Source organism: Guptibacillus hwajinpoensis (assembly GCF_001039475.1).
Lineage (GTDB): Bacteria > Bacillota > Bacilli > Bacillales > Guptibacillaceae > Guptibacillus > Guptibacillus hwajinpoensis.
In genome coordinates this window covers 403076-633761 of record NZ_LELK01000001.1, presented here as the reverse complement: position 1 = coordinate 633761, position 230686 = coordinate 403076, and the positions used below count along the sequence as shown (strand labels likewise).

210 protein-coding genes, 7 tRNA genes, 1 other RNA gene, 2 pseudogenes and 3 riboswitches (2 of these 223 cut by a window edge) are annotated in these 230686 nt (G+C 39.6%); of the genes and pseudogenes, 85 read left to right on the top strand and 135 right to left on the bottom strand.

Features of this window, described 5'->3' with window-relative positions; genetic code table 11:
• The 7 genes from AB986_RS03260 to AB986_RS03230 form a co-directional block, all read left to right on the top strand.
• Positions 1 to 989, top strand: partial view of a flotillin family protein gene (locus tag AB986_RS03260; RefSeq protein WP_053216019.1) — the 3' portion only. It extends 541 nt beyond the left edge of the window; the window shows 989 of its 1530 coding nt (coding positions 542-1530); its start codon lies beyond the left edge, outside the window; the stop codon is at positions 987 to 989.
• 144 nt (positions 990 to 1133) lie between these two features.
• Positions 1134 to 2513 carry an FAD-binding oxidoreductase gene (locus tag AB986_RS03255; RefSeq protein ID WP_048309453.1) on the top strand — a complete coding sequence of 460 codons (1380 nt, stop codon included), beginning with the start codon at positions 1134 to 1136 and terminating at the stop codon, positions 2511 to 2513.
• Positions 2514 to 2644: 131 nt separating this feature from the next.
• Positions 2645 to 3499, top strand: a complete 855-nt coding sequence (locus AB986_RS03250; RefSeq protein ID WP_048310823.1) for a 3-hydroxyacyl-CoA dehydrogenase family protein — start codon at positions 2645 to 2647, stop codon at positions 3497 to 3499.
• A 9-nt stretch (positions 3500 to 3508) separates the two neighbouring features.
• Entirely contained in the window at positions 3509 to 4657 is a 1149-nt protein-coding gene (locus tag AB986_RS03245) for an acyl-CoA dehydrogenase family protein (protein ID WP_048309452.1), read from the top strand.
• A gap of 13 nt (positions 4658 to 4670) precedes the next feature.
• Entirely contained in the window at positions 4671 to 5861 is a 1191-nt protein-coding gene (locus AB986_RS03240) for a thiolase family protein (RefSeq protein WP_048309451.1), read from the top strand.
• A gap of 87 nt (positions 5862 to 5948) precedes the next feature.
• Complete coding sequence (locus AB986_RS03235) at positions 5949 to 6422, top strand: GNAT family N-acetyltransferase (RefSeq protein WP_048309450.1); 474 nt, start codon at positions 5949 to 5951, stop codon at positions 6420 to 6422.
• Positions 6423 to 6569: 147 nt separating this feature from the next.
• Positions 6570 to 8051, top strand: a complete 1482-nt coding sequence (locus AB986_RS03230; RefSeq protein WP_321212216.1) for a flavin monoamine oxidase family protein — start codon at positions 6570 to 6572, stop codon at positions 8049 to 8051.
• Positions 8052 to 8056: 5 nt separating this feature from the next.
• Here AB986_RS03230 and AB986_RS03225 read toward each other — a convergent pair whose 3' ends face one another.
• Both AB986_RS03225 and AB986_RS03220 read right to left on the bottom strand, forming a co-directional pair.
• Entirely contained in the window at positions 8057 to 8650 is a 594-nt protein-coding gene (locus AB986_RS03225; protein ID WP_048309449.1) for a DUF6944 family repetitive protein, read from the bottom strand.
• An 83-nt stretch (positions 8651 to 8733) separates the two neighbouring features.
• Positions 8734 to 9186 (bottom strand): SRPBCC family protein, encoded by a 453-nt coding sequence (locus AB986_RS03220; RefSeq protein WP_048309448.1) that lies wholly within the window; start codon positions 9184 to 9186, stop codon positions 8734 to 8736.
• Between the two features lie 162 nt (positions 9187 to 9348).
• Here AB986_RS03220 and AB986_RS03215 point away from each other — a divergent pair, with 162 nt between their 5' ends.
• From AB986_RS03215 to AB986_RS03195, 6 genes and pseudogenes are all read left to right on the top strand, one after another.
• Positions 9349 to 9543 carry a hypothetical protein gene (locus AB986_RS03215; protein ID WP_048309447.1) on the top strand — a complete coding sequence of 65 codons (195 nt, stop codon included), beginning with the start codon at positions 9349 to 9351 and terminating at the stop codon, positions 9541 to 9543.
• 21 nt (positions 9544 to 9564) lie between these two features.
• Positions 9565 to 9813 (top strand): annotated as a pseudogene (locus AB986_RS22960) (OsmC family protein); the annotation flags it as partial.
• 157 nt (positions 9814 to 9970) lie between these two features.
• On the top strand, positions 9971 to 10678 hold the full coding sequence (locus tag AB986_RS03210) for a FadR/GntR family transcriptional regulator (protein WP_048309446.1): 708 nt from the start codon (positions 9971 to 9973) through the stop codon (positions 10676 to 10678).
• 125 nt (positions 10679 to 10803) lie between these two features.
• On the top strand, positions 10804 to 11529 hold the full coding sequence (locus AB986_RS03205) for a (Fe-S)-binding protein (protein ID WP_048309445.1): 726 nt from the start codon (positions 10804 to 10806) through the stop codon (positions 11527 to 11529).
• A gap of 2 nt (positions 11530 to 11531) precedes the next feature.
• The gene (locus AB986_RS03200) at positions 11532 to 12956 is read left to right on the top strand and encodes a LutB/LldF family L-lactate oxidation iron-sulfur protein (RefSeq protein ID WP_048309444.1); all 1425 of its coding nucleotides are present in this window, start codon (positions 11532 to 11534) and stop codon (positions 12954 to 12956) included.
• Positions 12949 to 13641: a LutC/YkgG family protein gene (locus AB986_RS03195; protein WP_236690299.1), complete on the top strand. Its 693-nt coding sequence runs from the start codon at positions 12949 to 12951 to the stop codon at positions 13639 to 13641. The genes AB986_RS03200 and AB986_RS03195 overlap by 8 nt, the downstream gene beginning before the upstream one ends.
• Before the next feature lie 26 nt (positions 13642 to 13667).
• Here AB986_RS03195 and AB986_RS03190 read toward each other — a convergent pair whose 3' ends face one another.
• A complete protein-coding gene (locus AB986_RS03190) occupies positions 13668 to 14552 on the bottom strand; it encodes a LysR family transcriptional regulator (RefSeq protein WP_048309442.1) in 885 nt (294 codons plus the stop codon).
• Between the two features lie 175 nt (positions 14553 to 14727).
• Between AB986_RS03190 and AB986_RS03185 the strand changes: the two genes are divergently transcribed.
• The 16 genes from AB986_RS03185 to AB986_RS03110 all read left to right on the top strand — a co-directional run bounded on the left by AB986_RS03185 (position 14728) and on the right by AB986_RS03110 (position 34854).
• Positions 14728 to 16905 (top strand): malate synthase G, encoded by a 2178-nt coding sequence (locus tag AB986_RS03185; RefSeq protein ID WP_048309441.1) that lies wholly within the window; start codon positions 14728 to 14730, stop codon positions 16903 to 16905.
• A 118-nt stretch (positions 16906 to 17023) separates the two neighbouring features.
• Complete coding sequence (locus tag AB986_RS03180) at positions 17024 to 17743, top strand: FadR/GntR family transcriptional regulator (RefSeq protein WP_048309440.1); 720 nt, start codon at positions 17024 to 17026, stop codon at positions 17741 to 17743.
• A gap of 13 nt (positions 17744 to 17756) precedes the next feature.
• A complete protein-coding gene (locus AB986_RS03175; RefSeq protein WP_053216018.1) occupies positions 17757 to 19040 on the top strand; it encodes an FAD-binding oxidoreductase in 1284 nt (427 codons plus the stop codon).
• Position 19041: 1 nt separating this feature from the next.
• Positions 19042 to 20424 carry a (Fe-S)-binding protein gene (locus AB986_RS03170; RefSeq protein ID WP_048309438.1) on the top strand — a complete coding sequence of 461 codons (1383 nt, stop codon included), beginning with the start codon at positions 19042 to 19044 and terminating at the stop codon, positions 20422 to 20424.
• Positions 20425 to 20430: 6 nt separating this feature from the next.
• The gene (locus AB986_RS03165; protein WP_048309437.1) at positions 20431 to 21894 is read left to right on the top strand and encodes an FAD-linked oxidase C-terminal domain-containing protein; all 1464 of its coding nucleotides are present in this window, start codon (positions 20431 to 20433) and stop codon (positions 21892 to 21894) included.
• Positions 21895 to 21911: 17 nt separating this feature from the next.
• Positions 21912 to 22697 (top strand): fumarylacetoacetate hydrolase family protein, encoded by a 786-nt coding sequence (locus tag AB986_RS03160; protein ID WP_048309436.1) that lies wholly within the window; start codon positions 21912 to 21914, stop codon positions 22695 to 22697.
• 155 nt (positions 22698 to 22852) lie between these two features.
• Entirely contained in the window at positions 22853 to 24640 is a 1788-nt protein-coding gene (locus AB986_RS03155; RefSeq protein WP_048309435.1) for an L-lactate permease, read from the top strand.
• A gap of 215 nt (positions 24641 to 24855) precedes the next feature.
• Entirely contained in the window at positions 24856 to 25620 is a 765-nt protein-coding gene (locus AB986_RS03150; protein WP_236690298.1) for a GntR family transcriptional regulator, read from the top strand.
• Positions 25621 to 25758: 138 nt separating this feature from the next.
• The gene (locus AB986_RS03145) at positions 25759 to 26616 is read left to right on the top strand and encodes a class II fructose-bisphosphate aldolase (RefSeq protein ID WP_048309434.1); all 858 of its coding nucleotides are present in this window, start codon (positions 25759 to 25761) and stop codon (positions 26614 to 26616) included.
• 4 nt (positions 26617 to 26620) lie between these two features.
• A complete protein-coding gene (gene pfkB / locus AB986_RS03140; RefSeq protein ID WP_048309433.1) occupies positions 26621 to 27559 on the top strand; it encodes a 1-phosphofructokinase in 939 nt (312 codons plus the stop codon).
• A 15-nt stretch (positions 27560 to 27574) separates the two neighbouring features.
• Complete coding sequence (locus AB986_RS03135) at positions 27575 to 28606, top strand: SIS domain-containing protein (protein ID WP_236690297.1); 1032 nt, start codon at positions 27575 to 27577, stop codon at positions 28604 to 28606.
• Positions 28607 to 28621: 15 nt separating this feature from the next.
• Positions 28622 to 29563 carry an ROK family protein gene (locus AB986_RS03130; RefSeq protein WP_048309432.1) on the top strand — a complete coding sequence of 314 codons (942 nt, stop codon included), beginning with the start codon at positions 28622 to 28624 and terminating at the stop codon, positions 29561 to 29563.
• Positions 29553 to 30758, top strand: coding sequence for a glycoside hydrolase family 88 protein (locus AB986_RS03125; protein ID WP_048309431.1), 1206 nt, complete (start codon positions 29553 to 29555; stop codon positions 30756 to 30758). Before AB986_RS03130 ends, AB986_RS03125 begins: the two co-directional genes overlap by 11 nt.
• A 19-nt stretch (positions 30759 to 30777) precedes the next feature.
• Positions 30778 to 31104, top strand: coding sequence for a cupin domain-containing protein (locus tag AB986_RS03120; protein WP_048309430.1), 327 nt, complete (start codon positions 30778 to 30780; stop codon positions 31102 to 31104).
• On the top strand, positions 31101 to 33182 hold the full coding sequence (locus AB986_RS03115; protein WP_048309429.1) for a heparinase II/III domain-containing protein: 2082 nt from the start codon (positions 31101 to 31103) through the stop codon (positions 33180 to 33182). The genes AB986_RS03120 and AB986_RS03115 overlap by 4 nt, the downstream gene beginning before the upstream one ends.
• A 172-nt stretch (positions 33183 to 33354) precedes the next feature.
• On the top strand, positions 33355 to 34854 hold the full coding sequence (locus tag AB986_RS03110; protein WP_236690296.1) for a DUF4091 domain-containing protein: 1500 nt from the start codon (positions 33355 to 33357) through the stop codon (positions 34852 to 34854).
• A 27-nt stretch (positions 34855 to 34881) separates the two neighbouring features.
• Here AB986_RS03110 and AB986_RS03105 read toward each other — a convergent pair whose 3' ends face one another.
• Positions 34882 to 35727 (bottom strand): AraC family transcriptional regulator, encoded by an 846-nt coding sequence (locus AB986_RS03105; RefSeq protein WP_152670908.1) that lies wholly within the window; start codon positions 35725 to 35727, stop codon positions 34882 to 34884.
• Positions 35728 to 35855: 128 nt separating this feature from the next.
• Between AB986_RS03105 and AB986_RS03100 the strand changes: the two genes are divergently transcribed.
• From AB986_RS03100 to AB986_RS03060, 9 genes are all read left to right on the top strand, one after another.
• Positions 35856 to 38090 (top strand): FAD-dependent oxidoreductase, encoded by a 2235-nt coding sequence (locus AB986_RS03100; protein WP_048309426.1) that lies wholly within the window; start codon positions 35856 to 35858, stop codon positions 38088 to 38090.
• A 190-nt stretch (positions 38091 to 38280) separates the two neighbouring features.
• A complete protein-coding gene (locus AB986_RS03095) occupies positions 38281 to 39177 on the top strand; it encodes an ABC transporter permease (protein ID WP_236690353.1) in 897 nt (298 codons plus the stop codon).
• Positions 39171 to 40031 (top strand): carbohydrate ABC transporter permease, encoded by an 861-nt coding sequence (locus tag AB986_RS03090; protein WP_048309424.1) that lies wholly within the window; start codon positions 39171 to 39173, stop codon positions 40029 to 40031. The genes AB986_RS03095 and AB986_RS03090 overlap by 7 nt, the downstream gene beginning before the upstream one ends.
• 59 nt (positions 40032 to 40090) lie before the next feature.
• On the top strand, positions 40091 to 41260 hold the full coding sequence (locus AB986_RS03085) for a Gfo/Idh/MocA family protein (RefSeq protein ID WP_048309423.1): 1170 nt from the start codon (positions 40091 to 40093) through the stop codon (positions 41258 to 41260).
• A gap of 42 nt (positions 41261 to 41302) precedes the next feature.
• Positions 41303 to 41932, top strand: a complete 630-nt coding sequence (locus tag AB986_RS03080; RefSeq protein WP_053216016.1) for a YesL family protein — start codon at positions 41303 to 41305, stop codon at positions 41930 to 41932.
• A gap of 20 nt (positions 41933 to 41952) precedes the next feature.
• Positions 41953 to 42786, top strand: a complete 834-nt coding sequence (gene kduI / locus AB986_RS03075) for a 5-dehydro-4-deoxy-D-glucuronate isomerase (protein WP_048309422.1) — start codon at positions 41953 to 41955, stop codon at positions 42784 to 42786.
• Between the two features lie 10 nt (positions 42787 to 42796).
• A complete protein-coding gene (gene kduD / locus AB986_RS03070; protein ID WP_048309421.1) occupies positions 42797 to 43558 on the top strand; it encodes a 2-dehydro-3-deoxy-D-gluconate 5-dehydrogenase KduD in 762 nt (253 codons plus the stop codon).
• 31 nt (positions 43559 to 43589) lie between these two features.
• Entirely contained in the window at positions 43590 to 44777 is a 1188-nt protein-coding gene (gene nagA / locus AB986_RS03065) for an N-acetylglucosamine-6-phosphate deacetylase (RefSeq protein ID WP_048309420.1), read from the top strand.
• Between the two features lie 43 nt (positions 44778 to 44820).
• Positions 44821 to 49527, top strand: a complete 4707-nt coding sequence (locus AB986_RS03060) for a carbohydrate binding domain-containing protein (RefSeq protein ID WP_048309419.1) — start codon at positions 44821 to 44823, stop codon at positions 49525 to 49527.
• Positions 49528 to 49592: 65 nt separating this feature from the next.
• On the opposite strand, the gene AB986_RS03055 is transcribed toward AB986_RS03060, so the two are convergent.
• From AB986_RS03055 to AB986_RS03045, 3 genes are all read right to left on the bottom strand, one after another.
• A complete protein-coding gene (locus AB986_RS03055; RefSeq protein ID WP_048309418.1) occupies positions 49593 to 50894 on the bottom strand; it encodes a nucleobase:cation symporter-2 family protein in 1302 nt (433 codons plus the stop codon).
• Entirely contained in the window at positions 50891 to 51478 is a 588-nt protein-coding gene (locus AB986_RS03050) for a xanthine phosphoribosyltransferase (RefSeq protein ID WP_048309417.1), read from the bottom strand. The genes AB986_RS03055 and AB986_RS03050 overlap by 4 nt, the downstream gene beginning before the upstream one ends.
• Positions 51479 to 51583: 105 nt before the next feature.
• A riboswitch (purine riboswitch) is annotated at positions 51584 to 51685 on the bottom strand.
• A gap of 149 nt (positions 51686 to 51834) precedes the next feature.
• On the bottom strand, positions 51835 to 52848 hold the full coding sequence (locus tag AB986_RS03045) for an LLM class flavin-dependent oxidoreductase (protein WP_048309416.1): 1014 nt from the start codon (positions 52846 to 52848) through the stop codon (positions 51835 to 51837).
• Between the two features lie 196 nt (positions 52849 to 53044).
• Between AB986_RS03045 and AB986_RS03040 the strand changes: the two genes are divergently transcribed.
• The 8 genes from AB986_RS03040 to AB986_RS03005 all read left to right on the top strand — a co-directional run bounded on the left by AB986_RS03040 (position 53045) and on the right by AB986_RS03005 (position 60705).
• Complete coding sequence (locus AB986_RS03040; RefSeq protein ID WP_048309415.1) at positions 53045 to 53302, top strand: hypothetical protein; 258 nt, start codon at positions 53045 to 53047, stop codon at positions 53300 to 53302.
• A gap of 454 nt (positions 53303 to 53756) precedes the next feature.
• Positions 53757 to 55232: an extracellular solute-binding protein gene (locus AB986_RS03035; protein WP_048309414.1), complete on the top strand. Its 1476-nt coding sequence runs from the start codon at positions 53757 to 53759 to the stop codon at positions 55230 to 55232.
• Positions 55233 to 55477: 245 nt separating this feature from the next.
• Positions 55478 to 55708: a hypothetical protein gene (locus AB986_RS03030; RefSeq protein WP_048309413.1), complete on the top strand. Its 231-nt coding sequence runs from the start codon at positions 55478 to 55480 to the stop codon at positions 55706 to 55708.
• 144 nt (positions 55709 to 55852) lie between these two features.
• Entirely contained in the window at positions 55853 to 56455 is a 603-nt protein-coding gene (locus AB986_RS03025; protein WP_048309412.1) for a CPBP family intramembrane glutamic endopeptidase, read from the top strand.
• Positions 56456 to 56630: 175 nt separating this feature from the next.
• Positions 56631 to 57698, top strand: a complete 1068-nt coding sequence (rlmN, locus tag AB986_RS03020; RefSeq protein ID WP_048309411.1) for a dual-specificity RNA methyltransferase RlmN — start codon at positions 56631 to 56633, stop codon at positions 57696 to 57698.
• 134 nt (positions 57699 to 57832) lie between these two features.
• Positions 57833 to 58213, top strand: a complete 381-nt coding sequence (locus AB986_RS03015; protein ID WP_048309410.1) for a hypothetical protein — start codon at positions 57833 to 57835, stop codon at positions 58211 to 58213.
• A gap of 184 nt (positions 58214 to 58397) precedes the next feature.
• Positions 58398 to 59381, top strand: a complete 984-nt coding sequence (locus AB986_RS03010; RefSeq protein WP_048309409.1) for a DUF3895 domain-containing protein — start codon at positions 58398 to 58400, stop codon at positions 59379 to 59381.
• Between the two features lie 86 nt (positions 59382 to 59467).
• Positions 59468 to 59578, top strand: a riboswitch (SAM riboswitch).
• A 77-nt stretch (positions 59579 to 59655) separates the two neighbouring features.
• Positions 59656 to 60705 carry a homocysteine S-methyltransferase family protein gene (locus AB986_RS03005; RefSeq protein WP_048309408.1) on the top strand — a complete coding sequence of 350 codons (1050 nt, stop codon included), beginning with the start codon at positions 59656 to 59658 and terminating at the stop codon, positions 60703 to 60705.
• A 54-nt stretch (positions 60706 to 60759) separates the two neighbouring features.
• Here AB986_RS03005 and AB986_RS03000 read toward each other — a convergent pair whose 3' ends face one another.
• Entirely contained in the window at positions 60760 to 61266 is a 507-nt protein-coding gene (locus AB986_RS03000) for a DUF3189 family protein (protein WP_048309407.1), read from the bottom strand.
• 326 nt (positions 61267 to 61592) lie between these two features.
• On the opposite strand from AB986_RS03000, the gene murB reads away from it, so the two are divergent.
• Positions 61593 to 62513, top strand: coding sequence for a UDP-N-acetylmuramate dehydrogenase (gene murB / locus AB986_RS02995; RefSeq protein WP_048309406.1), 921 nt, complete (start codon positions 61593 to 61595; stop codon positions 62511 to 62513).
• A 200-nt stretch (positions 62514 to 62713) separates the two neighbouring features.
• Here murB and AB986_RS02990 read toward each other — a convergent pair whose 3' ends face one another.
• Positions 62714 to 63007 (bottom strand): hypothetical protein, encoded by a 294-nt coding sequence (locus tag AB986_RS02990; RefSeq protein WP_048309405.1) that lies wholly within the window; start codon positions 63005 to 63007, stop codon positions 62714 to 62716.
• 212 nt (positions 63008 to 63219) lie between these two features.
• Here AB986_RS02990 and AB986_RS02985 point away from each other — a divergent pair, with 212 nt between their 5' ends.
• From AB986_RS02985 to AB986_RS02940, 10 genes are all read left to right on the top strand, one after another.
• On the top strand, positions 63220 to 63528 hold the full coding sequence (locus AB986_RS02985; RefSeq protein WP_048309404.1) for a hypothetical protein: 309 nt from the start codon (positions 63220 to 63222) through the stop codon (positions 63526 to 63528).
• Positions 63529 to 63855: 327 nt separating this feature from the next.
• Complete coding sequence (locus tag AB986_RS02980; RefSeq protein WP_048309403.1) at positions 63856 to 65208, top strand: aspartate aminotransferase family protein; 1353 nt, start codon at positions 63856 to 63858, stop codon at positions 65206 to 65208.
• The gene (locus AB986_RS02975; RefSeq protein WP_048309402.1) at positions 65205 to 66689 is read left to right on the top strand and encodes a pyridoxal phosphate-dependent decarboxylase family protein; all 1485 of its coding nucleotides are present in this window, start codon (positions 65205 to 65207) and stop codon (positions 66687 to 66689) included. Before AB986_RS02980 ends, AB986_RS02975 begins: the two co-directional genes overlap by 4 nt.
• Positions 66686 to 68449 (top strand): IucA/IucC family protein, encoded by a 1764-nt coding sequence (locus AB986_RS02970; protein WP_152670907.1) that lies wholly within the window; start codon positions 66686 to 66688, stop codon positions 68447 to 68449. The genes AB986_RS02975 and AB986_RS02970 overlap by 4 nt, the downstream gene beginning before the upstream one ends.
• The gene (locus AB986_RS02965; RefSeq protein ID WP_048309400.1) at positions 68439 to 68984 is read left to right on the top strand and encodes a GNAT family N-acetyltransferase; all 546 of its coding nucleotides are present in this window, start codon (positions 68439 to 68441) and stop codon (positions 68982 to 68984) included. The genes AB986_RS02970 and AB986_RS02965 overlap by 11 nt, the downstream gene beginning before the upstream one ends.
• Positions 68977 to 70290 (top strand): lysine N(6)-hydroxylase/L-ornithine N(5)-oxygenase family protein, encoded by a 1314-nt coding sequence (locus AB986_RS02960; RefSeq protein ID WP_048309399.1) that lies wholly within the window; start codon positions 68977 to 68979, stop codon positions 70288 to 70290. Before AB986_RS02965 ends, AB986_RS02960 begins: the two co-directional genes overlap by 8 nt.
• Positions 70291 to 70305: 15 nt before the next feature.
• Positions 70306 to 72114, top strand: a complete 1809-nt coding sequence (locus AB986_RS02955; protein WP_048309396.1) for an IucA/IucC family protein — start codon at positions 70306 to 70308, stop codon at positions 72112 to 72114.
• A gap of 45 nt (positions 72115 to 72159) precedes the next feature.
• Positions 72160 to 72804, top strand: coding sequence for a GNAT family N-acetyltransferase (locus AB986_RS02950; RefSeq protein WP_053216015.1), 645 nt, complete (start codon positions 72160 to 72162; stop codon positions 72802 to 72804).
• A complete protein-coding gene (locus AB986_RS02945; protein WP_048309394.1) occupies positions 72791 to 73738 on the top strand; it encodes an alpha/beta hydrolase in 948 nt (315 codons plus the stop codon). The genes AB986_RS02950 and AB986_RS02945 overlap by 14 nt, the downstream gene beginning before the upstream one ends.
• Before the next feature lie 155 nt (positions 73739 to 73893).
• Positions 73894 to 74529 (top strand): hypothetical protein, encoded by a 636-nt coding sequence (locus AB986_RS02940; protein ID WP_048309393.1) that lies wholly within the window; start codon positions 73894 to 73896, stop codon positions 74527 to 74529.
• Positions 74530 to 74834: 305 nt separating this feature from the next.
• Here the strand turns inward: AB986_RS02940 and AB986_RS02935 are convergent, their stop codons facing one another.
• A complete protein-coding gene (locus AB986_RS02935; protein ID WP_048309388.1) occupies positions 74835 to 75323 on the bottom strand; it encodes a hypothetical protein in 489 nt (162 codons plus the stop codon).
• A gap of 290 nt (positions 75324 to 75613) precedes the next feature.
• Here AB986_RS02935 and AB986_RS02930 point away from each other — a divergent pair, with 290 nt between their 5' ends.
• The gene (locus AB986_RS02930; protein WP_048309386.1) at positions 75614 to 76159 is read left to right on the top strand and encodes a 2'-5' RNA ligase family protein; all 546 of its coding nucleotides are present in this window, start codon (positions 75614 to 75616) and stop codon (positions 76157 to 76159) included.
• Positions 76160 to 76215: 56 nt separating this feature from the next.
• Here AB986_RS02930 and AB986_RS02925 read toward each other — a convergent pair whose 3' ends face one another.
• Entirely contained in the window at positions 76216 to 77391 is a 1176-nt protein-coding gene (locus tag AB986_RS02925; RefSeq protein WP_048310814.1) for a MalY/PatB family protein, read from the bottom strand.
• 212 nt (positions 77392 to 77603) lie between these two features.
• On the opposite strand from AB986_RS02925, the gene AB986_RS02920 reads away from it, so the two are divergent.
• Positions 77604 to 78182, top strand: coding sequence for a metal-dependent hydrolase (locus AB986_RS02920; RefSeq protein WP_048309384.1), 579 nt, complete (start codon positions 77604 to 77606; stop codon positions 78180 to 78182).
• Between the two features lie 38 nt (positions 78183 to 78220).
• Here the strand turns inward: AB986_RS02920 and AB986_RS02915 are convergent, their stop codons facing one another.
• The 5 genes from AB986_RS02915 to AB986_RS02895 all read right to left on the bottom strand — a co-directional run bounded on the left by AB986_RS02915 (position 78221) and on the right by AB986_RS02895 (position 84698).
• Complete coding sequence (locus AB986_RS02915; protein WP_048309383.1) at positions 78221 to 78886, bottom strand: TVP38/TMEM64 family protein; 666 nt, start codon at positions 78884 to 78886, stop codon at positions 78221 to 78223.
• 100 nt (positions 78887 to 78986) lie between these two features.
• Positions 78987 to 79484 (bottom strand): metal-dependent hydrolase, encoded by a 498-nt coding sequence (locus AB986_RS02910; RefSeq protein ID WP_048309381.1) that lies wholly within the window; start codon positions 79482 to 79484, stop codon positions 78987 to 78989.
• Between the two features lie 158 nt (positions 79485 to 79642).
• A complete protein-coding gene (gene parC, locus AB986_RS02905; protein WP_048309379.1) occupies positions 79643 to 82069 on the bottom strand; it encodes a DNA topoisomerase IV subunit A in 2427 nt (808 codons plus the stop codon).
• A 2-nt stretch (positions 82070 to 82071) separates the two neighbouring features.
• A complete protein-coding gene (gene parE / locus AB986_RS02900; protein ID WP_048309378.1) occupies positions 82072 to 84042 on the bottom strand; it encodes a DNA topoisomerase IV subunit B in 1971 nt (656 codons plus the stop codon).
• 269 nt (positions 84043 to 84311) lie between these two features.
• A complete protein-coding gene (locus tag AB986_RS02895) occupies positions 84312 to 84698 on the bottom strand; it encodes a hypothetical protein (protein WP_048309377.1) in 387 nt (128 codons plus the stop codon).
• A gap of 359 nt (positions 84699 to 85057) precedes the next feature.
• Here AB986_RS02895 and AB986_RS02890 point away from each other — a divergent pair, with 359 nt between their 5' ends.
• Entirely contained in the window at positions 85058 to 85645 is a 588-nt protein-coding gene (locus AB986_RS02890) for a biotin transporter BioY (protein WP_048310813.1), read from the top strand.
• 65 nt (positions 85646 to 85710) lie between these two features.
• Here the strand turns inward: AB986_RS02890 and AB986_RS02885 are convergent, their stop codons facing one another.
• From AB986_RS02885 to AB986_RS02855, 6 genes and pseudogenes are all read right to left on the bottom strand, one after another.
• The gene (locus AB986_RS02885; protein ID WP_048309376.1) at positions 85711 to 86886 is read right to left on the bottom strand and encodes an MFS transporter; all 1176 of its coding nucleotides are present in this window, start codon (positions 86884 to 86886) and stop codon (positions 85711 to 85713) included.
• A gap of 155 nt (positions 86887 to 87041) precedes the next feature.
• Positions 87042 to 88031, bottom strand: a complete 990-nt coding sequence (locus AB986_RS02880) for a sodium:calcium antiporter (RefSeq protein WP_048309375.1) — start codon at positions 88029 to 88031, stop codon at positions 87042 to 87044.
• 171 nt (positions 88032 to 88202) lie between these two features.
• A complete protein-coding gene (locus AB986_RS02875; RefSeq protein ID WP_053216014.1) occupies positions 88203 to 89321 on the bottom strand; it encodes an amidohydrolase in 1119 nt (372 codons plus the stop codon).
• Between the two features lie 17 nt (positions 89322 to 89338).
• The gene (locus tag AB986_RS02870) at positions 89339 to 91630 is read right to left on the bottom strand and encodes a helicase C-terminal domain-containing protein (RefSeq protein ID WP_048309373.1); all 2292 of its coding nucleotides are present in this window, start codon (positions 91628 to 91630) and stop codon (positions 89339 to 89341) included.
• A gap of 8 nt (positions 91631 to 91638) precedes the next feature.
• Positions 91639 to 92929, bottom strand: a pseudogene (locus tag AB986_RS02860) (cytochrome P450).
• 116 nt (positions 92930 to 93045) lie between these two features.
• On the bottom strand, positions 93046 to 94284 hold the full coding sequence (locus AB986_RS02855; protein ID WP_236690295.1) for an aminopeptidase: 1239 nt from the start codon (positions 94282 to 94284) through the stop codon (positions 93046 to 93048).
• Positions 94285 to 94398: 114 nt separating this feature from the next.
• Here AB986_RS02855 and AB986_RS02850 point away from each other — a divergent pair, with 114 nt between their 5' ends.
• A complete protein-coding gene (locus tag AB986_RS02850; protein ID WP_053216013.1) occupies positions 94399 to 95046 on the top strand; it encodes an SIMPL domain-containing protein in 648 nt (215 codons plus the stop codon).
• A gap of 31 nt (positions 95047 to 95077) precedes the next feature.
• Here AB986_RS02850 and AB986_RS02845 read toward each other — a convergent pair whose 3' ends face one another.
• On the bottom strand, positions 95078 to 95491 hold the full coding sequence (locus AB986_RS02845; RefSeq protein WP_048309368.1) for a CoA-binding protein: 414 nt from the start codon (positions 95489 to 95491) through the stop codon (positions 95078 to 95080).
• A 542-nt stretch (positions 95492 to 96033) separates the two neighbouring features.
• Between AB986_RS02845 and cspD the strand changes: the two genes are divergently transcribed.
• Entirely contained in the window at positions 96034 to 96234 is a 201-nt protein-coding gene (cspD, locus tag AB986_RS02840) for a cold-shock protein CspD (RefSeq protein WP_048309367.1), read from the top strand.
• A 211-nt stretch (positions 96235 to 96445) separates the two neighbouring features.
• Here the strand turns inward: cspD and AB986_RS22645 are convergent, their stop codons facing one another.
• The gene (locus tag AB986_RS22645; RefSeq protein ID WP_236690294.1) at positions 96446 to 97453 is read right to left on the bottom strand and encodes a GNAT family N-acetyltransferase; all 1008 of its coding nucleotides are present in this window, start codon (positions 97451 to 97453) and stop codon (positions 96446 to 96448) included.
• Positions 97454 to 97674: 221 nt separating this feature from the next.
• Between AB986_RS22645 and AB986_RS02830 the strand changes: the two genes are divergently transcribed.
• Both AB986_RS02830 and AB986_RS02825 read left to right on the top strand, forming a co-directional pair.
• Complete coding sequence (locus AB986_RS02830) at positions 97675 to 97893, top strand: hypothetical protein (RefSeq protein ID WP_048309364.1); 219 nt, start codon at positions 97675 to 97677, stop codon at positions 97891 to 97893.
• 298 nt (positions 97894 to 98191) lie between these two features.
• On the top strand, positions 98192 to 99559 hold the full coding sequence (locus AB986_RS02825) for a YjiH family protein (RefSeq protein WP_048309363.1): 1368 nt from the start codon (positions 98192 to 98194) through the stop codon (positions 99557 to 99559).
• Between the two features lie 168 nt (positions 99560 to 99727).
• On the opposite strand, the gene AB986_RS02820 is transcribed toward AB986_RS02825, so the two are convergent.
• Together AB986_RS02820 and AB986_RS02815 are read right to left on the bottom strand one after the other, a co-directional pair.
• Positions 99728 to 100666 carry an NADP-dependent oxidoreductase gene (locus tag AB986_RS02820; RefSeq protein ID WP_048309362.1) on the bottom strand — a complete coding sequence of 313 codons (939 nt, stop codon included), beginning with the start codon at positions 100664 to 100666 and terminating at the stop codon, positions 99728 to 99730.
• A gap of 71 nt (positions 100667 to 100737) precedes the next feature.
• Positions 100738 to 101631 (bottom strand): hypothetical protein, encoded by an 894-nt coding sequence (locus AB986_RS02815; protein WP_048309360.1) that lies wholly within the window; start codon positions 101629 to 101631, stop codon positions 100738 to 100740.
• A gap of 142 nt (positions 101632 to 101773) precedes the next feature.
• Here AB986_RS02815 and AB986_RS02810 point away from each other — a divergent pair, with 142 nt between their 5' ends.
• A complete protein-coding gene (locus tag AB986_RS02810; RefSeq protein ID WP_048309359.1) occupies positions 101774 to 102694 on the top strand; it encodes a ketopantoate reductase family protein in 921 nt (306 codons plus the stop codon).
• 46 nt (positions 102695 to 102740) lie between these two features.
• Here AB986_RS02810 and AB986_RS02805 read toward each other — a convergent pair whose 3' ends face one another.
• The 22 genes from AB986_RS02805 to AB986_RS02700 all read right to left on the bottom strand — a co-directional run bounded on the left by AB986_RS02805 (position 102741) and on the right by AB986_RS02700 (position 125385).
• Positions 102741 to 103739, bottom strand: a complete 999-nt coding sequence (locus AB986_RS02805; RefSeq protein ID WP_048309358.1) for a phosphotriesterase family protein — start codon at positions 103737 to 103739, stop codon at positions 102741 to 102743.
• A 1-nt stretch (position 103740) separates the two neighbouring features.
• Positions 103741 to 105411, bottom strand: a complete 1671-nt coding sequence (locus tag AB986_RS02800; RefSeq protein WP_048309357.1) for a long-chain fatty acid--CoA ligase — start codon at positions 105409 to 105411, stop codon at positions 103741 to 103743.
• 22 nt (positions 105412 to 105433) lie between these two features.
• Positions 105434 to 106669, bottom strand: coding sequence for an ABC transporter substrate-binding protein (locus AB986_RS02795; RefSeq protein WP_048309356.1), 1236 nt, complete (start codon positions 106667 to 106669; stop codon positions 105434 to 105436).
• A 30-nt stretch (positions 106670 to 106699) separates the two neighbouring features.
• Entirely contained in the window at positions 106700 to 107407 is a 708-nt protein-coding gene (locus AB986_RS02790) for an ABC transporter ATP-binding protein (RefSeq protein ID WP_048309355.1), read from the bottom strand.
• Positions 107385 to 108164 (bottom strand): ABC transporter ATP-binding protein, encoded by a 780-nt coding sequence (locus AB986_RS02785; RefSeq protein WP_048309354.1) that lies wholly within the window; start codon positions 108162 to 108164, stop codon positions 107385 to 107387. Before AB986_RS02785 ends, AB986_RS02790 begins: the two co-directional genes overlap by 23 nt.
• Positions 108164 to 109171, bottom strand: a complete 1008-nt coding sequence (locus tag AB986_RS02780) for a branched-chain amino acid ABC transporter permease (protein ID WP_048309353.1) — start codon at positions 109169 to 109171, stop codon at positions 108164 to 108166. Before AB986_RS02780 ends, AB986_RS02785 begins: the two co-directional genes overlap by 1 nt.
• Positions 109171 to 110034 (bottom strand): branched-chain amino acid ABC transporter permease, encoded by an 864-nt coding sequence (locus AB986_RS02775; RefSeq protein WP_048309352.1) that lies wholly within the window; start codon positions 110032 to 110034, stop codon positions 109171 to 109173. The genes AB986_RS02780 and AB986_RS02775 overlap by 1 nt, the downstream gene beginning before the upstream one ends.
• A gap of 121 nt (positions 110035 to 110155) precedes the next feature.
• A complete protein-coding gene (locus AB986_RS02770) occupies positions 110156 to 110947 on the bottom strand; it encodes an enoyl-CoA hydratase/isomerase family protein (RefSeq protein WP_048309351.1) in 792 nt (263 codons plus the stop codon).
• Between the two features lie 19 nt (positions 110948 to 110966).
• Positions 110967 to 111734 carry an SDR family NAD(P)-dependent oxidoreductase gene (locus tag AB986_RS02765; RefSeq protein ID WP_048309350.1) on the bottom strand — a complete coding sequence of 256 codons (768 nt, stop codon included), beginning with the start codon at positions 111732 to 111734 and terminating at the stop codon, positions 110967 to 110969.
• A gap of 15 nt (positions 111735 to 111749) precedes the next feature.
• Positions 111750 to 113489: an acyl-CoA dehydrogenase family protein gene (locus AB986_RS02760; RefSeq protein WP_048309348.1), complete on the bottom strand. Its 1740-nt coding sequence runs from the start codon at positions 113487 to 113489 to the stop codon at positions 111750 to 111752.
• Entirely contained in the window at positions 113470 to 114225 is a 756-nt protein-coding gene (locus AB986_RS02755) for a 2-phosphosulfolactate phosphatase (protein WP_048309347.1), read from the bottom strand. Before AB986_RS02755 ends, AB986_RS02760 begins: the two co-directional genes overlap by 20 nt.
• An 8-nt stretch (positions 114226 to 114233) precedes the next feature.
• Positions 114234 to 115298 (bottom strand): phosphotransferase family protein, encoded by a 1065-nt coding sequence (locus AB986_RS02750; RefSeq protein ID WP_048309345.1) that lies wholly within the window; start codon positions 115296 to 115298, stop codon positions 114234 to 114236.
• A 58-nt stretch (positions 115299 to 115356) separates the two neighbouring features.
• Positions 115357 to 115764, bottom strand: a complete 408-nt coding sequence (locus AB986_RS02745) for an acyl-CoA thioesterase (protein ID WP_048309343.1) — start codon at positions 115762 to 115764, stop codon at positions 115357 to 115359.
• A gap of 18 nt (positions 115765 to 115782) precedes the next feature.
• Positions 115783 to 116559 (bottom strand): enoyl-CoA hydratase, encoded by a 777-nt coding sequence (locus AB986_RS02740; protein ID WP_048309341.1) that lies wholly within the window; start codon positions 116557 to 116559, stop codon positions 115783 to 115785.
• Entirely contained in the window at positions 116559 to 117443 is an 885-nt protein-coding gene (locus tag AB986_RS02735) for a 3-hydroxyacyl-CoA dehydrogenase family protein (RefSeq protein ID WP_048309340.1), read from the bottom strand. The genes AB986_RS02740 and AB986_RS02735 overlap by 1 nt, the downstream gene beginning before the upstream one ends.
• Positions 117444 to 117520: 77 nt before the next feature.
• Positions 117521 to 118090: a TetR/AcrR family transcriptional regulator gene (locus tag AB986_RS02730; RefSeq protein WP_048309339.1), complete on the bottom strand. Its 570-nt coding sequence runs from the start codon at positions 118088 to 118090 to the stop codon at positions 117521 to 117523.
• A gap of 72 nt (positions 118091 to 118162) precedes the next feature.
• The gene (locus AB986_RS02725) at positions 118163 to 119779 is read right to left on the bottom strand and encodes a long-chain-fatty-acid--CoA ligase (RefSeq protein WP_048309337.1); all 1617 of its coding nucleotides are present in this window, start codon (positions 119777 to 119779) and stop codon (positions 118163 to 118165) included.
• A gap of 18 nt (positions 119780 to 119797) precedes the next feature.
• Entirely contained in the window at positions 119798 to 120550 is a 753-nt protein-coding gene (locus AB986_RS02720; protein ID WP_048309336.1) for an SDR family NAD(P)-dependent oxidoreductase, read from the bottom strand.
• A 10-nt stretch (positions 120551 to 120560) separates the two neighbouring features.
• The gene (locus AB986_RS02715) at positions 120561 to 121730 is read right to left on the bottom strand and encodes a thiolase family protein (protein ID WP_048309335.1); all 1170 of its coding nucleotides are present in this window, start codon (positions 121728 to 121730) and stop codon (positions 120561 to 120563) included.
• Between the two features lie 21 nt (positions 121731 to 121751).
• Entirely contained in the window at positions 121752 to 122525 is a 774-nt protein-coding gene (locus tag AB986_RS02710; protein WP_048309334.1) for an SDR family oxidoreductase, read from the bottom strand.
• A gap of 17 nt (positions 122526 to 122542) precedes the next feature.
• Entirely contained in the window at positions 122543 to 123751 is a 1209-nt protein-coding gene (locus AB986_RS02705; RefSeq protein ID WP_048309333.1) for an acyl-CoA dehydrogenase family protein, read from the bottom strand.
• 95 nt (positions 123752 to 123846) lie between these two features.
• Positions 123847 to 125385: an acyl-CoA carboxylase subunit beta gene (locus AB986_RS02700; protein WP_048309332.1), complete on the bottom strand. Its 1539-nt coding sequence runs from the start codon at positions 125383 to 125385 to the stop codon at positions 123847 to 123849.
• A gap of 184 nt (positions 125386 to 125569) precedes the next feature.
• Here AB986_RS02700 and AB986_RS02695 point away from each other — a divergent pair, with 184 nt between their 5' ends.
• Complete coding sequence (locus AB986_RS02695; protein ID WP_048309330.1) at positions 125570 to 126016, top strand: hypothetical protein; 447 nt, start codon at positions 125570 to 125572, stop codon at positions 126014 to 126016.
• A 36-nt stretch (positions 126017 to 126052) separates the two neighbouring features.
• Here AB986_RS02695 and AB986_RS02690 read toward each other — a convergent pair whose 3' ends face one another.
• Positions 126053 to 127576, bottom strand: a complete 1524-nt coding sequence (locus AB986_RS02690) for a carboxypeptidase M32 (RefSeq protein WP_048309329.1) — start codon at positions 127574 to 127576, stop codon at positions 126053 to 126055.
• A 165-nt stretch (positions 127577 to 127741) separates the two neighbouring features.
• Between AB986_RS02690 and yppF the strand changes: the two genes are divergently transcribed.
• The gene (yppF, locus tag AB986_RS02685; protein ID WP_048309327.1) at positions 127742 to 127948 is read left to right on the top strand and encodes a YppF family protein; all 207 of its coding nucleotides are present in this window, start codon (positions 127742 to 127744) and stop codon (positions 127946 to 127948) included.
• Positions 127949 to 128063: 115 nt separating this feature from the next.
• Here the strand turns inward: yppF and AB986_RS02680 are convergent, their stop codons facing one another.
• Entirely contained in the window at positions 128064 to 128369 is a 306-nt protein-coding gene (locus AB986_RS02680; RefSeq protein ID WP_048309326.1) for a DUF4359 domain-containing protein, read from the bottom strand.
• Between the two features lie 114 nt (positions 128370 to 128483).
• Between AB986_RS02680 and AB986_RS02675 the strand changes: the two genes are divergently transcribed.
• Complete coding sequence (locus AB986_RS02675; RefSeq protein ID WP_048309325.1) at positions 128484 to 128723, top strand: hypothetical protein; 240 nt, start codon at positions 128484 to 128486, stop codon at positions 128721 to 128723.
• A gap of 45 nt (positions 128724 to 128768) precedes the next feature.
• On the opposite strand, the gene AB986_RS02670 is transcribed toward AB986_RS02675, so the two are convergent.
• The 11 genes from AB986_RS02670 to AB986_RS02625 form a co-directional block, all read right to left on the bottom strand.
• Positions 128769 to 129911: a THUMP domain-containing class I SAM-dependent RNA methyltransferase gene (locus tag AB986_RS02670; RefSeq protein WP_048309324.1), complete on the bottom strand. Its 1143-nt coding sequence runs from the start codon at positions 129909 to 129911 to the stop codon at positions 128769 to 128771.
• Positions 129912 to 130091: 180 nt separating this feature from the next.
• An RNA gene (gene rnpB / locus AB986_RS21425) (RNase P RNA component class B) lies at positions 130092 to 130489 on the bottom strand.
• A 151-nt stretch (positions 130490 to 130640) separates the two neighbouring features.
• Positions 130641 to 130961 (bottom strand): cell division regulator GpsB, encoded by a 321-nt coding sequence (gene gpsB, locus AB986_RS02665; protein ID WP_048309322.1) that lies wholly within the window; start codon positions 130959 to 130961, stop codon positions 130641 to 130643.
• Positions 130962 to 131052: 91 nt separating this feature from the next.
• The gene (locus AB986_RS02660) at positions 131053 to 131628 is read right to left on the bottom strand and encodes an SLOG family protein (protein WP_048309320.1); all 576 of its coding nucleotides are present in this window, start codon (positions 131626 to 131628) and stop codon (positions 131053 to 131055) included.
• Positions 131629 to 131683: 55 nt separating this feature from the next.
• Positions 131684 to 132169 (bottom strand): CotD family spore coat protein, encoded by a 486-nt coding sequence (locus AB986_RS02655; RefSeq protein ID WP_053216012.1) that lies wholly within the window; start codon positions 132167 to 132169, stop codon positions 131684 to 131686.
• A 420-nt stretch (positions 132170 to 132589) separates the two neighbouring features.
• Positions 132590 to 133312, bottom strand: coding sequence for a 3'-5' exonuclease (locus AB986_RS02650; protein ID WP_053216011.1), 723 nt, complete (start codon positions 133310 to 133312; stop codon positions 132590 to 132592).
• A gap of 2 nt (positions 133313 to 133314) precedes the next feature.
• The gene (locus tag AB986_RS02645) at positions 133315 to 135219 is read right to left on the bottom strand and encodes a DUF294 nucleotidyltransferase-like domain-containing protein (RefSeq protein WP_048309319.1); all 1905 of its coding nucleotides are present in this window, start codon (positions 135217 to 135219) and stop codon (positions 133315 to 133317) included.
• 15 nt (positions 135220 to 135234) lie between these two features.
• Positions 135235 to 136476, bottom strand: coding sequence for a ribonuclease H-like domain-containing protein (locus AB986_RS02640; protein WP_048309318.1), 1242 nt, complete (start codon positions 136474 to 136476; stop codon positions 135235 to 135237).
• Complete coding sequence (locus AB986_RS02635; protein ID WP_048309316.1) at positions 136460 to 138757, bottom strand: DEAD/DEAH box helicase; 2298 nt, start codon at positions 138755 to 138757, stop codon at positions 136460 to 136462. Before AB986_RS02635 ends, AB986_RS02640 begins: the two co-directional genes overlap by 17 nt.
• A gap of 180 nt (positions 138758 to 138937) precedes the next feature.
• Complete coding sequence (locus AB986_RS02630; protein WP_048309315.1) at positions 138938 to 140998, bottom strand: thioredoxin domain-containing protein; 2061 nt, start codon at positions 140996 to 140998, stop codon at positions 138938 to 138940.
• A 123-nt stretch (positions 140999 to 141121) separates the two neighbouring features.
• The gene (locus AB986_RS02625) at positions 141122 to 141649 is read right to left on the bottom strand and encodes a DUF6241 domain-containing protein (RefSeq protein WP_048309314.1); all 528 of its coding nucleotides are present in this window, start codon (positions 141647 to 141649) and stop codon (positions 141122 to 141124) included.
• 217 nt (positions 141650 to 141866) lie between these two features.
• On the opposite strand from AB986_RS02625, the gene AB986_RS02620 reads away from it, so the two are divergent.
• Complete coding sequence (locus AB986_RS02620) at positions 141867 to 142085, top strand: hypothetical protein (protein ID WP_048309313.1); 219 nt, start codon at positions 141867 to 141869, stop codon at positions 142083 to 142085.
• 113 nt (positions 142086 to 142198) lie between these two features.
• On the opposite strand, the gene AB986_RS02615 is transcribed toward AB986_RS02620, so the two are convergent.
• Together AB986_RS02615 and AB986_RS02610 are read right to left on the bottom strand one after the other, a co-directional pair.
• A complete protein-coding gene (locus tag AB986_RS02615) occupies positions 142199 to 142687 on the bottom strand; it encodes a hypothetical protein (protein WP_048309312.1) in 489 nt (162 codons plus the stop codon).
• Positions 142688 to 142735: 48 nt separating this feature from the next.
• Positions 142736 to 143437, bottom strand: a complete 702-nt coding sequence (locus AB986_RS02610) for a MerR family transcriptional regulator (RefSeq protein WP_048309311.1) — start codon at positions 143435 to 143437, stop codon at positions 142736 to 142738.
• Positions 143438 to 143743: 306 nt separating this feature from the next.
• On the opposite strand from AB986_RS02610, the gene AB986_RS02605 reads away from it, so the two are divergent.
• Entirely contained in the window at positions 143744 to 146122 is a 2379-nt protein-coding gene (locus AB986_RS02605; RefSeq protein WP_152670906.1) for a penicillin acylase family protein, read from the top strand.
• A gap of 249 nt (positions 146123 to 146371) precedes the next feature.
• On the opposite strand, the gene AB986_RS02600 is transcribed toward AB986_RS02605, so the two are convergent.
• Positions 146372 to 147439 carry a branched-chain amino acid aminotransferase gene (locus tag AB986_RS02600; protein ID WP_048309309.1) on the bottom strand — a complete coding sequence of 356 codons (1068 nt, stop codon included), beginning with the start codon at positions 147437 to 147439 and terminating at the stop codon, positions 146372 to 146374.
• Positions 147440 to 147838: 399 nt separating this feature from the next.
• On the opposite strand from AB986_RS02600, the gene AB986_RS02590 reads away from it, so the two are divergent.
• Positions 147839 to 148456, top strand: coding sequence for an acetate uptake transporter (locus tag AB986_RS02590; RefSeq protein ID WP_407921914.1), 618 nt, complete (start codon positions 147839 to 147841; stop codon positions 148454 to 148456).
• A 70-nt stretch (positions 148457 to 148526) separates the two neighbouring features.
• On the opposite strand, the gene AB986_RS02585 is transcribed toward AB986_RS02590, so the two are convergent.
• The 10 genes from AB986_RS02585 to AB986_RS21970 form a co-directional block, all read right to left on the bottom strand.
• A complete protein-coding gene (locus AB986_RS02585; protein ID WP_048309306.1) occupies positions 148527 to 150107 on the bottom strand; it encodes a long-chain-fatty-acid--CoA ligase in 1581 nt (526 codons plus the stop codon).
• Between the two features lie 146 nt (positions 150108 to 150253).
• Entirely contained in the window at positions 150254 to 150844 is a 591-nt protein-coding gene (locus tag AB986_RS02580) for a kinase (RefSeq protein ID WP_048309305.1), read from the bottom strand.
• A 23-nt stretch (positions 150845 to 150867) separates the two neighbouring features.
• The gene (locus AB986_RS02575; RefSeq protein WP_048309304.1) at positions 150868 to 151227 is read right to left on the bottom strand and encodes a nuclear transport factor 2 family protein; all 360 of its coding nucleotides are present in this window, start codon (positions 151225 to 151227) and stop codon (positions 150868 to 150870) included.
• 234 nt (positions 151228 to 151461) lie between these two features.
• Positions 151462 to 151992, bottom strand: a complete 531-nt coding sequence (locus AB986_RS02570) for a GNAT family N-acetyltransferase (RefSeq protein ID WP_048309303.1) — start codon at positions 151990 to 151992, stop codon at positions 151462 to 151464.
• Between the two features lie 34 nt (positions 151993 to 152026).
• Entirely contained in the window at positions 152027 to 152935 is a 909-nt protein-coding gene (locus AB986_RS02565; RefSeq protein ID WP_048309302.1) for an aminoglycoside phosphotransferase family protein, read from the bottom strand.
• 30 nt (positions 152936 to 152965) lie between these two features.
• Complete coding sequence (locus tag AB986_RS02560) at positions 152966 to 153601, bottom strand: pyridoxamine 5'-phosphate oxidase family protein (protein ID WP_048309301.1); 636 nt, start codon at positions 153599 to 153601, stop codon at positions 152966 to 152968.
• Between the two features lie 54 nt (positions 153602 to 153655).
• Positions 153656 to 154201 carry a GNAT family N-acetyltransferase gene (locus AB986_RS02555; RefSeq protein WP_048309300.1) on the bottom strand — a complete coding sequence of 182 codons (546 nt, stop codon included), beginning with the start codon at positions 154199 to 154201 and terminating at the stop codon, positions 153656 to 153658.
• A 63-nt stretch (positions 154202 to 154264) separates the two neighbouring features.
• Positions 154265 to 155323 carry a PQQ-dependent sugar dehydrogenase gene (locus tag AB986_RS02550; RefSeq protein ID WP_053216010.1) on the bottom strand — a complete coding sequence of 353 codons (1059 nt, stop codon included), beginning with the start codon at positions 155321 to 155323 and terminating at the stop codon, positions 154265 to 154267.
• Between the two features lie 248 nt (positions 155324 to 155571).
• Complete coding sequence (locus AB986_RS02545; RefSeq protein WP_048309299.1) at positions 155572 to 155919, bottom strand: VOC family protein; 348 nt, start codon at positions 155917 to 155919, stop codon at positions 155572 to 155574.
• Between the two features lie 176 nt (positions 155920 to 156095).
• On the bottom strand, positions 156096 to 166373 hold the full coding sequence (locus AB986_RS21970) for a carboxypeptidase regulatory-like domain-containing protein (RefSeq protein WP_048309298.1): 10278 nt from the start codon (positions 166371 to 166373) through the stop codon (positions 156096 to 156098).
• A gap of 299 nt (positions 166374 to 166672) precedes the next feature.
• On the opposite strand from AB986_RS21970, the gene AB986_RS02535 reads away from it, so the two are divergent.
• Positions 166673 to 167434 carry a sporulation protein gene (locus tag AB986_RS02535; RefSeq protein ID WP_048309297.1) on the top strand — a complete coding sequence of 254 codons (762 nt, stop codon included), beginning with the start codon at positions 166673 to 166675 and terminating at the stop codon, positions 167432 to 167434.
• Positions 167435 to 167674: 240 nt separating this feature from the next.
• Here AB986_RS02535 and AB986_RS02530 read toward each other — a convergent pair whose 3' ends face one another.
• Positions 167675 to 168793, bottom strand: a complete 1119-nt coding sequence (locus AB986_RS02530) for an NAD(P)/FAD-dependent oxidoreductase (protein WP_048309296.1) — start codon at positions 168791 to 168793, stop codon at positions 167675 to 167677.
• Between the two features lie 148 nt (positions 168794 to 168941).
• On the opposite strand from AB986_RS02530, the gene AB986_RS02525 reads away from it, so the two are divergent.
• Entirely contained in the window at positions 168942 to 169361 is a 420-nt protein-coding gene (locus tag AB986_RS02525; protein ID WP_048309295.1) for a VOC family protein, read from the top strand.
• A gap of 394 nt (positions 169362 to 169755) precedes the next feature.
• On the opposite strand, the gene AB986_RS02520 is transcribed toward AB986_RS02525, so the two are convergent.
• The 3 genes from AB986_RS02520 to AB986_RS02510 form a co-directional block, all read right to left on the bottom strand.
• On the bottom strand, positions 169756 to 170358 hold the full coding sequence (locus AB986_RS02520) for a trimeric intracellular cation channel family protein (protein ID WP_048309294.1): 603 nt from the start codon (positions 170356 to 170358) through the stop codon (positions 169756 to 169758).
• 104 nt (positions 170359 to 170462) lie between these two features.
• Positions 170463 to 171950 carry a UDP-N-acetylmuramoyl-L-alanyl-D-glutamate--2,6-diaminopimelate ligase gene (locus tag AB986_RS02515; RefSeq protein ID WP_048309293.1) on the bottom strand — a complete coding sequence of 496 codons (1488 nt, stop codon included), beginning with the start codon at positions 171948 to 171950 and terminating at the stop codon, positions 170463 to 170465.
• A gap of 317 nt (positions 171951 to 172267) precedes the next feature.
• Positions 172268 to 173572: an acetamidase/formamidase family protein gene (locus AB986_RS02510; protein ID WP_048309292.1), complete on the bottom strand. Its 1305-nt coding sequence runs from the start codon at positions 173570 to 173572 to the stop codon at positions 172268 to 172270.
• 233 nt (positions 173573 to 173805) lie between these two features.
• Here AB986_RS02510 and AB986_RS02505 point away from each other — a divergent pair, with 233 nt between their 5' ends.
• Positions 173806 to 174876, top strand: a complete 1071-nt coding sequence (locus AB986_RS02505; protein WP_048309291.1) for a DUF3900 domain-containing protein — start codon at positions 173806 to 173808, stop codon at positions 174874 to 174876.
• Between the two features lie 52 nt (positions 174877 to 174928).
• Here AB986_RS02505 and AB986_RS02500 read toward each other — a convergent pair whose 3' ends face one another.
• From AB986_RS02500 to AB986_RS02460, 9 genes are all read right to left on the bottom strand, one after another.
• Entirely contained in the window at positions 174929 to 175882 is a 954-nt protein-coding gene (locus AB986_RS02500) for an HNH endonuclease (protein ID WP_048309290.1), read from the bottom strand.
• A gap of 138 nt (positions 175883 to 176020) precedes the next feature.
• Positions 176021 to 176866, bottom strand: coding sequence for a bifunctional 5,10-methylenetetrahydrofolate dehydrogenase/5,10-methenyltetrahydrofolate cyclohydrolase (locus tag AB986_RS02495; RefSeq protein WP_048309289.1), 846 nt, complete (start codon positions 176864 to 176866; stop codon positions 176021 to 176023).
• A gap of 41 nt (positions 176867 to 176907) precedes the next feature.
• A riboswitch (ZMP/ZTP riboswitch) is annotated at positions 176908 to 176991 on the bottom strand.
• Between the two features lie 434 nt (positions 176992 to 177425).
• Positions 177426 to 177499, bottom strand: a tRNA-Arg gene (locus tag AB986_RS02490).
• An 80-nt stretch (positions 177500 to 177579) separates the two neighbouring features.
• Positions 177580 to 177653 (bottom strand) — tRNA-Gly (locus AB986_RS02485).
• A gap of 4 nt (positions 177654 to 177657) precedes the next feature.
• Positions 177658 to 177732 (bottom strand) — tRNA-Gln (locus tag AB986_RS02480).
• A 4-nt stretch (positions 177733 to 177736) separates the two neighbouring features.
• A tRNA-Tyr gene (locus AB986_RS02475) sits at positions 177737 to 177821 on the bottom strand.
• Positions 177822 to 177838: 17 nt separating this feature from the next.
• Positions 177839 to 177915: transfer RNA gene (locus AB986_RS02470), tRNA-Met, on the bottom strand.
• Positions 177916 to 177929: 14 nt separating this feature from the next.
• A tRNA-Arg gene (locus tag AB986_RS02465) sits at positions 177930 to 178006 on the bottom strand.
• 8 nt (positions 178007 to 178014) lie between these two features.
• Positions 178015 to 178099 (bottom strand) — tRNA-Leu (locus AB986_RS02460).
• A 184-nt stretch (positions 178100 to 178283) separates the two neighbouring features.
• Between AB986_RS02460 and kynU the strand changes: the two genes are divergently transcribed.
• The 7 genes from kynU to AB986_RS02430 all read left to right on the top strand — a co-directional run bounded on the left by kynU (position 178284) and on the right by AB986_RS02430 (position 183486).
• Entirely contained in the window at positions 178284 to 179561 is a 1278-nt protein-coding gene (gene kynU, locus AB986_RS02455) for a kynureninase (RefSeq protein ID WP_048309288.1), read from the top strand.
• Between the two features lie 63 nt (positions 179562 to 179624).
• The gene (locus tag AB986_RS02450) at positions 179625 to 179810 is read left to right on the top strand and encodes a hypothetical protein (protein ID WP_048309287.1); all 186 of its coding nucleotides are present in this window, start codon (positions 179625 to 179627) and stop codon (positions 179808 to 179810) included.
• Between the two features lie 11 nt (positions 179811 to 179821).
• On the top strand, positions 179822 to 180103 hold the full coding sequence (locus AB986_RS02445; protein ID WP_048309286.1) for a spore coat protein: 282 nt from the start codon (positions 179822 to 179824) through the stop codon (positions 180101 to 180103).
• 153 nt (positions 180104 to 180256) lie between these two features.
• Complete coding sequence (locus AB986_RS02440) at positions 180257 to 181636, top strand: alanine/glycine:cation symporter family protein (RefSeq protein ID WP_048309285.1); 1380 nt, start codon at positions 180257 to 180259, stop codon at positions 181634 to 181636.
• A gap of 116 nt (positions 181637 to 181752) precedes the next feature.
• On the top strand, positions 181753 to 181914 hold the full coding sequence (locus AB986_RS22895; RefSeq protein WP_084006374.1) for a YjcZ family sporulation protein: 162 nt from the start codon (positions 181753 to 181755) through the stop codon (positions 181912 to 181914).
• 106 nt (positions 181915 to 182020) lie between these two features.
• Positions 182021 to 182554 (top strand): 5' nucleotidase, NT5C type, encoded by a 534-nt coding sequence (locus AB986_RS02435; protein ID WP_048309284.1) that lies wholly within the window; start codon positions 182021 to 182023, stop codon positions 182552 to 182554.
• A gap of 11 nt (positions 182555 to 182565) precedes the next feature.
• Positions 182566 to 183486, top strand: coding sequence for an NAD(P)/FAD-dependent oxidoreductase (locus AB986_RS02430; protein WP_161797317.1), 921 nt, complete (start codon positions 182566 to 182568; stop codon positions 183484 to 183486).
• 133 nt (positions 183487 to 183619) lie between these two features.
• On the opposite strand, the gene AB986_RS02425 is transcribed toward AB986_RS02430, so the two are convergent.
• Together AB986_RS02425 and AB986_RS22195 are read right to left on the bottom strand one after the other, a co-directional pair.
• A complete protein-coding gene (locus AB986_RS02425; RefSeq protein WP_048309283.1) occupies positions 183620 to 184828 on the bottom strand; it encodes a D-alanyl-D-alanine carboxypeptidase family protein in 1209 nt (402 codons plus the stop codon).
• Positions 184829 to 185035: 207 nt separating this feature from the next.
• Positions 185036 to 185200 carry a hypothetical protein gene (locus tag AB986_RS22195; protein ID WP_161797316.1) on the bottom strand — a complete coding sequence of 55 codons (165 nt, stop codon included), beginning with the start codon at positions 185198 to 185200 and terminating at the stop codon, positions 185036 to 185038.
• Positions 185201 to 185374: 174 nt separating this feature from the next.
• Between AB986_RS22195 and AB986_RS02420 the strand changes: the two genes are divergently transcribed.
• On the top strand, positions 185375 to 185578 hold the full coding sequence (locus AB986_RS02420) for an alpha/beta-type small acid-soluble spore protein (RefSeq protein ID WP_048309282.1): 204 nt from the start codon (positions 185375 to 185377) through the stop codon (positions 185576 to 185578).
• A gap of 51 nt (positions 185579 to 185629) precedes the next feature.
• Here AB986_RS02420 and AB986_RS02415 read toward each other — a convergent pair whose 3' ends face one another.
• The 5 genes from AB986_RS02415 to AB986_RS02395 all read right to left on the bottom strand — a co-directional run bounded on the left by AB986_RS02415 (position 185630) and on the right by AB986_RS02395 (position 188830).
• On the bottom strand, positions 185630 to 186127 hold the full coding sequence (locus AB986_RS02415; RefSeq protein ID WP_048309281.1) for a hypothetical protein: 498 nt from the start codon (positions 186125 to 186127) through the stop codon (positions 185630 to 185632).
• A gap of 51 nt (positions 186128 to 186178) precedes the next feature.
• Positions 186179 to 186433 carry a hypothetical protein gene (locus AB986_RS02410; RefSeq protein ID WP_048309280.1) on the bottom strand — a complete coding sequence of 85 codons (255 nt, stop codon included), beginning with the start codon at positions 186431 to 186433 and terminating at the stop codon, positions 186179 to 186181.
• 109 nt (positions 186434 to 186542) lie between these two features.
• Positions 186543 to 186902 (bottom strand): YppE family protein, encoded by a 360-nt coding sequence (locus tag AB986_RS02405; RefSeq protein WP_048309279.1) that lies wholly within the window; start codon positions 186900 to 186902, stop codon positions 186543 to 186545.
• Between the two features lie 128 nt (positions 186903 to 187030).
• Positions 187031 to 187528 carry a MerR family transcriptional regulator gene (locus tag AB986_RS02400; RefSeq protein WP_048309278.1) on the bottom strand — a complete coding sequence of 166 codons (498 nt, stop codon included), beginning with the start codon at positions 187526 to 187528 and terminating at the stop codon, positions 187031 to 187033.
• 336 nt (positions 187529 to 187864) lie between these two features.
• Positions 187865 to 188830, bottom strand: coding sequence for a DUF2515 family protein (locus AB986_RS02395; RefSeq protein WP_048309277.1), 966 nt, complete (start codon positions 188828 to 188830; stop codon positions 187865 to 187867).
• A gap of 99 nt (positions 188831 to 188929) precedes the next feature.
• On the opposite strand from AB986_RS02395, the gene recU reads away from it, so the two are divergent.
• Together recU and AB986_RS02385 are read left to right on the top strand one after the other, a co-directional pair.
• Positions 188930 to 189532, top strand: coding sequence for a Holliday junction resolvase RecU (gene recU / locus AB986_RS02390; RefSeq protein WP_048309276.1), 603 nt, complete (start codon positions 188930 to 188932; stop codon positions 189530 to 189532).
• Positions 189533 to 189612: 80 nt separating this feature from the next.
• Positions 189613 to 192336: a PBP1A family penicillin-binding protein gene (locus AB986_RS02385; protein WP_048309275.1), complete on the top strand. Its 2724-nt coding sequence runs from the start codon at positions 189613 to 189615 to the stop codon at positions 192334 to 192336.
• Positions 192337 to 192414: 78 nt separating this feature from the next.
• On the opposite strand, the gene AB986_RS21050 is transcribed toward AB986_RS02385, so the two are convergent.
• From AB986_RS21050 to AB986_RS02295, 19 genes are all read right to left on the bottom strand, one after another.
• Positions 192415 to 192912 (bottom strand): YpoC family protein, encoded by a 498-nt coding sequence (locus AB986_RS21050; RefSeq protein ID WP_152670904.1) that lies wholly within the window; start codon positions 192910 to 192912, stop codon positions 192415 to 192417.
• Complete coding sequence (nth, locus tag AB986_RS02375) at positions 192902 to 193564, bottom strand: endonuclease III (RefSeq protein WP_048309274.1); 663 nt, start codon at positions 193562 to 193564, stop codon at positions 192902 to 192904. Before nth ends, AB986_RS21050 begins: the two co-directional genes overlap by 11 nt.
• 61 nt (positions 193565 to 193625) lie before the next feature.
• Positions 193626 to 194345 (bottom strand): DnaD domain-containing protein, encoded by a 720-nt coding sequence (locus tag AB986_RS02370; protein ID WP_048309273.1) that lies wholly within the window; start codon positions 194343 to 194345, stop codon positions 193626 to 193628.
• 190 nt (positions 194346 to 194535) lie between these two features.
• Complete coding sequence (gene asnS / locus AB986_RS02365; RefSeq protein ID WP_048309272.1) at positions 194536 to 195828, bottom strand: asparagine--tRNA ligase; 1293 nt, start codon at positions 195826 to 195828, stop codon at positions 194536 to 194538.
• A gap of 153 nt (positions 195829 to 195981) precedes the next feature.
• Positions 195982 to 197169 (bottom strand): pyridoxal phosphate-dependent aminotransferase, encoded by a 1188-nt coding sequence (locus AB986_RS02360; protein ID WP_048309271.1) that lies wholly within the window; start codon positions 197167 to 197169, stop codon positions 195982 to 195984.
• 20 nt (positions 197170 to 197189) lie between these two features.
• Positions 197190 to 197687: a cell wall elongation regulator TseB-like domain-containing protein gene (locus AB986_RS02355; protein ID WP_048309270.1), complete on the bottom strand. Its 498-nt coding sequence runs from the start codon at positions 197685 to 197687 to the stop codon at positions 197190 to 197192.
• A gap of 13 nt (positions 197688 to 197700) precedes the next feature.
• Complete coding sequence (locus AB986_RS21335; protein ID WP_084006371.1) at positions 197701 to 197871, bottom strand: YpmA family protein; 171 nt, start codon at positions 197869 to 197871, stop codon at positions 197701 to 197703.
• A gap of 484 nt (positions 197872 to 198355) precedes the next feature.
• Entirely contained in the window at positions 198356 to 199177 is an 822-nt protein-coding gene (locus tag AB986_RS02350) for a ComEC/Rec2 family competence protein (RefSeq protein WP_048309269.1), read from the bottom strand.
• A 43-nt stretch (positions 199178 to 199220) separates the two neighbouring features.
• Positions 199221 to 202016: an ATP-dependent DNA helicase DinG gene (gene dinG, locus AB986_RS02345; RefSeq protein WP_048309268.1), complete on the bottom strand. Its 2796-nt coding sequence runs from the start codon at positions 202014 to 202016 to the stop codon at positions 199221 to 199223.
• A 140-nt stretch (positions 202017 to 202156) separates the two neighbouring features.
• The gene (panD, locus tag AB986_RS02340; protein WP_048309267.1) at positions 202157 to 202540 is read right to left on the bottom strand and encodes an aspartate 1-decarboxylase; all 384 of its coding nucleotides are present in this window, start codon (positions 202538 to 202540) and stop codon (positions 202157 to 202159) included.
• A gap of 2 nt (positions 202541 to 202542) precedes the next feature.
• Positions 202543 to 203403, bottom strand: coding sequence for a pantoate--beta-alanine ligase (gene panC, locus AB986_RS02335; RefSeq protein WP_048309266.1), 861 nt, complete (start codon positions 203401 to 203403; stop codon positions 202543 to 202545).
• Positions 203400 to 204239: a 3-methyl-2-oxobutanoate hydroxymethyltransferase gene (panB, locus tag AB986_RS02330; protein WP_048309265.1), complete on the bottom strand. Its 840-nt coding sequence runs from the start codon at positions 204237 to 204239 to the stop codon at positions 203400 to 203402. Before panB ends, panC begins: the two co-directional genes overlap by 4 nt.
• A 271-nt stretch (positions 204240 to 204510) precedes the next feature.
• A complete protein-coding gene (locus tag AB986_RS02325; protein WP_084006370.1) occupies positions 204511 to 205488 on the bottom strand; it encodes a biotin--[acetyl-CoA-carboxylase] ligase in 978 nt (325 codons plus the stop codon).
• On the bottom strand, positions 205473 to 206660 hold the full coding sequence (locus AB986_RS02320) for a CCA tRNA nucleotidyltransferase (RefSeq protein ID WP_053216007.1): 1188 nt from the start codon (positions 206658 to 206660) through the stop codon (positions 205473 to 205475). Before AB986_RS02320 ends, AB986_RS02325 begins: the two co-directional genes overlap by 16 nt.
• Positions 206657 to 207793 (bottom strand): N-acetyl-alpha-D-glucosaminyl L-malate synthase BshA, encoded by a 1137-nt coding sequence (gene bshA / locus AB986_RS02315; RefSeq protein WP_048309264.1) that lies wholly within the window; start codon positions 207791 to 207793, stop codon positions 206657 to 206659. Before bshA ends, AB986_RS02320 begins: the two co-directional genes overlap by 4 nt.
• On the bottom strand, positions 207790 to 208497 hold the full coding sequence (bshB1, locus tag AB986_RS02310; RefSeq protein ID WP_048310796.1) for a bacillithiol biosynthesis deacetylase BshB1: 708 nt from the start codon (positions 208495 to 208497) through the stop codon (positions 207790 to 207792). The genes bshA and bshB1 overlap by 4 nt, the downstream gene beginning before the upstream one ends.
• A complete protein-coding gene (gene mgsA / locus AB986_RS02305) occupies positions 208484 to 208897 on the bottom strand; it encodes a methylglyoxal synthase (protein ID WP_048309263.1) in 414 nt (137 codons plus the stop codon). Before mgsA ends, bshB1 begins: the two co-directional genes overlap by 14 nt.
• Before the next feature lie 11 nt (positions 208898 to 208908).
• Positions 208909 to 209709, bottom strand: coding sequence for a 4-hydroxy-tetrahydrodipicolinate reductase (gene dapB / locus AB986_RS02300; RefSeq protein ID WP_048309262.1), 801 nt, complete (start codon positions 209707 to 209709; stop codon positions 208909 to 208911).
• A 2-nt stretch (positions 209710 to 209711) separates the two neighbouring features.
• The gene (locus AB986_RS02295) at positions 209712 to 210050 is read right to left on the bottom strand and encodes a nucleotide pyrophosphohydrolase (RefSeq protein WP_048309261.1); all 339 of its coding nucleotides are present in this window, start codon (positions 210048 to 210050) and stop codon (positions 209712 to 209714) included.
• A gap of 181 nt (positions 210051 to 210231) precedes the next feature.
• On the opposite strand from AB986_RS02295, the gene AB986_RS02290 reads away from it, so the two are divergent.
• Positions 210232 to 211101 (top strand): YitT family protein, encoded by an 870-nt coding sequence (locus AB986_RS02290; protein WP_048309260.1) that lies wholly within the window; start codon positions 210232 to 210234, stop codon positions 211099 to 211101.
• Between the two features lie 32 nt (positions 211102 to 211133).
• Here AB986_RS02290 and AB986_RS02285 read toward each other — a convergent pair whose 3' ends face one another.
• The 22 genes from AB986_RS02285 to aroB form a co-directional block, all read right to left on the bottom strand.
• Positions 211134 to 211811, bottom strand: coding sequence for a zinc metallopeptidase (locus AB986_RS02285; RefSeq protein ID WP_048309259.1), 678 nt, complete (start codon positions 211809 to 211811; stop codon positions 211134 to 211136).
• Between the two features lie 115 nt (positions 211812 to 211926).
• The gene (locus tag AB986_RS02280) at positions 211927 to 212694 is read right to left on the bottom strand and encodes a sporulation protein YpjB (protein ID WP_048309258.1); all 768 of its coding nucleotides are present in this window, start codon (positions 212692 to 212694) and stop codon (positions 211927 to 211929) included.
• A gap of 64 nt (positions 212695 to 212758) precedes the next feature.
• Entirely contained in the window at positions 212759 to 213355 is a 597-nt protein-coding gene (gene lhaT, locus AB986_RS02275) for a lipoprotein heptaprenylglyceryl N-acetyltransferase LhaT (protein ID WP_048309257.1), read from the bottom strand.
• 86 nt (positions 213356 to 213441) lie between these two features.
• Complete coding sequence (locus AB986_RS02270) at positions 213442 to 214209, bottom strand: menaquinol-cytochrome c reductase cytochrome b/c subunit (RefSeq protein WP_048309256.1); 768 nt, start codon at positions 214207 to 214209, stop codon at positions 213442 to 213444.
• A gap of 62 nt (positions 214210 to 214271) precedes the next feature.
• Entirely contained in the window at positions 214272 to 214943 is a 672-nt protein-coding gene (qcrB, locus tag AB986_RS02265; RefSeq protein ID WP_048309255.1) for a menaquinol-cytochrome c reductase cytochrome b subunit, read from the bottom strand.
• A gap of 12 nt (positions 214944 to 214955) precedes the next feature.
• Entirely contained in the window at positions 214956 to 215453 is a 498-nt protein-coding gene (locus AB986_RS02260) for a ubiquinol-cytochrome c reductase iron-sulfur subunit (RefSeq protein ID WP_048309254.1), read from the bottom strand.
• Between the two features lie 134 nt (positions 215454 to 215587).
• Complete coding sequence (locus tag AB986_RS02255) at positions 215588 to 216058, bottom strand: YpiF family protein (protein WP_048309253.1); 471 nt, start codon at positions 216056 to 216058, stop codon at positions 215588 to 215590.
• Positions 216055 to 216879, bottom strand: a complete 825-nt coding sequence (locus AB986_RS21045; protein ID WP_053216006.1) for a GNAT family N-acetyltransferase — start codon at positions 216877 to 216879, stop codon at positions 216055 to 216057. Before AB986_RS21045 ends, AB986_RS02255 begins: the two co-directional genes overlap by 4 nt.
• A gap of 71 nt (positions 216880 to 216950) precedes the next feature.
• A complete protein-coding gene (locus tag AB986_RS02245; RefSeq protein WP_048309252.1) occupies positions 216951 to 217487 on the bottom strand; it encodes a ReoY family proteolytic degradation factor in 537 nt (178 codons plus the stop codon).
• Positions 217488 to 217558: 71 nt separating this feature from the next.
• Entirely contained in the window at positions 217559 to 218833 is a 1275-nt protein-coding gene (locus AB986_RS02240; protein WP_048309251.1) for a tetratricopeptide repeat protein, read from the bottom strand.
• The gene (locus tag AB986_RS02235; RefSeq protein ID WP_048309250.1) at positions 218803 to 219762 is read right to left on the bottom strand and encodes a hypothetical protein; all 960 of its coding nucleotides are present in this window, start codon (positions 219760 to 219762) and stop codon (positions 218803 to 218805) included. The genes AB986_RS02240 and AB986_RS02235 overlap by 31 nt, the downstream gene beginning before the upstream one ends.
• Positions 219763 to 220243: 481 nt before the next feature.
• Positions 220244 to 221530 (bottom strand): 3-phosphoshikimate 1-carboxyvinyltransferase, encoded by a 1287-nt coding sequence (gene aroA, locus AB986_RS02230; protein ID WP_236690293.1) that lies wholly within the window; start codon positions 221528 to 221530, stop codon positions 220244 to 220246.
• Positions 221531 to 221543: 13 nt separating this feature from the next.
• A complete protein-coding gene (locus tag AB986_RS02225) occupies positions 221544 to 222650 on the bottom strand; it encodes a prephenate dehydrogenase (protein WP_048309249.1) in 1107 nt (368 codons plus the stop codon).
• On the bottom strand, positions 222647 to 223750 hold the full coding sequence (hisC, locus tag AB986_RS02220; RefSeq protein ID WP_048309248.1) for a histidinol-phosphate transaminase: 1104 nt from the start codon (positions 223748 to 223750) through the stop codon (positions 222647 to 222649). The genes AB986_RS02225 and hisC overlap by 4 nt, the downstream gene beginning before the upstream one ends.
• A gap of 9 nt (positions 223751 to 223759) precedes the next feature.
• On the bottom strand, positions 223760 to 224587 hold the full coding sequence (gene trpA / locus AB986_RS02215; RefSeq protein ID WP_048309247.1) for a tryptophan synthase subunit alpha: 828 nt from the start codon (positions 224585 to 224587) through the stop codon (positions 223760 to 223762).
• Positions 224580 to 225767, bottom strand: a complete 1188-nt coding sequence (gene trpB, locus AB986_RS02210) for a tryptophan synthase subunit beta (RefSeq protein WP_048309246.1) — start codon at positions 225765 to 225767, stop codon at positions 224580 to 224582. The genes trpA and trpB overlap by 8 nt, the downstream gene beginning before the upstream one ends.
• A 2-nt stretch (positions 225768 to 225769) precedes the next feature.
• A complete protein-coding gene (locus tag AB986_RS02205; protein WP_236690292.1) occupies positions 225770 to 226420 on the bottom strand; it encodes a phosphoribosylanthranilate isomerase in 651 nt (216 codons plus the stop codon).
• Positions 226395 to 227165 (bottom strand): indole-3-glycerol phosphate synthase TrpC, encoded by a 771-nt coding sequence (trpC, locus tag AB986_RS02200; protein WP_048309244.1) that lies wholly within the window; start codon positions 227163 to 227165, stop codon positions 226395 to 226397. Before trpC ends, AB986_RS02205 begins: the two co-directional genes overlap by 26 nt.
• Positions 227158 to 228183, bottom strand: coding sequence for an anthranilate phosphoribosyltransferase (gene trpD, locus AB986_RS02195; RefSeq protein WP_048309243.1), 1026 nt, complete (start codon positions 228181 to 228183; stop codon positions 227158 to 227160). The genes trpC and trpD overlap by 8 nt, the downstream gene beginning before the upstream one ends.
• The gene (trpE, locus tag AB986_RS02190) at positions 228176 to 229687 is read right to left on the bottom strand and encodes an anthranilate synthase component I (protein ID WP_048309242.1); all 1512 of its coding nucleotides are present in this window, start codon (positions 229685 to 229687) and stop codon (positions 228176 to 228178) included. The genes trpD and trpE overlap by 8 nt, the downstream gene beginning before the upstream one ends.
• A gap of 279 nt (positions 229688 to 229966) precedes the next feature.
• On the bottom strand, positions 229967 to 230329 hold the full coding sequence (gene aroH / locus AB986_RS02185) for a chorismate mutase (protein ID WP_048309241.1): 363 nt from the start codon (positions 230327 to 230329) through the stop codon (positions 229967 to 229969).
• 2 nt (positions 230330 to 230331) lie between these two features.
• On the bottom strand, positions 230332 to 230686 hold the 3' portion of the coding sequence (gene aroB, locus AB986_RS02180) for a 3-dehydroquinate synthase (protein ID WP_048309240.1). 719 nt of this gene lie beyond the right edge of the window; only the last 355 of its 1074 coding nucleotides appear in the window; its start codon lies beyond the right edge, outside the window; the stop codon is at positions 230332 to 230334.

Here is a 230686-nt window from a genome sequence, read left to right as displayed (position 1 = left end):
ATCTAAAAAATCTTGGGTTTGAAATCACCTCTTTCGCTTTAAAAGAATTAAAAGACGACGATGAAGAGAACGGATACCTTGAAGCGCTTGGCCGCCCTCGAATCGCAGAGGCTAGAAAAGATGCTGACATCGCCGAGGCGAACGCACGACGTGAAACACGTATGCATAAGGCCAAAACGGACCAAGAAGCAGAAGAAGATGAGATTAGACGTCAAATTGATATCGCTCAATCGCAAAAAGACAAAGATGTGAAAGAAGCGGAATATAAAGCTGAGATCGAACGAGGACGAGCTCGATCAGAACAATCTTACAACCTTGAACAAGCAAGATTAAACCAGAAAGTTAAAGAAGAAGAGATGCAGGTTCAATATATCGAGCGTCAGCGCCAGGTTGAATTAGAATTAGAAGAGCAGAAACGCAGAAAAACGCAGGCTGATGCGAATGCATACGACATACGTGCAAATGCAGAAGCTGAGGCAGAGCGAGATCGCATTGACGGTCAAACTAAAGCTGAAATTCAGAAGCAGAAAGGTCTAGCGGAAGCGGAGGTGATTCGTGAACGTGGTCGTGCTGAAGCTGAAGCTAAAGAACTAATGGCTCAGGCAATGGAGAAATATGGCGATGCTGCCATTATTGAAATGCTTATCGACATGTTACCGAAATATGCGCATGAAATTGCTCAGCCACTGTCTCAAATTTCAGAGATGAAAGTCATTGATATGGGTGGCGGTAAGGGTTCCACTCAGATTACAGACAACGTAACCAAAACAATGACGGGTCTGCAAGCAAGTCTAAAAGAATCAACAGGCATGGACTTAAAAGCCATGTTAGAAAGCTTTGTGTCAAGAGGGAGTTACAACAACTTCGATTCTAATGAAGAGAGTGACTCTTCTAAAGATAAGAATGATCAAGAAGAACATCAATATGCTAGCGAAGTTGCGACTGCTTATGAAGAAGAAGAGCCGGAAGAAGAAAACAAAAAAGAATAACGTTAATAGAGTCTGGCTTATTGCCAGACTCTATTTTGTACGTCGCTTTTTTACTGAGATTGACGCATTTTGTTCAATAGTGCTAAAGTGATGAGGTAGTTATCAGAAAAGTGTAAATTCTATAGTTGAATGGAGGAAAGCTAGTTGAAACTTCTATCCCTTTTATCCACTTTCCTTAAAGATGATCAGATTAGTGTAAACGCAACTGTACTTGAGCAGCACAGCAAAGATGAATCCTATCACACACCACATGATCCTGATGTCGTCGTATTCCCTAGAACAACAGAAGAAGTAACCAAAATTATGCAAACAGCAAATGATCTTGAAGTGCCAGTTATTCCGTTTGGACTTGGATCAAGCCTCGAGGGGCATGTAATTCCATATCACGGAGGCATTTCAATAGATTTTCAATTGATGAACAAGATCCTTGAAGTTCGTCCAGAAGATTTTCTAGTGAGAGTGCAGCCTGGCGTGACGCGTTCCCAATTAAATAAAGAGTTAAAAAAACACGGCTTGTTTTTCACTGTAGATCCTGGTGCCGACGCCACGCTTGGCGGAATGGCCGCAACTAATGCTAGCGGTACAACATCTGTAAGATATGGCGTTATGCGTGATCAAGTTCGCGATATGGAGGTTGTTCTTGCTGATGGACGCATCATCCATACTGGTAGCATGACGGCAAAGTCTTCTTCCGGGTATCATCTCAACGGGCTATTTGTCGGTTCAGAAGGTACTCTCGGAACTTTCACAGAGCTTACCCTTAACGTTTATGGCATTCCTGAAGCAACGCTAGCTGGTAGAATGGTTTTTCCTTCAATCGAGAAGGCCGTTACCACGGTTACTAATATATTGCATGCGGCCATTCCAGTAGCAAGAATCGAACTTGTAGATGCCCGCTCAGTCCAGCAAGTTAACAAAACAAATGAGACGAATTACCTTGAAAAACCAACACTCTTTGTTGAATTCCACGGCAACGAAGCCGGTTTGAAGCAGGATGTCTCATTTGCAAAAAGTATCGCACAAGACAATGATTGCGAAGAATTTATATTTGAGCAAGATACGAAGAAAAGAGCGCTTCTGTGGGAAGCTCGTCATAATCTTGCGTATTCCTTCAGTCATGGATCACCAGGAAAGAAAATGATGGTAACCGATGTATGTGTTCCGATATCAGAGCTTACAGGCGCCATTGTTGATGCACGTAAAGCGATTAAAACGAATGGATTAGACGGAGCGCTGCTTGGTCACGTAGGAGATGGCAATTACCATGCCATTGTCATGATTGATCCAACTGATTCAGAAGAACTAGATCGCGCAATGAAATTGAATCAACACCTTGTGCACTATGCATTGGAACGTGGAGGCACTTGCACTGGTGAGCACGGAGTTGGAACAGGGAAAGCACAATACCAACAGAAAGAACATGGACCGGCATTAGGCGTCATGAAAAGTCTTAAGCTGACGCTAGATCCTAAAGGTATATTAAATCCTGGTAAGATTTTTGCAATAGATCGAGTTCCTAACTAACCAAGCCGTTCAAACTGAACGGTTTTTTCGGAAATGAGTTCAGATTAAAGGAAGTTATCTAGAAAAAGGAGAAGTAAACCAAATACAAAATTGTAAGCGATTACATTAATTGAGGAGTGATACTAGTGACCATACAAAACATCGCAGTAATCGGAGCCGGAACAATGGGGAGAGGAATTGCTTACTCAGCAGCGGCTGCAGGACTTTCGGTGATCGTTCAAGATGTTAGCAACACGTCTTTACACAATGCAGAGGAAGATATTAGAAAACAATTTGAACGTGCCGTTAGGAAAGAATGGGTATCGAAAGAAATGGCAGACGAACGTCGAGACACTATTCAATTCACAACAGAAATAAGCGAAGCGGCAAAAGATAGGGATTTAGTCATTGAAGCGGTTCTTGAAATCATGGAGCTCAAAACAAGCATTTTCAAACAACTAGACGATCTAACTCCACCTCATGCGATCCTTGCGACAAATACGTCTACAATGAGTCCAACTGAAATAGCGGCGCAAACAAGTAGACCTGAGAAATGCCTGGCACTTCATTTCTTTAATCCTGTTCCAAAGATGAAGCTAATTGAAGTGATTTGTGGGCTAGAAACATCTGAAGATACGATTAATAAAGCCATTGGCTTTGGAAAGTCGATAGGAAAAGAATGCGTTAAAATCAATGAATTTCCAGGATTTGCGGTTAGCCGAATGAATTGCTTAATCGGAAATGAAGCTATGAATATGGTTATGGAAGGTGTTGGTACACCTGAAGATATTGATAAAGCCATGAAACTGGGTCTGAATCATCCGATGGGACCACTGGAGCTTGCAGATTTAGTCGGACTAGATACGCGCCTTCGTAATATGCACTACCTTTATGAAACGCTTGGGGAGAAATATCGACCATGTCCAATACTAATAAAATACGTTAAGGCAGGTCGACTCGGCCGCAAAAGTGGTAAAGGTTTCTATGACTATACATATACGAATTGAGGGATAGCAATGGATTTCCAATTAGATGAAGAAATTGCATTTCTAAAAACCACGATCCGAAATTTTGTGCAAAATGAAGTTGAGAAAGTCGCTATGACAATTGAGAAAGAAGACAGGATACCAGAGCGAATTATTGAGATGTCAAAAGAGATGGGACTATTCGGTTTAAGTATTCCTGAAGAATACGGAGGTCTTGGTATTGGAATGGTTGGGAAATGTGCCCTTTATGAAGAACTAGGGAAAACGCACAATGGGTACACAACATTAATTGGAGCCCACACTGGAATTGGTTCAGTTGGTATTGTAGAGCTTGGAAATGAGGAACAAAAAAATAAATACCTTCCAGATATGGCAACTGGAAAGAAAATTGGGGCTTTTGCATTAACAGAACCTTCGGCAGGATCAAATGCGTCGAACTTGAAAACAACTGCAGTGAAAGTTGAAAATAAATACATTTTAAACGGAACAAAACATTATATAACGAACGCAATTGAAGCTGACGTCTTTACTGTGATGGCTACAACAGATCCTTCAAAAGGAGCAAAAGGAATTACTTCTTTTATTGTTGAGAAAAGCTTTCCAGGGTTCAATGTTGGAGCAGTAGAAGAGAAAATGGGATTAAAAGGTTCTCACTCGGCTGAACTGATTTTTGAGGATTGTGAAGTACCAGAAGAAAATGTCCTTGGCGAAGTTGGGCAGGGATATGTGAATGCATTGAAGATTCTAGCAAATGGGCGTGCGGGTCTTGCTGCACGCAACCTTGGATCTTCACAAAAGCTACTTGATATGAGCATGAAGCATGTAGAAGAACGAATACAGTTTGGTGTCCCAATCATTGAGCATCAAGCAGTAGCTCATATGGTAGCAGAAATGGGCGTAGAAATTGAAGCGCTGCGTTCCTTTACCTATCGTGTGGCATGGATGGTTGATCAAGGTGAAAAAGTGATTAAGGAAGCAGCTATGCTTAAATTGTACGGCTCAGAAGTGTACAACAGAGTCGCAGATAAAGCACTTCAAGTACATGGTGGGTTAGGTTATGTATCTGATTACCCAATTGAACGGTTCTACCGCGATGCGCGTATTACTCGTATTTACGAAGGAACGTCTGAAATTCAGAAAAACATCATAGCAAGTCAGCTTCGAAAGGAATACAGCTAAAGGAGGATCTTGAATGAAAGAAAACATCGTTATCGTCGAGGCAGTGAGAACCCCAGTAGGCCGCTATGGAGGCGTTTTAAAAGATTATAATTCTGGTGAACTTGCAGCGATTGCAATCAAAGAATCAGTAACAAGAGCAGGATTATCACCAGATCTTATTGATGAGGTAATTCTTGGTGAAGTCAGACAAACGACGGAATCTTCAAATGTAGCAAGAGTCTCAGCATTAAGAGCTGGTTTACCAGAAACCACTCCCGCATTTACAATTAATCGTTTATGTGCTTCTGGAATGCAAGCTGTTGTATCAGCAGTTCAACAAATACAATCTGGACAGGCAGAAATTGTGATTGCTGGTGGTACGGAAAGTTTAAGTCATGCTCCGATCTATTTACGTGACAGCAGATTTGGTGGAGACAAGACTAGATTAGTAGATTCGAACCTTGAAGCAGGTCAACAACCTATTGAACTATACGGAAGTAAGCTTGGCATGGGCATAACTGCTGAGAATGTTGCGGAACGTTTCAATGTTTCTAGAGAGGACCAAGACGTTTTTGCAGCTGAAAGTCAGAGACGTGCGGCAGTTGCGCTTGAAAAAGGCATTTTCAATGAAGAAATTGTTCAAATGAGAGTTAAGTCTCGTAAACAACCAAAACTTGTGGAAGTGGATGAACATCCAAGACCAGGTACTTCAGTAGAGAAACTCTCCAAGTTAAAACCTGTCTTTAAAGAAAAAGGAACAGTGACAGCAGGAAACTCATGCGGACGAAACGATGGAGCAGTTGCCATGCTTGTTATGACTGAAGAAAAAGCGAAAGAACTCAAACTTAAACCGCTTGCGCGTATTGTTGATTGGACTACCTCAGGTGTTTCGCCAGAAATTATGGGGATTGGTCCGGTTCCAGCGGTTCGAAAACTTCTTGAGAGAACAGGTAAGGAAATAAAAGAAATTGGATTGATTGAATTAAATGAGGCATTTGCTGCACAAGCGATAGCGGTCATGCGAGAATTAGATCTCGACACGAATAAAGTAAACGTGAACGGGGGGGCAATTGCACTCGGTCACCCGCTTGGAGCAACAGGTGCAAGAATACTGACTTCCCTCATGTATGAGATGAAACGAAGAAAGGAACGGTTTGGAATCGCTACACTTTGTATAGGTGGTGGGCAAGGTATGGCGATAATGGTAGAAAACACGGATGCTTAATACACTAGACAGCACTTTTCGCGTGCTGTCTTTTCTGATTTACTTAAACTAAACGGTGTGAAGAGCAAACTCAATAGTGGAGGTAAAATGAAGATAAGACGTTATGAAGAGAAGGACTTAAAACAAATTATTAATTTATTCTATGATACAGTCCATTTCGTGAATAGAAAAGACTATTCAGAAGAGCAAGTGAACGCATGGGCACCCCTTAACGAAAAGGCATCTAAATTCACTACATGGGGTAATTCGTTATCTCAAAACACTACTTTTGTAGCACTTGATCATACTCAAATCATTGGTTTTTGTGATTTGACATCAGCAGGAATGCTTGATCGTCTGTACATACATCATGATTTCCAGAGACGCGGGGTAGCTTCTGCACTCCTAGATGAGATCGAACTAGCTGCTTTTCGTATGCAACTGAAAAAGTTGATAACTGAAGCAAGTTTAACGGCTAAGCCATTTTTTGAGTGTAAAGGGTTTGAAACGATCACTAAACAGATTGTAAACAAGAATGGTATTACCATGTCGAACTATTTAATGGTTAAAAAGCTTAAATAATTCCATACAGAAACGAATTCGAATAGTTCCGTAGTCATAGTAATATCTATAAATTAACCATATAAGATAATATAGCCAAATTAATAGACTCTTTTCGTGGACAGTGTGCTATAGAGGGTTAATTTCTAATTAAAGAGGATGATTTCTATGATGCGAGATACTCCTAAACCAAAATACCCAGGCGATATGCTTAACATCATTAAAAATGGTCTGCCAAAACCGAAGAAACCAGCGAATGTTATCGTCATCGGTGCAGGAATGGCTGGACTTGTATCTGCATCTTTGTTGAAGCAGGCGGGTCATCAAGTTACGATGCTAGAAGGAAATGATCGTGTAGGAGGAAGGGTATTTACGTTAAGAGAACCTTTTACAGAAGATAACTACCTTGATGTTGGAGCGATGAGAATTCCAACAACCCATAAACTAACATACGAATACATTAATAAATTCAACCTTGCTGTCAATCGCTTTATCAACTCTTCTCCAAAAGACATCATCTATGCCAATGGGGTTAGAACAACAAGAGCAAAATATGAAGAAAATCCTGATATCCTTAGATTCCCTGTAGAACCTCACGAAAAAGGAAAAACAGCTACAGAGCTTTTCCTCACTGCTGTTAACCCTTTTTTAAGGTTGTATGAAGGTGCGAACGAAGAGCAAAAAAATTCCCTTCGCAAAAAATTCGATCAATATTCCATGGAAAATTTTCTGCGATTTAATCCAATTGGTCCGACTTTATCGCCTAATGCAGTTAGAATGGTAAAAGTTCTTCTCGGTATCGAGGGATTTTCCGAACTCTCGTTTATAGATATCTTAACGGATATTGTAAATACGGTTTTTAATGAAGATATGGAATTTAATGAAATCACGGGGGGCAATGATTTATTACCAAAATCATTCTTGGCTGAGCTTCAAGATGACATTCTTCTAAACGAAAAAGTACATCGCATTATTCAGCGTCCACAAGGTGTGGAGATTCAAACTAAAAACATGAAAACAGGAAAAATTCAAACGTTTACAAGTGATTATGTGATTATCACTGTTCCATTCTCAGTTTTCCAATTTATCGAGGTTTATCCTTATCGTTCCTTTTCGTTTGAAAAATGGAAGGCCATTCGAGAACTTCATTATGTTGCATCGATCAAAATTGGAATGGAATTTAAAGAACGTTTTTGGGAGAGAGAAGGTTTAAGCGGGGCAAATATGATATCAGACTTTCCTAATCGGTATACGTATACACCCAGTCGTACTGCGGGAGAAGCTAGACCTGGAGTTTTACTTGCGAGCTACAGTTGGGAAGACAATGCCATGCTTTGGAATAGCCTATCAGATGATCAGAAAATCACTCAATCTCTTGAAGACCTTGCGAAGATACATGGTCCTAAAGTTTTTGATGAATTTTTAACTGGGGTTTCTTTTAGCTGGAGTCAAAATCAATTTTCAGGTGGCTGTTTCACGCTTTTTAAACCGAACCAAATTACAGAATATGAGGAAGTGGCTAAGCAACCTGAAGGTCGAATCCATTTTGCAGGAGAGCATACGTCTTCATTTCACGGATGGATTGAAGGAGCGATTGAATCAGCTGTAAGAGCTGCGTTTGAAGTTAACGAGCGTACCTCTAGATCTTAATCAAGCTATTCTTTGCTAGTAAAACCTTTTGTGAACCCTATTGCATCGAGTGCAGCTCCAGCTGTTTGCCCGTAACTTCCGAGCGCCACAATTTGCTGCCCCAGTTTAACATCGCCTCTTTTTATATACAGAAGGCCTATCGCTTCAATTGCGACTGAAAGTGATTGAATCGTTTGTCCTAATGTAATCAGGTCTGCATAAGCTGAATTACTAAAACTTGAACTTGTTGCTTCAAATGCCGCACCAGCTGATTGAATAACATCTCCTAAAACATCGATCTCTAGACCATCATTCCCTCCTCCTGTAAGGGCTTGTGAACCTCCTACAACGTTTGCAACATTACCCGCCGCTTGAAACCACGTACCTATCGTTCCGAGCACTTCATGATCACTGCTCAATGGTAACTTTGATCTTCCTACAGCTTGAAGGGTATTACCTGTAGCTTCAATAGCATTTCCTAGTACATATAGCTCACCGCCAACGGTTTCACTATCTTCTTCGTTGTTTGCAATTAGTGTATTCCCGATGGCAGCGACTCCTGCACCGATCGTTTGAATCCAGGCACCTGTAATAATTAATGCTTCTCCATACACCTCCATGTAATCAGGCCTCCTTCATTAGGTTATTCTATTCTAGAAGAAGGCACTACGACTGTTCATTCTATAAATTAACATAACCCATTCTATTCTTTACCTTCAGCTACACGCTTTACTCTTTCCAAAAAATCTCTAACGACTTTATCGCCTGAAAATAAAACAAAAGGTTTCATGTACCATTTCAATGGCTTGTTAGAACCAGTATAGCGCAGAGTGGTTACCGAATCGGACTCTTTAGTAAGTTCATAACAGCCTTCGATCTGAAACATTTTTGCTAGATTAAATCCTATCTTCAATTTTTTATAGTCATCTTGATTGTTATAATCTAGTGTATGCACATCATATTCCATGACCCGCTTTCCTTCACGATAAGATTGGCGGTGCACGCTACCAATGACATTATCAGTTATATTGACTGGTTGATTGTCAACGACATTTGGCATAATTTTTTGCATGTTTTCAAGCGAGCCATCAAGATAGTGCCAAATTGTTTCGATTGGCGCATTGATAACAATCGACTTGTCCCATTTATTTTCCATTTCGTCCTCCTTTGATGATACCTTTTCTTGTTATCTTTACTATTCGCTATTAAAAGGGGACTTTCCCGCCATTTAGAATGATTTATTGAATGCGGTTTAAAAAAGTCAGGTGAGGGAATCGCCAAACTATGGAAATAATATGATAGAAGAGAGGAGAAAGTAATGAACAATCCGATTGAAATAGCTAATATACGAATTGAACAAGACGAAGGTAAGAATCGACGTGCATACATTGCCAACTTTGAAGAACCGGTTCAATACGGTGTACATGGTGGGGTTAAAGAGTTCTATAAAGCATCTCCCGAAGTCGAACAGCCTTCGACACTAGACCATATTGTCGCGGCAGCAGGTGGCTGACTAACCGGTACATTATCAGGTGCGCTGGAGGCGCGCCATATACCGACTTTTCCGAATAAGTTATCAGGTCAATTCGAAGGAATCATTGAAGCACCAGACGGTGTGCTCAAAATCACTCAAATCAAATGTCACTATAAACTAACAATCCCTAAAGGTAAGCGTGAAGCGGCAGAAAGAGCACTACAGGTTTTCGAAAGAGGATGTCCTGTTGCTCAGACGTTAAAGGGCTGTGTAGCCTTTGAACATGATTGGGAAATCATAGAGGAATAGAGTAGAAGCTGATGAAGATCTCATTCATCAGCTTTTCTTACGGTCTTGCTACTTTCTTTGGTTGTTCTCACATTCATCTTTACTTTGTGTATCAACAATTGTCACTAGTAATTTATTAAAGTAAACTAGTAAACAAACAAGAAGGAGCGATGCTTTAATGACATATAAGCAAATAAAAAAACGAAAAATTTATGAAGAAATAGCTGATCAGCTTCTCGATAAAATTAAAAGTGGTGAATTGTCACCTGGTAGTAAGCTTGATTCCGTCCAATCGCTTGCTGAAGGATTTGATGTAGGAAGATCCGCCGTTCGTGAAGCACTCAGTGCGCTTCGAGCAATGGGACTAGTGGAGATGCGGCAAGGTGAAGGTACCTTTATCAAACAGTATGATCCATCAACGTTAAGCCAATCGTTATCTACAGGTATATTGATGAATAGACAAGATACTATAGAACTACTTCAAGTCCGTAAAATTCTTGAAACTGGTTGTGCAGCGAGTGCAGCAGAAAAAAGGACAGAGGAAGAGCTATTTCAAATTCAACAAGCACTTATGGATATGGAAAAAGCTGTATCACACCGTGAATTAGGAGAGCAGGCGGATTTGCAGTTTCACATGTCAATTACTGCTGCATCACACAATCGATTGCTTATTGATTTAATGAATCACGTTTCTCAATTAATGGTAGATTCAATGAGAGAAACGAGAAAGTTATCTCTTTATTCTGAAGCCGCAATACTTGAAAAACTTTACATTGAACATAAAGAAATTTTCCTCGCGATTAAAACGAAAGATTCCGAAAAAGCTCAGCAAGCGATGCTTCACCATTTAAATGAAGTGGAAACATTCCTTTTAGATCACATTTAACTAAAATTGTTAGAAAAATCAATATATTTATTGAAATGCGCAATAGTTATCCTTATACTGGAAGAAGCCATTATAGTCATCAGATGACCTGATAGCATATCATTCGGAATAGAAAGGAGGCTACCATGAACGTTTCGTTGTTTGTTACATGTCTTGGTGATATTTTTTATCCGAACGTGGGCAAAAGCGTCGTTGAAGTGTTAGAAAGCTTAGGATGTGAAGTGGATTTTCCCTTTTCGCAAACGTGTTGTGGCCAGCCGGCTTTTAACAGTGGTTACCGGGAAGAAGCAAAAGAAGCAGCTAGAAACATGATTCGCGCTTTTGAAAACTCTTCATATGTTGTAGGTCCTTCAGGGTCATGCGTTGCTATGTTCTCGGAATATGAGGAACTGTTTCATAATGAACCGGAAATGCAGCATAAAGCACGCTCATTGAAAGAACGTTCTTATGAATTCACTCAATTTCTTGTAGATGTTCTAGGTGTCAACAATGTTGGGGCGTCATTAAACGCCACCGCTACTTACCATAAATCCTGTCACATGACGCGTCTGCTAGGGGTTAAAGATGCACCAGAAGCATTACTTTCTGAAGTGGAAGGACTAAATTATAGAAAACTACCAAACTGTGAGAACTGTTGCGGATTTGGAGGTACTTTTTCAGTAAAAATGGTAGCGATTTCAAAAGAAATGGTTGATGAAAAAATAAAAGACATTGAATCAACCGACGCTGACATTTTAATAGGCGCAGATAGTGGTTGTTTAATGAACATTAGTGGAAGAATGAATCGCCTCCAAAAACCAGTAAAAGTGATGCATATTGCAGAAGTTCTTACTCAGCGGGAGGAGAAATAATCATGCCTATGAGAATTGGAACTACCACATTTAACGACCGTATTGAAAAAGGCATAAACGACGAGTTTATGAGAGATTCTGTTCGATCAGCTCAAGAGCGCTTACTTGGGAAACGTCTAGATGCTGCAGAAGAACTTGGTAGTTGGGAGGATTGGCGAAATCTAGGGGAGGAGATCCGTTCACATACGCTTGAATATCTTGACTATTATCTGTATGAGTTAAGTGAAAAAGTAAAAGAGAACGGTGGGCATGTTTATTTCGCTAAAACGGCTGAAGAGGCCAATCACTATATCCAAAAGGTTGTGAAGCGTAAAAATGGAAAGAAAATCATTAAATCTAAGTCGATGGTTACTGAAGAAATAAGTATGAATGAAGCGTTAGAGTCAATAGGATGCGATGTCATTGAAAGTGACCTTGGAGAGTATATTCTTCAAGTTGATGATCACGATCCTCCGTCTCACATTGTCGTTCCGGCCCTACATAAGAACAAATCCCAAATTCGAGATGTCTTTAAGGAGAAACTCGGCTATTTAAACACAGACAAACCGGAAGAATTGACCCTATTCGCTAGAGAAAAATTACGTAAAGAATTTCTTTCAGCAGATATAGGCATAACAGGATGCAATTTTGCAGTAGCAGAGTCTGGAACCATTACCCTTGTCACAAATGAAGGAAATGCGAGGCTAGCAACAACCCTTCCTAAAACACAAATAACGGTAATGGGAATGGAACGTATCGTCCCTACATGGGAAGAACTTGACGTTATGATTAGCCTCCTTAGCCGAAGTGCTGTTGGACAAAAGTTAACAACGTACGTTACAGCATTATCGGGACCTAAATCACCATTAGAAGGTGATGGACCTGAAGAGTTTCATCTTGTGATAGTTGATAATGGAAGATCGAACATCATTGGAACGGAATTTCAAGAAGCACTTCACTGTATCCGCTGTGCAGCATGCATTAACGTATGTCCTGTTTATAGACACGTTGGTGGCCACGGTTACGGATCAATTTACCCAGGACCGATCGGTGCTGTTATAAGTCCATTACTTGGGGGGTATGAAGAGTACGGTGAATTACCATTTGCATCAACGCTTTGTGCCGCCTGTACAGATGCATGCCCTGTTAAAATACCATTGCATGAACTCTTAAACAAGCATCGAAAGAACATCATTGAAGGAAGAGGACTTTCAGCTGAAAAAATTGCCATGAGAGGGTTTCAATACGGAACAACGCTACCCATTTTATATCAAGTAGGTACGAAGCTAGCACCATTTCTTTCATTGCCATTTCAAACAAACAGTTTTCTAACGAAAGGTCCGGGACCACTAAAAGCGTGGACAACAATTCGTGACATGCCAGCTCCAAACAATGAGCGCTTTCGAGATTGGTTCAAAAAGAGACAGAAGGAGGAGTCATTTGAGTGAACAAATTTATAATCGCGAATCATTTCTAACTTCTCTTGCACAAAATTTGGGTCGGAGCACGCCAAAGACGGTAGAACGTCCAACATGGAAACATCAGCCCCAATGGCAAATTCTGAAGAATGCCTCACAAGACGAGCTGGTTACTGTATTTAAGAAGCAATGTGAGACCATTCATACTGATGTAATCGAAACAGAATCAGATCAATTAGCAGATGTGATCCATGAACGAGTCAAATCATATAATGGCAAGTCTATATCGGCATGGAAAGATGAACGGTTTCATCAGTACGATATTTTCAGTAAAACAGATGCGACCATTCATAAATGGGATCCTCGAATGAAAGACAATGTGGCGCAAACAGAGAGTGCAGATATTGGGATTACTTTCTGTGACTTGGCATTAGCAGAATCTGGTACTATTGTGTTGTTTAGCAACGAAAATCAGGGCAGGTCGGTTAGTCTTCTTCCAACGACCTATATTGCACTCGTTCCTAAGAGTTTAATTGTCCCGAGAATGTCGCAAGCAACAAGAAAAATCCACCTACTTATGAAAGAAGGTGAATTTCCAGCTACTTGTGTTAACTTCATATCAGGTCCTAGTAATAGTGCAGATATCGAAATGAATCTTGTCGTAGGGATGCATGGACCGATTCGAACGACTTATGTCGTTATTTCTAATTTGTAATAGGAAGGATAGGTAGACAAAGATTACTACTTTTCGATAATAGATTTTGCTAGTTTAATAAATTCCTTCACTGCAAAAGGTAGATATTTATTTCTTTTCCAAATCATACCTAGCTCAAGGCTTACATTAGAATGCGTGAGTGTAAGCGGCTTAATGCCCTCGTTATGAATTGCGCTTGCAATTTTGCCAGGCAGAAGAGCAACACCAAGCTTCGCTTCAACCATTTCAATCATGAAATCTTTTTGGGAGCTCTGACAAACGATAGATGGGGAAAAACCCTTTTGTGCACATTCATCTATTATTCTGTCATACAAGGTAAAATCTTCACGATATAAAATGAAAGATTCTTCTTCTAGATCAGCAAGATTAACCTCTGTACATTTAGCTAACGGGTGTGAACTGTTAACAATCAACACCAAAGGATCATTAATGACTTGGACAGATTCAAAGTTGTCATGATGTACAGGGGTATTGCAAATTAAACCTATATCGAGAGACCCATCTTCAACACCTAATTTGATTCGCTTAGAGCCTACTTCTGTGAGAATGATTTCTACCATCGGATACAGCTCTTTAAACTGACTGATTAATTTCGAGAAAAACGCTGCTCCGATTATCGGAGGTATGCCAATTTTAATTTCACCTTTCTTAAGCTCTGTTAAATCTGAAAGCTCAGAGGTCAAATTACGGAACGAACTAAGCACATGTTTCGCATTAACAAGTACAGCTTTCCCTGCATCTGTTAGTTCCAGTTGTTTGGATCTGTAGAACAAAGGGACGCCAAGCTCATCTTCTAAATGTTTAACAGCCTTACTAATAGACGGTTGCGAAACGTGAAGTATTGAAGCGGCTTTTGTAAAACTTAACTGCTTCGCAACTTCTGAGAAATATTCAAGATGACGAATCTCCAAAAAATCACTCCAAACTTTATAGGATCATAGAAAATTCTGAATTATAACGATAAAGAATACTCAATATTCCAAATATGTATTATATATATACATTTATTTATTATAAGATAAGACTAAATGAAAGGACAGTACCTACTAGAAAATGAGGTTCTGTTACTAATAAGGAGGATATACAATGGAAGGCTATTCTAAGATTGGGTATCTACAAGTGGCTGAAGAACTCTATGAATTTATTAATAAGGACGTTATCCCAGGATCAGGTATGTCTAGTGAGGAATTCTGGTTGGGCCTTGGTGACATTGTGAAAGATCTTGCCCCGAAGAATAAGCAACTTCTAGAGGTTCGTGATGATATGCAAATGAAACTTAATGAATGGCATAAATCAAATCAAGATTTTCATTTTGAAGAATATAAGACATTTTTGGAAAAACTAAATTATGTAGAGCCTGAAGTAGACGATTTCACTATCACAACGACAAATGTTGATGATGAAATAGCTGTTCAAGCTGGTCCACAGCTCGTTGTACCTGTAAACAATGGGCGTTATGCGATTAATGCAGCAAATGCAAGATGGGGGAGTCTATATGACGCTCTTTATGGTACAGACGTCATAAGTGAAGAGAACGGTGCTGACCGCAAAGGATCTTACAATCCTATTCGAGGAGATAAAGTCGTTGCCTACGCTAAAAGATTCCTTGATAAGACAGTTCCCCTTAAGGAGAGAAGTCATTCAGATGTCATGCAATACTCTATTGAACAAGGTATGCTGAAAGTACATTTTAAAGACAGTGATGAAAGCGTTTTACTAGATCAGAGTCAATTTGTTGGGTATCAAGGCAGTGAAGAAAACCCTAACGCTATTCTATTTAAAAATAATGATGTTCACGTAGAAGTTCAGATTGACCGTGACGATTCGATTGGTCAAACAGATGCTGCAGGAGTAAAAGATGTGTATATGGAATCTGCTATTACAACGATAATGGATTTCGAAGATTCCGTGACTGCTGTGGATGCTGAAGATAAAGTGCTAGTTTACCGCAATTTCCTTGGGTTAATTAAAGGTGATCTTAACGCTTCGTTCCAAAAAGGGTCAAAAACAGTAACCCGTTCGCTTAACACGGATCGTGAGTATACTTCACCAGATGGTCATAGCTTTTCGCTACGAGGAAGATCGTTAATGTTTGCTCGTAATGTCGGCCATCTAATGACAACGAATGCTGTTCTTGATCAGGATGGGAACGAAATTCCAGAAGGTATACTGGATTCCGTTATTACTGGTCTTATCGGTAAGCACGATGTTCTTGAGCATGGTAAATACCAAAACTCATCAAAAGGTTCGATATATATTGTTAAACCAAAAATGCACGGATCTGAAGAAGTGGCTTTCTCTAATAACTTGTTTAATCGAACGGAAGATTTACTGAAGCTTGATCGAAATACAATAAAAATCGGTGTAATGGATGAAGAACGACGGACAACCCTGAATCTTCGCAACTGCATCAATGAAGTTAAAGAGCGTATTGTTTTCATTAATACTGGATTCCTTGATCGAACGGGCGATGAGATTCATACTTCTATGGAAGTGGGACCAGTCATTCGAAAAAGCGAAATGAAAAACGCTACTTGGCTACAAAGCTATGAGAAATCAAATGTGCAACAGGGCTTGAAAGCTGGCTTTTCTGGAAAAGCGCAAATTGGTAAAGGTATGTGGGCGATGCCTGATTTGATGGCAGATATGCTTGCACAAAAAGGAAGCCAGCTACAAGCAGGAGCTAATACTGCATGGGTACCATCCCCAACAGCTGCAACTCTACATGCCCTTCATTATCACGAAGTTCATGTGCCTAACATACAAGAGGAACTAGCAAAAAAAGTGGTAGACTATCAAAACGATATTCTTCAAATTCCTGCTGCGAAAGATACTAGTTGGAGTAAGAAAGAAATACAAGAAGAACTTGATAACAATGCACAGGGGATTCTCGGCTATGTTGTACGATGGGTTGAGCATGGAGTAGGATGTTCCAAAGTCCCTGATATCCGAAATATCGAATTAATGGAAGATAGAGCCACACTACGAATCTCAAGTCAGCATGTAGCGAATTGGTTACATCACGGTATTTGTACGAAAGATCAAGTAATGGAAACAATGAAACGGATGGCCAAAGTTGTGGATGAACAAAATGCTGGAGATCCTGAATACCGTGCAATGGCAGCAAATTATGACGAATCAATCGCTTTCCAAGCAGCGTGTGATCTTGTGTTTGAAGGCTTCAATCAGCCAAATGGCTATACTGAACCGATCCTTCATAAACGTCGCCAAGAAGCTAAAGCGAAGGTTTATGCTAACAAGTAAAAACAGAAGCAAAAGTGGCAAGTGCCACTTTTGCATTCTTTTCGCTTTTATTATCTGAATAATGAAATATTTATTGATAGACCTGTCTGATATGTGACTTCTGAAAGGTGGTTTTATTATGGAATTTAAAAGGATCTCATCTCAAAAAATTTCTGAGAAAGTAGAGGAACAGATTGTAAGGTTAATCAAAGAGGGCAGTTATAAACAAGGTGATAAACTTCCTTCCGTTCGTGAACTGTGTGAATCTCTCGATGTAGGAAGATCAGCAGTACGAGATGCCTTAACCACTTTAAAAGGAAGAGGATTAGTTGAAATTAGGCAAGGAGAAGGCGCTTTTGTTACTGGATTTAATCCAAAACGATATTTTAAACATATGCTCATGCCGAACCAAAAAGAGATTGAGTCATTGTTTCAGGTACGCGAGATTCTAGAAGCTAGCATTGTAAAGTTAGCAGCAGTGAACCGATCGGAAAACGATTTAATGGCTATGAGAAAAGCTCTTAATCACATGAGTGTTTGTAAGTATGACGAAAGCGGTCAACATGATTGTCAGTTTCATATGGCGGTTGCGAATGCTACAGGAAACCCAATTCTTCATCAACTGCTAGAATCGATCTCTTCTAGCATGGAAAAATCAATGGCTGATTTTCATCGATTAATTGCTTCAGAGCCTGAACTGATTCACGACATTCATCATCAGCATGAATCCATTATGGAAATGATTATTTGTGAGGATGCTTCTGGCGCATATGAAGCCATGATGCTTCACCTTTCTTACGTGAAGAAACAGATGAGGAAAGGTTTTTCCATACGTTCGGAATATATTCAAACACACTAAAGGGGGGATGGTGTTGGACAATCACTTACTTGACGTAGCTTCACTAACTGATTCAGGTAGACGTTTTGGTAATGTAAGCTCAAAGATCGTTTATCCGGAATCAGAAGATGAGGTTGTTGCCCTTGTGACTGAAGCCAATGATACAGGAAAAAAGCTGTCGATTGTAAGTGGAGGAACGAAGCTCGGTTATGGTGGTACAAAATCCGACTATGATCTTACTCTTTCACTCAAAAAACTATCCGGAATTATTGAACACACTGTAGGTGACATGACGGTAACCGTAAAACCTGGAACCACAGTAACTGAGCTTCAAACCTTTCTAGGACAATACAATCAAATGGTTTCACTAGACCCATCAAGCCCTTCTACCGCTACTATCGGTGGAGTTATTGCAGCAAATGAGAGCGGTCCTAAACGTTTGAAATATGGTTCAGCAAGAGATCACGTGATTGGAATGCGCGTTGTTTATGCGAATGGAAAAATCATACGTACCGGTGGAAAAGTGGTTAAGAATGTCGCCGGTTATGATATGAATAAACTATTCATCGGTTCAATGGGCACCCTTGGTGTTGTAACTGAAATCACCTTGAAATTGCGTCCAATTCCAAAGCATAAAAGCCTTGTCATCTTAAGCGTTAGAGAAGAAGCGCTCGATAATTTGAAAGCGTTCACAAAACTGGTTCAAGATTCTTTATTAGAACCTGTTTCCTTAGAACTCGTAACGCCATCGATGGCAAAAAGACTTATTGATCGGGATGAGTACTGTTTGTTAATTGCTTTAGAAGATGTCAAAAAATCCGTTCAATTTCAAGAAGTTTGGATAGACCAACATAAACCTGAGGAAGTCGTTATGACCGCTCATCCAACCCCTGACTATTTCTGGAAAACATTTAGCGAATTAGCGCCAAACAGTCTCACTGATGTAGGTGAATATACGCATGGGGTATTAAAGATTGGCACAAAGAATTTAGATGTCTTTCCTCTTTTACAGGAATGCGTTCGAACGCATCATGAAGGTCGTATTAAAGTGGAAGCGAGCGGTGGTGCAGGACACGGTCTTAGTACCATTATCCTTTCAGGGAACGATGCATCTGTTGTAGATGCCATTCAACATTTCCAATCATTTGCAACTGCTCTAAATGGTTATGCGGTTGTAAAGCACCTTCCAAGTGAACTTAGAAAAGAACTGACCATATGGGGAGAACATGATGGATTGTTCAAACTGTATAAAGGAATTAAGTATAAACAAGATCCCAATAATACGCTCAATCAGCAGCGCTTTATAGGAGGAATATAGAATGTCGATTAAGGAAAAAGAGCTAACAACTAACTCACCTCCATGCGCTTCAAACAGTCTTAGTAATTATTTATGGGATGACCACCCAGATGAAAGTAAATGGGCAGACTGCGTTCATTGTGGTATGTGTCTTGAATCCTGTCCAACTTATTTAGAAACAGGACAGGAACAGCACTCACCACGGGGAAGGGTTCATCTCATTAAATCTGTTGCGGAAGGAAAACTTGAAGTAAATGAACAATTTATGGATCCCGTTTTCCAATGCCTCGATTGTCGAGCTTGCACCACAGCATGTCCAGCAGATGTGGATGTGGGTGGGCTAATTGAAGAAGCCCGAGGACAGGTAAGACAAGCTATGCCATTAACCGGTGTAAAAAGAGTTGTGAGTAACTTTTTTCTAAAAGGATTATTTCCTCATCCCGAAAGGCTGCAAGCAGCGGGAGGCTTATTGAAATTCTATCAGAAGAGCGGCCTTCAAAAAGCTGTTCGCTCGACAGGTGCACTCCGTGTCATGCCATCTCATCTTGCTGAGATGGAAGCCATTATGCCAGATATTAAGCAGTCAATTCATAAGAAATATAAGAATGTGGATGTCATCCCAGCAAAGGGGTCTTCTAAAGCACAGGTGGCTATGCTGAAGGGCTGTATTATGGATGTTATGTTTAGTGACATTAACGAATCAACGATTAATGTTCTAACCTATAACGGTAATGACGTCACACTGCCTAAAAATCAGACGTGTTGTGGTGCGTTACATATCCATGCTGGTGATAGAGCAACCGGTAAAAAGCTTGCAAAGCAAAATATAGAGGCATTTAAAGATGCTGATAAAGTTGTCGTGAATGCTGCAGGTTGTGGTTGTGCGTTGAAAGAGTATCCCGAACTATTTCAAAATGATCCTGAATGGCGTGAGAAAGCAGAAGTGTTTTCTGAAAAAATAGAGGATATTTCTAAATATCTTTATGATACCGGTTATATAAAGCCACAAAGCTCGATTAACAAAACAATCACATACCATGATGCATGTCATCTCGCACACGGACAAGGAGTACGTCACGAGCCAAGACAAATCCTTCATGACATTCCAGGAGTTACCTACATTGAACAACCTAATGCAGATACTTGCTGTGGGAGTGCGGGTATTTACAATATAACAAACCCCGAAATGGCATCTGCAATTCTAGAGCGCAAGATGGAAAATGTACCTGAAGATGCTGAAATGATTTCAATGGGTAATCCAGGTTGTATGCTTCAAATGGCCATGGGTGTTCAAAAATATGGCCGTGGTGGGAAAGTCGTCCACACTGTTCAACTGCTAGATTGGGCTTATCAGGAGGATATGAAGAAAGACAACGAAAAGAAGACTGCAGCGGTAAAGGAGTGAATCTAAATGCTTTTAAGAAAGAAGCAGAAACAGGATGTCGATTCTGATATCTTAGCACTCACTAAAATTGTAGGCACTAAATCCATTCTTCACTATAAGGAAGACCTACTATCCTATGATTGTGATGGATTTACGATTCATAAAGCAATGCCAAAAGCGGTCATTTTCCCGAAGAACACAGAAGAAGTATCGGCTGCAGTAAAGTATTGTTCGGATCGGAACATTCCTTTTTTGGCCCGAGGTGCTGGAACCGGTTTGTCTGGTGGCGCCATCCCATTAAATAACGAAGTGATCATTAGTCTTGTAAAGATGAAGCACCTACTAGAGGTTGATTATGAAAATAGACAAGCTACTGTTCAGCCTGGTTTTGTTAATTTAAAACTTACAAATTCTATTTCACACAAAGGATACTATTATGCACCTGACCCTTCTAGTCAGTACGTATGTACAATCGGTGGCAACGTCGCTGAAAACGCGGGGGGAGCGCATTGTCTTAAGTATGGCGTGACGACGAACCATATACTTGGACTCGAAGTAGTCTTGCCTGATGGAGAAATCATCGAAATTAGCAATAATGGCGTCTTGGATATGCCAGGATATGATTTACTCGGTATTCTAACAGGGTCTGAAGGAACGCTCGGAATCGTGACGAAGATTATCGTGCGCATTCTAAAGAACCCCGAAGCTAAGAAAACCGTTCTTGCTTACTTTGACAATGTAGAAGATGGCAGCCAGGCAGTTTCGGATATCATTTCTGCTGGTATTATACCTGCTGCACTTGAAATGATGGATCAAACCGCTATAGAAGGAGTAGAAAAGGGCGCTTTTCCAGTCGGTCACCCTGATGATATTGAAGCTCTCTTATTAATTGAAGTGGATGGAATTGCTGAAGGAATTGAAGAACAGATTGATCAGATTTTATCTGTATGCAGAAACCGCAATGTTCGCGAAGTTAAAGTAGCTCGTGATGAGGAAGAACGAGGACGCTGGTGGGCAAATCGAAAAACTGGGTTTGGCGCGATGGGAGCGATCTCACCTGACTATCTTGTTCAAGATGGTGTTATTCCACGCAGTAAGCTGCCTGAAGTATTGAATAAAATACGTTCAATAAGCGATGAGTATGAGTTAAGAATCGCTAATATTTTTCATGCAGGAGACGGTAATCTACATCCACTCATTCTGTTCGATTCAAGAATTGAGGGAGAAACCGATAAAGCATTAAAAGCTGGAACTGCATGCTTAAAAGCCTGCGCAGACGCAGGAGGCTCCATTACGGGTGAACATGGGGTTGGAATTGAGAAAAAGGAAGAAATGCGCTTTATTTTTAGCGACGAAGAAATTGAAGCACAAACAGCTATACGAGATGTCTTTAATCCTAACAACCTTTTAAACCAAGGGAAATTGTTTCCAACCCCAAGCAGATGCATGGATATTAAAAAAGTAATCAAAGAAACTGCTGTGACGAAATAGCTAAGGGAGAGAATGTTATGAAATTTGGAAGATTCACTTTTGATAATCATATATACAACGGAGTAATTGAGGAAGAGATAATCAATATAATCGAAGGTAACCCAATGTCTGACTGGTCTTATACAAATTCAAAAGTGTCCATTAATGACGTAGAGTTCCTTGCTCCAATTACACCGAAAAACGTGATTGGAATTGGCGCAAACTATGTTAAAGATAAAGAATCTTTACCAAATGAAATTCCAGAAATGCCTGTTTTCTTTTTGAAACCATCCACTTCAGTTATTGGTCCAAATGAACCAGTCGTTATTCCAGATCAACTAGAGGAAGTGAAATTTGAATCAGAACTTGCCATTGTCATTGGTAAAGAAGCTAAACATATCCAAAAGGAAAATGCGCTCGAGTATGTGTTTGGCTATACAGTAGGTAATGATGTGACAGCCCCACAATTTTTCCATAATGACGGCCATTGGACGCTAGGTAAATCATTTGATACATTCACCCCACTAGGTCCAACTATCGAAACTGAGCTTGATCCTTACAACGTTCATGTTACAGCAACCGTAAATGGTGTAGAGAAGCAGAATAGTCCAACTGAATGGATGATTGTACCGATTAAAGAGATGATTGCTTACCTTTCAACAGTCATGACGCTTCACCCAGGAGACGTTATTCTAACAGGAAGCCCAATTGGAGCACATTTTGTTGGAACTGACGATGTTATTACCTGCTCCATTAAGGAAATTGGTTCACTAACGAACACATTCTCACGAAAATCAACTCATATCAGTGTTACGCAACAGTAATTCCTGAAGCACGGGGGACTTTTCCCCCTTTATTAACTTAGAAGCGGAACGAGCTTTTTCAGAACAGATTACATACCACAAACAAGACAGCAACTGAATAGTGAAAGAATGTCACGCTTCATTACCCAAAAAATTTCATTATTGGAGGATGAGCAATGAGCACAGGGTTATTATCGATTCTTTCGTTACTGCCAATTGCTGCTGTTGGAATTTTTCTAGTAGGGTTAAGATGGCCAGCGAGTAAGGCTATGCCGGTATCTTACATCGTTGCCGTTGTTCTTGCGCTGTTTGTTTGGAAAGTTCCCGGTGCTACTGTTGCTGCCGCATCAGTAAATGGGTTAGTGGTTGCAGCAACCTTACTCTACATAATATTCGGGGCAATTCTGCTACTTAATACCCTTCAAGAAAGTGGGGGTATCAAAACAATTAGAGAAGAATTTATAGGGATCTCTCCAGACCGCCGAATACAAGTGATCATTATTGCCTGGCTGTTTGGTTCTTTCATTGAAGGATCAGCAGGTTTTGGAACACCAGCTGCTGTAGCCGTTCCACTTCTTGTTGGCCTTGGTTTTCCTGCAATGGCGGCAGTCATCGCTGGTATGGTCATTCAAAGTACACCCGTATCATTTGGTGCAGTAGGGACTCCTATTCTAGTAGGTGTACAAACAGGATTAGCTGCAGACTCAAGCATCACAAATAACTTTCTAGCACTCGTAACAATGGTTGGCGGACGTGTTGCTATTTTACACGCCATCGTTGGCACACTCATCCCTTTATTTGTCGTTGCCCTTATGACTCGATTTTTTGGTAAGAACAAATCATTCAGTGAGGGGATTAAAGTTTGGAAGTTTGCATTGTTTGCAGCTTTCGCAATGACGATTCCATACGTTATTGTTGCTAATGTCCTTGGACCAGAATTCCCTTCAATGATTGGAGGATTAGTTGGACTCTCGATTGTAGTAACCGCTGCGAAAAAAGGATTTCTTATGCCTCGTCCTGAGGAACAATGGGATTTTGACGATAAAGAAAATTGGGACCCAGCCTGGACTGGAACGATTGAGATAAAAGACATTGCACATAAAAGTGGGCATATGTCGATGATTCGCGCATGGCTTCCTTATATCCTTGTGGGATTGCTTCTCGTAGCAACAAGATTAAAAGCGCTACCATTAATAGATTGGTTTCAAGCTTGGACTGTCTCCATTCCAAATATCTTTGGTACAGAAATCTCTTCTAGTTTTCAGCCGCTTTATTTACCAGGGACCATTTTCATTCTCGTTTCACTTATCACCTTCGTTATCCATCAAATGAATGGAAAAGCTTATGTAAGAGCATGGAAACACTCAGGCAAAACAATGATTGCAGCTTCAACAGCTCTTGTTTTTACCGTTCCTATGGTTCAAGTGTTTTTGAACTCTAGCGGAGGAGCAGCTGGATTTGATAAAATGCCGATTGAACTTGCGAACGGTGTAGCAGCCTTAACCGGTGACTTTTGGCCATTATTTTCATCCTTTATAGGTGGGATCGGTGCATTTATTGCAGGAAGTAACACCGTAAGCAATATGATGTTTTCCTTGTTTCAATATGACGTAGGTTCTCAGATTGGCGTAGATGCTTCGTGGATTGTTGCCCTTCAAGCCGTAGGCGGAGCAGCCGGAAACATGATTTGCGTTCATAATGTAGTAGCTGCATCAGCAGTTGTTGGACTAGTTGGAAAGGAAGGAGAGGTTATTAGAAAGACGCTTATTCCTTTTGTTTATTATGCAACAATGGCTGGCGCACTTGGTTATTCTATCGTATGGACTTCTGAAAAAGGCTTTTTCAATCTAGGGACAATCATCGCTTCATTGATTGCGTTAGCAGCTATTTACATCATTGCATCAAATCGTTCACGCTCGTCTGTCATTGAAATGGATCGAAATCCTTATAGATCTGTTAAATAACGAATGAAAAACACCTGCCACACATGGATGGCAGGTGTTTTGCGTTAGAATGTTCTATTTTTGAATTCGTTACTTCGTTAATAGAATGAACACTAAAGAGGGGAGAGTCGAGCTTCGACTTTACCCTCTAGCTAAATTAATATGATAGAATAAAGAAAAATCCAATCAATATCTTTAAGATGATCATCTGGATGTTAATAATGGAATGAAATTACATGCAACCAAACACAAGAAAAATGGGGGATATGATGAAAAGAGAATTAGATCAACATAGCGTTATTCCACTGTATCACCAATTAAAGGAGATAATAAAGGAGAATATTGAACGCGGTGACTGGGCTCCTGGCGATAAAATCCCATCAGAAAACGAGTTAAGATATAATTATCATATTAGCCGAAATACGGCGAAAAAAGCGATCGAAGACCTCGTCCAACTTGGTGTCCTAAATCGAATTCAAGGAAAAGGAACTTTTGTGTCGCAACCAAAACTTGAGCAACCATTAATGGGTTTCTATAGCTTTAGTAAAGTGATGAAAGAAATGGGTATGGCACCAACAGATATTATTTTGCATATGATTGAATCGACTGCTACATCCCGAATTGCAAATAAATTAATGATCGATGAGGGTGATGCTCTTATAGAATTAAAGAGGTTGCGCTGTGCAAATGACGAGCCAGTTATACTTGAAACATCCTATATACCAGAGTACCTTGTACGCGGTATTGAGCAAGAGAATGTAAAGAATACTTCTTTATATGATGTTATGGAAAGTGATTTCGGAATTATTGTTACAAAAGCAAAAGAGGTGTTTGAGCCTGTTCTCATAAGAGATTATGAAAGTGAATATCTTCAAGTAAAAGAAGGTTATCCCGCTTTATTGTTGGAAAGAACAGCATATGAACGAAATGGAAAACCTGTGGAATTTTGCCATTCTATCGTTAGAGGAGATCGCTGTCGATTCTACACGGAGTTAATTTAATAAAAGAACAGGTTGACCCAACAACCTAATAACAGTACAATACTATTAAACACCTGGTTAAGTGAAATTATCCAGGTACAACTAAACTTGACCCAACAACCCGTCGACTCAACTAACTACTTATAAGGAGATGATTGAATGCCATTAGTTTCTAGTAAGCCGTTACTCGATGATGCGTACAAAAATCATTATGCGATTGGGGCCTTTGCTGTTCATAATCTAGAAATTATGAAAGCGGTTATTTCAGGTGCTGAGAAGATCGATACACCGGTTATCTTTCAAACGACTCCAGGAACAATTAAATATGTGGGAATCGAAAACATTAAAAATATGGTGAATTCAGTAGCTGAGAAAACCTCGATTCCAATTGCATTGCATTTAGACCACGGTGATAGTTTCAAAACGGTTCTACAATGTTTGCGGGCAGGTTATACGTCAGTCATGATTGACGGATCAAAATTACAATATGAAGAGAACGTAGCACTCGTCCAAAAGGTTGTGGAAGCTGCTCATTATGTTAATGTCCCCGTAGAAGCTGAACTCGGAACCATTGGGGGGGTTGAAGACGATCTTAGTGTAGACGAACAGGACGCTCAATTAACAGATCCAGACCTCGCAAAAGATTTTGTCGCACGAACGGATATCGATTCGTTTGCCCCTGCTTTTGGAACAGCACATGGCTTATATAAAAAGGAACCAAGGCTTAATTTTGAGCTTGTACGAAAAATTTCAGAATCGACAGGACGGCCAATTGTTATGCACGGCGCCTCTGGGGTACCAGAAGAAAAAGTTCGTGAATCACTTCAATATGGCGTAAGTAAAGTGAACTTCTCGACTGAATTAAAGGTTGAATTCGTGGCTAGATTACGAGATTACTTGAATGATCATCCACATACAGATGATCCGAGAAAGTATTTCGTCCCTGCTCGAGAAGCTGTTGAAGAAATTGTTAAGAAAAAAATCTTAATGCTGCAAAGTCAGCAAACTTACGCTTAAGTATATGATCACTACTGTTACGTTAAATGCAGCGATTGACCGTACGTACTATATGGATCGCTTTTCTATAAATAAAGTAAATCGAACGAAAAGAATCATAAGCGAACCTGGAGGTAAGGGTATTAATGTCTCAAAAATACTGAAAATTTTAAATATAAATACAGTATCGACAGGTTTTTTGGGGGGCTTAAATGGTCAACTCATTAAACGGTTAGCAGATGAAAAAGGAATTCATTCCGATTTTGCAATGATAGAAGGCGAATCACGTATTTGCCTTAATATCATTGATGAATACACAAACCAAACTGAAATTCTTGAGTTAGGTCCAACCATTTTAGAAAGAGAATGGATCGGATTTAAACGAAAACTATTGGAATTGGCCAATAAAAGCACTTATGTCATTCTATCCGGGAGCTTACCTAAGGGGCTTTTAACGACGGCTTATCAAGAACTTATTGAACTTGTTCAGCAGAATGGTCCAAGAGCAATTGTTGATACGAGTGGACAACCGCTTAAGGAAGCTCTGAAAGCGAAGCCCTTTATGATAAAACCAAATATTGATGAGCTAAGTGAAATCACCAATCGTCCGTTGCAAACCGATGATGAAATCATGAATGCTTTAATAGAATTAAGCCATACAGGTGTCTCCGTTGTGGCAGTCTCTAGAGGTAGCGATGGAGCGATGGCTGCTTATGACAATTGTATTTATACAATTTCTATTCCTAAGTTATCTGTTGTCAATCCTGTAGGAAGTGGCGATGCCTTTGTTGCTGGATTAGTATCTGGATTCTATGATGGAGAGTCTTTTGAGAAATCATTAATAAGAGCCTCAGCTGCCGGCACAGCCAATGCACTGCAAGAAAAAGCAGGAGACCTTTCCTTAGAAGATCTAAATTCGCTAGAAAAACAAATGAGTGTAAATCAATTTTCATTTACTAAATAAGGAGTGATGTAATTAGTGGATACGTATACGTTGAAGGAAATCATGTCTCAAGGAAACGCTTCAGAAAAAACCTATCAGATCGTCAGCAATATGAATATTCCTAAGGAAAATATCGAAGTCAATTATTTATTTACAGGGTGTGGCACATCCTACTACATTGCAATTTCAGCTGCTAGATACTTTCAAGAAATCACTGGAATTCAAGCCAACGCGGTGCCGGCTTCAGAAATTTTTCTTCATGAAAAGCAGGTATTCACCCCCCATAAACGATATAGAGTAGTAAGTATCTCTCGCTCCGGAACCACTTCTGAAATTATTACGGCTTTAAAAGCCATTAAGCATAGAGAGAATATATCCACTCTAGCCGTAACATGCAACAGTGATGCTGAAATGGCACAATTAGCTGACGATCAAATTAGTCTTGATCATATAAGTGAAAAAAGCGTTGTCATGACTCAATCCTTCACTAACATGCTTTATGCAATTCAACTATATGCTGCAAGATTTGCGGAGAATACTGAGGCATTAAAAGAACTGAAACAGGTGCCTAAATTGTTAAATGAGAATGTGAGTCATGCACATGTTATGAAGGATATAGTTCAAGGTGCAAAAGCGGAGCGGTTTATCTTCTTAGGCGCAGGTATTTATAATGGATTAGCCAAAGAAGGTACACTGAAACTCAAAGAAATGACGCAAACGGAATGCGAAAGTTATTCGAACCTTGAATTCCGTCATGGTCCGATTTCTATTGTGGATGAGGAAACCGTTGTGGTGCTGTTTTCTACAACGAAAATGAGCGAGATCGACCACACATTACTTCATGATATAAAAAATAACGGTGGAAAAACGATTGTGATTGGAGATCTTGCGACAGATTTAACGGCTGATCATGTGATTAATATAGGAAGTAATTTATCAGATGAAGCGAGAGCGACACTCTATATTCCTTACTTTCAGCTTCTAGCTTATTATCAGTCAATCAAACTTGGCTTAAACCCAGATCAACCTCGTAATCTTAATCAAGTCGTGAAAATATCTCTGCCTTAATAACAGGAGGCCAACATGAATCTTTCACTCGGTATTGATGTAGGGGGAACCAAAATTGCAGCTGCGCTCATTACAAAAGATGGGCGCGTGCTATTTCGAAAAGAAGTCCCAAGTGTAACAACGGATAAAGACAAGGTGTTTCAGCAATTAAAGAACTGTATTGATCAAGTATTAAAAGAGTCTGGTTACAAACCAGAAAACCTACTTGGTATCGGTATTGGTGTCCCTGGAAAAGTTGATATTGAAAAAGGAATAGCCATCTATCAAAACAATCTACCTTGGTCTCATTTTCCAATTGGTCCAAAATTGGAAGAACTTTATCCTACTATGTCTGTCATCCTTGATAATGATGTTCATATGGCAGCATTTGCGGAATGGTATCAAAGAGGATGTAAAAAAAATGAAACGTTTGCTTATTTAACTATTAGTACAGGGATTTCATGTTGCATTCTTCACAATGGAGCCATTTTACGTGGTGCTGGTTTTGCAGGCGAAGTAGGCTTAATGTTGACAAGTGCTTCGAAAGAAAATCCAGTGGTTACTCTTGAAAATGTAGCATCCGGTCCAGCTATTCAATCAAAGGCAGCAACAAAAAGAGCAAGACTTCAAATGAAAGAGACTGAACGAATTACCACAGCTACAGTCTTGAGAGATTACTTTCATGGGGAGAAATACGCCTGTCATGTCATGACTGAAGTTTTAAATGATATTAGTAAAGGGATTCATGGCATGATTTGCATGCTCGACCCTCACCAAATTGTTCTAGGTGGTGGGGTCATTAATCATAATCCAGTGTTAATAGACCATATTAAAGCGACACTAAAACCTCTCCTGATTACTGAACAAAGCAGTGCCGTTCATCGATTATCTGTTAGTCAATTGAAAGGAGACTCAGGACTTGTGGGAGCCGGTTTAAGACTTCACAACTCATCTAATGGAGGTGCAAATGAAGTTTAAAACAAATACACAAAGTGTACTAGATGAAGGCATTCGACTAAAAGATCGCTATCAAAAACAGTCTACGATAAACCGCGCGTACGTCGATCAAGCGATTCACCATGTTCTTCAGAAAATTGATCAAAATCTTGAAACTTTTACTGACCGTTTTCCTGATTCAAGTAGCCAAGGTGGGGTGTACCCGTCCATTGAGAACAATGAATGGACAACGAGTTTCTGGACCGGAATGTTATGGCTCGCTTATGAAGTAACTGGAGATCAGAAATACCGCAGTGTAGCTGAAGGACACCTAACTAGTTTCAAACAGCGCTTAAAGAATCGAATTGCTGTAAATCACCATGATCTCGGATTTCTCTACACGCTTTCATGTGTTAGTGCTTATAAATTAACTGGTAATGAAGAAGCCAAAAATGTAGCTATTGAAGCAGCAGACTTGCTCATGACGCGCTTTCATGAAAAAGCAGGTATCATTCAAGCATGGGGCGACTTAACAGACCCGTCACAGCGGGGAAGGATGATTATTGACTGTAATATGAATCTACCTTTACTCTATTGGGCTACAGAAGAAACTGGAGATCAGAAGTATAAGAGCGTAGCTGAAAGCCATATCCAACAGGCAGCACGATACCTTGTGAGAGAAGATGCATCTACGCACCATACTTATTATATGGATCCAGAATCAGGGAAGCCACTGTATGGTGACACACACCAGGGATATGCAGATGATTCTTGTTGGGCTCGCGGGCAAGCATGGGGAATATACGGCTTCCCTCTAAGTTATGCTTATACGAAAGACTGGAATTTAATTACGTTAACTAAAAAACTTACAAATTACTATTTAAATCGTTTACCTAAAGACTATATTTGTTATTGGGATTTAATTTTCACAGATGGCAATGAAGAAAGAGATAGCTCATCAGCTGCTATCGCGCTCTGTGGACTACTTGAATTAGTTAAACATTTACCACTTACAGATGAAGAGAGACCTTATTATGAGAACGCTATCAACAACACAACAGAATCACTAGTTGAACATTACACGACTGATGTAAACTCAAATGAAAATGGATTGTTGCGCCATGCCGTTTACTATAAAGGTGGTAACCGCGGAGTAGATGAAAGTTGTATTTGGGGCGATTATTATTATTTCGAAGCGCTTGTTCGTCTCTCGAAAGACTGGAATTTATATTGGTAATCTGGAAAGGAGTTCGATTATGGGACAAATTGGTGTTTGGGAGTCAGTAGAAGACGGTGTTAAACGAAATATCTTAACAAGTGGTGAAGATCTAATGATTATGGAAGTTCGCTTCAAAAATGGAGCGATCGGAAATAAGCATCAGCATCCTCATGAACAGATTTCCTATTGTCTTGATGGGCAATTTGAATTCACGATTGGCACAGCTCATACGATCATTGAAAAAGGAGAGTCACTTTATATCCCACCAAATACACTTCATGGTGTTAAAGCACTTTCAGATGGTAGTCTTTTAGATTCCTTTAGTCCAGTAAGAGAGGACTTATTAGAAGGAAAGCATTCATGAGTTCCCGTTTGTCAGATACGATTTACTTAAACGCTCAACATGAAGAAACACTACATGCGAAAAAAAAGCTAATCGCCGAGGCGGATGAAGCGCTACAAATACCATTTAGACCTTCAAAGACAGATATCGCAGACTGGGGGCACTATTTTCACTGCCCATATGATGGAGCTGCACTCAATTTCAGCTGGACGAATAATAAGAAATTTGATTGTCCTTCATGCAGGAGAGTCTTTGAAGACTCTCCATTTCTAGGTGGCTGGATGGGAATTGCTCACGGAAAACTAGGAGAGGCAGTTAAACATCTTTCGTTTGCCTATGCGGCTACTAAAAGAGATGATTATTTATTGAAAGCAAACAAGATCCTTTTGGATTATGCAGAGTGCTACCCTCATTACCGAACACATGGAAAGATCCCTTATAATGGGCCAGGTAAACTTTTCGCTCAAACGCTTGATGAAGCCAATTGGATGATTAATCTTTGTTATGCCTATCACATTGGTAAAGAACATTTTACCAAAGAAGAATTGGAACTTGTAAATAATCAGCTATTTCTTGATGCGGCTACCTTTTTATCTATATGGAAAGAACAACAGATTCATAATCATGCCGTCCATATAACTGTTGCCATTTGTATGATCGGTTCAATATTGGGTAATGATCACTTAATTGAACAAGGGTTTAATGGAGATTATGGATTAAAAAATCAGATTAGTAAGGGCGTACTTGAGGATGGTTTATGGTATGAAGGCTCATTCTCCTACCATTTTTATACACTTGAATCGATCGTTCAATTAGCACATATCACAGATGATACTCGTCTTTGGTCATTCCCAGAAATTAAAAAGATGTTCGATACGCCCTTATTATTTATTGATAATGAAGGGTTGCTCCCATCTTTAAATGACTCATCCTCATATATTTCCTTATCTAAATATGCACATCTCTACGAGTTCGCTTTTTCTAGTTATGGGGAAGAGCAGTATCAAATGATATTAAGAAGCTTATACAGCATGCAACCATCAAAGTTTAAACCGGTTCCGCGAGATTCTTATTCATTGTTCTTCATTAACCAATTCGTTTTAAATGATAGCAATTGTATAGTCCCATCTCGTAAGAACAATCAAAATAAGACGTTAACTTCAAGTTCTAGCTTAACAAAAATTTCCTGTGAGAATGGATGGCAGGTCTTTCAAAAGCATGCGCCATTTGGTGGTGAACACGATCATCTCGATCAACTAGGTTTATCGCTTAGCTTAAAAAACAAACCGTTTATACGAGATCCTGGCACAACACGCTATAGTGTGCCTGTACACTATGACTGGTTCAAACATACGTATTCACATAACACCATTAGTATAAATGGAAGTGATCAACCACCAGCAGATGGGAAACGAATCAAAGCTGAACAATGTGAATGGGGAAGTTGGGTAGAAAGCGTCGTAGACTGGAAAAGTGATTCCTATCTTTTTCAAAATTTAATTCAGTTACCTGAGTCAATGAGTTCCTGGGATGTTGAGAGTTACAAAGATTGTTTCATCCAACGTCTCAATGCCATTACCGATCGATTGTTTCTTGACATCGTTACGGTAAACGTACCTGAAAAAAGAGAAGTGGATCTCTTATATCACGTCAACGGCCAAATACTTGACACCCAAAACTGGGAAACATCACAAGCAAAATTAAGCAAATTAAATCAAGATTTATTCAACAATAAGAGAGAAATGATGACGAATGGTTCTGCATTTTTACAATGGAAAGCGAACGAAGAAACTGTAAATCAACATAGCTGGTGTTCATCAAAAACGATGCTCTATTTAGCAAACACTCCCGATAACCCTCCCGTTTCTAATCGAGCCACTTTTATACAAAGAAGTGAGCCACATCAATCCATCACGTATATTAACGTTTTTCAAATGGCTACGGATTTACCAAATAGAGAAGTTGAGAATATAGAAGTGATACAAAGCGAATCCGAAATAAAAATACTTGTCTCCACTCATTCCTCTATATGTGGTGAATTCCGATTAACTAAGGGAAAAAATCACCATTTATCGACCCTTTCCTATTATTCTAGCTAAATAAACGATAAAGGAGTGGTTAATCATTATTGAGACGAAATTAGTAAGCTCGCTCACCAAAGTTTTTGCTGATGAAGATTTAGCTGAACCATATGTTTCATTTGCATCTGCTTTATTAGGTGAAACATATTCCTTTCAGGTAGCGTATCGGTCAGATAAATTAGTGAAAGAAATGAAGGTCGAAATTCATTCTCAGTTAAATGTAACAGCACGAGTAGTTGGACTGGTGCCTTCTGAGTACCCATGTCACTTTGATTACGATGATCATACCCTGCGTCATACACCGGGATTATACCCTGATCCCTTATTTCCAATTATAGAAGAAGAAGGGCTTACAGCTTTTCCAAATCAGTGGCGATCGATTTGGATAACAGTGGACATAGAACAAGACGTTAGACCAGGCGACCATCAAATTGAGATCGCCCTCATTTGCACTAATGGTGATCACATTAAAGAAACTTTTCAATTGAACGTCACTGATGCAAATCTTCCAGAGCAAGGAGTGATTCACACCGAGTGGCTACACACGGATTGTATCGCTTCAATTTATCAATTAGAGATTTTCAGTGATAAATACTGGGACACAGTAGAGAAGTATGTAAAGACAGCTGCTGATCATCATATTAATATGATTTTAACTCCTTTATTCACCCCTCCGCTGGATACTGAGATTGGCGGAGAGAGACCCACCGTACAGCTTGTTGATGTAACAAAAGAAGGAGAGAAATATACATTTCATTTCGAAAAGCTTCTCCGTTGGTTTAAAATGTGTCAGAATAACGGCATTCGATATTTTGAATTCTCTCATCTTTTTAGTCAGTGGGGTGCAAAGCATCCACCTAAAATTATAGGTAATGTACATGGAAAAAAACAAAAACTATTTGGTTGGGAAACAGACGCTACGAGTCAAGACTACCGTTCATTTCTAGCACAATTCTTACCTGCGCTTATTCAATTACTTGAAGAATCCGATCTAACAGATTATTGTTATTTTCATATTTCTGATGAACCTCGAATGGAACATTTGGAGTCTTATACGAATGCAAGCCGTGTTATGAATGATTACCTCGGTGACCTACCAATAATAGACGCACTTTCAGATTATGCATTTTACGAAAAAGGCCTTATTAAAAATCCAGTATCAGCCAACGATCATATTACTCCATTTCTTGAAAACAACGTTCCTGGTTTATGGACTTATTACTGTACTTCTCAATACAAAGAAGTTTCCAATCGTTTTTTTAACATGCCATCCTCTAGGAATAGAATACTAGGAATGCAATTATATAAGTTTAATCTACAGGGCTTTCTTCATTGGGGATTTAACTTCTGGTACTCTTCTTATTCCCAAAAAAAAATTGATCCGTTTCGGAACACAGATGCGAATTACTCTTTTCCATCAGGCGATGCTTTTCTCGTTTATCCTGGAGAGGAAGGACCAATTGAGTCACTTCGTTTAGAAGTGTTAAGGGAGGCCTTTCAAGATCATTCTGCACTACAACTTCTTGAAAGCTATATTGGGCGTGAACAAACTCTCCATCTACTAGAAAACAATTTAGAACAACCATTAACATTCAGCCATTATCCAAAGGAGGCTGCTTGGCTTCTGGCTAAAAGAGACGAAATCAATGAAAGAATTAAGCTTGAAATAAATGTTCATACGCACAAATAAACCGCCTGAAAGGCGGTTTATTTGTATTTACATTTGGTGAATTTTTTTAAATTCTGATGGGCTTTTCCCTTCTTTTGTTCGAAACGCACGACTAAAGTAATACCGATTTTCATAGCCTGAATGTCTTGCGATTTCATCCATCGTCCAATCCGTGTTGGCGAGTAATTTTTTCGCTTCTTCTACTCTAAGTGAAATCAAATATTCCTTTGGAGTCATCCGAAAAGCTGCTTTAAACCTTCTAGTAAGTTGAACAGAACTAAGTCCTAATTGGATGGAAAGGTCATTCATACTAAATAAAGACATTAAGCCTTTCTCTTGAATAGCATTTTTCGCATCAATCATCAGCTTATCTTTTTGGCCGATTTGTTTCACATGCTTTTCTTCAAGCTCCCAACAAAACACGTTCCACATATCTCTCAGTATGTAATTAATACGGGACATATTCTGAGAGTGAGTATGGTTCGAATATAAAGCTAAATATTCGAAATTAGAAGAAAGTCTTTTAAAATCTCTTAACGTCCATTTTCCACTAATAATTGATTCATCTTCTTCCAATGGCTTTAATAATGACGGATCTGATAAATACTCTTTTTTTAATTCCCATTCGAAAATAAATGCAAAAAATGACAAAGGCTCAATTAACTTCCTCTTAAAAGGTGTGTTAGGTGGACAAAACACGAGATCACCGACCTGTGCTACACCATTCTTATGACCGATTGAAAATTCGAATTCACCTTTTTCGACCGCAAATAAGACCCACTTAGGGTGGACATCTTCTTCAAATACAAATCGCTGCTTTTCTTTCCAATGAGCTAAGTAAATCACCGAGGGTACATAGTTTTGTAACGTTTGAGAGTCCAGGATTAATTTCACCACCTTATGAAATAAAGTATAAACAAATGACTCTATATTACATTTTAATAGAAGTTGCCAAGCGATACAATTATATTTAGAAAACTTAAAAAATTATCGAAGGTAACATCAAGGAGGATGTTCATCGCATGAAGTATGAAACAGTCGAATCTGATATAACGGTAATTGGGGGAGGTCTTGCTGGAGTTTGTGCAGCCGTATCAGCCGCTCGATTAGGTAAAACCGTTTTCCTTATCCAAAACAGGCCAGTACTTGGCGGAAATTCAAGTAGTGAAGTAAGAGTGTGGGTAAGCGGTGCTAACGCAGTAGGAACACAAAGATATGCCAGAGAAACAGGCATCATGGGAGAAATGCTTGTTGAAAATCAATATCGGAACCCTGAAGGAAACCCATACTACTGGGACCTGATCGTTTATGAAACCGTCTATAACGAACCAAATATTACACTTCATCTTAATACAGATGTTCATGAAGTAGAAGCCACTGGAGAAAATGACAATCGTGTCATCCAATCGGTTACAGGCTGGATGATGGGATCAGAGCGGAAAATCACCTACAAGAGTGAGGTATTCCTTGACTGTACAGGAGATGGATTAGTTGGTTTTCTCGCAGGCGCCGAATTTAAGTTAGGTAGAGAAGCAAGACATGAGTACGACGAAGAGTGGGCACCAGAAGAAGCTGACAACATCACACTTGGAAGTACCATCTTATTTTATACAAAAGATATCGGAACACCAGTCAAATATGTCGCACCTGCTTTTGCAAGAGATATCACACAGACACTCATACCAGAGAAAAGAATTATTCGTACAGGTGACTCTGGCTGCTATTATTGGTGGATTGAATGGGGCGGGGAAATGGATACCGTTCATCAAAACGAAGCTATACGAGATGAATTGTGGGCAGCCATTTACGGAATCTGGGACTACATTAAAAATTCAGGAAAATTCGATGCTGACAACCTAGTTCTTGAGTGGGTAGGGTCTGTACCAGGTAAAAGAGAGTACCGACGATTTGTAGGCGATTATATGCTAAATCAAAATGATATTATTAGTCAGAGACCATTTGATGATCGGATTGCTTTTGGTGGATGGTCAATCGATCTACATCCCCCAAAGGGCATGTATACTGGAGAAAATGCATCCAAGCACCTTTTCCCTGATGGTCTATATCACATTCCATTCCGCTCTTTATACTCACGCAACGTTTCGAACATGTTTATGGCGGGCCGTAACATAAGTGCAACTCATGTAGCCTTCGGAACTACACGAGTGATGGCAACTTGTGCGGTTATGGGTGAAGCTGCCGGAGTAGGCGCCGCTCTATGTGTGGAGAAACAACTGACGCCACGTGAACTGTATGAAAATCATTTCAAAAGTGTACAGCAAACGTTACTCAAACAAGATGCTTCAATTATTGGAGCTAGAAACGAAGATGAAAGGGATCAAGCTAAACTTGCAAAGATAAGCGCATCAAGCACATATCAAAAGATCGCCATTAACACACCAGCTGAACTGTACTCTTTAAAAAATGATGTGGGTATCTTGTTTCCAGTTGATCAGAAGCTCACTTCAATTGAACTTTTAGTCGATGCTACTATAAAAACAGAAGCGATTATAGAAGTATGGGATACAGGTAGAGGTGAAAATTACATTCCTCGTACATTGCAAAATGAGAGAAAAGTAACCATTCCAAAAGGTGAGAAGCAGTGGATCACAGTTAACATTCCTTGGACACCAAACGAAGAACAAAATGCTTTTATCGTGATTAAGGAAAATGAACAGCTAGCTTTATGGAAGTCAAAACAGCCACTATCCGGGGTGTTAACTTTTGAAAAAGGAGATATTGCTATCGTCGACCCTAACTTGTCCCAACAACCCGAGCAGTTAGTCGTTCAGTGGTCAATGAAAAATCTTACACGACAGCCGTTTTGTTTTAGAGTAAATGATCCAATCGGAACTTACTTACCTGATAAGGTCATTAATGGTTATCACCGTCCTTTTGGATCTCCACATATGTGGATGTCTGAACCAAATGGTCAGGAAGAGTGGATCGAGTTAACTTGGGACAAGCCGATTCAAATGGATGAAATCCACTTAACCTTTAATGATGATGTGAACGAATACTTAATTAACCTTCACTTTTTGAAAACAGAATTCGATATTATGCCAGAGCTAGTTGCCAACTATCGGATTGAAATGAATTTAGATGGTCAGTGGCAAACGTTAGATTCAATCAAATCTAACCGAAAAAGAAAGTGCGTCCATCATTTTGAAACTTTTACCACTGATAAAATACGTGTGGTTATCGAGGAAACCAATGGATCAAAGCACGCTGAACTGATCGAAGTGAGAGTCTACTAGTATCTAAATTAATAAACTCTCACAGGTGTACAGATATGCTATTGTAATAATATCTCAAAAGAAATCGAATTTTCAGGTAAGAAAGTCTGTCACCAAAGAACAGTCTAGGAGGGAATTCATGAATGCAAAAACAGCTGTAGAGTCAGAGAGGTCACTTTATACGAAATCGGAAACAAAGAAGAAAACGCTGATGACAAACTTATGGAAGTACAAAAGCTTCTACATTATGCTTGCACCGGGATTAATTTGGTTTTTCATCTATAAGTATCTACCAATGTATGGTGTTATTATTGCGTTTAAAGATTATAACGTGATGGAAGGCATCACGGGAAGTAACTGGGCCGATCCTTGGTACAAGTATTTTCAAATTTTCTTTGATTCCCCTTATTTCTACCAGCTATTATCTAACACATTGATCATTAGTTTATACAAAATTCTTTTTGGAATGGTTCCGAGTATTGTACTCGCTATTTTTCTAAATGAATGTAAAACAATGTGGTTTAAAAGATGGATACAAACGCTAAGCTACATGCCGCACTTTCTTTCTTGGGTTATCATTTATGGAATTTGTATCGCTTTTTTGTCAGAAAGCACAGGGCTATTTAATCGTTGGTTAACAGAAGGAGGAGCATCCAGCATTCCTTTCTTAACATCAACAGACTGGTTCCGTTCGATATTAGTAGGATCTGAAGCATGGCAAAGTCTTGGATGGGGAGCCATTATTTATTTAGCAGCGATAGCCGGAATTAATCCTTCTCTCTATGAAGCTGCAAAAGTAGATGGGGCGAATCGTTTTCATATGATTTGGCACATTACACTACCAGGAATACGTAACGTTATCATCCTTTTGTTTATTTTAAAACTAGGACATATGCTTGATGCTGGTTTTGAGCAAGTTTACATCATGTATAACGTCCAAGTGTATGAAGTGGCTGATATTATTGATACGTGGGTTTTCCGAACAGGACTTGAACAGATGAACTTCAGCCTTGCTGCATCAGTAGGATTATTTAAGTCAGCAATCGGCCTTATTCTTGTCATCGGAGCGAACCAAATTGCGAAGAAATGGGGGGAAAACATATGGTGAAAAATAAAGGAGACCGCGCCTTTGATCTACTTGTAACGATCTCTCTCATTCTAGTTGGTGTATTATCCGTTTTCCCTTTGCTTTTCGTCGTTGCAGTATCTCTAACCCCGATCGAAGAAGTATTGAAAAATGGTGGATTTGTTCTGATTCCTGAAGCGATTAACTTTGATGCGTATACTCACCTTTTATCACAACCCAAAATCCCAAAATCGTTTATGGTCACCATATTTATTACAGTTGTTGGAACGATCATTAACTTGATTCTTACTACATTAATGGCGTATCCATTAAGTCGCAAAAACTTACCTGGTCGCAACATTTTCATTTTCCTCGTCGTCTTTACACTCTTATTTAACGGCGGGATCGTACCAACATACTTAATTGTAAAAGCAACTGGTTTACTTAATTCCGTGTGGGCAATGATTATTCCGAATGCGATTTGGAGCTTTAATGTTCTGATCATGAAAAGCTTCTTTGAAAACTTACCAGAAGATATTTTCGAAGCAGCTCGAATTGATGGTGCAGGCGAATTTAGAATTCTCGGGCAAATTGTACTCGCTCTTTCGAAACCCGTTATGATTACAATTGGCTTATTCTATGTCGTTGGTCACTGGAACGAATTTTTCCAGGCCGTTATGTACATTACAGATCCTGCCCTAAATCCTCTCCAGGTTGTGGTTCGAGATATTCTTGTACAAAATCAAGACCAAATCGAGAACGTGGATGCAGTTATACCGACAGCTACCATTCAAATGGCAGCCGTTATTATTGCAAGCTTACCAATCATTGTAATTTATCCATTTGTTCAGAAACATTTAACAAAAGGGATGCTACTAGGTTCGATCAAAGGATAGAAAACGATCATGTCAGAAGCAGAACATAGAATGAATGCCATACTCGTAGGGGAGAAACAATGAAACAAGTAAGAATTGGATTAATCGGTATTGGATTAAGAAGTTCTATTGCAAAATATTGGCATCAGCCGGATGGAGAATCTGTTGTTGTAGCAGCAGCAGATCTATCCATCTCTAGATTAAAAGCCTTTCAAGAAGACATAAACAAAGAAACATATATTACGACAGATTATAAGGAACTTTTGGAACGACAAGACGTGGATGCCGTTGTTATTACAACACCTGATCACTTACATGAGGAACATGCCATTGCAGCATTTAGAGCAGGAAAACACGTGTATTGCGAGAAACCATTAGCTATTTCAGTGGATGGGTGTGATCGTATTCTCGATGAGTGGGAGAAGTCAGAGAAGCATCTTATGATCGGGTTTAATATGAGGTACATGAATATGTTTCGAACGATGAAAGGAATTGTGGACTCTGGTGTAATAGGTGACATTAAAGCCGTTTGGGTTCGTCATTTTGTAGGGTTAGGTGGAGAGTATTACTACCATGACTGGCACGCTAACTCTTCAAATACGAATTCTCTTTTACTCCAAAAGGGTTCTCATGATTTAGATATTATCCACTGGATAACAGGAAGTTACACCAAAAAAGTCTCAGCATTTGGTAGCCTTGATTTCTTCGGAGGAGAAAAAGATAACAATCTTACGTGTCCCACTTGTGATCAAAAACAGGACTGCACAGAATTTAGCACTACTCCATTGAATCAATGCGCTTTTCGCAATGAAGTGGATGTAGAAGACAATAACATGGTCATTATGGAATTAGAAGGTGGCATTAAAGCTTCTTATTTACAGTGTCATTTTACCCCAGATTATCAACGCAACTATACGTTTATTGGCACAAAAGGAAGAATTGAAAACTCCGAACCGGATGGAAAAGTATATGTGAAGACGAGAAAATCTAACACCTGGCATGAATATGCTGATCAAACATACGACATAAAGACGACAGAGGGAAGTCATGGTGGAGCCGATCCAGTCATATGCCAGGATTTTGTAAATCTTGTTCTTCATAATAAACAACCGCTCACAACTCCTTATGCTGGAAGAATGAGTGTCGCAGTTGGTTGTGCGGCGTCAGAATCCATTCGGGCTGGAGGAAAAGTGGTACAGGTCACTCAGCGAGTTGGATCTGAAAAGGCACAAAGCACAGGTATTACTTAACTAAACATCACGAGAAAAAGAAGGATAAAGAGGTGTATCTGAATGGTTGAATTAAATGGCTTATGGGGCAAATTTTATCGCATTACAGAATGGATCGCTCGTCTTGTATACGTTCAATGTCTATGGCTCTTATTCTCGATTGTTGGGCTTTTGGTCGCAGGAATTTTCCCTGCAACAATGGGCATGTTTGCAGTCGTACGCCGCTGGCAACTCGGAGAGACAGATGTTCCTGTTTTCCCTGAGTTTTGGACTACCTATAAACAAGAATTTGTAAAGGCCAATCTTGTTGGCTGGTTGACGACGATCGTGGGAGGGTTATTGCTCTTTAATTTAACCCTATTCAGAGGCTATGAAGGAGTATTCTTCCTCATATGCTACCTCTTTACCTTAACAATTATATTTTTGTATAGCTTGACTGCGCTTTTTGTTGCTCCTGTTTTTGTTCAATATAAATTATCAGCCCTTAAAGTTATCAAATACGCGGCCATCATTGCATTATCTTATCCGTTACATGCTTTGATGATGGGGGCAATCATGATTGCCTTCTATTATGTTCTTTTATTAGTTCCTGGGTTATTACCGATTTTCAGCTTTAGCTGGCTTGCCTTTCTACTCATGTGGGTAGCGAATCTTGTTTTTCGTAGAATGGATCAAAAAGAAGTTCAAAAATAACATTTATGGGAGATGAGAATATGGAAATCAGACATGCAACAAACCCGACAGAAGCCAAACACTATACAACAGATCAATTAAGAGAACGGTACATGATGGAGAGGGTTTTTACTGAAGGGGAAATCAATATGCTTTATGCTCATGACGATCGCATGGTCATCGGTGGCGCTATCCCAACAAGTCAGGAAGGACTTTCACTATCCGCAACAGAGACATTAAAAACGTCTTATTTTCTAGAACGCCGAGAAATTGGAATCATAAACATCGGTGGGCATGGAACTGTCCAGGTTGATCAAGAAACGTTTGAACTCGATAAGCGTGATTGTCTTTACATAGGAAAAGGCAAGGAAAACGTTACGTTTTACCCTGGTAACGCCGAGAATGCAGCAAAGTTTTATTTTGTCTCTACACTAGCTCATAAAGAATATCCTACTCAGAAATTAGCGATCAAAGACGCGGAGCCTAACCACCTTGGTTCTATTAAAGAGTCAAATGAACGAACGATTTACAAATACGTTCACGCAGAAGGAATTCAAAGCTGCCAACTCATGCTAGGGATGACAATGCTAGAGCCTCATAATATGTGGAACACGATGCCAGCTCACATTCATGATCGCCGAAGTGAAATCTATTTTTATTTTGATATGCCTGAAGAAGGACGTGTTTTTCATTTCATGGGAGAGCCAGACGAAACAAGACATTTGCTCGTTTCTAATGAACAAGCAGTCATTTCCCCATCCTGGTCCATCCATAGCGGTGCTGGAACTTCAAGCTATACGTTTATTTGGGCTATGGCTGGAGAGAACTACACGTTTACGGATATGGACTTTATTGATATGAAAGACTTAAAATAGGAGGCTAATGATGGGATACTTAGATCGTTTTTCATTAGAAGGGAAAACAGCACTCGTCACAGGAGCAGCTGGAGGAATTGGTCAAGCAATCGCCGTGGCTTATTCAAAAGCAGGGGCAAAGCTCATACTACTTGGTCATCGAAATAACTTAGATGAAACAACGCAACTGATTGAGGAAGGAGGTGGGAGTGCTCATCAAGTGATTATTGATTTAGAGGATGTTGAATCACTTCCAGCATATTGTGAAGATCTATTAAGTCAATTCCAAATCGATATTTTGGTTAATAACGCTGGGATCATTAGACGAGATGAGGCTTCTGATTATTCAATAGACAACTGGAATGCTGTGATGAACACGAACGTCAATGCCTTATTCCTTCTTACTCAACATCTTGCTCGTCCGATGCTTGAACGAAAGGAAGGGAAAATCATTAATATTGCGTCTTTACTATCATATCAAGGAGGTGTGTATGTACCAGCATACACAGCAAGCAAACACGCTGTTAACGGTTTAGTAAAAGCGTTTTCGAATGAATGGGCAAAGGATGGAATTCAGGTGAATGGCCTTGCGCCAGGCTACATTGCCACAAATAATACAAAAGCCATTCGAGAAGATGAGAAACGCAACCAATCTATCTTAGAGCGCATCCCTGCTGGAAGATGGGGAGAAGCGGAGGACTTAACAGGCGCAGCCATTTTCCTAGCTTCTGAGGCTTCTAATTACATGAACGGACATACGTTAATTGTTGATGGCGGTTGGATGGCTCGGTAGTAAGTTGCTCTAAACGGAAGGCGGTGAAAAGTTGCAACGCATCTTACTTAGAGGAGGAAAAGTTTACACTCCTAATCCAAATCGTCAAGAAAATACTATTCTCATTGAAAATGATAAAATCACCGGTATCGGTTCAGATATTTCAAGAGATTTACCGGTTGATCAAGTGATAGATCTCCCTTCCCAATACGCTATTCTACCCGGTATGATCGATGTCCACATTCATGGTGCAGCAGGTTCAGACGTCATGGATAGTACCCCTGAAGCCTTAACAACGATTGCCAAAACTCTTCCCTTAGAGGGTACGACTAGCTTTCTAGCTACAACAATGACGAACCCCTCTTCAAATATTGAACATGCATTAAGAAATGCTGCTATTTATCATCAAAAAAATAACCATCCTGGCCAGGCTGAAATGATTGGGATTCACCTAGAAGGCCCATTTATTAATCAAAACCGTGCGGGTGCTCAACCTACTTCCTCCATTATTAGACCAGATGTTTCAACATTCAAACACTACCAATCTCTCGCAAATGATTTAATAAAGCTTGTCACACTTGCTCCTGAACTTGATGATCAAACAGAATTAACGAGGTATTTATATGAAAACGGGATGATCGCTTCAGTTGGTCATTCCGAAGCTAATTTTGTACAACTATCTCACGCTGTTAACTCAGGTATTCGACACGCAACACACCTTTTTAATGGAATGAACGGTCTTCATCACCGGGACCCAGGTTCGGCTGGTGCTATTCTATTGAATCAAAACATCTTAGCTGAAATCATCGTAGATGGGATTCATGTTTCTAAAGATATGGTTGATTTAACTTATCGGCTTAAGGGAGCAGAAGGACTTCTTCTAATAACAGATGCGATGAGGGCTAAATGCTTAAACGAGGGCATTTATGATTTAGGTGGTCAGGAAGTGGAAGTAAAAGATCATAAAGCCATACTAAAGAGATCTGGCAGTTTAGCTGGAAGCATACTAAAAATGAACGAAGCTGCCCGAAACATGATGGAATTTACTCATTGTTCCATGTATGACCTTATGAAGATGACATCTGAAAACGCAGCGAAAGAATTAGGGATTTGGGAGAGAAAAGGAAGTATAGAAGTGAATAAGGATGCAGACTTACTCGTAGTTGATGAACAAATGAATGTGCAATTAACGATATGTAGAGGACAAATAGCAAATCGATCACTTCAAGAAAACAAATAGCATAAGTTGATCCGTCAACCAATCCACTAATTGGGAGGATATTATGCAGAAACCGTCTGGATACTCTTTACTAGCCGTCTTGACCTTAGTCATTTCCTTACTTGTTTCATCAGCGCTTCATGCAGAAGAAAACAACATGGTTCGTAATGGTAGCTTTGAAGATTCGAATGGTTCATTGAACAAATGGGGAGTATGGAAAGCATCTGGAAACCCAACGATTGAAGCTATTTCTGACTCGTCAATTGATGGAAGTCACGCACTATCCATTCAAAGCCCTGATCAAAATGCTCGCGCCTCGGTGTATCAAGATATTCTTGTCGAGCCAGGGGAAAGTTATCAAGTTTCTGAGTGGATTAAGCTTAAAAATGTTCAATCCTCTTCAAAGGGAGCCTATATAAGAGTATCCTTCTATAAAGCGGATGGGCAAAGAAGTAAAGAATTTTCGCTATTTGAAGGGAAGGGAACAACCGATTGGGAACAAGCCTCCCTAACACTTGATATCCCTTCAACCATCACAAAAATACGCATCGAGAATTTTCTCGAAAACGGGACAGGGCAAATATTGATCGATGACGTTCAAGTTGTACCAACTACTAATATACTTCCAACAAAACTAGAATTGAATACTTCTTATAAAGCAATGGAAATTGATGAAACATTCCAAGCAGAAGCAACAGTCTTACCTGAGAACGCTACAAATAAGGAAGTTACATGGACTAGTTCTGACAACACTGTTGCAGAAGTTAATCAAACAGGACTAGTTAAAGGTTTAAACAATGGTTTCGCAACGATTACAGCCACAACAGCATCTGGCGCGTTAACTTCCGTATTTACAGTAGAGATCGGTCAGGCTAATTATATTCTAAATGGAGCATTTGAGGATGGTGATCCTGGCTCCGCCCCTCCCAAGTGGAGTACCTGGAAGCCGAAGGGAAATGGAGAAATTAAGCTTGTTACAGATCAGGTGAAGGAAGGAACACAATCTGCTTATCTACACAATACAAATCCTGATGATAGAACGTCACTCGTTCAAAGAGTTCCCATACAAGCGGAAACAACCTATGCACTATCTTATTGGATGAAGACGGAAGATATTAATGAAGGTACAGGGTCTATGGCCGTACGCATTCAATTCAAAAATGAAACATGGCAAAATACGTCAGGTATGATTTTAGTTGGAGCAATGGAAGGTTCAAATGAATGGACAAAAATAACAAAACTTCTCAACGTCCCGAAAAACACGGTTACATTATCCATCGAACCAATGATGGATAGTCGAAATGGGAAAGCGTGGATTGATGATATGCAATTAGTAAAAGTGAACTATGATGAGCCACCTGAAATCAGTGCGTTTCAAGCAACGACAATCACAACAGGAGCTGTCAAGTTAAAATGGGATGTCCCTCCCGGATATAATGACCTTTTAACATATAACATTTATCGAAGCACAGAAGAGGAGTTTCCACTTGATGAGGAACATCTATTAAATAAGAGTGAAACAAACGAATGGATCGACTCGAGAACTTCCTTAGGTGCTACCTATTTTTATAAGATAGAAGCAATAATGAAAGCCACAAAGGAAAGTAGTCAATCCAATACTGCATCAGTTGAAATCACAAACGTCGAACCACCATCTAAGCCAGAGGCATTTAGCGTCCTTACTCATATAGAAAATGGCGCTGTAGGAACATGGGGATTATCTCCGGAATCGCGCCTTGAGTTCATCAGAATTTATTCTTCTCCTAATAAAATTGAAAATTTAAACGAGGCCACTCTTGTAGCCGAAGATCAAGCTCAGCATCCTTCACTTTGGATGAATGAAGACGTTACTGATGAGTATTTCGCCATGACTGTCGTTGATGCGGAAGGAAATGAGAGCGATTTCATAACTGCTAAACAAAAAGATATTCTCCCTAAAGTCCAAGATGAACCAATAAGTCTTGATCATCCTTATTTGTATTTTAATGAAAATGACATAGACGAACTAAAAGCTAAAATAGAAACAGAAGCATATGCAGAAGAGGCACTTAAAGACTTACAGAAAAACGCAGATGAAGCAATCCAACGAACCACAGGGGAATTTTCACTCCCGCCTACTAAGAATAACCTTCACTTGCATTTAGGAGAAATCGCAAGAGATGCCGGACTCGTTTATTGGATAACAGAGGATGATAAATACAAAGAAGCTGCCATGACGATAATGAAAGAATACGCAGATCATTACCCCGGTTATCCCCTGACAGGAAGTTATGATGGGAGACTTACAGCACAAACTCTTGAAGAATCGGAATGGTTGATCAATATAGCTTGGGTATACGATATGATGCATCCTTTTCTAGATGATAATGAGAGATATAAAGTAGAAGAGAATGTATTGAAAAACGCAATAGAAGTAATTGATCGCTACCAACGAGGTCTCTCCAATTGGCAGGTCTGGCATAATGCTGCGATAGGAAATGCAGCACTCGTTTTGAAAGATATGTCACGTCTTGATCAAGTTATCAATGATCAAAAGCATGGGGCATTAAAGCAGCTTTCGGAAGGAATCCGCCAAGATGGTCTATGGTGGGAAGGTCCAAGTACGTATCATGAATATGCCATTAAACCCCTTATGTATCTTTCTGTTCCACTCTATCAATCGAATCAAGACTTATTTCATGTAAAAAATGGTGAACAATATGCTATTAAAGAAATGCTCGATTCATTAATGAATTATACATTTGGAAATATGGCTCGGCCTGCAATCGGAAACGCTGCATATAAAACCTTACAATCTAAAATGATTTACGAAATCGGCTTCCATTACTATCAAGACCCAAAATACGCCTGGCTGATTAAACAATCCGTTGGAGAAAATCGTGAAGGTTCACTCACAGAGCCTTGGGCGATATTATTTGCAGATAAAGATCTTTCTTCTGCTGATTTTTCTATTGGTACAAATGACTTTGCTCCAGAAGGGGAAAATAACAATGGAAGCACTTTTTATCGAGATTCCGGTTTAACAATTATCCGTAATCATAAACCGGCTGGACAAGCGATGAATGTTAGTCTTTTTTATAGTCCTCCCGGGACTCCCAACGGACACCTTCATGCAGATAAATTAGGCATTATGATGTATGCTGATTCGAAAATGTGGCTGAAAGATGCCGGTTCCCTTGGCTATGACAATCCTATGCATGTGAGCTGGGCGAAACAAACGCTAGCTCATAATACACTAGTTGTTGATCAAACGAGCCAGTATCCGCAGGGGGACTCAACATATTTATGGCAAGCTGATGAACCAGGAAACCCTTCTTCAGGTTATTTAAAACATGACTTCATTGGTCCAGTTGTGAAGCAAACCCGTGCAATATCTGATGCAGTTTATGAAGGTGTTGCTATGGAACGCACCACTACGATGTTAGATGAGTACGTGCTAGATTGGTTTCATGCTGAAAGTGAAGACAATCATACGTACGATCTTCCTTTTCATATAAATGGAGACCTAATGGACATCACTGTCGACGATCGAAGTAATGCCGATCAACTTCGAGATAAAGGCGGCTATCAACATTTGAATAGTTTGGAGAAGGGAATATCAGATGAGCTGTGGGAAGCAACCTATCAAAAAGACGATCAGTTCTTTACCCTTACGATGCTAGGTGAAGAACAAACATCTATCTATACCGGAAAAGTCTTCACTGAAATGTTGATGCCACGTAGATCGGCAAGAAAAACTGATTTTGTTTCTGTCATTCAACCTTACGAGGAAGAAAATGAAAAAGTAAATGTCATGGAAGTGCCTGTAGTGAGCGATCAATTTGCTAAAGGTGTTACTGTTTCTAGTTCGGATTTTGAAGATGCCATTATTATTGGAAACAAATTAGAACAAAAGAAGATGAACGAAATGGAATCCGACGGTGCTTTCGCTATGACAAGACATTCATTAAATGATCATAAACTAATAGGGCTTTCACTTCAGGAAGGAACTTATCTTAGTTTGGATGAAACCAATCTAACACTAGATCAAGAGGGAAGTATCGAACTTAGTAAGGTGGAAGAAAACTTTCGAATTGACTATCAAGGTTCTGACAATGTGATTACTCTTTCAGGTGATTTGATAAAGCCACAGACAAAAGGATGGATTTATGATGAAGAAAAAAAGAAAATGAAAAAGTTGAAAATGAAACAGAAAAACCAACTTACTATTCCCGTAAAAAATAATGATCAATTTATTTTAACAGATGGTGGGAATCCGAAAGAAGTAGCACAGCTTTATTCACATGTAGAACCTATTTTTAAAGAGCAGCAAACAGAACCAGAAGTCACTGGAGAAGTTTCCATAACCTCTGCAGAAGAAGGAGTTATTGTTGAGGGGGAAGATTTTGTTGATCAGGGGGGTGGAGAGGTCGTCATCACTCCAAAAGCCGGAGCATCAGAAGGATTAGCTCTGAAAAACTGGGATCATGAGAACCACTGGTTGAAATGGAAAATCACGGTTCCAGATGGAGGAACTTACAAGGCGATTGTACGCTATTCCACTGATATGCCGAATGCTTATCGAGAATTTAAGGTAGACGAAGGTCAAACGAATAGCTTTCATTTTCCTTCCACATATGGATGGGAGAATTGGGAAGATGTACGATTGGATGCTTTAGATAACCAGCCGCTTCTATTTGAACTTGAGGCAGGTGAACATGTCATTTATATGAACAACTTACTTTCCCCTTTAAATATTGACTATATTAAATTAGTAAAGAAAAATAGCTAAAATTTCATCATTATCAAAAAGGAAGCCTGGATTCGAATGAGTTATTCGAATCCAGGCTTGTTGTTTTATGAAGCTTTGGATTGAACGAGAGCAGCGGAAATTGTTTTTTCTTTTCCAAATACGTGAAAAACAATATTTAATGTAATTGCCGTTAAACTACCTGCTACAATCCCATTATCTGTTAGAATTTGAAGGCTTTGTGGCAGTTTTTCAAAAACAGATGGAGCCGCTGTAACACCTAGACCAACTCCAATCGAACAAGCAATGATAAAGAGGTTCTCTTGAGATTGAAAGTCTACGCGAGAAAGCATTTTAATGCCATAAGCCATTACCATACCAAACATAACAATCATAGCTCCACCAAGGACTGGTGGCGGGATAATAGTTGTGACAGCACCGATTTTTGGCACTAAACCGATCAAAATCAGCATTGAACCAACGAGATAAATAATTTGCTTCTTCTTGACACCAGATAGTTGAATTAACCCCACATTTTGTGAATAAGTAGTATAAGGAAATGCATTAAACAATCCACCTAATACAATCGCTAGGCCTTCTGCTCTGTAGCCGTTTCTCACATCTTTCTCCGTCAGTTTTTCATCACAAATATCACTTAAAGCAAAGTATACACCTGTAGATTCTACAAGGCTTACAAGAACAACGAGAATCATCGTCAAGATAGCCGTCCATTCAAATGTAGGTACCCCAAAATAGAGCGGTTGAATTAAATGAAACCAGCTAGCTTCTTTAATAGGTGTTAGGTCAACCATCCCCATGAATCCGCCAACGATCGTACCAACTGCAAGTCCTATTAGGATGGCAACTGAACGGATAAACCCTTTAAAGAATCGAGTCAATAACACAATAAAGAGAAGCGTACCAAATCCAAGACTAATATTCTGTAAAGATCCAAAATCAACCGAACCTTCCCCACCTGCTATATTCCCCATAGCAACGGGAATCAGGGTAATTCCGATGATGGTGACGACTGAACCAGTCACAACCGGTGGAAAGAATGCTATTAATTTGCTGAAAATAGGTGAGATTAAGATCACGAATAAACCTGCAGCGAGAATGGCTCCGTAAATGGCCGTAATCCCATATGTTCCACCGATCGCAATCATTGGACCAACTGCGGTAAAGGTACAACCAAGTACTACCGGCAAGCCAATACCGAAGAAACGATTTTTCCATACTTGTAGAATACTAGCCATTCCACACATAAAAATATCAATCGAGACAAGATAAGTGAGTTCCTTTCCACTTAACCCCAGGGCCCCTCCTACAATGAGTGGTACAACGACAGCTCCTGCATACATGGCAAGAACATGTTGAATGCCTAGTGATAAATATTTCAGGCTATTCATACGAAACTTCCCTCATTCACAAAGGTAACTTTTCCAGCTTCTAGTTTAGCGATTTTCGCTAACGATTCCACCCTAATCCCTTTTGAGCGAAGGCGTTTCCCGCCATTTTGAAATGCCTTTTCAATAACAATACCAATTCCAGCTACCGAAGCACCTGACTTAGAAACAACTTTTATGAGACCTTCAGCAGCTTGGCCATTTGCAAGGAAGTCATCAATAACAAGAACGTGATCTTCTTCATTTAAAAATTTACTCGAAATGGTGATTGTATTCGTTTCTTCTTTAGTGAAAGAATATACATCTGCCGTTAACAAGTCCTCCTGTAATGTGAGCGACTTTCGCTTTCGAGCAAAAATAAGCGGTACATTAAGGGTAAGGGCAGCAAAAACTGCTGGTGCAATACCAGATGATTCAAGTGTTACGACTTTTGTAATGGAGTCTCTTTGAAATTTACTCGCAAATGTCTCACCAATTTCCTTCATAAGTACTGGATCTACTTGATGATTTAAGAATGAATCTACTTTTAAGACAGCGTCAGATAAAGCTAAACCTTCCTGACTAATTTTGTTCATTAAATTTTCCATATAATTTCCTCCTTCAATACAAAAACCCGAAGAACATCGTTGCTCACAGAAGAGTGAGCAACATGCCTCCGGGAATATAGGTAAAGAAAGAGTCTACAGTAATTAAACTGAAGGTTGCTCACTCATAGTCGAATCATTTACGGTGATCCGGTAGAAACTTGCAAGCCATATTCTTGCGGTTATATGAGTGATGTTCTTATTCAGGTTATGATTGGTATTATAAACCAGCATTCAAATCAATGTAAAGACAAATCTTAACAATGACTTACTCTTAATCAACTTCGTTCGGGTTTCAAAGAAATAACGTTATTTGCAAACACTAGAACATTTTAACTCATTAGTTATAGGGGAATTGATTAATCAGTCGTTAATTCTGATAATAACTTATAGGATTTTTTACGCTTTTCATAATCATAAACAGAAGAAATTACCATCATTTCATCTGCTTGCGTTTCATCGAGAAATTCCTGCATTTTTCGATTGACCGTTTCAGGACTACCAACAATAGAAGTCGCAAGCTGCTGATCAAGTGCGGCAAGCTCATATTCACTCGCATTTAGCTTCTCAACAGGTGGTTGAATAGGCGCTTCATGATTTCGAATCAAATTTAAAAATTGCTGCTGTAAGGTTGTAGACAGATAATTTGCTTCTTCATCTGTATCTGCCACAATCATATTTACACCTACCATCGTATAAGGTTTATCGAGTACTTTCGAAGGCGTAAAGCTTCGGTGATACGTTTCAAGCGCACTAACGGTATTTTTAGGAGAAAAGTGACTTGCGAAAGAATAGGGCAGCCCTAATTTTCCGGCAAGCTCTGCACTATAAAGGCTTGATCCTAATAACCATGTTGGTACGTTAAGACCTTTACCAGGAATAGCTCGTACTGGAGATGATCCTGGACTCATAGAAGGATCAAAATATGAGCGAAGTTCAGCGACTTGTTCTGGGAAATCCTGAGCCATGCTTCCAGTGCCTCTTCTCAGTGCAAATGCTGTACGCTGATCGGTTCCAGGAGCTCGACCAAGTCCCAAATCAATCCGTCCAGGGAAAAGCGATTCTAATGTTCCAAACTGTTCAGCAATAACGAGAGGTGAGTGGTTAGGAAGCATAACACCACCAGAACCAACACGAATGGTAGAAGTACCCGCAGCAACATGGCCAATCACCACAGATGTAGCAGAGCTTGCAATGTATGGCATATTGTGGTGCTCAGCTAGCCAGAAACGATTGTATCCAAGTTTCTCTACATGTTGAGCAAGATTTCTTGTTCGTTCTAAAGCATCCGAAATGGTTTCTCTATCCATTACAGGAGCTAAATCTAGTACCGAGTATTTAATATCAGATAATTTTTTTTGGCTAGTCGACATGAGTTCATCTTCTTTCTCTATTAAGTGTATAAAGGGATTCCACTTTCAAGAAAAACCCATATTCAATTTTATCAGCTGGTACTTTAATTGAAAAACAATATGCATTTTTCATAGATATTCCTTTCTAAAAGTAAGGATAGGTTTGCTGATCTAGTCATTTGTGCATACTATTATAAAAATAGTAGGAGAGAGTAGAATGAAAGAACCCCGATATCGTATTATGTTTTCGTATCGAATGAGGAGCGTAGGGTTTCTATGTGTGCATTGCTTCGATACTCTTGATAAGCAAATTGTTACCATCCCAATTTACTCAAGTTATGAAGGAATCGATTTACAACACGAAACTGTAAAAAGATTACCTATGCAGCTACAAAATACCCTTTTAGAAGAAAAGCAGAAGCTTGATGATGGTTACTATTCGATTCGAACCTGGAATATAGAAAACCTTGGTTAATCTTTTAAACGTCCTTTAAAGAGGACGTTTTTTGTTAATCATTTTTAGAATTGAACGATTAAAAACAAAAACTATTAACATTTAATTCACAACTATAGATAACCATATTTTAGTTGAAATAAAGTATAAATAAATGACTCTATATTCTATTCTCTTAAGCCTAGATTACTTATATACTTAATTTAGAAAATTTAGAAAATTAAACACTAAACAGATTAAAGGGGGTAAGACATACGTGGTTGAAGTGAGAAGTGAAGGAGCTAGTTTACCTTAAAAAGTTTAATTCACAAGATATTCAAAGTAAAAAGTAAGAGCTTTATTTCCCTTAGAGTTGACCCGACAACCCTATCAATAAGAAGCTAAACTGACTCATTATTATGATAAACTAGAAAAGATTGGTTTCAGAAATTAGTGAAATGAACTTCATCTATTACGAATAAAAAGGAGAGGTTTTATGAATAGAAAGAAGTTACGTCATGTCCTTATACCTGCTTTATCTCTTTCATTATTGCTTTCTGCCTGCAACTTATCATCTGGAGCTGACAGCGAATCTAGTAGCGAAGAAGTAGAAGTCATTCGCCAAGGTGTTAACTTACCTGACCCAGAAAATGACGTTATCAAGCAAGAGCTAGATGATGTACTTGGTTTTCCAGTGAATCTATCTGTTAATCCTAACGACTATGAGAACAAATTGAACGTCCGTTTATCGGCAGGAGATTATCCTGATTTGTTTCAAGTTAGCCGAGCAGCTTTGGTAGACTATGCTAACAAAGGATTGCTACTAGATCTTGACCCTTATATGGACGACCTACAGGAAGTTCAGGATTTTATAGGAGAAGAGAATGTTGAAAAAGCGAAAGTGAATGACAAAGTTTACGCGGTGACAGTTCCTGCAAGCATCCCTTTCTATACATATTGGGTGAGGGAAGATTGGTTAGAAGCATTAAACATGGACATGCCTAAAACCGTAGATGATTTGTATGAGGTTGCAAAAGCCTTTCGAGAAGATGATCCAGATGGAAATGGTCAAAAAGATACTTATGGCCTTACAGGTTCTGGCGTAAGCGCTTTTCAACCAATTCTTGGAGCCTATGGTGTCGGAATGCCAAAAAGCTTCTATAAAGAAGACGGAGAATTAGTGAATTCATTTCATGACCCAGATATGAAAGAAGCTCTTACTGCCGTCACGAAATTTGTGGAAAACGATGTAACAGATCCTGAAATTTTTAGTAATACAGGTAATGAGCCTCAACAAAAAGCATTTCAAGGTAAATTCGGAATTTTATTTGATGGATGGGCTAATTTAACGAGTGATGCCTATATTGAGCAATATAAAGCAGTGGATCCGAACGCTGAATGGGTACAACTTACAGCCATCGAAGGTCCTGCTGGAAAATCAGCAGGTACATGGGATATCGGTCAAGCCAATGGTTTTTATGCTATTCCAAAAGCCCTTGAGGATCAGCCAGAAAAACTCGAAAAAATATTTGAACTTCTTAATTATGTAGCATCAGATGAGGGATCTAAGCTTGTACAGTATGGCATTGAAGGAGAGCATTATAATAAAGAAGACGGCAAGATTGTGCCAACAGATAAACTTGCTGAAGAGGGGGGCTATTTCTGGCTTTACCAATTCGCTGGTCGACCTGAAATGGAGTATCTATCCACAAAATTCTCAAAGCAAACGGAATATATCGAAGCTTCCGCAGACGCTCCGCGGATCGAATCTCTAAATGGGTATATTGATTACCCAGAGGGTTATAATTCGGCAGATGCTGATCGGTTCTCTGAAGAAGAAATGATTAAATTTATTAGCGGCCAACGTGATCTTAGTGAATATGATGAATTCTTGAATAAGTTAGATACAACATTTAATTATCAGATGATGCTCGATAAAGCAGAAGAAGATATCAATAAATTAGATCAATAACTTCAAAATCCAAAGCAATAAAGCCTTCTCAATTAATTGAGAAGGCTTTATTCGATAGTGAGCCAACAAACATAGAAAATTAATTGTATGATGAGTGGACAGGTATTGTTATGTGCAATTAGTGTATATTCTATGAAATAAAGATCCTTTTATGTGATAAAGCCACTTATCTAGCATAAGCCTTAACAAAACTCTAAAAAAATTTGTTAAAATAACTGTTAATTGATAATGAAGGAGCTGCTTAAATGCTAAATAAAGTTGACTATTTTTTCTATCCTGTCGATGTTACCCAACCAACAGGTGCTGAAGTCACTTACTACTGGGAAATTAGCGTGGCGGAATACAAAGACAAAATCTACGCTTATGCGAAGGCGGATGAATTTGGTAGAAAAATCCGTTGGCATGAGAGCGATCAACCTGATAAGGAAAGTGCACTTGCCGTCATTCAGGAGAAATGTAGATCACAAAGTAAATAACATTGAAGAGCTAACGGAAACTTTCCGTTAGCTTTTTCTATAGAGAGCACATCGTAGCCTATTCAAACTGTTCTTCCAAGAATTCATTGTGTACATTCTGGGTATGCATAATAAAAGGTAACACCAAGATAGGATGATGACACAATGAATCAAAAAATCATACTCCTAAGCTCACTTTTGCTAGCTCACAGTCTTCTTTTTATTAGTTTTGTTCATTATCCGGAAACGTTCTGGCCTGTGTTCACGATTACACTTAGTATCCTTATTTTTAATAGTATCACTACCGGTTCGTTAGTGTTTAAAAAGATCACATCAACGGATACTGTCTACATTGTGGCAAGTGCTATATTCCTTTACCTGTTAAGTTATGTTGGCATTCAACTCATTCAGTGGCTTACGCCATCATTATTTGAAGATATGGAACAGTTTTATGATATTGTTCAACCTGCTAAAGCATGGCATTACATTAGTCTAGTATTGATCGTCATTCCTGGTGAAGAAATATACTGGAGAGGCTATATTCAGCAACAATTCAAAAAATATAAGAAAGGGGATACCATCATCATTGCTACGCTACTTTATGCTGTAGCACATCTATATTCTGGTGCACCATTACTAATTGTTGCTGCACTAGTTGGAGGAGTCATATGGGGTTGGATATATGAAAAACGAGGAAACTTCTGGGTGCCGCTCCTTTCTCATATTTTGTATGATCTACTCATCCTCGTATTTATTCCGCTGCTCTAGTAATAAGTTAAAAAAGAGTCGAAGCTATAAGTAGAGACTTTATGAAGCTTTAAGAAGAGAATTAAGTTCTTTTTTGTAACACCTATTTTCCTCAATCTAGATTAACAGGTTGCGACTTGGTTATACTTCTAGTAGTATTAGAATGAATGGCTAAGAATTGAAAAGAGGGTTATACATGAAAGAATCAATATACGGACTAACGTTTGATCAGCTAACTGAATGGTTGCTAGAACGTGGTCATAAGAAATTCCGTGCTTCTCAAGTATGGGATTGGCTCTATAAGAAGCGTGTTAAAGAATTCTCTCAAATGAATAATGTAAATAAAGATTGTATCAAACTATTAGAAGATAACTTTGCGATTCAGACGTTAACAACGGAAATCAAACAGGAATCTTCCGATGGTACGATTAAATTCTTGTTCAAATTACAGGACGGTAACGTTATTGAGACGGTTCTCATGCGCTTCCATTACGGACAATCTGTTTGTGTAACAACACAGGTTGGTTGTAATATCGGATGCTCATTCTGCGCAAGTGGCTTATTAAAGAAAAGCCGCGATTTGACTAGCGGTGAAATTGTTGAGCAGATTATGAACGTACAGCACGCACTTGATGAGAAGGCAAACGAAGAACGCGTAAGCCACATTGTTATTATGGGAATTGGAGAACCATTCGATAACTATGATAATATGATGGACTTCTTACACGTCGTTAATTCTCAAAAAGGTCTTTCTATTGGTGCACGCCACATTACGGTTTCTACAAGTGGACTTGCTAAGCAGATCTACGATTTTGCAAATGAAGATCTTCAAGTGAACCTTGCAATTTCGTTACACGCTCCAAACGATGAGCTTCGTACAAAGATTATGAAGATCAACAAAGCTTATCCACTAGGAAAGCTAATGCCTGCGATTGATTACTATTTGGAGAAAACGAATCGAAGAATTACGTTTGAGTATATTATGTTAAGAGACGTCAATGATCACGTGGAAGAAGCGAAACAACTTGCGAAACTTCTAAGTGATAAGCGTCATCTTTCATACGTCAACTTGATTCCATACAACCCAGTAGATGATCACTCCTACCAGCGTAGTGAGAAAGAATCGATTCTTGCGTTCTACGATACGCTTAAGAAAAACGGTATCAACTGCGTGATCCGTCACGAGAATGGCACGGATATTGATGCTGCCTGCGGTCAGCTACGTAGTAAGCAAGTGAAAAAACTTGAGAAGACCGGAAAATAAATCGTTAGAAAAGACGCACTCAATTGAGTGCGTCTTTTCTGTGCTCATAATTGCTTTACACACGTTCATTCCTTTTGTGAATAAACTACTATAACTATTTCACGTTTTTATACCTTAAGGAGAAATGAACATAGATGAGAGGATTATTACTTATAGGGTGCTTCTTATTATTTTGGATTGGTTCAGGAGTATTAGAGGATTTAGATAGAAAAGATCTGCCTTTTCAAAAGGATCAGGATGACATAGCTGTTTTATCCGGATACAATTATATGCATGCAGTTATGGAAGATAATCAATTCATAGTGCTTCATGTGTATGATCAACATAAAGTACTAGCTAAATCGTATAATGATAGTGATTTAAATCAATTGATTCCTTCCGCTACTTTTAAAGCGCTAGTTAAAGAGAACGATGGATTGTATCTGGTATTTGAAGAAGAAAACTCATCCGAAACAAAGAAAAAGCTCGTCGTTGGACCAAGAGGTTCGGTAACTTTTGTTCCTGAACGATATTAATCGTTCGTTTGGTTAGATGCTATTTTACTTAACAGATCGTGCTAAACGTTATATATCTCGTCATCTTCCTTTAATGACAAAGTAGAACGCTATCTCGTTAGGGTGGCGTTTTCTTATTTCATTAACCAACTTTGAAAGAATTGCTGTTATACTAGCCTTACCATAGTTAAGAGAGGGATTTTTTATGCCATATAGCCTTACGACGAACGAACGGGATCAGCTTTTTCAGGAACTTACGGCCGATCAACATGTTTATCTCAATCAATTCCTAAAACGGGGAAGAAAAACGGTTTTTGCGAATGTAATCGCGCGAGATAAAGGTAGGATGATACCAGACGGTGCTTCAGACCAAGAAATAGAGATGCTACTTGATGACTGGATTCTAGATGACTTTATCGATGCGGGATTTGTGTCTGATGAGTTATTGTGTGAATGTGGCCGTCCGCTAAGGTACCAATATGTCGTTAGACACGTCAAAACTGGTGAAATTTTGCAATTTGGTATAAACCACTTTGAAGAACATACCGGTATGTCTTCCTCAATTGTGAAAGAGGTTATGAAAGGGTTTAATACGATCGACTATGAATTAGATGAGTTACTCGTAAAACAAGCTAAAGGGAGAGCGTCCTATGAGATTCCTCCAGGCATGCCTATTCCTGCAGACATTCGTGATCTTCTTGATCTACAATTACCATTACTTGATCGCCAAGAACGGCGTCTACATGAAGCCATACGAGCTTTCCGTGAAGAACAAGAAGCGACCAAGAGGGGAAGTAGTGATTTCAGTAGCACAACATCGATAACGAATAGAGAAGAGTCAAAGCCTAACGATGAATTACAACCCTCCTTTGATTTATTTGCAGAGGACAATACTTCTAATCTAGAGCCTGTGATTCCTAAATCTAAAAACACATTCGTTGTTGGTGGACTATCATTTATTATTCAAGAAGCCATCGACGGTTATATACAAAGAGGCATTGAAAGTACAATCATGATGTGTGAACTACTTATTAAAGAGGGAAAAACAACAAACAATCGCTATTCAACTGGAAAACCCAAAATTTACTTTGCAGTTAGTACGTATCTTGATTCCTTTGTTCATATGGGAGAGATGACCGTTGAACCATTAGGGCAAGAGGATCGGATTTATCGATTAAAAGACAAGTAAGTACTATTCGAATCTTCTGAATAATGGTTGACATACCCATCAAACGAGTCTATAATTCCAAGCATGTTGAAAATAATATAGCACAACTCTTATTAAGAGCGGCGGAGGGATTAGGCCCTATGATGCCCGGCAACCTTTCAAGGGAACCTTGAAGCTGGTGCCAATTCCTACAGACGTAACTGTCTGGAAGATAAGAGGAGGATTCGTTCAGTAAGCCCTCTTCTTATGTATAGAAGGGGGCTTTTCTCATTTGATTAAAAGGAGATGCTTTAAGATGAAACGTTCACTTGAACAACGATTGCAAGAAGGACCTGTTATTTGTGGTGAAGGGTATTTATTTGAATTAGAGAGAAGAGGATATGTACAAGCAGGTTCCTTTGTACCTGAAGTGGCACTTGATTATCCAGAAGCACTGAAACAAACCTATCGTGACTACATGTTAGCTGGATCAGATGTAGTTCTAGCTTTTACGTATAATGGGCACCGTGAAAAAATGAGAATCATTGGGAAAGAAGATCTCCTTGAGCCACTAAACCGTCAGGCGATTCGATTAGCAAAAGAAGTAGCGAAAGAGCATCCTGTAGAAGAAGCGCTTGTAGCAGGAAACATTTCAAATACAAACCTCTTTGATACGGATGACGAAGAAGGAAAAGAGACAATTCGAGCTATGTTTGCTGAAATGGTCACTTGGAGCAAGGAAGAGGGGGTTGATTTCGTTAATGGAGAAACCTTCTACTACTACGAAGAAGCAAAGATTGCGTTAGAAGAAATTCAAAAACAAGGATTACCCGCTGTTATTACACTTGGCTTGATGAGTGAAGGAATTTTAAGAGACGGATATACTGTACAGGAGGCCTGTCGTCTTCTAGAAGATCAGGGGGCACTTGTTGTTGGTATGAACTGCTTCAGAGGACCCGCTACCATGCAGCCCTACATCGAAAAAATCAGAACATCTGTGAATGGTTACGTTGGTGCACTTCCTGTACCATATCGCACGACAGAGGAACATCCGACACTATTCAATTTACCAGATGGAGGGTGTTCATGTACACTGCCGACAGAAACAACATTCCCTACTTCACTAGATCCATTGTATTGCAATCGATATGAATTAGCAGAATGGGCTAAGAAAGCAAAGGGTATTGGCGTTAATTATTTCGGACTTTGTTGCGGAGCTTCCCCAAGCATGCTAAGGGAAGTGGCTGAAACAGTTGGAAGAACAGCGGTAAATTCCGTTTATTCACCAAATATGGAAAAGCATTTTCTATTCGGTAGTGATGAATCATTGAAAGCGAATAATACAGCTTATCGTACAAAAGCTTAATAAGTATGTTTGAATAGATTCCCTGTCATATAGGGAATCTATCTTTACTCTTTGCTATTTAAATTGCTCGTTCTCTAGTATGACTGATGTTGATGTACTGACATCGCGCTGACTCTTTGTATACCTTACTAAATTAACGATGTTCTGATGAGTCTGCTTTGCACCAATAATTAATAATGGAACACCAATCCAGTTCATTTTCAAACCTCTTGCGAACATGCCGCCAAATGTCATCGAAAGTGGGACAGTAGGGGATGTGTTAGAGAAGATGACAGGTTCCTTCATGTCAAAACTGTCATGAAACAAGACACTTAGATGATTTAATGCGGGTAACAGTACTTTTGAACCGCCTCTACCCAATGTATATACCTTATCTCCATGCTCATCCTCACCATGATAAATAAGCCTACCCATATCACTCCTCTTCAATTTATTAAAGATATCAATGTTAAGGATCTCCTCCTTAGAGGGAATACTGTTTGATGAAAGCTTATTTAGATGATAAGCTGCGGCTAGTGCAGATGAATGCGTTCCACCATAGCAATTGTATATGTAAATCATACAAAAACCTCTTCCCCTACGAATCATTAATAAGTGGACTACCACCAGACTTGTGAGTAGTGCAGCAGACTGTATTAGTATGATTGATAGGCGAAAGATTTATTTATCTATTATAATCAATACCTGATAAATAACAGGAACCAAGTCAAACATTTCCTTATATAGTGAATAATATAGGTAATCTGTCTTGAAAAAGAGTCCTATGCGTAGATACCTTACCAAAATGAATCACTTTATTACCGAATTATGTTATTATTTTAAATGTGTCTGCATGCAATCATTTTCGATGCCGCAGAAAAGAACCTGTCCGATAAGTGAGGGAACCAATGATTAATCAAAAAGCTATAAACGAACTCCGCTCCATCTTGCCAGCAGCGGAAGTAAAAATAAATGCACCATTACATGAACACACCTATACAAGAATGGGTGGAAAGGCAGATGTTCTTGTATTTCCAAAAACGATTGAAGATGCAAGAGCTGCTGTTGAATATGCTTATCATTCAAGCTATCCACTAACCATTTTAGGGAAAGGCTCTAATGTTATTATCCAGGATGGTGGAATTCGTGGAATTGTTCTTAACCTCTCGTCCCTAGATCACATCCATGAAAGTGATAAAAAGGTGATTGCACAGTCTGGTGCGCGCATTATTGATGCATCAGAGTTCGCACTGGATCAAAAGCTAACTGGTCTGGAATTTGCTTGTGGTATTCCAGGTTCCGTTGGAGGCGCCGTCTATATGAATGCAGGTGCCTACGGAGGAGAAATAGCCGACTGTCTAGAGAGTGTGCTCGCGGTAACTAAAGAAGGAAAGTTGATTAGCTTAACAGCTGATCAGTTAGACTTATCTTATCGCCATAGTAACGTTGAAGAAAACGGTCTTCTCGTTCTTGAAGCTACATTCCAACTTAAAGATGGTCATTACGATGAAATTAAAGCGATTATGGACGATCTGACAGAAAAGCGGGAAACAAAGCAACCGCTTGAATATCCATCGTGTGGAAGTGTATTTAAACGTCCACCAGGACTCTTTGCAGGAAAGCTAATTCAGGATTCAGAGTTACAAGGAACGCGTATCGGTGGAGCAGAAGTTTCCAAAAAGCATGCTGGATTTATTGTTAACATTGATAACGCAACAGCAACCGACTACTTAAACGTCATTCATCACGTTCAACAAACGGTGAAAGATAAATTCGGCGTTGATTTGGAGCGGGAAGTTCGTGTTATTGGTGAACCGCCTGAAGCCTAAATTGTAGTTTAACCCAGTAAATCAAAAAAGCAACATACCATTTATGGTATGTTGCTTTTTTACTATGTTCAAAATTCATCCGCCTGCTTTTAACAAAGCAGGCTTATTTGATTTGATTAGGTATAAGAAAAACGATTCGCTATATAATTGAAAGTTGCATATTCAAAAGTGACTCCTTATTACAGGAGTCACTTTATTAGTTACTTACCGCGTCTTTCTTCAGAAGGCTCCTCATCAAGGTCCGGTTCTTCTTCATCCATATTACGAGGTGTATCTGGCTCATTAGGACCTTTTATGTCTCTAGGATCTGTATCCAGATCAGGTCCTCTATCGTTGTTCATATCAATATTTTCATCGTTGTAACGGGTAGGTTCGTAATTAACATCTTCTGGCTGTTCATTCATCTCATTTCCGTTTCCATTCCCAGCGCAAGCTCCCAACATGCTTGCTGAGAGGGCAAGTGACATCGTTAAAAGCATCAATTTCTTTTTCATTATTCGATTACCTCCATAGATATTTTTATATCCTTACTTACTATTTCCAGTGAATTATCTTGTTACTCACTTCGAATTACTTTCGATATTGGTAATTTAAAGAAACAGTAGAAGGCAAAAAGAACCAGTATAGTTCCTACCTAAATACTTAAACTAACTTGTGTTTCTATAGATTCATGTGACTAAAATTGCACTTAAGGAAGTGAACTTTCGTGAATAAGAAAAAGAACAATCAAGGTAAAGGAAGAACAGCAACAATGATGGTATTAAGTGCTGTAGGTGGAGCGGCTGCATACGGATTGTCCAACCGGTTTAGAAATGAGAATAGTACAAATCAACATTCTTCCCAAGGAATGTCGAATGGAAAGAACCACGCATCTTCCCAGCAAAACGCTCACTATTCTTCGAACAATGGAACAAATCAATCTTTCACAGACCTGACTGACACTGCGAAAAACATGGGCATAGACAACAGTGCCATACAAGAATTTACGAATGCGATCAAAGATGATTTAAAATAAAAGAGAACGTTAACAGAACAAATTGGTTTATTCACTCACAGAACTCAACACTTCTGTGAGTTTTATTTTTAAGCTATGATAACTCATATTGTTGATTTCTAGATTTTTGAACAAAAAATTTAACAGCATTAAATTGTCATTTAACGTGTATATCGGTACATGAAATTGAGATTATTTTGTAATTTCCACCGTCTATTGACCTATATCCTACTAATCAACTTAATTGATAATAGTTCTCAAGTATGATTGACGATGATAATCGTTCTCATTTATCCTTGTAAGTGGAGTTATTGAAAATGATTATCAATTGAAAAAGGAGTTTTAATGATGATTACCGAGGAGAAAGTGACCAACCACATACTACTACAGCAACAGGAGCATCGAGAATCCAATGCTCGTTCCTATCCGAGAAGAATACCTATTGCGATTGATCAAGCTGAAGGAATTTTCGTAACAGATATGGAGGGTAAACGATACATTGATTGCCTAGCAGGAGCCGGTACTCTTGCGCTAGGACACAATCACCCCGTCTTAATCCAAGCCATGCAGCAGGTTATTCATAATAAACGACCATTACATACATTGGATCTAACAACACCGGTTAAAGAGGAATTTGTAAATGAAATCTTCTCAAGTTTACCTGGTGGGTTTGCCGACCGAGCCAAAATTCAGTTCTGTGGACCAACAGGTGGAGATGCAATTGAAGCAGCGCTTAAACTAGTGAAAACGGCGACAGGTAGAAGCTCCATCTTAACGTTTCAGGGAGGCTATCATGGATCGACACATGGAACAATGGCAATCAGCGGGAACCTAGCTCCTAAAGAACGAGTTCAAGGTCTTATGCCTGATACACATTTCCTTCCGTATCCATACGCATACCGATGCCCTTATGGGGTTGGGGAGGAAGGACACAAACTATCAAGTACATATATTGAGAACTTACTAGATGACCCTGAAAGTGGTATTCTCCCTCCTGCAGCTATGATTCTTGAAGTTGTACAGGGAGAAGGTGGTTCTGTTCCAGCACCGATCGAATGGCTTAAAGAAATGAGACGCATAACTGAAGAACGAGGCATCCCACTGATCATAGATGAAATTCAAACAGGAATCGGCCGAACTGGTAAACTGTTTGCATTTGAACACGCAAGCATTACACCAGACGTTATCGTTCTTTCTAAAGCAATCGGTGGCAGTCTTCCTCTTTCTGTGGTTATTTACGATAAAAAGCTAGACAAGTGGAATCCAGGTGCGCACATCGGAACGTTTAGAGGAAATCAAATGGCAATGGCAGCTGGAACAGCTTCTCTTAAATTCATTAAAGAAAACCGACTGTATGAGCATGCTGAAAAAATGGGATCAAAATTCTTATCCGCATTATCTTCATTTGCAGAAGACTTTCCTGAAATAGGAGATGTAAGGGGAAGAGGGTTAATGCTAGGTGTTGAAATGGTGGATTCGATGAAACCAGCAACGAAAACTGGCGGACTTCCTGCAAACCCAGCATTAGCAAGTCTCGTTCAACGAGAATGCTTTGAGAGAGGGTTGATTTTAGAAGTAGGAGGTCGTCACGGGAGTGTCATCCGTATTCTTCCACCGCTTATTATTACAGAAAACCAAGTAGAGGAAGTTATTACGATTATCAAAAGTGCTATTCAAGCGGCTATAGGAGAAATAGGATGAACACAACGATTAAAGCAAATCCGTTTGATACAACAATTTTAAATAATGGTGTTGGATCAAGAGAGCTGAGGGACCAGCTCCTCAAAGCGACAGAAACATTGATCAGCTCGTTACAAAGCTCTGAACATCCATACAGCGGAAAAGCACCTGAAGAAGTTGAAAGTGAGATTCGTCAGCTTGTTACATTCCGAGAAGATCAAACTTCCTTTTCGGATGTAATAGATGACCTCAACAAAACGGTGATAGACAATAGCCTGTTTATTTCAAACGAAAAAAGCATCGCCCACCTACACTGTCCCCCACTTATTCCGGCTGTGGTGGGTGAGCTCTTGATCGGAGCTATGAATCAATCGTTAGATTCATGGGATCAAAGTCCCTCCGCTACGTTTATGGATCAGGAAATGATCCAATGGCTCACAAGTCAGTTCGGGTACAGCGAAGCATCAGATGGTGTTTTCACTAGTGGCGGGACACAGTCAAACTATATGTCGGTGTTATTAGCAAGAGACGATTACTGCAAAAAACAATGGGATTATGATGTGAAACAGAGCGGATTACCGGCGCAATTCAATCGAATGAGAATTCTTTGTTCTGAGAGCGCTCACTTTACAGTGAAAAAATCAGCTGCACAGCTAGGATTAGGCGAAAACGCTGTAATAACCGTTCAAACCGATGAAAACCATCGCATGTCGCTTTCTCATTTACGCTCAAAGATCGCTGAGATGAAGTCGGAAGGTTTAGTTCCTTTCCTAATCGTAGGAACGTGTGGAACAACGGATTTTGGTAGCATCGATCCCATACAGGAACTAGCGGTCATCGCTAAAGAAGAGAATATATGGCTACACATAGACGCTGCCTTTGGAGGTGCACTCATTCTTTCTCATTCTCATCGAGAGAAATTGAATGGCATTCATCAAGCAAACTCTATCACAGTCGATTTCCATAAACTTTTCTATCAACCGATCTCGTGCGGAGCGTTTCTCTTGAAGAATGGTAAGCACTTTAACTTGATGAATCATGTTGCAGATTATTTAAATCCAGAAGAGGATCGCGATGAGGGAATTCTAAATCTTGTTTCCAAATCAACGCAAACGACACGGCGTTTCGATTCTTTAAAGCTCTATCTTTCTCTTAAAACGATTGGAACGAACCTTTTTGCAAGGTTGATTGACTCTACTTTTGAGCTAGCAACTGACGTAGCTGATTACCTTAGTGAGCAAAATGATTTCGAGGTGCTAACGAAAGAACCCGAACTAAATACAGTCGTCTTTCGATATGTTAGTGATCAAGAAATAAACCAAGTGAATCGTAATATACAGCAGGAGCTGTATCACTCATATGCAGCAATTGCGAAAACGACGATAGATGGAAAGAACTACTTAAAATTCACGATGTTAAACCCGCGGACGACACTTAAGGATGTCATAGACATTATAGATCGGATCCGAGTTCTAGGTGAGAAATGGAGGAAACACGTTTGAAGCATGCAAAGGATTTTGCTGAACGCGCAACGATGCAAAGCTTTTTAAATTGTTATTTAAGAGAAACAGCTCATTTTCATAAAATAATCGCCCGCAATGAGTCATTAGCTTCTTATGAGAACATCATCTCAAGTCCATTACCAAGGCAAGGGATGGAGCTAATTATCCCGATTAAGTACTGGTCCATGACAGGTAGGCATTTGTTTCACTTCCCGATGTATTACAAAGTGGCGAATGGCGCATTGTTACCGCTTGATTATGTGACATTGACTACATTGATTACTAAGGAAATTCTCCTCGATCAAAATAGAAGTGGCGCGGAAGACGAGCTTATCATGCGTGTAATGTTAAGCAAACAAGCCATTGAAGCTTCATTAATTGAACGTGAAACAGATAGTGAAGCATTAAGTGAGGGAGAATTTGAGTTTATTGATACAGAACAATCATTGCTACTAGGTCACCTGTTACACCCAACACCGAAAAGCAAGCAGGGATTAAGTGATCGAGACAATGAAAAGTATTCACCTGAATGGAAAGGGAGCTTCCAACTTCATTACTTTAGCGCTCATCCATCAATCGTGATAGAGGATTCTAATTTAGATCTTGATGCAAGTGACATTATTAAGCAGGAACTTAAACAGGATACTGGAGTTGATCAAGAATGGTTGGAACAATTCGATCATCTTGTCTTGATTCCAGTCCATCCGCTTCAAGCTATGAACCTTCTAGAACAAGAAGATGTACAAGATCTTCTGCTTCATGGTGATCTTCAATACATTGGTCCTGTTGGAAAACCATTTGCAGCAACATCTTCGTTCCGAACCGTATACAACCAAGATTCCAAATACATGTACAAGTTTTCTGTTCCGATTAAAATCACGAACTCTCTACGTATTAATCAACAGAAAGAGCTAGATCGTGGAGTTGAAGTGTCACGTTTGCTGTCAACTTCGTTTGGTACAGAATTGAATTCTCGTTTTCCCGGATTTGAAATCATGCAGGACCCAGCTTACGTAAACATTGAACGTGTAAAAGGATTTGAAACCGTCATTCGCGAGAATCCTTTCTATCCTAGAAGTAGCCAGTCGACGTGTATCGCTGCACTCTGCCAAGATCACGCTTTTGGAGGGAAATCCAGGCTATCTTCTATTATCCATTCCATCGCGCGGAGAGAAAGACGCTCGTTGGAATTGGTAAGTCGTGACTGGTTTGAGAAGTATCTTGATCTCACTTTAGAGCCCATGCTTTGGCTTCATCACAAGTATGGATTATCACTAGAAGCTCACCAACAAAACTCGGTCGTTACATTAGAAGAAGGCTATCCGAAGCATTTCTATTATCGTGATAATCAAGGCTACTATTTCAGCGAGTCGAAAGCATCTGCTTTAAAAGCGCACCTGCCTTCGCTTAACGATCGAAGTGATACGATCTGTTCAGATGAAGTAGCGGTTGAGCGGTTCACATACTATCTTTTCTTTAACCATCTGTTTGGTCTTATCAACGGTTTTGGAAGTAGTGGATTAGCTCATGAAGATGACCTTATCGGTCTTGTCAGAACAAGACTCTCAAACTATGAGCATAGTGAAGGCTCACCTTTAATTAACAGCCTGCTTAATGATCCTGTACTATCATGCAAAGCAAATCTACTAACCCGTTTATATGATATGGACGAGCTTGTAGGTTCGCTTGAAACACAGTCTGTTTACACTATGGTCCCGAATCCGATCGCAAAGGAAGTACATGTTACTTATGGGAACTGATACTGTAACAACGATTTCCTTTCAACGCGTCGATTTTAAGCGTGATGTTGAACTGCTCCATAGATGGATGAATGAGGACCACGTTCATCCTTTCTGGAATCTCAATGTCTCTTTAGATGTCTTTAAAAATCATCTCAAAAAAGCGCTAGCTGACACTCATCAATCCCTTTATGTAGGAATGGTTGATGGAAACCCGATTAGCTACTGGGAGGCTTACTGGGTGAAGAGTGATGTAACAGAAGATACGTATGAAAGCGAACCTTACGATCAAGGCGTTCACTTGCTCATAGGAGAGAAGGAGTACCTTGGAAAAGGACTTGCTCTTCCACTCTTACGAGAGATGGTTGCTAAACAATTTAAAGAAAAGCGAACAAAACGGGTGATTGCGGAACCTGACATTCGAAACGAAAAGATGATTCATGTATTTCAGAAGTGCGGCTTTGAGCCTGCTTATCCAATCACACTGCCAGACAAAACGGGGTTATTAATGTTTTGTGAGCGTGATCAATTCGAAAGGATGTGGGGAAATGCTTAACGAATCCTACGATGTAGTTGGAGTAGGTATAGGACCATTTAATTTAGGGTTTGCCGCTCTAGCGGATCCACTTGACCTTGACGTGGCGTTATTCGATCAGAAAGAGTCATTTGATTGGCATCCTGGCATGATGATTGATGGAACCACACTTCAAGTTCCGTTTTTTGCGGATCTCGTTAGCATGGCGGACGTTCGAAGCAAATACAGCTTTCTGCATTATCTTCAAGAACACAACCGAATGTACCATTTTTATTTCTTAGAAAAATTCCATATTCCAAGAAAGGAATACAACCACTATTGCAAATGGGTGACGGAAGAGCTTTCTTCATGCCATTTTGGCTATCGTGTCCAATCTGTGGACCCAATACGCTTATCGCAGGAAGAAACGTATTATGAAGTAATTGTTCAGAATGTGCAAACGTTAGAAACGAAAGTAGTCCATGCAAAGCATGTGGTGCTTGGCATAGGTTCTATTCCTCACGTTCCTGAGACGTTTCAGCATGCGCTTGGAAATTCGGTCTTTCATTCATCACAGTACAAGGACCAAAAGAAACACATTAAACCGAACGAATCAATTGCTGTCATCGGTAGTGGACAAAGCGCAGCAGAAATTTTCTATGACTTAGCATTAGATCAAGAAGAAAGAGACTATTCACTAAGCTGGTACACACGTTCAAACGGCTTTTTCCCAATGGAATATTCTAAGCTTGGATTAGAGTATTTCTCACCAGACTATACGAAGTTCTTCTATAGCCTAGATCAGGACAAGAAAGATAGCCTGCTTTCCGAGCAAGGATTACTCTATAAAGGAATTAGTGCTGACACAATTGCGAGTATATATGACCTTCTGTATGAAAAGTCAGTTGGTGGAGTAGAACCTGATCTCCATCTCCAAGCCATGACGAACGTCACGAACATCGTGAATGACGGTGGAAAGTGGCAACTATCAGGAAAACAATCCATCACGAATGAAGATATCATGATTGAAGCAGATAAAGTCATTCTCTGTACGGGTTATAAGCAGTCAACACCTACATTCTTACAAGATACATATGTTGTGAAAGATGAACTCGGAAGATTATCCATTTTAGAAGAGTATCAAATTGAAACAATAGGAGAAGACCATGGTGGGCTGTTTATTCAAAACGGAGAGCTCCATTCACACGGCGTAGGAGCTCCAGACTTGGGTCTTGGTGCACACCGAAACGCTGTTATTTTAAACAAGATCATGGGACATGAGGTGTATCACGTTCAGAATCAAAATGTGTTCCAATCATTCGGAGCGAAAATTCTTGCTACTACATAAAGGAGGCGTAGATCGATGCAATACAAAAATGAACTAACGAATGTGTTAACAGAAGATCATTGGATTACTGTTAATAAAACCCTACTAGCAAAAATGATGTCAGAGTATATGTATGAGGGAATGATTAAACCTGAAGTTGCAGAAAAGGAGAACGGATGGTTAACGTGTAGATTGAACATTAACGAATCAAAAACGTATGTTTACGGTGCAAAGCGTCGCTTATTTGATAGTTTCTATGTTGATCCTGAATCCATTTTCATTCATCAAGGAGAGAACACAGTTGAAGCAACGAGCGCGATCGATTTTCTCCTTGATATTCAACCGATCATCGGGATGGTGAGTGAAACGGCTGGTCACCTGATCAAGGAGTTGAATCAGACACTTCTAGCCGATCTTCATCTACTTTCAAACCACGTGTCATCAGACGATTTAATCGATTTCGATTATGCACACCTTGAAGGGTATATGACCGGACACCCTTGGATTACCTACAACAAGGGACGTATTGGGTTTGGGTATGACGATTACCTTTCCTATGCACCTGAACAACAAAATGAATTATCGCTCTCCTGGATAGCGGTTCATAAAGACAGCAGTTCGTTCCAATCGGTTGGAGAAGCGTCCTATGAGCACCTTATAAAAGAAGTGTTGTCAGAAGAAGACCTTCGACGTTTTTCTAACATGATCACACAGCAAAATGTGCATGAGAACGACTACTACCTCATGCCAATTCATGAATGGCAGTGGAAGAACACAATCATTCAAAACTTCCCAGGTGAAATCGCGAAAAAGGTGATCATTCCGCTAGCCGAATCATCTGACCGCTATTTACCTCAACAGTCGGTCCGTACATTCGTTAATATGACACATAAAGAGAAGCATCACGTGAAGTTACCGATGAGCATTCTAAATACGCTCGTATACCGCGGACTTCCAGCTGAACGAACGCTAATCGCTCCGACAATCACACGTTTCATACAAGAAATTTATGAAGAAGACGACTTTTTAAAAAATGAGTGTCGCGTTATTTTACCAGGAGAGATTGCCAGTTTAAACGTTGACCAACAGCACTATCTCAATTTACCGAACGCCCCTTATCAGTATCTAGAAATGTTAGGTGTTATATACCGAGAAAGCATCTACACGTACCTTGAAGAAGGTGAGCAAGCTATCACACTTGCTTCGCTTCATTATGAAGATCATGACGGGAAACCTTTTGTAAAAAGTTTGATTGAGAAGTCAGGTTTAACAACAGATGAGTGGATCACTTCGTTCATGGATGTGACACTGAAGCCACTTCTTCATTACCTCTATCGTTATGGCGTCGTATTCTCTCCACACGGTCAAAATACGATTCTTGTTCTAAAGGATTACAAGCCACATCGATTAGCGGTGAAGGATTTCGTTGATGATGTGAACATTAGTGATCAGCCGTTCGAAGAGCTCAGCACGTTAACAAATGATTTGAAAAAAGTATTGAGAAGTGAGCCGCCTGAAGGACTAACTCAATTCATCTTTACAGGCTTATTCATTTGTCATCTACGTTACATGTCGTCTGTCTTAGAACGCTCCGATCTCATGGATGAAGAGACGTTCTGGAGTAAGCTAGCAGACAGTATCCAAGCTTACCAGAGCCAATTCCCAGAGCTTTCAGAGCGATTCCAACTATTTGATTTCTTTAAACCAGAGCTCACAAAGCTTACCCTTAACCGAAACCGAATGGTTGACTACGGTTATGGTGACGGCGATGACCGTCCGCACGCATCTGAATTTGGAAAGGTAACAAACGCCCTGCATCAGTTTGCAGGTAAAATACAGAATTAATAGAGCGGGGAGCTCCCCCGCTTTTTTTATAAGGAGGAAAACATAATGGAAAAGATCGAAGAAGTAGAATGCACGTTTTCTCATCTCAACAGGACCATTTCATTCCGTTCAGTTCAGGTCGAGGAAGACTTACCAATTCTCCACAGATGGATGCACCAAAAGCACATTAAACCGTTTTGGAAACTTGACCTCTCTATGGAAGATCTTCACACATGGTTAACAAAATCAACTGAAGCAAGCTATAAAGACGTGTATATGGGATACATCGATAATGAACCTGCATGCTACCTAATAGCTTATAACATAAAAGAAGACCCTATTAACAACTATTATGCCGCTCAATCAGGTGATCTTGGTATGCACTTATTGATTGGACCGCGTGAATACTTAAACCCAACAGATGGAGAAGCCATTATTCTCGCTATGGGATACTTTCTTTTCAATAAATACGGAGCAACTCGTATAATAGGAGAGCCAGATGTTAGGAACCGCATCATTCTGCCGATCATTAAGCGATTAGGTGCAAAGGAACTAAAAGAGATTGAGATAAAAACGAAGAAAGCAAAACTAGTAGCGATTGAAAAACAAGCTCTTCTTGACTACTGTGCTCAATATCCATATAAAGCTACATTGAATGGAGAGGTTAATAATAACTTTTGTGGGGAGCAAACGTCAAATGGGTCACATTGATCCATCCACTATGAAGCTTCTTGCACGTATCGGAGAGCGAATGAAGGAACTGAAGCATCCTGAACTAAGCGTTCTATCTCCTGAACAGTCTCGGTATTACTATGAAGAAGCAAGAGAATTCTTCACGCCAATCACAGTGGATGACCTTACAGTCTACCAAACAGAGGTCGGCCAACATGGCATTCCGATTCGGATTTATACACCCAACGAATCAACTAAAGAATTACCAATCGTTCTATATTGTCACGGAGGTGGATGGGTATTCGGTTCGATCGATAGCAGTGATAACTTCTGTCGTTACATGTGCCAATCACTAAGATGTATGATTGTATCTGTTGGCTATAGACTAGCTCCAGAGCATCCATTTCCGGCTGCACTTCATGATGTCTTTGATACATTAACATGGATAATAGACAACGGTGAGCGGTTCGGGGGAGATTCATCGAACATTTCGATCTCAGGCGAATCTTCAGGAGCAAATCTTGCAGCAGCTGCGAGTTTAGTATATAAGAGCGTTTTCAAGTCTCAACTACTAATTACTCCTGTAGTAGACTACCATCTCGAATCAGAGTCTTACTTAGAAGATCACACATATAACTTAACGAGTGAAAAGATGGCCTGGTTCTGGAATCATTATTTGAAAGAGAAAAACAAAGCGAGTGACCCACTCGTATCACCGCTACGAGCGGATAACCTATCAAACGTAGCACCAGCTATTATTGTTACTGTTGAGAAAGATCCTTTACGTAGTGAAGGTGAGGCGTTTGCAAAGAAACTACATAATGAAGGCTTACTTATAAAACATGTTCACTACAAAACACTTCTTCACAGTTTCATAAATGTCATCGGTATTAGTTCAGCAGCTAAGAGAGCAGTGGATGACATGTTTGCTATCTATAAAGAAGTTCTTTATTATGATGAATGTTTTAGGTGAACATGTGAAGGGACTAGGTAAAACTTCACTATTTTTTCTAACTCATTATAAATAACATAAATGTAATTCTGTAAAACTCACTCCATTTGGGAATAACTTCAATTTACGAATGTTGTTTGCTATACTGTTAGCAGACCAAACAGAGGAGAGAAAATATGAAAAAAATCAGTTATACTATTTTTGTATTATCCCTAACTTTACTAGCTGCTTGCTCTTCAAATGAGCAAAGTAGTAATAATGATAAAAGCCAAGCAGCTACAAATCAAACAGAGGAAGACAATGAAAAAAGCAAAGACGATGGTGAGGTTGCCGTTGATAAGGGACTTCTTAGTGTTGAAGTAACCATTCCAGCCTCTATGGTTGAAAGTGAAAACACTGAAGAAACCATAGCAAGCGCAAAAGAACAAGGCATTAAAGAAGTAACCGAAAACGAAGATGGTTCAGTTACATACAAAATGTCTAAATCAGTCCATAAAGAATTGATGAATGAAATTGGAGCAAGCATAGAAGAAACTGTAGAAGAGACTAAAAACAGCGAGGACTTCGTGTCTATAAAAGACATATCCCACAATGACTCATTCTCAAAATTCACTGTTATAGTAGATAAAGAATCTTATGAAAATAGCATGGATGGTTTCGCGACAATTACGTTGGGTATGTCGGGAATGATTTATCAAATTTATGATGGCGCAGACCCAGAAAAGTATTCAGTTACCATCTCTATGAAAGACGAAGCATCTGGTGAAGTTTTTGATGAAATTGTATATCCAGACGCTTTAGACGAACAATAAATAACATAATTAACAAAAACCAATCTATTTGACATGGATTGGTTTTTTATAGAGTTTTCAGTGCTTAGAGAATTACTTAAACCATGAAAATTAGTTTGCTATAGATCACTTGCAAATAAAGTACGGTCAACAGGAAATAGGGAAGTTCCTAATAATCGATGTAATAGGAACAAGAACCAATAATTATTGTTTTTACGTTTTTTTATTTTAGTTAACATAATACTTATTATAGGAAGTCAGTTTAAAAACTTAAATTCCGTCTCAATCGTTAAGTAAACTTAAGATAGTGAGACGGAATCAAAATTTTACTGTATATCTAGAATTCGTTGCAAATCATTTGGTTTGTCGTAACTGCTGACTAAATATGTTGAAAACGTTTTGTTATCATTATCATTTCTAGATATGATGACTGTATCTTGATCTAAATTAACTCTAAGTTCTTTACCAGTTTTTAAGTACATAATGAAATCAGCATTATCGACCTGAACTCTGTGGTTTGGTAACTGAGTTATCTCATTATTGTCGAGATCATTTAACCAGTTGACCATAATTGTTTCCTCTTCAGTTGATGTAATTGGCTGATTTTGACTTTCACCATTCGTATGTACTTGGATTTCATAGATGTTCTGTTCATCGATTTCCTTATGCAAGCTGCTTTCGAGACTTACTGCGCTTGCAGTATACTTATATTTGTCGTTCTTATAGTTTATATAAAGTTCGGCTGATTTCAGATAACTAAACGCGAGAACAGAGAAAAGTAGGATGGTGAGCAATCCTTTGGTTATTTTTTTCATACATATCACCTGCTTTCCTTTTCTAGCCTTATAATCTTACAAGTAGGCATAGACTACTCTCCTATCATAACAAAATTTCTATTTTTTTCATTAAATTATGTAACTTTTTTTATAATTTTCATCTTTTGTCATATGTGTAGTACAAATGATTCTTTTTTATCATTTTGTGCCCTTAATACCTTATTTTAAAGGTGATGATAGCTCAATAGCGAATTAAGAATACTAGTAACACGCTTTCGAAATGATCAATTATATGTCGATCTATCTTATAAAATGAAGGAGATTAAGCAATGCCGTTTTTTATTGGAATCCTCCCTCCACTGCACATAACAAATGAGATCAGTTCGTTTCGAAAAAGATGGAGTTATCAAGAGATTTCCCCTCCACACATTACAATTAAAGCTCAAGGTGGATTAACGGAAGAAAAAAGCTGGCTACCAAAGATCGAAAAAGTATGTCATGACTTCCCCGCTTTTGACTTAAAACTTGGTGCACCTGCAACTTTCGGGTCAAAGGTATTGTTCAGCAGCGTGCTATCGAAAGAGATTGTTAGCCTTCATCTTCTATTAGTAGATGCTATTAAGCCGACAGTTGAAGAACAAAAAACGTATTTCGAAGCGACGGATTTCATTCCTCATTTAACACTCGCAAAGCAAGCTGGTATCCATGTGAACAACCAATTCCACCAAATGAAACAAGATGCCGATGAAAAATTAGGAGGTTTTGAACCTTTTAGAGTTCATTCCATTCACCTGTTTTGTTTAAATGAAAATGAAATCTATAAACCTGTCTTAGAACTTCCTCTTCGCCCTCTAAATAAGAATGTTATTTACTAATCTTCACATCTTGATAATAAACGAACGCCCTGGTCATTAAACCAGGGCGTTCGTTGTTACTTTCGTTGTAGCAAAGCTTGCTCCAGCCGCTCTAATCCTTCTTTTAGAATCGAACGAGGACAAGCAATATTCATTCGTTCAAAGCCTTTTCCACCTTCACCAAATATATAACCCTCATCCAATGCTAATTTAGCATCTTCCTGAATCAATCGTTCTAATTCTTCATGAGACATTGAGAGCTTTCTAAAATCTAACCACACAAGATAAGTACCTTCAGGTTCAATAACCTCAATTTCTGGCAAACGCTCAGCAATAAATGATTTAAGATAATCAAGATTTCCTTCTAAGTATGTTATTAATTGCTCTAACCATTCTTCCCCATGTGTATAGGCTGCTTCAATAGCCGTTATTCCAAACGGACTTGGAGCAAATAAGCCTAGTTTCCCCATATACTCATTGAATTGCTCCCGCTTTTCACTATCAGGAATTATAATAGTCGATAATTGCATACCCGCAAGATTAAACGTTTTACTAGGCGCTATACAAGTAATCGTATTTGATGCTATATCATCAGATAGTGTTGAAATTAACGTATGTTTATTCTCTTTAAGAATTAAATCAAAATGAATGTCATCAGACACGATTAACACATTGTGTCTTGTACAAAGCTCAGCAAGCTTTAAAAGCTCGTTTCTTGTCCAAACCCTGCCTACTGGATTATGTGGATTACATAAGAGTAGCATCGTTACTTCTGGATCTTTGAGTGTCTGTTCAAGATGATCGTAATCCATCACATATTTGTCTTTTTCCAACCTAAGTGGATTATCAACAACATGTCGCTCGTTTTTTTCAACCATATCACGGAACGGATAATAAACAGGTGATTGAATAACCACTTTCTCGCCTTTCTTCGTGTATACATTCACTGCAGCTGAAAGTGCCAGAACAACACCAGGTGTAAAAACAATCCAATCTTGTTGAATGGACCATTTGTGCCGTCGATCTAGCCACTTTTGAATAGCAGATTTTGTATCTTCAGTTGGCATAGAATAGCCAAATATGCCATGTTGACTCCGCTTTGTTAACGCGTCAATCACAGCTTGTGGAGCTCTAAAGTCCATATCAGCTACCCACATAGGTAACAAATTTTCTTTTTCATATATCGCATCTGTGTGATCCCATTTTACAGAGTGTGTTCCATACCGATTGATCCGTTCATCAAAAAGGTTCATTTTCGCGCCTCCATCTTTGTTCTTTTCCATATATACTTTATCAAAACTTCCCTCCTCCTGTCAGAGGACTTGCCTGTCATAGTACGAACATCCTTTAATCTGACGAAATTAATGATAGAATGAAGCTACGTAAGGATGCTTACTGCATTTATGATTTCGTTATTTAATAATAAAGACTTGATTACATTAACTAAAGCGAGGATCGGTTCCATATGAATACATTACACCATGCATTCTGGAGTTACTTTTTCTTTCGGAAAAAGAAGCGCCAAACCGTTAAATATATTGTTATTGGTGGCATTGCGCCTGACATCATTTATTATGTGATGTTTCTATATCTATTAGTAGAGCGAAGTATTCAAAAACTTATTGATCCCGCTGTACAGTTATCGATGCATTATTTTATTCATGGTCTATTTGAACATCCTGTTGTTGATATTTTGCGTAAGCTTGGTCATTCCATCGTCATCTGGGCTATAGCTTTTATTGTCTTAATGATGATACATCGCGGATTTAAGCTTACTCCTTTATCCGGCTTCATTTGGGGATGGTTCCTTCATGTTGTCGTTGATTTCTTTACACACGTAAGTGATGCAGTTCCTATTTTCTACCCCGTTTATAAAGTAGTCATTCCTGGAGTGGTTTCTTACTGGAACAGTGATTATTTCGGAACGGAATTTTCAATTACACACGGTATTTTACTCACCTCCACAATCATATATTTACTGCTAGAACGCCGTAAAACAAAAAGGATTCTTAAAGAAAACCGTCATAAAGAAATCAATTCATAATAGAAAAGGAGCAAGTGCCTGTGCACTATGCTCCTTTTCTAGTCTACTTTCTCACTAATAGACGAATTTGATTTCATAACTTTGTTTCGAATCAAGATCGGAATAACGGATAGTATGATAAAGACGCCCACCGCTAAAGCAATAACTTTTGGATCACCTGTTACAAGACTACTGCCAAGAAAATTATAAGCAAATGTCCCTGGGATAATTCCGATTAATGTACCTAGGAAGAACGAAGTAAATTTAATCTTGGATAAACCAGCTGAGTAACTAATAAGATCAAAGTTAAATAGTGGAACGAATCGGAAAAATAGAACATAGAAAAAACCATTTTTCTCAAGTTGATCCTGTAATTTACGCCCTTTCCCTTGCCAATCTTTATTTGCAATTGATTTCCCTAGTTTTCTAGCTACAATAAATGATAATACTGCCCCACCTGTGGCCCCGATAACGGTATAAATCGTTCCGAAGAGTGAGCCGAAAGCTAGTCCGCCGGCAATCGATAGAACAGATGCCGGGAAGAATATTAATGGTCGGATCGTATAGATGACCATATAAACAATTGGAGCAAGTATACCAAAGGATAGTATCCAATCTCTGATTTCTTCTACTCGAAAGTCTAGGTAGGAACGGCTAAACCAGATGAGTAAAGCTACTGCCGCTAGGATTCCTCCCCACTTTAACCATGTTTTTGGATACTTCATCTTCCCATCCTCTCTTTTACGTTCTTCTGTCTACCTTACCTCATTTTCAGTTATTTGACTGTAATCATGCTTACATGTGTAAAAAGTGCGCTTTTTCCCGCTATGCGAACAATTGTTTGTATATCAGGAAAAGCGCACTCAAGACAAGAATACTCGATACTATGCCTTCCGCTTTTGAAGCAGTTTTCATGTACATTGGGAAACGCACACGAATTGTGATGGGATAGAACAATTGAATGCCTCTAACCGTCATGGCGTCGAGTAACAAGTGGCTAACAATGCCGACCAGAAGCCCTGTTTGGACCAACTCATCATATTGAAATGAAAAGGTTGAGGTTAGCCAGTATATAAGTAGAATAAAAAGAATACTATGTGTGATTGTTCGGTGTCCAAAGAACCGACTGATTCCTTTTGAAAGCACCCTAGCTCTTCTGCCTGTCCATGAGCCTGGATGACATATATCTGGTAAGAGAGACCCTAATAAACACGCCCCGTAATAGACGATGGTCTCAGGTGCGTCCATACTTTGCGTTATGTAATAACTTTGTGTAGCTATGCCAAGGCATATACCTCCAATGGCATGTGTTTTCCCCTCCATAATACTCCTCCTTCTTTTTCGCGATGTGTTCTCAATTGTTGTAAAGTGCCCATTTAGAGGGGATGCAATCATATGTTCGCATCCGATTCAGTATAGCATATATCACGTAAATCATCACCAAAAAAAATAGACCCGTCGATTAGACGGATCCACTACCTTTATTCAGGTTTTGACTTCTTTTTTAATTCAATTGCATCTCCAGTTTCACTTACATCGATCACAAATGAACCATTGCTATAGCGATCATTCGGACGATACGTTGCTGGATCTACTTCTACTGGCTCACCTTTTTTCGTTCTTATGAGAATCAGATCTTGCTTCGTAACGGCCTCTACACCAATTACGCGATGAGGATTTGATTTTAATTCCCTCAGCATAACGACACCACGTTTGGCTCGAGTCGTAACTTCAAATTCACTTAACTGCATTTTCTTTACCGCGCCTCGATGGGTTACAAGGAACAGATCGTATTTCGCTGTGGGTTCATAAATAATACCACTCACCACAAAATCATCTTCTTTTAAATTAATGCCTTTTACTCCGCTCGCCCTCTGACCAACGAGACTAATTTCTTCTTCTTTAAATCGTAGTCCATAACCAAAGTTCGTCGCAATGAATACTTCTTTACTGCCGTTAGTTACATAAACATCAACCAGTTCATCATCTTTTTTAAGCTTAAGCGCCATTAGCGGCTTTGAATAGCGCTGAGCTTTGTAGTGCGATAGCTCGGTTTTCTTTATCATTCCTTGTTTGGTAACGAAAACAAGATAGCGATCTTCCTTAAACTCCTGGATCTCCATTGCCTCAATAATCCGCTCATCTGATTCAATTGAAACAATATTGGCGACATGCTGCCCGAGATCTTTCCACCTGATTTCTGGGAGCTCATGAACAGGTAGATAGAGATAGCTACCTTTGTTGGTGAATAGCAGTATTGTGTTTGTCGTATTGCTATCAAATTGACGAAGAAGAGTATCTGTCTCTTTCATCCCAAAATCTTTCCCGTTTGAGGCAGCATATGAACGAGGACTTGTCCTTTTGACATAGCCATCTTCTGTCACGGTTACAATAACATCCTCCGACGGGACCATTACTTCAAGATTTACTTTAATATCTTCAATTTCTTGTTCGATTTTAGTCATACGAGGATCCGCATACTTCTTACGTATTTCAAGAAGCTCTTTTTTAATTAGATTTACAAGTTTTTTCTCGCTGCCAAGAATCGTTTCTAGCTTATTAATGAGTTGCGTAAGCTCTTCTGATTCTTTCTGAAGCGTTGTAATATCCGTATTCGTTAAGCGGTAAAGCTGTAAGTTAACAATTGCTTCGGCTTGGGCATCCGTAAAGTCGTACTGACTTATTAAATTGTTCTTTGCATCACGCTTGTCTTTTGATGAACGAATGGTAGCGATAACTTCATCTAGAATGGATATCGCTCGAATAAGCCCTTCAACAACGTGCTGTCGATCCTTCGCTCGTTTTAAGTCATACTCTGAACGACGGATGACTACTTCCTTCTGGTGCTCAATGTACGCACTCAGAATGCGCTTTAAGCCCATTTGTTTAGGCGTTTTGTTATAAATCGCCACCATATTGTAATTGTACGTAATTTGTAAGTCTGTTGCTTTGTATAAATACTTCAGGATTCCATTTGCATCCGCGTCTTTCTTTAACTCGATCACAAACCTAAGACCAGTGCGATCCGTCTCATCTCGTACTTCTGAAATACCTTCTACTTTGCGATCTACGCGTAGTTCATCAATTTTCTTGACGAGATTTGCCTTGTTAATTTCATATGGTATTTCAGTTACAACAATTTGTTGACGTCCACCACGTACTTCTTCAATTTCAGCTTTACCACGTAGGATGAATTTCCCTTTACCTGTTTCAAATGCCTTACGAATTCCTTCTGTCCCTTGAGCAATGCCCCCTGTTGGAAAATCAGGTCCTTTAACAACATTCATTAGCTCTTCTAGCGTCACATCAGGGTTTTCCATCTGCATAACAGCAGCATCAATGACTTCCCCTAAATTGTGTGGAGGAATATCTGTTGCGTATCCTGCAGAAATACCAGTTGAGCCGTTAACGAGTAAGTTTGGGAAACGAGCAGGAAGCACAATCGGTTCATACTGCGTATCATCAAAGTTCGGAGCAAACTCTACTGTATCTTTATCAATATCACGAAGGAGTTCAGATGATATGGCAGAAAGTCGTGCTTCGGTATAACGCATGGCAGCAGGTGGATCTCCATCAACACTTCCGTTATTGCCGTGCATTTCTACTAGAATATTGCGTACTTTCCAATCCTGCGTCATGCGCACCATAGCGTCATAAACAGAGGTATCGCCGTGAGGATGGTAGTTACCAATAACGTTACCAACCGTTTTAGCTGATTTCCGGAAAGGTTTATCTGCAACATTTCCTTCATGATGCATCGCATAAAGAATACGTCTTTGTACAGGCTTCAGACCGTCCCTTGCATCGGGCAGGGCACGGTCCTGAATAATGTATTTACTATAGCGGCCAAAAGCGTCTCCAAGGACATCTTCTAGCGGTAGATCTAGAAATTTTTCTGCGTTAGCCAATGTTACGCCTCCTCTTCAATAATGGAAATGTTCTCATTCTCGATGATGTTGGTCTCTTCATTCAGTCCAAATGCCACATTTGATTCAATCCATTGTCTACGAGGTTCAACTTTGTCTCCCATAAGAACAGAAACGCGTCTCTCAGCACGAGCAATGTCTTCAATCTTCACTCGAATCAATGTGCGACTTTCAGGATTCATCGTCGTTTCCCATAATTGATCGGCGTTCATTTCACCTAGACCCTTATAACGCTGAATCGTATAGCCTTTACCGACTTTCTTCATTGCTTCCTTCATACCTTCTTCATCCCATGCATACTCGACAACTTCTTTCTTTCCTTTCCCCTTACTAACCTTGTAAAGAGGAGGAAGTGCCAGAAAGATTTTCCCATGTTCAACAAGCTGCTTCATATAGCGATAGAAAAACGTTAGAAGAAGCACCTGGATATGTGCACCATCTGTGTCAGCATCCGTCATAATGATGATTTTGTCGTAGTTTGTATCCTCAATATCAAAGTCGGGACCTACTCCCGCTCCAATCGCATGGATAATGGTATTGATTTCTTCATTTTTAAATATATCCTGAAGTTTTGCTTTTTCCGTATTGATTACCTTACCACGGAGCGGGAGAATAGCTTGCGTTCTTCGATCTCGTCCTTGCTTAGCAGATCCTCCAGCTGAGTCACCCTCAACAAGATACAATTCGTTTTTCTTAGGGTTACGAGACGTGGCAGGGGTTAATTTCCCGCTCAGAATCGTTTCTTTCCGCTTTCCTTTCTTACCAGAGCGCGCATCCTCACGTGCTCTTCTAGCTGCTTCGCGAGCCTGAGCCGCTTTAATTGATTTTTTGATTAACATTTCACTAATTGATGGATTTTCTTCTAAGAAATAAGAAATCTGTCCAGAAACAATCGCATCAATCGCTGATCGTGCTTCACTTGTACCGAGCTTACTCTTCGTTTGTCCTTCGAACTGAAGCAGTTCTTCTGGAATTCGAACAGATACAATCGCTGTAAAACCTTCGCGAATATCATTTCCTTCTAGATTCTTATCTTTCTCTTTAAGAAGGTTTACTTTTTTCGCGTAATCATTAATCACACGAGTAATCGCTGTTTTCATTCCCGATTCATGAGTACCGCCGTCTCTTGTTCGAACGTTATTAACAAATGAGAGAACATTTTCCGAAAAGCCATCGTTATATTGAAATGAGAAATCCAATTCAATACCGTTGCTTTCACCATTAAACGTTACAACTGGATGCAACGTCTCTTTATCTTCGTTTAAGTAGTCGATAAACGCTTCGATACCGGTTTCATAATAGAAAACTTCTTTGCGATCATGGCGCTTGTCATTTAGTTCAATCTTAAGCCCTTTAAGTAAGAACGCTGCTTCACGAAGGCGTTCGCTGAGCGTATCGTAATTATAGTTAAGTGTGCTAAACATCGTAGGATCAGGTTTAAAATGAATCGTAGTTCCTGTTTTACGCGTTTTGCCTATGTTCTCTAGTGTTGTTGCAGGCTTGCCACCATTTTCGAAACGTTGTTTAAAAATAAAGCCGTCTCGATGAATGGTAACTTCTAGCCATTCCGATAGAGCGTTCACAACGGAAGCGCCTACACCGTGTAATCCTCCACTTGTTTTGTATCCACCTTGTCCAAATTTGCCACCTGCGTGGAGAATCGTTAGGATAATTTCTGGTGTTGGTTTACCAAGTTTGTGCATTCCAACAGGCATACCACGACCATTATCTTCAATGCTAACGCTATTATCTTCATATAAAGTAACGTTGATTTCATTCCCATGTCCTGCAAGAGCTTCATCAACTGAGTTATCTACTATTTCATAAACCAGGTGATGCAAACCTCTTGAGTCAGTGCTCCCGATATACATACCCGGACGCTTCCTAACAGCTTCAAGGCCTTCTAGAACCTGGATCGAATCATCACTGTATTCTTGCTTCTGTTTCGTTACCATGTTTTTCCCCTTTCAACTTGCTGTATAGACTAGCCTACCACATGAGAACGTGTGTTTCTATATTTTCTTACACCCCGTCCTTTTTTAAAAGCATTGCCAGTTCTTGAAGTTTTTAATAGTAAGGCAGCACTCTACAGTCTTTAACAACATAAAGCTAACAACCATTATTTGATTTTCTTTCATGCGTTATGGTTTCAATTCAACGTATAAAAAAATCCTGCACATTGGCAGGAGAGAAAAAAACATCGAACCGTATTGTACCGTATTGTTTATTGTTCATCAATTGTTTTTGCGACATCTACATTACCAGCCTGATAACCAATTGTGATAATGTCACCCTCATGAATAGACTCCCAATCCAATCTATCGGTTAAATAAGGCTTTTTGTTAACAACAAGATAATAATAAGGTTTGTCAGCTGCAGCTTCTGTCATCTCTTCTGCATTTTCATTTGTTGGATCCATTTCATCTTCTTCGTTAGTTTCTTGATCTGTTTTAATTGTTAATTGTGGCTCTTCATAACGAACCATTTTCTTTTGGACCTCGCCAGTTACATATGCTAGATCATCATTTTGTTCGTTAGCGAAGGCAGTACCTACAGCCAGAACCAAACATAGCAACAAAACCGACAAAAGGGTTCCTCTTAACATATTCATACAGAGGCTCCTCTCAACGTGCATTCGCTTTTAGTTTACCATACATTTTTCAGTTGGTAATAAATTTTCTTGAAGCACAAGCGATTTCTCAACGTTCAAATGGACAATTGAAGATGCTGATCTAATCGAACGTTTACCCAATTCCATATTAGGTTGCTCCAAAATAACACGTGAAATGTTAACTAAAAATATGATCAAGGTGTTATAATCGTGATGAATTTTATCTTATCAAAACAATTACATCCACACTCAATTAGTAAAATCGAATCCATTAGTTAACCGTTACTATTTTTCGGTTGACACAAATGGTTTTTTCTTTTACGATTCATTATAGTGATAATGAAAGCGAGGATCATTTTATGGGGAAAATGAAAACAATTGATTTAGTTTACGCAGGGATGTTTGCCGCACTGATGGCTGTTGGAGCAAATATAGCTCAATTTCTAGTCGTTGGTGGTGTACCCATTACGTTACAAACGTTCTTTGCAATTCTTGCAGGTCTTTTACTCGGAAGTAGACTTGGTGCAACGTCAATGATTGTTTATACTTTAGTTGGATTAGCCGGAGCACCTGTATTTGCTCAATTTACTGGTGGTCCAGGTGTTATTTTCAAACCGACATTCGGATTTATCTTATCTTATATTCTGGTCGCATATGTAGCTGGTAAAATTGTTGAATCAAAGTTGAAGCCTACCATCACAACGTTTATGATCGCTAGCTTCACTGGATTTATTTTGAACTATGTGCTAGGTACAAACTATATGTATTATGCTTACAAACTCTGGGCAGCTGCTCCAGAAGGATTTACGTATAGTATGGCGTGGATTTGGATGCTCGCTCCTTTACCAAAAGATATTATATTGAGTGCTGTAGCGGCTCTTATTTCTCCGCGAATCTTTACAGCCGTTTCTAAAACGTCAAGCCGTCAACAAGGCAAAGTTGCCTAGCCACACATTACTAGATAAATATAATATCAAAAACCCGCTGGTGCATACCGGCGGGTTTTTAACGTCTATTCGCTTGCGACTTGTTTCGATTTGCTTGAATTCAAGAATAGCGACATGATGAACATTAGTAGAAGGAAGACAATAACAAGACCAAAGCCACCTTTTTCACCATATGCCTCAGACACAAGCCCGATTATATACCCAGCTAAACCGCCGCCAATTCCTGAAGCAACGTAGATTAGACCAAGAGCTGAACCTGGATTTTTTGAAATCGTCGTCCCGAATGCTGTGGCTGTTGGGAACAACGTAGAGAAGAAAAGTCCTGCGCCAGCAAATAGATACGGTACTTGATTGGCAAAGAAGAAACTGATGGCGACGATAATAACAGACCCAAGCGAGAATGTAATCATAATCAATCGTTCGTTCAGTTTATTCGCAAGATACGCAGCACCAAGTCTTCCGACCATAAAGAAGACAGAGAACAGTGATAAGATCGTTGCTACCATATCTGATTTCGCTTCATTTGATATACCACCAAGTTCAAGTGATTTTAAATATGGTGGAAAGAAGTTTGTAAATGATACTTCAGCTGATACTTCAAAAATCAAGAAGAACATTAAGAAGACCATTTGCGCATCTTTTAACATTGGTATGAATGCTTTTAAGTTAATCTTATCTGCTTTTCCATTCGGGAAGGAAACTGATGTAACGTAGAAAATAACGAGTACATTCAATGCAGCAATTCCTGCGTAGAAATAGCGCCAAGATGCAAATTCAAAGAGGTAGTTTAGAATTTGTGGGAAAACAATCATCCCTAGTCCGTAAATTCCCATTGCTAAATTAAACATTTGATTTTGTTTATTGGGGTAAGCTGCAGGAACGATTGCATTGGATGCAACACCGAGTGCGCCAAGACCAAACCCAATTAACATATAGAAACCAAGAAAGAGCATAATATTAGATGCTAACCCAGTACCTAGAAATCCAGCACCCATAATGAGTGTCGCAATAATGACCATAATACGAAGGCCTTTTTTATCTGTTAAATAACCAAAAATCAAACTTGCTAATGTAAAGCCTATTTGAAAGATCAAAACCACTAAACCAAATTGACTCATATCAAGCCCAATATCTGCTTCGACTTGATCAAGCACAATCCCCTTTGTATTCGTAACCCCACCAGATACGAACTGTGTAAATAGTAATATAACTAACGCGTGTATACTTTTCCCTTTTGACATAGTGACCTCCTAAATGTAATCTATCACGGAGGATTCCACGGTAAATAACACTTAAAACTTAAAAAAATTTTCAATCATTTTTTAGTTAGCGTTACCATTACCGCTATGTAAGCTTTTGTAAATAAAAAAATAGGTTGCAGGGAATTCCCTGCAACCTATTTCATTTGATAAACTATGAAGGTAGCAATAAAGTAAATAACAACAATTGCGATTGATGGTAGCATATAAAAGAGCGTCGTTCGCTTCTCTTTTCGTGTAATACTATAAAGAATGACAAGAACGACAACAACCGTTGAAACTGTTGTAACGATATTAGACATACTCGCATGCTGAAATATGTTTGTTTTAAGATATATGGCATCCGTAAAGGAAAGAAGCATGATGTTAAAGGCGTTACTTCCTAGTAATGAACTTACCCCCATGCTATAGTTCCGAAGTTTAAGAGCCGTAGCAACACTTACTGCGTCTGGAAGTGAAGTGCTTGCACCAACTAAAAAAGAACCTACAAAGGATGCACCAAGGCCAGTGCTGTCAGCTATTCGGTCTGCCGTAAGCGTCAATATTGTGCCTACAATCATGATTCCAACAGCTGAAAGAACAAACATTGTCACAACTCTCTGATAGGAAAAATCTCCGTATTTTTCATTACGACGATTTTTTCGTTTAACTTTTTCTTCTGTTTTACTATTAATCCACTTTACTCCTATGAAATAAAAAAGCACTAAGACAATGGAACTATAGCCAATATGAAAGATGCTTGCCGATAGGGTTAAAGATAATCCAGCTACGACTATTAATGTCATGACAATAACAAGATAAATATAAAGCTTACTACCAAGGTCCGTCTGCCCCATAATCTGTTCACGACGATAAACCATATCAAGAACAGCAAGTGCCAATAAATTAAATAAATTACTACCAAGCAAATTTCCGATTGCAAGATCAGGACTGTCAATCGCAATAGCTGTGACACTTGACGTTAATTCCGGTAAAGATATAGCCGCACCTATGATGATCCCCATAAAAGCGGATGATGTTTTCGTTTTCTCACTTATAGCATCTCCATACATAGCGAGACGCGTTGCAACAAAGTATGTCGCAATTGCTGCAGCGATAAATAACATGATTGTTAGAATTAAATTCATGAAAGTACTCCTTGTGTCGAACAATTTAACTTCTACTTACCATAACCTACATCGGATATAGCTAAACCCCAAAAATAAATGTAGTCTAGTAATATTTTAGAATAGTCGATAGACAAAACGTTAACGCGAATTTGTTTATCACAAGGTAAAAACCCGCACGAAATGCGGGTTTTATTCTTTATTATGCAATTGATTTACAAGATGACTGATAACATTTGCTGCCTCAACAAGTGAATTCTTTTCAAAGGTCATAGAAGGATCATGTAATCCTGGAGAGACGTTAGCACCAATTCCGAGAAAGACAGCTTCTATATTTGTGAGATCTGTGTAATAGTGAAAATCTTCTCCCCCTGGTGTTAGTATAGGAGAAATTGCTTTACCTTCGCCTAAAACAGATTCAATTGCAACCTTCGCTTCTTGAATGAGCTCTTCTGAATATCTTGGTGCTGGAACACGACCTTCCACTTTATACGTAATCGTAGCGTCATACATGCTTCCAGTATGATGAATAATGCGGGCAATTCTCTCTAGCATTCGATGAAGTTCTTTATTATCACGACTTCGAACATCCAGAGCGAATGATCCACTACCAGGAATGACATTATAAGAACCCCCACCTGCTGAGAGGCTGGTGAATTTGATCGTTGTTCCGGTTTGAGGATTAGGTCGAATAGCATGAATCGAGTTAATTAGTGTTCCAAAGACATCAATAACATTCACACCAAGGTGCGGGCGTCCACCATGAGCTGTTCTTCCTTGAATCTTTCCAGTCAAAATAGTCGCGGCACTATGCATAAGGGCAGGTGACATAGATCCAGTCGGACACTCTGTTGCAGTTCGTAAATGGAAGCCAATCAAGCTATCAACATCCTCTAATACACCTTCATGAACCATCGCTTTTGCTCCCTGCATAATTTCTTCAGCAGGTTGAAATATAAATTTAACCGAACCCTTCATCTTTTCCTTTTGTTCACTTAGAAGTTTAGCGATGCCGAGGGCAATACTTGAGTGCGCATCATGGCCACACGAATGACGATAAAACACCCTTCCATCTTCTTCGTGTGTGATACAGTCCATATCAGCACGTACACCAATACATGGACGATCACGCTCTCCCTTATATGTACCTATCACCCCCGTACCTGCGATACCTGATTGAACAGTATATCCCATGCTTTTGAGCTCTTTTTCAATGTAAGCTGCTGTTTTGAATTCCTTAAAAGCAGGTTCAGGTATCCTATGAAGATCCTGTTGTACTTTATGGATATAGTGACTGAAATCAATGGACACCGCTATCCCCCCATTCTCTAGATTAAGTTATCCTTTAAAACAGCGAAATGTTGCCATTCATAGGGAAGTAATTGCTGGTACCGTCGTTCTAGATAACGGCTATCGATTAGAAGTAACTGCCCAGTATCCGTTTCCGTTCGAATGAGTCTTCCTCCCGCTTGTTGAACACGGTTCATACCCGGATAAACATATGTATATTCAAAACCGTTTCTTCCTTGCTCATCAAAATACGTTTTCATCAATTGTCGTTCGATATCAAAGTTAGGAAGACCAACTCCCACTACAACAACGCCTGTAAGTCTGTCGCCTTTTAGATCGATGCCTTCAGAGAAAACTCCTCCAACTACTGCGAAACCTATTAAGCTAGCCTGACGATTACCAGTAAACATGTGTAGAAATTCTTCTCGTTCTTGCTCAGTCATCCCGCTTTTCTGAAGAATTGTCTCGATTCCATTGCTTTGAGACGTATAAGCGTCATAGACTTGCTCCATATATCCATAAGACGGGAAAAAGAATAAATAATTCCCTGGTTTTTCATCTACCACTTTAAGCAAGAGCTCCACAAGCGGTTGAAGCGTTTTCGCTCGATCGCGATACTTTGTCGATAAGGGCGCAATTGAAACCTTTGCATTTTCTCTAGGAAAGGGTGACGGGATTTGAATAGCATAATTTTCTTCTTTCCAACCGAGCATTTCCTGATAATAAGATAGTGGAGAAAAAGTTGCAGAGAAAAAGATCGTTGCCAGAAAACCCTTACGCATTGTTTGAAGCAAATGTGAAGGGTCAAAACAAAACAATTTGATTTTCACTTCTGATTTACCGGATTCAACATATGTGATGAATCGTTCATCGTAAAGTTTTGCAATGCGAATAAAATTTTGTGATGCAAAATAAGCATCCAGCAGCTCTTCATCATTTCCCTGGTGAAGTAACTCCTGTTCGCTGACCTGAATAAATGTATCGAGTTTTACTAATAACTCTTCATCAACGCTTTGTAACACAAGCTTTCCATTCTCGCATGATTTTCTTAGTTCAATCATAAATTGATTAATTGCTGCTGCAGCATTTACGATCTCAACGTTCTTTCCTTTATAAGAACGTTTCAGTTGCAGAAACCGTGACTTGAATAGTTCCGCTGAATACATACTTCTCGCTCGGTCTACAAGATTATGAGCTTCATCCACGAGAACAGTCGTACGCTTCTTTTGTTCTTCAATCAATCGTTTTAAAGAAACTCTCGGATCAAATAAGTAATTGTAGTCACAAATCACAGCATCAGCCGTATAAGCAAGATCAAGTGAGAGCTCAAAAGGACATAGTCTGTGCTTGTGAGCATACCGTTCAATAACATCTCGAGTCATCCGCGTTTCATTGCTTAACACATCAAGCAGTCCGTCATTAATCCGATCGTAATACCCATCAGCATATTCACAATAGTCCTTTTGGCAAAGTGTTTTCTCTTTAAAACAAACTTTATCTTTAGCAGTGATCGTCACAGAAGAAGTGTGAAGGCCTTTTGTTTCCATTAGTCGAAACGCTCCCTGGGCGGTTTCTCTTGTGATTGTTTTTGCCGTTAAGTAGAAGATTTTTTGACCAAAGCCTTCCCCCATCGCTTTCACAACTGGAAAAAGGGTACTGATCGTCTTTCCAATGCCCGTTGGAGCAGTAGCAAATAAAGTCGCTTCATCTTGAACTGTTTTATAAACAGCTCCCGCTAGCTTGCGTTGCCCATCTCGATACGAATCAAAGGGAAATTGTAACAGCTTAGCTGTTTCTGTTCTTTGGTTTATATGTTTTTGTTTCCATTTAGCAAATGGAGCATAATGTGAAATTACTTCATTCATAAATTCTGTCAACTGACTGGAAGTAAAGTCTTTTTCGTAGCGAACGATTTCCTTAGAGTGGGATTGGATGTACGTCAGTTGAACGGTAATCACATCCCGCTCAAATCGCTTTGATGCCATATAGGCATAACACATCGCCTGCGCCCAATAAACAGGATAGGAGTCTTCATTGATTTCAGTGAGCGGGAGAGAAGTTGATTTAATTTCATCAATCACGAGCTTGTTTTCTCTCATCAACAATCCATCACATCGGCCTTCAATATGAAAAAGAAGCTCTTCAAAGACATAATCGATCTCAAAGGGGATCTCTTTTTGATCTTCTTCACCGTACGTTTTTTGGATCATTTGATGCAGACGAGTGCCTTCAGTCATTGTTGTTGTCGTGCGAAAACGAGTGTCAATACTTCCGCTCCGGTAAGCATATTCCACCAGTGGACGAACAGATACTTTTATTGTTTCATTCATGTTATCACCTATTGTTTTCTTTCGTGGACCTTCATGTATAAGCCATTTTTAATTCGCAACGAAACCAATGGTTCCGCTTCTACAGGATGATGATTTGCCACCATCTCAAGGTGATACTTTTTACCGATTGTCGAAATAATTAGCTGTGCTTCCATTGTTGCAAGTTGACTTCCTATACAGCTTCTTGGTCCTGCACCAAACGGTATATAAGCAAAAGGCTGTATCTCTTTTGCACGCTCTTCCGAAAAGCGAGTGTGGTCAAACTGGTTAGGTTCCTTAAAGAACGCGGGATTTCGATGAATGATGTAAGAACTTATTAAAAAGGATGATCCCTTCTTAAATTCATGACCAGACAGATTTACTGGTTCAGTTGCTTCTCGTAATAACATCCATGCCGCAGTAAAGTCTTAACATTTCTTTAAAGAATGGACCTGTTTGTTTAAAAGATTTTATGTTTTGCTGATGATTGGATTGCCATTCCACTACTAGCTCTTCTTCAAGCGACCTACTTCTCGAAAGTTCAAACCACATCCAGGATAATACGTTGGCAGTCGTTTCGTGTCCTGCAATTAGCATCGTCAAAACATGACTTTTAATTTCTTCCCTTGAGATTGAAGAACCATCTTCATACTTTGCTGTTAGCAGTAAGTTAAGCAAATGATCACCATCTGGCGCTTGTTCAATCAACAAATCTGCCAGTTCTTCAAGGCGTTCTTTACCTGAAGTATACCGTTTATTTCGTGAAGACGGAATGAATGCTGGCACTGGAAAAGGGAGAAATAAGTCGCTAGCGGTCTTATCGATAATGTGAGTAACAGCGTCGACAAGCTCCTCACTCTCACTGTCTAATACATTTCTCCCAAACATGATTTTCACAATAATACGCAGTGTCAATTTCATCATTTCATCGCTTATACAACGTTCATCTTGATCTCGCCAAGATTCAATGAATTCTTCAGTTTGTTCAACGATTATTCGTTTATATTGTTCGAGCATCTCTTTATGAAATGCTGGTAGGATAAGCTTTCTTTGTCGCCGATGCTCTATTCCTTCAGAAGTAAGTAATCCTCTACCAATCGTTTTGCTTAATAACGAAGCGGATGCACCTTTTTGAAAAGAAGAAGCCTGTGTAACTAGAATTTCTCTAATAGCCTCTGGATTGTGAACAACAAAAGAAGATGCGCCAAGTTCTACAAAACCAGCAACCTCACGTGTTTGCGACAGAAACGTTAATGGATCTTTCCTGAAATCAAGATAGTTCTTTAATCGAATACCTGAAAGCTTTTCAACCGTTTTCACCACAGTTCACCACTCTTTGTTTTCTTCTATTATAGAAATCTTAGAGCAATAATGGCAATGTTTAACAGCTAAAAAAAACGCTCCAACTGGATTGACCAGAAGGAACGCTTGAGAAATCAGTTTACATCGATAGCCCAATTTCCATTGCGGAAAATAGCTTCAGTCGTACCATCTTCTTTTACTCCATCAATATCAAGCTCACCTGAGCCCATCATAAAGTCAACGTGAGTGATACTGTTGTTAACACCATTTTGATCGAGCGCTTGATCATCCATGTCTGCTCCACCCTTAACACTACTAGGATAAGCTTTACCAAGTGCTAGATGACACGAAGCATTCTCATCGTAGAGTGTATTGAAGAAAATAAGACCTGACTGCGAAATTGGTGAGTGATGAGGAACAATTGCAATTTCACCAAGTCTTCTTGAGCCTTCATCCATGTTTAGAAGGGTGTCAAGTGTTTCATACCCTTCTTCAGCAGAAAAATCAACAACTTTACCATCTTTAAAAGTCAGTGAGAAGTTATTAATTAAGTTTCCGCCATAGCTAAGTGGCTTCGTGCTTGCGACTGTACCATTCACACCGTATTTATGTGGTAGTGTGAACACTTCTTCCGTAGGCATATTCGCATTGAATTCAATACCCTGTTCAGAATGAGAAGAGCCACCTTTCCAAATATGACCTTCAGGAAGTTCAATCTCAAGATTCGTACCAGGAGCTTTATAGACAAGTTTTTTATAATGTCTGTCGTTTAGCACGCCTCTTGCTTTAGCAAGTGTCGCATTATGCTCATTCCACGCTTCAACTGGATGATCCTTATCGACTCGGGTAATCTTAAAGATTTGGTTCCAAAGCTGTTCGATCGCTTCATCTTCAGATGCTTCTGGGAATATCTTTGTAGCCCATTCTCCGTTTGGAATAGCGATAATCGACCACGTGATCTTATCGTTCATTGTATATTTACGGAAGTTCTTCATCGCTTCACCAGCTGCTTTGTTAGAAGAAAAGATACGTGATGAATCAATTCCTTTTAACAAATCAGGATTGGTGGAGCGAATGGATAGAATCGCTGCGCCTTCCTCGGCGAAATGATCGAACATTTTCACACGCCATTCAGGGACGTTTTCAAGCACCTCTTGGGCAGCATTTTCATACCATAAACGGTCTAGCTTATCGTCGCTCCAATTTATATGTACCGTTTTCGCTCCCATCTCATACGCTTGCTTAACAACAATGCGGGCGAAATCTGCTCCTTCTATCGAAGCATTAACAATTAGCATTTGGTTCTTTTGAAGATTAACTCCTCTTTTAAGAGCTAATTCTGCATACTTTTCTAACATTTTATGTTCTGGCAAAATCAATTCCTCCTTAGTTTCAAAACGACTACTTAGAATTTTAACAAAACTCACACTTTCTGTCCTCTATATCCTAGTTATATCTTCAATATTCTAAAGAAAGGCGTGTGAAGAATGAGCAACACCCCTATTGAACATACAAACTTGAGTATGTCTGAGAACACGATAACGGTATATGGCACTGGAACGATTGAAGCAACTCCTGACGTAGCCTTTGCAGTGATCGGTGCAGAGAATACATCCAAACGTATTAATGAAGCACAAAAAGAAAATGCAGATACGATATCAACTATCGTGAATACCCTCAACAAGATGGGTATACCGAATGAGGATATTCAAACGTCGGATTATCGAATTGAAGAGGAGTATACGTTTGAAAACAATACAAAACAATTTATCGGATATAAAGTCACTCATCTCCTAAATGTCCTGATTGAACCAATTCAAAAGACTGGAGCGGTTTTAGACGCAGCAGTTGCTTCAGGTGCAAACAGCTTATCTGGCATTCAATTTAAAGTGAAGGATCCAGAAGAATACAATCAAAGAGCCTTAACACTTGCGATCGAACAAGGTAATGAAAAAGCGAAAGACATTGCTCATGCTTTAAAGGTTCCTCTCCCCAGAACTCCCCACCAAGTTACTGAAATAGTATCTTCATCACCTGTTTACCGAATGCTTAGCCAATATGAAGGGACTTCTATACAGCCAGGACAATTAACGATGACCGCTCAAGTGAAAATGGTCTACGTTTTCCCAACGTAAAAAAGGGCGTAAAAACCTACGCCCTTTTTCTTTATTTTGTCATCGCATGCTCAACTTTAATGCAGCGATCCATGATCATTTTGATATTATGTTTTTTACCATATTCATATGCTTCTTCATTGCTTACACCTAATTGTGACCAGAAAACATCTGCATTGATGGCAACTGAATCCTTCATAATATCAGGTAAATATTCACTTCTTCTAAACACATTAACAATATCCACGTGACCCTCAATGTCTTTTAAGGAATCAACTGCTTTAATACCAAGTGATTCGTCTATTGTTGGATTAACAGGGATAATCTCATATCCCACATCCATCATAGCCTGTGAAATCATATATGATGTTCGATTTGGGTTATTCGATAAACCCACAACAGCTATGCGCTTATTCTCTTTAAGGATTTTCCCGATTTCTTCACGAGACGGGTTTTCAATGGACATATTCGTACACCCCTTTGCAACTTTTGGTATACATTCATTATAAAAGAAGATGAATCAGATCAACACTAATTCGCTCAAGTATTTTGAACAATCTGTTCAATCGCTCTCTTAGGAGAATCATAAGGGTAATGTGTCCAGAATTGGTCGCTTTAATGTAAGTTGAGTGTCTTGATAATGACGTTTGGAACACACCTTTAGGATCTCTCTCGTCTTGATGACTGATAAGGAGCGGCGTTTATAGCAATGATTGGCTCCTTTCTTCCAATTCAAGATAAGCCACATCGTAAAAAACATGGAAGCAGAGCATTTAATCACTAAAATAATTTCCAGAATGGTTTGCTTTTTAACATAGGCGATGCTATTATATATTTAAACCATTTTACTATTAATATATTTAGGATTTAAATTAGCTGTAGCTTCGAAAGAGGGTAACAAAGTTAAATCCTCTTCCAAAGTTGCAGTTTTTTAATGTAAACGTATTAAATTAGTGAATGGTGAATTTTAAATTATGTACGATGAGGTACATTAGGAGGCAATTTTTTATGCAAAACGGTAAAGTAAAATGGTTCAACGCTGAAAAAGGTTTCGGTTTCATCGAAGTTGAAGGTGGAGACGACGTATTCGTACACTTCTCTGCAATCAACGGCGAAGGTTTCAAAACACTTGACGAAGGCCAAGAAGTTAACTTCGAAATCGTAGAAGGTAACCGCGGACCACAAGCAGCTAACGTAACAAAAGCATAAATGGCTTAATAAGCCCCTGACGATTCGTCGTCAGGGGCTTATTTTTTTGAATAGCACAAAATTCTCCAATCGCTTAAAACACTCGCTAAAGATAGGCTTTGGTAAGGATGAAACATCGTCTGAGCATTCTTATTGATGACTTGCTTTGAACCGTTAGTAAATGCCCGAGGCTAATACCTTATTTTTTATGGTAATGGTCATACTGTCCCTCTTACACTAAACTTTTCCTAAGATCCAGCTCATCATGAATTGGTATTTGATGATAACCTATTTCAGGGATTTCCGGTTTTTGCACTCGTGCTTGGTCCACTGCATTTAATTTTACACCAGTTAATCGATATCCTTTTCTTTGATAAAATCGAAGAGCGTGAAGGTTATCATTTGTCGTAACGAGTGCAATCTCATGAAATCCGTTCATTAGAGCAGTCATTTCAACTTCCATTAACAATCGGCTTCCTATCCCATTATTTCCGACTAAGCTATCAAGTGAAATGATTTCAAGGAAGTTCTCATTAAGATGAAAGGTAATGACTCCACAAATCAGGCCCATTTTATTATAAGCTATGTACCCTTCTAGTTTACTTAAGTCGTATTCTCCAGATGTAATAACCATTTCGGTACTTCCCCATAGCGATGTAAATAACTTTTGCAATTCCACTTGATGTTCCTTCCCAATTCGCTGTATGTTGTATGCATGCGAATCATAGACCATTAAATAACAATCTCTCCACTCACCCTCATGAAATTCATTTCTAGAAAGCACGCACTTTCTTTCAAATCCAACGTTCTCATAGCAAGTGATCGCTCTTTTATTCCACGTTTGTGGATCCATCACGATCAGGGAAGCTTCTACTTTTTCAATTAGATAGTTAACGATCATTGTAACGATTTTCGTACCAATTCCTTTGTTCCAGTATGTTGGCTCTCCAATGAATTGATCCATTCCGTATGAGTTTACAGGAAGAGAAATACCACATACTTCATTGAGCGGGTAAAATTGTATATAGCCAATTGGAGAGTTGTCCTTGTAAATGAGGCATCTTGTTTCATTATCATCAACAAAAAAATCACTCCGTACTTTATCGATCGTGTATATTTTGTCTCTTCCTTCATAATAAGCCAATACTTCATCGTTTGTTAACCATTTCAAAATGTGCAGTTCATCTTCTGTTTTAATGGTTCGTACAGATAGATCAGTTCCTTCAATGAGAGTAATCATTGGTTCGTCCTTTCTAAAATCATATTTGCTTATCATCTACTATAAAAGTATCAGTATAGTTATTTAAATAAATTTTAAAAAATACACACTAATTGTAATATCACGGTCTTAAATAGGGTATAATAACTAGTTTGTGCTATATCAATGCATTGTATAGTATGTTACAATGATAAAAACATATTATTATAGATGGGACTTGATAAACATATATGGGAAAATACATGATTGACCACCAAAAACAAATTGTCCATAGGACAGCATACGCTGGTGATGAATGTCATTTACCCGAGACCCCGATTAAAGACCGGAGCGAAGCAAATCATGAACAAGATCTTCTTGTTTTTCTTCGTCAAAAAGGTTATCGAAAATGTGCTTCTTGTTTCTTTGGTTCAACATTTGAAGAAGAATACGAACTTCACATACCATCAAGGACCGTGTGATTCTATTTTATTAAATAAACGATGCCAAAAGGTCAAGGATATATATCCTTGACCTTTTTTTGATTCCAAGTCTCTTCTTAGATTACTCAATGTTTTAGCATAATACCAGTCTTTTCTTGTTAACGATTTCACGATATAATAGTATTGTTCGCTTTTTTCTGAACACTTTTTTTATTCAAGTGATTGCATTTTCATGTTTAATTAAAGGAGTTGATATGTTATATTCATAACTATGTTTTTATAAACATACGTTTTTATTTATGAAAAATTCGTTGACTACGACAGAGGTGACGCTACTATGGACAGTAATCTTCACACTAAATTAACTTCAAAGGGAATTCTTAAATTCGCGATCCCCTCTCTAATCGGAATCTTCTTATTCATGATTCCAATACCAAATGATGAGGGCGTGACAATACCGATTGCTAGACTTGCAGGTTGGCTGCAGGGGTTATTCGGTTCTACTATACCAGTGAAATTGCCAGTCATTATGACTATTGTCATTTCAATTACTGCTATTCTTACATTCATAGCCGTTATCATAAAACCAACTTGGGTGACGAAAAGCCCATTTTTGGTAAGTCTTCTCCAGGTTTCACCAATCTGGCTTTTTGCTAGGATTTTAGGGATGATATTTGCTATTCTGACCCTATTCAATATCGGTCCAGAATGGATCTGGTCAGATGCAACGGGCGGTTTATTACTTAATGATTTAATTCCGATTCTATTTTCTGTTTTCTTATTTGCAGGAATTTTCTTGCCTCTTCTATTAAACTTCGGTTTATTGGAATTTTGCGGTACGCTTCTTACAAAGATTATGCGTCCCATTTTCACGCTTCCTGGCCGATCGTCAATTGATTGTCTTGCATCTTGGATGGGAGATGGCACGATCGGAGTATTATTAACAAGTAAACAGTATGAACAAGGTTATTATACAAAAAGAGAAGCTGCAGTTATCGGTACAACTTTTTCAGTTGTATCCATCACTTTTAGTATTGTTGTACTCCAGCAAATGAAGCTTGAGCAATACGTTATTCCATATTACTTAACGATTGTTTTAGCAGGTGTGGTTGCAGCCGTTATTATGCCTAGAATACCTCCTTTATCTCGTAAAGCTGATACAACTTTTGAATCTGCAGCAGAGGTACCGGATGATACCATACCAAAAAACATGTCACGTTTTCGTTGGGGACTTGTTCAGGCAACTAGGACTGCAGAAGATAACCGAACTTCTAAAGTTATTAAGGGCGGTATTCAAAACGTCCTAGATATGTGGATGGGAGTAATTCCAATCGTTATGGCAATTGGAACAGTAGCCTTAATTATCGCAGAAACAACTCCTATATTTAGCTACCTAGGAGCTCCATTTGTTCCTATACTTAATGTCATGCAGGTTCCTGAAGCAGCTGAAGCTGCACAAACAATGGTAATTGGATTTGCTGATATGTTCCTCCCAGCTATTATTGGTGCAGATATTGAGAGTGATTTAACACGTTTTGTTATTGCAAGTCTTTCAGTATCTCAGCTCATTTATATGTCTGAAGTGGGCGGACTACTTCTTGGATCAAAAGTACCTGTAAGGTTTATCGACCTCTTTATCATTTTCCTTGAACGTACAATTATCTCATTACCCATTATTGTTATCATGGCTCATATTATCTTTTAAATCTAAGAAGTCGGGACAAATTGTTCCGACTTCTTTTTATTTTCTATTGCAAATTAGTTTATCATCTGAAAATTTTACCACGGTCTGTTTTTAAATATGTTATCAATACGGTAAGTGAAATTATTTTGTGCTAATGTAAAAAAGCAGCGGTCTCGCCGCTACTTTACACTATTTATCAAACAAAATAACAATCTTCCCTCTTGCATGGTGAGATTCACTTAGAGCATGCGCTTCTCGAATTCCTTCTTCACCAAACGGGAAACGATGTCCAATCGAAGCCTTGATTTCTCCTCGATCCATTAGTGAAGCAATTTCTTTGAGTTGCTCACCATTTGGTTCAAGCCAAACGTTTCCAGATCGAACTCCCATCTCTTTCGCTTTATTTTTATCAGGTTCACCTACGATGGAAACGAGGCGACCATTCCCTCGTAAAACCGAAAAGCTCTTATCCTGAATATCTCCACCCATCGTATCCAGAACAACATCATACTCTTCTACCACTTCTGAGAAATCCTGCTCACGATAATTAATCACAAGATCTGCGCCAATGGATTTTAAATACTCCTCATTCTTACCACTCGCTGTCGTCGCTACAAATGCTCCCTTATACTTAGCAAGCTGGATAGCAAAACTTCCGACGCCACCGGCTCCTGCATGAATAAGAACTTTTTCACCTTTTTGTAGATCTGCAAAATCAATCAGGCACTGCCAAGCCGTTAAACCTACGAGTGGCACAGATGCTGCTTCCTCAAACGAAATCGAATCTGGTATCCGTGCAAGCAAATGATCATCAACTACAACTTCTTCTGCATATGTACCATTTGCTGTAGTGGCTGGTCTTGCAAAAACCCGATCGCCGACTTTAAAATCCTTAACATCTTCTCCAACTTCTTTAATAACACCTGAGATATCCCATCCTAAAACGATTGGGAAATTGAAAGGTAGCATTTCCTTTAAGTATCCCTCTCTCAATTTCCAATCAATTGGATTAATTGAGGTCGCGTAGCTCTCTACCACTACCTGATTTTTCTCAGGAGATGGGGACTCTAGTTCTTTTTCATGTAACTGATCTTTACCACCATACTGTTCAATCACTACTGCTTTCATAATAGCAAACTCCTCTCTTTCTCTTTCTCATTCCCTATTATGTTCCCACTACGTGGACAATTCTAAACAAATTAACTTTCAATTCTTCCAAACTGAGTAAGAACAATAAGTTGCTGTACTGTTAAATACCCTTTCCATTCCTGCTTCGCTTTCTCCCATACATTCTCGTATTGTCCCCATTCCCAACTTGGTTCAAAACTACCATCAGCTAGCTGTTTATCAATAAGATAATCCAGATTAACATGAAGTTCCTGATTTAATTCCTTTGCAAATGGTGATTCCTCTGATTCTGCAAGAACTACTGGCTGTACGCCATAGTGATCCCATTTTTCAGGAGGATCAATTATTGTTGGTAGCTTGCTGTTAATTTTATTCATGATCGTTTCCTCTTCTTCACCACCAACCAAATTAGCGAATCTTAAATAACAAAGTACTTCATGAATTTCATATTCATTTAGGTTTTCAAGATGGCCCATTACTTTAGGAATCATTCTATTAGCAAAATCATGATTATCCTCGCCATAATGTAGAAGATACCCAACAATTTCTGCATCAGGATTTCCACTAAACGGCTTCTGACCACCAACATGCCACCAAGGAGCGTGAGGAACGTCATTTACGCTATCAGGAACTGCAATCCAACATTCTCTGTTTTTATTAAACGTGTTTATAAAGTATGCTATCCCTTCCTTAACGAAGGGATGGCTTTTTGATACCCCGATTTTTTTCATATATTGAAATGCTACCGAAGTTGCCATAGGTGAAGATTCCTTCAATCTGAAATCTGGCTCAAGACTATGCCCAAACCCTCCGTCAGAATTTCGAAAGGCTTCAAGCTCATGAATTACTTCTTCAGAACTTGCTTCTCCCTTCCAAAATGCAAAAAATGAACGATCAATCGGTCTCGCATAGCGTTTAATATAAGAACTTGCTTTTTTGTATTGTTCTTGAGATAACTTTTTCATATTTATCCTCCCTTTCCTCTAGTACTTCTACAATTCTTCATTCTCGATCGTCTCCTTATTTCCCTTCGCTAATTTCTTGAAATATACAGTATAAAAAAGTAGAGTAATAGTGAAGAAAGCGATTTCGAAAAGGAGCGTGTTTATGAATATTGTCATTTTTGGTGCGGGTGCACTGGGTACATATTTTGGTGCAAGATGGATTGAATCCGGAGAAAATGTCACTTTTTTCGTTCGAGAAGGTCGAAAATCTCAAATTGAGAAAGAAGGATTAGGAATAACTAGTGTGAAGGGAAATACTGAAATTGAAAAACCCATTATCTTCACTAAACCTGAAGATGTTAAAGATCCAGATTTGATCCTATTAGGTGTGAAAGGTTACCATCTTGAAGGAACTTTACCAGCATTAAAAGCATTTGTTGCTAAAGGCGCGAAGGTTCTTCCTATTCTTAATGGGATCGAACATCTTTCAATATTGAGGGATGAACTTGGTGAGGAAGCTGTGCTTGGAGGATTGTCTTACATTATTGCTACTCTAGATGATCAAGGTCACGTTCAACATACGAGCGATTTACATGAATTAATCTACGGCCCACTTCACCCTTCTCAACAAGAAATATGCCAAGAATTAAATCAAATAAGTGAGAAAGCCAATTTCAATTGTTTTTTAAGTACTGCTATTGAGGAAGAAATGTGGAAGAAGTATATGTTCATTTCAGCAATGTCTGGGGTAACTACTGCAGGAGACTTTCATACAGGAACAATTCGAGATGTGCCAGAAACCTTTGAACTTGTTCAGAAAGTGATGAATGAAATTGGCACGCTAGCGTATAAGTACGATGTGCACATTAATCAGGAAGACGTTAAGCGTCGCATGGATCAATTTAATACACTACCTTATGAAGCCACTTCGTCTATGCACCAAGATAAAAGAAAGAAGAATAAACTTGAAGTGGAGCACTTACAAGGCGGTGCCCTTCGACTTGCTGAGCGTGTTCAGCTACCATTGCCTTATACAGATACCTTATATCGTTTAATTAAGCCTTATGAAACACAAGAATCATAGACTTTAAACTTCATAGAAAAAGCGAGGGAAATCCCTCGCTTTTTTCTTATATCTTAACTTTTGTTTCCGCTGAAAACAGGGCCAATGGATTTTCAGTGAGCACAGTATTAATCGTTTCTTCTGTTATTCCTGCCGCTTTAAGCTTTGGGATGATTTCTTCAAATAAATACACTGGCTGCCAATTCGCCATCACTTTTTCAACTTGTTCTGGTAAAACTGGAGGTCTTCCCATCCAGTAATTAACCGTATCATGTGACAACATGATTTGGCGCTCATAGCCACTATTCAGTAAGCCAATCAGTGTTACTAATCGTTCTTTATCAAACGGAGCACCGACAAGACCCTGGATCCCGAAGCGATCGAATCCAATGTTCACACCCGTTTCCAGTGTTCTCAAATGGTAAGAAACATCCGTATTCCCACACATATGACCAACAATAATGGATTGAGGATTCACACCTTCCTCAACTAGTAGTTTAGCCTGCTCTGGGCCCATTGTCCCTTCTTGAGTATGAGTCAATATTGTTATACCTGTTTCTTTATGCACTCGAGCTGCTGCTTTAAAAAACATCATTTCATAGTCTGTAATAACATCTTTACTAGATGCAAGCTTAATAATCCCTGGTTTAACGCCTGTATCCCCAATTCCGTCCGTAATTTCTTTCATAAACATTTCATAAATATCTTCAGGTGCCGTTCCAAGCGCTTGTCGGAACTTGAAATAAGGTGTAGCTCCTTCACCCTCGTAATAATAACCAGTAGCACAAATAATTTGCAAACCTGTTTCTGTAGCTATTTTCCTCAAAAGCTCGGGGTTTCTTCCACATTCATTTGGTGTTGGATCGACAACTGTTTTTACACCATGAGCCATTACGCTTTCAGCAACTGAAATGCCGACTTGTAGTGCTTCTTGAAAATCAAATGCCCCTAGGGAAACATCCCCACTAAAACCTGGGTAGCCAAATGCAAAATGTTCATGAACTAACGTTTTACCGAGTTGTTCGACAGGAATTGGACCTGTTACCGTTTCAACCGTTTTCCCCATTTTATTTCACTCCTTCAGCTTTTTGCTTTTCATTCTCTTGCAATTTACGCCAAAGTATTTTTCCGCTACTTGTAGTAGGAAATGCGTCCATAAATTCAACCATTCTCGGATATTTGTAAGCAGCCATTTGCTCTTTTGACCATTCAACAATTTCCTTTTCCGTTACTTTTCCTTTCGCATTATCGTTTAAAATAACAAATGCTTTTACTGTCTCGCCCCTCCGAGGATCTGGTACGCCAACAACGCATGCTTGTTGAACTGCCGGATGCTTATATAACATCGATTCTACTTCAGTTGGCCAAACTTTATATCCTGAAGCATTCACCATGCGCTTTACCCGATCTATGATAAAAAAGTATCCTTCTTCATCGTATCGAGCAATGTCTCCCGTACGGAAAAATCTTTTACCTTCTATCTCAAGAAACGAATTACGATTCTCATCCTCACGATTATAATAACCGTCAAAAACCTGCGGTCCGTTTACTACGATTTCCCCAATCTCTCCAACACCTAGTTCTTTCATTGTAGTTGGTTCAATGATTCGTGCATCAACATCAAATGATGGAACGCCAAGACACTGTAGCTTGGGGAAATCTGGTGGATTAAAGTGAGTGTGTGAAATGGTCTCTGAAAGTCCATATCCTTCTATAAAACGTAATCCAGTTAAATGATAGAGCTTCTCTCCAACAGCAGCTGGAAGTGGCGCTCCTCCTCCTGCTAAAATCTTTAAAGAGGATAGAGAGTAGTTCGATAAATTTGGATTCGAAAGAAAATCAATTAACATCGTGCTAATGTTCACCCAGTTTGCGATCTTATATTTCTCAATATATTTTGCCGCTAAATTACGATCCCATCTTGTCATGATAACCATCGGAGCTCCACTATAGATTGGTGCATGCATACTATGAAGCATCCCTGTAACGTGAAACAACGGTAATGTAACTAAGTGATTTCCATCTGCCGTTAAATTCATCCACTGACATGCTCCAACCGCATTTGCTTGCACAGTACGATTAGGATGAATACAACCTTTCGGAAGACCTGTTGTTCCGGAAGTATACGGCATAACAGCTACATCATTAATTGATCGATCGTATTCACTTGCTTTTAATTGATGATCGATTGCGTCTTCCCAAGTATAGTGATACGGTTTATTTAATTGCTTCGTCTCAAGGGCTACTTCAGCAGGAATTTCACTCTCGTCCCCTGCATAATAGGAATAAGCTGCCGTTACAATGTTCGTGAGAGTTGTGGAAGACAATAGCGATTCAGTCCGGTCATAAAGCTCCTGCCCGACAACAGCCGTTTTAATCTCGCAATCTTTAATATAGAACGAGAGCTCTTCAGCTGTAAGCATTGGATTAATGGGAACAACAACTGCATTTGCTCGCAAAATAGCGTAATAAGCAATCACAAATTGAGGTGAATTCTGCATAAAGAGAAGAACATTCTCTCCTTTCGATACATCTAGTTCCTTCTCAAGGAAAGCTGCTGTTTGATCCACTTCTTTTAACAATTGGCTATAAGACAATGTCCCTCCGTAGTAAATAATCGCTTCTTTAGAAGGATAGCGTTTAGCTGATACCGTTAAATTATCATAGATCGTTGTTTCAGGAATTGTAAGTGAATAAGGTACTCGTTTTGGCCAGAACTGAAAATGATTTGTTTCCATGTTTTAATCCCCTTTCAAATCCTTATTTATCTTGGGTAAGCACTTTGCCATCTTCTACTACACCGATTGCAGGTTTCCAATCAAATGCTCCGCCATCGACAAGTCCAGTTAAATGCCACACCATGTTCTCTTCAGGAAGAGTTTTAATTCCATCTTCTACACTTGCCATAATTTTTGTAGGATCATCAACACTACCTGATTCTTTCATTGCATTCACTAAAACGTGCATTGCTTGATAGTTAAATGCCCCTTCAGCAGTAGGAATACGCTCGAATTTCTCCTTATATTTCTCAATAAACTCTTCCGCACCAGGCGCATCGCTATCTATAATTGGTAGAGTACCAATCGCCCCTTCTAAATGCTCTAGCCCTCCTAAGACTGGCTCCATTTCTTCAATCTTTGCTTGGTCCATGACCATAAACCCACCTTCAAACCCTAATTCTCTTGCTTGTTTAATGACGAGGGCTGTTGGCTGAGATGGTCCACCAACAAAGAGGACGTCAGGATCATTGCTTAAAGCTTTTGTAACGATAGAGAAAAAGTCTGTATCTTTGCTAAAATCTATTGAGCCTTCAAACACAACTTCTCCACCATTTTCTTCCCATACAGGCTTTAATGCTTCAGTCCAATCCTTTCCGTATTGAGAAGCTGTTGGTAGAAGAGCAATCTTCTTGCCGAATCTTTCCATTTCGTATTTTGTAAAAGGTTCTGGATAAGCACTATAAGCTGGTGGAATTCCGAGTGTTAATGAATTATTCTGTTCCATAATTTTCGGTTCACTCGTGTAAGCGGCGATCATAAAATTCTCTTTTTCATTAAAGACCTGTGTAGCAAACACACCTCCACTATGCGGTACAAAAATAACGGGTGTATTGTTTTCTTGAACAAGTCTTCTTGCATTTGTGCCCGTCTCATTGGGAAGATATTGATCATCTAGTGTGATGAGATTAATGTCATATGTTTTGCCGTCCACTTCAAACCCCTCTTGGTTAATCTCTTCAACAGCCATCTCTAAACCACTTAGTGTGTTTTCACCGTAATAAGCAGCTGGGCCACTCAAAGGACCGCTAAATCCAATATTGACAGTATGTTCAGCAGATGAACTAGCTTTCGTATCTGTACTCGTATCTTTCGTTTCCTTGGATCCAGATGAGCTTTCTGAATTGCTATTGCTTACAGAACTTGCAGCACAACCTGCCATGACCAAAATCCCAACCAAAACCATTAGAAGTACAAAGAGCTTTTTACCAGATCTCATCATTTATCCCCCTGTTCAAATAGACTCATTTTATGCTCCAATATAGGCTTTACGGATCTCATCATTAGATAAAAGTTCTTCTTTACTTCCTTCTAGAACTATTTTGCCACTTTCAATTACGTAACCACGGTTAGAAATTTGAAGAGCTGCATTTGCATTTTGCTCAGCTAGAAGAATCGTAGTTCCCTGCTGATTAATATCTTCAATAATGTTGAACATTTGCTCAACAATTAGGGGAGCTAGACCAAGTGAAGGTTCATCAAGAAGAAGGACTTTCGGATTCGCCATAAGTGCTCGTCCAATCGCAAGCATTTGTTGCTGGCCTCCACTTAACGACCCAGCTGCTTCATGTCGTTTATCATAAAGAATAGGAAAGAGTGAATACACTTCCTTTAAACGTTTCTCGACTTCCTTACGTTGCTTTCGATGAACAAAGCTGCCCATTTTCAAATTTTCATAGACGGACATATGAGGAAATAGCTTTCTTCCTTCAGGGCATTGAACTATTCCTTCTTTAACTAGTGAGTGTGGAGATTTCCCCGTAAGCTTGCGATCCATAAACATGATCTCTCCTGAAGCGGGCTTCATAAGTCCACTTATTGTACGGAAAATCGTACTTTTACCTGCTCCATTAGCTCCAAGAAGGACGACTGTTTCCCCTTGATTAACATGAAGGCGAATATTGTGAAGCACCTGAGATGCCCCGTACTTTACGTTAATATTGTTTAACTGGAGCATGAACTTCGCCTCCTAGATAGGCTTGGATTACAGCTTCATTTTGCCTTATTTCGTCTGGTCGACCTTCCGCAATTTTCTTTCCATGATTTAATACGACTATTTTATCTGCTAGACTCATAATCATTGGCATTTTATGTTCGATGAGGCAAACGGTAATTCCGTGATCTGCCATTTTTCTCATCAAGTACGCTAGACCATCTGTTTCATCAGGATTGACACCAGCTGCTGGTTCATCAAGAAGAACCATCTCAGGATCCGTTGCTAATGCGAGTGCAAAGGCTAATCTCTTCTTCTCTTCCTGAGAAATAAGAGACACGGGGTGCTCTACAACGTTTTCTAGCTCGACGAACGCTAGGGCCTGCATCGCTTTTTCATAAGATCGTTTCTCTTCCTCCTTTTCTCTTGCCGTTCTAAAAATCGCGTCCCATATTCCCGATTTAGTGCGAAGTCTATGGCCTATTAATACGTTATCCAGGACAGTAGATTGTTCAAATAGGTTTGTCGTTTGAAATGTTCGACCAATGCCTAGTCTAGCGATCTGTTGAGGTGGCATTTTCGTAATATCGTTATCTTTAAAAAAGACTTTTCCAGACGTAATAGGATGAATTCCACTGATTAGGTTGAAAAAAGTAGATTTTCCAGCTCCATTAGGACCGATAATGGCTGTTATTGATCCTTTTTCAAAAGAAGCGCTTACATCTTCTACAGCAGCGAGACCACCAAATCGTTTTGTAATTCCCTCTGTTCTAAAGAACATTAACCAGCCTCCCCTACATCCCGTTTGACTTCATGTTCTTCTTTACGCAAGTTGACTTTCTGTAGCTTTCTTTTTCGGATAAACGTCTCTATACTTCCTGTAATTCCACGTGGGTAGTATAGAACCAGAAGGACAACGACTGGTCCGAAAATAAGCATCCGATATTCTTCTAGAAATTGAAGTGACTGAGTTAAGGAAATAACAATTAATGTGCCAACTAAAGGCCCAGCAAGTGTTCCGATCCCACCGACAAGAAGATACATGAGCATTTCAAATGTAACCGTAATCGCTGAAATCTGTGGTCCTATGAAACGAATGAATGAAGCGTATAATGCCCCAGATAACCCAGCGAATAATGCTGACAGCGTAAATGCAAGTAGCTGATTTTTCATAATAGATATACCAATTGTTTTAGCAAGTTCCTCACTATTTCGAATCGCAATAAATGTTCTTCCAAGTAAAGAATGAACAATGCGATAACAAATAAAAATAGTAAGGATGAGGAATGACAGTGCGAGATAATACTGAGATGTTAACGAATCAAAGGTAATCGGTCCGATATTACCAGGTGGGGAGATCCCAATTAAACCTCTAACCCCACCTGTGAGGCTGTCCCATTTGTCGATGAGAAGGTAAATTATTACTCCAACACACATCGTATAAATCGCAAAAAAGTGAGATTTTGTTCTTAATGCAATAACTCCGACCAGAGCACCAGCTAGAGCAGTAATAATGACTGCAAGGAATAACGAAATCCAATACGGCAGCTCTGCTTTCGTTGTTAATAGACCGACCCCATAGGCTCCAATTGCAAAGAATCCAGCATGTGCAAGGGAGAGGTACCCTACATACCCAGAGATAATATTAAAACCATAGACCGCAATCGACCAGATAAACACGAGAGTTAACAATTGGAGAAGATACATATTTTTAAAAACGAGCGGAAAAAGAATGGCGACAGCTGTTAACATGATCATCATAGTTCGCTTCGAAAGAACGTTCGGCATTATTGAACCCCCTTCGTGAATAGCCCGGTCGGTTTCGCTGTCAAAATGACGACGAGGAGGAGAAACGCGATGACATCTTTATAATCAGACGATATGTACGTCGCACCAATGCTTTCCGTTAAACCAAGCAAATACCCTCCAATGATTGCGCCTGGAATACTACCCATACCGCCAATAATAATAATGACAAAGGCTTTCATAATAACAAGATTTCCCATTGTAGGAAACACTAGATTGATAGGAGATGCAAGAGAAGCTGCTGCTGCAGCAAGTCCCCCAGCAATCGCAAATGTTAACCACGCTACCTGATTTGCATTAATTCCTACAAGAAATGCTCCTTCACGGTTTTGAGCCATTGCAATAATTGCGGCTCCTATCATCGTTTTCGTTAAGAAAAAGTGAAGAGCTAGCATTAAAATAATCGCTGCAATAATAATTAAAAGTCTCTGCAAAGTGACGGTTAACCCGAACAAATTCACTACAGAACTGTACGGTGTATCCATTCTGTAATACTCCGTTCCCCACATAAACTGACCAAATGCTTCCAAGAATAAGAGGATTCCGATGGCAGCAACCATCATCCTCATTCCATCTGCACCTTCTAATTTCTTAAAGATAAGCTGTTGAGTAACAACACCAAGTAATGCAACGACCGCTACAGAAGCGATAATGGCTACCCAATAATTGAAGCCAAACCCTACCATCATCATTAACGTAATATAAGCACCAACCATGTAAAATGCACCATGAGCAAAGTTAGGGACGTGAAGAATACCGAAAACGAGTGTTAAGCCAAGTGCCACAAGAGTGTAAACGCTTCCAATTGTAAGTCCGTTAAAAATCTGCTGGAAAAGAAGCTCCATTTTCTTCCTCCTTCTTTTCAGTTAGGATCCAGACAAAGGGAACGGCGAATTGTGTTGAGGATTCAAGATGTGAGGGTGTTTAATCAGGATTGAAGTAATAACCCCAACCCTGATCTGTAGATTATTTGCCTTTGAATTGAGGAGCGCGTTTTTCTTTAAAGGCAGTAGCACCTTCTTTATGGTCTTCTGTCGTTACCATTAGTGCCTGTGTAATTCGTTCCTGCTCTAAAACTTCAGGTAATGATGACGTTAGAGATGCATCTGCAATTTTCTTTATAAAACCAAATGCTTTACCTGGCCCTCTTGCAAGTTTGTCAGCGTAAGCAATTGCTTCATCTTGTAACTCTGATAGTGGATAAGTTTGATTAACGATTCTTAATTCTTTTGCTTCTTTTGCAGTGATTGGCTGTGCTGAGAAAAATAATTCTTTTGCTTTGTATGGACCGATTAGTCTTGGCAAGAAAGAAAGTCCTCCACCATCAGATATTAATCCTACTTGAGAGAAACTTAAGACAAAACTACTATCTTCAGCTGCCAAAATAATATCGCTCGCGAGTGCTAAGTTAAAACCAGCCCCTGCAGCAAATCCATGAATGACTGAAATAATCGGCTTATCAAGATCTTTCATGGCTAGAACAAGCTCATTTAATTTCCCGATATGTTCATATACTTCAGTCGAAGAAGTGTCTCCCATCGTCTTAACATCCCCGCCAGCACTGAAAGATCGACCTGCTCCAGAAAGCATTACTACACGGATATCATCATTTTCTTTTGCATCCTGAATTGCTCTTGTAAGTCCTAAAATCATATCTGGACTAAACGCGTTTAGTGCCTCAGGACGGTTTAAAGTAAGATGAAGCACGGCACCCTGAACATTTACTTTAAGATGATCTGTTTTTACTGTTGTTTCCATTACAAAACACTCTCCTTTTTTATACGATGAGCCAGCCACCGTCTACTAATAAATCTGATCCAGTCATATAACTTGCTTCTGCTGAAGCAGCAAAAGCTATTACATTAGCAATTTCATTAGGCTGTCCAACTCGATTTAAAGCAGTATTCCGTTTGATCGAAGCTTCAAATCGTTCATTTTTTAGTCCAGCTTCTGTTAAAGGTGTTTCCACAAACCCAGGGGAAACGGAATTTACACGAATGTGTGGAGATAATTCCACTGCTAGTGCTCTTGTAAAATTAATAACCGCTGCCTTCGCAGCACTGTAATGAGGAATTTGCGCACCTGCTTTATGTCCTGATAATGAAGCCACATTAACAATTGCATAATCTTCTAGATGGTTTTCCTTAGATGTATCCAACATCAATTTCCCCAGTGCTTTGGATACGAGGAATACGCTTTTTAAATTTACATCCTGCGCATGATCCCAATTTTCTTCAGACATTTCAAGAATTGGTGAACCTTGCGAACCCCCAGCATTATTTATTAAAATATGAAGCGTTCCTGTTTTTTCTTTAATAAAGGAAGTCAGCAAATCAATATCCTCTTGCTTGGTTACGTCAGCTACAAAAGTTAACACTGTGCCTTCTAAATCTTTAAGGTCATTTGCTGTACGTTTCAATTTCTCTTCTGTGCGTCCAACAAGTATGACAGTCCCACCTTCAGAAACGATTCGTTTTGCAGTCTTCGCACCTATTCCGCTACCACCACCTGTCACAACAGCGGTTCGTCCTGTAAATCTCGCCATCTTATCCACCACTTTCTAGACGTCATACTTCAGTTTTTTATAGCTGGATTGTGCTATTTCTCGATTTCGTTCGAGCGAGCTTCCGAAATCGAAAGACGATAGGTTATTGAAAACCAGTTGTACGGCTTGCTGCTTTTGCTCTCTCGGTAGGATACTCATTAGCAACATACGAGCTGATGATTCAACATCTAGAAGAGTTTCTTCTAAAAATGTTCTTGCTAGCTTCATTTTTAGTTCACCCTGATGTTTCAGTGCACGTAGAACAGCGGATTCAGCTGCATATAATGCAATGGCAATGTTTGAAAGCTTCATAAGTGATTCCTGATTATCCATCAAACGCTCACCATGTTGCTGAAATGCCGTTCCTACACAAAAGAGGAAAACGTTTCGAATGCTCTGAATCGCATCTTCTTCATTTGTTGAAACACTTACTGTTTCTGTTAGCTTTCGTCTTGCTTTTTCAACTAACTCTTCAAGCGAAATGTCTCCCTTACTTACTTTCTTAAAGAGCGTTCCCACAATTAACAAACGATTCACTTCATTTGTACCTTCAAAAATACGGTTGATTCTTGAATCACGATACATTTGCTCAATCGGATATTCTTGTATAAATCCAGCCCCGCCATGTAACTGAAGAGATTCATCTACAACTTGATCGAGTGTTTCAGAACCAAACACTTTGCAAATTGCACATTCTACAGCATATTCCATCATTTGATTGCCAACAATTTTATGATCAGTTTCTTTGTACAACCCATCCATGGCTCCTTCTAACAAGAAAGCCGTCCTGTATTGAAGGGATTCAGATGCATAAACTCTTGCCATCATTCGTGCTACTTTTTCTTGGGTAGCTGTAAATTCAGCAATAGTGCGCCCAAATTGCTTGCGTCCATTCGTATGCTGAAGTGCTAATTTCATACCATGCTTTGCTCCACCCGTACATGCTGAGCCAAGATTAAATCGTCCTAAATTCAACACATTCAGTGCAATAACGTGTCCCTTTCCAGCATCACCTAACAGATTTTCAATTGGAACCTGACAATCTTCCAAAATGACCGATCTAGTGGATGAACCTTTTATTCCCATCTTTTTTTCTTCAGGTCCAAGTGTAAGCCCTGGAAAATTTCGCTCTACGATGAATGCCGAAAACTGATTTCCATTAATTTTGGCATATACAATAAACGTATCTGAGAACACTGCATTGGTTATATATAGTTTCGTTCCATTCAGAAGATAGTGAGTACCTTCTTCATTGAGTACTGCTGTTGTTTGCGACGCTAACGCATCAGATCCTGCACTAGGTTCTGTTAAGCAATAAGCGCCAAGATATTCTCCTGAAGCGAGTTTCGGCAAATACTTACTCTTCTGCTCGTGCGTACCAAAATGGGTTATTGGTAACGTAGCGATACACGTATGATTAGATTGTGCAACTCCATACCCGCTTGTTTTTCCGACAACCTCTCCTACAACACACTTAGAAATTTTATCTAGTGCAATTCCACCATATTCTTCTGGGATGCTATGCCCAAGCAGTCCGAGTTGACCTGCTTTCTTAAGTAATGCAACGACACGATTGAAGTCTTGATTTTCGATCGCTTCCCTATAAGGATCAACGTCTTTCTCAACAAATTGGTGTGCCGTTTTTGCGATCATCCGATGTTCATCTGTAAACTCCTCTGGAGTGAAAATGTCATCTGGAGTTGATTGTCGATAAAGAAATTCTGAACCAGTTCGACTAGACTTGATTTGCGTCATGATGGACCTCCTCCCGTATAATCGTTTTTTTCCCTTGTACGAAAGGTACGATTGTAAATATACCTTCAGAAGCTACAAACCTCACTTCATCTTCATACCCATAGCGCTTAATCATTTCTCCTACACGAGAAGAAATCAAAACCTCTTCTCCACTCTTTTCGCTGCCTCTATAAAATGAAGAAGCAGCACGGGCAGCATCAGTAAGCTCCCAATCAGGGCATGTTGAAAGGAGTTGATTTATTAAATAACCAGCTCCATAAAAATCTTCGAGAGCAAATTCACCAGATGATCCGGAACAAACTACGACTATTGTTTCATCCTGATGGAAATGATTGAGTTTTTTTGCAATAGCTCGTCCGTTTAATAGAGAAGCAACGTATACTCGCTTCGCATCACTTGACCGTTTGATGGCTACGGTACCGTTCGTAGTTGATAGAATTAACGTTTTACCTTTCACTGCTTTCTTTAATTGCAGTGGGTTTGGGTCAAGAAATCCTTCAATTGTCTTCCCTTCATATTCACCAGAAAGCAAGTAACTGCCATCAGGTAATGCTTTCGCTTCCGCTAAAGCATCGTGTTGATCGAGTACTGGAATAACTTGTTTTGCACCAAATTCAAGAGCTGAGGTGATTGTAGATGTTGCCAAAAGCACGTCCAACACGACTACAATTTTGTCATTTCCTATCTTATCCTGATCAATATCTTCCTTTTTCATAAGCACGTGTACTTTTCCCATATGAACTCCTAACGTTTTACTCTGGCGTTGTTCCTAGCATGAGCAATTAAACTAGCAACAAATTTGTTCAGATCACGAAAACGTTCGTCTGTTGTTTGTCCCATTTTCCATCGATAATAGATTTGCTGACAAATAACAGCGAGTTTGAAGTATGCAAACGTTAAATAGTAATTCATCTGCGAAACATCTCGACCGGATTTGCGAGCATAAGATTCAATAAACTCATCTCTAGTCATAAAACCTTTCATGACGGTAACCGGAGGTGATCCAATTCCACTTTTAAGTAGTGCTGGATCATCTTGTTGAATCCAATAGCCCATTGCAGCACCCAGGTCTGCGAGAGGATCTCCTACCGTTGTCATTTCCCAATCAAACAATCCCACTATTTTGCTGTAATCATCGTGAGCAAACATAGCATTGTTTAACTTAAAATCGTAGTGAATAACAGTAGGACTCTGTGATTCAGGGATATTCGAAACCATCCAATTTGTTAGCTCATCAACACCTGAGATATCATCTGTTTTTGATCGATGATAACGTTTAATCCACCCATGTACCTGGCGTTCCATAAACCCATCCGGATGACTTATTTCACCCAATTTAGTAGCTTCATAGTTAAGGCTATGTAGCTCTACAAGAGTGTCTACCATTGTTTCAGAGATGTTCCTACAAATCGATTCCGTTGGCTGAAACCCATCAGGGAAAGATGTATCAAGTACAATTCCTCTTCTTCTTTCCATAAGGAAGAATGGCGCACCTAATAAGGTCTCATTATAAAAATATGGCTTAGGAGCAAGTGGGAAAATTGGATGTAGTTCCTTCAAAATGGTATACTCCCGCTCCATATCATGCGCTTTTGGGGCCAGTGGGCCAAGAGGTGGCCTTCTCAGTACCGCTTCCCAATCACCAATTGAAAGCTGGTATGTTAAATTCGAACGACCGGTGTTAAATTGTTGAATCAAAAGTGGATCATCACTTAATTGATCAATATTATCTCTAATAAAGCTTTCAAGCTTTTGTTGATCTAGCTCTTCCCCATCGCGGACAGGAATCGTATCGTGTGAATAAGACATACGCCACTCTCCTGATTACAAAATATTCGGACTTTTAATTGTAAACTTCCCACATTAACTAGGTAAGTAACTGATGAGATTCCTCGAGCCTTATTCGTAATTCATCTGGAATGATTTCACTCGTCTGTTTCGTGAAGTCAAAGTAAACAACGGTTGCTTCACCTTCCGCTACAATATCATTCGATTTAGAGTCTTTAATCAAGTGAAGTAATGTGAAGCTCTTTGAACCAATCTTCTTAACTGATGTTTCAATGCGAAGTTCTTGTTTAAAATATACTTGCTTAATAAAATCACACTTCGTCGAAACAAGGATAAAAGGCCAATCGTCTGTACCTGATCGTTTACCTAGATACTCGAAAAACTGCACCCGTGCTTCTTCTAAATAAATGAAGTAGCTTGTATTATTAACATGTCCAAGTGCATCGGTTTCGCAAAACCTTACTCGCACATCTATATTTTCACTCATACGGCTCCCTCTTTTCTATTACCTATGGGTAAAGGCTGGCTTCCTTTTCTCGATGAATGCTTGAACGCCTTCTTTAATATCCTCCGTTTGAAAAACCTCATTAAACAATTCTGCTTCCAGTTCAACAGCCTCTTCAATTGATAGGTGTGCACCTTTGTTAACAGCTTGTTTAATGCGAGATAATGCCTGCAGAGATTGACCAGTTACTTTAGCCGCCATTCCTTGTGCATAAGTCATGCCTTGACCTGTGGGTACAACATGATTGACTAGACCATAACGATCCGCCTCTTCTGCTGTAATCGGTTCGCCAGTAAACATCAATTCTTTCGCTCTCGCTTCTCCAATAAGTCTAGGAAGACGTTGTGTTCCTCCACCACCAGGGAAAAGTCCAAGTTTAACTTCCGGAAGACCGAGTTGGGCATGCTCTTCTGCAATACGTATGTCGCATGTCATCGCAAGCTCACATCCTCCCCCAAACGTTAAACCATTTAACACCGCAATCGTAGGTTTTGGGAAATCATCAAGGTAATTCATGACGCGATGTGTTTCCAGCACAATGTCTTTGAATCCAGTCTTCCCAATCCATTCAGGGAATTCTTTAATATCGGCGCCTGCCATGAAAGCTTTATTACCAGCTCCTGTTAGAATCACAGCAACAGTCTCTTCATTCGTTTCTAACTCAGTGAACACTTCATATAATTCAGTTGTGACCTGTTTGCTTAACACGTTCAATGGTGGATTATTAATTGTAACGATTGCTGTTTTTTCATGAATTTCATACGTTACTTTTTTCATTAGTTCTTCACTCCTTCTTTTGTATAGTCATACCAGCCCTTACCTGTTTTCCGTCCAAGTGTTCCTGCTTTCACTTTCTCTTCAATCGCTTTAGAAGGTTTATCTTCAGGATTACCGGTTTCATTGTAACGTTGCTGCATCACATAGTAACCAACATCGATTCCTGATAAATCCATTAATTCAAATGGACCTATTGGGTGATTTAGAGCTTTTCTACAAATTAAGTCAATATCTTTAAAGTCTGCTATCCCTTCTTCATAAAGGTACATAGCTTCTTTTTGAAGTGCTCCTAGAATACGATTTGCAACAAATCCGGAAATTTCCTTTTTCAACAGCACTCCTGTGCGATTAATTCGTTCACAAACATCCATGGTCATTTTGGCCGTTTCTTCTGATGTTTCGTCACTCATTACAACCTCTACACAATCCATTACGAGAGGCGGGAAGAAGAAATGCATGTTCACCACTTTATCTTTACGACTTGTAACAGAAGCAATTAATGAATTAACAATGGTTGAACTATTTGAAGCAAAGATCACATCAGGAGCTGCTAATTCATCTAGTTTCTGAAACACTTCACGTTTAGCATCGAGCTTCTCCACAATCGCTTCTATAATAAAATCCGCTTGAACAGCCGCTTCTTCAAGGTTAGTTGTATAACGTAATCGACTGAATGCACCATTTTTCATTTCTTCAGTGATTTTCCCTTTCTTAACCCACTTTGTCATAATGCCTTCAAGTTTCTCACCAGCATCTGTCAAAGCTGCTTCATTAATATCTTGAATAGTCGTTTCATACCCTCCGAGCGCACAAAGCATGCCAATTTGATGCCCCATTGAGCCTGCCCCTAGTACTGAAATGTTCTTAATATCTTTGCTTTTCATCTTATCTCCTCCTTAAAGTTACTAACCGGTTAGGATGTTATACACGTAAGCGTTTACAATTAAGTGAGAAGGAAAGCTTAGCTGCTTTCCTCAATCCCACTTAGAACCATATCTACAAAAATACTCGCTACCTCTTTATCAGAAACAGGTCCGTCTGGTTGATACCATTGATACGTCCAATTCGTAATTCCGAGAATGGCAAAAGTAACAATTCCAATATTAAGATTGCTCCGGAATTCTCCATTTTCAACACCCTGTTTCAACAGATCTTGAAAATAATATCGAATTTGATCCCGTTTCGGTAGTATTTCAGATAAGTTCTCTTCTTTCAAATTCTTCATTTCACGGAAAAAAACGCGTGCGCTATTGCCCTCAAGCTCTACATTATGAATAAGCATGTATACCATATCATATAGCTTTGTTCTGCAATCTTTCGACGTATCCTCCAGAATTTCTTTTTGCTGTTTGATCATTCCGTCGATATAAGAAGAATGGATATCCATTAATAATTCTTCTTTACTCTTAAAATAGTAATAGAACGTACCCTTCGTAACACCAATAGCGTCCACGATATCTTGTATCGATGTTTCACTAAATCCTTTTTTCTCAAATAGTTCAATGCTCTTTACAGTTAGCTTGTGTTTCATGGCAGTACCCTCTCAATCTATCAATGTTCATTGATTTAGATTATATCATATGGAGGTTACTCCTTTGCACACCTATACTTGGCGTGCTTCTTCTCTTATTGATCTTCTTAAAATTTTTCCAACGCTTGTCTTTGGAAGTTCATGACGAAACTCAACCATTTTTGGAACTTTATATGGGGCCATCTGATCTTTGCAGTAAGAAATTACTTCTTCTTCTGATAGTGTAACACCAGGTTTTGTCACGATAACCGCCTTCACCGTCTCACCCCGGTATGGATCTGGCACACCAACAACAACAGCTTCCATAATACTCGTGTGTTCATATAGAACTTCTTCTATATCACGAGGATAGATGTTATAACCACTAGCTATAATTAGATCCTTTTTACGATCAATGATAGAAATATAGCCATCTTCATCCATCTTTGCTATGTCTCCAGTAAATAACCACCCGTCGCGAAGCGTATTTGCAGTCTCCTCCGGCATGTTCCAATATCCTTTCATTACCTGAGGACCTTTGATGATAATCTCTCCTGATTCACCAGCTTTAAGTTCCGTCTTCCCCTCTCCAAGATCGACAATCTTGTATTCGGTAGATGGAAAACCTATGCCAACACTTCCGGGCTTCCGTTCTCCAAATGGCGGATTAACGTGCGTAGTTGGCGCAGCCTCGCTTAAACCATATCCTTCTAAAATCTTAGCGCCTGTTTTTCTCTCGAATTCTTTCATTAATCCTACAGGCATTGGTGCACTTCCACTATTACATGTTCGAATACTAGAGAGGTCGAAGTTTTCAGCATTAGGATAATTGGTTAGTGCAACATACATTGTGGGCACTCCCGGGAATAACGTTGGCTGTTCTTTTTCAATTGTTTCTAGTACTTCATTTACATCAAATTTTGGTAGCAAGACACTTTCAGCACCGATTCGAATTGACAAATTCATACAAGACGTCATTCCAAATACATGAAATAAGGGAATAACAGTCAAACATTTTTCCTTGCCAAAAGTAAACTCATCTTTAAAAAATTCTAGACACTGCTCTATATTAGCTACTAAATTACGATGAGTTAGCATAGCACCTTTGCTTCTTCCAGTTGTACCTCCAGTATATTGAAGTACTGCTATATCTTCTTTAGGATCGATTGACACGGATTGTAGCGATTCAGTAGTACTCTGAATAAATTGGTCGAAAGTATAATCAGGATCAACAGGACCAGCGTCAGGTTGTAAAGATACTACAATTACATTTTTGACATTCGTTTCATCTTGTATAGCTTTCAATCTTGGATAGAGGGCATCATAAATGACAATGGTTTCTGCTCCAGAGTCAGCCAATATGTATTGTAATTCACGTTCAACTAGCATTGGATTTATTTGAGTAATAATTCCGCCTGCTTTTAATACACCATAATAACTCATTGAAAATTGAGGGCAGTTTGGGAGCATTAGGGCAACACGATCTTTTGGCTTCATTTGAAAGGTGTTTTGTAGCGCAGAGCCGAATGCTGTAGAAAGATAGCCCAACTCACGATAGGTTATCTTCTTATGATAGAAAGAAAGAGCAACATTGTCAGGATAATTTTTAACTGTTTGATTTAACATGTCAGGGAGTGAAACGTTAGGGATATCAATAGTAGTGGCTATCGAATCAGGATAATGCTTGAACCAACTATTTTTTGCGTTCATGCTTCCACCTCCGGATAATTAAAACGTTAAACCTCCGCCATCAACGAGAAGGCTTGTTCCTGTGACATAGGATGCTTCATCAGAGACTAGGAACAGGACAGCATTTGCGATTTCCTCTGGTTGTCCAACTCTTCTAAGTGCATTCGCTTTTGAGATGATGGGCCATTTGCGATCGTCCTCTTTCCATGGTGTAACAATATTCGTGTCAATTACACCAGGGCAAACAGCGTTCACACGAATGTTTTTCCCTCCATACTCAAGTGCAGCGTTTTTGGTAAGCGTTATAACCCCACCTTTTGATGCGTTATAAGGAGCCATATACTTCTTTCCTTTAAATCCAAGCAGACTTGATGTATTTACGATAGCTCCGCCACTTCTCTTTTCCATAGCCGGGATAGCATACTTCATTCCCATAAATACGCCTTTTAAGTTTATTGAAACCACACGATCCCACTCGTCTACCGATATATCCACTAACTTTACTTCTTCATTACTCACTCCGGCGTTATTGAAAAAGATGTCGAGACCACCGTACCGCTTTTCACATTCTTCTACAAGCGCTTTCATATCTCCTTCAATTGACGTGTCAGTTCTTACAAAAATGGCTTCTCCTCCCATTTTTGTAATTTGATCGACAGATTCCTCACCCGACTCGGAATGGATATCGGAGACGACCACCTTAGCCCCTTCGCTTGCAAAACGAAGAGCAGTTGCTCGACCGATACCTCCTCCACCTCCAGTAACAATAGCTACTTTATCTTGAAGTCTCATCAGTACCTCCTTAAACTCGCTCTAGAATTGTAGCAATTCCTTGTCCCCCACCAATACAAGCAGTAACGAGCGCATATCTCCCTTCTCTTCGATCAAGTTCATAAATTGCTTTTGTTGCAAGAATCGCTCCTGTTGCTCCTAATGGATGGCCGTGAGCGATAGCTCCACCATTCACATTTAATTTCTCAGAGTTCATATTCAATTCACGGTCGCATGCGAGCACCTGTGCAGCAAAAGCTTCGTTAACTTCAATCAAATCCATATCTTCTAATGATAATCCTGCTTGTTCCATCACTTTCTGGGTTGCAGGTACTGGTCCGATTCCCATAATATTAGGGTCAACACCACTAACAGCATACGCTTTTATTACTGCAAGTGGCTTTAGGCCAAGGTCTTCTGCTCTCTCACGAGACATAACAATGACTGCTGAAGCAGCATCATTCAAACCAGAGCTAGAGCCTGCCGTAACGGTTCCATCTCTCTTGAATACTGAAGGTAGCTTTGCTAATTTATCGAGCGTAGTTTCTGGTCTAGGATGTTCATCCTTCGAAACGACGATAGGATCCCCTTTACGAACAGGTACACTAACGGATGCAATCTGAGAGTCAAAATAGCCTTCCGCCATCGCTTGTCCCATGCGTACTTGACTGCGATGTGCAAACTCATCTTGTTCTTCACGTGTGATCTGATACTTCTCAGCCAGATTTTCAGCAGTAATGCCCATTGGAGGATCACCTATTTCATCTGGTGAGAGTCTAGATTTCATAAAGCGTGGTGGCATTGTACTATAAGGCTTAGTTGGCTTCTCCATTAAGTATGGTGCCTGACTCATACTCTCAGCGCCACCTACCACATAAACATCACCATCACCCGCTTTGATAGCCTGTGCAGCTAGATTAATAGCATTTAATCCTGAACCGCACTGTCGATCAATAGTTAATCCTGGAATTGTTAGCGGAAGACCTGCCTCAAGGGCTGTTAACCTTGCTATATTTCCGCCGCCGCTAATGACATTACCAAAGATTACATCGTCAATGGTATCCATTTCTAAGTTAATTCTGCTTACTGCTTCCTTAAGAGCTATTGCGCCGAGTACATGTGCTGGTATGCTTGCAAAAGCTCCACCTTGTCTTCCAATAGGCGTACGTACTGCCGAAACAATGACTGGATCACGATTCATTCTTCATGTCCTCCTTTACTTTTACATTGCATGTTGACCACCATCAACAATTAGAATATCTCCTGTTACATAATTGGACGCATTTGAAGCTAGGAATAATGCAGCTCCTTTTAAATCATCATCCGAACCAAAACGATTCAGAGGAGTCGTTTCTAGCATTTTCTCTCCACCCGCATCAATTAATCCTTTTGACATTTTCGTTGGGAAGAAACCAGGTGCAATCGCATTTACGTTAATGTTATATCCTCCCCACTTCACAGCAAGATCTTTCGTAAATGTAATGACAGCTCCTTTACTCGTGTTATAGCCGATTGCATCCATGTAACGTGGATCAGCTCCACCAAGTCCTGCGACTGAAGCTATATTAATGATTTTACCGCTGTTCTGCTTAATCATTTCTTTCCCAGCTGCTTGTGCGAAAAGGAATGTACCCGTTACGTTTACTTCCATTACTTTATGCCATGCCTGTAGAGGCATTTCAACGACAGGTGCTCCCCAAGACGCGCCACTGTTATTCACAAGAATATCAATCTGACCAAATTCTTTCATAGTTTCATCAACTACATGCTGAACATCTTCTTGATTTGTTACATCACACTCAAAAGCAAGTGATCTAACCCCTTTACTTTCTAACTCGTCACGAACAGCTTCACACGCTGCCAATTTTCTTGAACAAATAACAACGTTCGCTCCAGCTTCAGCGAATCCTTCTGCAATTTGCTTGCCGAGACCTCTTCCCCCACCTGTCACAATAGCTGTCTTACCTGATAAATTAAATAATTCCATAACGTTCATATATGATTCCCCCCAGGCTAACTATACTTTTTCAGTTCTTGTCTTGCTATTGCATTACGATGAACTTCGTCTGGTCCATCTGCGAGCCTCAGTGTTCTAGCATTTGCCCAGTGAGCAGCAAGCGTATAATCATCACTTACTCCCGCTCCTCCGAACGCTTGAATAGCACGATCAATTACCTGTAGTGCCATATTAGGTGCCACTACTTTAATCATTGCAATTTCTGCTCTTGCTTCTTTATTACCAACCGTATCCATCATGTGTGCCGCTTTAAGAGTTAAAAGCCTCGCCTGCTCGATTTCAATTCGAGAGTCAGCAATCCATTCACGGACAACACCTTGATCAGAAATTTTCTTACCAAATGCTTCACGACTTTGTACGCGCTTACATAAATCCTCAAGTGCCCGCTCAGCTGTTCCTATCAAACGCATGCAGTGATGAATTCGTCCAGGTCCAAGCCTCCCTTGCGCAATCGCAAATCCTTTTCCTTCTTCCCAAAGCATACTAGAAGCAGGTACTCGTACGTCTTTGTATTCAATTTCTGCATGACCATGCGGTGCATGATCATACCCAAATACCGGAAGAACTCGTTTAATCGTAACGCCTTCTGTATCAAGTGGAACTAGGATCATTGATTGTTGTTCATGTTTTGCAGCAGTTGGATCATTTTTCCCCATCACAATGGCGATTTTGCACCTAGGATCGCCAGCACCAGATGACCACCATTTTGTCCCATTAATGACGTATTCATCACCATCTCGTTCGATTCGAGCCTGTATATTCGTTGCATCTGAAGAAGCAACATCAGGTTCAGTCATCGAGAAACAGGAGCGAATTTCACCCGCAAGTAAAGGATCGAGCCATTGTTTTTTCTGTTCATCTGTACCATAACGAACAAGCACTTCCATATTACCTGTGTCAGGAGCAGCACAATTAAAAACTTCCGGACCAATCATAGAACGACCCATCACTTCACATAATGGAGCGTATTCGGTATTCGTAAGGCCTGCACCATATTCACTTTCAGGTAGAAACAGATTCCATAAACCAGCATCTTTCGCTTTTTGCTTCAACTCTTCCATAATAGGTGGAACTTCTGACCAGCGGCTTTCCTGATTCGAGAGCTGCTCTTCATAGACCTTTTCGTTAGGGTATACATTAGCATCCATAAATGTCTTTACTTTTTCAAGGTAAGTATGGCAACGCTCGGAATAATCAAAATTCATTTTCATTCGTCTCCTTGAACCCGGCATCTAACTAACCGGTTGGTATGTTCTTGTAATTAGTATAAATATATATTTCCGAATATTCAATACATTTATTAAAATCCAGTTGGCCAATTAACTAATTTCCTTTCGCTTTTAGATCCGTTTTTATAACAAGCAAGCTCTAATGTTCGTGCAAGAAATAACCGAGTCTCACCTGGATCAATAACATCATCAATTAAATGCTTGGCTGCCGCTTTATATGGGGAACTATCAAAGCTCCACTTCTCCAACAGCTTTTCACGTTCAAGTTTAACGTTTTCAGCCTCCATTAACTCTCTACCATAAACAACATTAATTCCAACTTCAGGTCCAGTAAAATTTATTTCTGCAGAAGGCCAGGCGACAACGAAATCCGCTCCCATTGTTGGTCCACACATATTTCCATAAGCAGCTCCTATACTTTTCCTTATGATGACAGATAGTTTCGGAACTGTTGACTGAGCGAGAGCCTGATTCCACATCATAATTTTGGTAGGTATTTTCCCTTTCTCAGCTTCAGAGCTGACTCGAAACCCTGGGATATCATGTAGGAAAATTAAAGGGATATGAAAAGAATCACAGAGACAAATAAAATCTGTCGCTTTCTCGCACTCTTGGATTCCTGCAGCCCCAGCATAGTTCATCGGCTGGTTCGCTATGATTCCTACAGATCTTCCATTTATGCGCGAAAGTATTGTAAGAATAGCTGGACCAAATGACGGCTTTACTTCAAAAAATTGACCATCGTCTACTAACTCTTTAATCACTTTTTTCATGTTATAAGCACGGTTTCGTTTCACAGGAACAATTGATCCAACATCATCTACCCTCCTTTCCATAGAGTCTTTCGTAACTCTTAATGGTGGTTCTTCTTCTCCATGAGATGGAAGATAACTAAGAAATTCTTTTAATTGTAGAATACATTCAACTTCTGTAGTTGCGGATTGATCAATTTGCCCCGTATACTTCTCGTGGATTTTCACACCGCCCAATTCTTCTTCAGTTGCTTTCTCACCAGTTGCAACTTCAAGCATGCGAGGACCTGCTACTGCCATACACGTTCCTTCCAATTGCGTTACAAAATCTGATGACACAGCAAGCCAGGTAGGTCCTCCAAAGCTATCTCCTAGAATCGCGGTGACCATTGGAACTTCTCTATGATGCGTTAGCATCTCTTGTGGAAAGAGCTTATCACTTATGCCGTCAGAACCCATTCCATCAGGCATTCGAAGACCTCCACCTTCGCTTAAATTCACTAGTGGTAACCCACGTTTTAATGCGTAAGAATGGGCAGCTTTTGTTTTTCGAATATGAACAGATCCTTCAGTACCTGCAAATACTGTTTTATCTGCAGCTTGAACCACGATTGGTCGTCCATCTACTCTTGCCGTTCCACAAATCAACCCATCACCGGCACTTCTCTTTTCTAACCCTGGAATATCAGATGCAGTAAGCTTTCCGAATTCAAGAAATGAATGCTCATCAACTAGTAGCTCTATCCTTTCTCTTGCCGTCCTTTTCCCTTGAGCGTGAAGGGCATCAATCTTAGCTTGACCTCCCATCAGTTCAGCTCTATTTCTCCGTTGATGTAACTCCTCTACATACTCTTTCATAACAAGCCTCCAATATAGTTTAATTGAAAATCATCTTGCTTACTTCAGCGGAAACATACTAACCATATAGTATGTTTGATTTACATGATACAGGTATTTATTTAGACAATTCAATGCAAATTTCAAGTTTTACATTCATATAAATGGGAATTCTCTTTTTATGAATTTGAAAGGATGGATCAAAATGAATCAAAACTTATATTACTTAACTCAGGAGTATGAAAAATTCACGGATGAATGTGAAGGAGAGAATGTTCCAGAATTTGTAGAGAATTTCATATATGGTTCAATGGAATATAACGATGTTAACCTTCCTAAATTAACAGAAGAAATGAGTAAGCAAGCTCAGAACAAAGAACCAGAGGAATTTAAAAGAGCTTTTGATGAAATGCTTCTTTATCTTAGAGACCGTTTTGTATCTCTGGATCCGGATAAGAAATACTGGCCACTGCATTATCGTGAAGGTGTAAGTGCTTTCGTTGCCATGATCGATGGATTAGTCGTACAATACTTTTCGGGACTCTATTCTGTAGACGATTTAAAAGAACGCACTCCTCTTTTTGCAGCCATTATTTTGAATGGATTTATAGGCATAAACGAACATGAATATAGTACATTATCAACAGATTAAAAAAGATCTTGCCGACTTCGGCAAGATCTTTAACTTTTATGATTGTATACGATAAACTTGTTGATATTTTTCTTCTAGATACTGAATAAGGTATTTTGCATTAAGACCTTCTCCAGTAATATCTTTAATAATTTCGATTGGCTGCTTCAATTTGCCGTACTGATGGATATTTTCTGTCAGCCATTCTTTAATTGGAAGCATATTTCCTTCTTCAAGAAGCTCATCAAAATTAGGAAGATCTTCAAGCATAGCATTTTTAATCTGCGCTGCGTAAATATAACCAAGAGCATAGGAAGGGAAGTACCCAAATGCGCCACCTGACCAATGCACATCCTGAAGGACACCAACAGCATCATTATCAGGGGTAATCCCGAGGTATTCTTCCATCTTCTCATTCCAAATCTGTGGAAGGTCTTTCACTTCTATATCACCATTTATTAGTCCTTTTTCTATTTCGTATCGAACCATAATATGAAGGGCGTATGTCATTTCATCAGCTTCAATACGGATTAAAGAAGGACCAGCAACATTTATTGCACGATAGTAATCTTCAAGCGATACGTCATCAAACTGTCCTGTTGAATAAGTCTTTAGTGTATCGAAATTTTTCTTCCAGAAGGACTTATTACGGCCAACAAAGTTCTCCCAGAAGAGAGATTGTGATTCATGTATTCCCATGGATGTACCGGAACAAAGCGGCGTACCAATTAACTGTGGTGAAATGTTTTGTTCATATAAAGCATGGCCACCTTCGTGTATGGTGCCAAATACTGCTGTTCGAAAATCACTTTCATCATACTTGGTCGTAACACGCACATCACCAGGATTAAGTCCGGTTGCAAAAGGATGCACCGTTGTGTCGAGACGACCAGCGTTGAAATCGTATCCCATTCCCTTTAGAATATCTAAACTAAATGCTTTCTGTTTTTCCTGAGGGAAATGACTATACAAGAAATCCGTTTTAGGCTTATCACTTGCATTTACAACTTGTTGAACGAGTGGCACAATATGCTCTCGCAATTGGTTGAATACACGGTCGATGACCTTAACTGTAACTCCTGGCTCGAATAAATCAAGAAGCGTATCGTACTTGTTCTCTTCGTATCCCCAATACTCTACAAATTTTTGGTTAAATGCTACCAGTTTTTCAAGATAGGGACGGAACATTTCGAAGTTGGACTGTTCTTTCGCTTCTTCCCAAACTGTTTCTGCCTTCGAACTAAGAATTACGTACTCTGAATATTCTTCTGCAGGAATTTTGATATTTCGATCATATTCTTTTCGACATTCTTCTACTGTTTTACGAGTTCGGTCGCTTAAGTTATTTTGTACATCTTCTTTAGTTAGTTCATCAAGAAACCTCTTCATTTCATTTGAGACTGACATATCAAATACTTCAGAGGACATCATACCAATCACTTCAGAGCGCTGCTCAGCGCCTTTTTTGGGTGCACCAGTCCTAAGATCCCAGTACATTAAGCCTATGGCTTCATTAAAACTCGTCATTTTTTTTACATAGTCTAGAAAGTGTTTTTCTGTTTGCATAAGATCAGTCGTCATACTCATTTCACCCTTTCAATTTGGTTGTAAATTTGTAAAGTAAATTCGACACTTCTCGTTTCATTATGTAAAGATTTGTCGGAAGTTAAAAAATTCAAAAATAGATGAATTTCAAAATGTCATGTTATCCTTTTGATAAGCAAAATAGTTTAAGGAGGGATTCAGATGTCAGTCCAGAATCTGATTAACGCATTCAATGAGGTAAAAGGAAGAAAACCAGCTACCGCAGACGAATTACTCGACTTTGTGCAAGTTAACTATTTACGAGGTTCACTTTCTTTATATGAGTACCAAAACTACTTTAAAGAACTTCATGCACAAGGTGCAAAAAAACCTGAGTACTTTCCTCATGAGGAATTGAAAGCCTTTTAATCTCTCCTATTCTATCCTACCATAAGTTTACAGAATAACGCACACAAAGAAGACATGGACTATTCCATGTCTTCTTCTATTTATATATGCACTATTCTAAGAAGGAAATCTTAAATTACTCGTCTACCTTTCCACTAACCTCTTTTTGATCTAAGATGAATTGGTTAAAAGCTCCAATCGCGACTACTTCCTTACCATCCCAAATTTCTGTTTTGTAGATGGAGAATAAGTACCAATTATCTCTTGTTGTATTCTCTTTCACGTAAGGAACAACTGCTAGATCTACTCCGATTTCAATAAGAGCATTTTGATCCTTCTTCATTTGTTCTCCTACCCAATTACTGTAGTCTTCTTGATTGGGATTTGTAATGAAAAGCACAATCGAAAGTAATCCAATAATAATTAGAAACTTATTTCTCATAAAACCCTCCTTTTAAACAAGCCTATTGTTACTATATACAAGTTTCGTAGTTTAAATGTTCTTAAAACGTGGGTACAGTCAGATAGATGCCATTATTTACAAGGAGGAATTCAAATGAGACAGCATCGCATTAATACTTTGAAACAGGGTGAACACTATACTGCAAAGGAATTAGATAGTTTTGTATCAACTACAGACGTTGTATTACTTTCTAGTAATGCTTCTCAGCTATTTTCGGATCCTGAACGTGAATACAAAGTAGTCCATGAAGTAGAAGGTTTTTTTGAACATTCTTCAAATGATGGAGAGAAATATTTTCGAGACAAACGTGCATATGTAGTTGAAAAGGTATAAAAAAATCAGCATCCTGGATTAGGATGCTGATTTTTTATTTATGGTCTAGTCGTTCTTAGGCGGTCTTGGACCAAAGAACTGGTAATAATGAGTCTTAATATCACCATTGTATAGCTTTCGGTTTTTCGTTGCTCTTTTGCCATATACCTCTTGGAAACGTGGATGAGAAGTAAGAATGTATACAGACCATGTGTCCAGGCGCTCACGGAACGCTTTCCCCATTTTACGATACATATCTTCTACTTCTTCACGTTCACCAAGACGCTCCCCGTATGGAGGGTTTCCTATTAGTGTCCCATACTCAAACCTTGAACTGACGTCGGTCACTTGCATCTGTTTAAACTGAATCAAATCTGCAAATCCAGCCTCTAGTGCATTGTTTTTTGATAAGTCGACCATTTTGGGGTCGAGATCACTTCCAAAAATATGAAGAGGTTGATCATATTTCGCTAGATCTTCTGTTTCAACCATTGCTTCTTCCCAGCGTTTCTGACCAATCCATTCCCAATCTTCAGAAGCAAACTCACGATTGAATCCTGGAGCAATGTTCTGACCAATCATAGCAGCTTCAATCGGAAGTGTACCAGAACCACAGAATGGATCAATAAACGGTTTATCAGCGTTCCAATTTGTTAGCATGATCATCGCTGCAGCCATTGTTTCTTTAAGAGGAGCTGCACTATGCAAATAACGATATCCTCTTCTATGCAATCCTGTACCACTCGTATCAATTGTTAGTACCGCTGTATCTTTATGGATAGCAACCTCTATTTTAAACAGTGGGCCATCTTCATCAAACCATGATACATTGTATTTTTCCTTCAAACTTTCCACGATCGCTTTTTTCACGATAGCCTGGCAGTCAGGTACACTATACAAAGTTGATTTAACGGACCGTCCACTTACCGGGAACTCCGCGTCTACAGGTAGTAAATCTCCCCAAGGTAGTGCTTTTGTTGCTTCAAATAGCTCATCGAACGATGTTACCTTGAATTCTCCCACTTTTAGCTTTACACGATCCGCTGTTCTTAACCAATAATTTGAACGACAAATACCAAGCTCATCACTTTCATATGTTACCTTACCATTGTCAACGCGAACATTTTCAAATCCTAGATCTTTAACTTCACGAGCAACCAATGATTCGAGCCCCATGGTGGCCGTTGCAATTAATTCATATTTCGCCATCTTTTCAACTCCGATCGTTGTTTGATCTCGTTTTATGTACTATTACATTTACTTTCATATTACAGCAATTCATTTCGACTTGTTTGAATTTGTTTTCTTATACTTTAACCGTTTCCTATCATAATCTATTCATAACGTACAAAAAAGCCCCATAAGGGCTTTTCATCAAAGATGATAACGTTCTGTAAGCCATGTTCTGTTCCATCGTACTGCGAACGGGTCTCCCCTCGTACTCAGGTGGTAATCATCTATCTCCAGGTGCGTCCTCGCCACCTGGCTCTCTCTCCGTTCAATTCCTTCGAGAAAGCTCCCCTACCATAATTTGGGTTTCTCGCTCGTGGGGTTTACCTCGTTCCACTCTTAATGTTTCCATTAAGACTTCGTCACTGTGGCACTTTCAGAGTATTCGGGCCATATCCGTTAAGGACTTAGGCCGTTTCCCCGCCGTTAGCCCAAAAATGGACTACCCTGACTTATTGTTTCATCAGGCACGAACACTACGATCATCTCAGATCGTGCGAGCATGGACTTTCCTCTATATACTGCTTAAATGCAATATACAGCGATCACCCGAACGTTATCGTTATTAGGACAGCAAAAGCAATTATACCTTATATATCGGTTTCGTGCAAGGGTTCTTGTTAAATCTGTTAAGTGGTACATTTATGATTATAGTACGGTAAGTGAAATTTATCAAGTGGATAAAAAAACCACCCATTCAAGGGCGGTTTATTCGTATAGCTTACTTCCGAAAACATGCTTTTCTAAATTGGAAAGACGTTTGAGAATATCATAGTTCGTATTGCCTGGTTGCGTTTGAGAACGTGTCTGCTGACGTTTTTGTTGTTCTGACATGCGATCCATTTCTCTTCTAAGACGCGTATTCTCTTGGCGAAGTTGTTCAATATCGTTCTCAAAACGTTCATAATCCTTAATCACAACGTCTAGAAACTTATCTACATCATCTTGATCATATCCACGAAATCCACTTTTAAAATCTTTTTCAAGAATGTCTTTTGCTGTTAATTGAGTCGGTTGTTGCTCTGCCATTTTATCACCTCTATATGTATGCAGTTATCTTCTTTTATTTTATTCTTCCAAAAGACCTTCATCTTGTCAATTGGAATCTACTCTAATTATGCTATTGACTGTAAAAATCAGGGTTACTTTCACGCAAATCCTGTTCCAACAAATCCAGATCAATAGGTGTAATGGTAAAAATTTCGTAGCCCGGATCATTTCTTTGTCTGTTTTTACTCTCTTTCAAGTAAAAATCTGGTGAACCTGGTGTATCTTCATCGAATAAAACGAGCATAGCGTCGCTTTTTTTGACTAAAAATTCGTTCTTAGCTTTTAACTGCCCAGGATTTTCATACGGTCTACTTGTAATTGACTCTACAAAATCTGCCTCCGCAATAATCATATTATAATATTCTTGAGTAGGTTCTTTCCATTTACTTTCCTGATCCAGAAATGGGGTTAATACCGCAAGCTTAAGATCAGGATATTCTTCGCGAAGATCAAGAGCTGTTTCGCCAGCCCAAAGTTCCACCCCGGTTTGACCACTAATTAATATCCATTCAAAGTCTCTCTCCTCAATGAGCTGTAACATCCTCATTCGGAGTGCTGCTTTAATAATGGGTAATCCAGGATGGTTATCGTTAAAAATGCCGAGTTCGTGAGCTTTATAGCCAGTAACAAGCAAAACGTTCGCCATTCTAACACCTCCTATGTAAAAACGAACTGGGAACCCAGTTCGTTTCCTTATACCTTTAGTACCTTCTTTTTTGAGCTGGACTAACTTGACCTGGCATACCATTTCCATTCGGTCCTTGCATAGCTCCTGCTACTTGAGAAGGGTTTGTAGGTGCATACCCAGCCGGCATAGCTCCTGTTGGACGCGGTGGCGGGTAATTATCCATGTGTGATGCTAACACTTCATTCGATTGCGTTAATGGATAACTGTGATTATGCTCATACATGTGATGGTGGACATTTTTAATATGAGTAGGATGAATATGGTCAACATTGTGTTTGTAATAATGATTCTTCACACAACATTTTGTTGGATAAACAACTGGACTTGTAGGGCATGGACCTCCTGGCCCTTGCATTGCTGGACTAACTTGCCCAGGCATGCCGCCTTTCATTGCTGGACTAACTTGATTTGGCATATTCGCATTAGGTCCCTGCATTGCAGGACTTACCTGATTTGGCATATTCGCATTATTTTCCATGCGGTGACGACGTTGAAACATAGTGTAGGTTCCCCCTTCTTAAATTGGTGAATTCCCTACTAGCCTATGTAGCGCGCATAGTACATGTACTGTGTATTCGTCCTTATTTTAATAATGCCTAACATAAAACAAAGCCTATTTTTGTAAAACCACTTCAGAATCATGATAGATCTGGGCAGATTCACTTATTTGACTCATAACTACGAGCGTTAATGCAATAACCATAAAAAACATGACCATAATAATCTGTTTCAATTTCCATCTCTCCATTACATTAAAACTTAATCATTTTTGATTAAAACTAACAGAAACTTCAATATACTATTCAAAGTTACAACAAGAGACGACAATTGTAAACGGTGTTTCAACAAGTTATTTCACATAAATCGTCGAATGATTGCTCTTTATGCGCTTACCCGGGGAATAATTAAGGAAAATACTCTATTTCCTACCAAAAACGAGGTTATCTCTCGCTATTCGTTCCCTTATTTCCTTTTCGTAGTCAGCTTCTAAGTCTAGCTCGTTAAAGAGCTTTAAACATAGCTCTGCAGTCATTCGAGCATCATTTAAGGCATGGTGTCGTTCATGTCGTTCAATGTTTAATTTACGAATTAATGTATCCAGTTGTGGATTTATTTCTGGAAATGTTTCTTTTGCTAGTGCCTCTGAATCAAGATAAGGTGGCAAGTAGTCAGGCAACTCCCACTTTTGAGCGAGCGTTTGAAGGAAATAAACATCAAACTTAACAGGATGGGCGATTAATGTTGTTCCACTACTAAACGTTATAAAATCATCTAATGCTTCTATAAAAGTCCATCCTGCCTTAATTTCCCCTATAGAGAGACCGGTTAGTTGTCGTACGAACCGAGGTACTTTATGAATCGGCCTAACAATTCGATAAAAGGATTCTTCTAGAATACAACCCTCCATCAAATCGATTTTAACAGCTCCAATTGAGATTACTTCATCTCCAAGAGCAGGATAAAAACCTGTTGTCTCAAGATCAAACACTGTGAAGTAGCGACTACTTGATTCTTGATAAGATCGCAATGAATCGATTAACCTCGTGAAAGCGGGTGTGGATTGATCACGTTTTATTCGTTTTTTCCATCTATTTCTATCATATATATAATATCGTAATAGCTTAAATCCAATCGAAGACATTGTTAAATACTCCGATTCCTACGGAAGCTCAGTTCACTTACCTGTTGCATTCGCTTCGCAACAAGTAAAGCTTCTCTCATTTTTCTTCTTTCTTCCTTTTCCCACTCGATTGGGCGCACTAAATTCGATATCTCAATTCCATTATTCAACTGGTGAAGATTTTGCCTTACACGAAACGTGTAAAGGTAATGAAGAGCCGTTTCAATATTAATAACATCGCGATGGTGAAATACTTCTTTTTTCTTTAACTCATGCAGCCTTTTAATTGTGTTTACTTCCTCTACGCCATATTTCATGGCAAAGATACGTATGCCATTTACGATTTGCATGATAGCAGCTTTTTTTAAATCGAGCGTTTTTTCTTTTCCTCGCAATTGAATCTTCCCTATAGGATTCAGTGGTACGCGAAATCGAACGGTATCTTTCATCAACAACATTTGAAGTGTTTGAGCTTTCCTTATCCGCTCCGTAATTCGGCTTCTTAGTGTTCGTGACAAATCAAAATCACCATAAACTGGCCTGAAGTCCATAAAAATAGTGAAATTGCGTATTTCTTCAGCATCCGTTTCCGTGATCCATCGGTTCACTTCTTTTTGCCAATTAGAAAGTGACCGTCTCCATTTAGCATTCTTAGCCATAATGCCGCCATCGCACTCTGGCAATCCACATGTCGTTAACATTGCATTGATTTTTTCAGAAAACACGCTAAAAAAGGTTTCGATCTCTGATTTATGATCAAGATGTTCATAATCATCGATAATTAGCCCATTATCCTGATCTGTACTGAAGGCTTGTTCCTTTCTACCTTCACTACCCATTACGATAAAGCAAAAGTTTACTGGAGCACGTCCATAGCCTTCCTGCATCATTTGCTTTTCTGCAAGTAATATCACTCGACGATGCATTTCATCGTTATAGTTAGACATCATTTCGCAAATTTCATATCCAAGCGTATTCGCATCAAGCAATTCCTGTATAAATGATCGAAACTCCTCATGGATGGGAGGAGATAGATTCATGATTTCATCTAATTCTTTTGCCCTAGATAATCTATAAGAAAGATCCAAGTACGCTGATTCCTGTATACCGAGAAATGATTTTGCTGAAACCATCCCAACAAGTCGATCACGCTTTACGACTGGCAATAATGAGACCTTATGATATTTCAAATATGCAAGTGCTTCATAGCTAAACGCATCTTCTTCAACAAGATTTGGTTTTTGATACATCCATTTGTGGATAGGATCCTGAAACTCTCCTCTTGTTAGTGCACTAATAATTTCAAGTGGCGTAACCGTCCCTAGTACACTTTCACGGTCTTCACTTACAATTACGCCATCGTAATTGTTAGAGCGAAAAAGTTCGGCAGCTTCAAGTACAGTATATGAAGGCGGAATCGTTACCATAGAATCCATAATGGAGCTTACACGCGTACGATAAAGCGCAATATTCTCTCCATCTGACTCTCTGTCACGCTCCTGCTTAATTTCATCATAAAGACTTCTCATACGTTCACCGATTGTATCTAATACATTATGTGAAAACGCAGGATTTTCGGTCATAATTTTAAGCATAACTTCTTTCTTGATGCGTATTACCTGACAGTCTTCATTTGCTTGAACTGAAAATGTCATTGATTCATCAGTTAACATGATCATCAAGCCTACTAAGTCTCCAGGGTAATAAAACCGCATCGTTGTTTGCTGACCGTTTGCTTTATGAACAATATTTTTTGCTATACCTGAAACAAGCAAGAATAGCGTATTTGTATCTTCATCTTCGTGGTACAGAAACTCTCCCTTTTGGTAGGTGGAGAAATGAGCAGATACCATTAACTGTTCAATTTCAGCATCACTTAGCGAATGAAATGGTTCTTTTTTCTTTAGTACATCATAGAAATCTTGCATGACAACCTCCTACCATTAACGAGATTCTTTTTGTTCAATTCTTTCAATGCGCTTCATATATTGCAGTCGTTCCGATTCTTCTTTATCTTTAAGAATACGTTTTTTGTTTTTCCATTTTCGATAAGCTGACAATGCATAATAGAGTGCCTTTTCATAGTCTCTTGCTTTATGCTCATAGTATTTGGCAAGCTCGATATCACTTTCTTCATCATTGGTTGATTCAGAAAGATCCTGCCAAATGTGAATGGCTTTATCTATGTTTCCCTGTTTTTTGTAAATAAGTGCAAGAGCTTTCATCGCTTCACGTTCATGTCTACCCGTTGTTTGCTTATATAACTGAGCTGCATGGTCTTCTTCCCCAACGGCTTCCCACCAACGAGCTGATTGGAATTGTTCAGCCGCTGATAAGAACTTTCCTTCATGATCAAGAAGAAGGTTAGACATTCGAATATATAGCGTGATGAGAGACAAAATATCCTCTTCGTTGTGTTTCAGTACTCCAGCAATCAATTCTGGATCAGGGTCTTTTACAAATTCAAAATAAAGCATAGGAGCAAGATACCCTGGTATATCTTCATGGCGGGTAAACCCTAACTGCTGTTCTTCTACGTTCGCGAGTCTAACAGATTCCATCTCACTTTTCCAGAAACGACGCGCGCCATGAAGAAGATCAAAATGACCAAACTGTGGTAATTTCGGAACTTGTTCTCGAATAAGCGTATGCCTCGTTTTCACCTGTGGCCAATCAAAAGCTTTGCCGTTATACGTTACTAAATTCTTTAATTCTTTAACGTCTTCAAGGAACGCCTGATACATTGGAACTTCTGCCCCTGGACCCGGGAGAAAATATTGATTTACTGAAATACCTTTATCAGTGTACTGGCTATAACCTAGTAAGAAAATTGTATTTCCAACCCCTCCACCTAGACCAGTTGTTTCGGTGTCGAAGAACAATAAGTCCGAAGGGCTTAGATGTTTAGAGGAAAGAGGATGACTTCCGTGAAAGCCATTCCAGCGCTCGACAACTTCTTCAAGCTCTTGAAAGACATATTTACCATGTTGATGCGTTTTAGGATATTGTTTCGTTCGAACGAATGCATATTCGGAATCGAAGAAAAAAGGACTTGCATCAAGATCACGCCATTTTTGAAGATGTGGAACAGAATGAATCTCCTGCTCCACTTTTGGCGGGGTCTCTTCTCCTTCACCAAGGTTCATATGCTTTTTCATTCGATTTAATTTACCCTTCCGTGACATCAGAATGCTCTCCTCTTAAATATTCAAGTAAATAGCGGGCCGTGTGTTTGCTATTCTCTCCTGTTTCACCTGATACTCCTACGCACGATGGACAACCACTTTCACATTCACAACCAACCACGATTGATTCAGCTTCTTTCAAAATGAGTCCTAGTTCCTGATAAACACGCTCAGAAAGACCAATCCCACCAGGGTATCTGTCATAGAAGAATATAGTCGGCTTATTAGAGTGAATGGCTTTGATTTGGGGTGTGACGTGAAGATCAGATACATCACACATAACAAAAAGCGGTGCAACGTTTCGAAGCACATTACCAAGACCTAACAACCCTTCTTCTAATCGATTTTCCCCCATTGTTTGGACAAAACTTTCAGGAAATTCGAACCAACAGGCATTTGTATGCAATTCTTCTTCCGGTAAGTGGATCGGTCCGGAGCCGATATTCTCGTGCGTTTCGAACTTGATTTTCTTAAAGATCGTGGCCATAGCATTCACCATAACTTCTCCATAGGTGGCAGTGGTGTGTGAAAGTTGATCATGCTGATCTTCCTCAAGCACTTTCAGCTGGACTGCAAGATTAGCGTCGGTATAGTAGTCCACATCAACTTCACGTACCCACGCTTTTTTCTCTTCATAATCCAGAAGTTCAACCTGGTATTGGACTCCTTGATGGAGATAGATTGCTTCTTCATGTAGAAGTGTCATAGCACTAAACCTGTCCATTTCACCGATTACTTTCACGTTTGCAGCTGTCGTTTGATCAATGATAACCACATTTTCTTGTGAAGCGGAACGAAGGCTAACATTATGTGCTGGAAAGGCATCATTCATCCAGAACCACCTATCTGCTCGATGATGAAGCAATTGTTCTTCAGTTAAAAACTCAAGCACATCTTCTACATCTTCTCCACCAAATGTATCACCTTGTTTAAATGGTAATTCATAAGCTGCACACTTTACGTGATCGACTAGAATAATTAGGTTATTCGGATTCACACGAGCTTCTTCTGGATTCCGTTCGAAAAAGTAGTCTGGATGGGTAATCATATATTGATCCAATGGACTTGAACTCGCAACAACGAAAACAACGGATTCATCCTGCCTACGGCCAGCCCGGCCAGCTTGTTGCCATGTACTAGCAATTGTCCCCGGATAGCCAGTTAGTACACACGCTTGAAGCTGGCCAATATCCACGCCTAGTTCCAATGCATTTGTACTCACAACACCTTTTATCTTCCCACTACGAAGTCCCTGCTCAATCTCTCTTCTCTGTTTAGGAAGATAGCCACCGCGATATCCCATAATAGACCTCGGACCTAACTCACGCTGTTCTAGCTGTTGTAAATACGTTAGCAGAATTTCAACTCGGACCCTGCTTCTAGCAAAAACAATGGTCTGAATATTGTTCCTTAACAGTTCAACAGCAATATTCCTTGCTTCTAGCGTTGCTGATCGCCTGATATTAAGCGCTTGATTCACAACAGGTGGATTGTATAGAACAAAATGCTTCCGACCTGTTGGTGCACCATTGTTATTAATGAGCGTAACCGCTTCGCCAGTAAGTTCCTCTGCAAGTTCCTTAGGATTTGCAATTGTAGCTGACGTACAAATGAAGATTGGATTGCTTCCATAAAAGCTACAAATTCGTTTTAATCTTCTTATCACATTGGCTACATGGCTACCGAATACTCCTCGGTACGTATGAAGCTCATCGATCACAATCACTTTTAAATTCTCAAAAAGAGAAACCCACTTTGTATGATGAGGTAAAATGGCAGAATGAAGCATATCGGGGTTTGTCATTACAATATGCCCTGCTTTTCGTACAATCTGTCTAATTGTTGGCGAAGTATCTCCATCATACGTGTACCCTTTTAAATCCACTTCCATCTCATCAATCAGTTCATTTATTTCACTTTTCTGATCCTGAGCGAGCGCTTTCGTTGGAAACAAGTACAGAGCCCTGCTTGAAGGATCTTTCAATATCGTATCAAGTACAGGAAGGTTGTAACATAGCGTTTTCCCAGATGCAGTTGGCGTTACGGCAACAAAGCTATGACCATCAGTTGCTTCTTTATAAGCACTTGCTTGATGTGTGTACAACTCATTAATGCCTCTATTAAGAAGAGCCTCACGTAAAACAGGTGAAACATCTTCAGGAAACGGTGCAGTCTTCGCATCTTTCGGTTCAATCGTTTTCCACGTCACGATATTTGATCTATACTTTTCCTCTTGCTGAAACATGTCCAGTAGTTGAGGAAGCTTCTTCTTTCTTTCCATCCGATCACCTCAAAAAATTGTCTACTTCTATTGTAGCGAATACGCGTTCGAATGGATACCGTTTTGATTTGAAATACATACTCTTCCATTAGTTTCATACGTTACTTCCAAAACGGAAAGACACCAGCCTAAAGGATGAAAAAGCTATCAAAGGTTCCCCTCTGATAGCTTATCCCTTCTTTATAATTGCTTGATTAGTTTCTCCACATCTGTTGTAGGTAATGAACAGGTGAAATTCTCACAAAGATAGAACGTCGTTTGACTCGATTTCGTAAATGCAGAAGCAAATGGGGCAGTCTCTTTTAGTGATTCAGGATCTTCTGTACTAATACTTGTAAGCTCTGGTAAAAACGATTCTTGCAAATACCTCTCCATTTTCACTCTGTTTTCATCGTTAGGCTCTCCAACGATGACTACCTCTTTCGGTGAAGAAACAGTAAATAGTTTACTCATGAGAAAATAAGCATGTCCACTTGAATAGGAGCTAACATCACCAGAAAAAGCCGTGAACATCTGATTTGCCCATTCATCATACTTCATTTCACCGGTCATCTTCGATAAGCGAAGGAGCTGAAGAGCCGCAACACTATTACCCGAAGGAAGGGCACCATCATGAACATCTTTAGGACGTGCGATCAATTCATCTGCATCATGGCCGTACAAATAGAATCCACCACTCGTCTCATCCCAGAAAAGGTGATGCATCTCGTTTGAAAGATTTTTGGCTTTCTGAAGAAAATTGGAATCATATGTTGCTTCATACAGTTCATTCAAAGCCCATAAACCATATGCGTAGTCATCATGATACGCTTTGAATTTAACTTCCCCTTCTCTATAACGTGCCATTAACCTGCCATCAACAACTAAATGATCCTCTATGAATTCATACGATTGTTGAGCTGTTGTCAGGTAGGAAGGGATATCAAAAACTTTGCTTGCTTTAGCAAAAGCTGCAACCATTAACATATTCCAGCTTGTTAGAATTTTATCATCTTTATGTGGATGAATTCGTTCCTCTCTCACAGCAAATAACTTTCTACGCGCTTCTTCAAGCTTAGTCTTAAATTCATCTTCGGTTCCATCAAACGACTCTTTTATTTTCGTAAAGTTTGTATGGATCAAGTTAGGTATATTGCTACCTTCAAAATTACCTTTGGATGTAATGTCAAACGCTCGATTATATAGCGAACCTAACTCATCTCCAAGAATAGCGAGCACTTCCTGTTCTGACCATACATAGAACTTACCCTCTACACCTTCAGAGTCAGCATCTTCAGCAGAGAAAAATCCACCTTTACGTTCCGTCATATCTCGTTCTACGTATGTCAGCACATCACAAGCGATTTTTTTATAACGCTCATTTTTGGTTACTTGATAAGCTTCTGTATAGGTTAAAACAAGCATCGCATTGTCATACAACATTTTCTCGAAATGCGGAACAAGCCATTCTTGATCAACAGCATACCTAGCAAATCCATACCCAATGTGATCATAAATACCGCCATTCGCCATAGCATCCAGTGTTCTTGTTACCATTGTTAAGGCGAGTTCGTTTTCATATGTTCGATAATATCGGAGCAAAAACATGAGCATGTGGGGTGAGGGAAATTTAGGTGACTGACCAAACCCTCCGTAAATCGTATCAAAAGAGTTTTGCATTTGTTGGAAAGCCTGATGAACAGCTTCTTCCTTCAATTCTCCACCTTCTGCATTCATCCGTTCTTGAAGAGAAGCTGTGATTTTATCACCGATTCCTGTAATACGTTCAGGGTTCTCCTTATACTGTTGATACAGCTGCATAATTGCATCTTTAAATCCAGGTAGATTGTACTTACCTTCCTTTGGAAAATAAGTTCCAGCATAAAATGGTTTCTGATTAGGAGTTAAAAAAACGTTCAAGGGCCAGCCGCCCTGTCCAGTTAAGCCCTGACACACTTTCATATAAATCGAATCAATATCAGGACGCTCTTCTCGATCTACTTTGATCGAAACAAAACGATCATTGAGTAATTGTGCAGTTTCTTCATCCTCGAAACTTTCTCTCTCCATTACATGACACCAATGGCAGGTCGAGTAGCCGATGGATACCAAAACAGGCTTATTTTCATTCTTAGCTTTTTCAAACGCTTCATCTCCCCATGGATACCAGTCAACTGGGTTATGAGCATGCTGCAGGAGATATGGAGACTTCTCATGAATTAGCTTATTCTCATAGTGGTTCTTCTTATTATGATCGTCCATTGCTTCACCCTCCAACGTATATTTAAGTATGATCTATCTACAGTTTAACAAAAGAATTCACATAATCATAAAATCAATTAGCACTTAAATCACCACAAAAAGAAGCGGTGGCATCACCGCTTCTTAATAATGTTTTTCAATATATTTCTGTTCTTCTTCATTAGTCATCAATCGCTTTGCCTTACCGATTGTACCTCCGTTTAAACCCCAAATGTAATTATGTACGTCAACCGCATTTTGAAAATTACCTTCGTCCCATTCGTTCAATGTTTCAAGATAAAAATCAAAGTGCTCGTATTCATCTGACGTTCCTTTTATCTCGTCTAGTACCTCAAGCATGCGATCAATTCGCTCATCAGTAATTTGATAGATTCCCCACTTTTGTTTAGCGACGACCTTTTGATGTGTCATGCCATGCATGTATTCTTGAAATTCACCTTCTGAAGGTATCCCATCTTCAGAAATCAATGGTTTCCCATCATCAAGGTAACGATCCTGGTCAATGGGTTCTGACTTGTCACTAGCCGATTTACTGGACACTGTCTCTTTTTCGCTACTCGTATCCAAATCAGAAATAAACCAATATGTAAGACCAAGAACGATTACTACTAGAGATGATAATGAAATGATTAACGTTCTTGTTGAGGGCATTCTCGTTTTCAGCTCCTTATCGTTTATCTCTGCAAAAAGATATATAGAATGATTATTAAACAGGGTATATATACCTATATTTACATAGTTTGCTAGATAATCCGAAAGAAGTCAATGAATATACAGATATTTCGAAAAAGATTAGCACAATTTTGATAAAGACATAAGCATGTCCCTTCTCCTTAGCATAGCTTACTTATAGAAGGAGGTGTTCTTTATGGGAAACCGTCGTAGTGCAGCTACACCAAGAACATATATTAAAAACACCAAAAATGAAGTAGAATCCAGTGGCGAAACTTCACCAAGCTGTTCTCGCTTCTGTTCAAACGTGTGTGGAAGATTGTTTCCATTCAACTTTAACAGGTGTTTCAATGACTGCTTATCTTGTAAGGAAGATGTTATATTTGAAACAGATAACGAGTTTTACGAAGAATAGTTAGTTGTAAGTCACCTTATTGGTGGCTTTTTTTATACACATACAAAAGCGATATCTTTGGCATGTAAGATATCGCTTTTTATGCTGAAGAGCTATAGTCTCTCATATACACTCTATTGATCCCCAAACGTTTCTGTTACACCGAATGTATCCTCATGGTCATAATGATTGAAAGCTTTATCTAAATCATGATAATACCTGTGAAGTGAACGTATCTCAACTCTTGTTAGATCACGACTTGAGATATCCTTTATCGCTTCCAAATCCCTTTTGAGATCTTCATGAGCTACCCCGTTCTTAAGAAAATCATCGATGTATGAGATCGCAGCATTAACATGAATTTGTTGATCCTCTAAATCTAGCTCCCGATCAATCATTCCATAACCGGTTGTTCGATTATAATACTCATGAAAATCAGCGATAAAGTCTTCAACACGTTCATATTCTACAGGAAACGAAGCGGCAGATACTACCTCATCTGTACCTTCTACCTTCATACCACTCATTTCTGTATGAAGTGAGAAAATATAAATATAGAGAGCAGCGAATGTAGCAGCAACGAGGAGACTGAGGATGGAAAACATCGTTTTGACTTGATCCATTTTCATCTTCCCCCATTCGGATTTCGCCCTATCTATCTATTAAATCCGTTATTTGGCAAAACCAAAAATATTCTTGATTTTCGTTACACCCCACTTTGTATCATGTGATCTGCTTTCGTCGCGAAAACGGTCTTGCACAACCGCCATTAACCTTTCTTCTCTAGCAGAGATTCTCTCTTCTGATAACTTTCTTTCTAGTTTAACTTCATCTTGATAGAATTCTCTCTCATCAACCGAAACATCAGCAAGATTATCAAGTTTTTTCCCAATCGCACTCAATTCCATTTGATTAATTGTGGCATGAGCATCAGATGCTGTGGCGATTTCTTCATGCACAATTTCGTGAACTTGATGAACAATATCTTTTTCCATACGCTTAACGGTTTCATCCATCTTTAGAAGTTTTTTCACTTCTTCCGATTCAACGAAAGAAACAATCTTGGATAATGATAAATTAATATTTTCATGATCTGTAATAACCCCAGGGGATTCCTTTACTTCAACTTTCAAAGGCTCTTTTATTCGAAGCTCTAAAGTATTTGTTATAACATCGTCCCCAGCACGACTTTCTTTCATGTTATTTATTAACTGCAGTACTTCAATATCACCTATTGTATACGTACGGGCATTATTCTCATCTCGAGGTATTGTTAGAAAGGGGGCAAATTGTTCCTCCCATATTTTTAGAGTATGACGCGATACATTCAACATGGAAGCTACCCTGGAAATCATCATTGTGTTGCTAGTCATTTTCATTCCTCCCCGTTGATTTTATAGATGTATTCCATACTGACATATCAATATCCCTTCCGCATGACAAAGGTTCTTAAAAACAGTCAGAGACTTGCAAATATAGCTATGTTCTTCTACAAAAACCCGTATAGTGTAGGTTTATGAAGGACTTGTATTTGATTATGTTGTTTTTCATAACTCTCCATCTGAATTACTTCATTTATACTTTAAAATCGACAAAATTATCTGATAGAACCACCCAAAATAGCGCTTTGAATTCAGAAAATTATGGTAATATAGATTTAAAATGAAATGAGGGATGCAATGGGAACTCCAATCACCCCTGTAGAACAGGTTCAGCGAAGCAGATGGCCGCTTTACATTCTAGTTAGCGTTCTAGTTCTTTTGCTATTAGCAGGAAGTATTGCCTTCTGGTTCATTCAAAAAAGTGCTCCTGAAACAACGGGAGAAATCGTGCTACCTCCATTGAATGCACCTGTATCCATTTATCGAGACAATGCAGGTGTCCCGCATATTGAAGCTTCGTCATCTAAAGATCTCTTCATAGCTCAAGGATACGTAACAGCTCAAGATCGTATGTTTCAAATGGATCTCAGTCGCAGACAAGCTTCTGGGACTCTAAGTGAAGTAATTGGAGAAGCTACCATCGATAAAGATAAATTCTTTCGTACATTAGGCTTACGAAGGGCAGCAGAGGCTTCTTACGACGAATATTCTGATGAAGCGAAGCAAATTCTCCAATGGTATGCGGATGGAGTAAATGCTTATCTAACTCAAGCTAAATCAGAACGTTCTCTTCCCCTAGAGTTCACTTTTGCTAACTATGAACCTAATGAATGGCATCCAATTGACTCTCTCACAATTGGGAAGTATATGTCCTTTGATCTTGGCGGACATTGGGAAGGACAAGCATTTCGATATTACCTCCTTCAGAATTTCACTGAGGAAGAAGCAATGGATCTTTTTCCGAGCTATCCCGAAGACGGGGAGACGGTTATTCAAGAAGCACAGAAAAACTCAATTGATGTTACGAAAAGTTTTGCTAACGCGGTTGTACCCGATCCTTTTAATGGTAGCAACAACTGGGTCATCTCAGGCGAGAAAACTGCTTCTGGCAAACCACTCCTAGCAAATGATCCTCACCTAGGTCTTGGCACACCACCAATTTGGTATGAAACCCACTTGAATTCTCCCGAGTACAACGTGAATGGAGTAATATTTGCTGGCGTTCCAGGGATAATAGTTGGTCGAAATGAATCGATTGCTTGGGGAGTAACAAATGTGGGTCCAGATGTTCAAGACCTGTATATCGAGAAGCGTAATCCTAATCAGTCAAATGAGTTTCTCTACAACGATAAGTGGGAGAAAGCACAGGTGGAGGATGAAACCATTTTTGTTAAGGATGCCGAGCCAATTCCATATCAGGTAGCTATTACTCGACATGGACCAATTCTCTCTGAATTCGCATATGACGATCAATCTGATACAGCCCTCTCCCTGAGGTGGACAGCTCTCGATCCGTCAAACGAACTGGAAGCTGTGCTAATGATGAACAAAGCGAACAATTGGGATGAATTCAAAAAGGCGCTCACATTTTTCCATACTCCTGCACAAAATTTCGTGTTTGCTTCAACGGATGGGACCATTGCATATCGTGCCAATGGGCTCATTCCAATTCGAAAAAAAGGAGACAGTATGCTTCCTGTTCCTGGTTGGAATGATGAATACGAATGGGAAGGGTATATTCCATGGAATGATCTTCCTACAATTGTGAACCCTGAAGAAGGATTCATCTCAACTGCCAACAATAAAATCACAACAGAGGATTACCCCTATCACATTACACACACGTGGGCACAGCCTTATCGGCAGGAGCGAATTCGAGAAGTTCTTCTTCAAGACAATGAACTAGATGTAAAAGATATGATGAAGCTTCAGAACGATTTTGTTAACTTACAGGGAAAGGAATTCACCCCAATACTAATAAGTGGACTTATTCAAAAAGAATTAACGTCATTTGAAAAAGATGCTCTTAAACTCCTTAAAAATTGGAATTTCATCGATGAAAAAGATCAAGCTGCGCCACTTCTATTTCATGTATGGTTAGTAGAAATCGAGAAAAAGTTATTCAAAGGAACAATCGATAAAGAAATGATGAGTCTATTTGAAGGAAAAAGTCAAATAGTCGACCAGCTCATTAGACGTGCTTCTGAAGGCAACCCTGGTCCGTGGGTGATGAATGCTGGTGGTTTCGAATCTCTTTTAACTCAGTCATACAAAGCAGCTGTAGACCGAGCTATTAAGCTACAGGGCGACTCGCCAGAAGAATGGGAATGGGGGACATTCCACTCCGTTCCATTTGAACATCCTTTAGGAGCGATTAAACCTCTGAATCTTCTCTTTAATCCTGATGAACATGCTATGAGTGGAAGTCGCGTAACAGTTGGGGCCGCAGGATGGAGTACATCTACCGGTTTAGTGAATCACGGAGCACCATGGCGCGGGATCACTGACCTATCTACAATCGAAACAAGCTATAATGTCGTTTCACCTGGTCAGTCAGGATATGTATTTAGCAAATGGTATGATAACCAAATTGAGGACTGGGTTAACGGAGAGTACCATATAACTCAGCTTAAGGGGTATGAAACGAACTCAGATCACCTTATCTTAAAACCTTAACAAAAAGCCATCTCACTAAGTGAGATGGCTTTATTCTTTGACTCTTTTCTAAAAGATTATTGCTTTTGAAGATTTTTGTATAGAAAACTAAACTTCGCTAATTGGAGCGGAAGGATGCTCGACTCCTGCGGGACTAGTGGGACAGGTGAGACCCCACAGGAGCGTTAGCGACGAGGAGGCTCAAGTGTCCCGCCCCGCGGAAAGCGAGCATCCTGGAGCGGAAATTAACTCTCATAGCGAGTAATGCCATTATTTTATAGTGACGGTCCAATTTTGACTATCTTCTAATTTACCTGTTTGAATGCCTGTGATTGTATCATAAAGTTTCTGAGATAGTTCTCCGATTTCATGATTATTAATGATCATTTTCTCACCAGCCCAGTTTAGTTCTCCAACAGGTGAAATAACAGCTGCTGTTCCCGTACCGAATGCTTCTTCAAGTTGACCCTTTTCGGAAAGTTGGTGCAGTTCGTCAATGGATACTTTTCTTTCCGTAACTGGAATCCCCCATTTCTTCAACAATTCAATAACTGACATTCGTGTGATTCCATGAAGGATACTTCCGTTCAATTCTGGTGTAACCACTTCTCCGTTAATTTTGAAAAAGATATTCATACTTCCTACTTCCTCAATGTATCGCTTCTCGACACCATCAAGCCATAGGACATCTGCATTTCCATCTTTATAGGCTTTTGCTTGTGCTTGATAAGCAGACGAATAATTACCTGCCGTCTTAGCCATGCCAGTACCGCCTTTAACAGCTCTCGTGAACTTATCTTCTACGCTTATTTTGACTGGCGTTAGACCACCAGAGAAATAAGAACCAACAGGAGAAAGAATGATCATTAACTTATACGTATTAGAAGGTGCTACAGATAAGTTAGGTTCCGTTGCGATGATATATGGACGAACATAAAGAGAAGTTCCTGGAGTAGATGGAACCCAGTCCTGCTCAAGATGAATCAACTCTTTTAAGTAACCCATTACACGTTCTTCATCAATTGGTGGAATGCTTAGACGTTCGCTAGAAAGATTTAACCTCTCTAGATTTTTATCTGGTCGAAACAATAGAATACCATCGTTCGCACGATATGCTTTAAGACCTTCAAACACCGTCTGCCCATAATGAAAAATCATTGCAGCAGGATCTAATGTGATTGGTTCATACGGAATAATACGTGGTTCGTACCACCCTTTACCAGTTTCATAATCCATCACAAACATATGGTCCGTAAATGTTCTACCAAAAGGAAGCTGATCTTTCTCAGGCTTCGCTTTAAGGTTTGTGTTTTTTACGATTTCTAAATCAGTACTCATAGCAAGGACTCCTAACTTAAGTGAAATTGGTTATTTAAATTGCCCCTCCCATATGAAGGTAGCTAGATTACAGTCTATTGTACTTGCTATCTCTAACGAGTTAAAGCTTTATTGTGAAGAAAGATAAAAAATTCAGTGATTTCTTTCTTTTCTTCTATTTGAACTTCTATCCCTTTTTTATTATTTGTAAGTCCGATCAGACAGAATCTAACATTTTCTAAAGTTCCACCAAATTTTTTCGTTTTTTTAACTAAATACTGTAAGCGATTACGATCTAGGCTAAATAAGGATAACGATTTAACCATATCTCATGAAAAAGGTTTTCTTGATTTATTTGCTATTGCATTGATCCAATTTTTTATGTAAATTAGTCAAGTATGTTTATTAGGAGGTATCATCATGAATCAAACACAAACCACTCAACGAGTACAAATGGCAACAGCTGATCCATCCGCTCTTGGATTATTCGGACTTGCGATGGTGACACTCGTAGCCTCTTCCGCCAAACTAGGCTGGACAGAAGGCGTATCTTTCGTTCTTCCCTGGGCAATTTTTCTCGGCGGAATTGCACAGTTGATTGCTAGTTTTCTAGATTCGAAACACAACAATACGTTTGGAACAACAGCCTTTGCTGCATTTGGCCTATTCTGGTTAGGAGTAGGAACGTCATGGTTAATTCAATTCGGTGTTTTTGGAGAAGCGGCAGCAAGTACTGTTGACCCTAAGCAGCTAGGAATAGCTTACATTGGATATTTGATTTTCAGTCTCTTTATGACCATTGGTGCAATGGAGACACATAAAGTACTATTCTTTATCTTCGTTTTTATTGATTTCTTATTTATCGGTTTAACATTCTCAACCCTTGGCATACTTCCTGTAGGGATGCACCTTGTAGCTGCCATTGCTGAGTTCTGTATTGCAATGTTGAGCTTTTATGGCTCAGCTGCAAGCGTATTGAATACTCATTTTGGTAAAGTAACGTTACCAGTTGGAAAGCCTTTCGGTGTTTTTAAATAGGTTTTCTATTAACTGCAATAAGGATCGATCACGATTGTGATCGATCCTTATTTTTATCTTTACACTTATGCTAGTTAACTAGTCGATTATGGCCTTTCCAGAACGACTTACGAATAACCACTTTTTGAATTTTACCTGAAGCTGTTTTTGGAAGTTCTTCACTAAACGTAATGCTTTTCGGAGCCTTGAAATGGGCAAGTTTCTCTCGACAGAAGGCTATTAACTCAGCTTCAGTTGCTACCTCTTCTCCCCTTAAGACCACGACAGCATGTGGTACTTCCCCCCATTTTTCATGAGGAATAGAAACGACGGCTGCTTCGAGAACAGAAGGGTGTTCATAAAGAATGCCTTCAACTTCTATTGACGAGATATTTTCTCCCCCACTAATAATCACATCTTTCTTGCGGTCGACAATTTCAATGTTTCCATTTTGATCTACGACAGCCATATCACCAGTATGAAGCCAGCCGTTACGAATTGCAGCGTTCGTGGCTTCTGGGTTTTTGTAATACCCTTCCATTACGCCGTTTGTTCGTGTGATGATCTCTCCTACCGTTTTCGCGTCATGTGGTACGTCATTTCCCAGTTCATCAACGACCTTTACTTTGCTACCAATCATGGCGTAACCAGCTTTTGCCTTGAGGCGGTAGGATTCTTCTGGTGATGCATCTAGATCCATCGATCGTAATTCAGAAATTGTAATTAATGGAGAAATTTCCGTCATCCCATATACCTGTATAAATTTCCAACCTACGTTTTCTTCCACCTTTTTCACAAAAGCTGGTGGCGGTGCAGAACCAGCAATTACAACTCGTACGTCCTGTTGGATATCTAGTTTCTCTTTCTCGAACGCTTCTAGAACCATATTTAAAACAGTTGGTGCCATATGTAGAACAGATACATTATGCATTCTTATTTTCTTAAGAATAAGGTGTGGATCTGTTCTACGAAGCATCACCTGAGTAGCACCATTCGCTGTATAGTAGAAAGGTGATCCCCATCCATTAACGTGAAACATAGGAAGGACATGAAGTAGAGTATCTTGATCATTGACTTGTAAATGGTGCATCGCTGATAGCGCATGCAAATAATTCGATCTGTGACTCAGTAGAACACCTTTTGGATTCCCTGTCGTTCCACTTGTATACAACAATGATGCGATATCACTCTCTTCTAACTCAGTTCGCTCAAAAGTGTCATCTGAAAATGTCGAAATCCAAGATTCATAAGCAATACATGTATCGCCTTCACTTCCATGAATAATGACATGCTCTAATTGTTCTAATTGTGGTATAACGTCTGCTACCAAAGGATAGAGCTCCTGGTCAACAAATAACACCTTGCTCTCACTATGTTCCAAAATAAATTGGTAATCAGCTGCTTTTAGGCGAGTGTTTAACGGTGTCATAATGCCACCAACTTGGAATACACCATAAAATCCTTCGAGCATTTCAATCGTGTTGGGCGCTAAATAAGCGACCTTATCTCCTTTTTCAACACCAATTGATTGCAATCCCCTTGAAAGCTGATTCACCCTTCCATTCAATTGGTTATAAGTGAAACTACGATCGTCTCCAATGATCGCTAGTTTTTCTCCATACAAATCTACCGCTCGATCAAGAAAGTCCGTTAACAGCAATGGTACATGCATCACATCAGCTCCCTATACTTGAAATCGGTTACAATTTAATTGTAACCATGATTGTGTACTACATCAATAGTTTGTGAGTAATACAGATTATACGACAGTTTTCAAGGTTTTCTGACTATAAGATAACGATAATTAAATTATGTAAACTAAGTTCGAATAGTGAAATTTGCCTTTTCGATGGGATTTACCTTTGTCATGTAAAACTCCTCTGCTTTCCAGTAGCGAGTTTGAAATTTCTCAAGCTCTGTTTTTACTCTTTCATTTTCTCTGGCAAATCGTTTTTCCCTAGGACAGTCTAGAAACAATACACGATCAAAAAATTCTCTCCACTCTTCACGCTGCAAAAAAACACCTTCCACTATAATTAACTCTACTTCTGCTAGATCTACCGATTGCAGTTTCTGTACATCTTTTAAGTTATCGTAATAGGGAAGTGTCAACATCATTCGTTCCTTCATCAGTAAAAAAAAGTAATTCGTTAACCATTCAATATCCCATTGAAAAAAATAATACTCAATCCATGCATCCTTTCCTGTGTTATAACGCTTGCGACGCTCTACAATATGATCATCAATATGAAACGTATGATAACGTACATTCTTTTGAATCAACTCATTTTCAATCTGATGAACAAATGTTGTTTTACCGGAACGACTAAGCCCATCTATTCCAATGATAAGTGGATGATCTGACTTTCTACTTTGCAATAGATAATTGATAATCCAGTTATGTTTCAAGGGTTAACCTCCAAAAGACTATATTATGATTCAGTTAACGTTCCTTGATGAAAAAACATCTTCCAGTGACCGTTATCCAATTTCCATATTGAACTACGAAGGGTATTTTGATCCCTCGTTAAATCTTTCACATGATAGGTTGCTAATACAACACCTTCAGCTAAAAGATTAATTTCAAAATTAGTAAGAGTCATGTCTCTTACACTTAATCCTTGCCCGCCAACTGAGTCTTCTTTGCACCAAACTGTACCTGAACTTCCAAACTCAAAGAATCCTTCGCATAGAAGCTTGTCAATTTCAACAGGTGATTGACGAATATGAGGTTTTAACAACTGTAGTTCTAAATCTAAAATCCGTTTTTTTAATTCGAGTTGATCTTCCATAGCCACTCCTATTCCCTGTTCAAATATAGTCAATATTTTATTAATAGGCTATTTTCGTATACATTGTTGCTATAAGAGGGGGTTAATTTCCGCTCCAGGTGCTCGCTTTCCGCTCCAATTAGCTAAGTGTGGGTTTATTATATTAAATTCTTTCAAAAGCAACAACCTTTTAGAATTGAGCCTATTAAAAGCATTGAACGTAATAATTTTCAATGCTTTTTTTGCTCTTCCATTCTATTGTTTTGCCAACCATTCGTTTTCTAAAATACTCATTTCCCACAAACTCCAATACTCAATGCCGTTCTTTCTATAGTCTCTGAGCAATCCTTCCTTCGTAAACCCTGCTTTTTCATAACAACGAATGGCCGACTTATTAAACTCAAAAACGCCCAGACTAACTCGATGTAAAGCAAATTCATTAAATGCAATTTTCAAAAGTTCTTCGATCATTCGTTGACCAATACCCTGACCTCTTACATCGTTATCGCCAACTAACACTTTGCCAATTCGTGCTGATTTGTTCGTTTTATCTAATTTCCCTAAAGAAATATGACCGATCACATTTCTGGATTCTTTATGTATGACTTTATACACAAATACGCTCGAGTCATCTTTGTTGGCACCGTTAACATAGGTTTCTAACTGACTCACGGTTAATGGATATGTAAATCCAGGTCCTCCCCACTGTAGTAAAAAATCTTGCGATGGAATCCAATCCATCAGCTGCTGAAAATCGTTTGGTTCAAAGTAACGAAGTTCTATCATTGTAATCTCCTCTTTGTTCTATTCATTTTAATCTCTAGTTAACATTGAAATGGGCATGATATAGCTTTTCAAAAATATCGATCATTTGAAAAAAGTCCTGATCGCAGTCGTTACCTTCTATTGTCCAAGATGTAGCTAGAACGGCATGACAGTATCCCCAAAGTAGTAAACGTTCTTTATCTAAATGAAGTTCTTCAGTAAAGATGTTGATTCGCTTCTCGGTTAATTCATAAACATTATGACGTGGAAGTTTGTTTAAGAGAAATTGAATAATATCAAACTCAAGTTCACCAATTAAACCTTTTGGGTCAATTGCTGTCCAATGATTCCCCCTAGAACTTAGCACATTATAGTGATGAAAGTCACCATGAAGAAGGAACTGTTGTTTCGGAGTTCGAAGTAAAGACGTGCATATTCGAAGTGCCTTCTCCAGCATCTCTTTCGAAATTGGGCCGACACCATGATCATTGGTAAGGACAAGTGTTCTAAGGCTATCTCTCTTCGCATGGATTGAAGGAAAACGGGAAGTAACAGGTGCTTCTATAGTTAGTTCCTTTAAGACATTAGCAGCAATTCGACAAGCTTCCTCATCATCTTTCAATTCTACAAGAGTTGTCCCAGGTGAAACTTTGTGTAAAAGAAGGATACCATTGTCACGGTCATAATCTATTATTTTTACGATGCACCCACCAAGCAGTTGTAACGCCTCAAGCTCATTAAGAAATTCTTCACCTGGTAAACAAATTTTCACGACTACTTCTCCACCATCTTGGAAAAGAGCAGGTGCAACATAATTAATGGATAGAGCATAAGGTTCATGGATCTTCATATCCCATTTTTGTTCACTGTAATGAATCAATTCGGGTAGCTTTAGTAACCATGAAGCACCTCTCTCGCCATAATATAATTGAACTAACCTGACAAATTCACTTTGCAGCTTCATAATATCCTCCTGACCCTAAAGTTCCACTTTTCAATACAATCTCTTACGATAACTTTCTTTGAAATCTTCTTCTATTTTTTCTTCGCTAATTCCTCGTAAATTAGCATGGGCTTTCAAAATTGAAGCTGCTCTTGGCAATGATTCTTTGCTTGGCCATGTTTCAACATCCCAAAGGTTAGAACGTTTAAATGCTTTTGCACAATGAATAAAACACTCTTCTACTTCCACAGCTATTCCTAATAAGGGTTTTTTCCCATTTACACTCATTTTCTCTAGAATCTTTTCATCTTTAATAATCATTGCCTGTCCATTAATTCTTAACGTTTCTTCTAAACCAGGGATTAAAAACACTAATCCAATTTGGGGATTCGAGAGGATGTTCATAATTGAATCTAATCTTTTGTTACCTGGACGTTCAGGGATTACTAGCCATTCTTCGTCGATTACGTGGACAAATCCTGGAGCATCTCCCCTTGGTGAGTTATCACACTTCCCGTTAGCGTTAGAGGTAGCCATCATTAAAAACGGTGAAAGCGAAATAAATTGTTTACAGTGATCATCAAGCTTCGTAATGACTTTATTAACCGCTCTTTCGCTCGGCTTACCTATTAATTCTCTCACTTCTTCTTCCTCAATGATGTGTTTCTCGAAGCGTTTATTTATCATAGTTTGGTTCTCCTCAACTTCTTTTAGGTGTATTTAAATAAATGAGTCTTCACGTTACATCATAAATCTTCCCATCACTACAGTGTTGTAATAATTCCCATCAGATAGCAATTTGTCTTGTTTCAAGATCCCTTCCACTTCAAATCCATGATTTTTATACAGGTGAATCGCTTTTTCATTGGTCTCAAGTACACTCAACGTTACTTTTTTGATTCCATGAGTATCTGCCCAAAGGAGAGATTCTTTAAGTAAAGCTGTTCCAATACCATATCCCCAGTAATCTCTTAAAACACCTACACCGAACTGAACCTTGTGCGAAAGCCTTTTTAACGTGGTTCCTTCACACCTTGAAAAACCTACTATCCTAGTATTCACTTGAACAACTAAAAACAAGTTGCGATCACTGTTATGATCATCTCTAATTAATTGTTTAAATTCCGATTCATCTATGTAAGACTCACCTTTCTCACGATCTAAGTACTCCGTTTCGCCATCAATTTGTACTCGGATTGCTGATAAATCTTTAGCATCTACTTCTAATGCTTCCCTTACAATATATTGAAAGTTATTTGTACGCATATTTGTACTAATCATGATCATCACTTCCACTCTATTTTCGCATATTTCTAATCAGGTCATTTCAAACGTCCTAACTTTCTAAGGTTAATCAAGTTTAATCCGAACCATTCGATCGTCTTCCTTAGTTGGATTCCCTCTCCCATCTCGATTGTTAGTAATCGCAAGAATGGTGTCATTTTCAAAATAAAGAGAACGTATTCGACCGATTCCATCAGCTATCACATCTGTTTGATCCCCATTAAGATCAAATGCCCTTATCTCTTCTCCTCTAAGACCTGCCATATAGAGTGTGTTCCCATCAACAAGAATGCCTGAAGGTGCCCATGTTTCATTGCCAGAATGGTAGAGTGGCGTTTCCATTCCTTCCTCATTCTGATCTCCTTCAATAACTGGCCAGCCATAGTTTTTACCAGCTTCAATTTTGTTGATCTCATCATGTGCAGATTGACCGTGCTCTGAACTAAATAACTGACCTTTTTCATCCCACGCTAAGCCCTGCGGATTTCGATGTCCGTAAGAATACACGAGTGAACCTTCCATAGGATTGTCGTTTGGAATTGCGCCAGATTCTGTCATACGAAGAATTTTGCCTGCGAGACTGTTTAGATTTTGAGCCAATCCAGGATCTCCTGCATCTCCCGTTGTAATGTAGAGCATTCCATCTGGACCCATTTTGACTCGGCCACCGTTGTGATACAAAGAGCCTGGTATGTTAGAAAGGAGTTCTTCAGTCTCTTTCCATTTTCCATCCTCAAGCTCCACGTTTACAACTCGATTTAATGTACGACCATCTTCCTGATAAGTGTGATAGATAATGGCCTTTTTAGAAGTTGTAAAATTAGAGGAAAGCTGTAATCCAAGTAAGCCTCCCTCTCCCTCATCGTTAATAGGAACATCGAGATAAACGGGCTGCCTCTCTACTTCTTCGTTTTCAAATTGTACGATCGTTCCGCTTCGTTCTGTAAGATAAAATGTTCCCTCGCTCTTGGTTATTTCCCATGGTACATTAAGGTTTTCAATGACTACTTCTGTAGTCGTCTCTTCTACTGTAGGACTAACTTTATCATCGCTAATATCGTTAACGCTGCACCCTGTTATTAATAATAACGACAGTATAACTCCTGACTGTTTTAGAATATCCAACCCTCCCTTTTTAACTTCATTCTTTAAAATAGGCTCTTTTCGTAGAGATTGTTGCTATAGTAGGTGAATTTCCGCTCCAGGATACTCGCTTTCCGCGGGGCGGGACACTTTCCCGCTAGTCCCGCAGGAGTCGAGCATCCTTCCGCTCCAATTAGCGAAGTGTGGTTTTTATTCAATAATTGTTTCAAAAGCAACAATCTTTTGGAAAAGAGCCTTAAAATAAAACTATATAAACACCATCTACACTATTACTGACAAATCATTAGTAGGTTACCGTCAGGATCTTTAAAATTAAACCAGTGACCATTTTCAATCTCTGTTGTAAGCTCTATCCCTTTTTCTTTCATAAATGAATACGCCGCATTTATATCTTTTGTGTTCAGATGAAATGCGGGCCACTTATAAATATTCTCTTCTGAATAAATCTTACTATCGAGCACAATACCTGTTCCATTCATAGGCAAGACATAGAGATGACCAGCAATAACTTCTCCCTTAGCAGGAACACCTAATAAATCACAATACCACGCTTTTGCTTTATGAATGTTTTGGACCGGAATAAAAACGGTTCCTATTTCATTGAGAATGGAATTCATCATGTTCGCCTCCAGTTCATTAAAATTGACCTTCAATTGTACTTTTTTCTATACTTTACATGTATTCCCTTCTAATAATAAGAAAGAAATCCAATTATGTAACTTTTACATAATCCATAAAAATCTATATGAACAAACCAAAAGCCTGAGAACATAGCGTTCTCAGGCTTTAAACGTTATTCACTTACAGGAATTAGCGTAATACATGACAAATCGAAAATGATATATCTCTTATCCCCGTCATCATTCTCATAAGTGAAAGTCCCACAGTCATGGGTTTCGTCAATAGTAACTGGCGTAAATAACGTTGGACTACTCGAACCTTCTAACATTAACATTTTGCATTCACTAGAAATGAAATAACCGTTTCTGACTGGTGGCGGTGAAGTAGATACAAGCTCAATTGGAAGCTGTATTTCCTCGTTTGCTATAACCGTTACTTTATCAATATACGGTTCATAACCTTCTTTAGTTGCTCTAATTTCATACGTACCCACGAGGATACCCGATAGTTTATAAACTCCTTCATCATTTGTTTTGACTTCTTTATATAATGATCGATCCTCATTATACAACTGTACAAATACTCCAGCTAAAGACGCATCTGTATTGCTATCTGATACACGACCTGCAATTCCGCCATCCAAACCTCTCTTTAAGGCGAAATCGATATTCTCTAGCTCTTCTCCACTCGTTAGGGTTACATTCTTTGTCTCTTCTAAATAGTTATTAGCATCCGCTGATACTGTATATGATCCGGAGCTAAGATTTCTGATTGTATAGCTTCCATTCGAATCTGTAGACGTATTGCCAAGTAGAACTCCTTCTTTATCATAAACGCTGACATTTGCTTTAGTGATTGGTTCACCATCTTCAAACGCATTAACAACTCCAGAAACCGAAGCAGGGTTCGCACCAAGAGCAAAGTTCTCTATTTTCGTATCGTTCACAAATAAAGTTGACTGTCTGCCTTCTGATCCGTATTTCAAAGCAGAAGCTCTTAGTGTATACGTGTCGTCACTTAGACCGCTGATCGTATAATTCCCGTTAATATTCGTTAGCGCAACATCAACAGGACGATTAATTAAATCGAACACTTCTACGATGGCTCCCACAATTGGAAGTCCCGTCGCTGCATCCGTGACAACACCTGTAATTCGACTAGGAATCGCAACTAGTGAGTTGTTCACCGTAGACGGTGAGTCAGGTTTTGCTTGGAACGTTACCACGTTGGCACGAAAATCTGGGTTGATTACAGCAAGGTTGTATTCTCCTGCGTTAAGTCCTTCATACTGGTATTTTCCATCAGCATCTGTTTGAACTTCTGCCACAACCGTTTTATTTTGATCTGATATTCTTACAAGTGTATTCGCTAATGGCTCCGTTTCCTCCCCAGTAATACTGCCTTCTACGCTTGCTTTCGTTACTGTAAGCTGTAGATCAGCAAATGTCGTATTTCCTGGCTCTACCGTTACTGAATCTGCATCATCTCCATAAAAACGGCTACTTGCTATAACGGTGTAGCTACCGCTCTCGATATCCGCGAAAGTATATTTTCCTTGTGAATCGGTCAATGTCGATGCAATGACTGGGCCAGAGGAACTAATCAAACGTAACTCCACATTGGTCCTGGAAAGGAAGGCACCCGTTTCTGAATCTGTCACAATCCCTTTAATACTTCCTGGTACAAACGGTAACGGTATGCTCGTCGCTGTCGTTTCGCCTGATATGATGTTCGCACTAAGGGATTGTTGTTCAAACCCTGGGCTATTGATCAACATCGTATAGATTCCAAGCGCAAGGTCAAATACCTTATAAGCCCCATCACTTTGCGTTAACACAGTCGTGACAACTGAGCGTTTGGAATCAAGGATCTGAATCGTCGCTCCTGCGATCGGATCGCCATTCGGATCAATGATGACCCCAGCTAAGTCACCTGTTTCTGGTGAAATTAATAGGACAGCTTCCTTCGTAACGCCAGATTCAACAATCGCACCTTGGGACGAATTGGTGTAATTCGGTGCTGCAGCTGAAACAATAACTGTGCCAGGGTCTAAATCTTCAACAACCGCCTTCCCCTCTTGATCTGTAACAGCAGTTGTGAGTGGAATTCCTGTTTCATTTTTAATATTGGTTACTACACCCGTCACCGGAGTGCTTGTTAGTTCGTCGACAACGAGTACCGTTAGACCACCACTCCGTGGACTTACAGGAACGTCGAGCGTGCTCACTTTATTAGCTTCTACCGTAACTGCAAATTGTCCTGGGCTAAATCCTTTCGTAATGGCAGTAAGAAAATAGGTGCCTTCTTTTACATCTGGAATCGTGTACGTGCCATCTGTTTGAGCTTGAACAGACGTATTGAACGCATCATTCTGATCGAACAGGTTGATCAAGATAGTACGATTTGTAAGCGGATCACCATCTGCATTTGTTATCGTTCCGGCAATACTTCCAAAGGTTGACGGAGTTACAACATCCGTTGTTACTGTATCATTCGGTACAATAACAGCTCCAACTGAAGTAGTCGGCTGACCCGGCTTATCTGCAATAATTTGATACGTTTTCGGTTCAAGGTTCTGAATCGTATAGAACCCTTCTTCATCTGTAATTACGGAATCCACGATCGTACCATCCGGTGATATTACATTTACGACAGTTCCTGGTTGAGGATCACTATTATTATCAGTAACGATGCCATCGACAGATCCTGGCTCTGAACCAAGTTCAAAGGTAACGGACACGACTTCACCTGGTGCAATATTAACCCCTTGTTTCGCATTTTCGTGTTGTGGTGCAGAACACGAAACTACGTAAATACCGACCGGAAGATTTCCAATCGAACAAATGCCATCCGCATCAGTCACACCAGATCCAATCACGCTTCCATTCGGCGCGACAACTTTTAAAGCAGCCCCTGCAACAGCCCCATCTGGTCCCGTAACAGTCCCCTTGACGACGCCAGGATTCGGTGTAAGAAAACCATTGATCGTTGTTGCTTCGTTCGCTGAGACCGTCGCACCTGCTGTGAACGTATCAAAGTTTGGTGACGTAATGAGAATTGTATACGCACCAGGTGCAAGACCCGTCACCGTATATTCTCCTGCTGCATTCGTAACCGCACGTTCAGATGGTTGCACGCTATCTCCGAAGAAGATTTGGACAATCGCTCCGACAACTGGGAACTTCGTTTGGTTATTGAGCACCGTTCCAGAAATCTCACTAGGCTGTGGTACGAGGTCAAAATTAACTGTAGTCGACTCACCCGCACCGACCGTAAACCCTTGCTTTTCAGCTTGGTAATCTGGATTGTTCACTAAAAGTGTGTAGATGCCTGGGTTAATATTCTGAATGAGGTATCGCCCATCCGCGTCCGTTTGCACTTCAAAAATACTCGTGGCCGTAATGTCTAAAAGTTTAACGACTGTATTTGGAGCTGCCACACCATCCGTCGTGACAACACCCTCCACAGTAGAAGGGTCAGGTGTGAGTGCAAATTGCTGGATCGTTGGGACACCAGCTTCAATGAGAACCGAGCCACTTTCACTTCCATAATTAGTTGCAGTCACAATAATAGTGTACGTTCCGTTCGAAATTGTTCCAAAGTCATAGTTTCCATCACTGTCCGTTAAGACCGTGCTGACAATAGGACCGAAAGGACTGACGGACCTCAGTTCAACTGATGCACCTACAACAACTTCCCCACCGATATCCAATATCGTTCCTTGAACTACCCCACCTAATGGAACCACTGTGATGTCTACAATGCTTTCATCCCCAGGAGTAACGGTGCCTGACACCACATTTGCTCCAGAACTACTTTCACTAGCTGTAATCGTATACTCACTAGGATCAAGCTGCGGAATCGTATAAGTCCCATCACTATTCGTGATAACAGTTGCTACTGATGTGTTCGTCGTATCCGCCACCGTAACCGTGGCATTACTAATCGGATTACCATCTGTATCTGTTACAACACCAGTAAACGCGCCTGTGATCTGTGACAATGAAAGCTCTACTGTAGACATTTCACCTGGTTCAACGATCACACCGATAGTAGAAACGCCATAGTCAGGAGCTGTTGCTTTTACATTAAGCTGCCCCACAGTAATATCTGTGAAGATGAACTCACCATTCTGATCACTCGTGATCGTCGCAACTAGCACACCATTTACATCTGTTAGCTCAACGAAACTACCCGGTAGCGGTGCGCCACTTGTGTCTGTGATCGTTCCTTGAATCGAACCACCTGCTAATATAAGAGGAATTGTTAATTCAGATAGTTCTCCATTCTCGACGATTGCACCAACAGTAGAAGCTTGATACTGATCAGCGATAACATTAATTCTGTAAGAACCAGAAGGAAGGTTAAGAACCTCAAATGTGCCATCAGATAGTGCCTGAAGGGTTTGCAGCAATGCACCGTTATCATTTAATACTCTGATCGCAATGGAGGTATTTAGGATTGGATCACCGTCCATACCTAACACTGTTCCAAATATCGTACCGCCGACTTCTTCTAGTGAGAAAAGCACTTCTGACGATTGATTTGATACAACAATAACCCCAGTCTGATCTTGAACAAAATATGGCGAGCTCGCTATGACGGTATACATGCCAGGTGATAGAAGTGGAGATACAAATTCACCGTTCGTTTCAGAGTTCGTCGAAATGATCGGAATTCCCTCAGGTGTACTAACGGAAATAAACACACCAGGAATGGCTTCACCTGTTGCAGCATTCACAACACTCCCAGTAAACGTTCCACCAAGAGGAATCATGACAACATTAAGGTCACTGTATTCATCTCCCGGAAGTACTGAAACACCTGTTGTAAATTCAGCATAATCATCGATGCCGGCAATAATCGTAAACGATCCACTTGGCAAACTTCCTACTGAGAAGTTGCCATCAATATCCGAAATTCCATTCCCAATCTCAACTTCATATTCATCGACGATTCGAACGCTGACGTTCGCAAGAGGATTACCGTTATCGTCTTCAACAGTTCCCGAAATCGTTACAGGATCAGGAACCAGGCGAAATTCTAATTCCGTCGTAGCATTCGCATTAACGACGATTCCTTTGATTTGATGACTATAATTGAGCGTATATGCGCTGATTGTAAAAGAACCTGGGAACACCCCTGTGATTAAAAAGTCACCGCTCGCTCCTGCCGTTCGACGTGCTACCGGCACGGTGGATCCAGGTGAGTACACTTCAACCTGTGCGCCTACTAACGGCGATTCTGTTTCTGCATCAAGAATAATTCCCGAAATTCCACCAGGATTAGGCGTGAAGAAGATATCACTGACAACTGTTTCGCCTGGAAGCGGGTTGATCGATACTTGCACACGCTGGTAATTAGGGGTGATTGCTGAAATAAGGTACTGACTCGCAGTGAAGTTTGTAAAACGATAGAACCCGTTTCGATCTGAGTTCACCGTTTGAATCGAACTTCCGTGTATATCTAATAACCTTACAAATACATTTGCAACAGGTTCACCCGTCGTTTCATCTCGTATCGTCCCTTCCGCTATAGCGGGGAACGGCTCAAGTTCAAAATCAACTGTACGTGAGCCATTCGCAAGAACTTTGACAGAAGCACTTGATGATCCATAGCCACTTTCTGCGAAAGCAATGATCGTGTATGTTCCTGCGAACAAGCCTTCCGTACGATAAATTCCATTTTCATCAGTCAAAGTAGTCGCATAGACAGGTCCAGTCGGTGTTAAATAACGCACCTGAATGTTTACACCAGGGATAGGATCTCCCGTTTCAACTTCTGTAACAGTTCCAATCAGGTCACCCGGCTCAGGAGTCAAGATGAAGCTTAGTGAAGTGGTTTGATCTGACAACACATCAAACGTAGCACTTTGACTTGAGAACTCTTCTGCCGATACGATCGCACGGTAAGAACCAGGTGATAGATTCGGAAAGGTAAATTGGCCGAAGCTATCTGTTACAACTTTACTCTCTAACGTTTTTCCAAAATTACTGACTGTAACGACTGCATTATTTAATGGTTCACTCGAGAGTTGATTCGTGACGTACCCCGTTACCGCACCCGGATTTTGCTCAAGGGATATATCAACTTCAATCCCATCAAGCGGCACCGTAACTGTGAGCACTTCGTTCCCATAACCTTCTGCATTCACATTTAATAAATACGAGCCCGGCAGTACAGAATCAAACGTAAACACACCGTTTTCACTTGGATAGAGACTAGATACATACACACCGGTACTTCTCGTTAACGATAAGAATACGGCTGTTCCCGTTATTGGACTACCTGTATTCGCATCAAGAACCGTTCCGCTCACCGTCGCAAGAATAGGAGACAATTGAATAACTGCATTGCTAACTTCTCCTGCTACAATAATCGAAGAAACAAGGTTAGCGGTATACCCTTCGAGTGTTGCCGTAACGAAATACGTTCCTTCCGACAAGCTCGGAACGACGAAAGAACCGTCTGGATTCGCTAAAAAGGCTTGAAGTAATTCTTTATTTGCCCCTAGTAACTTCAGTTGGATGTTATCTCCACTGATTGGATCCCCGTTTTCATCTACAACCTGACCTTCAATGTCACCAACCGTTGTTTTCAGCCTTACATTCGCTCCAGCCGTTTCTCCAGCAGGGACAATGACCCCTGTAATTTCAGTAGAATAATTCGGAGCTGAGCATGTAACTGTATAAGAGTCAGGTCCAACATTTCGATACAGAAACTTACCGAACTGGTCACTCGTCGTGTATTTGATAAGAATACCGAGACTATTTCTAAGAAGAACGGAAGCTCCAGTAATAACCTCGCCTGTTTGAAAGTCTGATACCCCACCAGAAATGGTTCCTAACAATCTCGCCATAACAAAATCAATATCTTGAACTTCTTGGCCCGCTTCAACCGCCACTGTACCCGTTGTTGTCGTATGCATCATCAGTTTGGCAACAAGTGCATAGCTACCAGGAGGCACATTACTGATAAAGTAGTTCCCATCAACGTCCGTATTTCCGTATGCGATCGGTGTCTCATTAACATCAAGAAGAGAAATCGTAACGTTCGATAAGGTAACTCCAAGGTCATTCACAATGTTCCCACTGATTGAACCAGGATTCGGTTTGATCGTCATCGGGATCGTTGCAACGCTATTCGACTTTACGGTTGCTCCTGTGCAAGCAACCGAATAATTCGGAGCTGCTGCTTTTAAAATATAGTTTCCAGGTGCCAAGTTTTCGAATTGATAAGCACCAGATGGATCAGCGGCAGTTGCATTCACTAATTGGTTATCCAACGAGTAGAGTTGAACGATTAAATTTTCTGCTGGAGGTGTGACGATTCCACTAATCGAACCAGGATTTGCTTTTAACTCAATATCGATGCTTTTTGTAAAGCCCCAAGGAACGATTTCTCCGATTAGACTCGTTTCATATCCTTCCGCGACGACAGCCATTGTGTAAATTCCAGCAGGAAGCCCAACAGTTAAGAACTCACCATCTGTACTCGTAATCAATGAATCTACCTGGAACCCAAGCGCATTACTAATATTGATTGTTGCTCCCGCGATCGGAACTCTCGTATCTGCGTCTCTTAACGTACCTGTAATAAATCCTGGTAATGGGACAAGGCCCACCCTCGTAGTTACCACTTGACCTGGTTCTGTTTTCACACTTGCGTACGAGCTTCGGTATGCATCCGTATTGGCGTTGATCGTGTACGTATTATCCAGAACATTCTCGAACGTAAATTCACCTTCATTGGTCGAGAAGGTAGTGGCTAATAAAACCCCATTCGAATCGATCAGCTGCATCTGGATCGATTCTCCTGTAATCTGCTCTCCCGTCTCTTCATTAATAATCGTACCTACGATTGTTGAAGGATCTGCAGTAAGTGAGAAATCAAGCTCTGACACATTTCCTGAAGTGACGATCGCTCCGCCTAATAAGGATTGGTAATTAGGGAATGACGCCGTGATGGAGTAGCTACCAGGCTTGAGTTCACTTACCGTATACTCCCCATTCGAATCTGTTACTCTTCTAGATACAAGAACATCAGAGTCCGAATTATCCACGAGAATTACTGCTCCTACTAGCGGATCACCCGAATCAGTTGTAACCGTACCGGTTACAGAACCAAAGATCTGTTTGAGCTCGGCATTCAATTCGAACGTTCGATTATTTCTGATAAGTGCTCCCAAGGTAGTGGTTGAGTAACCATCCGCCGTAAAAATACAAGTATATCTCCCTGGCGAGAGGCCCCTAATCTTATACGTCCCATCGTCGTTTGCAACCGTTTTTGCAACGACGACGTTGTTAGAGACAACATCAATCTTAGCTCCACTTACTGGACTGCCATCCGATTCTACAGTTCCTTCGAGTACGCCCGTTCGCCTTCTAAGAAAACAATCGGCAACTGTAGATTGATCAGGCCGCACATAAAACCCATAGTTCTTTGCTCCGTGTCCATCTGAAGCAAACGTACATACGTAATTTCCAGGTGCAAGAGAGCCAACGTCAAAACGGCCATTCGCATCGGTGATGGCGTTCGCGATCGTTAACCCAAACGAATTGGTTATTTTAATATTACATCCTGCTAGATCACTATCATCGTCTTGATCTTTTACACGACCTTCAACTGAACCTGGGTTAGGAAGAAGCTCAACATCTACATCAGCAGTTTGACCGGCGAGGACTGAAAATCCAACGTTAAAGGTCTGATACGAGTTTGCTTTTGCCCTGAAACGATAAGAGCCTGGAGTTAATCGGTTGATTACGCATTTACCCGCTGCGTCCGTAGTGGCTGAAGCAACGACAAGTCCCGTTGATCCTATAATATCAACCGTTGCATTTGCAATAGGTGCCCCATCACTTGTAACAGTCCCTTCAACAGTTCCAGGATTAGGAGCAAGAACAAAGTTCTCGACAGATGTATTGTTCGAAATCACGTCTTTACCAATCGACTGCGATTGATAACCATCAGCAGTAACCGTCAAGGCATAGTGACCCGGCTGTATATTGTTAATCGTGTACTCACCAGCTGCATTCGTTGTCGTCGCAAGAATTTCTTGACCGATGTTATTGGAAATCGCTACTTTCGCTCCGGCAATTGGAGAACCACCAGAGGTAATAGTTCCTGCTAAATTTCCTAATGCAGGCGCGATATAAAGATTAACGATCGTGACTTTATCTGACGTAACCTCAACGATACGGGTCACATCAGTAAAGTCTGTCTTTGAAAATTCAACGGTGTACGTATCTGGAGTGACCCCAGTAAAATTGTAATCTCCAAAAACGTCCGTTTGTGTCGTGGCGATTTCCGTACCACCATCCAATAAGCGAACCGTCACATTTTCTTCAGGTAAACCGTTCACCTGATTGAGCACGTTACCTGCTACCCCACCTGTAGCCTGAACATTAACTGTAACAGCTGACCTGACAGGCACTAGCTCTCTTCCAGTGAATAAGTCGAATCCAATTCCTGTGGCTGCGTTTAAAACCTGTTCTCCTGAAGTATAAAAAAAGCCATTTTCTATAAAATCTAAGGTTGCGCTCTCTCCAGCTTCAAGGTCACCGACCGTCCATGTAAGTGTTTTATTTCCCTCGTTGTATGCCGTAGATCCTTGCGATACAGAAGTCGCTTCAAATACAGAGACAACGTCTAATGCTACGACATCGACCACATTGAGGATCGTAGCCTGACTTTTTCCGATATTTGTTAGCGTAATTCTTCCTGTCCACTCGTAGTGCTGTCCTGCCATAGGATCAGTAGGACCTGTTAAGATCGTTTTGGAAATCTCCAAATTCGCTTTCACGTTTCCTGTATTTACTGTGGTAGGATCCGAAAGCGCATCCTTAAATTCATAGTCTTCAGAGGTTCGAAGGGAGTCTTTGTTATAGTTGTTGTTGTTCGTCGCCGTAAATGCAACCATCTGGATTGGTTCATTCGGCGTGATATCCAAATACGAGAAGAACGTTGAAGCAGGGAAAAGAAAATCAATAAAATAGTTCTGTGAATTACCGAGAGAACTATCCGCCTGAACGACACGAGCCACGTCAAAGTTTATAATTTGACGTTCAAAATTTGGCTCTCCCTTGCCATTCGTACCCTCTGCTTTATCATTCCAGGAGTTAAACTCTTTATCGACGTTTTGAATTAAATTCACGCGATTCTTCAAACCATTAATCGCTAGCATCCAATCATATGTTCCAGCTACACCTTTTGTATTAAGTAGTACTCCCCACGCATTTCTTTTAAAAGATGTCTTAGCTCGGTTACGAGGGTCTGCTCTTACACGCATACGAAAATAAACGTTGATCGTATCGTACGCATAATAAAACGATGGAAAGTTCTCATCCCCTACAATATCCGTCCAAGAAGGATTAATATCTTTTACTACATCTGCATACACCTTTCCACCTACCAGAATAGGCGTAAACTGATTGTTATTAGGAAACGGCACGCGAACACCTCCAATGAGTTAAATCAATCCATTCACTATACGCAGAAATGCCCAATAAGAAAGTAAAATTCTAGAAAAAGTTATACTTCTACGTATTATAGATATTACTTAAATAAAATTCCATGACAAGATTTTTTCCAATATAAAGAAGCTCTTCCAGTTTGGAAAAGCTTCTTTTTAAGTAATAATTAAATTGGATTTTGAAAAGAAAGTTCGGATAAAAAACCAAGAAAAGTGAATCCTTTGTTTCTCTCTTTTCGTATACTCAAGGGAGAGGTCATGAAGAAGGGATGGAAAATATGTTAAAAAAACTTCTAGCGAGTGTTGGCGTTGGAGCTGCAAAGGTAGATACCCAGTTAGAGAAAGATCGATTTGTTCCAGGTGAAGACGTTCATGGAAAAGTAGTTATTAAGGGTGGAGACGTCGAACAATCAATCGATTCTATTCATATATTCCTTATGACAGAAGCTATTCGTGAAGTTGATGACCGGAAAGTGAAAGAGAAAGTCTGCTTGCATAAGTATCCAATTGCGCATCAAGAAACGATTAAAGAAGGTGAAACAAAAGAAATCCCCTTCTCTATTCAACTTCCATATCATACACCTGCATCCCTTGGAAGAGTGCCAGTTTGGTTTGAGACCGGCTTAGACATCCCAATGGCTCTCGATCCGACAGATCGAGACCTGATCCAAGTTTCACCACATCCTCACGCTAAAAAAGTACTCGAAGCATTAGAAAGCTACCTTGGCTTTCATGTTAAGAAAGTTGAGATGGAGCTTTCAAAGCGTTACGGTTATGTTCAAGAATTTGAATTGACGCCTAGTGGAGAATATCGCGCATACTTAGACGAACTTGAAGTAGTTTTCGTATTACATGATAACGATGTTGATGTTATGCTTGAAGTCGATCGACGTGCACGTGGTATCGGAGGATTATTCGCGGAAGCGTTAGAAATGGATGAAAGCCATGCGAAAGTTACTCTGTCAAATGAGGAGCTAAATGGTCCATTAGATGTTGTAGCGCGTAAGCTACAGCAAAAGATTGATCAATATAAAAAATAAAATTTAATTTAAAGTAAAGGCTATGTTAGTTCATATTGTTGATTTCTCGATTTTTGGCTCATTCGAATGAGCAAATGAATTTGCTCGAAGCAATTGGTCACCATAGGGCGTAACTGAGCCAAAAATCAACACTGTTCATTAACATAGCCAAAGTAAAAAAGAGCAACGAATAGATTTACATTTCGTTGCTCTTTTAGTTTGCGTTCTGTTTGCGCACACTGTTATCAAACTGTCCGCTCTTTAATTTATGTTGAGTGCAGCACTTATATCATAATCAGCAGGATCTAAATCAGTTTCTTTTCCAAGGGCAAGTCTTGCCATCTCAAGTCCAAGATAAGGACCAACGGTAAGACCAGATGCTCCAAGACCGTTGGCAGCTAGTAGTCCCTCGACTTCTGGCACATGCCCAAACACGGGAAGAAATCCTGGTGTAAATGGTCGGAAGCCAACTTTTGTATCAAGTACCGTAGAATTAGCAAGACCTGGCGCAACAGCAAGTGCTTTTGAGAAAATTTCAGCAAGCCCACCAGCTGTCACTCGATAATCAAATCCGACAGCATTTTCATGAGTTGCGCCAACAACTACTCGTCCATTATCAAAGCTTAGCAAATACTGATCATTTGGTGGCATCACAACGGGCCACTCATCCGTTACTTGATTAGCTATTTCGAGATGAACGATTTGTGCCTTTTGTGATGTGACATTGAAATGCATACCTAGCGGTGCTACTAATTCTTGCGCCCATACTCCAGCTGTCATGATAACTTGATCCGCTTCAATTCGATCGTTACCAATTGTTACTCCTGTTACTCTTTTTCCTGAATGGATAAGCTTTGCGTCTCCTATTCGTATTTTTGCCCCATACTTTTCCGCTGCCTGGAGCAACGATTTACGAAGTGCTGAACCATTTACTCTCGCTGCACCACTTACAAAAACAGATTGATAATCAGGATCAATAGGCGGGAAAAGTTTTTTCGTCTCTTCAGCTGACAATTTTTTAATTTCTCCTATTTCTGGAGCGTCTTCTCTGCGCTTTATTGCTCGCTCTATCATTTTATCAAGCTTTGCTTCGTCAGTGTGTAGACTAATTGCACCAACCTGTTTATATCCTGTTTCCGTTTCGCCATCTTTCATTAATTGATGGATTAACTCAGGATAATATTTCGCTCCACCTTTCGCGAGTCTATACCAAACTTTGTTTCTACGCTGTGAAAGCCATGGACAAACAATCCCCGCAGCTGCATCTGTTGCTTGACCAGGTTCTTGTCGATCGATAATGGTGACATCTGCACCTTCTTTCGCAAGGTGATAGGCGGTTGACGCCCCCAGTATACCTGACCCAATAATAATTGATTTCATTTCCAACACCTATTTCATTGAATTCGTTTCTTTCACTATTCTACAGAAGTTCATTGCAACGCTCAAATTGTATTAGTACCGTTTCCTATTTATGAAAACAAAATCTATGCTAAAATGGTGCCATTACATACAAAAGGAGCACAGCATCATGAATAAAACATTAGATCATATCGGAATTGCTGTCAGACACCTGGATGAGAGTATTCAATTCTACACTGAAGTATTAGGTGGTAAACTATTCGACCGCTATCGAAGTGAAGCAAAAGGTGTAGAAAGTGAAATCGCTGTAATAGATCTTAATAACAGCCGTATTGAATTATTAATGCCGACAAATAATTCAACGTCCCCCATTGCACGATTTATGAAGCAAAAAGGAAAAGGCGTCCATCATATTGCCTATGTAGTTGACAACCTGGATGAAGCATTAGAAGAGTTACAAACACAAAATATTAGAGTTATGGAAGAAACACGTCGTGTTAACAAACATGGTAGACGTCTTATTTACCTTAATCCGGCTGATACAGAAGGTACTATTATTGAATATTGTGATTACCCAGACTTGGTTTAACAGTTGCTATAACTGTATAAACGCAAGACGGATGATTAGAATCATGAACAGCAAAAAGGTGAGTACAAGTAAAACATTTAATCTGCTTGGTAAATCTCGATCCCGTTTGTTTTTTTCACTCATTGTAGTATCTCCTCTCGGGTTAAATGGTCAAATACTTACCTTAGATTTTCTACAAAGCTGTTGTCTAAGAAGCATATCAAAAGATTATGCCAATTTGGATACTTACAAGCCATTTCATGTTTGGTTCCAAACATGATTTTCATAACATTAGCATTTAGTGAATGGTTAATATTGTTAGCTTTATCCTCGTTGCCAATTAAAACACAAATAACATTCCCGAACGAAACAGCAGCTTACAATGTAAGCTGCTGTTTCGTTCAATTCCATTGATCTAATGTATCTTCCTATATGAGAGTTTCCATCCGTAGCGAAGCGATAGCATTCGAAGGAAAACGATTGTCACAAATAATAACATTAATGCAGGTAGTTTCTGTGGATAACCAAGTCCTATCAATAGGCCTGCCATCATTGCCCATACGGCATACACTTCTTTTTGAAGGACGGTTGGCTTTCGTCTAGCCAACATATCACGTATAATTCCGCCTCCCGTACCAGTCATGGCAGCAGCAACCATGGCTGCAATAAATGGATGCCCCATTTGCTCAGCAAACAATGCCCCCTGTATCGCAAAAGCTGACAAACCAATGGCATCAAAAAAGCTACCCCATTTCTCCCAATAATAATTAATCCAGCTTGCAGGAAACAGGAAAATAAGTAGAATTGTACCTATTGCAATCATAATAAGAACATCCTGTTCCCAAATCGAATCAACGGGTACACCAATTAATAAATTACGTATAATTCCCCCACCAAAAGCGGTTGCAAGCCCAAGCACAATTACACCGAGGAAATCGAATTCCTCTTCTAATGCAACTAGTGCTCCACTGGCTGCAAATGCTATGGTACCGATGATATTAAGAATTTCCCAGGTCACGATCCTCGCCCTTTCTATTGCACTTGAAAGTTAAAGTTTACGTGAGGCATTTACTCTAATCAAGCCTTTTTTGAAAGAATAACAAAAAGCCTCTAAAGAGAGGCTCATGATGAGAGATGGTAATACATTTGAATGATGTCCTCATCCGAATGTGGAATCTCAGTACCCTTTACAATTTGTGCACCGTTAATGCACCCACTCGTTAGTAGAATAATATCATGCTCACCACCAAGATGAAGTGATTTCAACACTCCTTCTCTTCTTGTATTGGTTCGATGAATATGAGGTGCATCAGGGTTCGCAAAGCCTGACATAACCTTATCGACAATTATTGAAGGTTCATGAAAACCAGGATGATCTACCGTAACGATAATTTCATCTGCTCTACCTTCAATTGCTTTTGCCATCTTAGGCATTTTCTCAAAATCACGAATGCCAATGCCTGCTACCATCACAATAAGACGATTGTGTTCCATCTTTTTTACTTCATCAACTAGCCGAGTTAACGCAACAGGTGTATGAGCATAATCAAGAATAATCGTTTCACGTGATGGGCCATCAATGACCTGAAAGCGGCCCTCTGGACTCTCTAGTTTCGTTAATGATTTTATAATGAAAGGCATGGTATATCCAAGTAAAAGGGATGTCCCAATAGCTGAAAGAACATTAGCCACGTTATAATCACCGAATACTGGAACAAATACATCGTGTATTTCACCATGCGAATGTAATTTAAATGATGTTCCGTTTCCTGCATATTGCAAATTAGTTGCAATTAAATCCGCCTCAGCATTAGCATCCAAACTATATGTTACTTTTCGATGTTTGTATGTGTTGACGAGTTTACGTCCCATCTCATCATCTACATTAATTACAGCGTTCTTTGCTTGTTGAAAGAGCTTCTCTTTACACATTCTATAATTCTCAAATGTATGATGATACTCAAGATGTTCAGGAGATATATTCGTATGTATCGCAACATCAAACTCGATTCCTTCTACACGTTTTTGATCAAGTGCAATCGACGAAACTTCCATTGCAACTGCTTGATCACCTAAGTCATATAAATCCTTAAAAATACGATGAAGATCAAGAGCTTCCGGAGTAGTAGGTGTGCTTTTTTTATAAGGAATTCTTTTAGTAGAAGACCAAATGCCCGTTGTTCCAATTGAACCTGACGACATTCCAAGTAACGAGAGTAAAGAACGAACATACGCAGCTACGGTTGTCTTCCCATTTGTTCCAGTTACACCAACAGTTTTGATTTTTTCGTCAGGTGAGTCATAATATTGTTTCGAGAAATAAGCCATTGACTTTCGTACATCATCGACTAGAAGAAAAGTACAAAAAGGATACGCATGTGCAAGAGTTTGAACAACGTCTTCATTCTCTGCAAAAATTGCGATTGCACCTTTTTGAATTGCATCTTCTATATACATATGGCCATCATGGTTCTCCCCTTTAATTGCAAAGAAAACAGAGTCAGGCCCAGCTAGATTTGAATTGAAGGTTAATTGGTTTACTGTTTGTGTCGCTGGACCCTTTAAAGAACGCACGTTGTTGTATTGAATTTGATTAAAATTGATGATCATGATGATATCCTCACTTTATTCGTATTGTTTACTTTTATTGGGAAATTTTTAAAACGAAAGTAAACAATTTTTCATTACTACCATTCGTCTTATCTATCACTTTACTTAAAACATCTATTTATAGAGTGTGCAATTTGTATAAGGATTATTTGAAAAGTCTCTTCCTTAGAAAAGGTTGCTATAGCAGGTTAATTCCCGCTCCAGGATGCTTAGTGTGGTTTTTATTCAATAATTGTTTCAAAAGCAAGAACCTTTTAGAAAAGAGCCTTTGAAAAAGATCAACAGACAGCAAAGAATGCTAGCTGTCTGTTGAATCATTACTCGCCACTCGCTTCATAATGATTAGTAATTAAATCAGTTAAATTTAATTCATCTAGAAGATGTGTTGGAACAAGAAATGTCACAGTTATTACACCTGGGTTTCGACCGATCTCAATTGAGCCAGTTATAGTTGCCCGGTTCTTCACTTCTGGAACGGTTAGTCCTAGTGTATCTGCTGCTCTCTCTAAACCATTATCTGTCGCTTCATTAAGATCAGCACCTGTTCCAATAAAAGATACAGGAAGAGACTGTTCAAGTTTCGCGACACCATAAAGACCAGCTAAGCGCTCAGCTGCCTGCTTTTCTTTCGCAGTAAAAGGCTTTGCAAGATACGGAAGATCATCTGCTACAGGAAGAAGCATTGGACCATCTATCGTAAGTCCCTTAATAATTTTCGCTTGAAGATTTACTATACCAGATACATCAGCAGTATGCCCGGCAATTTCCCCATCTCCTTGCATCGCATGCATATCTCCAATATAGATTCCTCCACCCGGAACTTTAACTGGACAAATTAATACAGCACCTTCTCGAACACGATTAATATCCATATGACCATCTGTCCGTTCTTCTAATTGATCCTTTGTCATCCCATAATCATGTGCCGCATCGATAAGAAATTGTCCAAAATCACCTGCATTATGCGAATCAGGGAATGGTCGTGACGGCGTTGTACCAAGTTGTCCAAGAAATGGTCGAACCCTTGCCATTGTTCCAACAAGATCACTTGGCGCAAACGTAACTATTGGATTTTGTACCGAGTTCTCCGGCGTAGCCATAAATTCTCTACCTTCACCTGCGATATATTTAGCAGCAGCCTCATCAACTGTTACCCCAATTGTTCGATTAGAATCAAAGGCCATTGTATAACCATTTGTAAACTCAAATGGCGTTACATCCTCTCCGCAACTTGCACAGCGAATAGCTTCAGACCCCGTGCCTTCGATCTTTGTTTCTGGATATAACTCCCCGCACCCTGGACACTTAACAGCGATATAAGGATCGCCAACAAACCTTCCATCTAAAGAACGATCATTACCAGAGGAAGTTGCCATCGATGTGACTTGAATAGACTTAATGCGAATGGCGATTGCATCCCCCACTTCAGCACCTTCCACAAATACTGGCTTTGTTACTTCATGTCCGCCTCGCAAAGATGGTGTAATCATTGGACCCCAGCAGCCAGGAGACGTATTTGCAACAATATGCCCACCATCTTTTAGTGGCCCAACCATTTCTTCAGAAGGATCTAAAACACCGTTAGTGAACTCGTTCACATAAACTGTTTGCTTCGCTTCCATTACCTCTCCCCTTTTCACAATTTTTCCTTCTTTCATTATAAGAGTTATGTCGAACGATGTAAAAAATAAAGCGGTTTTATTTATTGGCGAAGTTTAGCTCATTCGAGTGAAACATCACCACTGTTCATTAAAATAGTCAATTCATAAAAACGACTTCAATTCATTTTTGTGTTTGACGAATGAATCAGCCTTGCCTATACTAAATGAACGCAAACATAAAGACAGGTGATGAAATGGAATTCAAAATGCAATACCTCTCCTTTTATTTAATCCAAGTAGAAGGTAGCGGCGAGAGTGAGGAAACACGGTACAAACATTATCAAACCCTTGATGAGAACAGTTATGAAGATAGTTCACTGAAAACGTTCCTAAACGGGGAACTAACCAAAATCATGAAACGAAAAGTCGATCGTCATGCTAAATCAGATGGCGCTCCTACCAAAATCGGTCGATTCGTTGTTGAACCAGGTCACGAGTTAACATCTAATCCAAATTACAATCTATTTGATCGAACTCGCTATGCAGAATCAGCCGACGATTTTGAAGCATCTGCTGACCAAATTGTACAAATGTATCTTGACACAAGCGCAATCCGAGGCGGAGTCCTCATTGTGGCTGCAGCCAAATTAACCAAACTGTTTGATGATCCATTTCTATTTATAATGAAATGTGATTTCGAACAAAAAGTAGCAACAATTACCGATGAAGAAACGTTAATTCAGAATGTAGAAATGGCGATTACAACAAAAAGCATGAAATCCGTCCAATACCCTTACATGCCAGAAGAAGGCATGATCGACAGTGCTGAGGTGAAAGTTCACCAATCCTCTCACGCTCGCTACTTCGAAGACTTCTTAAAATGGGTCGAATATGAAAAGTCGATACCTGAAATTGTGAAGACGCAAACGATGGGCATGGTCCAGGAGCATATTCAGGAAACGTACCAGGAAGAAAGTGAAGAAAAAGAAGAGTTCGAACAGGCGATAGAAGAATGGTCTCAGAGCCCTAAGCGTGAGCTACAGGAGCGGTTTACGACGGAACAAGTCGTCGAAGCTACTTCGCAAATTGTCGAGCACTCCCCTGACGTTGAGTGGAAGCTGAAGCTTGACCATGTGTCCGTGAAAGCGATGCTGTCTGACTTCGGCGAATCGATTCATCTTGCGAAGGTGAATGGAAAGTACGTGCTTGCGATCGAAGCCGATTCCATTACATTTGAAAAAGGCTTTTCTCCTGTCGAGTTTCATAAGCCTGATACGCTTCAGGAAGTCGTTGAGCGGATTTATAAGAAGAATGAGAATGAGTAAAGGGCAAAACGATACCTATTCCAATAGAAAAAGCACCCAATGGGTGCTTTTTCTATTCGGAATCATATGAGTGTAACTCATTTACTATATCGCTAGCAAAAACATTCCGTTTATGCCACTTGAAATACACTTTATTTTCTGGATGAATTCTTATTTTTGCACGAGGCATTAATCTATACATTTCATGATCCTCTTCAGAGATGACTGAAGAAATATGCAAACGTCCTTGTCCATCAAATGCTATTAATCCTTCATTGTAAAGCGCATCATGATTACTACAAAGAAGCAATCCGTTATATGGATCCAATCGTTCTTGGTTTGTACTATCTTTCCAAGGCTTTGATCGACTTGCTTTTAATAATACAGGTAAATTAATTGCACATATCGCACACTTGTCTTCCCAAAGTGGCATTAGATCTTTCCTGAATTTTTGCTCGCCCCACCGAATTTTCGTTTTCGCTTCAGATTCTATTTCGGTAATGAAAGGTACTAATGTGTTCCGTTCAATTTTTCTGACTTCATCTATGGTTAATTCCAACTGTTCTTCATCTACTCGGTAAAAATTCGATTCACTAATGAGCTCAAGTAATTTAATAGCTAATTCCTCATTACAAGGATACAAATAGCCTGGATTCCCATTGGCATCATTTTGAAACGGTGCATACTTTAGAGGTAATAAAGGATAAATTTCTTGGAATTGCTCTTTCACATTAACCGGTATGTCCAATTCATAGTACTCTAACTGCACTAGATACCCGTTAGTAGTTTTGTGATGATTTAGTAGTGTAGAAGGCTTATGCGCCTCTTTGCAGTCTTTCTTTGCAATACTAACGGCAACTATATTTCCTCTAACATAATGAAATAATTGATCACCCGCATGTACTTCTTTTAATCGTTTCCACGAGTGAGGTTCATTACCACTTTTATCTTCTTTTGGCGACCAAATAACACATGCATCTTTTTCTTCTTGATATGTATCACCTTGCATAACAATAAAACAATTCATTTCTGTTCCCCCAACATTACGTGCTGATCTCTATTGTACGTGAAATATGCGTATTTTACTCTCTTTACACTTTGAATCATTTCATAATAAAAAGCCAGCTTTAGCTGGCTTTTTACTCGTTTTCTAACTATATTTTATTTAGTTAAGAGTTTTCTCTGCTGCATCCACTGTATGATTTAGTAGCATAGCTATCGTTACAGGACCTACGCCACCAGGAACAGGAGTAATGTAAGAAGCTCTTTCGGCTGCCTGTTCATATTCAACATCACCGACATTGCCTTTGTTGTATCCTGCATCAAGAACTACAGCACCTTCCTTGATCCATTCCCCTTTAATAAACTCCGGTCTCCCAACAGCAGCAACCACAATATCCGCCTGACGAACGTGTGATGCAAGATTTCTTGTTCTAGAATGACAAGTTGTCACAGTCGCATTCTGATTTAAAAGTAAAGCCGATACTGGTTTACCAAGAATAGGACTTCGGCCGATCACCACCGCATGCTTCCCTTCAGCTTGAATATCATAATCTTCCATGATTCTCATAATCGCTGCAGGTGTACATGAAGGGTACGTTCCAAATCCAAGTGCTGTTTGACCGTACCCTGCACTGGTAACTCCGTCAACGTCCTTTTCAATGGAGATCGTTTCAAAAGCTAATCGTTCATCAATTTGAGAAGGAACAGGATGCTGAAGTAAAATACCATGAACAGAGTCATCTTCATTCAAATTCGTTATCGTTTTTACCAATTCTTCTGTTGTCGTATCTTCAGCAAGATGAATTTTCTTTGATGAAATACCAACTCGTTCGCAGGCATTTCCTTTCATTCTAACGTAAGTTTCTGATGAAGGATCATTTCCTACAAGGATAGTGACTAAACTTGGCGTAATGCCACGCTCTTTTAGCACGCTAACTCTTGATTTTAATTTTTCCTTTATGCCATTCGCTACCGCTCTACCGTCTAACAATTTTTCATCATTAATCATATTAATTCCTCCTGAACATTGGTAAAGAATGAGAGCACTCTATTCTTCGCCCAGACGACCGGCTATGTACAAAGCAGCTCCCCTGTGGTTAGTTCCACAATTTGTCGTCAGTTACTGCAATGTATGGTTTCTACGGATATAGTAGCACAAATCAACTAATAATCAAATATTTTCAATCAAAACACTACCAGAAGTTAATGAATTTATATTAACGCCCTTTTATTGTTCGTCTTTTTGCAAACCTCTTTTCGTAGACATTGTTGCTTTTAGATAAGTGGTGAATTTCCGCTCCAGGATGCTCGCTTTCCGCGTGGCGGGCGATGAGCCTCCTCGTCGCTAACGCTCCTGTGGGGTCTCACCTGTCCCGCTAGTCCCGCAGGAGTCGAGCATCCTTCCGCTCCAATCACTGAGTGTGGTTCTTCAATATTTGTTTCAAAAGCAACAATCTTTTAGAAAAGAGCCTTTTAAAAAGAGCTTTTCATAATAACGTATGCAAGTATGAATTCTCGTAAATCAAAATCCCCCTGAGTATTGTTTACTCAGGGGGAACTAATTAGTATGCGCCTTAGAGGATTCGAACCTCTGACCCACAGCTTAGAAGGCTGTTGCTCTATCCTGCTGAGCTAAAGGCGCATGATATGATTGGCAACTAATTGCTAGTATACCACGTATTGTTTTCTACAGGAAGTCACTTTTGAAATCCGTAAAAAATATGGAGCGGGTGATGGGGATCGAACCCACGACATCAGCTTGGAAGGCTGAGGTTTTACCACTAAACTACACCCGCAAAATGGCTGGGCTAGCTGGATTCGAACCGGCGCATGACGGAATCAAAATCCGTTGCCTTACCGCTTGGCTATAGCCCAATAATGGTGGAGGGGGACGGATTCGAACCGCCGAACCCTGAGGGAGCGGATTTACAGTCCGCCGCGTTTAGCCACTTCGCTACCCCTCCATGATATAATTGTAAATTGGTAGCGGCGGAGGGGATCGAACCCCCGACCTCACGGGTATGAACCGTACGCTCTAGCCAGCTGAGCTACACCGCCACTTACATTATGTATGGTGCGCCCGAGAGAAGTCGAATCCCTAACCTTCTGATCCGTAGTCAGACGCTCTATCCAATTGAGCTACGGGCGCAAATTATTTGGTGCGGGTGAAGGGACTTGAACCCCCACGTCGTAAGACACTAGATCCTAAGTCTAGCGCGTCTGCCAATTCCGCCACACCCGCATGTGCTTTGTTGTGTATCAGCGACGTTTTATATAATATCATTGAACGTCCGATAAAGTCAATCGTTATTCTAAAAAAACTTATTGATTTTATTTTTCACTTCCACAAAATGCGTGAAGCACGGGTTGAAAGCGTTGACAGCAGCACAACCCTTGCATACGATTAGTGAAAGGAGCTGAGTACTATGAGTTTATCACAAAGCATTCAATATGCGAAAGAATTAGATGATCAAGACCCTCTTTCACATTTCAGAGAAGAATTCTACTTACAACCAAACAACATTTATATGGACGGTAATTCCTTAGGCTTACTTTCTAAAAAAGCAGAATCGTCTCTCCTTCAATCCTTAAACGATTGGAAAGTAAATGGTATAGACGGTTGGACAAAAGGTAATGAACCATGGTTCTATATGGCAGAAAAAATCGGAAGCATGACTTCCTCACTAATTGGGGCACGATCTGAAGAAACCATCACAACGGGATCCATCACAACGAATCTACATCAAATGTTGTCCACTTTCTACAAACCTGAAGGAAGAAAAACAAAAATTCTTGCTGATTCTCTTACATTCCCATCGGATGTTTATGCTATTAAAAGTCAGCTTTCTCTTCATGGCTTATCACCAGAGCTCCATTTGATACAAGTTAAGAGCGATGATGGGAGAACAATCAAGGAAGCAGATATCATTGCTGCGATGGATGATGAAGTTGCTCTTATCCTACTCCCTTCTGTTCTTTATCGTAGTGGACAGCTTTTGGATATGAAAGCATTAACGAAAGCTGCACACGACAAAAACATTATCATTGGGTTTGATCTTGCTCATTCAATAGGTGTAGTCCCGCATGAATTACACGATTGGGGAATTGATTTTGCCGTTTGGTGTACATACAAGTATTTAAATAGCGGCCCTGGTGGTGTTGGTGGACTTTTTGTCCATGACAAGCATCTTGGAAAGCGACCTGGTCTTGCTGGTTGGTTTAGTTCAAAAAAAGAGGTGCAGTTTGATATGAGTCATGACCTGGATCACGCGACATCCGCTAGTGCTTATCAAATCGGTACACCTCATATCTTTAGTATGGCGCCATTGATTGGATCATTAGAGCTCTTTCAACAAGCAGGAATTGATGCTATCCGTCGCAAGTCGTTATCTCTCACTCGATACCTTATGGATCTAACAAAAGAGACGTTACAACCTTTCGGGTTCTCGATTGCAAATCCAACTAAGGATCCACAACGTGGTGGGCACATATGCCTTGAACACAGCGAAGCCGCTAGAATTTGTAAAGCATTAAAAGCAAATGGAGTTGTACCTGACTTTCGTTCTCCAAATGTTATTCGACTTGCTCCGATAGCACTATATTCTTCTTATGAAGATGTGTGGAACGTTATTCAAATCCTCCAGGATATCATGAGCAATCAAAAGTATAAAGACTATTCAAATGAGCGAAATGTAATTGCCTAATGGTGTATAGAATCCTCCCTTTTCTTCATAATAAAAATGATTGAATTTAAGGAGGGAAGCAATATGGCGCAATTAAACGAACTTGAACTTCAAAATCTTCGTCATATGATTGGTGGACACGATACGCTCGCCAACAAATTGGATTCTTACGCTCAATCCTGTACGTGTCCACAATTGAAGCAAATGCTACAAAATGACGCACAGGATGCACGAAATACGAAACAACAATTAATGGGCTTTTTAAGTTAAGGAGGGGTCTTATGAATGAGAAAGATATGGTTAATGACTATCTATCCGTACTAAACAGTAGCTTAAGCAGCTATGGCAACGTCATTTCACAAGCTGATAATCAGCAACTTCGTCAAGCTTTGCAACAAATTCGAAACACAGATGAGCAAAGACAATACAATCTTTATCAATACGCGAAACAAAAAGGTTATTACCAACCCGCTGCTGCTGCCCAACCAAACGAAATTCAACAAGTTAGAAGCCAACTTAGTGCACCGCCACCTCAAGATAACCAACCTCCACAAGTTCACTAACACACAGCCGGATACTCCGGCTGTTTCTTTTTGTCCAAGTCCTAAATTAACCCTAAGTCTTTGTGCTCATATTTGTAGGATAATGGAAAAAACGTTTCGCGCTCCCTTATTGTGGATATTTACTATATAACCAAAAATAGGGAGAGATGTTGAATGGATAGTATTTTAAATGCTGTAACTGAATTTTCAGCTTTCATCTGGGGCTATCCTATGATGATATTACTACTGGGAGGTGGTTTGTTTTTAACGATTCGCCTAGGTTTTTTTCAGATCTTGTTCTTCCCACATGCACTAAAACATACCATCGGTAAAATATTTGAGAAGGAAAAAGGCGATGGAACGATCTCTCCATTTCAAGCTTTTGCTTCCGCTCTCGCATCTACTGCTGGTGCCACAAATATAGTCGGAGTACCCGTTGCGATTGCATTTGGTGGACCTGGCGCTATTTTCTGGATGTGGGTTGTTTCCATTATTGGTATGTCAACAAAATTCTCTGAAATCGTTCTTGGTATCAAATACAGAGAAGAAAAAAAGGATGGCGAATACGTCGGCGGACCAATGTACTACATAAAAAAAGGACTTGGATGGAAGTTTGCTTCATCACTTTTCGCATTTGGACTAATGATTGAAATTATTCCTGGTGTAATGGTGCAAACGAACTCCATTTCAACACTTACCGAAAGCTCATTTGGCCTTCCTACTTGGGTCACTGGAGCCATATTAATTGTCTTGATCTCCATCGTTGTATTCGGGGGAATTAAAAGGATTGGTGCGGTTGCAGAAAAGATTGTTCCTTTTATGGTTCTTACATATATCGCAGGGGCTATCGGTGTAATGGCAATTAATATTGATCAATTCCCAGAGGTAATGAAATTGATTTTCGTTCATGCATTTCAGCCTATTTCTGCAGCTGGTGGGTTTGCAGGTGCTGGATTTGCAGCCGCTGTACGTTGGGGACTAGCTAGAGGACTTTATTCAAATGAAGCCGGTATGGGTACAGCATCCATTGCTCACTCTGCCGCACATACACCACATCCGTGCAGGCAAGGATTATGGGGTATTTTCAGCGTTTTTATTGATACGATTGTGCTTTGTACAATCACAGCTTTCACTGTACTCCTGTCAGGAGCATGGAAGGATGTTAAACCAGCTAATGCAGCCGACATGGTGTCAGATGCTTTCTCAGGATTGATGGGACCAACGTGGGGACCTATTTTTGTTTCCTCTTTACTATTAATATTTGTTATTAGCACGATTGGCGTTCTTGTTTTTTACGGAGAGAAACAAGCTGAATATTTATTTGGGCTCCCTTTTTCAAGAGTAATGAGATTTGTTTATATCCTTTCTATTTTTGTAGGTGCAATCGGTGGCCTTCAATTTATTTGGGAGCTAGTCGATATTACTTTAGCATTGTTCGTAGTACCTAACGTAATCGCAATCTTGTTCTTGAGTAAGGAAGTGAAAGAACTGACAGATGACTATCGATTTAACTTCTTAAAACAACAAGTAAAAGACAAGGGAATCAGTTCTTAATAGGAGGTTTTTTCTAGTTTTTCACCTAATTTCTCTTTCGTCTCCGCTCTTGCCTATATCTTTTATAGACGAATACATACAGTGGTAAAGAAAGAGAAATTAAAGGGGGACCTTACATGCATCATGCAAACAATGCACCTTACGGAAATGAACCTTACCAGCCTGTAGCTGGAGCTGGGTATGGCATGCCATGCCGCCCTGCAGGAAATGGGTTTGCGCTCATTGTTGTTCTTTTTATCCTACTTATTATTGTAGGAACAGCATTCGTTAAATGCTAGTAACAGAAGCAAGGACCATTAGGTTCTTGCTTTCTTTGTGAAGAATTGTCGAGAATACTGTTCACTGTTATAGTAAAGTGGAATGTGATAGGAAAGAAGTGAGCTAATGAAAACATTACTAATTGATATGGACTCGGTTATTTGTAATCTAATGTCAGAATGGCATAAGCGATACAACGAAGACTATAATGACGATTTATCTGTAGACAAGCTGCTGTGCTGGCGATCAGAGGATTATGTGAAAGCTGAATGTGGAGAGAAAATATACGATTACCTAGATGAGCCTGGTTTATTTCTACATTTAGAACCTCTCCCCTATGCAATCGACGTACTCAAACGACTCTGCAACCACTACGATGTACTAATCGTTACAAGTAGTCGTACATACGCATATACTGAAAAGGAATTGTGGGTGGAAAAGCACCTCCCTTTCATTGGGAAAAGAAATTTAATCTTCTCTCATCGTAAAGAAATGATTCGAGGAGACTTACTTTTTGATGATGCCCCACATAACTTGGTTGCATTTAATAAAACAGGTAGAACTGCTGTGGCAATGAGCTATGAATATAATCAACAAGTCGATGTGCCTCGTGTGAGTAACTGGCTAGAATTCGAGAAGTGGCTTTCAACATGGAAATGAGGGGGAAATCTGTGATTGAACCAATTAAAATCGATCTACTCATTATTGGCGGTGGACCCGCTGGTATTTCAGCTGCAATATGGGCTAAGCGTTTGGGTGTTAACCATCTCTTACTTGAAGCAAGATCAGAAATTGGCGGACAATTAACTGACATTCATAACAAGATCATTGATTACCCAGGTAGGATTGTCCAAAACGGCGTTGAGCTACAAGAACATTTTAAACAGCACGCTCAAAAAATTGCCTTTAACGTTGAAACTGAATGTAAGGTTGATTGGGTTGATTGGGATAAAAAAAGGATTTCCTCTAATAAGAATGCTATTTATGAGTTTCGTTCAATTCTAGTCACCACTGGTTCTTCTCCTAGAAAATTGCGAGTTCCTGGTGAACAAGAAATGATTGACAGGAACGAAGTGTACTCTGCTACGAGAGACAAAGATAAATTTAAAGGAAAAGAAGTGGCTGTCATTGGAGGAGGAGATCGCGCTTTTGAGGGGGCTCTTCTACTTGCAGAAGCAGGATCTAACGTCACATTAATTCATCGATCCGAACAATTTAAGGCTAGAAAAGAATTTACAGATCCAGTTATACAACACGCCAATATTAATGTCATTACAAATACGGTTGTCACAAACATCCAAGGTGGAAATAGAAAACAATTAACCCTGGCGACTCTAGAGAGCACCTCAACAGTTACAGTAGACGCCGTCTTCATTCGAATTGGAGTTGAACCAAATACATACGCATTTAAGGATGGCATTTCACTTGACGATGAAGGATATATAACCTGTACGTCTGTTGGAGAAACGTCACTCCCTTATGTCTATGCAGCCGGAGATGTTTGCACTCGGCCCCTCTTATCAAGCATCGCCTCTTCTGTAGGTCAGGGCATGACAGCAGTTAAATGTTTATCATTTTATTTAAATAATTAGCTATGTTAGCTCATATTGTTGATTTCTGGATTTTCGGCTCATTCGAATGAGCCAAAAATCAACACTATTCATTAACTTAGCTAAATGATTAGAAAAAAAGGACCCAGTGGGGTCCTTTTTTTGTGTGAATTTATTAGTAAGGAAAAGTTCTTGACCTTCTTTTAGGTGGTTTTGCCCTTCCAATAAATAAAGCAACCATGATAACAGTAAAAATACTGATGCCAATATAAAAGATCAACTCGCTAGATAATGTAAAAGTATTGTTTTCTTCATTAGTAGTGACGGCAACTTCTGTCACATCTTTTGAAGAAGGAGCTGCTTCTGCTTCTACATTAGATCTAGATAACCATTCAGAATCAAGGACTGATTCAATAGTTCCTGTATCACTCACTAGCTTTCCGGAATCATTTACGTTAATCTGTACCGTTTGATTATCTTGTTGAAAAAGCGTTAGTTCTTCTGCTAAAGAATATGTTTCATTATCTCGTTCTGCAAGCTCAGTCCCTTTTTCAAATAGGACTGGAGAAAAAGCTTCGAAACCATAGTTCATTAGAGCTAGCGTATCTTGATAAGCAATTTGGTCATCGTTTGCTTTCATCGTAACAGCAATTAATTCCTGATTATCTTTAGTAGCTGTAGTAACAAGTGTAAATCCTGATTTTGAAACAAATCCATTCTTTCCACCTGTCACAAAATCATAATCCAGCAATAAACGATGATGATTAATTAACGTTGTATCCCAATTATCGCCGCTCCATTCAAATTCATTAATACCAAAAATGGACTTGAACTGCTCATTCTTCATCGCATACTGCGTAATTTTCGCCATATCTTTTGCTGTCGTCACATGCATTTCATCAAAGAGTCCATGAGGGTTTGTAAAATGACTACTTTTCACTCCTACTTCCTCTTCTACAAACGTAGTCATGTCATCTGCAAAAGAATCAACGCTTCCACTTAAATGTTCAGCAATTGCAATAGCAGCATCGTTCCCTGAATTAACTAGCATACCCTTCACTAACTTATCTAATGGGACCATTTCTCCCTCTTCAAGATATACTCTCGTCCCATCTACTTCTCTTGCTTTCTTGCTCACTTTTGTCATATCATTCATTTTCCCTGATTCTACTGCCATCAATGCAGTAACAATTTTTGTAATGCTTGCAGGGTACATTACTTCTTCACTACTCTTCTCAAAGAGTACTTGACCTGTTTTTCCATCAATTAGAATAGCGGTTTCACTTTTAATATCTGGTGATTGTTGAGCAAATAGCGTTTCAGGAAATAAAGTAGCTGTCATAATGACAACAAATGTAATTAGCCAGTTCTTTTTTTGAATCATGGATGCTCCTCTTTCTTTCATGCTATTTAGATTGTTCGTATTACTTTCTTTTGGGATGTCTAGTACAAAGGACCTGATTCGAACCCTATTATAGCGAATGAGGAGTAAATTTAATACCTATATTTTATAGTCGCGATAACCGTTTTCTAATTTAATCACCATTTATAATCCTAACAAAATAAAATAACCGCCGAGAGCGGTTATTAATTAACAAGCATTGGAAACTTTCCACTTCTCCACTACATCCTTTGGTGCACTCCAACATAGCCAAGAAACAAGGACTTTGTTCCCTCCTTGTGATACCATCCAGTACTCCCACCTTCTCTTTTCAGGATTTTGATACAAACCAGACTTCTTCACAAAACGTTCCACCTTGTCATCTCCTCCAATACACAAATCATTATGTAAACAATTCGATATAAAATGACTAAATCCTTTAAATATTCTGAACTATATAAGTATTATTCTACCATTATGTTCCTCTTTAATCGTCGTATATGAATTTATGGTTTTGAGCATCATATTAGTCAAGGAGGTGTACACAACATGGCAAACAATAATAGCTCAAACAATCTGGTAGTCCCTGGTGTACAACAAGCTTTAGATCAAATGAAGTACGAAATTGCTAGCGAATTTGGCGTACAACTTGGTCCAGACTCCACAGCTCGCTCTAACGGATCTGTTGGAGGAGAAATTACAAAGCGCCTTGTCCAAATGGCTGAACAGCAAATGGGCGGCGGAAGTAACTAATTATTAACCGAATAGTATGGATATAGAAGGCGGAGAAATCCGCCTTCTTCTTTATTCATCAAGTAACTGCGATGTTTGCACTGCATATTCAATAAGTTCTGAAAGGTCACTGATTTGATCCTCATTAATACGTCGGTTGAATTCTAGTTGGATGTGACTAGTTAGCTCTTCCTCTTGATTATAAACAAAAGAAACCTTCTGCTGAATTGAAGGCCTGTAACCCCAAATGCTTCTAATGTCTTCCTCAATTTTTGCACATTCCTCTGTATCTGAAATCAACACGTCAAAACTTATGTTAATTTCACAGCCTGGATTACTATTTTCGATTTGAAGCTGTTCAGCACTGAAGTTTGCCAGATCAGCAAACAGTCCAATGGTTACTCTAACTTGAGGATTCTCATTGAACTGTACTTCGTACATACGTGATAACGATGCAAGATCAACAAGATCCTTTCGATTAATAATCGAGATCTCTCCTTCAAGATCCCGATCATACAATTCCCCTTCAAGAACGACTTTCACGTTCTCATAAATCGTTGGATCAAACATTCAATCCCCTCCTGCTATTCCACTATACCACGATATTAGGAGGACTATGGGTTAAGAACTGGACCGAGGATGAGAACGTGCAAATTGAACAAATGTTTCTTCGTCGCCTATTTCTCCACAAGCTGCACACTGAATGCGCATTTCAGGTCCTTTATAGGCTAGATGAAAGGGATCCGTCGCACCTTCTTCCATTACTGATACAACTTCTCCAGTTTCAGGATCCAGCTTTACTGATGTTGCTCGTTGTTCAATTTTATTAAATCTCATTCGATTTGTTTTACATCTTGGACATAAGTAAGCAGTCATTGTGTCACTCCCTTTTTCTATAGTGTTTCTCTAGAATGGGAATTATTATACATTCAATACGGTAAGTGAAATTAGAATTAAGTCGATAAACGAGCAGCGCAATGCTCGTTTATTCTGCCTGTTCGAGTAACTTTTCAAGAACAAACTCAATCGATTGCACTCGCTCGTTAAACTTCTTTGGTCCAGTATCTTTTTGCCAAGCAACTACTGACACCATTTCTAGATTCTCATACGTATTTTTAATCTGTATAGGATACAAATACTTAGGCTTATTCTCCATTACCCATTCACGTGCGAGTGGCTCCCACTCCTTCAACAGTTCAAGCGTCCGATCAGCAAAGGGTTTAACTTCCTCGTAGAAGTTAACTTTATATTCATCAAGATGCGTCCTAGTGGCATATTGATTTCGCGCTTCTTCATTAAGTTCTAATAACTCTTTCGTTAAGTGTAGTAGCTTATCTTGTTTCATACCAGTCACTCCTATCATATTAATCCTAACATAGAATCTTATCGATTTTCATAAAGAGTGACCTTGATGACAAACAAAAAACCTTATATCCATATCGGACATAAGGCCAGAAGTGAACCATTAGGATGTTAGAAACTGAATAGACTCATGATCCATGGACGCTTTACTTTGCCCGACGACTGACCTACTGCCTCCTGAATAGACGTATGATCTTCAAGTTCAACTAACTTCTCTTCCAAAGAAGTTACTTTCTTTACAAGTTCATCTAGTTCAGATCGATGCTGAAGAACTTGCACTGTAATCACTTCATTCGCTTTTTCTTCTAACTGACGCTCAAGTTGTTCTAATCTTACAGTAAAACGATCAAGTCTTTGTTCAAAAGATTCCTGTGAGATGACTTTTATGGGAGAAGATTTTTCATTTGTTCCCCCTTTAATCTTCTCCATTGAATAACCCTTTCGCAAATCATTTTTGATTGATTTCAACTCCTCTAACGTATCATTAGTAAATAGAAAGTGGCCTTTTTCATTTTTCTCACACGATAACTCAAAATACTTTACCCAGCGCTGAACAGTAGTAGGGTTTACACCAAGTTCATCTGAAACCTGTTTTGTTTTTAATAACATGCAATCCCATCCCTTCTGTCAATCTCAGGCCGTAGCCTGTTTTATTGTATTGGATATATTCGCCCTTTCTTATCCATTGCCTTCTTCTCTGACAAAACTAGAACCGTTTCGGCAAAGGTAGTGGTTTACCGCTAAAGGAAGATGAATTCGACACGTTGAAAGAATGATTTTGTAACATCTGCTCACACTAATAAGAGGAGGTGACATGTAATGACCAAAAAGCAGAAAGTAGAAAAAACGGCTCGAAAAAGACAACCTAATCAAGAAGAAACAAGAACTGGATATGGCAATAAAAAAATTGAAGGCCCAGATCGTCCTTCAACATAGACGCAGGAGCTATTCTCTTCGCTTCTGCTTTAATAAGTTCTCAAATTCAATACCAAATTTGATTTGACTTCTTTTCCCTTCGTACCAATCTGTAACCTCAACCATATCGGGCAGCGTTACTTCAGCATTAAGAATTTTTTGGACGTAACGCTGTCCCATATACCAGTCGACCTTTTCATTTTGATGATGCTGAATAATTGGATAAACCATCCTTACCATTGGACCATCTCTTCTTTTCCCCATAAAGCGTTCATAATCATATCGTGATCCTGTAGGATAAACCGAAGCTGAAAAATGTAGAAACTCTCGATGATAAAGGGGATGAAATAACAGTGCACTTAGTTTTTTACCTAACTCGATGCGGTTTTTCGTATGCTTAAAGCCGCTTACTGACAGTCCATACAACCTTCCTTTCACGGTAGGAAATAACACTGTACTGAAGTGAAACCAGTCTTGAACGTTGAAGATCATAGAACGAAACACCTTTTTTGCATAAAAATGGTGTTTCAGTACAGGTACTTCTATCACATGCTGTTCATTTATAATGAGCGCAACCATCAATCGTTTCTCATCACGTGTTAAAAAGAAAGATTCCCATTCCTCCACCATGAACTCTGACACCCCAAATGCTCTGCAGCCATGAATCATAGACGTATTGCACTCTTTGCTTTTTGCATAAAGAAGAAGCTGAGGTGCTGCGTCATTAAAAATCGTCCAATTTGCACGTTCGTATGCTAGAAAGAGATGTCGCAATTGATCCTCTTCTAATATCCTAGGAAACCACTCCCCACTTAAATCACTCATGCTCCAACCTGCATTACGAGAAACCATAGACGCAAGAAATGCCCACTTGATTTCAGGATGCTTGTTATAAAACTTGTAGTAAAATACGGTACGTGAAATATTATCACGATTCCAAGTTGCTGTGATCGCTTTGATTTCTTCTATTAAGTGAATCGATTTCTCATTCTCCATTTATTTTTCACCTGCTTGAAACATTTTTGTCGTACAACTCGTTATAATTAAAGTAGAATAGATTCAGTGCACCTTTTATATTTAGAAAGGATGATTATCATGCCGATTCGATATCCGAATGGAAAGCCGTACGTCCCTTCGGCCAAGAATCAGCTCGCAAGCCAGAAACAGAAATCTTACAGCAATCGAGGGATGACGCTTGAAGAAGATATAAACCAGAGTAATACGTATTATCTCTCAACAGGTAAAGCCGTTATTCACAAAAAGCCGACTCCTGTTCAAATTGTGAACGTCGACTATCCAAAAAGAAGTGCTGCCGTCATTAAAGAAGCCTACTTCAAACAAGCTTCAACGACGGATTACAATGGTGTTTATAACGGAAGGTACATCGATTTTGAAGCGAAAGAGACTCGCAATAAAACTTCTTTTCCCTTAAGTAACTTTCATGAGCATCAAATCACGCATATGCAGCAAATCCATGAACAAAATGGCATTTGCTTCGTTTTGCTTCGCTTTTCTATCACAGACCAGGTCTATTATTTGGATGCAAGTCATCTCTTTACATATTGGAACACGATGAAGGATGGTGGTAGAAAATCAATTAAGAAAGAAGACATAGAGAAACAAGGTATATTGATTCCATATACTTTTCAACCACGTATTGACTATATAAAGATTATTGATAGAATGTATTTCAATTAAAGAAGTTAGGTTTCTATTCATAAAAAAAAGGATTGTTTCGAATCCTATAAAGAGTACAGGCTTGAAAGGCAGGAATATTAATGAGTGATTATCAATCTCGGCAAGAACGACGTAAATCAAACAGCAAGAAAAAACCTCCTTCCAAAAAACGAGGTAAAAGTGGTCTATTTAAGAAAATCTTACTTACATTAGTCATACTATTTCTAGTTGGTATTGCAGCTGGAGGAATTACAGCAATAGCCTATATTAATAATGCACCAGAGCTCGATCCTGACAAGCTCGCTAACCCACAATCTTCTGTCATACTTGATAGAAATGATGAGGAAGTTCAAACCCTAGCCGGTACTGATGCTAGAGAGATAGCGAAGTTTGAAGAAATTCCAGACGTAGTGAAACAAGCATTTGTTTCTGTAGAAGACACTCGTTTCTATGAGCACTTTGGAATTGATCCTAAACGAATTGGTGGTGCCGTCTTAGCAAACATCACACAAGGGTTCGGTGCTGAAGGCGCGAGTACAATTACACAGCAAGTCATTAAAAACTCGTTGCTTACATCTGAGAAATCGTTAGAACGTAAGGTTCAGGAAGCTTACCTATCTGTCAAACTTGAACAGGAATATTCAAAAGATCAAATACTTGAAATGTATTTGAATAAAATCTATTTCGGTAATGGTGCTTGGGGAGTCGTTGCTGCGGCAGATACTTATTTTGGCAAGAACCTTATTGAAGAAGAATTAACCGCAGGTGAAGCTGCAATGCTTGCTGGACTTCCGCAACGACCTAGTTACTATGATCCGTTTGAAAACCCTGACGCAGCTACAAAACGCAAAAACATTGTGTTAAGCCTAATGGAAAAAGAAGGCGTTATTACTGCTGAAGAAGCTGATAAATTCCAGGCTGAAAAAGTAGAAAATATGATTGTTTCCAAAACGGAAGACACAGAAAGCGATCAGTATAAGGTCTTTATGGATCAGGTTGTAAAAGAATTAAGAGAGCGTGATGATATCACGGAAAAAGATATCTACTCTGGTGGTCTTAAAATCTATACAACTCTAGATACACGAGCACAAGATATTACTACAGAAGTGGTTGCAAACTATCCTTATTCGAACGAAGATATTCGATCTGGTCTTGTGCTACTTGATACGAAAACAGGCTCCATTCGCGCGATTGGCGAAACACGTAAAGATGAAAACGTAATAACATATGCTACAACAGGTGGATTCCAACCTGGATCTACAGCAAAGCCAATCATTGCTTACGGTCCAGCTATTGAGAATATGCAGTGGTCGACAGGAAGATCCCTTAAAGATGAACCTCTTAAAATTGGTGAAGCTAACATTCGAAACTGGGACCGGAACTATCGTGGACAGGTTTCCATGAGAAGAGCACTTGAAATGTCCTATAACGTCCCTGCTGTTAACACATTTCTTGATGTTGGAGAAAAACCTGCTCAGGAATTCGCTAATAAGCTTGGTATGAATCTTGAGGATGATCAAATGGTACCTACTGCAGCAATCGGTACATTTAGTACGTCACCACTCCAAATGTCGGGAGCATATGCTGCTTTCGGTAATGGAGGAACTTATAACGAACCACACTCAGTACGAAAAGTTGTTTTCCCAAATGGGCAAGAGATTAACCTTGAGCCAGAATCTGCGAAAGCAATGAATGACTACACAGCTTACATGATTAGTGACATGTTGAAATCAGTCGTTGATAGTGGAACAGGAACAGACGCTAAAATACCTGGACTTCCTGTTGCTGGTAAAACAGGAACGACGAACCATGACGCTGCCGTAATACAAGAACAAGGTTTTCCTACCTCTGGAATTGTTAAGGATGCCTGGTTCGCAGGGTATACCACTGAGTATTCAATGGCCGTATGGACTGGTTATAATAAACCAAATGCTCATTATCTTGACTCCAGTAAAGGCGAAGACGATACTTCAAAACTCCTGTTCAAAGAGATTATGAGTAGGGTTTCAGAAGGAATCAATACAGCAGATTTCCAGAAACCCGATTCCGTTATTGAGGTTGGAGTTGAGGAAAGTACAGGCTTACTTCCTAGTGATTACACGCCGAAAGATAAAATAGTGTATGAACTATTTGTTAAAGGAAATACGCCAGAGAAAACATCTACTAAATACCAACAACCTGATGGAGTCACTGGTTTATCAGGTCAATACAATGTAGACTCAAATAGCATAACACTATCATGGCAGCCAGGTGAAGATAAGAAATTCACTTATAAAGTTGAGATGAGCGTCAATGGTGGTGGTTATCAATCCTTAACCGAAACAGGAGAAACAAGCTTTACTATTGAAAATGTAGAAAAAGGTAGCGAATATAAATTTAAAGTAACAGCTGTTACTGAAGCTGGAGTCTCTACTAAACCATCTGAAACAACTGTCTCCGTTCCTGCTGAGCCTGAGCCGGAACCTGAAGAAGATCCTGAAGAAGAACAAGAAGAACAAGAAGAAGAAACTCCTTCTGAAGATGGTAATGAAGAAGGCGACACTTCTGGTAATGGTGACCAAAATGGTGATGGCAACCAAGGAGAAGAAGAACCTCCCGCTGAAGATAACGGTGGAACACCAAATGAAGATGGTAACAATGAAGGCCAAAATGATGGCGAGGGTAACACCGGAGCTGAAAATGGTATTGGTAATGATTCAGATGCTGGGTCTGGAAATGAAAATGGTAACTCAGGTTCCAATACAGGAAACGACGAAACCAATTCAGACACCCAATCTAATGCACCAGCTGCAGACAGTACAACACCTAACAATCAAAACGACTAGTTGCTTCAAAACGAAAGAAAAGCCAAACCTAATCAGGTTTGGCTTTTCTTATGGTGATTTTCTTACTTAGGCTTTGCTCTATAGTCGTTCAACACTCTTTACTTTCCACTTCTTATGCATCTCCTCTATTAGTTCACCAAGCTGGATAAATGATACAAAAAGATCTGGTTGATTTAAAAGATATTGAATACGTTCTTTTCCATTTAAAGGTTTTATAGAAAGTGTATTGAAAATTTCGTCCCATATACCAGGACACGCAGGTAGACCATTCATCCAAAAGAGAGCTTCAAAAAAATACCCAATTTGAGCGGTCATTTCAGTTGTTGCATAACATTTATTTCGTTCAGCAAACAGTTTAGCAAGTTGGGGTTTGCATATTTTCCATTCCATAAAGTATGCATTAAGATACGCTTCTGGGTCATCCCATGGTCTTTCTGTGTAATCCCCTTGGAGATGCATAACTTCAAACAAGAAAGGAAGTCGCCCCTCTCTTCTCTTCAGAATATCTAGCCAATCAGACCCTTCAAAGAAAAATGAGTTTTGTAGATCATTAAACAGGATACGTTTATCGTCCATTTCGCACACGCTGCTTCATCCGCTTTTGCCCTTCACGACAAATTTCAAGCAATGGACATTGCTCACACTGCGGTGACTGAGCTTTACAATGGTAGCGTCCAAAGAAAATAAAACGGTGGTGAGAAACGGACCATTCATCTTCTGGTATTTTCCTCATTAAAGTCTTCTCAACTTCTAATACAGAATCCTTCCATCGACAGATACCAAGCCGTTTGCTAACTCTCTCGACATGTGTATCTACTGCAATAGCAGGAACATCAAAAGCTACAGATGCGATAACATTAGCGGTCTTACGCCCTACTCCTGAAAGCTCCATTAGCTCTTCTCTAGACTCAGGCAATGAACCTTGATACTGCTCAACGACTGTTCGAGCTAGCTTTTTAATATTCTTAGCCTTATTCCTAAAAAGACCGATTCGTCTAATGTCATTCTCTAGTTCCTCGATAGGCACCTCAAGGAAGTCTTCTGGTCCATTGTATTTAGCAAACAGGCCAGGGGTTACTTTATTTACAAGGGCATCTGTACACTGTGCAGACAAAACAACTGCGATAGCAAGTTCAAATGGCGTAGAATGGTTTAACTCACAATGCGCATCAGGAAACATCTCACCCATTGTGTCTAGAACACGTCTAATTTGGACCTTTGTAAGCAATTTCAGCATTCCTTTCTTATAAAAAAAAGCGGAAGTTGAGCTTCCGCTTTTACGCTATTTTCTATCGACCTAGCCAGTTATAAATAGGTGCACTTTGACCTGGATCATTTTTGGAATCAGATTTAGAAGCCGGTGTTTTTTTGTCATACTGATGTCTTCTAAATTTCTCACCATAAGACCTCGCTTGATCGACTGTTTTGATACCATTTCGCTTCCATTCAAATAAAATGCGATCAATATAGCGGAAGTTAAGCTTACTAGCAAGGACAGACTCTTTTAGCGCTGCCTTAATCAGTTCAGCGTCATGTTTATCTCCATCAATCCACATCGCTAGCGTTTCACATTCAATCGGTGAGAGAGGTCTAGCAAATTCACGTTCAAAAAGCGTATAAAGGCTTTCCTCGTTTTCTACGTTTTTGGCTGCAGACTTTTCTGCCTCTTCTTGTTCAATTGCAACAAAGATGCGATCCCACAGTGGAAGAAGCGAATAAGCTTCTGAATAATAGTTTTTGTCTTCATTTCGGTGTTCTTCTATAGTGAGTACACCCTTCTGCATTAACTGTTGAATTTTATCTAAACACGCTTGGGGTGAATAGGTCATAGTCGATGCAAGTTCTTCTGGAGTAGGAAATGAATTCCCCTTTTCAATGAAGCTGTGTAGTTTAATTAGAAAGAAAGTATCTTCCTCATGTAGACCAATTCTAGCGTAGTAAGTAAGAAGCAGTCTCGGTACTGAGAAATGACCTTCATTCAATATGTGAATCATGTGTTCCTTCTTCATCCCATCCACCTCTACCTTTCATTATAGCATGCGGGCAATTCGTGAAGGGAGTATAAAAATTTAGAGCACAATAGATGCCTTGAATTCCTATATCCTCTGTTCGTTTCTACCTGTATGATTTCATTTTATAAACTCTCTCAGATAAAGACGCCTCTTTCATTAAGAAAGAAGCGTCAGCTTTGTTATTCTATCATGGATATAGACGATTTAAAAGGCGCGGGAATGGAATTGTTTCACGAACATGTTCCACACCAGAAAGCCATGCTACTGTTCGTTCTAATCCAAGGCCGAAACCTGAATGTGGAACGGAACCATAACGACGAAGTTCAAGGTACCATTTGTAAGCATCATCCGTTAGACCATGTTCCTCGTAACGCTGCTCAAGCAGTGCAAGGTCATCAATTCGTTGACTTCCTCCAATAATCTCACCATATCCTTCAGGTGCAATTAAATCGGCACATAGGACAACATCCTCACGCTCAGGATCTGGCTTCATATAGAAAGCTTTAATATCTTTAGGATAATTCGTAATGAATACTGGTTTTTCAAAGCTTTCTGCAATCGCCGTTTCATGTGGGGCACCAAAGTCTTCTCCCCACTCGATGTCTGTAAACCCTTTATCCTTCAATAGGGTAATCGCATCATCGTATGAAATACGAGGGAATGGTGCTTTGATTGCTTCAAGTTTTGATAAATCACGATCAAGAGTTTTAAGCTCCAATTGACAGTTATCTAAGACAGACTGAACAAGGAAGCTTACATACTGTTCTTGTACTTCAAGACTTTCATCATGATTCATAAACGCCATCTCGGGTTCAATCATCCAGAACTCGATTAAATGACGACGTGTTTTGGACTTTTCTGCTCGGAATGTTGGACCAAACGAAAATACTCTACCAAATGCCATCGCAGCTGCTTCCATATAAAGCTGACCACTTTGTGAAAGGTAAGCATCTTCTTCAAAGTACTTTGTATGGAACAAATCAGTTGTTCCTTCAGCGGAACTTCCTGTTAAAATTGGTGGATCGATTTTCACGAAATCATTCTCATTAAAGAATTGGTACGTTGCACGAATAATTTCGTTACGGATACGCAGAATAGCATTCTGACGACGTGAACGGATCCAAAGATGGCGATTGTCCATTAAAAATTCTGTGCCGTGCTCTTTTGGAGTAATTGGGTAATCCACTGCTTCGTGAATTAATTCTACATTTGTAACCGTCAGTTCATAACCTGATTGTGAACGATCATCTTCACGCACAATCCCTGTTACCCATACTGAAGATTCCTGAGTAAGGTTCTTCGCAGCTTCCCACGCTTCCTCAGTAACTTCTTTTTTCACCATTACGCCTTGAATAAATCCTGTACCATCACGAAGTTGTAGAAACTGAATCTTACCGCTAGAACGCTTATTATGTAGCCATGCACCAATTGTGACAGACTGTTCAACCTGTTTATCTACATTTGAAATCGTTGTTTTCACTGCTAATTTCCCTCCAACTAATTAAGAAAAGCGATCGCACCAATCAATATGATCTAAAGAAAGCTTGCATATGACCGCTTTATATTATTTAGGTTACTAAACCCAATTGTTCAATCTATATTATACCGATTATTTCATTATACAACAACTTGATTAGACAGCTTGTTTTGCCTTAACAAATCGCTCAATACGATGAATAGCTTCTAAGATCACATCTAATGAAGTCGCATATGAGAGTCTTACATTCTCAGGCGATCCAAAACCAGATCCGGGTACGAGGGCAACCTTCTCTTCTTCAAGTAGACCTTTAACAAAATCATCAACAGAGTTGAATCCCGTCTTCTCTGCTGCTTCTTTTGCATTAGGGAAAAGATAGAAAGCACCTTCCGGCTTTACACAAGTGAATCCTGGAATGCGATTCAATTTGTCGTAGACAGTATTTAGTCTTTCTTCAAAAGCTTGTTTCATCTCTGCAACAGGTTCCTGGGAGCCTTCATATGCTGCAAGTGCTGCGTATTGAGAAATAGAAGTTGGGTTTGATGTTGAATGGCTTGCAAGGTTCGTCATAGCTTTAATAATTTCTTTTCTCCCTGCAGCGTAGCCAATTCTCCAACCGGTCATAGAATGGGATTTTGAAACCCCATTAATGATAATCGTTTGTTGCTTTAACTTATCAGAAAGCTGAGCAATTGACGTATGCTCTGCTCCATCATAGACAAGCTTCTCATAAATTTCGTCTGAAACAATCAAAATGTCGTGCTTCAAGCAAAATGCACCAATTTGCTCCAATTCATCTGGTGTATAGATAGACCCAGTAGGGTTTGAAGGAGAATTAATAATGACTGCTTTTGTTCGTGATGAAACAACTTCTTCGAGTTGATCAACGGTCACTTTAAAAGCTTGTTCTTCTTTCCCCTCTACATAAACCGGATGGCCACCTGCAAGCTTCACCTGTTCAGGATAACTAACCCAATATGGCGTTGGGATGATAACTTCATCACCTTCATCAAGAATCACTTGAAATAACGTATAAAGAGCATGTTTCGCTCCTGTGCATACGATAATTTCATCCGGATTATAGGATATGTTTTGATCCTCCTCGAACTTTGATATGATACTTTCTTTTAAGGGAAGAATTCCACCAGCAGGTGTATACTTTGTTAATCCTTCATCCATCGCATTCTTAGCTGCTTCCAAAATGTGCAGCGGTGTATTAAAGTCAGGCTCTCCTGCACCAAGTGCAATGACATCGTGTCCTTCTGCTTTCAATGCTTTCGCTTTCGCTGTTATTTCAAGTGTGGCAGATGGCGTAAGAGCCGCAACTCGCTTTGATAAATTCATATCGATTCCTCCCATTGTTCTTAACTTTGTCTAATTGTTCTCGACCGCCAGTATTCTCCATTGCTGTAATAATAATAAGCAAATGTGTAGCGATTATCAGTATCAATAAACGTTGCTTCCCAAACAAGAACTTGCTGATCTTCTTTATTTGTTTCGATACCTGGTTTAATATCAATAATCTCCATTGGAGAATATTGTTCCGATATTTTGTTTTTTATCGCTTCAGAGGTAACGCCCTCTTCGGTTTTCTTCGTTACAAGAGGTGCTTTCTCTTCAGGTACAAACACGTATACTTCTTCACCATCATTATTTGGTCCTTTTAATACAACATAGGCATCGTCTGTTCCATGGTATTGGATCGTTTCATCAACGGTAGAAATAACCGCCTCTGATTTTGCCCTTTGCATGGCTTTCTCTTCAAGCTTGTCTGGGTAGTCTAGAACTGATTGATAAAATGAAATACCTTGCCAAATCAATACAATGAAAATAACACTAGAAATTATACCGATAACTTTCATTACGTTCATCCGATTATGTACGATAAATCGTAAAGATCATTTGTTCCGGGTCGTTTTCATCAAGTGCTAGACCGAACATTAGATCTTTTTCTTTTAACGTTCGATTTAATGAGTCTACAATTTTATAAATATCAAGTGACTTGCTGACTTTTACAGTCGACAATACTTCAATATTACTTTCCACATCTGCCAACTCCCTGTTTAATATGTAATTTACCAATTAGTAAGCTTTCGCTAAATCATGCTTCCCCCTATATTTACTACTTATAGTTGAAATGGTAAGTGACAAACTATAAGTACCGCTAAAAGCGGTGCACTATAAAAGTGCCCCACTTCCAACATTGCCTGCGCACTGCGCGGGCTCTTTTACGTTAGCGCTAGTTAAGAAAGTGGTAGGAAAACGCTCCTGTTAGGAAAAGTCTCTTATCTAAAAGATTGTTGCTTTTAAAGCAATTATTGAGAAGAACCACACTTAGCTGATTGGAGCGGAAGGAGGCTCAAGTGTCCCGCCCCGCGGAAAGCGAGCATCCTGAAGCGGAAATTAACCCGCTATAGCAACAACAATTTCTACGAAAAAGATCCCAGGAAAAACAAGCGATTAGTCACTGTTTTCTACCACTATTTTTCAATAAGTTTCGGTATTTTGCAACATATAACCATAAGAAAGTTTATCTTGTTTCCTTAGTTGGAAGCGTAATAACATCGTATCGATCATTCTGAAACCGTAGTGTAACACTTCCAATCCGATAAGGATAATAAACGTCCGTCCAGGTTTCACTAAGACGTTCAAGTACAGATTCACTAACATCGATGTTTTTATGTCGAAAAATAACAGCCATTTGAGGATCGATTGAGCTAAGAAATTCAGCTGATGTACCATTACCGTCCCCGAAGTTCGCAACTTTCAGCACTTCTACCGTTCGTCCTGAAGAGGCAATCGATTCTTCTAATTCCACATCTACTTCACCCATCATTAATAAATGTTGGCTTCCTAAGGATAGCATATATGTGACTTCTCCGGCCTTAGAAATGTTTATTATTTCGGCATTAACATCTTCTAATAGTTCTAACTTTTGTTTATCTCTCACTACCGTTTTAACTACTTGAGAAGGTATTGGTGAAATGAGTGACTTTTGGAGCTGATCAGATATTAACAACTCATTTACATTAAAGTACCGGAGTAACGTGTTGATATTACCTGTATAAACCTCATCTGCGTTGGTTAGGAATACCTTACTAATTTCTTTAACATTTAATATTCGAAGGCGATCGATAAGCTCTTCTTCAGAAGCTGAACTGCCTGTATTAATTAACACAGCTCCACCTTCTGATCGTTGGAGCAAGATCGCTTCACCAACAGATAAATCAAGAAATGTGATCGCAACTTCATGATTTTCTAAATTCAAATCAACCGATTCAATAGAGGCTTCTGCACTGTTACTACTAAAACACAAAACGATCAAAAAACTAACCAGAACGAATCTCTTCATCACAATACCTCCCCTTAGGATTAGTTTGTGACGAATGAATGCTTTATAACCAAAGATCTAGCTCATTTACTAATTCTTCAACGCTTCCTTTGAGAAGAGGCACATCGGGTAAAGATTTCACGAAAGAGCGACCATAACGAGTGGAAATAATCCTTCGATCGAAAACAAAAACAGCTCCACGATCTCGTTGTGAACGGACAAGCCGACCAAATCCTTGTTTAAACCTAATAATTGCTTCAGGAAGAGAGAGCTCCATAAATGGATTTCCCCCAGATTCTTTTAATCGTTCTGATCTTGCCTGAAAAACAGGATTATCTGGTGGTGAGAAAGGTAAACGAACGATAATTAAGCAACTTAAATCCTCGCCTGGTATATCGACACCTTCCCAGAAGCTACTTGTTCCAAAAAGAATCGCATCTTCACTTTCTTTAAAGTTCTTCGTAAGTCTTACTCGGCTTCCACTGTCTACTCCTTGACTTATCAATGTCAGTTCATCATGTTCGATCAATTCCTTCATTCGGTGATGTGCTTTTCGAAGCATGTCATAAGAAGTGAATAGAACCAACATCCTTCCACGAGTTACGCGAGCTATTTGTAGAATAGCATCCGTAATATGTTCGACAAATTGACTATCAGATACGTCTTTAATCATCGGAAGATCGGTTGGAATCATTAGGCGCGCTTGTTCACTATAATCAAAAGGTGACTCATAATAGTGTACAAGAGGACCAAATTCTTCTAAACCAAGACGGTTAATAATATAATCAAATGAATTTCTAACCGTCAATGTAGCCGAAGTGAGCAAAACACTCTTTTTCTTACCGAAGTATTCACTTGAAAGGACATTCCCTACTTCAACTGGCCGACTATATAGAAAAGCTGAATTCAAGGCACCTTTAGGATCAATTTCTACCCATTTAACATCGTTCTCATTTTCGTTAAGAAGTAAATAGTCAACTTTTGCGAGTTCCTCTAGAACAGAAGAATGAATGCCCTTAAAATCAGCAACAGCATTAAGTTGTTCTCGAGTTAACTCATCTTCTTTTAGATCAAGTTCTTTTTCTAACTTCTTCAACGCTTTATCAACATCTTTTAAATAAAAGACAAGTCTATGTGCAGCTTCCTGTATCGCTTCCCAAGCCGCTCCGCTCTCATCAGATAAGCGATAGCTCAATCGACCGATTTCATTAGAACGATTCATGTTTTTCAACACATACCGATGAAGCATTCGAAAAAGCTCATCTAAATCACCAAGAATCGTTTTCACATATGCGTCAATTTCCGCTTTATGGTCTTCAATTTCTACTTCAAGGTCTTTCAAAATACTGTTTACCTTACCATAGATGCCATCTCCATCTTTCAATCCCATTCGAACAAACCCCTGTAGAATCGAAAAATAGTCCGTTTTCACACCAAAGAACTCTGTAGCGATATCCTCTATGTGGTGTGCTTCATCAATAACTGCTTGCTGATAGGCAGGTAGGAGTTGATGTTCATTAATTACGTCACTAAATAGGAGAGCATGGTTTGTAATAATGAGATCGGCATTCAATGCAAACCTTTTTCTTCTATGATAGAAATCTCGAGAGAACCATGGTGAGCGATGATTAGCAGAGACAGCAGCATCGCTTTTCACCTGTTGCCAGAAAATCTTTCCTCCGCTCGACAAATTTAATTCTTCAACATCACCGTAATCTGTTTCAAGTAGCCAAACGAGAATTTGCGCTTTCGTCAAAATGGTATCGTAATTATCTTCTTCAACTCGGAAAAGTTGTTGCTCAAATCTTGTTAAGTCAAGGTAATTACTTCGCCCCTTAATAATCGTTGCACCGAAGTCAAAAGGTAAAATGTCTCGGAGAAAAGGGATATCTCTCTGTAGCAACTGCTCTTGTAACTGAATGGTATGCGTACTTACTACTACAGGCTTTCCTTTGTTCTTTGCATGGACCACACCAGGAAGTAAATATCCAAGTGATTTCCCAATCCCTGTTCCCGCCTCAATCAAGGCGTGCTGGTTAGTATCGAACGCAAGGGCTACCTGCTTCATCATATCGCTTTGTCCTTCTCTTACTTCAAAACCTGGAATGATTTCCGCCATCTTTTTTTCGAACTCAGCTTGAGCTGACTGAAAAGGAATCGCTTCTTTCATAGGTGTAGAATCACCTAGTTCTTCCTGGCGTTTAATAGCAATTTCTCGATACACTTCATGGTTACCTTCGGGTTCAATTGTCCGCTGTTTTTCCGTGAGTGTGTCATTCAGCACGACTTCGATATCACTGTATAACCTCGAAGCTAGTTCTGTTAGCTGCTGTAGTGTAACAATTGGAAGTGATTCAAGCTTATCAAATAAGTATAGTAGTAGCTCAGCTGTTACTTCTGCATCACTATCGGCTTGATGTGGATTATCATGTTGAAAGTTTAAAAATTCAGCAAGCCATGATAACTTATACGCTTCAGCTGTTGGTAGCAAGATTCTTGCTAACTCAACTGTATCGATGATCGGCCCTGAAAAAGGCTCATAACCGCTTGCGTCTAGTTGAGCATTCATGAAATTAAGGTCAAAACGCACATTATGTGCAACAAAATAGGCTCCATCAAGCCGTTTGAGAAGTTCTGGTGCTACTTCTTCAAACAGTGGCGCATCCTTAAGATCATCATCTGTTATCCCTGTAAGCTGTTGAATAAAAAGCGGTATTGGCTGTTCAGGGTTCACAAAAGAGGAATAGCGGTCAACAATGGTCCCTCCTTCAACAATAGCCATTCCGATTTGGATAATACGATCTCCGTTCTTAGGAGAATTTCCTGTTGTTTCAAAATCTATTATTGTATATCGATTCATTCATTTTCACCTCAGTTACTTCAACCCATCATATTCACTTTTATAACTTTATCATTTTTTGTGTAGAACGGAAAATAATTTCTAATACCAGTATACTTTTCTTATTAAAAAAGCTCTGGACAGAGTCCAGAGCTTTTACGCTATAAAATTGTTCCAGCAGGTTCAGCACCAATCATATCGATGATATGATTGTGTTCATTCATAATTGCCACTCGTGAAGTGAATTGTCTAGCTTCTTCCTCACTCATTATTCCATAAGCGACAATAATAATAACATCCCCCTGTTGTACAAGGCGTGCAGCAGCTCCATTTAAACAAACTACACCTGATCCCCGCTCACCTGGAATAATGTACGTTTCAAGTCGTGCTCCATTGTTATTATTAACAATTTGAACTTTCTCATTCGGTAACATGCCGACTGCATCAATAATATCTTCGTCGATTGTAATGCTACCTACATAATTTAAATTGGCTTCTGTTACTCGTGCTCTATGAATTTTACCCTTCATCATTGTAACAAACATGGTTACACTCCTATCGCTATATCACTAGTAGCAATTGTATTATCAATAAGTCGGGCAGCAGAGAACTGTACTGCTACGGCAACAATTACTTGGTTTTCTATCAAATTTACTGGTTGTAATTCAGGATAGGATAGCACTTCAATATAATCAATCACTCCTGAAGTTTGGTCCAAATAATTCTTTATTATAGTTTTTATGGTAATCGATTCTTTCTCTCCATCAGCAATTGCTTTTGCTGCTGCATTTAAACCGCTTGAGAGTTCAATGGCTTCTTTCCGCTCTGTCGGTGTCAAATACACATTACGCGAACTCTTTGCAAGGCCATCCTGTTCCCTTACAATCGGACAAGGCACAAGTTCAACTGGTACGTTAAAATCGTCAATAAGTCCCTGGATGACAGCTACCTGCTGGGCATCCTTCATACCGAAATAGGCTCTGTCGGGAAGTACAATCTGAAGCAATTTAAGAACAACTGTTGCTACTCCATCAAAATGTCCCGGTCTTGATCTACCACATAATGTGTCGACCCGTTCCTTTACACTGAGCTTGGTGGTGCGTTCTTTTGGGTACATTTCATCTACATGAGGATAAAACAAGATATCCACTCCTGATTGAATGGCAAGTTCTTCATCACGCTTTAAATCTCTAGGATAGCGATCAAAATCTTCATTTGGACCAAACTGTAAAGGATTAACAAAAATACTCATGATAACGCAATCATTTTGTTGCCTTGCTTCTTGAACAAGACTAATATGGCCTTCATGTAGAAATCCCATTGTTGGAACAAACCCGATTGATTTTCCTTGCCTCATCATAAATTTTGATGTGTTCTGCATCTCTTTAATAGTTCTAATAATCCTCATGATCGACTTCCTCCGTACATCCCTGCTAACTGTTCTTCTTTCATATTAAATGAATGTTTTTGTTCAGGAAATTGTTGACCTTTCACATCAGCAACATAGGTTTGAATCGCTTCATTTATTGTTTCGCCAATGTTCGCATATTGTTTAACAAACTTCGGAACGTGTTCTGAACCATAACCAATCACATCATGGTATACAAGAACCTGGCCATCAGCAGATCCACCCGCTCCGATACCGATAACTGGAATAGATAATTCTTTTGAAACAATCTCTGTTAATTGTTGAGGCACGCATTCTAGAACTAGAGAAAAAGCGCCAGCCAGTTCGATTGCTTTTGCTTCTTTCAGAAGGAGATTCGCACTTTCAGATTCTCTTGCTTGTACTTTATACCCTCCAAGCACACCAACCGATTGTGGTGTTAGTCCAAGGTGCCCCATAACGGGTATTCCTGCAGCGGTAAGCTTTTGAATATGCATGATGACATCAGCTCCACCTTCAAGCTTCACAGCATGCGCCCCAGCTTCCTGAAGCAGTCTACCTGCATGAGATAGCGTTTCATTGAAACTGCTATGATAAGTTAAGAAAGGTAGATCAGTCACAATAAACGTATTTGGCGCGCCACGTTTCACTGCCTTCGTATGGATAACCATGTCATCCATTGTTACAGGGACTGTAGAATCATACCCTAAAGCAACCATTCCTACAGAATCTCCTACTAATATGAGATCAATCCCCGCTCCTTCAGAGATCTTTGCTGAAGGGTAATCATAAGCAGTAAGCATTGCAATTGTTTCCCGACTCTCTTTCATTTTCTTAAAATCTGCAGTTGTTTTCATGTTATTCTCCTCCTTAATCAGAGGAACATCGAACCGCACAAAAACCTCCTAATATGGGATTGCGGCTGACAGGGGTTACCTTATCAGTCTGTGTACACAGACTCGCCACAACGTCCCTATAGGAGGTTGCATAACGGTTTCATCCCTCTGTCCCAGTCCATTTTGGATCAAGGCAGACTATTTTGTTCAAAAAAACGAGTGGTGCGGTTCTAAACAGATACCGCCCTTACACTTGTAGTATAGCAGATCTTTCTACAAAAGTGGTCATTAATTAACAGATTTCAATATCTGCAGAATAGATATGATGAAGCTTCCCACTCTCATCTTCAAGCAGGAGCACCCCTTCTTCAGTAATACCTTTTGCGAGTCCTTCAATCACGCCATTTAGCGTTCTTGCTTTAATTCTTCTTCCGAGACTAACGGCATAACTCTCCCAAAGAAGCTTAATCATCCGGAATCCGTTCGTTAAGTATTCTTCATAAAGTGTTTCAAGTTCATTTAGAATTGCTGCAAGTAAGGCAGATCGATTCACATCTCGTCCACTTTCTATTTTGAGTGAAGTTGCTGTATGTAATTCTTCTGGAAAATCTTCTGTTCCTGCATTTACATTAATACCCATTCCAATAATTATTGATTTTATTTGGTCAGCTTCAGCCTGTAGCTCAGTTAGAATTCCTACTACTTTTTTGCCATTTACCAAGATGTCATTGGGCCATTTAATTTCCGCCTCAACACCTGTCTGCTTGCGTATGGCATGAACAACGCTTACAGCTGCAATAAGTGTGAATTGTGGCGCTCGTTGCGGGGGAAGTTTGGGACGGAGTATAAGACTTGTCCAAATTCCACTTCCGGACGGAGAATGCCACGATCGACCGAGCCGACCTTTCCCTGCTGTTTGTTCATCAGCCACTACGATCGTACCATCAACAGCACCTCGATGCGCAAGGTCATGTGCTATAAATTGTGTGGATTCAACAGAAGGATACGTAAAAATCTTCCTACCTAGAAATTCAGTAGTTAATTTTAATCCAATCTCTTCTTTACTAAGCATATCTGGCCTAGACACAATTCGGTATCCTTTCTTTTGAACAGCTTCCACTTCATAACCGTTCTTTCGAAGCTCTGAAACGTGCTTCCAAATGGCCGTTCTTGAAACATTTAATGTTTCACTAATCATTTGACCAGAAACATAATTTTCTGCATGGTCTTCAAGCATTTGCAGCAGCTGCTGCCTTATTGAGTCCGCCACTGTTTAAGCCACCTTCTAATGCTAGATTTCTCATTCTTTATCTTTTCTGTAATAACAGCAAGCTCAATTTCTCTTATTGCCTCACCTACCCAAGGGCCTGGCTCTGATTGTGTCCAGCTGATTAAATCATTTCCAGTTACTACGAGCATCTCTCGAGATGTCATGGGAAGTTCAGAAGTGATACGGTCTATTTCTCTCAAATTAGGATCACGTTGTTCTATGACTGAAAGTAGTCGTTCACAACCTTTAGCATTTGGAAGCGCATCATAAACTGTACGATTATTCCATCCTTCACGTTGAACTTCCAAAGAAAACGTTATTAAACGTTCGACTTGTTTAATACTATTGTTTGATAACCGCCACTCTTTTAAGAATGAAACAGGGTGATCTGCATGACTAGAAAGCCATGCCCATCTTTCAAAATCCGTTTCAAGTAAAGACAAATCTACGTCTTTAGTAAGTGTAGATGCCATCTGACTCAACCCAGGTAAGTAATGATGCACACGACAAAACACAAGCTGTTTTAGAGCTAAATTGACCGCCTTACCTCCCATAAGTTTGGAAAACTCTGTTTGGAGGCGCTCAATTGCAACATGTTTAAGGAGATGGGCATTCTCAGTAAGAGATTCTTCCGTTTTTGTATCCAAAGCAAAACCCAACTTGCTTAGAAACCGTATGGCACGAAGCATTCTTAACGCGTCTTCTTGAAAACGGTCTGCAGGATTGCCTACAGTACGAATAAGTTTGCAACTTAAGTCTTTCTGACCTCCATGGAGATCAATTAATTTCCCCTCTTTAGAAAGGGCCATGCTGTTGATCGTAAAATCTCTTCTTGCAAGATCACCTTCAATGGATCCTAAATAGGAAACACCTGATGGATGTCTAAAATCGGTGTACTTTTTATCTTCTCGAAAAGTAGTCACTTCAAAGGCCTCGCCGAGGTACATTACGGTAACCGTTCCATGCTGCAACCCAGTTGGAATCACTTTATCAAATAGTTGAACAACTTCTTCAGGCTTAGCAGATGTGGCAAGATCAAAATCCGATACAGGTAAACCTAGTAACGTATTTCTGACGGCTCCTCCAACAAGAAATGCATCGTATCCTGCATTCGTCAGAACTTCGAGCACTTCCAGACAAGGTTTAAAAGCTTCTCCTTTTAAACAAATCAAGTAAGTGCTCCTTGAAGCGTCTTGTAATACAATGCTTCATATTGTTCAAGAATGAAATTGGAAGCGAATTTCGTTTGGACGGCCTCCACAGCCCTTGCGCTCATGTTCTTATGCAGTTCAGCATTAGAAAGCAATTGCATTGCATAAGATGCAATCGATTCAATGTCACCTACTTCTGCTATAAATCCATTGACGCCATGTTCGATTACTTCAGGTATACCACCGATGTTCGTTCCAATAGCTGGAACACCGCATGCCATCGCTTCTAAGGCAACGAGACCAAAGCTCTCTTTCTCTGAAAGCAATAATTTTAAATCACATATAGAAAGAATTTCAGCTACATTCTCCTGTTTCCCAAGGAATTTCACTCGATCTCTTATCCCAAGATCATTGACTAGGCGACAAGCTACCTGTATTTCTGGTCCATCTCCAATTAACAAAAGCTTAGCAGGCATCTCTTTTTGAATTCTATTAAAGACTTCAATCACATCAGGAACCCGCTTAACCGCTCTAAAATTCGATATGTGTACGATTACTTTCTCATTCTCTTTAATGTCATATCCCTTTCTTAAATCAGCTTCTGCTTTTGGATAATAAATTCGCTCATCTACAAAGTTATAAACGGTGTCAATTTCCTTATCTGTTTCTAGCAAACGATGCGTCTGCTCTACTAAATCATCAGATACAGCTGTCACACGATCTGACTTCTCGATACCGAATCGAATCAATTCTGTTAAAGATGGATCGTAACCTAGAACAGTAATATCTGTACCATGTAGTGTTGTAACGATTTTAATGTTTCCGCCTACCATTTCTTTTGCTAGAAAAGCACAAACGGCGTGTGGAACTGCATAATGGACATGAAGCAAATCAAGATTCTCACGTTGAATGACTTCTGCCATCTTACTCGCAAGTGTTAAATCATAAGGCGGATAGCGAAATACAGCGTATTGATTAACTTCAACTTCATGAAAATAAATATTGGGGTGAAATGTATCCAAACGAAAAGGAACGCTACTCGTTATAAAATGAACTTCATGTCCTTTTTCTGCAAGCATTTTCCCTAACTCTGTTGCAATAACGCCAGAACCTCCAACAGTTGGATAGCACGTTATACCAATTTTTAGTGTCATTTTCTTTCTCCTAACGGGAGTTCTTCCATACATATTAGATTCTTTGCAATAAATCCTTCTGCGTAGTCTACTCCAGATTCTTTTCCGTATAAGTATTCACGATAAATAACTTTATCAACGTAACCATTCGTTAATGGAGTAGAGACACTCCCAGTTGTTAATGTGAACTGACTTTCATATGCTTCAAGCGCCTGTCTCTTTGCTTCAATTTGGTTTGAAATATTAATCGTGAAATCAGGTTTATGAAAACCGTTAATAAAATAATAATAAACTTGATTCACTTTATGAGCAGATCCTAGTTCTGGATGATATTTACGAATTCCCGCAGAGAAAACAGCTTCCTCTACCAAAGTTGCAGCATGCCCATGGTCTGGATGCCTATCTTCATAGTATGGTACAAAAACTGCGGAAGGCTGTGTCCTTCGAATTAATTTGACCACTTCTTGAATCATATCGTCCGAAGTAGACAAACCGCGATCAGGGAACCCGAGATTAAAACGGCTCTCAACTGATAGAATATCTGATGCTGTTTGAGCTTCATGTTGCCTAACGAAAACCGTTCCATTTGAAGACAGCTCAGCTCGTGTTAAATCGCAAATTCCTGTACGCTTCCCTTCTTCAGACAGTTTCTTTAATGTGCCGGCCATACCAATTTCAACATCATCAGCATGAGCGCCAAAAGCAAGTATATCAAGTGGTGTTATTTCTTCCATGAACGATGTCTCTCCAATCCAGTTCTCCTCTTCCAAGAGCATGTACAAGTATTTCTGCACTGCCCATATTTGTTGCAAGTGGAATATTATATACGTCACATAATCGAATAAGCGCAGTTATATCAGGCTCATGCGGCTGTGCTGTAAGGGGATCTCGAAAGAAAATCACTGCGTCCATATCGTTCTCTGCAATCATAGCTCCGATTTGTTGATCTCCACCAAGTGGTCCTGATTGAAAACGATGGACTTGTAACCCCGTCTCATCGATGACGCGTTTACCAGTTGTGCCAGTAGCATATAGCTCGTGAGGATCGAGAATCAACTTATAAGCAAGAGCAAAACGGACTAAGTCGTCTTTTTTCTTATCATGAGCGATTAAAGCGATTTTCATTTAATCATCCCCTACTCCATAATATTTTCAAGTCCATAAACTAGCTGATCAATCTTCAATACAGTTTCAACCGCCAATTGAACACCTGGCATAAACGATCCTCTATTCATTGAATCATGACGGATTTTCAATGTCTGTCCTTCTCCACCAAACAATACTTCTTGGTGTGCGACTAGACCTGGTAAGCGAATGCTATGAATTCTCATACCTTCATAGTCTGCTCCTCTTGCTCCGTCCATATCTTCTCTCTCATCTTCATGCCCTTGCACTTTTGCTTCACGAACTTCTGAAATCATTTTCGCTGTTTTAACAGCTGTTCCTGAAGGGGCATCAAGCTTGCGATCGTGATGTTGCTCCATTATCTCAACATCTGGGAAGTACTTCGCTGCCATTGCAGCAAATTTCATCATTAAGACAGCACCAATTGCAAAGTTTGGAGCAATAATAGCTCCTATCCCTTTTTGTTCAGCTGTTTTCGATAGTTCTTGAACATCTTCATTAGAGAATCCAGTTGTTCCAACCACAGGTCGAACACCATGAGAAAATGCAATTTCCATGTGCTTCTTACCATATTCAGGAGTTGTTAAATCAATAAGTACATCACATTCTACTTCAGAAAGACAAAGATCTAGATCTGTATAAACTGGAGCATCCATTGAAGGGAGTCCATCAATGTCTTTTACAGTTTGTCCTGAACTCTTGCTATCTAGGACAGCTGTTAAACTAAAATGTTCTGTCCGATCTACGAGCTTCACTGCTTCTTTTCCCATATTCCCTCTAGGTCCTGCAATAACAATCTTTACTTCATTCATTTTTAGTCACTCTCCTCTTCGATTTTTGTCCAACGGTCTTTATCTCTCGTATTAAACTTTGTCATTACTCGGGTGAATGCCTCATCTAAATCAATATCCATTGAATTCGCAAAACACGTTAGTACAAATAAAAGATCGCCCATTTCTTCCTCAATTGTACGCTCTTCTTCAGAAGTTTTTTTGGGTTTCTCACCATGATAATGATTCACTTCACGAGCGAGTTCTCCAAGTTCTTCAGTCATCCTAGCAAGCATGGCAAGCGGACTAAAATATCCTTCTTTAAACTGACTTATGTATTGATCTACTTCATTCTGCATCTCTTTAATTGTCTTATTAGACATGTGCCAGTCCACCTTTCGTATCTGTTATTATGTTAGCTAAAAAAAATTCGGATGACAAATATTTAACCAGCTTATGTAGTCATTAACCTATACAGAGTATAACAGAATGAAATTGCTGTCTGCTCGGTATTTGATTATAATGAAATCTGTTGGTTGTCATTTAACGAAAGGAGTACTACATATGGAAGGAATTCGAAGTAAGAACACATTCTTCATTCTACTAGGCTCTGCAATATTCGCTTTTGGACTTGTTCATTTTAATATGGAAAATAATTTAGCTGAAGGTGGATTTACAGGTATTACACTGTTATTATATTTTCTATTTGATATCGACCCTGCCATCTCAAATTTAGTTCTTAATATACCTCTTTTTCTAATAGGCTGGCGGTTACTCGGTCGAAAATCGTTTATCTACACCATTATTGGTACTGTTTCATTATCTATTTTTCTATGGATCTTCCAGCGTTACTCAGTTCTTTCTATCCCGTTACAAGATGATTTAACGCTAGCCGCACTTTTTGCAGGAGTTTTCGTAGGAGTCGGACTAGGAATTATCTTTCGTTATGGAGGCACAACAGGTGGTGTCGACATTATTGCGAGACTTGGCTCTAAATATATTGGATGGAGCATGGGAAGAACAATGTTTGCGTTTGACTTTTGTGTTATCGCACTTTCTCTTGTTTATTTAAATTATAAAGAAGCGATGTATACGCTTCTTGCTGTTTTTGTAGCTGCACGAGTCATTGATTTCATCCAGCAGGGCGCATATGCAGCAAAAGCGACGATGATTATTTCTGAAAGCAACAAAGAAATTGCTGAGACGATTATGAGCCAAATGGATCGAGGTGCGACCGTTTTAAACGGTAAGGGTAGCTTCTCTGGTTTACAAAAAGAAGTTCTATACTGCGTAGTTGCACGCAATGAAATTGTGAGACTTAAAAACATTATTCGTGAAGTTGACCCACACGCTTTCGTTGCCGTAAATGATGTTCATGATGTTCTTGGTGAAGGCTTTACTCTAGATGAGAATAAAAATCCTATAGAGCAATAAAAAAATCTCGCCTAAAAGGCGAGATTCTTTCATTAATCTTCGTTCATTCCAATAAAGATAAACACAAAGCGTGCTAATTCGAGAAGAGCAACGACTGCTGCTGCAACATAAGTTAACGCCGCTGCGTTTAGAACCTTTTTCGTTTCTCTTTCTTCATCATTTCGAATTACTCCAGTTGATACAATCTGTTCCATTGCTCGGTTTGATGCATTAAACTCAACAGGCAATGTTACCATCTGGAAGAGAACAGCTGCACTCATAAATATGATCCCAAGTAAAATGAAGTTAGCAGAAGACATGAGAATACCTGCTAAAATAATGAAATAACTAAAGTTTGAACCTAGATTCGCAACCGGTACAAGTGTATGTCGGAAGCGAAGTGGAGCATAACTTTCTTCATCCTGAATCGCATGACCAACTTCATGTGCTGCGATAGCTGCGCCAGCTACAGAGTGCCCATGGTAATTCCCAGACGATAATCTTACAGTCTTAGATCGTGGATCATAATGGTCGGAAAGATGTCCACGAACTTCTTCTACGTTTACAGAATATAATCCATTCTCATCAAGAATTTTACGAGCAACTTGTGCACCTGTCATTCCTGATGAATTTGGTACTTTAGAATATTTTTTATACGCGCTTTTCACTCTACTTTGTGCCCATAACGGAATGATTAAAAGTAGTGCAAAATAAATTAGAAAACTAGCCATTTCCATTCCTCCATCACATGTGTAATTACTTCATGACTATGTTATTAAAGTCAATTTTAGTCAAATTCCGATAAAAAGTCAATTACACAGTTTCAGGTTCACAAGATCTTCGAATTTAATCAACTTGTTTCCTTTTTTGTGATTCCTTTTCACCTTGGTATTTACGAAAAGCTACATAAATTAATGTTAACGTGATGATTCCACCGATTGACACGATCATCCACAGTATGGAGGCATCATCTTTTTCTTTGCTCTTATTAAACGCGTTCTCAAAGTCATTATGCATTGTCTTTAGCTGACCGACAAGTTGCTTATCTTTAGCAGAAGCGTACCTTTCTATGAAAGCAATGTGAGAATCTAATCGCTGTTGCGTTTCAGCAGACAAATCAATTGCCATTGCCGGCTTAATGATGCTGTACGTTCCGATAAATCGCGATTTACTCGATTCATATACGTCTATATCACTATGCTCAATGGCTGTACTCATTTCATTAATTAACTGAAGAAGTTTATCATCCATTTGACGCCACATTGGTTGGTCTGTTGAAACCAAGGCATCAACAGCAAGTCGAAATTCTGTTAACGCTTGAATCCGTTGTTCAGAAGCTTTGTCCACTGCAGTGATCGATTGCATCGCTCGATCGTGAGCGTTTAAGACAATTCTCAATTCTGTTGTCGTTAGTTCATCTCCTGCCTCACCAGGAAATGTCTGTGCGAATTCTTCGAGCATTACCTTTGCTCGATCAAACTCTTCCTGTTTCCCAAATTCAAGTACATTCGCAGCTATATCATTCCAAGCTTGTTTTGTGTCAGTTTCAGAAGCATGCACATTAACGGGGAGCATCATTAGTATAATTACCAAAAGGAGCCATCGTCTACCCATCCCTTGTCCCTCCTTCATTCTACTTCAATGTATGAAGATAGGGACAAGAGTAGACCACTTCCTTTTACCGAATAGATAGCTTAAAGTGCCCTTTTCGAACGGATAGTAAATAAACAAGGGCGAGTGAAACGATCGAAAGCCAAAATGTGAAATAACCAATCGCAGATGTATACTCACTAAGCATGGAATAGCGAGGCATCTGACCAAATACATAGTCGATTACATCGTTATGGAATGTCCATATCGCTACCGCGATAAGGTGCCATGGCTTAATTTTGTAAAATGGCGCAAACAATAACCCCTCAATCGCCATACCAAGGTGAGAAAAGATAAGCATTAACGCGATAAGGGACAATTCACCTTCGACAACCATGACCATCATATTCATTACAACAGCCCATATCCCGTATTTAAACAATGTTACTGCAGCTAAACTTTCCATGAGTGGCCAGTTCTTTCCTAATAAGAATGCGATTAGGACAAAACAGAAGAAAAGACTTGCTGTTGGACTATCTGGGACAAACAGCAGAAAAATAGGGTTTGTATCTGCTAGCTGCCAGCCATACCAATAATAACCGTATATAGTGCCAGGTACATTAATGATCAGCAAGAACCATAGAAACGGCCTTGATTTCAATAAATAAAAAAATTGAGATATCATCGTTATCTCCTTTTCATCTGCTTAATTTTGGCATTTTATGTAGAAGTGAAAAAAAAGCTGACTAAGCAGTCAGCTTTTTCAACATTTTATTGATTTGCTTTAGCAGTTTCAGCAATAAATTCGGCTAACTTATCAAGCTCTTCATCAGAACCTTTGAAAGCGTTAGCTGGCATACCACCAATTCCGTTTACAGCAATGTCCATAATAGACTCTTTCGTTTGCTGTGATTCAAGAAGAGATGGACCAGATCCACCTTGAAGGCTGTCACCGTGACATCCTATACAGGATTGTTCAGCATAAATGGCATAACCTTCTGATTCTTTGTCTACTTCTGCTTCAACGATCTCACCTTGCTTCGCTGCTTTTTCCCAGTCATGAGTTACAACAGATTCCCATGTAAGATAAACTGTTGAAATCAATCCAAGAAGCATAAGAGCTGTTGCAACTGGACGCTTAGCAGGTCTTCTTTCTGGTCCAGGATCAAGCCATGGAGCGAGAAGAAGTGCACCGAAAGCAATTCCTGGCATAATAACCGTACCGACTAAAGTATAGTCACCGGCAGCAAATTTATACTTCAAGAGCTGGTATAGAAACAGGAAGTACCAGTCAGGAAGCGGTGTATAAGTTGCATCAGTAGGATCGGCTACACGCTCAAGTGGAGATGGATGGGCAATTGTTAGTGCTAGATAACCGATAAGGAATACGGCACCAACCATCCACTCTTTTAATAAGAAGTTCGGCCAAAACGCTTCAGTTTTGCCGGGGTACTCTGAATAATCTTTTGGAATGTTAGGCTTTCTCTGCGCAGGGATACGCGAGTCGCCTACAAACTTCATTCCTTTTCCGCGATGCATCTGTCCCCCTCCTTCGTATAAAAAATTGTGTTGTTAATTAGTAATAAGTTCTTAAACGAATTTTACAACGGGCCAGATATACCCTGTTTACGAATCATGATAAAGTGAGCAGCTAACAATCCTAAAAGAGCTGCTGGCAAGAAGAATACATGAATCGCGAAGAAACGAGCAAGTGTTTGAGCACCGATGATTTCTCCTCCTGCAAGAAGGGTTTTCGCCCACTCTCCAATAATTGGGACAGTTACCGCAATTTCAAGACCAACTTTTGTTGCGAATAGCGCTTTCATATCCCATGGTAATAGGTATCCAGTGAACCCAAGACCAAGCATTACGAAGAAAATCAATACACCAACAACCCAGTTTAGTTCACGAGGTTTTTTGTAAGAGCCGGTAAAGAATACGCGAAGGGTATGTAGAAACATCATAACGATAACGAGACTGGCTCCCCAATGGTGCATTCCTCTTACAATTTGTCCGAATGCTACTTCATTTTGAAGATAGTAAACAGACTCCCAAGCGTTTACAATGTCAGGTACATAATACATTGTAAGGAACATTCCGGATAAGATTTGGATAACGGTAATAAAAAACGTTAATCCTCCAAAACAATAAACAAACGCTGAAAAGTGATGAGCAGGGTTAACGTGCTCAGGCACTTCGTGATCCGCAATATCGCGCCACATCGGCGTAATATCTAAGCGTTCATCTACCCAATCATAGATTTTATTTAACATAGATTACGCCCCCTAACGTGGTTCAGGTTTTCCGAGGTAAAGTTTACCATCTTGGACTTTCTTGTTGTAAACATCAAGTGGTGCAAGTGGCGGTGTGCCTGGAACGTTCATACCATCTTTCGTGTAACGGCCCGCGTGACATGGGCAGAAAAACTGTTCAGGATATGCAGGATTAGAAGCCCAGTCAACTGTACATCCGAGGTGTTTACACACAGGTGAAAGTGCGACAATTTCGTCTTTTTCATCCTTGTAAACCCAGGCGGATTGCGTTACTTCAGACTCGTACCAACCATCTACCTGGTCAATTTTAAATTCCTTACGAACTGGTTTATTCGTAATCTCACTTGTGTCCATAACAGGTACAAAATCCTGTTTGGCTCCTTCTTTTAACAATGGATCAATTGCAAAACGGACCATTGGCATTAGCATTCCCGCTGCCATAAACCCGCCTACACCAGTCAGGCTGTAGTTTAGAAATTGGCGTCTTGTTACTTCATTTTTCTTCGCCATTGGTTTCCCCCCTATCCTATGAAGTCAGTCCAGCCGGACATAAAATAGTAAACACATATAACTAGGACATTCCTATGATAGCGTAGTCACTCTCGCTCTGTCAATATTCGGATTGGTTATTAGTATGCGCTAAATCAACTATTTGTATTACTTTGCCATGTATTTGTGACAAATTGTAGAACTTGTTTAACTTGCGCTGATATCGTTTCCATTTTATATTGCTCATCCATGTGTTCTAAAGGGATAGCAGGCATCCATAATAGCGCACTTGATAACTTGCTCTCAGACTGTTTCCAATCAACATCAGCCGATAACGTGATGATGTGTTTAATACCACCTTTGTAAAGCTCTTCCTCTACTTGCTTAAGTCTCTCAACACGCGTTTCGCTATCTTCTGACTGGAGATAAGTGAACGCAGGCATTAATAAGAGTCTTCCTTTAAGCTGTCTTTCCAATTCACCAGAAATGATTGTTATGTATTCTCCCATTGATACGATCGTTTTAACACTTGATGTCATTGAAATAGGTAGAAGTGGAAGGACAGCTGTATCCACGTATTCTCTCTCTTTTTCATAAATCGCAATATCTGATTCGGTCCATCTCATTTTACTAGCTCCTTCTTTTTACCGTATAAGTGCCATATGGTCTGATGTGAATGTGCTTCAAGCCATTTCGCTTGTTCTGTTGGTAGGTCAATCCAGATTGACCTCGCTTCCTTTTCAGCCTCAGCGTTCACAATCTGCCACAACTCTTTACTATGTAACGTTCTCTCGTTCCAAACTTTGACATGGAGATACGTTGCTCCTTTTTCCTCTTTCATTATTATAAAGCTTCCCGAGTTATTCTGAAACATTTCAATTGAGTCTAAATAGCCATCTGTTAAGTTAGGAACATAAGGAAGCGGGTAATAGATTGAATGAGGGAAGAAATCCAGATCCTCATTCACACTATACTCTTCCAAATATTTTTTCTTACTTTCCCTAGAGTAGTCAGATCGATAGGGTTGAGTATCGAGAGTACCTTCTACAGTTCCAGGGCTTATACGTGACGATACTACAATAGCTTCAAGGTTCATCTGTAAATGGCGTGCCATTCGGTTACCAGGTATATTATTCTCTTCTGTCGCATAACAGGCCCAGTTCAGGTTTAAGGAATGAAAGGCTTCTTCCTTAAGTTCGTTCATTAACGCAGAAGCAATTCCTCTACCACGATAATTCGAATGAGTACGAAGTCGACCTAATACTGCAATTTCTCCTTCATAAATAGTCATTCCTGCTATACCAACGAGTGTAGGTCCTTCAAAATACCCCAGCATGTCGTGTTGTTCAATTAACTTAGGAAAAATACGAATGACGTAATCGTCTTCGATACCCGTTTCCATTGCAATTACATCTTTACAATCAGCTGCAGTCAACTTACGGATCAAGTTCGTCTCCCCCTCTTACACGTATCTGAACCAATTTAAAGTATAGAAAAACCCTTGAAAAGATTCAAGGGTTAGAGGTTATTTAACTGTTTACTTAAATTCTGAAATGTTGCCTCATCATTTTGATCTAGGGCTTCATCAATTTGTTTAAGAATTGAATCCCGTTTAAAGCGGGTAAATGATTCATCAAGAACCATTTCAGCCAGGAAGGAATATTTCTTATCTGCTGCCATGTTTTCTGGCAAGAATGGATTCTCTTCCAGAACAGCAACGAATTGTGGTGATACATTCTTACTTTTAAAATTGAGCTGAATGTAAATAGGCTCGTCCTGATTCAGGCGAATGTCATGAAAAGACTTTTCTGGATCTGTTGTAATGATGTTATGTTTGTAGAATCGGAAAGGTGCATTTTCAACGCAGTGCGTAGAGATAACGAGTGCTTTAGGACAGAATTCAGCATTTTCAACAAAGTGAACATTCCCCATTAGCACTTCATCACTAATTAAATAATTTAATAGCCAAACACACTCACGTTTTTTTACTTGATAATTTTTAAGAAACCATTTAAGAAAGTCCTTCTTTTCAACGACAGAAACGGAGCTGCTCATAGCGATTCCTCCCTGAGATTTTCCTAATTTAAGAATTCGTCATTGAAGATAAATTTCCTTCCACACCGTCTTTATTCCTCGTTAAATCTTTCTTCACCGAATCGGAGAATCTCTTCTTCAAGGTGTACTAACGTCGGATCAAGCTTCAAAGCAAGTTTAAATGCATTAATTGCTTCCTCGCGGCGGCCTTCCTCAATTAAGAACAAACCATACTCTTCAAGAAAAATAGGATCGTTTTTGAAATAAGTATATGCGTTTTCATAACGTTTTATGGCATCTTTATACTCTTCAACCTGTGCATAAGCTGTTGCAGCTGACCAGTCAAGGTACGGATCATTTTGATCCCCTTCTTCAATATTATTGAGTAAATCAATAATATCTTCATAACGTTCTTCTGTTCTAAGGAAAGTGGCAAGAGTTTTCGCTGCTTCAATGTGTGTCGGATTAATGGCTAGTAACTCACGTAAGTATTGCTCACCACTCGTGTTGTCATGTGTTTTATAGCTTAACCTGCTTGCTTGTAAATATAGCTCTTCGTTAAATTCATCTACTTTAATACCCTGAGCAAGCGTTTGAATCGCTTCATCTGTTGCCCCTTCTTCTTCATAAGCTCTAGCAAGATAAGGGTAAAGGGTACTGTATTGTGGATCAAGATCTTTTAATTCATTGAATGCGTTAATCGCTTTTCGATATTCACCTATTTGTAGTGCAGTGAATCCATAGCCAAATAACGCATTAATTTCACGCCCGTTCTCTAAACCTTTTTCATAAAAAGTAAGAGCTTCTTCAAATTGACCGCTTCCGCTCAGTGCTTCTGCAAGTCTGAGTTCGATATTCTCATTAGCTAACTCACCTTTGGTACCCAGAACAGATTCGTAATAAGGAACAGCTTTAAGATGATGCCCCTGAGTTAAGTAGAACTCCCCAAGACCAAAATCAATGATCGGTTCATCAGGTGAAATTCCCTTAGCCTCAAGTAGTTTTTGTTCAGCTACCTCTTCCAAGCCTTCTGTTTGATACAAATCAGCAAGTAACAGCAAAGCAGGGGGATAAGCAGCATCGTTTGCATCTATTTTATTAAGAGCAGCGATCGCATCCTGCTCCTGTTCAAGATCTACATAGCATTCTGCCGCCTGCACGAGCAATTCGCCTTCATTTGGATAATGAATCAAAAGTTCTTCAACTACATCTCTCGAATCTTCTATCAATCCAAGACTGTAATAAATGTTGGATAGATCGTACAAGCCTTCGTGATCAGCTTCTTTACGAACTTCTTTAAGTTCTTCCAATCCTTTTTCAAAATTACCTGACTCAATTAACGAGACAGCTTGTTTAAGACGCTCCACGCTCCAAAACTCCTTCTAACACTTCTTTTATTATTTCGGTCATTCGCAGTAAAAAACGATGGTTTATGGATAGTGAGATGCTTACCGTATCCTACTTTCAACACAATCTTGTCGTTTACTTTAAGTAATTTTCCACGAAGTCCTGAAATGATTGGGTCCTCTCCATCATAATCAAGAATTTGATCTTCTTCAACTTGATTGCTTGAATTCTGTAAATACAAATTGTAATCAAAGTCTGCTCCCGAAGCTAAACAATCTTTCATCGGATAAATACCGGTTCTCTTCAACATATCAGATGACAGTTCTTTCTCACTAACTAGTTCTTGATAAAAACATGCATCAAGGCCTTTTACTTGAGCTTCTGATAACAGTCTTAATCTCTCCTGCTCGATCTTATCTTCTTGGAAGGTTTTAAGAAACGAAAAGTCGGGTATCAGCGCAGCCCCATATGGAAAATTAGCTTGAATGGTCCATTCAAACACACTATCATTCCAGATTTCCTCCGTTTTAAATTCAGCAATTACCAAGGGAATACGGTAACGAGCACATTTTCTAATGAATTCTGGCGTAAGTTGTGAAGCGTCCGTCCGGATTCCAATCACGTAATCAATTGGACTCTTAGCTAGTCCATTAATAGATCTATTTAGTTCTTTCTCGAAAGTTCGCTCGTCTTGAATCGTCGTGATTGTAAGAATCGTCGTCGCTCCATTCATAATGTACCTCTTCATTGAATCAAAAAATTCGTCTTCAGGTTTTAAAGAGAGCTCTTCTACAAATAAGACTTTACCAGGTTTCATTAAAAACCGATCAAATGAGCAGCTAATTCCTTTCTCTAGTCTCCCTTCAGTTGTTTTATAAGTTATTTTCGATTCAGTAGCCAATTTATAACGAGTTCCATTAATAGAAACATTTTCATACAATTGTTTCATAACAGTCCCTCCCTATCCCTGCCTTTGTATTGACAAGCTATGTGTACGGGAGGTCAATTATGTCTTACATAAAGGCTATGTTAATGAACAGTGTTGATTTTTGGCTCATTTACGCCCTGTGATGACCAATCGCTTCGAGCAAATTCATTTGCTCAGACGGTTGGTCATCACAGGGCGACCTTTCAGCAAAGCTGAAAGGCGAGTGAAACTGAGGTTTCACTCGAATGAGCCAAAAATCGAGAAATCAACAATATGAGCTAACATAGCCTACATAAAAGAATCAAAATGAAAAAATTCCCTGTGTAGAAAGCCGATGTTAGCGCTTTCAAAACACAGGGACAAAGTAAATATGGATAGGAGTGGAGAGAAACCATTACTATTATTAGTATAACAGGTAATTCGCTAAAATCAACAGATTGTTTAGAAAATTGTAATTATTTTTTGTGTATTTTATAAAACCTATGATGAAAAGAGCAGATTCCTAAGAACCTGCTCTCAACTGCTTCAAATGTTCAAAAAAGTCTGGATATGAAACTCTAATTGCTTCCGGCATAGCTAAATCCACCTGGCCATCTGTTATACAACCAGCTATTGCTAGCATCATTCCGATACGATGGTCGCCAAGGCTAGATACAGCTGCCCCATGAAGTGGAGTAGGCCCCTCGATTACCATTCCATCACTTGTTGCCGTAATCGAAGCTCCAAGCTTTTGAAGCGCATCAACTACTGCATCAATGCGATTGGTTTCCTTCACTTTCAGTTCTTCAGCATCTTTAATCACCGTTCTCCCATGTGCTTGTGTAGCTAGAAGGGCAATAATAGGAAGTTCATCAATTAAACGAGGAATCATTTCTCCTTCAATAGTTGATCCGGAAAGCTCACTCGTTTTGATTGTTAAATCAGCTACCTCTTCTTGATTAACAATTCTCCTATTTAAAATAGATAGTGACGCCCCCATTTGTTTTAGAACATCTAAAATTCCTGATCGAGTTTGATTTATTCCAACATTTAATAGAGTAATCGTACTCTCTGGTACAATTGCACCTGCTACAAGGAAGAAAGCGGCTGATGAAATATCACCAGGTACTTCCACATTCGTTGACACTAGCTTCTGTCCGCCCTTTATGCTAACAGAGCAACCATTGCGATTTACTTTGACACCAAAGCTTTCAAGCATATTCTCAGTGTGATTACGTGACAAATGTGGTTCATGAACTGTTGTAACACCTTTTGCTTGAAGGCCAGCTAACAAAATAGCCGATTTTACTTGTGCACTTGCTACAGGAGATGTATATGTAATACCAGTTAGATTCCCACCCCTTATTGAGATAGGTGCATATGTACCATTGTTTCTGCCATCTATGGCAGCACCCATTTTGAGTAATGGAATAGATACACGGTTCATTGGTCTTTTGGCAATTGACTCGTCACCAGCAAGTACTGAGTGGTATGCTCGCCCTGCTAGTAAACCCATCATAAGACGGAATGTTGTACCTGAGTTACCAACATCAAGAAGCTGTGACGGTTCTTGTAATCCATCTATCCCTGTACTTTCTACGATGACAGAAGCACCATCCTGTTCAATCTTTACACCCATCTGCTTAAAGCAATCAATTGTACTTAAACAATCAGCACCAGGTAGAAAATTCGAAATGTGAGTTGTTCCTTCCGCAATCGATCCAAACATGACGGCGCGGTGAGAGATTGATTTATCGCCCGGAATTGTGATACTTCCTTGAAGTCTATTTGCTTTCATTATCGTTTCCATACTAACGATCTCCTTATTTATCATCAACATACGTATCGAAATCACGCTCAAGGACAGCTTTAGCATTATCTCGATCAAGTTCTGATCTGAAGCTAATCCGCAAAACTCCCATGATATCTTCACGCGTTTCAATAATACGAATATTGGTAATGGATATTTCTTCACCTGCAAGTTTTTGTGTAACAGCTGCAATTACCCCTGGCTGATCTTGAACGTCCAGAAACAAATCATAAAACGCAGGAATAGCACCTCTTGAACGAACTGGTAACCCGTCACGAAAGTCTTTTGCATCTGTAAAGTAATCAAAGATTTTGTCGCCATCTTCTTGTTCAATGTAGTTTCGTATACGGTCAAGCTCTAGTTTCAAATCATCCGTCATTTGTAGCAGTACTTCTTTATTGCGCAGTAGAATATCTCGCCACATCACTGGACTAGCAGATGCGATACGGGTAATGTCTCGAAACCCACCTGCCGCAAATCTAGCTACATTAAAACGCTGATTGTTGTTACTCTCACTCACAAAGTTCACAAGACTTGCAGCAAGAATATGTGGAAAATGACTAATTAACCCTACTAGGTAGTCGTGCTCTTCTGCTTCCAATTCTACAAATGTTGCTTTAGTGCCCCTTAACAGGTCCATTAACTTATTAAGATCCTTTTCAGCAACATTTTGATCAGGGGTCAGAATATAAAACGCATTCTCAAATAAATGAGATTTTGCAGCAGAAACGCCTGTTTTATGCGACCCAGCCATAGGATGCCCACCAATAAACGTAATCGATGGATCCAAAATACTCTTTGCGTGTTTCACAATCGAATGTTTCGTGCTACCAACATCAGATATGATAACGTTGCTTTTTAATGAATACTCACTCAATTGTGCCAAAATATGTTCAGTTTGAACAACTGGCGCAGCAATCATGATAAAGTCTGCTGATTGAACAGCTTCTTCTAAGGAAGAAGCTGTCTCATCAACGACTCGTAGAGCTTTTGCAAGTTGAAGCTGGTTTTGATTCACATCAAAACCAGTAATTCTTGCATCCTCGTGATGGTTTTTGATTGCTAGCGCAATCGAACCACCAATTAAACCAAGACCAATCACAGCAACTTGTTTACTCATGACTTGACCATTCCACGTTCAACTAATAGTTGGATAAGGAACTTAATAATTTCTTTATTCTGTTCCTGTGAACCTACAGTAATTCTTACAGATGTAGGGAATCCAAGAGCTGATCCTGATCGAACAATGTATCCATTTTTTAGCAGATAATTAAAGACATCATCAGCTGGAATACCAAAATCTATCAATACAAAATTACCTTGAGATGGGTATACATCTAAATTATATTGCTCACAAAATTTATAATAAAGAGAACGCCCTTTCTCATTCTCAAGACGGCACATATCAATAAATTCTTGATCACCTAAGGCAGCAATTGCTGCTGCTTGTGCGACGCGAGAAGTGTTAAATGGTTCCCTTGATGGTTCAATTGCTGCAACCACTTCAGCATTGGCTACACCAAATCCTACGCGAAGAGCTGCAATGCCATATGCTTTTGAGAATGTTCGTAGTACAACAAGGTTCTTATAGTTATTTAGTCTAGCCAACGTATCAGGAAAGTCCTTAGCTGTTACATATTCTTTATAAGCTTCATCTACTACGATTAGAACATGTTTAGGAACATTGTCTAAAAATGAAATTAATTCATTCTCTGGTACGTGCTCCCCAGAAGGATTGTTCGGCGAGCAAACCCAAATTATGCGAGTGTTTTCGTCAATAGCTGCTAACATTTCATCGAGCTGATGCTTACCATCTTGCAATGGAACTTCACGAATCTCAGCATTCTCAATGACGGCATTATGACGATATTGTGGAAAAGTAGGGGTTGCCATCACCGTATTCGTTCCCTTTTCAAGATACGTTCTACAAATCATCTGCACTACTTCATCAGATCCGTTACCAAATACAAGCTGGTCTTCATTTACCTTAAGATGTTTACCTACAGCCGTTCGTAATGATGTAGCATATCCATCTGGATAAATGTGCAGTTGTGTTAATTCTTTCTGAATGGCTTCTTTAACGGCCTGTGAAGAGCCATAAGGATTCTCGTTCGAAGCTAATTTCACAACTTCTTTTAGCCCAAGTTCTTTTTTTACTTCCTCAATTGGTTTACCTGGCTTGTAAGGGGTCAAACCTTTCAATTGTTGTTTTGGAATCATGCGTGCACCTCACGTATTAATTTTCAGTTTCTCGTATGGAGAAATCAAATCGCGGATATAAGAACGAATTTGATTAATCGCTTCAACTTGTGTTTCTTCATTTGTTAAACCATCAACTTGCGCTTCGATTTGACGAACAATCGCACTCCCAACGATGACCCCATCGCAATATTCCTTCAGTTTCGCTACTTGTTCTGGAGCAGAAATCCCAAAACCAACAGCGACAGGAATAGGACTTTGAGCTTTTACGCGATCGACGAATTCGAAGACAGACGAATGAAAATCTGTTCGTGTACCTGTAACACCTAATGATGAAACGCAGTAAAGGAAACCTGTTGCTTCATTTGCAATTTCAGTAAGACGCTTATCAGATGTCGTTGGCGCAACTAGTGAGATAAGAGCTATACCATTCATTTTACAGCTTTTTCTCCATTCCTCACTTTCCTCAAAAGGAAGATCCGGAACTAAAAGACCATCTATATCATTTTCGCGCACTAAAGCGAAGAAGCGTTCTTCTCCTAATTGTAACAAAAGATTGTAATAAGTAAATACAATTATCGGAATTTCAAGTCCGCGTTCGCGCATTTTTGGAACAATATTCATAGCTTTCTCTAAACTCATTCCATGCTCAAGTGCACGAATAGAAGCCCGTTGTATAACCGGTCCATCTGCTAAAGGATCGGAATAAGGAATACCCAGTTCAATTGCATTGGCACCTTCTTCTTGTAGCATTAAAGCAAGCTTAATTGTTGCTTCTTCAGTTGGATCTCCCGCTACAACAAACGGAATGAATAGATCGCTTCGTCCATCGACATGTTGTTCAAAACGTTTATTCATCAACCTCACCTCCGAGATGTTCCATAATTGTGTGAACGTCTTTATCTCCTCTACCTGAAAGACAAACGAGAATCGTTTCATCTACTCCCATGTCTGGTGCTTGCTTAATTGCTTCTGAAAGTGCATGCGCACTCTCGATTGCTGGAATAATACCCTCTTCTTTTGATAGAACTTTTAACGCTTCAAGTGCTTCCATGTCAGTAATGCCAGTATACGTCACTCTGCCAGTTTCCGATAAGTATGCATGCTCAGGTCCGATACCCGGATAATCCAAACCAGCAGATATAGAATGAGGTTCCTGAATTTGACCAGTCTCATTTTGGAGTAAATAAGTAATGGACCCATGAATAACCCCAAGTCGTCCTTCTGAAAGGGTTGCTGCATGTTCACCAGTATGGATGCCTTTACCTGCAGCCTCTACTCCTACTAACTGAACATCATCCTGTAGAAAAGGATAGAACATTCCCATTGCGTTACTACCGCCACCTACACAAGCGATAACTTTATTCGGAAGATCTTCCATTTGTTCTCTTGATTCGTCTCCGATTACTCTTTGGAAGTCGCGAACCATTTTAGGGTAGGGATGTGGTCCTACAACTGATCCAATTAAATAAAACGTATCCTCCACATTTGCTACCCAATAGCGAATGGCTTCATTTGTAGCATCTTTGAGTGTCTTACTACCAGAAGATACGGGTACAACTTCAGCACCTAGAAGCTTCATCCGGAATACATTTAATTCCTGTCGTCTAATATCTTCTTCACCCATGAACACCTTACATTCAAGACCAAATCGTGCAGCAACAGTTGCTGCAGCTACACCGTGTTGTCCAGCCCCAGTTTCTGCTACTATTTTTTCTTTACCCATTCGAACAGCAAGGAGTGCTTGTCCGATCGCATTATTGAGTTTGTGTGCTCCTGTATGATTAAGATCTTCTCGTTTTAGATAAATTTGTGCTCCACCTAGGCGTTTGGATAAATTCTCTGCATGCGTAATAGGTGTTGGTCGGCCTGAGTACTTTTTCAATTCATCATGGTAATTTGCCAGAAACTGTTCATCAGCCATTGCTTCATTTAATGAATTCTCTAATTCTTCCAGCGCATACATCGCTGTTTCAGGTACGTATTTGCCACCGTATTTTCCGAATCTACCGCGCTGATCAGGTACCATTGTTGACATCTTTATCCCAGCCTTTCCTTCATTCGATTAATCATATTTGTATCTTTCTTATCATCCATTTCGATTCCGCTTGAAACATCAATTCCATCTGTCATGTAATCCATTAACTCACGAACATTATCTGGATTAACACCTCCGGCAATAAACAAAGGAACATTTTGTTTCTCTGCTTTGTTCTGATAATCAGGAATTGCCTTCCAATCAAATCGTTTGCCAGTTCCTCCCCATTGCCCGGGAAGCTTCGTGTCGACGACATATCCGTCTACAATATCTGAGTACCGAGACATGTCTGAAAGAGCACCATCTCCATGATGCAGCACTTTCCAAACTTGTTTTCCTGTCATTTGCTTGATTTTTGCCGCAAATGCAGGCGTTTCTTTTCCATGCAGCTGTATAATATCCAACGGAACCTCGCTAACGGTTTCTGCTAGTTCTTCAAGTTCAGGATTCACAAAGACTCCTACAATTTGCATCTTATCTTGTGGCGGGTAATCTTCAAGCCATTTTGCAACTTCTTCATTTGACACACGGCGAACGCTATTGGCAAAAATAAACCCAGCATACTGGACACCGCTCAACCTAACTGTTTGCCAATCTTCTAAGGAACGATTACCGCATAGTTTAAGTTCAGGCGTTTTCATGTGCTGTTTCACCAAATAGTCTTCTAATCCCCGCTTCATAAGTGCCACCGCGCATTAGTGCTTCACCAACAAGAACAGCTGATGCCCCAGCTTTCTTAACATCTTGAATGTCATCATAAGTTGAAATGCCACTCTCACTAATCAGTAATGTGGATTCAGGTATATAACGACTGAGCATATGCGTTTGCGTTGTGGAGGTTTCAAAAGTTGCTAGGTTACGATTGTTAACTCCTATTACAGCTGGCGTAAATGAAGCAATCAGTTCCTTTAATTCTTCCTCAGAATGGACTTCGACCAAACATTCTAAGCCAAAGGAAGCTGCAAGATGATAGAACTCTTTCGTTTTTTGGACACCAAGTGCTCTTACGATTAATAGGATTGCGTCCGCCCCTATACGTTTACTTTCTTCGATTTGTCTTTCGTCAATTATAAAGTCTTTTCTTAAGATGGGTAAATTCACATGCTTTTTCACTTCTGTTAAAAAAGAGTTCGATCCTTTGAAAAACGTCTCATCAGTTAAAACTGAAATAGCATCCGCACCTGCTTTTTCATATGCTTCAGCCACTTCTACCGGATCAAAATTATCATTTATGATCCCCTTCGAAGGCGATGCTTTTTTGACTTCTGCAATAAGACCTACTTCATGTGTAGGATTTTGTAAGCTAGTAACAAAAGAAACATTGTTGAACTTTTGATCTTCAGGCATGTTAAACCTCGCCATTTCTTCGTGCTTTACTGCTATGATTCGATCAAGCATGAACATTCAACTCCTTTTCAACGCGTAAAAGATTCAATTGATTTTTTGCCGTACCATTGTTGATTGCGTCTCTTGCCATTTTTACGCCCTCTTTAATCGAGTCACTAGCACCCGCAAGATAAAGCGCTGCTCCCGCATTATAAAGGACAATTCCTGTACTAGCTTCATTCCCATTACCATTAAAAATTTCCTGTATAAGCGTAGCACTTTCTTTTGAAGTATCAACTCTTAAATCATTTTGATTACATGATCTTAGCCCTACATCTTCTGGTGTATGGCGATATGTGAATAACTCTCCATCTTTCAACTCAACAAAATCTGTGTAAGTTGAGATTGAGCACTCATCCATCCCTTCACCGCCTGTTACAAGCAATGCCCGCTTCGTCCCAAGACGTTTTAAAGCTTCTGCCATTTTCAATGCTTTCTCGTGGCTATAGACACCAATTAACTGTGACTGACTTCCAGCCGGATTAGCTAATGGCCCAAGGCTATTGAACACTGTCCGAAAACCGATTGCTTTTCGTGCGCTTACCGCATGTTTCATTGCAGTATGGTAATTCGGTGCAAACAAGAAACACATATTTCTTCCTTCAAGTGTTTGAATAGCTTCATCTCTTGAAGATTGCGTTGGAATAGCTAGTTCATCCAATACATCAGCACTTCCACTTTTAGAAGAAACAGCTCTATTGCCATGTTTCGCAACTTTCACTCCAAGACTTGAAACAAGTATAGCTGAAGCGGTTGAAATGTTGAAAGTCGATTGCCCATCTCCACCTGTACCACATGTATCAATTAGGGGAAGCCCACCATGATCAAGCTGTATGACATGATTGCGTAACGATCGAACAAAACCTGTCAGTTCATCTACCGATTCGCCCCTCATTTGAAGAATGGTGAGGAAGCTAGCAATTTGTGCATCATCTGCTTTTCCTTCCATAATAACATCCATTACTTGTTCTGCTGTTGATTCAGAAAGTGTCGCACCTTCAATCATTCTCTGTAGTTGTTCTTTAAACATTTAACCGCTCCTCCTTTTTCTCGAAAATTGCTTCCGCTACCTGAATCGCTTTAATAAGTGCACTCGCCTTATTACGCGTCTCTTCCCACTCATTTTCTGGGATCGAATCGGCTACAACTCCCGCTCCTGCCTGTACGTATGCAGTTCCATCTTTAATCACCATTGTTCGAATCGCGATACATGAATCAATATTTCCATCAAAACCGATATAACCGATTGCTCCTGAGTATATAGATCTTGACGTTGGTTCTAATTCATTAAGAATCTGCATCGCCCTTACTTTTGGCGCACCGGACACTGTACCTGCTGGGAATGAAGCAACTACTGCGTCAAGACTAGTAAATCTTGAAGCAAGAACACCGGTAACTTTTGAAATAATATGCATTACGTGTGAAAATCTCCCGATATCCATTAACTGTGGAACATCGACGCTCCCATATTCGGAAACTCTACCAACGTCGTTTCTCGCAAGATCGACAAGCATGTAATGTTCTGCACGTTCCTTTTCATCAAGCAATAGTTCTTCAGCTAATGCTTGATCTTCTTCATCCGTCTTCCCTCGTTTTCTCGTTCCAGCTATTGGATCAATCTCTACTTTACCGTCTCGAACCTGGACCAGTTTCTCCGGTGAACTACCGATGATTTCTACGTTATTCATTTTCAAATAGAACATGTAAGGTGAAGGGTTGATTATCCGTAGTACCCTGTATAGATCAAGACCGCTAATGGAAACGTCTTTCTCGAACCTCTGAGATAGAACGGCTTGAAACACGTCTCCTTCTTCAATGTATTTCTTGATCTTCTCAACATCTTGTAAAAATTGGTGTTTCTCATAATTGGATTTTATTTGCGAAAAGTCAACTTCCTCATTGGAATCATCAGGTAAGTGGATCGCGTCTCCTTGCGTTTGCTTAGATGAGATTGAAACAAGTTCTTCCATGACTTTGAATGCATTGTTGTAGACCTGCTCAACATTAGAACTCTCATTCAATCTAGCATGGTGACAAACGGTTAGTCTTTTTAAGTGATGATCATAAATTAATAGATTCTCACAAACGATAAAGTGAAATAACGGCATATCTTCATCACGATCTGGATGAGCTGGCACTTTATCAAATTGACTGACCGCATCGTATCCTATATAACCTACAGCTCCTCCATAAAAAGGAAAAGAAGTATCAGGAAGCTTTGGGTTTAAGTAGTCAAATAGAGCTTCAACTCCTGATTCGAAGTCCTTACGTTCAAGTATGCTGTTACCGTCCGCATCTACTACCTTGAATATCCCTTGATGCTCAATCAGGGAGAAGACTGGGTCAACGCCTATAAATGAATAGCGAGACCATTTTGATTCCTGATCGCTACTCTCTAAAAGAAAACTGGCACGTTTGCCAATGTTTTGGAAGATTTGAATGGGTGTAGTCGTATCTAAAAAGTACGACTTCATTAGCGGGATTGTTCCGTATGATTCGGCATCCCTTTGAAAAGAAGAATAATCTGTAGTCAACGTTCTCACCTCTCCATAATGTGTAATGGAGAATGGAATGTTGAGCGTTCCGAGGATGGAAAATGTGGTATGACAAAGAACAGACTCTTTTTGTCTGAATTATCATAATACCGAAAAAGGGTATATAAAAACCCCCTGAATAACCTCAGGGGGTGAATAAACGTATCCCTCTAAGCTCTCCTCAACTCAACTATCCTATTCTCAGCTCTCTCAACTAGTAGTACCTGTATTGCCTCTGCTCTAAACTTATTACTATCCTAGTATGGTGATGGTTATTTGTCAACTCGCAAGATCTGGACGAAGCGTAACAGCTTTTTCTAAATAAACATGCTGAACTTCATCTTGTGCTTGTGTGGTATTCACTGACATTAATATTCTAATACAAAATGGTAAAGAACCTTGTACCTCAATTTCTGATGAACAAAGAAGAGGCACATTTGCCCATCCGTTAAATAACCTGACCGCTTCAGCAGGGAACACTGCATCTAAATCTCTTGTCATTGTAAAGTGAATAGATGCAACCATTTCTGGTGTTACATTGTTTTGGTTGATTGTTTCTTTTAATAGCTTTGTAGTCGCTTCAACAATGGCATGCTTTTCATTTACATCAACTGTTGTAGCACCCCGAATCCCTCTAATCACAGTCAGACGCTCCTTTCAACACTCTTTTTAAGTAGCTTAAGTGCAGCTTCATCATCAATGCTCACCTTAGTAGGAGTACCGATTTCCTTAAGCAATATAAATTTCAAACTTTTATTTTCAGCTTTTTTATCTACCTTCATCCGTTGAAGTAGCTTCATTATATCAAGCTCACGAGGGACTGCTACAGGAAGACCTAAACTTTCAAACCAGATCCTTAATTCATCCATACGAAGTTTTGTTTGAAAGTATTCCTCACTCATTCTTAGTGCAAAAATCATCCCTATAGCTACTGCTTCACCATGTGTTACCTTTCCATATCCTAGCTCAGCTTCTATTGCATGACCAAGCGTGTGACCA

Bases quoted from the DNA above. Each gene is read 5' to 3' on its own strand.
- AB986_RS03245 (WP_048309452.1), top strand. From the start codon at position 3,509: ATGGATTTCCAATTAGATGAAGAAATTGCATTTCTAAAAACCACGATC.
- AB986_RS03240 (WP_048309451.1), top strand. From the start codon at position 4,671: ATGAAAGAAAACATCGTTATCGTCGAGGCAGTGAGAACCCCAGTAGGC.
- AB986_RS03235 (WP_048309450.1), top strand. From the start codon at position 5,949: ATGAAGATAAGACGTTATGAAGAGAAGGACTTAAAACAAATTATTAAT.
- AB986_RS03230 (WP_321212216.1), top strand. From the start codon at position 6,570: ATGATGCGAGATACTCCTAAACCAAAATACCCAGGCGATATGCTTAAC.
- AB986_RS03225 (WP_048309449.1), bottom strand. From the start codon at position 8,650: ATGGAGGTGTATGGAGAAGCATTAATTATTACAGGTGCCTGGATTCAA.
- AB986_RS03220 (WP_048309448.1), bottom strand. From the start codon at position 9,186: ATGGAAAATAAATGGGACAAGTCGATTGTTATCAATGCGCCAATCGAA.
- AB986_RS03215 (WP_048309447.1), top strand. From the start codon at position 9,349: ATGAACAATCCGATTGAAATAGCTAATATACGAATTGAACAAGACGAA.
- AB986_RS03210 (WP_048309446.1), top strand. From the start codon at position 9,971: ATGACATATAAGCAAATAAAAAAACGAAAAATTTATGAAGAAATAGCT.
- AB986_RS03205 (WP_048309445.1), top strand. From the start codon at position 10,804: ATGAACGTTTCGTTGTTTGTTACATGTCTTGGTGATATTTTTTATCCG.
- AB986_RS03200 (WP_048309444.1), top strand. From the start codon at position 11,532: ATGCCTATGAGAATTGGAACTACCACATTTAACGACCGTATTGAAAAA.
- AB986_RS03185 (WP_048309441.1), top strand. From the start codon at position 14,728: ATGGAAGGCTATTCTAAGATTGGGTATCTACAAGTGGCTGAAGAACTC.
- AB986_RS03180 (WP_048309440.1), top strand. From the start codon at position 17,024: ATGGAATTTAAAAGGATCTCATCTCAAAAAATTTCTGAGAAAGTAGAG.
- AB986_RS03170 (WP_048309438.1), top strand. From the start codon at position 19,042: ATGTCGATTAAGGAAAAAGAGCTAACAACTAACTCACCTCCATGCGCT.
- AB986_RS03165 (WP_048309437.1), top strand. From the start codon at position 20,431: ATGCTTTTAAGAAAGAAGCAGAAACAGGATGTCGATTCTGATATCTTA.
- AB986_RS03160 (WP_048309436.1), top strand. From the start codon at position 21,912: ATGAAATTTGGAAGATTCACTTTTGATAATCATATATACAACGGAGTA.
- AB986_RS03155 (WP_048309435.1), top strand. From the start codon at position 22,853: ATGAGCACAGGGTTATTATCGATTCTTTCGTTACTGCCAATTGCTGCT.
- AB986_RS03150 (WP_236690298.1), top strand. From the start codon at position 24,856: ATGCAACCAAACACAAGAAAAATGGGGGATATGATGAAAAGAGAATTA.
- AB986_RS03145 (WP_048309434.1), top strand. From the start codon at position 25,759: ATGCCATTAGTTTCTAGTAAGCCGTTACTCGATGATGCGTACAAAAAT.
- pfkB (WP_048309433.1), top strand. From the start codon at position 26,621: ATGATCACTACTGTTACGTTAAATGCAGCGATTGACCGTACGTACTAT.
- AB986_RS03130 (WP_048309432.1), top strand. From the start codon at position 28,622: ATGAATCTTTCACTCGGTATTGATGTAGGGGGAACCAAAATTGCAGCT.
- AB986_RS03125 (WP_048309431.1), top strand. From the start codon at position 29,553: ATGAAGTTTAAAACAAATACACAAAGTGTACTAGATGAAGGCATTCGA.
- AB986_RS03120 (WP_048309430.1), top strand. From the start codon at position 30,778: ATGGGACAAATTGGTGTTTGGGAGTCAGTAGAAGACGGTGTTAAACGA.
- AB986_RS03115 (WP_048309429.1), top strand. From the start codon at position 31,101: ATGAGTTCCCGTTTGTCAGATACGATTTACTTAAACGCTCAACATGAA.
- AB986_RS03110 (WP_236690296.1), top strand. From the start codon at position 33,355: ATGAAGGTCGAAATTCATTCTCAGTTAAATGTAACAGCACGAGTAGTT.
- AB986_RS03100 (WP_048309426.1), top strand. From the start codon at position 35,856: ATGAAGTATGAAACAGTCGAATCTGATATAACGGTAATTGGGGGAGGT.
- AB986_RS03095 (WP_236690353.1), top strand. From the start codon at position 38,281: ATGACAAACTTATGGAAGTACAAAAGCTTCTACATTATGCTTGCACCG.
- AB986_RS03090 (WP_048309424.1), top strand. From the start codon at position 39,171: ATGGTGAAAAATAAAGGAGACCGCGCCTTTGATCTACTTGTAACGATC.
- AB986_RS03085 (WP_048309423.1), top strand. From the start codon at position 40,091: ATGAAACAAGTAAGAATTGGATTAATCGGTATTGGATTAAGAAGTTCT.
- AB986_RS03080 (WP_053216016.1), top strand. From the start codon at position 41,303: ATGGTTGAATTAAATGGCTTATGGGGCAAATTTTATCGCATTACAGAA.
- kduI (WP_048309422.1), top strand. From the start codon at position 41,953: ATGGAAATCAGACATGCAACAAACCCGACAGAAGCCAAACACTATACA.
- kduD (WP_048309421.1), top strand. From the start codon at position 42,797: ATGGGATACTTAGATCGTTTTTCATTAGAAGGGAAAACAGCACTCGTC.
- AB986_RS03060 (WP_048309419.1), top strand. From the start codon at position 44,821: ATGCAGAAACCGTCTGGATACTCTTTACTAGCCGTCTTGACCTTAGTC.
- AB986_RS03055 (WP_048309418.1), bottom strand. From the start codon at position 50,894: ATGAATAGCCTGAAATATTTATCACTAGGCATTCAACATGTTCTTGCC.
- AB986_RS03050 (WP_048309417.1), bottom strand. From the start codon at position 51,478: ATGGAAAATTTAATGAACAAAATTAGTCAGGAAGGTTTAGCTTTATCT.
- AB986_RS03045 (WP_048309416.1), bottom strand. From the start codon at position 52,848: ATGTCGACTAGCCAAAAAAAATTATCTGATATTAAATACTCGGTACTA.
- AB986_RS03040 (WP_048309415.1), top strand. From the start codon at position 53,045: ATGAAAGAACCCCGATATCGTATTATGTTTTCGTATCGAATGAGGAGC.
- AB986_RS03035 (WP_048309414.1), top strand. From the start codon at position 53,757: ATGAATAGAAAGAAGTTACGTCATGTCCTTATACCTGCTTTATCTCTT.
- AB986_RS03030 (WP_048309413.1), top strand. From the start codon at position 55,478: ATGCTAAATAAAGTTGACTATTTTTTCTATCCTGTCGATGTTACCCAA.
- AB986_RS03025 (WP_048309412.1), top strand. From the start codon at position 55,853: ATGAATCAAAAAATCATACTCCTAAGCTCACTTTTGCTAGCTCACAGT.
- rlmN (WP_048309411.1), top strand. From the start codon at position 56,631: ATGAAAGAATCAATATACGGACTAACGTTTGATCAGCTAACTGAATGG.
- AB986_RS03015 (WP_048309410.1), top strand. From the start codon at position 57,833: ATGAGAGGATTATTACTTATAGGGTGCTTCTTATTATTTTGGATTGGT.
- AB986_RS03010 (WP_048309409.1), top strand. From the start codon at position 58,398: ATGCCATATAGCCTTACGACGAACGAACGGGATCAGCTTTTTCAGGAA.
- AB986_RS03005 (WP_048309408.1), top strand. From the start codon at position 59,656: ATGAAACGTTCACTTGAACAACGATTGCAAGAAGGACCTGTTATTTGT.
- AB986_RS03000 (WP_048309407.1), bottom strand. From the start codon at position 61,266: ATGATTTACATATACAATTGCTATGGTGGAACGCATTCATCTGCACTA.
- murB (WP_048309406.1), top strand. From the start codon at position 61,593: ATGATTAATCAAAAAGCTATAAACGAACTCCGCTCCATCTTGCCAGCA.
- AB986_RS02990 (WP_048309405.1), bottom strand. From the start codon at position 63,007: ATGAAAAAGAAATTGATGCTTTTAACGATGTCACTTGCCCTCTCAGCA.
- AB986_RS02980 (WP_048309403.1), top strand. From the start codon at position 63,856: ATGATTACCGAGGAGAAAGTGACCAACCACATACTACTACAGCAACAG.
- AB986_RS02975 (WP_048309402.1), top strand. From the start codon at position 65,205: ATGAACACAACGATTAAAGCAAATCCGTTTGATACAACAATTTTAAAT.
- AB986_RS02965 (WP_048309400.1), top strand. From the start codon at position 68,439: ATGGGAACTGATACTGTAACAACGATTTCCTTTCAACGCGTCGATTTT.
- AB986_RS02960 (WP_048309399.1), top strand. From the start codon at position 68,977: ATGCTTAACGAATCCTACGATGTAGTTGGAGTAGGTATAGGACCATTT.
- AB986_RS02955 (WP_048309396.1), top strand. From the start codon at position 70,306: ATGCAATACAAAAATGAACTAACGAATGTGTTAACAGAAGATCATTGG.
- AB986_RS02950 (WP_053216015.1), top strand. From the start codon at position 72,160: ATGGAAAAGATCGAAGAAGTAGAATGCACGTTTTCTCATCTCAACAGG.
- AB986_RS02945 (WP_048309394.1), top strand. From the start codon at position 72,791: ATGGGTCACATTGATCCATCCACTATGAAGCTTCTTGCACGTATCGGA.
- AB986_RS02940 (WP_048309393.1), top strand. From the start codon at position 73,894: ATGAAAAAAATCAGTTATACTATTTTTGTATTATCCCTAACTTTACTA.
- AB986_RS02935 (WP_048309388.1), bottom strand. From the start codon at position 75,323: ATGAAAAAAATAACCAAAGGATTGCTCACCATCCTACTTTTCTCTGTT.
- AB986_RS02930 (WP_048309386.1), top strand. From the start codon at position 75,614: ATGCCGTTTTTTATTGGAATCCTCCCTCCACTGCACATAACAAATGAG.
- AB986_RS02925 (WP_048310814.1), bottom strand. From the start codon at position 77,391: ATGAACCTTTTTGATGAACGGATCAATCGGTATGGAACACACTCTGTA.
- AB986_RS02920 (WP_048309384.1), top strand. From the start codon at position 77,604: ATGAATACATTACACCATGCATTCTGGAGTTACTTTTTCTTTCGGAAA.
- AB986_RS02915 (WP_048309383.1), bottom strand. From the start codon at position 78,886: ATGAAGTATCCAAAAACATGGTTAAAGTGGGGAGGAATCCTAGCGGCA.
- AB986_RS02910 (WP_048309381.1), bottom strand. From the start codon at position 79,484: ATGGAGGGGAAAACACATGCCATTGGAGGTATATGCCTTGGCATAGCT.
- parE (WP_048309378.1), bottom strand. From the start codon at position 84,042: ATGGTAACGAAACAGAAGCAAGAATACAGTGATGATTCGATCCAGGTT.
- AB986_RS02895 (WP_048309377.1), bottom strand. From the start codon at position 84,698: ATGAATATGTTAAGAGGAACCCTTTTGTCGGTTTTGTTGCTATGTTTG.
- AB986_RS02890 (WP_048310813.1), top strand. From the start codon at position 85,058: ATGGGGAAAATGAAAACAATTGATTTAGTTTACGCAGGGATGTTTGCC.
- AB986_RS02885 (WP_048309376.1), bottom strand. From the start codon at position 86,886: ATGTCAAAAGGGAAAAGTATACACGCGTTAGTTATATTACTATTTACA.
- AB986_RS02880 (WP_048309375.1), bottom strand. From the start codon at position 88,031: ATGAATTTAATTCTAACAATCATGTTATTTATCGCTGCAGCAATTGCG.
- AB986_RS02870 (WP_048309373.1), bottom strand. From the start codon at position 91,630: ATGAATGAAACAATAAAAGTATCTGTTCGTCCACTGGTGGAATATGCT.
- AB986_RS02850 (WP_053216013.1), top strand. From the start codon at position 94,399: ATGAGCAACACCCCTATTGAACATACAAACTTGAGTATGTCTGAGAAC.
- AB986_RS02845 (WP_048309368.1), bottom strand. From the start codon at position 95,491: ATGTCCATTGAAAACCCGTCTCGTGAAGAAATCGGGAAAATCCTTAAA.
- cspD (WP_048309367.1), top strand. From the start codon at position 96,034: ATGCAAAACGGTAAAGTAAAATGGTTCAACGCTGAAAAAGGTTTCGGT.
- AB986_RS22645 (WP_236690294.1), bottom strand. From the start codon at position 97,453: ATGATTACTCTCATTGAAGGAACTGATCTATCTGTACGAACCATTAAA.
- AB986_RS02830 (WP_048309364.1), top strand. From the start codon at position 97,675: ATGATTGACCACCAAAAACAAATTGTCCATAGGACAGCATACGCTGGT.
- AB986_RS02825 (WP_048309363.1), top strand. From the start codon at position 98,192: ATGGACAGTAATCTTCACACTAAATTAACTTCAAAGGGAATTCTTAAA.
- AB986_RS02820 (WP_048309362.1), bottom strand. From the start codon at position 100,666: ATGAAAGCAGTAGTGATTGAACAGTATGGTGGTAAAGATCAGTTACAT.
- AB986_RS02815 (WP_048309360.1), bottom strand. From the start codon at position 101,631: ATGAAAAAGTTATCTCAAGAACAATACAAAAAAGCAAGTTCTTATATT.
- AB986_RS02810 (WP_048309359.1), top strand. From the start codon at position 101,774: ATGAATATTGTCATTTTTGGTGCGGGTGCACTGGGTACATATTTTGGT.
- AB986_RS02805 (WP_048309358.1), bottom strand. From the start codon at position 103,739: ATGGGGAAAACGGTTGAAACGGTAACAGGTCCAATTCCTGTCGAACAA.
- AB986_RS02800 (WP_048309357.1), bottom strand. From the start codon at position 105,411: ATGGAAACAAATCATTTTCAGTTCTGGCCAAAACGAGTACCTTATTCA.
- AB986_RS02795 (WP_048309356.1), bottom strand. From the start codon at position 106,669: ATGAGATCTGGTAAAAAGCTCTTTGTACTTCTAATGGTTTTGGTTGGG.
- AB986_RS02790 (WP_048309355.1), bottom strand. From the start codon at position 107,407: ATGCTCCAGTTAAACAATATTAACGTAAAGTACGGGGCATCTCAGGTG.
- AB986_RS02785 (WP_048309354.1), bottom strand. From the start codon at position 108,164: ATGTTCTTTAGAACAGAGGGAATTACAAAACGATTTGGTGGTCTCGCT.
- AB986_RS02780 (WP_048309353.1), bottom strand. From the start codon at position 109,171: ATGCCGAACGTTCTTTCGAAGCGAACTATGATGATCATGTTAACAGCT.
- AB986_RS02775 (WP_048309352.1), bottom strand. From the start codon at position 110,034: ATGGAGCTTCTTTTCCAGCAGATTTTTAACGGACTTACAATTGGAAGC.
- AB986_RS02770 (WP_048309351.1), bottom strand. From the start codon at position 110,947: ATGGAAACAACAGTAAAAACAGATCATCTTAAAGTAAATGTTCAGGGT.
- AB986_RS02765 (WP_048309350.1), bottom strand. From the start codon at position 111,734: ATGGCGAGATTTACAGGACGAACCGCTGTTGTGACAGGTGGTGGTAGC.
- AB986_RS02760 (WP_048309348.1), bottom strand. From the start codon at position 113,489: ATGACGCAAATCAAGTCTAGTCGAACTGGTTCAGAATTTCTTTATCGA.
- AB986_RS02755 (WP_048309347.1), bottom strand. From the start codon at position 114,225: ATGGGAAAAGTACACGTGCTTATGAAAAAGGAAGATATTGATCAGGAT.
- AB986_RS02750 (WP_048309345.1), bottom strand. From the start codon at position 115,298: ATGTCTTATTCACACGATACGATTCCTGTCCGCGATGGGGAAGAGCTA.
- AB986_RS02745 (WP_048309343.1), bottom strand. From the start codon at position 115,764: ATGAGTGAAAATATAGATGTGCGAGTAAGGTTTTGCGAAACCGATGCA.
- AB986_RS02740 (WP_048309341.1), bottom strand. From the start codon at position 116,559: ATGAAAAAAGTAACGTATGAAATTCATGAAAAAACAGCAATCGTTACA.
- AB986_RS02735 (WP_048309340.1), bottom strand. From the start codon at position 117,443: ATGAAAAGCAAAGATATTAAGAACATTTCAGTACTAGGGGCAGGCTCA.
- AB986_RS02730 (WP_048309339.1), bottom strand. From the start codon at position 118,090: ATGAAACACAAGCTAACTGTAAAGAGCATTGAACTATTTGAGAAAAAA.
- AB986_RS02725 (WP_048309337.1), bottom strand. From the start codon at position 119,779: ATGAACGCAAAAAATAGTTGGTTCAAGCATTATCCTGATTCGATAGCC.
- AB986_RS02720 (WP_048309336.1), bottom strand. From the start codon at position 120,550: ATGAGACTTCAAGATAAAGTAGCTATTGTTACTGGAGGTGGAGGAGGT.
- AB986_RS02715 (WP_048309335.1), bottom strand. From the start codon at position 121,730: ATGAATCGTGATCCAGTCATTGTTTCGGCAGTACGTACGCCTATTGGA.
- AB986_RS02710 (WP_048309334.1), bottom strand. From the start codon at position 122,525: ATGAACGTTATGGAATTATTTAATTTATCAGGTAAGACAGCTATTGTG.
- AB986_RS02705 (WP_048309333.1), bottom strand. From the start codon at position 123,751: ATGAATTTTGATTATTCCGAGCGTTGCCATACTTACCTTGAAAAAGTA.
- AB986_RS02700 (WP_048309332.1), bottom strand. From the start codon at position 125,385: ATGAAAGAGTATGTAGAGGAGTTACATCAACGGAGAAATAGAGCTGAA.
- AB986_RS02695 (WP_048309330.1), top strand. From the start codon at position 125,570: ATGAATCAAAACTTATATTACTTAACTCAGGAGTATGAAAAATTCACG.
- AB986_RS02690 (WP_048309329.1), bottom strand. From the start codon at position 127,576: ATGACGACTGATCTTATGCAAACAGAAAAACACTTTCTAGACTATGTA.
- yppF (WP_048309327.1), top strand. From the start codon at position 127,742: ATGTCAGTCCAGAATCTGATTAACGCATTCAATGAGGTAAAAGGAAGA.
- AB986_RS02680 (WP_048309326.1), bottom strand. From the start codon at position 128,369: ATGAGAAATAAGTTTCTAATTATTATTGGATTACTTTCGATTGTGCTT.
- AB986_RS02675 (WP_048309325.1), top strand. From the start codon at position 128,484: ATGAGACAGCATCGCATTAATACTTTGAAACAGGGTGAACACTATACT.
- AB986_RS02670 (WP_048309324.1), bottom strand. From the start codon at position 129,911: ATGGCGAAATATGAATTAATTGCAACGGCCACCATGGGGCTCGAATCA.
- gpsB (WP_048309322.1), bottom strand. From the start codon at position 130,961: ATGGCAGAGCAACAACCGACTCAATTAACAGCAAAAGACATTCTTGAA.
- AB986_RS02660 (WP_048309320.1), bottom strand. From the start codon at position 131,628: ATGGCGAACGTTTTGCTTGTTACTGGCTATAAAGCTCACGAACTCGGC.
- AB986_RS02655 (WP_053216012.1), bottom strand. From the start codon at position 132,169: ATGTTTCAACGTCGTCACCGCATGGAAAATAATGCGAATATGCCAAAT.
- AB986_RS02650 (WP_053216011.1), bottom strand. From the start codon at position 133,312: ATGTCTTCGATTGGATTTAAGCTATTACGATATTATATATATGATAGA.
- AB986_RS02645 (WP_048309319.1), bottom strand. From the start codon at position 135,219: ATGCAAGATTTCTATGATGTACTAAAGAAAAAAGAACCATTTCATTCG.
- AB986_RS02640 (WP_048309318.1), bottom strand. From the start codon at position 136,476: ATGTCACGGAAGGGTAAATTAAATCGAATGAAAAAGCATATGAACCTT.
- AB986_RS02635 (WP_048309316.1), bottom strand. From the start codon at position 138,757: ATGGAAAGAAAGAAGAAGCTTCCTCAACTACTGGACATGTTTCAGCAA.
- AB986_RS02630 (WP_048309315.1), bottom strand. From the start codon at position 140,998: ATGGACGATCATAATAAGAAGAACCACTATGAGAATAAGCTAATTCAT.
- AB986_RS02625 (WP_048309314.1), bottom strand. From the start codon at position 141,649: ATGCCCTCAACAAGAACGTTAATCATTTCATTATCATCTCTAGTAGTA.
- AB986_RS02620 (WP_048309313.1), top strand. From the start codon at position 141,867: ATGGGAAACCGTCGTAGTGCAGCTACACCAAGAACATATATTAAAAAC.
- AB986_RS02615 (WP_048309312.1), bottom strand. From the start codon at position 142,687: ATGGATCAAGTCAAAACGATGTTTTCCATCCTCAGTCTCCTCGTTGCT.
- AB986_RS02610 (WP_048309311.1), bottom strand. From the start codon at position 143,437: ATGACTAGCAACACAATGATGATTTCCAGGGTAGCTTCCATGTTGAAT.
- AB986_RS02605 (WP_152670906.1), top strand. From the start codon at position 143,744: ATGGGAACTCCAATCACCCCTGTAGAACAGGTTCAGCGAAGCAGATGG.
- AB986_RS02600 (WP_048309309.1), bottom strand. From the start codon at position 147,439: ATGAGTACTGATTTAGAAATCGTAAAAAACACAAACCTTAAAGCGAAG.
- AB986_RS02590 (WP_407921914.1), top strand. From the start codon at position 147,839: ATGAATCAAACACAAACCACTCAACGAGTACAAATGGCAACAGCTGAT.
- AB986_RS02585 (WP_048309306.1), bottom strand. From the start codon at position 150,107: ATGCATGTACCATTGCTGTTAACGGACTTTCTTGATCGAGCGGTAGAT.
- AB986_RS02575 (WP_048309304.1), bottom strand. From the start codon at position 151,227: ATGGAAGATCAACTCGAATTAAAAAAACGGATTTTAGATTTAGAACTA.
- AB986_RS02570 (WP_048309303.1), bottom strand. From the start codon at position 151,992: ATGATAGAACTTCGTTACTTTGAACCAAACGATTTTCAGCAGCTGATG.
- AB986_RS02565 (WP_048309302.1), bottom strand. From the start codon at position 152,935: ATGAAGCTGCAAAGTGAATTTGTCAGGTTAGTTCAATTATATTATGGC.
- AB986_RS02560 (WP_048309301.1), bottom strand. From the start codon at position 153,601: ATGATAAATAAACGCTTCGAGAAACACATCATTGAGGAAGAAGAAGTG.
- AB986_RS02555 (WP_048309300.1), bottom strand. From the start codon at position 154,201: ATGATCATGATTAGTACAAATATGCGTACAAATAACTTTCAATATATT.
- AB986_RS02545 (WP_048309299.1), bottom strand. From the start codon at position 155,919: ATGAATTCCATTCTCAATGAAATAGGAACCGTTTTTATTCCGGTCCAA.
- AB986_RS02535 (WP_048309297.1), top strand. From the start codon at position 166,673: ATGTTAAAAAAACTTCTAGCGAGTGTTGGCGTTGGAGCTGCAAAGGTA.
- AB986_RS02530 (WP_048309296.1), bottom strand. From the start codon at position 168,793: ATGAAATCAATTATTATTGGGTCAGGTATACTGGGGGCGTCAACCGCC.
- AB986_RS02525 (WP_048309295.1), top strand. From the start codon at position 168,942: ATGAATAAAACATTAGATCATATCGGAATTGCTGTCAGACACCTGGAT.
- AB986_RS02515 (WP_048309293.1), bottom strand. From the start codon at position 171,950: ATGATCATCAATTTTAATCAAATTCAATACAACAACGTGCGTTCTTTA.
- AB986_RS02510 (WP_048309292.1), bottom strand. From the start codon at position 173,572: ATGGAAGCGAAGCAAACAGTTTATGTGAACGAGTTCACTAACGGTGTT.
- AB986_RS02505 (WP_048309291.1), top strand. From the start codon at position 173,806: ATGGAATTCAAAATGCAATACCTCTCCTTTTATTTAATCCAAGTAGAA.
- AB986_RS02500 (WP_048309290.1), bottom strand. From the start codon at position 175,882: ATGAATTGTTTTATTGTTATGCAAGGTGATACATATCAAGAAGAAAAA.
- AB986_RS02495 (WP_048309289.1), bottom strand. From the start codon at position 176,866: ATGATTAATGATGAAAAATTGTTAGACGGTAGAGCGGTAGCGAATGGC.
- kynU (WP_048309288.1), top strand. From the start codon at position 178,284: ATGAGTTTATCACAAAGCATTCAATATGCGAAAGAATTAGATGATCAA.
- AB986_RS02450 (WP_048309287.1), top strand. From the start codon at position 179,625: ATGGCGCAATTAAACGAACTTGAACTTCAAAATCTTCGTCATATGATT.
- AB986_RS02445 (WP_048309286.1), top strand. From the start codon at position 179,822: ATGAATGAGAAAGATATGGTTAATGACTATCTATCCGTACTAAACAGT.
- AB986_RS02440 (WP_048309285.1), top strand. From the start codon at position 180,257: ATGGATAGTATTTTAAATGCTGTAACTGAATTTTCAGCTTTCATCTGG.
- AB986_RS22895 (WP_084006374.1), top strand. From the start codon at position 181,753: ATGCATCATGCAAACAATGCACCTTACGGAAATGAACCTTACCAGCCT.
- AB986_RS02435 (WP_048309284.1), top strand. From the start codon at position 182,021: ATGAAAACATTACTAATTGATATGGACTCGGTTATTTGTAATCTAATG.
- AB986_RS02425 (WP_048309283.1), bottom strand. From the start codon at position 184,828: ATGATTCAAAAAAAGAACTGGCTAATTACATTTGTTGTCATTATGACA.
- AB986_RS02420 (WP_048309282.1), top strand. From the start codon at position 185,375: ATGGCAAACAATAATAGCTCAAACAATCTGGTAGTCCCTGGTGTACAA.
- AB986_RS02415 (WP_048309281.1), bottom strand. From the start codon at position 186,127: ATGTTTGATCCAACGATTTATGAGAACGTGAAAGTCGTTCTTGAAGGG.
- AB986_RS02410 (WP_048309280.1), bottom strand. From the start codon at position 186,433: ATGACTGCTTACTTATGTCCAAGATGTAAAACAAATCGAATGAGATTT.
- AB986_RS02405 (WP_048309279.1), bottom strand. From the start codon at position 186,902: ATGAAACAAGATAAGCTACTACACTTAACGAAAGAGTTATTAGAACTT.
- AB986_RS02400 (WP_048309278.1), bottom strand. From the start codon at position 187,528: ATGTTATTAAAAACAAAACAGGTTTCAGATGAACTTGGTGTAAACCCT.
- AB986_RS02395 (WP_048309277.1), bottom strand. From the start codon at position 188,830: ATGGAGAATGAGAAATCGATTCACTTAATAGAAGAAATCAAAGCGATC.
- recU (WP_048309276.1), top strand. From the start codon at position 188,930: ATGCCGATTCGATATCCGAATGGAAAGCCGTACGTCCCTTCGGCCAAG.
- AB986_RS02385 (WP_048309275.1), top strand. From the start codon at position 189,613: ATGAGTGATTATCAATCTCGGCAAGAACGACGTAAATCAAACAGCAAG.
- AB986_RS21050 (WP_152670904.1), bottom strand. From the start codon at position 192,912: ATGGACGATAAACGTATCCTGTTTAATGATCTACAAAACTCATTTTTC.
- AB986_RS02370 (WP_048309273.1), bottom strand. From the start codon at position 194,345: ATGAAGAAGGAACACATGATTCACATATTGAATGAAGGTCATTTCTCA.
- AB986_RS02360 (WP_048309271.1), bottom strand. From the start codon at position 197,169: ATGAATTTATCAAAGCGAGTTGCGGCTCTTACGCCATCTGCCACACTT.
- AB986_RS02355 (WP_048309270.1), bottom strand. From the start codon at position 197,687: ATGAAAGTTATCGGTATAATTTCTAGTGTTATTTTCATTGTATTGATT.
- AB986_RS02350 (WP_048309269.1), bottom strand. From the start codon at position 199,177: ATGAAGAGATTCGTTCTGGTTAGTTTTTTGATCGTTTTGTGTTTTAGT.
- dinG (WP_048309268.1), bottom strand. From the start codon at position 202,016: ATGAATCGATATACAATAATAGATTTTGAAACAACAGGAAATTCTCCT.
- panD (WP_048309267.1), bottom strand. From the start codon at position 202,540: ATGTTTGTTACAATGATGAAGGGTAAAATTCATAGAGCACGAGTAACA.
- panC (WP_048309266.1), bottom strand. From the start codon at position 203,403: ATGAGGATTATTAGAACTATTAAAGAGATGCAGAACACATCAAAATTT.
- panB (WP_048309265.1), bottom strand. From the start codon at position 204,239: ATGAAAACAACTGCAGATTTTAAGAAAATGAAAGAGAGTCGGGAAACA.
- bshA (WP_048309264.1), bottom strand. From the start codon at position 207,793: ATGACACTAAAAATTGGTATAACGTGCTATCCAACTGTTGGAGGTTCT.
- mgsA (WP_048309263.1), bottom strand. From the start codon at position 208,897: ATGAAAATCGCTTTAATCGCTCATGATAAGAAAAAAGACGACTTAGTC.
- dapB (WP_048309262.1), bottom strand. From the start codon at position 209,709: ATGAATGAAGTAAAGATTGTTATTGCAGGACCTAGAGGGAATATGGGA.
- AB986_RS02295 (WP_048309261.1), bottom strand. From the start codon at position 210,050: ATGTCTAATAAGACAATTAAAGAGATGCAGAATGAAGTAGATCAATAC.
- AB986_RS02290 (WP_048309260.1), top strand. From the start codon at position 210,232: ATGGAAGGAATTCGAAGTAAGAACACATTCTTCATTCTACTAGGCTCT.
- AB986_RS02285 (WP_048309259.1), bottom strand. From the start codon at position 211,811: ATGGCTAGTTTTCTAATTTATTTTGCACTACTTTTAATCATTCCGTTA.
- AB986_RS02280 (WP_048309258.1), bottom strand. From the start codon at position 212,694: ATGGGTAGACGATGGCTCCTTTTGGTAATTATACTAATGATGCTCCCC.
- lhaT (WP_048309257.1), bottom strand. From the start codon at position 213,355: ATGATATCTCAATTTTTTTATTTATTGAAATCAAGGCCGTTTCTATGG.
- AB986_RS02270 (WP_048309256.1), bottom strand. From the start codon at position 214,209: ATGCATCGCGGAAAAGGAATGAAGTTTGTAGGCGACTCGCGTATCCCT.
- qcrB (WP_048309255.1), bottom strand. From the start codon at position 214,943: ATGTTAAATAAAATCTATGATTGGGTAGATGAACGCTTAGATATTACG.
- AB986_RS02260 (WP_048309254.1), bottom strand. From the start codon at position 215,453: ATGGCGAAGAAAAATGAAGTAACAAGACGCCAATTTCTAAACTACAGC.
- AB986_RS02255 (WP_048309253.1), bottom strand. From the start codon at position 216,058: ATGAGATGGACCGAATCAGATATTGCGATTTATGAAAAAGAGAGAGAA.
- AB986_RS02245 (WP_048309252.1), bottom strand. From the start codon at position 217,487: ATGAGCAGCTCCGTTTCTGTCGTTGAAAAGAAGGACTTTCTTAAATGG.
- AB986_RS02235 (WP_048309250.1), bottom strand. From the start codon at position 219,762: ATGAAACAATTGTATGAAAATGTTTCTATTAATGGAACTCGTTATAAA.
- aroA (WP_236690293.1), bottom strand. From the start codon at position 221,530: ATGGAAACGATAATGAAAGCAAATAGACTTCAAGGAAGTATCACAATT.
- AB986_RS02225 (WP_048309249.1), bottom strand. From the start codon at position 222,650: ATGAGTAAACAAGTTGCTGTGATTGGTCTTGGTTTAATTGGTGGTTCG.
- hisC (WP_048309248.1), bottom strand. From the start codon at position 223,750: ATGATTCCAAAACAACAATTGAAAGGTTTGACCCCTTACAAGCCAGGT.
- trpA (WP_048309247.1), bottom strand. From the start codon at position 224,587: ATGAATAAACGTTTTGAACAACATGTCGATGGACGAAGCGATCTATTC.
- trpB (WP_048309246.1), bottom strand. From the start codon at position 225,767: ATGTCAACAATGGTACCTGATCAGCGCGGTAGATTCGGAAAATACGGT.
- trpC (WP_048309244.1), bottom strand. From the start codon at position 227,165: ATGCTTGATCGAATCATAGCAGTAAAGCACGAAGAAATGGCGAGGTTT.
- trpD (WP_048309243.1), bottom strand. From the start codon at position 228,183: ATGTTTAAAGAACAACTACAGAGAATGATTGAAGGTGCGACACTTTCT.